This window comes from Pontivivens insulae (assembly GCF_900302495.1).
In the GTDB taxonomy this organism is placed as follows: Bacteria; Pseudomonadota; Alphaproteobacteria; order Rhodobacterales; family Rhodobacteraceae; genus Pontivivens; species Pontivivens insulae.
In genome coordinates, this window is the sequence record NZ_OMKW01000002.1 from 723498 (window position 1) to 950390 (window position 226893).

Sequence of the window (226893 nt, forward strand, 5' to 3'; positions counted from 1 at the left end):
TTAAAGCGATCACCGGTCTCGCCTACGCGGCTGAGGAACTCGTCCGAAAGCGGCTTGATCTCGGTCTGTACCATGTCGCGCACCTGCTCGATAAGCGGGCGCACGCGGTCGCTGATGCCAAGGTCCATGATTGTCCTCCCAGATGTTTTGACCGAAGCGTGACGCAGGGGAACGACAAGGGCAAGAGCGCCGTTACGGCAACCGCCATCGACCCAAAACCGGTGTACACAATGCGTGCACAACCTGTGCACATCCCGTGCACCGTTTTGTCAGCCTTCGGCCAAATAGGTGCGCGTAATCCACTCTGCCGCGAGGGCCGGTTTCGGGGCGTTCTCAATCTCGACAACCACAGACATTCGGCAGGTCACGGTTGGATCCGCAACCTCAACAGCGGTCAAATCGAACTGCGCGCGAATACGTGCACCCGCCGGAACCGGAGACAGGAACCGCACCTTGTCAAAGCCGTAATTGACGCCCATCGCCGCCCCTTCAGGCACCGGGGCCGCGTCATAGGCCATGGCTGAGAGCATCGAAAGCGTCAGGAACCCATGGGCAATCGTCCCGCCAAATGGCGTCTGCGCAGCGCGCGCCGGATCGACATGGATGAATTGCGCATCATCGGTGAGCGTGGCGAAAGCGTCGATCTGGTCCTGCGTCACCTCGAACCACCGCGAGGTGCCGACCCGACTGCCGATGGCGGCGGTCAGGTCATCAAGGGGTACGATATTTCGGTGTGGCAAGGACATGATGTCTCCGAGAGTTCAGGGGGCGTTCAGCCAGACCGCCAGATCATCCACCTCGGGTCTGAAATAGGCAATGAGCCGCCCGCAATCGGGCGCTTTGGCACCCTCCGCCCATGGCGCGACACCGTGGATCGAAAGGCGATGCGCCAGATAACACTCACCGGGACGGGCATGTACCTCTACCCGTTTGCAGGTCTCAAACACGGTGCGACGCGCAGCCTGATAGGGCTCTGTCAGATCAACTTCACCCCACCGCGTTGGGTCGTCGGGCAGCTGTTCGCGCAGCATCCTGCGCATGATCTGGTGACTGCCTTCGTAAATGACGAATGGCGATGCGCCCCGATCATGATCTGTCAGCGGAATGCCGAGGATATAGGCATGATGCTCTCGCAAGTGGCGACGGCGCAGAGGCCCCTCGGGCAACAGACCGTCGAGATGTGCGGCGTCCCGCTTGAGGCGGAAACGGTGATTGGCGTCGCTCTCTTCCGGATCGCGACGGGGATAACCAGGCAGACAGGCCGAAAGCTGGGCCTGATCGAGCGGCGGGCTAGCTGCGCCCTCAAGCGCTGCACACACGAGCGGCGGGCCGGCGTCGACCACCCCAGCACCATCATTGGGCAGCAAATTCACCCCCGGCCGCCACGTCCCACCGTGGCGTTGTTCGTCCAGAAGCGAGAGCGCGATGGCGCGGGGCGCGACGTGGCTCACCCAAGCCGCAAGCGGCTCAGCCCACTCAAATTTGTGCCAGCCCGTCGTTGGCAGGATCAAACGCCAAGTCCCGTGCGCAGCATGTTCAAGGCCATCAGGGCGATGAACACGGCAAAAATCATCCGAAGCGGGCGAACGGGAAGCGCATGGGCCAGTTTCACGCCCCAGGGCGCAGTGATCAGTGTCATGCAGATCACAACGAGAAAGGCGGGGATGTTGACTTGGCCCAGTGTGAGGGGCGGCACGTTCCCTTCAGCCACCACGACCAGAAAGCCCAGAACCGAGGGCACCGCGATAAGCATGCCAAAGCCCGCCGCGGTGGCGACGGCACGGTGGATCGGTGTGCCGTAGAGCGTCATCAGTGGCACTCCCAACGATCCGCCCCCGATCCCCATCAGGACCGAAAGCAACCCGATGATCGGAGAGACGATCGCGCGCGCGAAACCGCCCGGCATTTCGTCCCCGAACCGCCATTCCGTTTTTCCGAACGCAAAGTAGAGGGCGATACACACGCCCAGAACGCCAAAGATCAGTTGCAAGGTTGCGGAGCCAAGCTCCCCAACAGCCCAAACTCCAATCAGCGCGCCCACGGCAATGCCGGGCCCCCAGCGGCGCAGGATTTCCCAATCCACAGCACCTTTCTTGTTGTGAGACATCACCGAACGGGCCGATGTAAAGATGATCGTGGCGAGCGATGTGGCCAGACAAACCGCCATCAGATCAGGCCCGCCATATCCAGCCCCCGTGAAAACCAGATAGAAGACCGGCACCAGAACAATCCCACCGCCAACGCCAAGGAGGCCAGCAAGGACCCCGGCAAAGGCGCCGGTCGCAGCCAGCACAGCAATCAACGGCAAAAGTTCGGCGAGTGGCGGCATGGGCGGCTCCAATCAAAGGGTCGCGATCTGCCTAGCGAAGGGAAGGAAGCACTGCAAGCGCACCGCCAGAGGTGACGGTGCGACAGGGGTATTTCCACCAATCCGAAGCGCGGCGTCCGGCCTTCGGATTGGCTCAAATACCCCAAAAGAGTGGGTCAGACATAGTCCGCGCGGCTGATCCCATGTTTGGCCATCTTCTCATTCAAGGTGCGGCGCGGCAGGGCAAGCTCCTCCATAACCGCGGTAATGGCCCCGCGATGCCGGCGCAGAGAGGCCTCAATCTGCATCTTCTCGAAGGCATCAACATGTTCCCGCAGCGGGCGGCGTTGCGCATCGCCATCAGCTTCACCGCCGGTCGCTCCCTGTCCGCTTTCCTCCAACACCTCGGCGACGGCCGTGCGGCTGGTGCGGTTCCGCAGGACGAAGCGTTCCGCAATATTGGTAAGTTGGCGATGATTTCCGGGCCAGTCATGGGCGAAGAGGACACTGGCATCCTCTGCCGAGACTTCGGGGGCATCGACGCCGTAATCCTGGGCAAACCGGCCCGCATAATGCTCAAACAACGTCAGGATGTCCTGACCGCAAGTGCGCAGCGGAGGGGCCACGATCTCAAGTGTGGACAGGATATAGTAGAGGCTCGATTGAAACGCACCTGCGGATACATCGTCCGCGACAGTCTCATCGGCGATGGTCACAATCCGGGCGCGGACCGAGCTGCCATCTGACATTTTCCCATTGCTCAGAACCTCCGCCAGACGGGTCTGGAACCGCGGGGGCAGCGCCTCCACATTTTCCAGAACGATCATGCCTTGCCCGGCAGCGAGAAGCAGTGGCGGATTTCCAGAGCGATCCCGCTCGAACATCCGCTCTTCAATCCGATCAGCCGGTTCGGCCGCACAGTTCACCCCCAGCAGCGGCAGACCCGCCTGGGGTCCGCTGGCGTGCAGGGCGCGGGCGATGAGGTTCCGTCCGGTGCCACGCTCCCCTTTTACAAGAACGGGAGCTGGTGCCGCAGCATAGTCCAGAATGGTGGCGCGCAGCTTTTCCATCTGTGCGCTCTGCCCCATGATCCGGCGCAATAGTACCGTTCCATCGGCCAGTTCGCGGCGCAAAAGACGGTTGTCGATGGTCAGGCGCCGAGCCTCACCCGCGCGGCGGGCGAGATCGGCAAGCCGTTCGGGATCGAAGGGTTTTTCGACAAAATCATAGGCACCGGCCCGCATCGCCTCCACCGCCATGGCCACATCCCCATGGCCGGTGATCATGATAACCGGCAGCGCACGGTCGAGCCGCTGGAGACGCGCCAATAGTTCCAACCCATCAATGCCAGGCATGCGGACATCAGTGATCACGACACCCGGAAAATCGGGTTCGAGCGCACCCAGAACCGCCTCACCACTCTCATAGGTTTTTGGTGCAAACCCTGAAAGTTCCAGCCATTGCGCGATGGAGGCGCGCATGTCGCCCTCATCATCCACGATGGCCACCGGATATGAAATATCGTCACTCATTGTCGCTTTCCCCCAAGTCGGCAACATCTGCATGTGGCAGGCTGATTTCGAACACCGCGCCTCCGGCGGTTGCATTGCGTGCGGTCAAGCTGCCACCCATGTCGCGCACTATGCCCGATGAGATGGCGAGGCCGAGGCCGACCCCCTCTCCGGGTGCTTTGGTTGTAAAAAACGGCTCGAAGAGCGCGCCCGCCGGGCCCTCGAAGCCCGGTCCGTTGTCGTGAAACTGGACGCGGACAAGCTGAGGTCCAGTGAAGACCTCCACTTCGATCCAAGGCTCTGGCGTCGCACGGGTCGCGTCGAGCGCATTGCGCAGCAGGTTGATGAAGACCTGTTCGATGCGCATGGCATCCGCACGCACCATAACCGGTTCATCAGGTTCGCGGCGGCGGATCTCGACCCGCGTTTGACCCAGCTGTGGCGCCATGATGGCGAGCGCATTGGTGATCGAACTGCGGATATCGAAGCGTGAGGCGCCCTCGCCCCCCTTGCGCGCGAAGGATTTGAGCTGGCGCGTGATCGTTCCCATGCGGGTGATCAGGTCGTCAATGCGCTGGAAAGAGGTCAGCGCCTCTGTCGGGCGGTTGCGCTGCATCAAGAGCTGGGCCCCGGCCAGATAGGTTTTCATGGCGGCAAGCGGTTGGTTCAGCTCATGGCTGATCGCGGCCGACATCTGGCCGAGTGCGGCGAGTTTCGAGCTTTGCTCCAACGATTCCTCGGCAGCTTGCAGGGATTGCTCGACGCGCATCCGCTCTTCAATCTCGCTTGACAGGCGGGCATTCAGGGCGCGCAGCTCTTCGGATTCCCGCTGTATTTGCAGTGACTTGCGCGCTGTTCTTCGCGAAATCACAAACAGCCCGCCCGCGAGCAGCAACGACAAGGCCATAACCTCGATCGCGAGGACGGCGCTGACATTGGCGAGGGCCTCTTCCTCGGGCGCGAGATAGGTGACGGTCCAGTTGCGAAAATCAATTGCGCGGTCGATCCGCAGGAAAGCCTGCTCATTGATCGCGACGCGCGGACCGGCCTGTGTCGGCTCAAGGCTGAGCATGGGCAACAACGTGAAGCGTGCGCCCAGTTGCACCGCCAGCGGATCGAGGAACGGTGTCAGAGAGCGGTAGCGCCAGTCCGGTTGCGAGGACAGCAGGATCAGATCATCCGCGTTGGTGACGAAGACTTCATCCGGGGTCGCAACCCATTGGCGCTGGATGCTGGCCAGATCGACTTCGAGGATCACTACACCCAGGATCGTGCCGCTTTGCTGCACTCTGCGCGCAAAAAAGAAGCGCTGCTCTGTCTCTGACACCGCCACTGTCGCGAAGATGGAGATGTCCTGCTCCAGCGCCAGTTGGAAATAGGGCGCAAGTGCATGGGCGACTTCCTGCCCCTCGGGTTGAGTGTCTGCGATCAGAGTGCCGGTTGCCGTGTAGAGCGAGATGGAGGGGGCACCGATGGAGCTTTGCAGACCGCCCAGCGTCAGTTGCGCCTGCTCATCCGCGCCCCCGGCAAGCAGGTTTGGCAAGAGCCGGTCTTGGGCCAAAAGAGCAGAGGCGACGGTATACGTCGTCAGAACGGATTCGATGGAGTTTGCATAAAGGGTTGAGCGCACCTCTGCCCGGTCGCGCAGCCGGTCGAGCGCGCGATCCGTCAGGATCACGGCCGAAATCCAGAGCATCGCCCCCGTCAGCACCAGCACGAACCCCAGCAGGATTGCCTGCGTGCGGTTGAAACTGCGCAGCCAGGCGCGGGCGGGGGGCTGGATCGGCTCGGACATATTGCGCTCAGTTAGCGGTGCTGCGGCGAAAAGCGCAATGGAGCGCACCGGTGCCGAAGCCGAAATCGATGCCAAGCGCGCTAAGTTCCCGTTCGGGAACCACACCTGCGCGGAAACCCGCCCATGACAGCGCTTTCAAGCACACGTGATTGGGCCGTGTGGGGCACAAGCCGCTAGAGTATGGCCAAGCGAAAGATGAGGAGCCTGCAATGCACTACATAAAGCGCCCCGATTGGGCCCTGCCCGAATCCGCGGCGACGCCGGAAGATGTCTATCTCAACCGCCGAGCCTTGCTGGCCGGGATGGGATTGGGCGCGGGGCTCGCCATGATGCCGGGCCGGTCGGAAGCCGCTGGTGTAACGCCATTCCAGCCGATGCCCGCAACACACTCTGGCTACGCGGACGCAGGCCGTGCGATCACTCCCGAGGCGCTGAACACCACATATAATAATTTCTATGAGTTCGGGTCATCAAAGCGGATCTCAGATGAAGCTCAGCGCCTCAATACCGACGGATGGACCGTGCGGATTGACGGGCTGGTGGAAGATGAGATCACCATTTCGACCGAAGATCTGATCGCACGGATGCCTTTGGAGGAGCGGGTTTATCGCCATCGCTGTGTTGAGGCCTGGTCGATGGTCGCACCTTGGGTCGGGTTTGAGCTGAGCGCCCTGCTCGACCTCGCCCGCCCCCTTTCAAGTGCGCGCTATGTGCAATTCCAGACCTTCCACGATACCGATATGGCGCCAGAGCAACGCGCAAGCTGGTGGCCCTGGCCCTATACCGAGGCACTGAGCATGGCGGAGGCCTCAAATGAGCTGAGCTTCATGGTCGTTGGGGCCTACGGCAAGCTGTTGCATAAGCCGATGGGCGCGCCGATCCGGCTGCACACCCCGTGGAAATACGGGTTCAAGTCGATCAAGTCGATTGACCGTATCACGTTCACCGAAGAGCGGCCCGTGAGTTTCTGGGAAGAGCTTAATGCCTCGGAATACGGGTTCTGGGCCAACGTGAATCCCGAGGTGGCCCATCCGCGCTGGTCGCAGGCTGATGAGCGGGTTCTGGGACAGGACGGCCGGGTGCCCACAGAGCTATACAACGGATATGGCGCGCAGGTGGCCGGTATGTATGGCGATCTTCCCCTGCAAGTGGGTGAGCGTTTCTGGCGCTGAGACCCAAATAGCTGGCAACTGATGGTTCACAGGCGCGCAAGGGTATTGGCCAGATCGCCATAGCCCGTTGCGCGCCTTTCGAATTTCAGGGCAAGCCGTTCGGCAATCTGCACGGCCTTGTCCGACAGCGCCGCGTCCTCGGTCTGTGCCATGTAGACGAGCGTTTCGTAGTGACCGAAGTAACTGTCCCGCAGCTCTGGATGGCGGTCGAGGGCCATCGGCCTCCAAAAGAACGCGTCGAACTGGCGGACCAGAAAATCAGTCAGATAGAAGGCGCGCATGTCATCATCGCCCCGCGCTGCAAAGGTCTGATTTCCCTCAAAGAAGCTATAGCAATGTGGCCCGGCGATCCGGTCTACGCCGGTCTCTTGGCAAAGGGCATCTAGTTGTCCGCCCGTGCCGCAATCGCCGTAGAGAATGAAGATTTGCGCAAAGCCTTCCGCCTGCCCGCGCGCGATCATCGGGCGCAGCGCATCCACGATGCGGTCGGGATGATTGTGCAGGATCGCGGGCAGGCAGCGCAGGGTGAAATGATCGGCCCCGTTTGCGGTGTTTACGGCCAGAATCTCACGCGCCAGTGCACCACAGGCCAGCAAGAGCACCTTTCCCGCACCAATTTCGATCCCGGTTTCGCGCAGAGCCGCGTCCCCCAGCGGCCCGGCGGGATCCGGGATCATCAGCGGACGCGGTGCACTGCGCCCTGCCCGTCCGCCCCGACGCCTCATCCAAGCCGGACGGCAGTGCCGTAGACAATCACCTCGGACGCGCTTTGCGCCACGGCAGAGGTTTGCATCCGCGTGCCAACCACCGCATTCGCCCCAAGCGCGCGCGCCTCGGCAATCATCCGGTCGGTCGCCTGTTCCCGTGCCCCGGTGAGAAGTTGTGAATATTCCCGCACTTCGCCGCCGACGAGATTGCGCAAGGCGGCCACAATGTCAGAACCGATATGTTTCGCCCGGACCGTCGATCCGCGCACGAGACCAAAAACTTCAACCACATCGCGGCCCGGCACCAGATCCGTGGTCACGACGAGCATGTCATTCGATGCGGTCATAGTGGTCATCCTCAGCAGAGTTGAGACGGTCGCGCAGGACGCGCGTCGCAATATAGGCAAGCAGTGCCAAAACCGGGCCCGCGACAAGGATCAGCGGCGGGAACTGGCTGGAGGCCAGCAGGATCATACCAACGTAAACCGTCGCCGCCGCAGCAGCCATGACGATCACGATGATCAGGACAAGTCTGTCTATGGGCATTGGCACCTCCTCTGGAACAGAAGGTGGGGATGGGCGGGTGTTTGCGCAACTGCGTGTGCAGCAAGGCACCGCAGCAAAGCGAGTGGCCCCGGATCACGTCCGGGGCACGCCCATTTCTGGATCAGGCCGTGGCCATCTGATTGTGGCGGCGGGCCATGAATTCTTTGGCCGTCTCAACCGCGACCGCGGCATCGCGGCAATAGGCGTCCGCGCCGATCGCTTTGCCGAACTCTTCGTTCAGCGGTGCACCACCGACGAGAACGACATAGTCGTCGCGCATGCCCTTCTCGACCATCGTGTCGATCACGACCTTCATATAGGGCATCGTTGTGGTGAGCAGCGCGGACATGCCGAGGATGTCGGGCTCCTCACTCTCCAGCGCCTCGATATAGTTTTCGACCGGGTTGTTGATGCCCAGGTCGAGCACTTCGAAACCCGCCCCTTCCATCATCATCGAGACGAGGTTCTTGCCAATGTCGTGGATGTCGCCCTTCACGGTGCCGATGACCATCTTACCCAGACGCGGCGCGCCGGTTTCAGCCAGAAGCGGCTTGAGGATCGCCATGCCCGCCTTCATCGAGTTCGCCGCCAGAAGCACCTCAGGCACGAACAGGATGCCGTCGCGGAAGTCGATCCCGACAATGCGCATACCCTCGACCAGAGCCTTGGTGAGAATGTCGTAAGGCTGCCAGCCCCGCTCGAGCAGGATGTTGACGGCCTCCGTGATCTCTTCCTTGAGACCATCATAGAGGTCGTCGTGCATCTGAAGCACAAGCTCTTCGTCATCCAGTTCGGAGAGGATGATATCGTCTTCTTCGTCGGCCATGATGAACTCACTTCTTACCTGCGCGCGGTGCGCGTCTGATTTCACCCTATGCAACAGTTGCCTGTTTCGAAACGGCTAATCCCGACACAGGTTCTTCTCATTGCGACTTGATCTGAAAATTTGTCGCAGGTCAGGCGCGGCGGCGGCGACGCTCCCGACGCGGGGCGGCATTGGCATCTTCGCCCGTTCCATCGGAGGCTGAGCTGAAATCGCCGAGCTTTTCAACGATGGTTTCCAGCGTTGGACGCGGGCCGCGTGGCGTGTCTTCGAGTGCTGCCCGCATATGGCGCAGGTGGTCTGGCATGGTGCCGCAGCAGCCGCCGATGATCTTTGCGCCGCAATCGCGGGCAAGAACAGCGTAGTCGGCCATCAGTTCGGGCGTGCCGTCATAGTGAATGTGTCCATCCACGTATTTCGGGATGCCTGCATTGCCCTTTGCGATGAGGTTCGCGCCCTCGCCCGCCGCATCGGCCATGCCGAGCATTGTGCGCAACAGGTCGGATGCCCCGGTGCCGCAATTGGCGCCGAAGGCAAGAGGCGGTTTGGGCAACGTGGCCATGAACTCTGCCAGACGGGTGGAGGTGACACCCATCATCGTGCGCCCGGCGGTGTCAAAGCTCATCGTGCCGCACCAGGGGGCATCAAGATTTGCGAAGGCTTCCGCGGCGGCGCGCATCTCTTCCTCCGCACTGATCGTCTCGACCCAAAGCACATCTGCGCCGCCATCGAGCAGGCCACGCCCGGCCTCTTCAAACATTTCAACGGCGCGCGCATGAGAGAGTGTGCCCACAGGCTCCATGATATCGCCGGTCGGACCAACGGAGCCCGCGACAACAATGTCGCGACCGGAGGCGTCGGCAGCCTCCCGCGCGATCTCCGCCGAAATGCGGTTGAGTTCCAGGACGCGGTTCTGCGCGTCATGCAGTTTCAGTCGGGAGGCATTGCCGCCGAAAGAATTGGTGAGGAACAGATCGGATCCCGCATTCACCGCCCCGTCGTAAAGCGCGCGGATCTTGGCCGGTTCATCTGCATTCCAAAGCTCTGGCGCGTCACCGCTCATCAAACCCATGTTGAACAGGTTCGTGCCGGTGGCGCCATCGGCCAGCAGCCAATCACGGGTTTCGAGCAGACGGGTGAGGGCGTTGGTCATCGTTGCTGTCCTTCAGGCGGTCTGGGCATGGGTCGCGACATCGCGCACCCGCGCGATCATCGCGCGCAGACCATTGGAGCGCTGGGCGCTGAGATGTTTGTCGAGGCCGAGCCTTGCAAACTCGGCTGGCGCATCGACTGAGAGAATGTCGGCGGGCGTGCGGTCATTATAGAGGGTGCGCAGGATCGCAATCAGGCCGCGAACGATCATTGCGTCGCTGTCACCGTTGAAGCGCAGGACCTCCCCCGTTTCGGGGACAAGCCAGACCTGACTGGCGCATCCGTCAACCTTGGTCAGGGCATTGCGCTGATCCTCTGGCAAGGGGTCCATGGCCTTGCCCAGTTCGATGACATGGGCGTAGCGGTCTTCCCAGTCATCCAGAAACTCAAAGGTTTCCACGATCTCTTCAAAATCGGCCTGCGCCATGGCGCCTCTCCTTTGTGGATGGGCTGATCTAAGCCCATGGGGATGAGGCGTAAAGTGCCTCTTGCCGCGGGTAGGTATGCAATGACTATCTTTTTGCGCGGGGGCGTGAATAATCGCCGCAGATGAGGCGACCCGACCGGGAGAGAACAAGAAATGAAGACCCTACGTCCGCTGGCCCTTGTGGCCGTCCTTGCCATTGCCGCCTGTGGCCGGGATGAACCGGAAGTTGCAGCTCCTCCCCCGCCGCCGGAAACCATTCAGGTCGCGCAGGTCGTCTCGGTCGAGGTGGCCCCGGCCCGGCGCGGCGTGATGGTGATTGCCCGCGCTTTGGACACTCGCGGGATCATTGAAGAGCTGAACTTCGTGCCGCGAAACGTGAATGGCGGCGTTCTGGAATACGACCTGATGGGTGGATTCGCAGACGCACGTGCAGACGAGGACATGCCCGCACAACGGATGCAGGCCGCCCTGATCCTGAGCCAGCGCGAACTGCGTGGCGCACGCGGCATCCGTATCAACGGCGCGCAGACCTCGGCCGAATATCTGTTCAACCTCGGCGACGGGTCCTAAACGTCGATTGCTTTGACGCCGGATTTGCCAAGCGTGAGGGCCAGTTTGCCGTCACGCAACGCAGCGGCGTCATTGCCAAAGATCTCGGCCCGCCAGCCATTGCGCAATTTTGCGCCTTCGGGCGCGCCCTGCGCCCAGGCTTCCAGCTCTGCCGTTGTCGCGATCAGTTTTTGCGCGACACCGGCCTGTTCCGATTTGGCCTTCAGCAGAACACGCAACAAATCCATCAGCGCGGGGCTGACCTGCGCGTTGTTCTTTTGCCTTGGCACCTTGGGCAAGGCGCTCTCCGGCAGGGCCATCGCCTCGGCCACCACGGCAACAATTGCCTCTGCCGTGCGGCCCTTGCGCGCCTCTCGCAGCAGGAGGCGTGATTTGCCCAAGGCCTCAATCGTTGTAGGCTTGTTCGCAGCCAGTTCCAGCAGCGCGTCGTCTTTCATCAGCCGGTTGCGGGGTATGTCGCGGGTCTGCGCCTCACGCTCCCGCCATTCGGCCAGCGCCCTGGCGATGCCCAGAAAGCGCGCCGAATTCGTACGTGTTTTCAGCCGCTTCCACGCATCCTCCGGCTTGATGATGTAAGTGTCGGTAGAGGTCAGAACGCCCAGCTCCTCACGCACCCACGAGGCACGTCCGCTCTTCTCCAGTTCGGCGGCGAGCTTATTGTAGATGTCACGCAAGAACGTCACATCCGCCAGCGCGTAATCCTTTTGCTTCTGGCTGAGCGGGCGCTGGGCCCAGTCGGTGAAGCGGGAGGACTTGTCGATTTGGGCCTTGCAGACCGAGCGGACGAGCGTCTCGTAGCCGACTTGCTCTCCATATCCGCAAACCATCGCGGCAACCTGCGTGTCAAAGAGCGGGTCCGGCAGGACGCCGGCTTTGTTGACGAAGATTTCTAGATCCTGCCTTGCTGCATGAAACACCTTCACAACGCGCGTGTCGCGAAACAGGTTGTAGAGTGGCTCAAGCGACAGATCAGGCGCGAGCGCATCGATGAGGGCGGCATCCCCCTCCCCATCACCGGGATAGGCCATCTGAATCAGGCACAATTGGGAGTAATACGTCCGCTCACGCAGGAATTCGGTGTCGATCGTCACGAAAGGATGGGCGCGCGCCTCGTCGCAGAAGGTGGCGAGGTCTTCAGTCGTCTTGATTTCGCGCATCAGGTGCCCTTGGTCGGTCTGTTTTCTGGCATCCTACTGGTTCAGCACGCTTTAGCCCAATCCTAAATCCGCACAACCAGCGGTTTAGAAGCAAAAAACCCGCCCCATTTGCGGGGGCGGGCATTTTTGGTGCGGCTGAGAAGACTCGAACTTCCACGGGTGTTACCCCACAGCGACCTCAACGCTGCGCGTCTACCAATTCCGCCACAGCCGCGTGCTTGGTGTGCGGCGGGGTTTAACGAAGGGTCGCATCCTTGCCAAGCGGAAAAATGCGCCGGGTGAGCGGAAAAATGCGGCGACGGGCCAAGCTGCGGATTTGGGTGCTGTTCATCGCCAGATAGAGCGCGCCCATCAGCACGATAGCGATCACAAACCCCTCGACGGGACGGTCGGGAAAGAACAAACGGTTTGTGGTGCGCCCCGGCAGGAAGTTGAAAAGCCCGGCCCCAAAGAGTGTGCCCATATAAAGGCCCCGCATATGCCCGACATGAGCAGCAACATCGCCACGCCGGATCGCGCTGACCCCCTGCCACAACCCAAAGAGCACCCATGCAGACAACAGGTGGATTGGAGAGAACGGCCCCCAGACCCGGATTTCGTGGATGAAAAAGGACGAGACGGCGAGGATCAGCATGACGGTGACAAAAAAGCGGCCCGATACCTTATGGATCCAATCCCGGCGCTGTCGGTGGAACGCGACCGCGCCAGCGGCCAGTGTCAGCGCTCCGGTCAGCATGTGAAGCTGAATAATCGGGCCGGCTTCGGTAATTACGGTGATGTCCATCTGCATTCTCCCAATCTATGCCTTTGCAGGTCGGGTCTTTTCCATTCCCGGCTGCTCTGGCACTGTTGTGAGCGGGCGGCGGATCGCGGCTCAAGGCGCGATACGGGAGTGACGTGTGTCAGACGTGAATGACGGGCATCTGCAATTCGCGCTTCGTGAAATGCGGAAACATTTTCAAAAGCCTACGGTGCTCGTCGGACTTTTGGGGGCTGGGGTGATCCTGGGCCTTGCAGGGCCATTCGACACGCTGGACACGCTGGGAACGGCGGCGCGCCTGGTCTACTGGCTCTTCGTTGCTGTGGTCAGCTATGCGACCGGCGCGCTGCTCTCGACCTATTGTCAGAGTTACGGGCAAAGCCGGGGCTGGTCGGCCCCTGTCCTGGTGATCGTAAGTGCACTTGTCATCAGCGTGCCAGTTACGGCGTTCATCTTTGGCCTGAACTGGGTCGTTTTCAGCTTCATTCCCCAAACCGCCCTCGGGGCCGCGATCTTCTTTGGAAATGTTCTGATCGTCTCTTTGGTCGTGAATATCATGTTCATGCTGGCCGAGCGCAGCGCTGAAGGGGCAGAGACACCGCGCGCCCCTGCCCTGTTGGAGCGCTTGCCCCCGGCGAAACGCGGGCAGCTCTTGTCGATTTCGGTCTCGGATCACTATGTCGAGGTCGTCACGACCAAGGGGCAGGAAATGATCCTGATGCGATTGAGCGATGCGATGGGCGAAGCGGGTACAGGATTGCAGATCCATCGGTCCCACTGGGTCGCAGAAGACGCGATCCGCACTGTGTCGCGCCAGGGGGACGGTGCCATCGCTACGTTGAGCGACGGGCGCACGCTGCCGGTCAGCCGCTCGCGCCTGCCCGATCTGAAGGCCGCCGGTTGGCTGGGAGGTGCAAAATGAGTGTCGAGTGGACGCGAAGCGACACGTTGGTCCCCTATCCCGAAGCCCTTGCAACCATGGAAGCGCGGGTCGCGGCAATCCGGGCGGGCGAGGCGCCAGAACAGGTGTGGTTGCTGGAACACCCGCCACTCTACACCGCGGGGACTTCTGCCAATCCCGCCGATCTGGTCGATCCCGATCGCTTTCCAGTGTTCGAGGCGCAGCGCGGTGGACAATACACCTATCACGGACCGGGCCAGCGTGTGGCCTATGCGATGCTCGACGTGGACAAGCGCGGGCGCGATGTGCGCGCCTTCGTTGCCCAATTGGAAGATTGGGTCATCGACACGCTCGCTCAGTTCAACGTGGTGGGCGAACGTCGCGAGGGTCGGGTTGGTGTGTGGGTCGTGCGCCCGGACAAGGCCCCGAACCCGGACGGCTCCCCCCGCGAAGACAAGATCGCCGCTATCGGATTGCGCCTGCGCAAGTGGGTGAGCTTTCATGGGATTTCGATCAATGTCGAGCCAGATCTCGACCATTTCAACGGGATCGTGCCCTGTGGCATCCGCGAGCATGGCGTCACCTCCCTTGTCGATCTGGGCCTGCCGGTGACGATGGACGACGTGGATGCAGCGCTGCGCGACAGCTTTGCGCACATATTCGAGGGCGACGCGGGCTAGGCACCGGTCGCCGCCTCCGGCGGGGATATTTCCACCAAGCAGAAATCCTTCTCACAAAAGGCGTTGGCGACGGGTGATGCGAGAACCGGTCGCACCCCAAAATGCGTCTGGCCTCTTGAGACAGAGGCCTTGCTTCGTTAGGAGACGGGGTGAGGTATTCAAGAGTATGCGACGGATTCGGCGCATGCTCACGAATAATGACATGCAGGAGTAGCACATGGCCGACGCAGCCACCCATGCGGGCGATGGACACGAAGACGACCGGAGTTTCTTCACCCGGTGGTTCATGTCCACGAACCACAAAGATATCGGTATTCTCTATCTGATCACGTCGGGCTTGCTCGGCTTCATCTCGGTGGCCTTCACCGTCTACATGCGTCTGGAGCTCATGGAGCCGGGCGTTCAGTACATGTACATGGCAAGCGAGCTCTCCCCGGAGCGGCTGCAACAAGTGTTCGCGGAGTTCTTTGCCGAAAATGGCGCGCTGCTAGGCGAGGCAACCAGAACACAGCTAGAGTTCCTCCAAGGCTCACTAGCGTCGATGGCGCCGAACTCTGAAGGTCTTATCGTTATCGATGGGGGCATGCGGTCCGATGTCGTGGAGATAACTTCCAGTCTCGCGGCGCAATCCGCGGGTGCCGAGCGCTCAGCGATCCTTGGCCTACAAAGCGAGATTGGTGGCAGCCCCAACGGGCACATCTGGAACGTGATGATCACTGGTCACGGCATCCTGATGATGTTCTTCGTGGTCATTCCCGCGCTGTTCGGCGGCTTCGGCAACTACTTCATGCCGCTGATGATCGGCGCGCCGGACATGGCGTTCCCGCGCCTCAACAACCTGAGCTACTGGCTGTTCGTCGCGGGTTCCTCCCTGGCACTGGCCTCGGTCGTGTCGCCGGGCGGCAACGGGCAGCTTGGTTCGGGCATCGGCTGGGTGCTTTATGCGCCGCTTTCGACCTCTGAAGGGGGCTTCTCGACAGACCTTGCGATCTTCGCGGTTCACGTGTCGGGCGCATCCTCCATCCTTGGTGCGATCAACATCATCACCACCTTCCTGAACATGCGTGCCCCAGGCATGACCCTGTTCAAAGTGCCGCTGTTTGCATGGTCGATCCTGGTGACCGCGGTGCTGATCCTGCTGGCCTTGCCGGTTCTCGCTGGCGCAATCACCATGCTGCTGACCGACCGTAACTTCGGCACGGCCTTCTTCCAGGCGGAGTATGGCGGTGACCCGGTTCTCTACCAGCACCTCCTGTGGTTCTTCGGTCACCCGGAAGTGTACATCGTGATCCTGCCTGCCTTCGGCATCGTGTCCCACGTCGTGGCGACGTTCTCGAAGAAGCCGATCTTTGGCTACATGCCAATGGTCTGGGCGATGATCGCCATTGGCGCGCTGGGCTTCGTTGTGTGGGCACACCATATGTACACGGTGGGCATGAGCCTGTCGCAGCAGAGCTATTTCATGCTAGCCACCATGGTCATCGCGGTTCCGACAGGCGTTAAGATCTTCTCTTGGATCGCAACGATGTGGGGCGGCTCGGTTGAGTTCAAAACCCCGATGCTGTGGGCCTTCGGCTTCATCTTCCTGTTCACCGTTGGCGGTGTGACCGGCATCGTGCTGTCACAGGCCGCTGTGGACCGTGCCTATCACGACACCTACTACGTCGTGGCGCACTTCCACTATGTGATGAGCCTTGGTGCGGTCTTCGGCATCTTCGCCGGTATCTACTACTGGTTCACCAAGATGACGGGTCGCGAGTACAGCGAGCTGGGCGGCAAGATCCACTTCTGGTCGATGTTCATCGGTGCGAACATCACCTTCTTCCCGCAGCACTTCCTGGGCCGTCAGGGCATGCCGCGCCGTTATATCGACTATCCTGAGCAGTTTGCGCTCTGGAACTATGTCTCGTCGATTGGTGCGTTCATCTCCTTCGCGTCGTTCCTGTTCTTCCTGGGCGTGATGGCGCATGGCCTGCTCTATGGTCGCCGTGTGACGGAGCCGAAATACTGGGGTGAGGGTACGGACCCGACCCTGGAGTGGACGCTGCCGAACCCGCCGCCAGAGCACACGTTTGAGCAGCTTCCGACCCGCGACATGTGGGACGAGAGCCTCAAGGGCGGCGCAGGCCACCACTGACCGGCGCGAGCCAACTGACACATGGGCCGGGGATCACTTCCCCGGCCCTTTTCGTTTCGGATGATCGTGATGCAAGACACAGCTCCTTCCCAAGATATCCCTCAGACGGAACCGGTTCTGTCGCTGACATTATGGCCCAACCGGTCGCTGACGCGGGAAGGGTTTTCGATCATGTCGTGGATCATCGGGCTGGGGCTTGCGATCCCGATCCTGCCCTTTCTGGGCACTTCGGTGATCTGGGGGCTGGCCCCATTCGGCTTGGGCGCGTTCTTCCTGTTTCGCCACATGATCCATCGCAACAATCGCGATGGCGAGTTGCGTGAGATTGTGCGCCTGTGGCCAGACCTGATCCGCGTTGACCGTATAGAACCAGATGGGCGCGAACGCTCGTGGCAGGCCAATCCCTATTGGGTGGAACTGCGCCTTCACGACGATGCCAAGATCGAGAACTATCTGACGCTGAAAGGTGCCGGACGCGAGATCGAACTTGGCGCTTTCCTTTCAGCAGAAGAGCGCGTAGCGCTGCGCAACGATCTTGAAAAGGCGTTGCGAGATGTCTGCTGAACCAACCGGGCTGCGCGCGGCCCTGCTCTATTTCGGGTTGAACGGTGCGATGTTCGGCACCTGGATTTCCCGTATCCCCGACGTGAAGGCTGATCTGGGGCTCAGCGAGGGTGAGCTTGGCCTTCTCTTGCTGTGCATGGCGATCGGGGCCGTGGTTTCTTTTACGCCTGCCGCGCGGCTGGCAGAGGTCTTTGGCGCGGCCCGGGTGAGCGGCATCCTCGCGCTGCTTATGGCGGTCAGCCTGACGCTGCTGAGCGTGCTGCCGGGGGCATGGGCACTCGGCGTGGGATTGCTGATCTTTGGAAGTGTCGGCGGGTCAATGGACCTGACAATGAACAGCTATGGCTCGGAGGTTGAGGCACGGGCGAAGCGCTCACGCATGTCGCTCATGCACGGATGCTGGTCGGGTGGGTTTGCTTTGGCCGCCTGGATCGGCGCAGCGGCAACGGGCGCGCAGGCGACCCTGTTCACGCATTTCGTCTTGATCTCGGCGCTGGCCCTTGCGGTTGGAAGCTGGGCGCGGGCCAATGATGTGGCCTCGCCCCCAGCCGATCCGGATACTCCCCCAGCCCCCAAGGTGGCCCTGCCCAGAGGGGCCATGATCGCCGTTGCGACGGTCAATGCGCTGGCCTTCGTGATCGAGGGGTCAATTCTTGATTGGGGGGCGATCCATGTGCGGGAAACCCTGGGCGGAACCGCTGTTCAGGGCAGCTGGGCGCTGAGCGTTTTTGCCACGTCCATGCTGGCCATTCGCCTGTGCGGTGACGCGTTGATCGACCGGTTCGGCCGACAGCGCATGGCGCTGATCGCTGGTCTGCTCACCGCGTCCGGGCTCGTAACGATGGTTGTGCTCTCAACGCCATTGGGCGTGACCATCTCTCTGGCGGTCTGCGCCTTGGGCATGGGGTTGATTGTCCCCCTCGCCTTCTCTCGTGCCGGTAAAGAAAAACACCCCAGCCGCGCAATCGCGGCGGTGGCGCTGTTCGGGTATGGAGGGTTACTGACCGGACCCGTCATCATGGGTGCGGTCGGCGAGTTCTACGGCCTGACCGCATCATTCACGGTGATGGCCGTCATGGCCGTGGTGATCCTATTGCTGAGCCGGAGACTGGCCTAAGCCAGCTGCGCTTTCACGGCGGCCCCGGCCTTTCCAAAATCCATCTGACCGGCATGGGCGGATTTCAATGCGCCCATGACCTTTCCCATATCACGAATGGAGCTGGCGCCGGTTTTCTCAATCGCCGCTGCAATCGCGGCCTCTACCTCGTCCGCGCTCAACTGGCGGGGCAGATAGTCTTGAATCACTTCGATTTCATCGCGCTCCGACTGCGCAAGCTCAAGACGGCCCGCTTCCTCGTAGGCCGTGGCACTGTCCTGGCGCTGTTTGATCATGCGAGACAGGATCGCCTGGATTTCTGCATCGCTGACACCTTCGGAATTGTCGCCCTGCCGCGCTTCGATATCCTTGTCCTTGATCGCGGCATTCACCAGTCGCAAAGTCGACAGCCTCAACGTCTCTCGCGCCTTCATCGCAGCCTTGATATCCGTGGAAATCCGTTCACGCAGCATAATCTACACCTGTCCCAAAGCCCCATCCGGGCATGAACCGTGACTATATCGCTCGTTGCGGCATGTATCAACACAGGGCCAATCCGCTAAATGCTTGTTTTTAAAACGAATAATAATCGTGATCGTGAACTTGACGTGGGGCCGGTCGCTCCGTAGGTTCCGCCCGATCACCCAGACAGAAAGGTCTTCGCCATGACCGATGCCGCGCCCAAGCCCACCGCATGCCTCGTGCTCGCCGATGGGACGACTTTCTATGGCCGAGGCTTTGGGGCCGAAGGTGTGCAGGTCGCCGAACTTTGCTTCAACACCGCGATGACCGGCTATCAGGAAGTGATGACCGATCCGTCCTATGCCGATCAGATCGTGACCTTCACATTCCCCCATATCGGCAACACGGGCGTCACCCCTGAAGATGAGGAAGCGTCCGAGCCCCATGCACGCGGCATGGTGGTTAAGTGGGATCCGACCGCGCCGTCAAACTGGCGTGCGACCGGCGATTTGCCGGACTGGATGCGGCGCACAGGCCGGATCGGGATTGGCGGGATCGACACGCGGCGCCTGACCCGCACGATCCGCAATCTCGGCATGCCGCATGTGGCACTCGCCCACAACGCAGCTGGCGAGTTTGATCTCGACGCACTGCGAGAGCAGGCGCGCGGATTTGCGGGTCTTGAAGGGGCCGATCTGGCCAAGGGCGTCAGCACGGCGCAAAGCTATCGCTGGGAAGATGGCCGTTGGAGCTGGGGTGAGGGCTTTGCCCCTGCCGCCTCTGGCGGTCCCAAGGTCGTGGCGATCGATTATGGCGCGAAGCGGAATATCTTGCGCTCCCTCGTCTCTGCGGGCTGCGAAGTGACGGTGCTTCCTGCAACCGCCACGGCTGAGGATGTGTTGGCGCAATCGCCAGACGGTGTTTTCCTGTCAAATGGACCGGGTGATCCGGCTGCGACGGGTGAATATGCGGTTCCGATGATCAAGGATCTGATGGACAAGACCGAGTTGCCAATCTTTGGCATTTGTCTGGGCCACCAGATGCTTGCCCTCGCCCTGGGTGCGCAGACGGTGAAGATGAACCACGGCCACCACGGCGTGAACCACCCGGTTAAGGAAATCGACACCGGCAAGGTTGAAATCACGTCGATGAACCACGGATTTGCAGTCGACAGCGGCTCGCTGCCTGAGGGGGTCATCGAAACCCATGTCAGCCTGTTTGATGGCACGAATTGCGGTCTGCGCGTCGAGGGGCGTCCGATCTTCTCGGTCCAGCATCACCCAGAGGCATCGCCCGGACCACAGGACAGCTTCTATCTGTTCGAGCGATTTGCCGCGGCCATGAAGACGGCCGAGAACGTCGGTTAATCCAGCCTTAACGCCCTGTTTACCATTGCCAGCGCACTTTGCCCCGGGGGCAGAAGGGTGCGCGGATGTCAGAGCAGAAACCGATCAACTGGATGGGCGCCCCCCGTCTCGTCGAGCCTGCACAGGCGCGACTGCCATCGACTGACCCGATCTGGACGGGGATCGCCCAGCAATTTGTAACTGCGGAGGTGGGCGCGCACGCTATTTCAACAGCGCGCCGCTATGGTGGCACTCCGTTGGAAGTGTTGAGCGCACAAGGTGCCGTCACACCCGAAAAAACCACCGCGCTGTTGTCGGCCCATCACCAGATCGCGCGCGTTGATCTGGAAAAACGACCGCCCAATCCCGACCTTGCAGCCGCCTATCGCGCGGAAGACTGTCTGCGCCTTGGCTTCGTGCCCTGGCAGCACCTCGGCCAGACCCGTATCCTCGCCGTTGCAGACCCGTCAGATTTTACAAAGATCGAAGCGCTGACACCCCGACTGACCGGGCCCAACGAGGTATTTGTTCTCGCCCCCCGTGCGCAAATTGAGCAGGCGGTCATCGATCTCTACGAAGGACCGATGGCAGGGCGGGCCGAGACGTTGTGCCCGGATCAGGACAGTTGTCGCGGCTGGAATGCACAGCGCTTCGCCCTGCGCGCGGCGACGTGCCTGACGCTTCTCATGCTGCTCGCGGTGCTGAACCCTGGCCTGGTCCTTGGCACATTGATCATCTGGGTGCTGTTGGCCAATTCACTTACGATGGCGCTGCGGCTCGTCTCTCTCGCATTGTTGCCACGGGCAAGGCGGCAGGAGAGACTCGCCACATTGGGCCATCAACTGCCGCGCCGATTGCCAATCGTCACGATACTGCTTCCGGTTTTGCGGGAGGTGTCCGTGCTCGACACGCTGATCGCATCAATGCGCGCGCTTAACTATCCTGACCACCGGCTCGATTTCCTGATCTTGGTCGAGGAAGGCGATCAGACGATGCGCGATGCGCTGGCCACCCGCCATTTGCCCCATAATATGCGAATGCTGGTGGTGCCAGCGGCGCGCTTGCGCACCAAGCCGCGGGCGATGAACTATGCCCTGCCCTTTTGTCGTGGAGAGATCATCGGAATTTACGATGCAGAAGACCGCCCCGATCCCGAACAAATCCGCCGGGTCGTGGCGCAATTGAATGTCAGCTCTCCCCGCGTGGCCTGTGTGCAGGCCCATCTAGACTTCTACAATCCAAATCAAAATTGGCTGACGCGCTGTTTCACACTGGAATATGCGACATGGTTCCGTGTCTTGCTGCATGGGGCGCAGGCGCTACGTTTTCCACTGCCGCTTGGGGGCACGTCGGTGTTCTTCCGCGCAGACATACTGCGCCGCCTTGGGGGCTGGGATGCCCATAACGTGACAGAGGACGCAGATCTGGGCATGCGGCTCGCCCGGAAGGGATTTCGGTGTGAGATGGTCCGCTCCACCACCTATGAAGAAGCCAATCCCGCCATGGGCAACTGGTTGCGGCAAAGATCGCGCTGGCTCAAAGGCTATGCCATCACATGGGCCACCCATATGCGACGGCCACGCGCGCTGTGGCAGGAGTTGGGGCCGCGCGGATTTCTGGGCTTTCAGGTACTGTTTCTGGGGGCCTTAACGGCTTATCTGGCAATCCCGCTATTGTGGGTGCTGGTTGCTGGCAATCTTTTGGGCGTCAGCCTGCCGCAAGGGGTGTCCGTCCCGCCCCTTCTGCTTGGCGCGCTGTGGGTCAGTCTCCCCCTCGGCCAATGTGTCATGTTGCTGACCGTGATACAGGCCCAGCGGTCACGGGGGGATTTCAAGCTGATGCCCTGGGTTTTCACCCTGCCGCTTTATTGGCCATTGGGAGCGGTGGCCGCATGGCGCGCGGTGGCCGAGTTATGTTTCGCACCCTTCCATTGGCACAAGACGACCCACGGCCTGTCCAAAGAGGGCCGCGGTCACGACCGGTAGCGTGTTCCGGCCGCCGGTGGCGGATTGCGCGGACCCGCGAAGCACTGTGCCGTCTCCATCCAGCGCTCGGCCACCGGGCCGGAAATCTGAAGAGCAACATCCGCGCAATTGCGCACCTGCGTCACGACCTGTGCGAAAGCTTCCGCAGACCCGACGATAGACCCGGCAGATGGCGCGCCCCAGACCCGCTCCTCCCCCTTCAAGGTCAGACGCAGTCCGGGCATTTCTTCTGGAATTTCCAGACCTTGCACCTGATGGCTGAAACCGAACGTATTGACGCCGAGGATCACGATGTTCCACAGCCGGGCGTGCGCATCGCGCTCCCTCCCGGCCACGTCCCAAATCGCCTGACCATGGGCCCATGTCTCCATCAACCGCGCACTGATGGAAGATCGCGCAGACATGCTTGGCCCGGCCCATTTCAGGCGTTGTTTCGGATCGACACCGCCCCATTCGGCACCCATCCGTTCGTATCGCGCCTGCCATGCGGCGACCAGAGTGCGGCCGGTCCGGGGATCCGCCTCACACTCGGTCACGCGCGTCTGACCACTCATGATCCCGGGGCCGAGCCGTGTCATCTGCTCTGCAAAAGCGTCTTCGTCACGGCGGCTCAGATCCGCCATGCCGTTCCACACATGCAAATGACGGATGATCTCTGCGACACGCCACCCTTTGAACTGCGTCACCTCGTCCAGGAACGCGACCGGCCGTGCCGCGATCAAACGGTGCAAGGCGCGGGACTCCTCCAGAAAATCAATCGCTTGCTGCATCAGATATTCCCCAATCGCTCAAGATTGTCTTCCGGTCGGCCCCGGAGACCGGAGGTGACCGGTCGAGACTGCCCGGTGTGCGCGACAGCCGTGGTGCCGGGGCCGGCTGGGTGACGCCATCGCGCGCCACGAATGTCTCTCGCGCCGTGTTGTGCGCGTCCTCAGGGGCCTCCGACAAGGACAGAACGGGCGCCACGCAGGCATCGCTGCCTTCGAAAATCGCCAGCCAATCCGCCCGCGACTTCTCAGCAATTCGCGCGGCCACGCGCGCAGTTTCAGCCTCCCAAGTTCGCGCGTCGTGCTGACGCGGAGGCGGGTCAAGGTTGAGACCTGCGTAAAACGCCGCGTGGAACTGTGGTTCAATCGGTCCAATCGCGATGTGCGCCCCATCCGCACAGCGATAAGTTCTGTAGTAAGGCGCACCACCATCCAACGGGTTGGCCGCTCGACGGTCCTGCCACATCCCGGCAGCCTGCATGGAATAGATCATCGCGCTCAAATGCGCGGTCCCGTCGGTAATGGCGGCGTCCACGACCTGCCCTTTGCCAGAGGTTCCCCGCTCAATCAGGGCGGCCAACAGGCCTGCGACTAGGTACATTGCCCCGCCACCGAAATCCCCCAGCAAGTTCAGTGGCGGCAAAGGTGTCTCATCCGGTCCGATGGCGTGCAGCGCCCCCGTCAGCGCGATATAGTTGATGTCATGGCCTGCCGTCTGTGCCCGCGGGCCTGTTTGCCCCCACCCCGTCATGCGCCCGTAAATCAGGCCCGGATTGTCCGCCATCAAGTCGCGCGGGCCGAGGCCCAGACGTTCCATCACACCGGGACGCAGCCCCTCAATCAGGATATCCGCCTTCACGCACAGCGCGCGCGCCTCTGACCGTCCCTGCTCAGCCTTGAGATCACAGATTATAGAGCGTCGGCCACGGGCGAGAACATCATATGGGATATCAAAGGGTTCCGACGGGACGGGGCGATCAATACGGACAACGTCTGCCCCCATATCCGCCAGCCACATCGCTGCGAACGGGCCGGGCCCCAGCCCGGCAAACTCGACCACGCGCACTCCGCTGAGCGGCCCTGCCATTGCATCCTCCCCCTCGTTTTGCGCATGAGCGTAGTCCGCTCTCATGGCGACGGACAAGCCTTGACGTTCCGGCCATCGCCCGGTTGGCTGCATCGCAATGGGAACTGAGGGGAACGCGCTATGGCCACCGGTGGCGAACTGTTGATGCAAGCCATTCTGGCGCAGGGGGGCCGGATCGGTTTCGGCGTTCCGGGGGAAAGCTACCTCGCGGTACTCGACGCAATGCATGGCTCTGATTTTCGTTTCGTCAACGCACGGCATGAGGGGGGCGCTGCATTCATGGCAGAGGCGTGGGCCAAGCTGACCGGAGAGGTCGGACTTTGCTTTGTGACGCGCGGACCGGGGGCGACGAACGCGTCCATCGGCGTTCACTCAGCCATGCAGGCCAGCACGCCGATGATCCTGTTTGTTGGGCAGATCAGCACCTCGTGGCGAGAGCGGGAGGCCTTTCAGGAACTGGATTACCGCGCCGTTTTCGGAACGATGGCCAAATGGGTCACAGAACTGGACGATCCCGCACGCATCCCCGAGATCATCGCCCGTGCCTGGCGCATCGCGCAGTCGGGTCGGCCGGGCCCCGTGGTCATCGCATTGCCCGAAGACATGCTCTCCACCGATCTGCCCGACACAGTAGCTCCCGCGCGCGCCGTCGAAATTGTGCGCCCTGCCCCCGCGCCAGAGCAGATTGATCAGACCCGGGCAGCCCTGACAGACGCAAAGCGCCCCTTGATCCTGGCAGGTGGCGGTGGATGGCGACCCGAAGGCAAAGCCGCGTTGCAAAAGCTCGCCGAGGGATCAGGCATCCCCGTGGTCTGCGCCTTCCGCAATCAGGACCTCTTTGACAATGACTCCCCCCTCTATGCGGGGGATGCCGGTGTCGGCATGACGCACGCGACCAAGACGCTGCTGCGCAAAGCCGATGTGATCCTCGCGCTCGGTCCCCGCTTTGGCGAGATGACGACCGACGGCTATACGCTGTTCAACATGCCCGAGCCTGAGCAAATGCTGATCCACGCCCATGCGGATAGCTCTGAGATCGGGAAGATCCTTCAGCCTCATATCGCCCTGCACGCGGACCCCGGTGCAGTGGCCGCGCATCTTACGCAGAACCCATCGCGCGGCGTTTGGAGCGGTTGGGCCAAAGCGGCCCGTGCGGGTGTCACCGATCTGATCACCACACCTGCCCAACCATCACCCGTGGACATGGTCGCCGTCTGCGCCCATTTGCGCGAGGTGTTGAGCGATGATGCCATCCTAACCAATGGTGCGGGCAACTTCGGCGTCTGGCCCTCACGCTATATCCCCGTTGGTGGCGCACGCCGCCTGCTCGCCCCCCAATCAGGCGCGATGGGCTATGGCATTCCAGCCGCCATCGCGGCCTCGATTGAAGAGCCGGGACGCGAGGTGATCTGCTTTGCCGGCGACGGAGACTTCCAGATGACGGGCATGGAGCTCGCAACAGCGGCCCAAACCGGCGCAACGCCGATCATTCTGGTGCTCGCCAATCGCAGCTATGGCACGATCCGCATGCATCAGGAGCGGCATTTCCCTGCCCGCGTCAGTGGGACGGATCTGGAAAATCCTGACTTTACGGCCCTCGCACGGGCCTGTGGCCTTCACGGTGCGAAAGTGGCCCGGACAGAGGCGTTCGCAGATGCCTTCGCCGCAGCCCGCGCGTCCCGAACCGCCGCCGTGCTGGAACTCGACATCGCCATCGAGGCCCTGACACCGACCGCCACGCTGAGCGACATTCGCGGACAGAGCTAGCGCCGCGCATCTTCCCGCTTAATCAGCCAGATAGACGATTGTGCGCTCCCACAGGCACGGCAACTCTTTCAGGCGATGGCGCAGTGGCTCATATTGCTGCGCACGGACCATCATTTCCAGCTGGCTCAGCTCACTTGCCAACGGGTTGGCGCCAAGCACACCAGCTGAACCTGCAAGCTTATGCATCTCGGCGGCCAGATCCTCTGCCTCTGCAATCGGATCGTCAGATGATCGCAGGCGCGCCATCAGCGCCTCACCCTGCACCTGGAAAGCCCCCATAATCTCCGACACAGCCTCGGACCCCATGGCATGCGCCAAGGCCCCAATCACGGTCGCGTCGATCAGATCATCTGCCGGCACGGGCCTGAGCATCGGGCCCCTCAATCCGGCTGAGCGGCGCGCCGCCCCAACCCCGGTGGCAAACTCATCAAGCACGTCAAACAGGGTCTGCTGCGTGATCGGCTTGATCAGTGTGTGGCTCATGCCTGCGTCCAGAAATTTCTCACGGTCGGACTGCTGCGCATGCGCGGTGGTCGCAACGATGGGGACATCGCGTGATGCGCCGTCCCCGGCGCGGATCGCCCGTGTGGCATCAACACCGTTCAGCTTAGGCATCGAAATATCCATCAGGATGACGTCATAGCGATAGGACTCCGCCATCTTCACACCCTCTACGCCATCATGGGCCTCGTGCACCGTGTGGGAACCGCGTTCCAGCATGCGGCGCAGAACGATGCGATTGATGGGATTATCCTCGACAATCAGCACCGTCATCACCTGAGCATTTGCAGGCCGCACCACGACGTCCTGCAATTGCGCGTGATCCCTCATCTCCGCGGCTGGCATGGGTAAACACATCTCAACGCGCGTGCCGACGTCCAGCTCACTCTGAACATCAATCGTGCCGCCCATCGCCTCCACAATCCGGCGACTGATGCCCAGACCCAGACCGGTGCCTGACACCTTTCGATCATAGGTACTGTCCAGAGTGACAAAATCCTCGAAAACTCGCTTCAGATCCTCTGGCGCGATGCCAATGCCGGTATCTTCCACGGCAATTTCAACCAACCCATCCTCGGACAGTTGGGCAATGACGAGCTTCACTTTACCCACGAGGGTGAACTTCAGAGCATTGCCAATCAGGTTGACGAGGATCTGTCGCAGCCGGACGACATCGCCCGTAACCCAGATCGGCGCATCAGCGCCCTCAACAATCAACTCGTTGCTGCCATTGCGCGCCGTGGGTTCGAAAGATGCGGCAAGGTCAAGAACCGTCTCCGCCAGATCAAACGGTTCCTCATTCAACGTCATCGTGCTGGCATCGAGCCGTGTGATGTCGAGGACGTCATTCACGTGGTGGAGCAACTGCCGCCCCGAAACATCCATCAGGCGCAGATACTCCTTCTGCTCATCGTTCGTAGCACTGTCTTTGAGCAGGTCGAGCGTACCCAGCATCCCGTTCAGCGGTGTGCGGATTTCATGGCTCATCACGGCCAGCATGTCCGCTTTTGCCTTTTCACCGGCGAGCGCATCGTCGCGCGCTTTCAGCAGCGCAGCATCCGCCGCACGTCGGCTTGAGATGTCGCGCAGATAGGAGATGAAGACATCCCGCCCCCGGCTACGCGCGGTGGAGACGGCCAATTCGACTGGAAAGATCGTGCCGTCCCGTCGCATCGCCTCCAGCTCGATCCGGCCACTATCAATGACACGCTTCTTCCCCGTTTCGAGATGACGCGCCATGCCGTTCCGGTGGGCCTCGCGCAGATGCGGCGGAATTATGACCCGCGCCATATCCTGCCCGATCACTTCATCCCGCTTATAGCCAAAGATCGCTTCTGCGGCCGGGTTGAACTCCATGATCCGGCCATCACGATCCGCAACAACGATGGCATCCAAAGCGGTGCCGACCACTGCCTCAAGGCGCGATGAGACGAGAGCGAGAGCCGACGCACGCTGCTGTGTGCTGTCATAGACCCTCAAAAGCGCAACCAGCACGACGCCAAAGAATGTAAACGTCACGATGGTCAATCCACCGACCTGCGTCAGAGTTTTGGTGACTTCGGTACGTCGTTGATCCGCCCTGTTCACGAAGTGAGAAACACCGAACAGTGACAAGGCCCGAACATCCGAATGCGCGTCATGTGCAAGTTCAATCATCTCGGGCAATGCATCACGCAGTTCAGCCCGCGGCCCGTCGATAAATGAGACGGTGTCGGACAGAAATTGGTAGGCGCCGTCCAGAGCAACCTTAAACTCCGGCACCATGCGCAAGTCTTCATAGATGACGGATTGCTGAAGCGTTGTGATGCGGCTGTAGAAGATATCATAGCGGCGTTGGAGCGTGTCATATTCGCTCCAAGTCACGTGGCTATGCAGCATCGCCTCTTCCAGAAGCAGAAACTCCACCTGGATCTGGCTAAGGGACCACTGAACGTTGTCGGTGGTCGATGAGGCCATTTCGTCCAACTTGCTACGCACATCAGAGCTGAAATAGAGCACCGCCGCGAGGAGCACGCCGAGCACGCCCAACAGCAAAAAACCACGGGAGCGGGATTCGAAAACCCCACTCCCGTTACCGATCTCGTCAAGTCTGCTCAGTGTTCCGCATCCCGTCTCGGGCCCCCTAACCGTGCCTGTTCTACTCCAGTACGGTCAGCCGATCCAGTTGCCAAACGCTTCTCAGAAAAGCGATATCAGTCTGATAATCCGTATCATGATCATACGGATAAACGATCCACAATGGCCCTTTGGTGCGCAACGACATCTCGTTGCCATTGTGGAGATATGCGATGATGGGTGCACCACTCTCAAACGCATTCATCGGGATGTTGACCGCATAGTCGTTCAGCGCGTGCGCCACGACCTCACGACCATCGGCATCAAGTGCATCAAGCAAAGCCGCAACGCTTACGCCCGTGAACGTCTGAACACCATCGGTCCAGATTGTCGTGGTCTGAAACTCCGTCACCGGAAGGTTCTGAAGCATTTCGAGGTCGAACTCTGCGGCATTGCCGACATTTGTCTGTTCAATCGAACCGCTGACCGTCAGAAGGACCTGCCCGGTTGGCTGTTCAAGAGCATGGCTTGTTGCAGCCACCAACGCGAACACGCAGCACAACAATGCTCTTACCCGTCCCATTACGCACTCTTTCTGCAAACCTAGCGTTTCCACGTCGCTAGGCGGTGGATCGCATGAAAAAGTTAACGGCTCCATCTATCCTGAAGGATAGCTGTCTTAAGGGCAGCCTCTAATGGGCCAAGAAGGTGGAGAGCGCATCCACCTCCGCCTGCGTGATCTCGTGCCCACCAGGATGCCAGACCATGTCCACCTCAGCCCCCTGCTCATCAAACCAGGCAGACAATTGCCTTGTAAGAGGCGCAGGACAGATCGGGTCACGCTCACCCGCCGTTATCAGAACCTGTGTTCCAGCAAGCTCTGCCACCGGCTCCGGCGACCAGGGGATCAGCGGGTGCAACAGCGCCGCCCGGCCCACCAGATCTGGACGCTGCATCATCACGCTGGCGAGGATGTTTGCACCGTTCGAATACCCGAATGCGTAAACAGGCCCATCATGTTGCGCGGCAGCCTCGGCCATGAACCCGGCCATCGCGGCGGTGCGCTGGCCCAGATCCGCCATGTCATAGACCCCTTCCCCGGTTCTGCGAAAGAAGCGGGCCGCCCCCATCTCTGACACATCCCCGCGCGGAGAGATCACCGTCGCATCCGGCAGCAGATTGGCCGCGAAGCTATGAAACTGCGTCTCCGATCCACCCGTGCCGTGAAAGGTGAAGACGAGCGGTGCGCCCGTCTTCCCTTCGCGTTTTGCGTGAACGTACATCCCCTACGCCTCCAACGGTTGCAGGTGCTGCTCAAGATACGGGCGCAGACGCTCATGCTGGGTTGGCAGTTTCAGCGCCTCACCCAAATGGGCGGTGTCCTCATCCCGATCGAATCCCGGCTCGTTGGTTGCAATCTCGAAGAGAACCCCGCCCGGCGCGCGGAAGTAAATCGCCCAGAAGTAATCCCGGTCGATGACTGGCGTGACAGCATGACCAGCCTCGATCAGCGCCTTGCGCACCTCCAGCTGCGCCGCACGATCCTCAACCGCGAAGGCAATGTGATGCACCGACCCGGCCCCTTCCTGACTGCGATCCACACCGGGAAGCGTTTCGACGTCGATCACCGTGGCGGCATTGCCGGGCACGACAAATCGCGTCGTGTCGCCATGTCGCTCAGCCTCTTCATAACCCATGAAGCGGAGCAGCTCATTCGTGGCCCCACTGTCGCGAAGGCGCATAGAAGCCGAATGAAACCCACGGATGGCGTAATCGTCACTGACCCCTCCATTGGTCCAGGCCGGACGCGCGTCCCCCGGGACTTCAAGCAGCGCGAAACCGTCCCCATCCGGACCGGCAAAATCGAGCCGCTTCTGACCAAAGCTGTCGCTTTCAATCAGGCCCTTCGTCTCAAACGTCGCCAGCCGATCCTTCCAAAATCCCAGCGATCCCTCTGGCACAGCAAAGACGGTGGTTCCGACCTCTCCCGTTCCGGCCCGTCCGCGCTGTGCATTGGGGAAGGGGAAATAGGTCATCACCGAACCGGGTGTGCCCACTTCATCTCCGTAATAGAGGTGATAGACATCAGGCGCGTCGAAATTCACGGTTTTCTTCACCCGCCGCAAACCCAGTGTATTGGTGAAAAACGCATTATTTTCAGCAGCATCACCAGCGATAGATGTGACGTGATGCAATCCTTTGATCTGGTCAAGCATATCAACTCTCCTGCACTATGAGGGGCGGAGGTTCCGCCGTTGCATTGAGAGATAAGCCATAGATAACCTTGCGATAAGCGCCATATATCGACAGTATCTATTGCATAATCTGGGATAATAAAAATTGCGCACGCTCGATCATATCCGCACCGCCCGCGCCGTCGCGCGCGAGGGCAGCTTTGCCAGCGCCGCCCGCGCGCTCAATCAATCTGCGAGTGCCACGACCCGCGCGGTGGCCGAGTTGGAGGCGCATCTTGGCATTCAACTGTTCAAACGAACAACCAGATCAGTTGCCCTGACAGCCGCCGGTGCCGCCTATCTCGACCGCGCTGAGGATGCATTGCGCCTGCTCGACAAGGCAGAAAATGAGGCGCGACAATCCGCTCTCACACCCCGCGGCCGCCTGCGGATCAGCGCGCCGCTGTCCTTTGGAATCCGGTACCTTGCTGACATGATCGCGCAATTCCGCATCCTCTATCCTGAAGTGGACTTGCAGGTCAGCCTCACCGACCGCTTTGTGGACATCGTGAAAGAGGATCTGGACATGGCCTTGCGCATCTCCGGCCCGCCAACGGACAAGAGTACGATCTGGCGCAAGATTGCTGAGATGCCGCGGATGCTCGTCGCATCCCCCACCTACCTGGCCGAGTTCGGTGTTCCCGACCATCCATCCCAGCTTGAGGGTCACCGCTGCCTACACTACGCGCGGATGGCAGAAGGAGAGATCTGGGACATGACCAATGGCCCCGATCAAATCCGGGTCAAGGCCCATCAAGGCCTGACTGCGGATAATGGCGACCTGTTGGCCCAACTTGCGCTCAAGGGGCACGGGATCGCATTGCTCCCGACTTTTCTGATCGAAACGGAGCTGGCGCAGGGCACCCTTACACCAGTCTTACCGAACTGGCAGGCGCCCCCTATTTGGCTTACGGCGTTCTATCCACCCTATGACGCCCTACCTCCTGCGGTATCACGGTTTACGCAAGTGGTGGAAGGCCGCTTCGGATAGGCGAACTGGCCGAGATGTGGCTGGGTGTTATCCCCCGAACAGGTCTCCGAAAGTGTCCGAAAGCGATCCGACGACAGCGGCAATCAGAATGACCCCGGCGATCATGGCCACGACGAAGGTGAAAACCTGAAAAGCGATCACGAACCCGCCCAAAGCAATGCCAGAAACCGCCAGTCTGCGGCTCTCGTGTCGAACCAGCGCAGCAATACCGAACAGGATTGCAACCGTCGCCGCCACCGCGATCCCGATATCGAGAAAGTCGTCTATCGTGCGGGCTGCCACCTCCGGCTCCGGCTGCTCCAACCCGGCCATGGAGCGAGAGGCAGAGCTGACGATTTCCGCCGCCAACTCACCCAGACTGACACCGACACTCTGCTGTGGCGCGAAAGGCCCCGCCAGAAAAACGATCAGGCTAACCAACAGCGCAGCTCCACCAAAAGCAAAGCCCGCCCAACCCAGAACCGGATTTGTCTCAGCTGTCATGTTTCCCATCGCCCCAGCCCCCACTGCGTCACGTGTATCCAACTGCGACTATGACAAACCCCGCGCTCGCAATCCACTCTAGAACCGCTGCGTGGCGGATTCTGGGCGCTGAGCATCAGCCCATTTAGGGCCGGACGCACCCGATGTCGCAAACCCGCCACCCTGCGACGGCAACTCGCTTTCCCTTCCCGGCGCCGCCGCCTATGGTCCGCAAAAGACTGCACCAAAGGCTGGACAGATGAGCGATCAAGACCCTCTCGTGATCTTCACCCCCTCGGGCAAACGCGGGCACTTCGCGCCGGGGACCAAGGTTCTGGATGCAGCACGGCAGCTGGGCGTTGATCTCGACTCCGTGTGCGGCGGTCGCGGTATCTGTTCAAAGTGCCAGATCCAGCCGTCCTTTGGCGACTTTCCCAAACACGGCGTCACCTCGTCCCCCGATCACTTGTCCGAGTGGAACAGTGTCGAAGAGCGCTACAAGTCAAAGCGTGGCATGATCGACGGTCGCCGTCTGGGCTGTCAGGCCACGGTGGAAGGCGACGTCATCATCGACGTGCCGCCCGAAAGCCAGGTGCACAAGCAGGTCGTGCGCAAGTCCGCCGACACGCGCGAGATCGTCATGGATCCGGCCACCAAGCTTTACTATGTCGAGGTTGAAGAACCTGACATGCACGAACCCTCCGGCGATCTGGAGCGGCTGTGCACCGCATTGGCCGAACAATGGGATCTTGCCCATGTCCGCGGCGACCTACGCGTTCTCACGCAACTTCAGCCTGCTTTGCGCAAAGGCGAGTGGAAGGTCACGGTCGCCGTCCATCACGGTGACGGCTTGACCGAGGCGCGCATCATGCAGGTCTGGCCGGGTTACTATGACGGGGCGATCTATGGCCTTGCCATCGACCTCGGCTCCACCACCATCGCCGCCCATCTGTGCGACCTGCGCGACGGTAAGGTCGTCACCTCCTCTGGCATCATGAACCCGCAGATCCGCTTCGGTGAAGACCTGATGAGCCGGGTGAGCTATTCGATGATGAACCCCGGCGGCGCAGCAGAGATGACAACCGCCGTGCGCACGGCCATGCAGGCGCTCATCAACACCATCGCGGCAGAGGCCGTCATCGACCCCGCCCTGATCATGGAGGCGGTGTTCGTCGCCAACCCGGTCATGCACCACCTCCTGCTGGGCATCGACCCGGTTGAGCTGGGTCAGGCCCCCTTCGCGCTGGCCACGTCGGACGCGCTCACGCTTTGGGCGACGGAACTTGACCTCGACATCCACCCCTCCGCCCGCGTCTATATCCTGCCCTGCATCGCCGGCCATGTCGGTGCGGACGCCGCCGCCGTTGCCCTGTCCGAGGCGCCCGGCCAGTCCGACGACCTTGTCCTGATCGTCGATGTCGGCACCAATGCCGAGATCCTGCTGGGCAACCGTGAGAAGGTGCTCGCCTGCTCCTCCCCCACCGGTCCCGCCTTCGAAGGGGCCCAGATCTCCAGCGGCCAGCGCGCAGCGCCCGGCGCCATCGAACGCGTTGAGATCGATCCCATCACGAAAGAGCCGCGCTTCCGTGTCATCGGGTCCGAGAAATGGTCAGACGATCCCGACTTCGCCGCCGAGGCGGGCCAGATCACCGGCATCTGCGGTTCCGGCATTATCGAGGCGATTGCCGAGATGCGCATGGCAGGCCTTGTCGACGCCGGTGGCCTGATCGGATCGGCAGAGCAGACCGGCACCGCCCGCTGCGTGCCCGAAGGGCGCACCAATGCCTATGTTCTGTTCGAGGGTGACGACACCTCCCCCCGCATCACCGTCACAAATGGCGATGTGCGCGCCATCCAGCTGGCCAAGGCCGCGCTCTACGCCGGGGCCCGCCTGCTGATGGATCAGATGGAGGTCGAGCATGTGGACCGCGTTGTACTGGCCGGAGCGTTCGGTGCCCACATCTCCCCCAAACACGCCATGGTGCTGGGCATGATCCCCGATTGCGAGGTCGACAAGGTGACGAGCGCGGGGAACGCCGCCGGCACCGGAGCGCGCATCGCCCTGCTCAACTCCGCCGCACGGCGAGAGGTGGAGAGCATCGTGCGCCAGATCGTGAAGGTCGAAACGGCGGTCGAACCCCGCTTCCAGGAACATTTCGTAGCCGCCAGCAACATCCCCCACGCCACCGACAGCTACGAACGACTGCGCGCCGTAGCCCCCCTGCCCGACGTCAGCTTCAATACCGGCGGTGGCGAGGCCGGAGGGCGGCGCAGACGGCGGCGGGGATAAATTGTAGAAAGTTATTTACTCAGCATCAAAGATCAAAACTGAAGATAATCCATCAATGAAATTGATACAATGCAATCATTTCTCTATTAGAATTATATACAATTTAGCTTTACCAAAGTGGAATAGGTAAGCGCGATTTTTGGAGACGTATTTCCACCGTAAGCGCCATAACATGACGCTCCATCTCTGAAATTACTGAGTGATCTTTCTCACGATCTGATTGCTGAAAACTGCCGCCTGTAATGGCATTACTGAGTCTATTTAGCTTGACATCAAGATCTCGGGTAACTTTAGGTTTTCCCTTGAATAGCTCCAAATAAAGCTCTGGCAAAACATCACAGAGTGCTACAATCCTTGCTCCGGCAGCCTTTTGCTCATCACATTCATCTACCGACCAGTAGCTTATGGAAAGAGTTCTGATCTCTTCAAGAACTTCGGTGAGTAAGTTTTCTAACGTTTCTAGGGTTGCAGACCTTTGGTCCACTCTTTTCCCCAATAGGGAGAAAAGATGCTTCGCGACTGACCCTGCAACACCACCGAGAAACGCTATGAAAAAAAACGCTTACACCGCTTCCGATTGCTTCAAGCAACAGCTTCCTCTTTGGCGTCCCGAATATACTGCCAAATCTGCTCTACATAACGTTGCTTTCGCGGCTCAGTAGTAACAATTTTTAATCGTTTTCGAAGCACATCATACTTGAAGCCAGCTCTCACCAACCCGCCAAATGCCTCCTCTAAAAATGACGATGGAAAGCCCACCACGCCATCCAAACTCACTGTCACTCTCTCATCACTCTCTAGTAACCGTTTAGCTAGAAACTCACTCCGAAAGCGCTCACCCGACTTATTCCCATCACTTGGATGATATCGTCCAGCGGGAACTCGCGAAAAATCATTAGCTATGCTTATGCTCACTGCGCCACCTCCACAAATCTCTCTTGAAAGCCTTGGGTCGGAAAGACCCACTCAATCAGTGTTCCACCAATATGGTGCTTCAGAGGTAAAGAAAAAGTATCATAACCATTTTGTAATGTCACCTGCGCTCGACCACTCGTGATCCGAAGGCGCGCTCCCCGCACTTCCCGCACAGGAGCTTGAATATCCTTAAAGCCTTTTCCCCGCTTGTCTTCACCGGTTCGTGTCCTTGCGGCTTCAAGAGCAGCTTTGACCATCACCTCGTCGGGGCTATCGATCATTTTAGTGACCCCCTGCAGCGCGCGCCCTGCGATGACTTCCATGCTTTCGACTAGTCCAGAAATCGGCAACGTCTTTGCGATTCCGTGCCCTTGATCATATATTATTACTTTAAACTCAGTTTCTGACGCATTCATCACGGCGGCGGCCCACCACCTCTTCCCGCAACTCGGATACTTCAAGGGAAATTTGCTGATATAGGCGTGATTGATTGCATTCAGCATCGCTTCGGCCACTCCCTTGTGAACAAAGTCAGTTGTCTGAAACTCATCGAAAATTTTTTGAACAGAGCGATAGAAACCTATGAGCTTGTCCTCATCGCAATTCAAACCTGACATGAGCTGAATTGCAGTACGATGGCCTTGGACAACTCTATCCATCCCATTCTCACAGGTAGAAACGTCTTCCCTATTACCAACTAAGCTAAATACACCAAGCTGTCGCAGCAAAGAAATTGCTTCGTTGTCATCTTCAATACGGCCTTGGTAAATAAGCTCGTCCCCAGCTATACGTCTCAATCTATCAATTTCTGCCGCAAAGATCACAGCGCAACGGACAGAAATCGTCTCGAGGTTCTCTATCCCGATCGAATATCGCAGAGGGGTAGTTGGACGAAATCTGCGCCTTTCTACAATTTGACGAGAAAGCTCTTTTAGCTCTGTAAAAAACTCTAAAGATTCAGAAAAATTATCATCAATAGATAAATTCTTCGGGCATTGGAAACGAACAACACCCCGAAATTTCTCTGGTAACCTTTTCAAACCACCAGAATGAATATTTTTTCGTATCTTCGCTTTATTAGCTCGCCGAGACGCTAATCGAAGCCGCTTTGCTTTTCGCGCCGTCCCTTCAAATCTCATTCAAGCTCATACCTAAGTTCTCGTTCTATACGGCGCATAGTCAAGATTTCCACTAATTAGAATCCTCAGGGACATCACCAATTCGAAACGAATTTATATCGAGTAGCCCTCTGCTACCGTTGTTATCGAAGCAAGTAGACACATGTATGGGTCAGCTAGCAACAGCCATGCCGATCGCGCCTATTAACCAAACAACTGGCATACGCTGTGTGCACACTCTGTGTACGGGTTGTGCACACCCTTATTTGCTCAAAGGTTAACGAGGGGAGAAGTGGGCGCTCAACCCATGCGTGTATCAGGCAACGGCCGAGCGCCCCGGTGTTGATTAGCCCTGCGGCGGCAGCAGGACGCTGTCGATCACGTGGATCACGCCGTTGCTGGCATCGACGTCAGCGGCAACGACCGTTGCATCGTTGATCGTCACGCCAGAGTGCAAGCCATTCACGCTGATCGCCTCACCATTCACGGTGACAGCCGCGAAATCGGTGCCGAGGATGTCGGCCGCCATCACTTCACCCGGAACAACGTGATAGGTCAGGATCGCGGTGAGTTGGTCAATGTTTTCAGGCAGAAGCAGCGTTTCAACGGTCCCGTCGGGCAGCGCTGCAAACGCCTCATCCGTCGGCGCGAACACGGTGAACGGCCCATCGCCCTTCAGCACGTCAACCAGCCCCGCCGCCTGCACGGCAGCCACCAGAGTCTCAAACGAGCCAGCGGAAGCAGCCGTGTCGACAATGTCAGCCTCGGCAGCAAAAGCAGCAGGAGCAGCGGTCAGGGTCAGGGCGGTCGCGGCAGCAAGAATACGGTTCATTTTGGTCTCTCCAAGTTGGGTTCAATGCGTCGTTGCATTGCCCCTTCTTCGAGACGGTTTCCCGTTTAGATTGCACGCTTCACGCCCCCGTGAACGCCCGTGAAATCCGTTCAGAATTTCCGCGACACACCGCCGCAGATTTCGCGATTTCTGTAACAAAAGAGGCCCCGAGCCTGCGCTCAGGGCCTCCTTGCATACCCTCAAAAAGGTTACTCAGTGGTGTCTACTGTTCCGATCAGGGACCAGCTGCCGCCCTGGATTTGTGAGATGAAGACTTCCTCGGAGCCCGCGTGATCGCCCGGACCCATTTCCATCCGGTTGCCCGCGATGGCATCGTCATAGCTGAGCCCTTCCATCGCCGCGGTGAAGCTTTCCAGGGTCAGGTCAGGGCCTGCAGCCTCAAGTGCTTCAACCATCGCCGCAGCAGCGGAGCGGCCGAGAAGCGCGCCGGTGCCAGGGAACTCCCCCGTACGCTCCTGCATAGAGGCGACCCAGGCGGCCACTTCCTCGTTGCCCATGCGCGCTTCAAGATCCTGCCAACCCGCACCGGCATAAAGCCCTTCGGTGATGCCGCCTGGCACCTTCGCAATAGCGGTGTGGAAGCCCGCGGAGCTTACGAGGAAGTCGACATCATCCCAACCCATTTGCTTGGCCGTTGCCACAACGGTGATCGTCGGGCGGATCGTCAGAGCGATGGTGATGAGATCGCAGCCCGCTTCCCGCAGACGCGCAAGCGCACCGGTGAAGTCGCTTTCATCAGGGCGGTGTGTGGTTTCGGTCAGGTACTCAACACCATCGCGATCACCGGCCTCATCCACCGTGGCCATGTGAATTTCCTCACCGAAGTCGGAGGGGATATACATCGAGCAGGCCTGCGTGCGATCGTTCGTCTCCATCAGATAACCCGCAGCCGCACGCACCGCGTCATAATAGGATGCAGTGGCGACGTAGCGGAGCTCTTCGGGCCCTTCGAGCATCTGACGCGCCGCGGTCAGCGGAAAGACGCTGGGCACGTTGTTTGGATCCATCACGCGGAAGGCGGCGAGGTTGTGCGGCGTCCCAAGGCTGAGCAGCATCGCAAACACCTCGTCGCGGTTGACGAGCTTGTTGGCGGCCTGGGCCGCGCGCGGCACCTGATAGCCATGATCCTCAACGATATAGCGGATTTGGCGACCATGGATGCCGCCATTGGCGTTCACTTCCTCAAACAGCGCATTTGCCGCCTCAACCGCGGGAACCGAGAATGCAGCAAAGCCGCCGGAAAGGTCATGGAATGCGCCAATGCGGATTTCGTCATCTGTGACACCGCGGGTCTGCGCACTGGCGCCAGTTGCCATCAAGGCGGCGGCAGCAAGGGCTGCAAAAGTCTTTTTCATGGGTTTCCTCCAGTTGGATTGAGCGCGGGATTTTCCCGTCATTCTGGTCAGCTTATGGCGTGTTCTTGCTTTTGGCGAGGGGACGTATAAGCGGCCCCCACGCGGTCTATGGATCAGTACATCTGTTCAATGAGATCAGCGTGTTTCTTTTCGACAAAAGCACGCTTCAGCTTCATTGTCGGTGTCAGCTCATCATCCTCTGCCGTCAGCAGAACGTCGATCAGGCGGAAATATTTGATCTGTTCGACATTTGCGAAGTCCTTGTTGACCTCGGTGACGACAGTGCCAATCAACTCGACAACTTCAGGGGCGGCACAAAGGGACGCGAAGTCGCTGAACGGGACCTGATGGTCCTGTGCAAATTTCTCAACATTTTCCTGATCGATCATGATCAGCACTGTGAGGTATTTCCGCCGATCACCGATGACCACAGCGTCAGAGACATAGGGAGAGAACTTCAAACGGCTCTCGATCTCGGCCGGTGTAATGTTCTTGCCGCCTGCCGTGATGATGATGTCTTTGACGCGACCCGTGATGGTCAGCGCTCCGTCATTGCCAATGCGCCCGACATCTCCGGTGTGCAGCCAGCCGTCCCGTATATCTTCGGCGGTTTTCTCCGGCTTTCGCCAATATCCTTTGAAGACATTCGGGCCTTTGACGCAAATCTCGCCATTGTCCGCAATGCGCAACTCGGTTCCCGGCAACTTCGGCCCCACAGTGCCAATGCGGTTGTCCCCGATCATGTTGACGGATGCGACGCCCGATGTCTCGGTCATGCCATAGCCTTCGAGCAGCGTGACACCGATGGACGCGTACCACTCGATCAGTTGGGGCGAGATCGGGGCGGCCCCGGTTGTAGAGCGTCGGTTGCGGTCCATTCCGATAAGCTGTCGCAGATTGCGCAACACGAAATAGTCCCAAAACCAATGCATCGCCCCGGCCTTGCCTTCGGCCGCGGCGGCGCCGCTGGCAAGCGCCTTGTCAAAGGCCCAGCGACCGAATGGCGTTGCCTCGGAGCGCAAGATCATGATCCTTGAATAGATCTTTTCCCAGACGCGCGGCACAGCGGTAAAGATGTGGGGCGAGACCTCACGCAGGTTGTCGAAGACTGTGTCAGGGCTTTCCGCAAAATTCACGGTTGAACCGACCGCGATCGGATATTCGACGGAGACGATCCGTTCGAGGACATGGCACAGCGGCAGAAAACACAGCTGCTCGTCCTTGGGGTCGACGGTCAGAACCTGCTGGCCGGACCACATCTGGAACAGCATGTTTTCGTGACTGATCATCGCACCTTTCGGCGGCCCTGTGGTGCCGGAGGTGTAGATCAACATCCGGGTATCTTCGGGCTGGCTCTTCTCGATCTCTGCGATGAATTTGCGCGGGCCGTCTGAGACGCCCTCCCCCAAAGCATAGAGGTCGTCGAGGAACATCACCTTGGGGTGAGAGAAGGCACGCAGGCCCTTTTTGTCAAAGACGATCACCTTGATCAGGCTGGGCACCCGATCCTGCACTTCGAGATATTTGTCGAGCTGCTCGTCATTCTCGACGAAGAGAAACGCGCTTTCGGAGTCGTTGACCAGGTATTCGAGCTGGCTCGCACTGTCCGTTGTATAGACGCCTGACGGAATGCCACCGACAGCTGCGACGGCGAGGTCACAATAGAGCCACTCTTTGTTGTCCTCGCTTAAGATCGAAACGGGCGTGCCACGGGTCAAACCCATCTCAAGCAAGCCCAGACCGATGGCCTGCGACCGGTCATACCAATCCGTCCAGGAATAGGCCTGCCAAATGCCAAAGTCCTTTTCACGGTGCGCCGTCGCACTGCCCCGCTCCTTACATTTGGCCGCCCAGAGCTTTACGACGGTATCGTGCCCTTCGAACGTAATGGGGCTGGGTGGGGTAAGATCCTGAAAGTCCTTCATGCCCGGTCCCCTTTGTTCTTGATGTGCAGCACCGTCAGCACGGCCAGTGCAATCAGGCCGACTGCGACGCCGGATAGCTGCTGACTGGCCGTCGGGGCGACAAAGCTCGCCAAGCCCGCCAGGGCGATGATGACCAAAAGGGTGGTGCGTTTCTGTCCGAAATTCATTCCTCTTCCCCTTTCTGTCGATATGCGATCACGATTGCCGCAAGGGCCATCACACCGGCGATCGAGAAACCGATGATCTGCAAGGCTGTGTCATCGGCCAGGCCGCCAAACAGGAAGCCCGCGACCATCAGCAGACCGACAAAGCGGATGGCGTTGTTCAGCGCCATGTCTTCTTCCTCTTCCAGCGTTTTTGGTCGCGCTGGCCGTCGGAATGACCGCCGCCGAGGTAGAATTCCTGAATGTCTTCCGAGGCGAGCAGCTTTGACGCCTCTCCGGCCATCACAATGCGTCCAATCTCAAGCACGTACCCGAAATCGGCGGTGTTCAGAGCGACTTGCGCGTTTTGTTCGACCAACAGCATCGTCACGCCCTGCTCTTTGTTCAGGCGTTTGATGATCTCGAAGATCTCCTGCACCAAAAGTGGCGAGAGGCCCAGGCTTGGTTCATCCAGCAACATCAACTGCGGACGGGCGAGCAAACCGCGCCCGATGGCGAGCATCTGCTGCTGTCCGCCCGAAAGCGTGCCCGCAATCTGGCCGCGCCGCTCCTTCAGGATTGGGAAATAGCCAAAGCACATCTCTATATCGGCGTCGATCTCCTTGTCGCGACGTGTATAGGCGCCAAGGCGGAGGTTCTCCTCCACTGTCAGGAATGGAAATACCTCGCGGCCTTCGGGGACGTGGGCCATGCCCTTCTTGACCATCTGATCCGGCTCGGACCCATCGGTGCGGTCGCCGAGGAAGGTAACGGTGCCTTTCTCTGGATCAAGCGCGCCAGAGACGGTCTTCATCAGGGTGGTTTTGCCTGCCCCATTCGCCCCAAGGATGGTGACGATCTGACCCTTGGGCACGTCAATAGACACACCGCGTAGCGCCATGATCGGGCCGTAGAAAGTCTCGACATTGCGAACTTCGAGCACGTTGGTCATGTCGGCTCCCCCGAATTGGTGAGGACGGTGCCCGCGCCGCGCGGGGGGCAGAATGCCCGTCCCGGGGGGGCGGTGCGGGCATCATCCGGCGTGCCGCCGGACGGAACAGCAATTCGACGCCGCATGCCCCGAACTTGATCCGCGGCCGCGTTGTTCAAGGCGGCCCCGGCTCGGAGGCCGGGGCGTGTTGCGCTCATAGTCATGCCGCTGTCCCCAGATACGCTTCGATAACCTTCGGATCGCTCTGCACTTCGGCACTTGTGCCCATGGACAGAGGCTTGCCCTCGGCCACGGCGAGGACGCGGTCGGACACCGCGCTCACGAGGCTCATGTCATGTTCCACCATCAGGACCGTAAGGCCCAAATCCTTTTGCATGTCCTCGATCCAGAAGGCCATGTCGGCGGTTTCCTCCACCGACAGGCCCGAGGCGGGCTCGTCGAGAAGGATCAGTTTCGGGTCAGAGGCCAGCGCGCGGGCAATCTCAACCACCTTGCGCACGCCGTAGGGCAGACCCGCGATCATCTTGTCGCGATAGGCCGCAAGGTCGAGAAAATCGATCACCTCCTCTACGGCGCGACGCGCCTCCCGCTCATTATTGCGGGAGCGGGGCAGATGCAGCACATCCTCTACCCAACTCGCGCGCCGCTTGGTGTGGCCGCCGACCAGCAAGTTTTGCAGGACCGTCGAATGGTCGAAAAGCTCGATATTCTGGAACGTGCGCGCGATCCCCAATTCAGCGATATGGTGGGCGGGGGTCTGTGTGATGTCCTCACCCGCAAACAGGATCTTGCCGTGGGTCGGTTGATAGAAGCGAGAAATGAGATTGAAAATCGTCGACTTTCCGGCCCCATTCGGGCCGACGATGGTGAAGACCTCCCCTTCCTCCACATCGAAGGAAACACCGTCCACGGCTTTTACCCCGCCGAAATGGATCGCGAGATCGGTGACGCTGAGAAGGCTCATCGCATCCGCTCCGTCTTGAGATAGCTCTTAGAGCGTTTGAACATGTCGCGGCGCGCCAGCGGGAAGAGCTCCCATTGCGCCTTAACCTTCCGGTAGAAGCCATAAAGTCCCTGCGGTTCGTAAACGATGAACACGATGATGATCGCGGCAAAGACGGCCGTATCCAGGCCGGGATAGGCCGATATATCGATCCCCGCAGTACCCTGTAGAAAGTCGCGCACAATGGCGATGCCCTGCGGCAAGAGCCCGACGACAATGGCCCCGAAGAATGCCCCGTGGATCGAGCCGAGCCCGCCGATCACGACCTGAAGCACCATGGTGATCGAGATCAGGATCAGGAAACTCTCATAGTTCACGATCTGGACGAAGTGAGCATAAAGCCCGCCCGCAAGGCCGGTCACAGCGCAGGAGAGGCCGAATGCAAGCGCCTTGGTGCGTGTCACGTTCACTCCCAACGCACGGGCTGACACCTCACTGTCGCGCACCGCCAGAAAGGATCGCCCCGTCGCGGACCGAAGAAGGTTCGCATAGGCGAGCGTCACAAGCACCGTGCAGACCAGACACAGGAAATAGAACAGCTTTGGCGTGCCATAGCGGTCGATCATCGTGCCGAAAATCTCAATGGGCGGCGCGAACACCCCCATCACCCCGCCGGTATAGGGTTCTGCAATGATCGCCACGTCCTCGACAATGATGGAGAGTGCGATAGTGGCGATGGCCAGATAGATGCCCGAAAGCCGCAGGATTGGCAGTGCGATGATTGCCCCGACAACGCCCGTGAAAATCGCGGCCATGGGAAGGGCGAGCAGAAACGGGATGCCCTGCTCCATGAACCAGAGGTTAGAGAATGCGCCCATCGCAAGGAACGCCGCGTGCCCAAGGCTCACCTGCCCCGTATGACCGGCCAGGATCATCAGCCCCATGCCTGCGATGCACCAGATCAGAACAAGCGTGATCTCACCCGTCAGGTAGTCAGAGACCACGAACGGCAAGGCGCACATCAGGCCCAACAGAACCGCATATTTCAGCAGGCGGGCGCGGTCCTCGAACAAGCGAATATCGTCGTCATAGCTGGCTTTGAAATGAACTTTCATGCCGGATGTCCCTCCAGAGGGTCGGGGCCTGCGGAATAGTCGAACCCATTGGCGATCAATTGCTGCCAGCGCGTGTGCCGGTGGCGGAAGAAAGAAGGATAGAGAGAGCCTGCGATCAGGGATGCCGGGCCCGTCAGGTTCAGAACATCGGTGTAGCGGGTCCCCTTCCCCTCAGGCTCGACCATCATAACATGGTCCCAGCCGTTGAGGCCCTCGGCCGTCTGGCGCAATGCATATCGTCCGGCGGTCGTATCGGGGTATTCGACGCGAAAGCTCTGCACGCCCGATGGCATCATCCCGTAGAACCGCGCGGCCATGCGGTAGTCCCGCTCTTCCCATTCCTCGGGCCAGCTTGTCGGCTCCATGATGCGGAAGGTCACGCGCGGGGCGCAGATATAGCGCAAAAGGGCAGTACGTTTGAGGTTCGCCCAGACACGTTCCGGCGATGTGGCGAAAGTTGAGCTGAGTTCGAAACGCGACATCCGCTCACACCTTCTTTTGAGCGATCTGGGCGAAAAGGCCACCCGGTCGCAGGATGAGCACCAGCAGCATCAGCGCGTAAGGCGCGATCTGGGCCGAGCCGGAGGGCGCGTAACGCGCGGCGAACTGCTCGACCACGCCGATCAGCAGCCCGCCCATCAAGGCGCCGGGCAACGAACCAAACCCACCAATCACAGCAGCGGCAAACGCCTTGATGCCGAAGAGCAGGCCTACGGCAGGCTCAATCGCGCCTTTGGCCGCAAAGAGCACACCGGCAATGGCGGACACGACCCCGGACAGACCCCAAACGATGGAGTTCACCCGCTTTACGGGGATGCCCATGTAATAGGCCGCCATCTGGTTTTGAGAACTGGCCTGCATCGCCATGCCAAGGCGCGTGCGCCCGAAGAACAGCCACAGCGAAAAGGTCAGCGCGCAGGTGGCGAAGATGATGATGACGTCCACCACGGCGATGGAAATGCCCGCAAACCGCCAGACGTCGCCGGCAAACGGCGTCTCGAGGCTGACGGGATCGTAACCAAAATAGGTGCCCGCAAAGAAACGCAGAATGAAGCCAAGTGCGATGGTCAGGATCACCATCGCGAATTGGGGCTGTCCGAAAATCGCCCGCAGCACGAAACGGTCCAGCGCATAGGAAAAGGCCCCCAGCACCAGGGCGGCCGCAACGAGGCCGATGATGAAAGGCAAATCAGCGCCATTGGCGTTGATGAACGTGATCCCTAGGAACGCGCCCAACATCAGCATATCGCCCTGGGCAAAGTTCACCGCCTCGGACGCTTTATAGATCAGTACGAAACCAAGGGCGACCAGCCCATAGATACAGCCATTGGCAATGCCGCCAATCAGCAGTTGAAGCACGTCTGCCACGTGCGATCCTCCCATATCGTGGGCCAGTCGTTAATCGCCGGTCCCTACAGGCTTAAGGATGATGAAGGATTTGCGTTTGGCAAGTGCGCCAAAGCAGACATTTGACTGACGTAACGGAAATTCGTCTCCGCGCGGTGGTTTACCTTCAAACCAACCCGCCCTATACCCTTGGGCAAATGCCAAACAGCTGGGAGAATGCCCATGTCCGTCCGCTCTGAGGTTCAAGCGGTTACAGACCGAATTGTCGAGCGCTCCAAACCGCTTCGGGAACCCTATCTGGACCGGATGCGCCGCGCGGCAGACCAAGGCCCGAACAGGAAAGCTCTGTCCTGCGGAAACATGGCACATGTCACGGCAGGCTGCGGCGCGCATGACAAGGACGCGATCTCATTCACCGATGCGGGCAATATCGGGATCATCACAGCCTATAATGACATGTTGTCGGCCCATAAGCCGTATGAGACTTACCCTGAACTTATTCGTCAGACGGCACGCGCGGCAGGTGGGGCGGCACAGGTCGCGGGTGGGGTGCCTGCTATGTGTGACGGCGTCACGCAGGGCAAACCGGGCATGGAGCTATCGCTCTTCTCGCGCGATGTCATCGCGCTGGCCGCCGGGGTCGGGCTTAGCCACAATGCCTATGATGCGGCCATGTTCCTTGGGATCTGTGACAAGATTGTACCCGGCCTCGTCATTGCTGCAGCCACGTTCAGCCATATCCCGTCGATCTTCGTGCCTGCGGGGCCGATGCCCTCGGGACTGCCAAATGATGAGAAAGCGGCAACGCGCCAGCGCTATGCCAAAGGAGAGATTGGCCGCGACGAGCTTTTGAAAGCGGAAATGGCCTCTTACCACTCGCCGGGCACCTGCACCTTCTATGGCACAGCGAACACCAACCAGATGTTGATGGAGTTCATGGGCCTGCACCTGCCGGGGGCAAGCTTCGTCAATCCCGACACGGATCTGCGCGAGGCCTTGACGAAAGCTGCGACCGAGCGCGCGTTGCAGATTACGGCAGAAGGCAACGAGTACACGCCGGTGGGCGAAGTGCTCGACGAGCGGGCTTACGTGAACGGCATGATCGGATTGCACGCGACCGGTGGCTCCACCAACCTCATTCTGCACCTTGTCGCGATGGCCCGTGCGTCCGGCATCGCGATCACCTGGGAGGACATGAGCGATCTGTCCGCAATCATCCCCTCAATGGCGAAGGTCTATCCCAACGGCCTGGCGGACGTGAACCAGTTCCACGCAGCCGGCGGGCTACAATACCTCATCGGCCAGTTGCTGGTTGAAGGTTTGCTGCATGATGATGTGCGCACCATCGCGGGCGAAGGCATGCACCACTACACAAAGGAACCAACCCTCAAGGAAGGTGAAATCAGCTGGGTCGACGGGCCGACAGAAAGCGGGAATGACATGATCCTGCGCCCGGCCTCTGCCCCCTTCCAGAAGACCGGGGGGCTGACGCTTTTGCGCGGCAATCTTGGCACAGCGGTCATCAAGACCTCTGCCGTGAAGCCGGAGCGACGCGTGATCGAGGCCCCTGCCCGCGTCTTCCACGATCAGGAGAGCGTCAAGGCCGCGTTCCAGGCCGGAGAACTGGACCGGGACGTCATCGTGGTCGTCCGCTTCCAGGGGCCGAAAGCGAATGGCATGCCAGAGCTACACTCCCTCACTCCGCCGCTGGGGGTTCTGCAGGACAAGGGATTCAAGGTCGCGTTGGTCACTGACGGGCGCATGTCGGGTGCGAGTGGCAAGGTTCCCGCAGGGATCCATCTGTCGCCAGAGGCTGCTGACGGTGGTCCAATTGCGAAGATCCAGGATGGAGATCTCATCCGTCTGGACGGCGAGACCGGAACACTCGAGGTTCTGGCAGACGCCTTCGATCAGCGCCCGGTTGCCACAGCGGATCTGAGCGCCAATTCCTACGGCATCGGGCGGGAATTGTTTGAGACGTTCCGCAATGTCGTCGGACCCGCCGCAGGTGGCGCCTCGGCATTGCACGCGGCCGACTGAACCTGCCACCGTCGGAGCCTCCGGCGGGGATATTTTTTTGGATAAAGAAAGCGGGCGCACCATCGCGCTGAAGGAGAGACCATGACCCTTTCGACACTGGAGCTGTGCCAATCCGCCCCGATGATCCCGGTGATCGTCATCAACGATCTGGCCGAAGCCGTGCCACTGGCCGAAGCGCTGGTCGACGGTGGCATCAAGGTCTTGGAGGTCACGTTGCGTACCCCCGTGGCCCTTGATGCGATCCGGGAAATCATCGCGAGTGTGCCCGGCGCCGTGGTGGGTGCCGGGACCCTGAAATCCGCGCAGGATGTCAGCGATTGTGTCGCGGCAGGCTGCGCCTTTGGGGTGTCCCCCGGCGCACCGGCCGGGCTGATGGAGGCTGTTGCCGCAGAACACTTCCCGTTTCTGCCCGGCTGCAATTCCCCGACCGAGGCGATGAGCCTGGCAGATGCGGGCCACGAAGTCCTGAAATTCTTCCCTGCGAGTGCTGCGGGCGGGGTCCCAATGCTCAAGGCGATGAGCGCTCCCCTGCCGGACATCAAGTTCTGCCCGACCGGGGGGGTCAGCCTCGACAATGCAAAGGACTACCTTGCGCTGCCGAACGTCGTGACCGTGGGCGGTTCATGGGTCGTGCCAGGTGCGCAAGTGATGGACGGCGATTGGGATGCGATCCGCGATCTCGCGCGGGAAACCGCCATTGCGCTTGGAAACCGTTGAACGCGCCCCGCAGATTCGGCATGGTTTGCCAAGACCATCCAGCGGAGCCTTCACGATGATCCGAGCCTCTCTACTACTTTCCGGCTGCACCGCCCTTGTCCTGTCAGGATGTGCGACAACCGGGCCGTCGGGGCCTAGCCCCATCGTTCTGGCCGCTGGGGCCGCACCGATGGGCGTGGACTGCGCTGTGATGGAAATGACGGCAGAACCCGGAGAGGCTGCCATCGGACTGACCGAAGCACAATCTGCCCTGATGGGCCATTGGGTTCAGGGCATGTGGGAAAGCGGCGTTTGCCATACTCTGTCGGTTGAGGACATTCAGGCCGATGGGACCGCGCGCGTTGTTTTTGCAAATGGCCCGAGTGCCGTGGCACCCCCAACCGCCCGACGTGTGACCGGCACGGTCAGTGAGAGCGGGATTTTGCGTTTCACTCTGCCGGATGGCGCTGAGGTCAGCTATGCGCTGGATGGAGAGATCCTGCGCGGCGTCCTGCGTCGCGACGGAACCATGTCGCCAGTGGCGCTGACCCGCGGGTAGCAGAGGCCACAAAGCGTTCCAGTCGGCGGAAAATGGTAGGCCCGGCAGGACTTGAACCCGCAACCAAAGCGTTATGAGCGCTCTGCTCTAACCAATTGAGCTACAGGCCCGCCTGTGGCATCGACGGATAGCAGACCGCGCGGTGCGGTCAAGTCAAAGAGGACCGCACAATGACAGAACAGCCCCGCACACCCTATCTGGGCCAGTATGTCCTGATCCTGATTGCGGCGACGGCGGGTATCTTCGTTTTGCGGTTGGGGGCCGCGTCGCTATTCGATGTCGAGCTTGGCGCGGGGGGGCTCGCACTCCTGCCGCCACTTCTGGGCGCGATCTTTTGTGGGCGAAAATGGGCTATGGAACGGGGTAGCGTTCCGCAAGCAAACGTGGCCTGGCGATGGGCGATTGTTGCGGGGATTGCGTTTCTGGCCCTGCAGATCCTGCTTACCCCACTTGTCCTGATCAATATGGGCGGCGCGCTCGACGGTTCTGCCGCGACAGTTCTCGTGCTGGGATTGGCGCTTTTCACAGCAATCGCGATCTTTGTGAATCGCTTCTTTCTGGTGATGGGCGCGCGCGGCGTGCTCAAGAACCCGGGGAAGTGATGGACAAGGGCTTCGCTGCTGCCTAAACGGAGCGCAAATCGACACCCGATCAAGGAGACCGCCCGATGAGCAAGCTGACCTATGCAGAGGCAGGCGTGGATATCGAAGCGGGAAATGACCTTGTTCGGCGGATCGGTCCGGCGGCCAAGTCGACAAACCGATCCGGTGTTATGTCGGGTATTGGCGGGTTCGGCGGTCTCTTCGATCTGAAGGCCGCGGGATACACGGACCCGGTTCTTGTCGCGGCAACAGATGGGGTCGGCACAAAGCTGCGGATCGCAATTGATACCGGCAATGTCGGTGGCGTTGGTGTTGATCTTGTTGCCATGTGCGTCAACGATCTGATCTGTCAGGGGGCTGAGCCTCTCTTCTTTCTCGACTACTTCGCGACGGGCAAGCTCGACGTAGAGGAGGCCGCGCAGGTCGTTGAGGGGATTGCCTCAGGTTGCAAACAGGCGGGCTGCGCGCTGATCGGTGGTGAAACGGCGGAGATGCCGGGGATGTATCACGCCGGTGATTTCGATCTTGCCGGCTTCTCGGTTGGTGCGATGGAGCGGGGTACCGCCTTGCCCGCCAACGTCGCTGCCGGGGATGTGTTGCTCGGCCTCACTTCGTCGGGTGTCCACTCGAATGGCTACAGCCTTGTCCGTCGGATCGTGGCGGATGCGGGCCTTGGCTGGGATGCACCTGCCCCCTTCGCGGACGGCACGCTTGGCGCGGCATTGCTGGAGCCGACTCGCATCTATGTTCAGCAAGCACTCTCTGCGATCCGCGAGGGTGGCGTGAATGGTCTCGCACATATCACAGGCGGTGGGCTGACAGAGAATCTGCCGCGTGTCCTGCCCGAGGGGTTGGGGGTGCATGTGAACCTTGATGCTATCTCATTGCCGCCGGTTCTGGACTGGCTGATTTCTCAGGCCGATCTCGATGAGGCTGAAGCGCTCAAGACCTTCAACTGTGGTGTCGGAATGGTGCTGGTCGTGGCGGAAGGTGCCGTCGATGCGATCACGGCGGCGCTGGAAGATCATGGCGAGACCGTGTTGCCACTCGGCCAGGTCGAGGCCGGGTCGGGTGTCCGTTATTCCGGCGCGCTGCGGTGAAACGTGTCGCTATCCTGATTTCCGGCGGCGGCTCCAACATGGTGCGGCTGGTGGAGGACATGCGCGCAGGCGGCATTGCCGGTGAGCCGGTCCTGGTCTTATCGAACAAGGCTGATGCTGGCGGTCTCGCGAAGGCCGAGGCTTTCGGTGTTCCAACGACCGTCATTGATCACAAGGGCTTTCCTGACAGAGCCGCGTTTGATGCAGCGGTGAGCGACGCGCTGGATGCGGTAAAGCCAGATCTGATCTGCCTCGCCGGTTTCATGCGCATCCTGACACCTGCATTCACGGCACGTTGGGGTGACCGGATGCTGAACATTCATCCTTCTTTGCTGCCCCTCTTCAAAGGTCTGCACACCCATCGGCAAGCGCTGAGTGCCGGTGTGGCTGTCCACGGGTGTACGGTGCATAAAGTGACGGCGGACCTTGATGACGGCCCCATCCTTGGGCAAGCGGTCGTACCTGTTCTTAATGACGACACGGAAGCGACCCTGGCCGCGCGCGTCCTGACGCAAGAACACCTCCTTTACCCGGCAGTGGTGCGCAAGATTTGTGCTGATGAGCCGGGCCAGATCGCCCTCTCAGCCGTTTGACCCGCATTGGGGTAGACTCGGCCCCTTTATTTGGTATCTCTCCCCCCAAATCCCGTGACGTGGCGTCGCGGGAGAGACTGAGAGGAGAACTCCATGGTCAAAGTAGCCATCAACGGATTTGGTCGCATCGGGCGCAACGTGCTGCGCGGAATTATCGAGAGCGGACGCACCGATATCGAAGTCGTCGCGATCAACGACCTCGGGCCGGTTGAGACCAACGCCCACCTGCTGCGCTACGACTCCGTCCATGGCCGCTTTCCCGCCACCGTCACTGTGGATGGCGATACGATCGACGTTGGCCGTGGCCCGATCCGTGTGACGGCCGAGCGTGATCCGAAGGCCCTGCCCTGGGGTGATGTTGACGTTGCACTAGAGTGCACCGGCATCTTCACCGCGCGCGACAAAGCCGCGATGCACCTAGAGAACGGCTCGAAGAAAGTTCTGATCTCTGCCCCCGGCGCAAACTCCGACAAGACCATCGTCTACGGTGTAAACCATGAGACGCTGACGGCTGAGGACACCGTTGTCTCCAACGCGTCTTGCACGACGAACTGCCTGTCCCCGGTTGCGAAGGTTCTGAACGACGCGATTGGCATCAATCGCGGTTTCATGACCACGATCCACTCCTACACTGGTGACCAGCCGACGCTGGACACGATGCACAAGGACCTTTACCGCGCACGCGCGGCAGCGATGTCGATGATCCCGACCTCCACCGGTGCTGCGAAGGCCGTTGGTCTGGTTCTGCCGGAGCTGGCAGGCAAGCTGGACGGTGTGGCCATCCGGGTGCCGACGCCAAATGTGTCCGTCGTCGACCTGACCTTTGAGGCCTCCCGCGACACCACAGTTGAAGAGATCAATGACGCGATCCGCGCGGCGGCTGATGGCCCGCTTGATGGTGTACTGGGTTACACCGATGAGAGCCTCGTTTCCATCGACTTCAACCATGATCCGCATTCGTCGATCTTCCACATGGATCAGACGAAGGTGATGGAAGGCACGATGTGTCGTATTCTGAGCTGGTATGACAATGAATGGGGCTTCTCAAACCGCATGGCGGACACTGCCGTGAAGATGGCCAGCCTCTAATCTCTCAAGACAGCAACCGCAAAATTGCAAGGGCCTGACGATCGGTCGTCAGGCCCTTTTTCATAGGTACGGAGCTGACGCGATTACATCACGGTATAGACCAGCGGAGAGCCCGCGCCGCGATCCCGCGTAAATGTCGCCTGATCACCATCAAGAACAACCAATTGGCAATCTTCAGGGGATGGCCCGCTTGGTCCAGCCGTCAGAGTGCGGCACCAGTAACCATCGCGCATCTCATAGGTTCCCGCCAGCGGTGTGCCCGCCCAATCCCCAGCCAGCGTACCGTCCGCATTGATGGTGAACGCACGCCCTTCGCCAAAGCTAAGCGACTTTCCGACGAGTGCCTGCAGGTCCTCTTGAGTTGCAATCGTGACGCCCATCGACGTTTCTTCCGTCATGGGCATTTCGTCGTTCGATGTTTCAGCAGCACAGGCTGCAAGCAGAAGTGTAGCGGCGGAAAGTGATAGTATAGTCTTCATGGGGGGCTCCATTATTTTGCCCCACTAGCCTATTTGCCGAAATTCCTACGGATCAAGTGATTTTAAGCAAGCGCTTACATTTGCCAATGGGTAACCCAACAGCAATAGATCGCAACATATTGATATTTGCGGAATATTACTGAAGCAAAATCGATCTAACTCAGTCCGGTATTAAGCGAGCAGACTACAAACACAGATCAACCCATCCGTATAAAGCGCTTCGATTTAACCAGACACAGCACTTACTTCGAGTCAGGCCGACCGTCTTACCACCATCATAACAACACCTGATCGCATTCCGTGGCCCCGCCCGTACGGTGCAACTCGAATAACAGAAGGATAGCCATCGAATTCAGTCTCGATCTCGACAGGCTTCATTTGCGCAACGGCATCGGGCAGGAAGTCGAGCGGCCGAGGGAAGCCATCCGGCAGCTCAATCTGCGTGATGTGTGGCTTGCTCTCAGCCCCGAGGATGTTGAACGCCTCTCGCGCAGCATTTGACGCCCGCAGAATGTTAAGTCGCGTGTCCATCACGACAACCGGCATGGAGATATGGGTCAGAATGGACTCCATCTCCCGGCTGACCTGGCTGAGCTCCTGCGCACTGATCTGCTGCTCTTCGTTGACGGTAATCAGCTCTTCATTCGTCGATTGAAGTTCCTCGTTTGCCGTCTCTAGCTCTTCATTGGTCGACTGCAATTCCTCGTTGGTCGATTGCAGCTCTTCGTTGAGTGACTGAAGTTCCTCATTGGAGGTCTCAAGCTCCTCGATTGTTTGCTGCAACGTCTCGCGGGTCGACTCCAACTCCTGACGCAATTCGAAATTTGAACTGTCACTCTCGATGAATGGCTGATCCTTGCCCTCAGCCGTCACATCAGCCGCAGGCAGTGTTTCAAGAACGACGAGGAACAGGGTTTCGACCGTGTCATCGGTAACCATAGGGTGGACGCGCAGACGCACGGGGCTTGCGTTGCTTTCATCCATCTCGATCGGACCGGACGTCCGCACCTCGTTTGAGCGTTCAGCCAGTGAAATCAGGACCCTTGCCTCACCTGCAAGGCGGGGCTTGAGCATATCGAGAGACGCGGCATTCACCTGCCCTTGCCGGATCGAGACATAGGGATCAATGTCGCCATAGACATTGCGCATCCGGTGATCGGCAGTGACCAGAACCGCGTTGGGGCCAATCGTACGGACGAGCGCCTGAAAGCGCGCATCCTCTGCATTCCGCCCTTGACGCGCGCGTGCTGCGCGGCGCGCCTCGATGGCATCGCCAGAATAGCGAGATGTCACGGCCCCTGCGACGCTGAATGCACCTTCATAGCCCTCCCGCTTGCGGAACACTTTGCCCGGGCTATTTGTGCGGCGGAACATGGACTCTACGCCATTGATGCTCTCAGCCTTTCCGAGAAAGAGCATCCCCTCGGGTCGCAGTGCGCTGTACATGCGGGCCATAACGCGCTGTTGCAGCTGCGCGCCGAAATAGATCAACAGATTGCGGCAGCAGATCAGATCCAGATGCAGGAATGGCGGATCCTGACACACGTTATGCTCGGCAAAGAGGATGATCTCACGCAGGGGTTTGACGACCTTGAACCCCTCCCCCTCTGTCTCGAAGAATTCCTGACGCAGCTCTGGCGGAACACGGGTCATCGTGCTCATCGGATATGCACCCTGCCGGGCGATCTGAAGAGCCGATTGATCGATATCGGTCGCGAAAAGCTGGAAGTTCGAGCGATCAATCTTGTGCATGCCGCCAAAGGCGCGGGCGAACAGCATTGCGATCGAATAGGCCTCTTCGCCTGTTGCGCAGCCGGGACACCAGACGCGCAGCGGTCGGCTGGGATCGCGGTCGTCAACGATCTGCTGTATCGCTTTTGCGAAGCTTTCGAATTCCTGAGGGTCGCGGAAGAAAGACGTGACCGAAATCAGCATGTCGCGGAACAGTGTGCCGATCTCCTCTTCGTCATTGCGAAGCCGATCCACGTAGTCTGCAATGCGCTCTAGTCCCAGCGCAGCCATGCGCCGCTCGATCCGACGGTGAATCGTCGATGGCTTGTAGTCCCGGAAATCAACACCGGACTGCGCGAACAACAGCTGATTGATCTCTGCCAACGAATTGACCGGTGGCATGATTGCGCTCAACCCTTCCGCATCGCGGGAGGTCTGAACGATCTCAGCAAATTTCTGACCAATTGCTTGAGGCGTCAGGACAAGGTCGATACAGCCCGTTCGGATCGCGCTGACAGGCATCCCGTCATATTTCGCACTGTCTGCGTCCTGCGCGATGGTGATACCGCCCGCCGCACGGATAGCACGCACGCCAAAGGCGCCATCAGAGCCTGTGCCAGACAAGATGACGCCAAGTGCTGACGTCCCGATTTGTTCGGCCAAAGAGTCAAAGAAAGCATCGATCGACGGTTTGGGAGCGGCGGCGGACTCTTCTGGCGGTGTCAGAATGAGGGTTCCATCCGACACCATCAAATTGTGGCCCGGTGGTGTGACGTAGATATGGTTCGGCTGAGGCACCACACCATTAACGATTTGCTCAACAGGTAAATGCGTCTCACGCTCGATCAATTCGGGCAGTAAGCTGCGATGCTGCGGGGCCATGTGCTGAGCAACAATGTAGGTAGCATTGGTTTGCTCTGGCAGATGCTTGACCAATGCTGAGAGCGCCTCAAGCCCGCCGGCAGAAGCCCCAATTCCAACCCACGCCATCGAAGACGCTGCAACGTCAGTCATACGATACACCACTCAAACTGATAGAAAACCACTACGCAAATCTGCAGCAACGATTGTTAACCTAATAAAGTCTTCGGATTGCTGCAACCCGCGCCACGGTGCATACTGTCTAAATCTAATGGAGTTTTCGATCCGTATAAAAGCTCCTAAAAAGTATTGATTTGGAAGCAAAAATGACCGCTGATCAAACTTCGAGGGGCGCGCATAAAAGCCAGGCGTCCAGCCTCTCCTCCCTCGGCGGCGACGCTACAATTTCGCTGCGACTCGAACAGAGCGGCGCCCTAGTTGTTAAGCAGTTCGACTTTATCCTCACGCATGGACGGATGCGGCTTTCCTTCAATGAGGATATGCCGCTGGAAGACGTTTTCAGAGACGAGATAGTTGAAGCCATCGGCTACCTGGTGGCGCGGGTTGGCGACACGTCGCTCTTGAGCGCTCCGGAGTTTGAGGTCGATGCCGGTGGCTGCAATATTTCCGGCGCAACGATCCTGACGAGCATCGTGAAGGACAACGCCACAGCAATCACCGTCAGATTGCGCGATATTCGCGGCAATGCGATGGAATTGCTGACAAAAAACGTTGTGCCACCGACCGTTGACGCCGAACTTTTGCAGCGCACGATCGACGATGCGCTCAACCGGATCTACGTGCCATTGCGCAATTTTGACGCCGCTCTTGAGAGGGCGATGGAAGAGCGCCGTGATGGGGATGTTGACCGGCTTCATGCCCAAATCCTGGCCTTCCGCAGTGAGATTGACACGGTTTGCTTCAATTTCGAGCGCTTGTTGTCGGAGGAGATAGCGCGGTTGGACAAAGACGGTGAGCTTGGATTGGCACGTCAGGCCAACCTTCGCATTATCCCGCGTGACTCCTGAACGTTGAGCGCTCCACAAGACACGCAAAGTGACCTGGTCGTCACACTCGCGCCAGACCACGCACTAATCGCCCTCGATCAGGATCTGCGTCACATAATCGGGACGGCTGGCCTGCCGTTGATTGGCGGCGAAAGCACTCGATTATCGGCCCACATGGACGGTGATTTGGTCCATCACCTGCGTAATGCGGTCGGCGTTGTCAGGTACGGTGACAGACCAGATGGCTTGGCGGTCGGCACCCATCAGATCTTCGGCGCTGATCGTGATATCTGGATGGAGTGGCACGATCAGATCTGTATCCTAAGGTTGCAGCCACACGCACCCCGTTTCAGCAATATCCCGGATCCCACAATTGTTCTGAGGGTCCTGCTGTCGCGCCGTCGAAAAGCGCTGGATAGTGCTCAGGCGCTCGCCAGCCTGGCTTGCCGCAATTTGCGTCGAATATTCAACGCCGATACCGTTTCAGCATTCGCGCTTCATGGAAATCGCGTCGAGTTGCGGGGATGCAGTTCGATTTTTCCTAACGGATCCGCGGAGCTGGCCGAACGGGTTGATGCCGGAATGATTGCAGAGCAGTTGCGGTACTGCCTGCTGCGCGTTCAGCCGGAGCAGCATTTTGTTGCCTTTAGGATCCTAGGTCAGGACGAACCACAACTCACGCAAGTGCGACATTTCACGGACCAGCAAGCCTTGCAGCATGACGCGATTGCCGCCTTCGGATCCCGTGCGGCGGGACAAGCAGTTCTGTGCGTTCGTGACGAAAGCAAAGTTACCGGAGTGTTTTTTTTCGAGACTTCCGAACCCATCGCGCTATCTGCCGACGTGGCGGCGAGCCTCGCGCTTTATGCCGGAATGGAAGAAACAGCGCGCATTTTTCGGTGACCGTTTGCGCCTTGTCAGGGTCGAGCAAATATGAGCGAAAACCAGATAACGGTTCTGATACTAGAAGATGATCAGGCCCTCGCGCTGAGCTGGCAGCAAGGATTTGAGGAACACGGCGACCGCGCCATCATCGCGTCAACCGCGACACAGGCACTTGAGCTTTTGGACAGCACACCGATCGATGTCCTCATCTCCGACATGTATATCTACGTTGGTGACAAACTGGGCTCCGATGGCGGCGTGAAGCTAATTGGCCTTCTGCGGGCGGCGGGCTCCCCGTCAGAACGGATGGAATTGCCGATTATTGCAATTACCGGGCAGCCTCAGGATAGCCGGTTCATACCGCCTGTTCTGGAACTTGCGAAATCCCTGGGTGCGGATCTCTGTCTTGAGAAGCCGATCAGTGTTAGCACGCTCGTGCACACGACACACGATTTGCTGCGCATTCCACGTGGGGAAGTCGCGCGCTCACGCCGCGACGAAGCGTAGTGCGACACCGTTGATGCAATGACGCATGCCGGTGGGCGCCGGTCCGTCTGCGAAGATATGTCCCTGATGTCCGCCACAACGGGCACAATGCACTTCGGTCCGCGTCCCTAGAAAGAAGGACCAATCCTCCTTGGTCGCGACACGCCCTTCAATGGCCTCCCAAAAACTTGGCCAGCCCGTGCCGCTGTCATATTTCGTGGCGCTCTCGTAAAGCGGGTTGTCGCATCCTGCGCAGTGAAACGTACCGCTGCGATATTCTTCATTCAGCGGGCTGGAGAACGGACGCTCCGTCGCTTCCTCCCGCAGCACCGCGAATTGGGCCGGGGTCAAGCGCGCACGCCATGTTTCCTCACTCAACGTAATTTCGAAAGGCCCCTCATCCGCCGTCGCAGGAAGGCCGAGCACGGCGGCCAGTCCGCCCATGGCTACGGTTCCGGTCAGAAAACTGCGGCGATTCAAGGTCATTCTGTGCTCCTGTGCGGTGTGATTGCATATGATTTAGCGTATCAGGCGCCACCTGTGACCCCGCGCTCACTGAGTGGTGATGGGCCGTGTGCAGCAAAGGAAGCGATTGTGCCCCGCGCGGATCGGTCTTATTTTCTGACCAAAGTGAGGTTACATGCCCTTCCAGAAGATTGAGACAGAACGCGTCGCGGACGCAATCATCCACCAGATTGAAAGCCTGATCCTGCGCGGCGTCTTACAACCGGGGGAGCGCCTGCCGTCGGAGCGGGATCTTGCAAGCCGGCTGGGCGCCTCCCGCCCGTCGCTGCGAGAGGCATTGGCACAGTTGGAGGAAAATGGGCTGATCGTCACGCGTGCGGGGTCTGGTGCCTATGTTGCGGAGGTGCTGGGATCGGCCTTTGCGCCGCCTCTGATCCAGCTCTTTGCAAGTCATGAGGAAGCCTTTTTCGACTATCTGTCTTTCCGGCGGGACCTGGAGGGGATGGCGGCGGAGCGCGCGGCAAGGTTTGCGACGCCGACAGATCTTGCCGTCATCAGGGCGGTGTTTGAACGGATGGAAGCAGCACATGGAGAGCGCAATCCCGACCATGAAGCGACGCTAGATGCGGAATTCCACATGGCCATCGTGGAGGCCGCCCACAATGTTGTCATGATGCATATGATGCGCTCGATGTTTGATCTCTTGCGCAACGGCGTGTTCTACAACCGCCAGATCCTGTTCGGAGTTCGGGACACGCGAACGATCCTGCTGGGCCACCACAGGGCCATTCATGACGCAATCCAGATGCGCGATCCGTCGGGGGCGCGGAAAGCCTTGGAAGATCACCTGATGTTCATCGAAGATTCAATGCGTGAGCATGTTCGCAGAACAGCTCAGGAAGATACGGCCAGATTGCGTCTCGCGCAGATCGAAACGGGCTGATCCGCGCATCGCAACGAATTTGCCTGATATTCAGAGTCCCAAATGCGCCGAGACCTGAAAGCTATCAGGGATCGGGTGAGACCGTTCTTCCACAATGCCAGCCGCAACGACCTGCGCGCAGCGATGTGCGACGCCGAAACCAATCTTGAACCCGCCCAACATCGCATGTAACCGCGGCGCGCCGGGTACCGGGCCAATCATCGGATCGCGGCCATTGGCACGGGGCCGCACGCCCGCCCAACGCGACAGGACGCCCGCCCGGCCCAACCGGGGGCAGATCGTGCGCGCAGTGTAATGGAGCTCATCAAGCTGCTCATCCGTCGTGCGCCCATCCTCATACTCTCGTTCGCTGGTCGAACCGACGCCGGTCGTGCCATCGGCATGGGGCACGACGTAGAGGCCCTTGCCCTGAATGACCGGCAAATCGCGGGCGTCGAGATCCAGCAAAAGCGCCTGCCCCTTTTCACCACGGCCGGGCACCTCCCCAACATGGGGGCGAAGCAGTTCGAACCCGTCGACACCATTTGCGATAACCACATGATCGGCGCTCAAGTCTTCGCCCGGCAGAAAGACCTGCCCGCGTGACCCTACCCTGGAAACTGGCGCATTCAGGCGCAGAACGCCGCCCCGCGCCTGCAACGCCGCCGCAAGCGCGGTGATGGTCTGCTTTGGGTAGAGACGCGCGCTCAGATTGTCCTGAACCAGTCCGAACGGGGCCGCCTCTGGCATCAGCCAACGCGGCCAGGCATCCCCCGGCAAGACGTTCATCACCTTGTCCTTGGGCCAACGCAAAGCCGCATCAGCGCAGCGCACCCGCGCAAGATCGCGCATATTCTCGTTGAGAAGCGGTGTAATCCGTCCGCTGGCGCCGTAGCCGGTGGTCAGACCAGTCTCCGCCTCGATCTTCTGCAAAAGCGGGCCCAGCGTCAGAAGAGCCTCAAGCTGAAACTGCTTCTTGGGTGTCCAGCGCTCTGGCATGTGGGGGGCGAGTGCGCCAACGATGCCACCGCTGGCACCCGCGCCGATCTCACCCGCAGCCTCCAGAACCAGAACTGAACGTCCCGTCTTTCGGACCTCAAGCGCCGTGTGCAGGCCAAAGACCCCAGCCCCGATCACGATGACGTCTGCCTGTCCGCTTGCCACCGCAAATCCCTTCCTTACTGTCGCCCCAGACTTAAGCGGAGTGGCGCCAATGACAACTGCAAATCCCGATCTGGACTGGCGAGACAATGGAACGCCTGTCTCGATCCGCTTTGATGACCCCTATTTCTCGATCCATGACGGTCTTGCTGAAACCTGTCACGTGTTTCTTGACGGGAACCGACTTTCATCACGGCTGGTCGACGGGTTTCATGTGGCTGAATTGGGCTTTGGCACTGGGCTGAACCTTCTGGCCCTGGCGCGACTGGCAGAGGATCTGAATGTGGAGATCAACTTCACCACGTTCGAGGCGTACCCCCTTTCACCTTCGGACATGGCCCGTGCGCATGAAAACTGGCCGGAGCTTTCTGACCAAGCTGCGACAATGAGGGCGGCCTACCCCCTCAAGGGCGGTTCATTCTCTGTCGGCAAAGTCCGTGTCGATCTGAGGCTCGGCATCGCACTGGAAGAACTGCCAGCATGGCATGGAAAAGCCGACGCTTGGTTTCTCGACGGCTTCAGCCCGGCCCGCAATCCGGAGCTTTGGTCCGAAACGCTGATGGCAGAGGTTGGACGTCATACGATCGCCGGTGGCACCTTCGCAACGTATACAAGTGCAGGCCATGTGCGGCGAAGCCTCACGGCTGCTGGTTTTGACGTTCAAAAGCAACCCGGATTTGGCCGTAAGAGAGAGATGAGCACAGGCATCCTGTCGTAATCAAAGATCCCACGTGCTTGGCGGACAAGCGAGTCCTGATAGATGGTTCGCTTGCCCTTTTCGCTGTGACCGCATCGCCTACTCGGCGGCAATTGCACCTTCCGCAGCCTCGACGCGGCAGGCCGAGAACTTGAACTCCGGGATCTTGCCGTAAGGATCGACGGCGTTGTTCGTCAGAATATTTGCGGCCGCTTCAACATAGGCAAAGGGCAGGAAGACCATGTCGGGCGCCACCGCTCGATCCTGACGCGCCATGATCGTGATCGTGCCGCGACGTGTCGTCAGGCGGACATGCCCGCCCGGCGCGACGCCAAGCTTGCGCAACGTTGAGGGGTGTAGTGAGCAGTTTGCCTCAGGCTCCACCGCGTCCAGCACACTGGCCCGCCGCGTCATTGAACCGGTATGCCAATGCTCAAGCTGACGACCTGTCGTCAGAATATAAGGATAGTCCGCATCCGGCGTCTCTGCCGGTGGAATGACCGAAGCTGGCGTGAACTTCGCACGGCCTTCTGCACGAGGGAATGCATCCGAGAAAACGACAGCTTCGCCCGGCTGGTCGGGACCATGCACCGGATAGGTCACAGCGTCCTCACGCTCCAACCGCTCCCACGTAATGTTGTCGAGGCTTTTCATGTTCTGCTTCATCTCAGCGAACACTTCAGAGGGGTGGGTATAGGACCACTCCATCCCACACCGCTTTGCAAGCTCGGTGGTGATCCACCAATCCTCTTGCGCTTCACCGGGGGCCGGCACGGCAGCGCGACCCATCTGGACCTGGCGGTTGGTGTTGGTGACGGTGCCGTTCTTCTCCGCCCACGCAGTTGCGGGCAAGATAACGTCAGCGTAGTTCGCTGTTTCCGTCAGGAAGATATCCTGAACGACGAGGTGGTCGAGCTTGGCAAGCGCTGCTCGCGCATGTTCCACATCCGGGTCGGACATGGCGGGGTTTTCGCCCAGAATATACATGGCACCGATTTCACCCTGATGCACCGCCTCCAGAATTTCGGTGACGGTTAGCCCCTTCTCATTCGAGAAATCACCTGAATTCCAGACATCGGTGAAGGCGGACCGAACGCCATCATCCGTCACGGTCTGATAGTCCGGTAGGAACATCGGTATGAGCCCCGCATCCGACGCGCCCTGCACGTTGTTCTGGCCGCGCAGCGGGTGCAGACCAGTTCCCGGACGGCCGACATGGCCGCACATCAACGCTAGCGAAATCAAGCAGCGCGAATTGTCTGTGCCATGGATGTGCTGACTGACGCCCATGCCCCAGAAGATCATGCCCGACTTGGCCCCGGCAAAGTCGCGGGCAACGGCGCGCAAGGTCTCGGCATCAATGCCACAAAGCTCGCTCATCTTTTCAGGCGTGAAGCCCTTTAGATGCTCGACCTGCGCATCCCAGTTCTCGGTCATCGCGGCAATGTATTGCTGGTCGGCCAGCCCCTCCTTAACGATCACATGCATGATCGCATTGAGCATGGCGACATCTGCGCCGGGGCGGAATTGAAGCATGTGTTTCGCATGACGCTTCAACGCCTGCCCGCGCGGATCCATCACAATCAACGTGCCGCCACGCTTGGTGAACTGCTTGAAATAGGTGGCCGCGACGGGGTGGTTCTCTGTTGGGTTCGCCCCAATGACGATGGCCACGTCCGCATTCTCGATCTCATTGAAGGTCGCGGTGACTGCCCCCGAACCGACGTTTTCCAACAGCGCCGCGACCGAGGACGCGTGGCAAAGCCGCGTACAGTGGTCGACATTGTTGTGACCGAAGCCTTGCCGGATGAACTTCTGGAACAGATAGGCTTCCTCGTTCGAGCATTTGGCAGAACCAAAGCCCGCAACCTCGCGCCCACGACCTTTCAGCCCATCGGCCGCAACGGACAGCGCCTCTTCCCACGTCGCCTCGCGGAAGACCTCTAGCGGATTGGCGGGATCGACATTCAGGCCCTTCTCTGCCCCGTCGCGCCGGATAAGCGGCTTGGTCAGGCGGTGATCGTGGTCGATATAGTCAAAGCCGAAGCGTCCCTTCACGCAGAGGCGGTTCTCGTTTGCCGGACCATCTGCGCCATCGACCCAGGCGATCTTGTCGTCCTTGATCTTGAAGCTCAGCTGGCAGCCCACGCCACAATAAGGACACACGGAATTCACTTCCCGATCATAGGCTTTGCTGTCCCCGATCTGCGCTTCATTTACGGCTGTTGCAGGCATCAGTGCCCCTGTCGGACAGGCCTGCACACATTCTCCACAGGCCACACAGGTTGAATCGCCCATCGGATCATCGAAGTCGAACACGATTTTCGCGTCGTGCCCACGCCCCGCCATGCCGATCACATCGTTCACTTGCACTTCGCGGCAGGCCCGAACGCAAAGATTACAGTGGATACAGGCATCAAGATTAACCCGCATGGCAACATGAGAGGCATCGAGCAGCGGCACAGCCGTGGCATCCTGCGTCGGAAAGCGGCTGTCCGAGACATCCTGCATCTTGGCCATGTCCCAGAAATGGGACGACGCATCATGCGCGACCGACGGCTCGGGCTGATCCGCCGCCAACAGCTCTATCACCGTCTTGCGCGCCTTTTGCGCCCGGGCGCTTTCGCTCGACACCACCATACCTTCCGAGGGCTGACGGATGCAGGATGCGGCGAGCGTGCGTTCCCCATCAATCTCCACCATGCAGGCGCGGCAATTGCCGTCGGCGCGGTAGCCCTTCTTGCCAGAATGGCACAGATGCGGAATCGTTGTGCCCTCGCGCTTGGCCACATCCCAGATGCTCTCACCCGCCTCAGCCTCAACTGAGCGCCCATCCAGCGTGAAAGTGATCTTATCGGTCATGGCGATCCCCGCAGTTTCCTTTCGAAAACTAAACCATTCCGCAGACGCCAGCGAAATCCGGTTCGCGACGCGTAGAGAGGTTTTTGCGCCAAGTACATGCGCCAATCGGAAACGCGCGTGTTTCTTCTTGGCCGAAATATCCCCGCCGGAGGCGCAGGTCCGCTATGCCGCGCGCCGCTCGACCTCTGACAGCGCACGTTCGATCAACACAATCCCCGCGCCATCCAGATGCGCGCCTTCACTCAGAACCCGTCGCCAGTGGCGCGCTCCCCGTCGTCCAGCAAAGGCCCCCAACATGTGCCGCGTCATCTGGTTGAGCCGCGTGCCGCGCATCAATTCGCGCTCCATATGTGGATACATGGCACGTACGGCATCCTCGGCCGACCGCTCTTGCGCGCTGTCTTCGCCAAAGATCACGCGGTCAGCGGCCCCGAGAATGGCAGCGGGTTCATGATAGGCTGCGCGGCCGATCATAACGCCATCGAGTGACTCCAAATGCGGTTGCGCAGCCTCAAGAGAGGTGATTCCGCCATTGATCGAGATGTGGAGTGCTGGAAAGTAACTCTTCATCTGGTGGACCAGTGGATAATCGAGCGGTGGAATGTCCCTGTTTTCCTTCGGGCTCAACCCTTGCAACCAGGCCTTGCGCGCGTGGATCTGAAACCGCCCCACCCCGGTGGCCGCAACCCGCGCGATGAACTCTGGCAGGACCGTATGCGGGTCCTGCTCATCAACGCCGATCCGGCATTTCACCGTGATCTCGGCCGAACGAGCAGCAGAGCGCATTGCAGCAACGCATTCCGCGACCAAGCCGGGATCGCGCATTAGGCAGGCCCCGAAAGCGCCCGACTGGACACGGTCCGAGGGGCATCCGACATTCAGATTGATCTCTGGATAGTCGAATGGTTCAGCCAGCCGCACCGCCTCGGCCAGAACCTCAGGCTCCGATCCGCCAATTTGTAGCGCGACCAAACCCTCGTCAGGGGATTTGCCCAGAAGCCGTTCTGGGTCTCCATGCCGGATGGCCTGTGCTGTCACCATTTCTGTGTAGAGCAAGGCGTGCTTTGAGAATTGCCGATGAAACAGACGGCAATGCCTGTCTGTCCAATCCATCATCGGTGCAACGGACAGGCGGGCGGCACGGGGGAGATCGGAGGCGTTCGGGCTCATCAGGTTGCCATCAACGGTTCGGGTCTGGGATATGTGTGCGGCCTAGCATCGAATTGAGGGAAAGGACAGGCCCCGACCGCCTGTTTGCGCTTGCCCCCCTTCCCGTCAACTTGCGATAGTCGGCCCGTTCTAACCCATGTGGAGCCTTGCGCGTGCGACCGATCTTCGCCCTGATACTGGTCCTCGCAGCCTGCCCCGCGAAGGCCGAAGACGTTACGATCTTCGCTGCGGCGAGCCTACAGAACGTGCTGGGGGAAATTCTGAACGAAAGCGAATTGGACGCACGAACAGTCTATGCGGGATCTTCAGCTCTCGCCCGCCAAATCGCTGCTGGCGCACCTGCCGATATATTCATCTCCGCGAATGAAAGCTGGATGACCGCCCTCATTGACGATGAAAATGTGAACATTACCGAGCAGGTCAATCTTGCCTCGAACGCTTTGGTGGTTGTCGGTCGCGGTGCAGTCGTGTCGCTCGACGATCTGGGTGAGCACCTGGCGGGCGAACGCATCGCCATGGCCCTTGTCGATGCAGTTCCGGCGGGGATTTATGCCAAAGCGGCCATGCTGGATTTGGGTATGTGGGACAGCATCGCACCCTTTGTCGTTGAGACCGATAACGTGCGCTCCGCGCTCAGCCTTGTTGCAACGGGCGCGGTGCCCTTCGCGATCACCTATGTCACAGATGTCCAAGCAGATCCGCGCGTTTCGGTGTTGACCCATCTACCGACGGGTTCGCATCCACCCATTCGCTACCCTGTGGCCCGCCTGACTGACAGCCCAGGGGCGCGTGCTGTTTTCGAAGCACTCAGCGAACCGGACGCACAAGCGATCTTTGCCGCCCACGGCTTTCTGCCGCCACGATGACAGGATGGCTGGGACCTCAGGAGTGGCAGGCTGTCGCCCTTTCGCTCAAGGTGTCGTTCTGGGCAACCTTGCTGGCCCTGCCATTGGGTGTCTTGGCCGCTTATGCGCTGTCACGTTGGACTTTTCCGGGACGAAATCTGCTGAACGGGTTGGTTCATCTGCCACTCATTTTACCACCGGTGGTGACCGGTTACCTGTTGCTGATCACCTTCGGGCCGCAAGCCCCTGCCGGGCAGTTCTTGGAGTGGATCGGACTTCCGGTCGCCTTCCGCTGGACCGGTGCAGCACTAGCCGCAGCCGTGATGGCTTTCCCGCTGATGGTGCGCGCAATTAGGCTGTCACTTGATGCTGTGGATCCAAAGCTGGAAGAAGCCGCCTCGACCCTAGGCGCATCGCCTATTCGGGTCTTCATTACGATTACACTTCCGCTTATCGCTCCGGGCATTGTCGCGGGGGGCATCCTCGCCTTCGCCAAGGCGATGGGGGAGTTCGGCGCAACCATCACCTTTGTCTCCAACATCCCAGGTGAGACACGGACGTTGCCCACAGCCGTCTACACTTTCCTTCAGGTTCCAGGTGGAGAAGGTTCCGCCGTCCGGCTGGTCATCATCTCGATCATCATTGCGATGGCGGCATTGCTACTGTCGGAATGGGTATCGCGCCGCCTTGCGGATCGGGTAAGGGGAGCGTGATGCTGACAGTCTCCATCACCCATCAGTTGGGCGATTTCTCACTCGATGCAGCGTTTGAAGCCCCTGCGGGGATCAGCGTCCTATTTGGTCGATCCGGATCCGGAAAAACCAGCATTATCAATTCAATATCAGGCATTATTCACCCCGATCGGGCTCGGATAACTTTGGGTGATCGCGTTCTGATCGACACGTCACGGGCGATCAACATTCCAATTCATCGCAGAAGGATTGGGTATATCTTTCAGGAAGGCCGCCTGTTTCCGCATATGGACGTGGCGCAAAATCTGGCCTACGGAGCGCGCCACGCGAGGGGAGCAGCTGTCGTGCCAGAAGCCCGCATTGTCGAGATGCTCGGGTTGGGCGCAATGCTTAAACGGAGACCGCGTGACCTTTCCGGCGGCGAAAAGCAACGCGTCGCAATTGGGCGAGCGCTGCTCGCTGCACCCGATCTGTTGCTGGCAGACGAGCCACTTGCCGCACTTGACGGGCCGCGAAAGGCGGAAATCCTGCCCTATTTCGAGCGCCTGCGCGACGAGCTGGCTGTTCCTGTTCTATATGTCAGCCACGCCGTGGGTGAAGTTGCCCGCCTTGCGACAAGCGTAATCGCAATCGAAGACGGGAGTGTCGTACGGCAAGGTCCAGCGGAAGAGGTGCTAGCCGATGCGAGTGTGACCCCCACCGGCATCCGCGCCGCAGGGGCCGTCCTTCGGGCACGCGTCGTCGCGCACCATGCAGATGGGCTGACAGAGCTTGTCGCGGGGGGCATCCCGCTGCACTTGCCGCGGATCGAACAGGCTTTGGGCACGGAATTGCGCGTTCGTATCAGTGCTCAGGATATCATTCTATCGCGACAGCAGCCCGAAGGCCTGTCTGCGCTTAACATTCTGCCCGGCCAGGTGCGCAATGTTCGCGCGGGACAGGGGCCGGGTGCCATGGTCACCCTGGATACGGCGGCAGGACCGCTTTTGGTCAGGATCACGCAGCGCTCCGCCGCGTCCCTCAACATTGCCGAGGGCGTCTCGTGCTTTGCGATCGTGAAGTCAGTCTCGATCGCACCAGAGGATATCGGCTAAGGGGCGGAAACGCGTGCGGCCCGCCCGCCACGGCGGCGCTTTTGATCCTGCGTGCCCCGGCTTTCGAGCAAGACCGCACTCATCGGGTGATCCGGGTTCGCGTCGACGTAGTGAGCAATCAAATCCTCAACTTTCTGAGCAAGGTCGTCACCCGCAGCGCCCATCGCCCAATCGAAAAAAATCGAACGCGCATCGGCTGCGCCGATATCCATGCGATAGGCCTCATGAATAAGGCCACGCGGATCGTGTTGGTGATATTTGGCGCGCTCAGACATCGCGCACCTCGCGCGCCGCGGCCAGAGCCTTATCGGCCGCCGTATTGATCAGGCCGACATCCCCGGCAATTGATAGATCGGTCATCCCTCTTGCCAAAAGGTCCGCCACATCGGTCCCGGGGAAAAGAACCGAGCCTGCGCGCAAACCATGTCGCGCAGCGATCCGGCCAAGTTCGGATGCGGCCTCACGAACCTCAACCGCGTCGGGCGCGACGCCTGCGCTTGCCGCAAAGTCCGCTGGGCCCAGAAACAGCATGTCAACGCCGGGAACTTGCGCAATTTCGTCGGCGGCAGCCAGCCCTTCCGGCGTTTCGATTTGCAGGATCAACTTGTGATTTACAGGCCAACTTCGCGCGTACTCAGCCCCGCCACGCCCCCATTTTGCTGCGCGGATCACGCTTCGCGCCTCACCGCGTGTGCCATGAGGGGCGTAGTGAAAGAACCTTGCAAGATCACGCGCCTCATCCACGCTTCGGACATTGGGCACCATCACCCCGTCAGCCCCAGTGTCCAGCGCCCGCTTGATGGCAGCCTCAGTTCCCTCGGCAACACGCACGATCCCGCGTGTATCCGTGCCCTTGAGCGCCATCAGACAATGCATGACCGTCTCAATGCCAATTGGACCATGTTCCATGTCGATTAGCAGCCAATCGAACCCCGCATGCGCCAAGACCTCCGCGACAGCGGCCGATGGCAGATCTAGCCAGCATCCAAATGTTGCACTCATCTGTCAGATCCTTCCGGCTGAGAGCAGTTCACCGCAACCTGTTGCACGTCTTGGAAAAGTGCAAGTCAATCCACGACCTTGGCCGCAGCCGCCGCGACCATCAGCGCGTGACGCTTCGCAATCCGGACAGGATCATCCCCGTAACCTCCACCAATCACACCAGTCAGTGGAACATCGATCCCGCGCACAGCCCCGGTGACCATCTCATCGCGTGCGCGCAGTCCTTCGCTGCTCAACGCAAGCCGTCCCAATCGATCGTCAATGTGGGGGTCGACACCGGCATTGTAGAAGACCAGGTCCCACCGCCGCATTGCCAACAGCTCATTCAAGTCCGCCTGCAAGTGCGCCAGATATGCTGCGTCCTCCATATGGTCAGCCAGAGCGCGGTCTAGGTCGGAGTGCGCTTTGCGCGCTGGATAGTTCTTCTCGGAGTGGATCGAGTAGGTGAATACACGCTCATCATTCGCAAATATCCGCGCTGTTCCGTCGCCCTGATGCACATCGCAGTCGATGACAAGGATGTGGCGCAGATGTCCCTCCTCCAACAACGTAGTTGCCGCGATGCCGACATCGTTGAACATGCAAAACCCTGCCCCTTTGCCCGGACCGGCGTGATGCGATCCTCCAGCGAGGTTCACCGCGATACCATGCTCGATAGCGAGGCGTGCGGCCAAGGTGGTGCCCGCACAGGCCAAACGCGCGCGGCGCAGAACGGCCTCTGTCTGCGGCAATCCGATTTCCCGAACTTCCGCCGGCGTCAAAGCCTGCGCAAAGGCGCGTTCGGCATAGTCCCATCCGTGGGCGGCGGCCACCTGCCTCAGGCTTGTGGGTGCAGGCGCAAGAAAGCCACCCTGAGCGGGCATGAGCCCCTGCGCGACCAATTCTGCTTTCAGGTAGCCATATTTTGACATCGGGAACCGATGACCGGGTTTGAGAGGGGCCATGTAGTCAGGGTGGTAAACGATGGGCAGGGTCACGGACCGGCTGCCTCGATCGCATCTAATCCGCCCTCAATTGATTGCGCAGCAAGGGCTGCACCGTCCATCAACACCGCTTCGAGCGCGCCTAGGTCATCCGTGCCGGTCAGGCCTAAAACAAGTGAGATCAGGGCGCCCCCGGCCCGCGACGGGTCGAACCCTTCTGCAAAAGCCACACGCCCTATGCTCTGCAAGATAGCAAGACGCGCACGCATTTCTGCCACCGCTTCATCGGCTGGCAGACCGACCAGTTTTCTTGCCTGTAAGTAGAGATCAATGTCTAGCAGCCGACCCGGACCTTGCTTAATCTCCCAACGATCTTGAGCGGCATCAGCCCGCGCGGCCAAAAGCCGTGCCCGCATTTCCCTGACATCCCGCGCGACTTTCGCACCGTCGCGTGGCATCGCGAGGACGTCCGCAATGGCGACATCAACGGCTGCGACCAATTCCGCAGGTCCAGCAACCGCGCGCGCACGCGTCAATGCCAGATGTTCCCAGGTCCACGCCTCGTCGCGCTGATAGCGGCGAAAGCTGGAGAGTGACACCGCAACCGGCCCCTGACGCCCAGACGGGCGAAGGCGCATATCCACTTCATAGAGCCGGCCTGTCGCCGTCGGTGCGGTCAGGGCCGAGATCAATCGTTTCGTCAGCCTCGCGTAATACGCGCCTGCGGCCAGCGGCGTGCGCCCCTCGCTCAGGTCATCCGGCTCGGCATCATAGATCATGATCAGATCAAGGTCCGAGCTTGCCGTCATCTCCCGCGAACCCAGTCGCCCCATGCCGACAATGCACATACCGTTGCCCGGGGGCGCTCCGTGCCGTTTCGCCTGCTCAGCAATCACGGCAGGCAAAAGCGCCGAGACACTTGCCTCTGCCAGAGCAGCATAGGCACGCTCTGCCCCGGCTGTGTCCGTGAGATCGCGCAAAAGATGGACGCCTATGCGGAAATGCTGCTCTTTTTGCCAGCGCCGCGTATCGTCGAGAATGCTTTCATAATCGGCGGAACGTTCGAGGATTTCCCGCAGTTGCGTCTCAAGCGCAGCCCGTTCAGGCAAAGGCCCGAAATAACCACGGTCCAGCACGGCATCGAAGACGCCGGAATTGCGGCCAAGATACTGCGCGAGGGCCGGAGCCATTGCGCAAATATCCACCAGAAGCGCCATGAGTGGTGGGTTCGAAGCAAGCATTGAAAAGACCTGCACTCCGGCAGGAAGGCCGCGCAGGAAGCCGTCAAATTGCGCAAGTGCTGCCATTGGATCACCAGCCTCGGACAGACGCCGCAGGATTTCCGGCTCTAACTGGCTCAACAACGCATCGGCACGGGGGCTGCGGGTCGCGGGCAATTTGTGCCAACCATCAAGGATGCGACGTACATCAGGATCTTCGGCCATCGGTGGCGGTGCGACACTTTCAGCAACGCGCTCGGTCCCTTGCTTCGGTGCGGTCGCGGCGTGCACAGTCTGCACCAACTCTGCAATCTCGCGGTCAAAAGCCGCCAAATCATCACAGCCATCGAGGGCGGCCACCTTTGTGCGCTGGGTATCTGACTTTGGCAAAGTGTGGGTCTGTGCGTCGTCCAGCATCTGCACCCGATGCTCGACATCGCGCAGGCGCATGTAAGCGCGCGATAAAAGGTCTGCACGCTCTGCGTCAATCCACTCTGTCGCCGCAAGCGCGCCCAGCACCTCCAACGTCTCGCGGCCGCGAAGATCGTGATTGCGACCGCCGAGGATGAGTTGGCGTGATTGGGCGAAGAACTCAATCTCGCGAATGCCACCCTGTCCCAGTTTCAAGTCGTGACCGGCCACGCTGAACCGACCCGCCAGACCTTTGTGGGTTCTGATCTTGTCCAGCATGTCCTCTGCATCCCGGATGGCCGCGAAGTCGAGGTGTCTGCGAAACTTGAACGGTTGCAGACGCTTCAAGAAGGCGGCACCCGCCTCAAGATCTCCGGCGCAGGGGCGCGCTTTGATGAACGCCGCCCGCTCCCATGTCCGGCCCGCACTTTCGTAATAGCGCTCTGCCGCTTCCATCGCGATACAGACCGGGGTGACGGAGGGATCGGGGCGCAACCGCAGATCGGTTCGGAACACATATCCGTCCTGCGTGACATCCGCGAGGGTTCGCACCATGCCCTTGGTGACGCGCAAAAAAGCCGCACGCGCCGTTGCGAAGTCATCGGGCTGGTATCGCGTTTCGTCAAACAGGCAAATCAGATCAATATCCGAGGAATAGTTGAGCTCCCCCGCACCCATCTTGCCCATGGCAAGAACGCAAAAGCCTGCTGTTCCATCGGTGCCGCCTTGCAAATTGCCCTTGGCTATTTCGCGCTCAATTCCTGGCCGGGCGGCCTCCCACACCGCCATGTCCGCAAAACGCGTCAATGCGCGCGTCACGTCAAGCGTGGACCATACCCCGCCCAGATCGAGCAGCGCTGTGAGCAGCGCGACCCTGCGCTTGGCCTGCCTCAGGGCCGTTGCTGGGTCCCCTGCCCCTAGAGCCATCGCACGCTTAAAGGCATCATCCGGCTCAAGGCCGGACACGTCAATCAGCCAACCTGCCTCTCTACCGACCAAGGCGGCAATATAGTTTGACGTGCCCGCAGCACCTTGGACGAGATCGCGCAACGGCCCGGTAAAGGGCTCGGCCAGCCTTTCGCCCTTTTCAGGGTCGCACGCTATCGGGAAACGGGTGATCCGGTCGGTCAGGGTCATGCGCCAAAGGGACGCCCTGACCGGGCGAAGGTCAAGCCTCAGCGACCTTCATATTTTGCTGGGCGCTTTTCAAGAAACGCCATCACGCCTTCCATGAAGTCCCGCGTGCTGCCCGCCTCACCCTGTAACTTTGCTTCAAGCTCCAACTGCTCATCAAGTGAGTTGTCATAGGTCTGGCGCAGAGATTGCTTGATGCGCGCATAGGCCTGCGTCGGACCATTGGCCAGCTGGTTCGCGCGATCTGCCACATATTCAGCAAACTGGTCATCGGGCACGCAGGCCCAGATCATACCCCAATCGTCCGCCTGCTTGGCCGTGATCTTATCCGCAAAGAGCGCGGCACCCATGGCCTTTGCAAATCCCATCTGGCGGGGAAGCCAATAGGTTCCGCCCGCATCCGGGATGAGGCCGATCCGGGCAAAGGCCTGTAGAAAAAATGCGCTCTCTGTTGCGATTACGATATCTGCGGCAAGCGCCAAATTCGCACCTGCCCCCGCAGCTGGCCCATTTACCGCACTGATTGTCGGGATCGGACAATCATAGATCGACCGGAGCATCGGTTCGTATTCATCGCGCAAGGTCCGCTCGAGATTGGCATCCGCGGCATTTGCGCGGTCGCCCAGATCCTGACCGGAACAAAAGCCACGGCCCGCGCCCGTCAGGACTACGACACGCGCATCTTGTGGGGCACGGCGCATCGCGTGATCAATCTCAGCACGCATCTGGGCATTGAGCCCGTTCATGACATCCGGGCGGTTGAGCGTGATGCGGGCAACATCGTGGCGCACCACGTAGCGAATCGTGCTGTATTCCATGGCAGCGTCCTTTGCGTGTCCTGTGTTCTCTTAACTAGGCACGACAGGCCCGGGCGCAACAGCAAATCGTCGCGTCACTCTTTGATCAAGCGATCAAGCCTTGCGCGCTCCGCCTCACTCAAGTCGTCCGGCAGAGGTGCAACAGCCTTGGGGCGTTGACGCAGCTTAACCACGGCGATTGCCAGTCCCAGCAGCAACAGGACTGGCGCTGTGAGCCACAAGATCAGGTTCGCCCCGTTCAAGGTTGGGCGCAGGAGAACATATTCACCATAGCGATCAACAACATAGGCCAGAACCTGCTCGTCCGTATCCCCTTCCACCAAACGTTCTCGCACCAGAACACGAAGGTCTTGGGCAAGCTCCGCGTTGGACGCGTCGATATTCTCGTTACGGCAGACAAGGCAGCGGAGCTCTTGGCTGAGCGCGCGGGCGCGCTCCTCCAAGACCGGATCGTCGAGTTGCTCGTCAGGCGTCACGGCAAAGAGAGGTGATGCCATCAGGCAGAGGATGAGGATCAGCCGCTTCATTCTGCAGGAACCCCTGCCGAGGGCGTTCGCGGTTTACGCGCGCTCGCCAGGCCGACACGGTACCGCCGGTCGCTCAGGCTCATGAACCCGCCGAGCGACATGATGATCGCTCCGGCCCAAATCCAGTTGGCAAAGGGTTTCACCCAGGTCCACATCGCCCAGCGGCCATCATCCTGAATATCGCCAAGTGAGACGTAGAGATCCCGGAACGCGCCGCTGCTGATACCAGCCTCGGTCGTTGGCATTCCCTGAACGGGATAAAACCGTTTTTCAGGATGGAGCGTCGTCAGCTCTGCACCCTGCTGAAACACAGTTATTGTGCCGTAATCCGAGATGTAGTTCGGGCCCTCTATCCGCTCAACACTGTCCAGTCGGAAGGTATAACCGGACAGCTCAAAGCTCTCCCCCACGGCGATGGCGCGGATGTCCTCACTCTGCCAGCCTGTCAGGGCGACAACACCCCAGATCATCACGCCAAGGCCGGAATGCGAGATCGCTTTCCCCCAATCAGCACGCGGCAGGCCACGCAGGCGGCGCAGCTTGACGGAAAGATTGGTGCCTGCACCGCCCGCCCGCTGCCAAAGATCGGCAACAACTCCCAGAAGAATCCATGCCGCAAGCACAGCGCCGATCGGGGCCAGCATGCGTCCCCCGGTCTGAATTGCCCAGACATATGCTCCAAGAGCCACCGAAAGCGCCATCGCGCCCCAGAGTGGCCTCATCGTTCTGTCCAGCTTGCCACGTTTCCAAGGGATCATGGAGCCGATGGGCAAAATCATGGCGAGTGCCACCATGAAGGGCGTGAACGTCACATTGAAGAACGGCGGACCGACGCTGATCTTGTCGCCGGTCAGCGCCTCTGCAAATAGCGGCCACATCGTGCCGACGAAAACGACACCGCAAGAGGCCGCGAGCAGCACATTGTTCAACACCAGCCCGCTTTCCCGACTTGCCAGCGCGAAGGCAGTTGATGACTTCATACGGTCAGCACGCATGGCATAGAGCGTCAGTGAGCCACCGATGGCGATCACCAGGATCAGTAGGATGAACATGCCCCGTGTCGGATCTGTCGCGAAAGCATGCACACTGGTCAAAACGCCGGACCGCACGATGAAAGTGCCGATCAGGCTGAAGGAAAACGCAAGGATAGCGAGGAGGATTGTCCAACTCTTCAACGTGTCACGTTTTTCCACGACGATGGCAGAATGCAGCAGAGCCGCGGCAAGCAACCAAGGCATAAAGCTTGCATTCTCCACCGGATCCCAAAACCACCAGCCGCCCCAGCCCAGCTCGTAATAGGCCCACCAGGATCCCAAAGCGATGCCGATCGTCAGCATCACCCAGGCCAGTAGTGCCCACGGACGCACCCAACGGGCCCAGGCCGCATCGACCCGGCCCTCGATCAAGGCCGCAATCGCGAAGGAGAACGTGATCGAGAGTCCGACATAGCCCAGGTAGAGGAATGGCGGGTGGAACGCGAGGCCCGGATCCTGCAAGAGCGGGTTCAGGTCGTTGCCGTCTGCCGGTGGCAGGGGCAGCCGCGTGAAAGGATTGGATGTCAGCAAAAGGAATAGCAGGAACGCGACACCGACCATCGCCTGCACGGCGAGCGTCCGCGCCTTCAGCGCAGGCGGTAGGTTGCCCCCGCAAACCGAGATCAAGGCACCAAACAGCGCCAGGATCGCGACCCAGAGCAACAGAGACCCTTCGTGATTTCCCCAAACACCTGTCACCTTGTACAGCATTGGCTTGGCGGAGTGGCTGTTGTTCGCCACCAGTTCAACCGAGAAATCCGATGTCACAAAGGCAATCGTCAGCATGGCAAAGCTGAAGGAAATCAGGATGAACTGTGCCACCGCGGCTGGCCCAGCGACTGCCATCCAGTCCGCCCACCGACGCTGCGCCCCAATGAGGGGAATGATTGCCTGAACAAATGCAACGCCTAAGGCGAGCACAAGGGTCAGATGTCCAAGTTCTGCTGTCATATCAGCCTCCGAAATCCGCAGGCATCATAGTGGATGCTGCCCCCGCCGCAACGCGCATCCGCGTGAGCAGTCCTGCGGCAGATCGCGCCGCCCGGTTCATCAATTGGAAACCTTCCCGCTCTACCCACAAAAGAAGACCATGAGGAGAGTGACGTGAGCGATCCATCCGCCGTGACATCGCCAACAGGGCCGGAAGCCTATGCGCAGGCGCAATCGGTCGCAGTAAGTCACCTGCCCGGTGTCATCTATCGTTCACGTGCCGATCCACCCTATGCTGTTGAGTGGATGGTCGGTCAGTTGGAAACATTGACGGGGTACAACGCGTCGGACTTTTCCGAGGGCGGCATGATGACGTTTGCCAACGTTCTGCATCCTGACGATCTGCCACGGGTCATGGACGAGATTACGGCATGCATCGAACAGCAAAGGTCGTGGGACGTCGAATATCGTGTCCAGCATCGAAACGGCTCTCTCACATGGGTTCGCGGATTTGGGGGGGCCGTCTTCTCTGCGGATAGGAAGATTGCCTATCTTGAAGGTGTCATCATCGACATTAACGAAAGACAGCTTGCCAAAGCGGCACTCGAAGACGTTGCCAAGGAATTGGAAGATCGCAATCGTACGATGACCCGTGGCGTGAAGCACTTGCTCGACACATTGCAATCCATCGACATTCTCTCGATCAACGCCTCGATCGAGGCGGCGCGCGCAGGCAGCGCCGGACGCGGCTTTGCCATTGTAGCCGAAGAAATGAAACGGTTGACCGAGGATGCAGGTGTCGCCGTGGCCGAAATCAGGCAGATGATCGGCGACCAAAGGGTGGACCGGGCCAAGGGCGCAGACGACGCTTCAGACCTTGCCAAACGTCTTTCCCGGGCGGACGCCGTCGCCCACCCGGATCATTGATCGGGCCAACTCAGAAGTGGATTGCCCGTCCGTAGGCGTCCAGAACACTTTCATGCATCATCTCGGACAGGGTCGGATGCGGGAAGACGGTGTGCATCAGGTCTTCTTCAGTCGTCTCCAGCTGGCGACCGACGACATAGCCCTGAATAAGCTCGGTCACTTCCGCGCCAACCATGTGGGCTCCCAGAAGCTCACCCGTCTTGGCGTCAAAGACCGTCTTCACCATGCCCTCAGGCTCTCCAAGCGCGATGGCCTTGCCGTTGCCGATGAACGGGAAGCGGCCGACCTTGATGTCGTAGCCAAGCTCCTTTGCCTTCGCCTCAGTGTATCCGACAGATGCGACCTGCGGGTGACAATAAGTGCAGCCTGCAATGCTTTCAGGCTTGACGGGGTGCACGTTCTTACCGGCGATCTTTTCTGCGACCATGACGCCTTCGTGGGACGCCTTGTGCGCCAACCACGGCGCGCCGGCGATATCGCCAATCGCCCACAGGCCTTTAACACCAGTGCCGCAATATTCGTCAGTCACAACATGGGTGCGGTCGACCTTCACACCGAGCTTTTCCAGGTTCAGGCCCTCGACATTGCCGACAATACCAACGGCGGAGATGACGGTGTCGAATTCCATCTTCTCTGTCTTACCGCCGGTCTCAATATGTGCGGTGACCTTGCCCTTGCCGCGATCAAGCTGCTTGACCATGGACTTTTCCATGATCTTCATGCCCTGTTTTGTGAACTGCTTCTTCGCGAAGGCAGAAATCTCTGCATCTTCCACAGGCAGGACACGGTCCATGACCTCGACGACCGTGGTGTCGCATCCAAGTGTGTTGTAAAAGCTCGCAAATTCGATCCCGATTGCGCCCGACCCGATAACGAGCAGCTTCTTGGGCATGCGCGGCGGCGTCAGGGCGTGCTTGTATGTCCAGACCAGATCGCCATCCGCCTCAAGGCCAGGAAGCTCACGCGCACGAGCACCGGTTGCCAGAATAATGTCTTTTGCAGCAAGCTCCTCTGTCCCCTTATCTGTTTTGACCGAGACCTTGCCCGGTGCCGGGATCGTTGCCTCTCCCATCACAACCGTGACCTTGTTCTTCTTCATTAGATGTGACACGCCACCCGAAAGCTGCTTTGCAACACCGCGCGAGCGTTGGACAACCGCATCCAGATCATAATCGATGCCATCCGCCTTGAGGCCGAATTCCTTGGCGCGGTGCATCAGATGGAAGACTTCAGAGGATCGCAACATCGCCTTTGTCGGGATGCAGCCCCAATTCAGGCAGATGCCCCCCATATGCTCCCGCTCGACAATTGCAGTTTTCAGGCCGAGTTGGGCGGCGCGAATAGCGGCGACATAGCCCCCGGGCCCTGCACCGATGACGATAAGATCATATGAAGATGCGGCCATGAAACACTCCCTTTGTGCTGCTGGGTCGCAGGCAGCGACCAAACTTGTTCGACGTTAAACCATTTTTGCAGGCAAAAAGAAACCCTGCGCACTTGACGCAGGGTCATTCCCGATACGCGCTCAGCGCAATGCTAACGTAGCGCGGTTCAGGCTGCTTTCATCTGATTGAGAAGACCTGCATATCCGGCCCCGTCCAGAAACGCCTGTTCGGCAGGGGATGATTTCCGGCCCAACGGGCCATTGCGATAGGGAAAACGTCCGAACAACCGGATGATCTCCCGATGGACACGAGCGTGTAACAGGTTGTTTTCCGGATCACCTGGCATTTTCATCATGAATTGACGCACGGAACCCTCCTGCATGCTCAGGCTCTCGGAATGCATCATTGGCATGTAAAAGAACTGCCGCGCCGGACCATCAATCTCTTGATCGAACCCGCGCGTGACGGAACGCCGCGCCACGGTCAGCGCAAAGCTGTCCGTCGCAAAGGCGCGGGGGTCATCGCGGAACATATTGCGCGGAAATTGATCGAGCACGATCAAGAGCGCCAATGCGCCGCGTGCAGACTGACACCAATCACACAGCTTGCGATCCCGCGCCGCCTCCCACGTGCTCATGAAGCGATCCCGGATCGTCTGATCAAGGGTATCGTCCTGCTTGTACCAACCGTCTGGGCCGATCTCTTCCAACCAGAAATTGAGGACGTCGTTGTAAGTTGCGATCATGGGGCCAGTCCAATGCTCTGCACGTTGCGATGTTTAAGTTGAGCGCTCTGTGACAAAGGGCGTCTAGTGATGCAAGCGTCGTTTTTGAGTCTGTTTGCGACAGATCGGTGACGAACTTGACCTAACGTCGACGGAAAACACATGCTTGAAGGACGGGGGGAGAATTTCTGATGGATTTCAATGCACTCATCGCAGAGGCCGAAGCGCTCATCCCGTGGTTGCGAAATGTGCTGACCGGGCTGGTTCAACCGTGGCGGCTGATCCAGCTTGGACTGATCGCAACGGCATTCCTGATGGGATGGTTGGGGCAACGCGCCCTCCTGCCCCGCTTCAACGCCTGGATGCGCAGCCTCACCCTGACCAACCGCCGGGCGCGGATGTTGATCCTGATCCGGGACCGCTTACGCTGGCTCATCATGATTGCCCTGCTATGGGGTATGGCGGCCATCATGCTGGAAGTGACGTGGCCGTCGCGGAGCTTCCTGATCGTGCTGGCCGCCAAGCTGATCAGCGCACTTGTTCTAATATCCATCATCGTCCGCCTGATCCGCACGCCGATCCTGCGAACGATCGTTCGGTGGTGCGCGTGGATCGCCGTCAGTCTGTGGATGTTTGGCTTGTTCGACTCGTCACTCGAACTGGCAGACCGGGCCGCAATCACACTGGGCGATACCCGCATCTCTGTTCTGTTGGTTCTGCAAACGCTTCTGAGCGTCGGCCTGACGATCTTTGTCGCCAACTGGCTGTCGGGAGAGGCGCGCTCCCGCCTGATGCGTAACGAGGATATGAGCCCGTCCATGCGTGTGCTCAGCGAAAAGCTCGTCACCGTCGTTCTGTATGCAATCGCGCTGGCGCTGGGTCTGCAATTCATCGGCTTTGATTTGACGACGCTGACAGTCCTGTCGGGCGCAATCGGTCTGGGCCTTGGATTTGGTCTGCAAAAAGTGGTCTCGAACCTCGTATCCGGCGTGATCCTGTTGCTCGATAAGTCCATCAAGCCGGGGGACGTGATTTCCCTTGGGGACACGTTCGGTTGGATCAGCGGCCTGGGCGCACGTTATGTATCGGTCGTGACGCGGGACGGCCGGGAATATCTGATCCCGAATGAAGACCTGATCACCAATCAGGTGGTGAACTGGTCGCATTCGTCCAAGCTCGTGCGGCTCGATATCAATTTCGGCGTCAGTTATGACAGTGATCCGCATCAGGTGCGCAACATTGCGGTCGAGGCCACCACGAAGGTCGCACGCGTTCAATCCAGCCCGGCCCCTGTTTGTCATATTGTCGGTTTCGGAGACAGTTCCATCGACTTCGTTCTTCGGTTCTGGATCGACGATCCATCCGGCGGATTGACCAATATCCGCGGAAACGTGTTTCTCGCGCTTTGGGACGTTCTGAAGAAAAACGATGTCGAAATCCCGTTCCCAAGGCGCGATATTTCGATTCTTACGGATCGAACCGAGACGGCCGATTGATCTGACCCAACGGCAGTTCAGGTTTGCCGAAGGTCGTAAAGCGACATTAGCGAGTCGTAAAAAGCAATTGAATTGTCCACGAAGCGGTTCCCATATGCGGCAATCTGTCCCTTAATGGTGGTGCTTAAAAAAGAAACGGAAAAGCACCGAAAAGGGAGAAAGAGATGGCTTTAGAACCGCCACTCACAGATCTGCCGATCAAGACGGCAGAACGTGGATTTTATAGAGGCTTCAGTATCGACGTCACGGTCGTCAGTAAGGTGATCATCAGCGCACTCGTGGTCTGGGCCATTTTCTGGCCCACTGAGTCTGGCAGAATTCTCGGCCAGCTCAACAGCGTGATCCTCGAAAACCTCGCAGCCTGGTACATCTGGACGGTCGCGTTGTTTGTAATTGTATGCCTTGGCCTTGCCATCTGGCCCACGGCAGCGCGGATGAACCTGGGCGTTGAGGGCGAGAAGCCCGAATTTTCGAACTTCTCGTGGTTCTCAATGATGTTTGGTGCCGGGATCGGCGTGGGCATGTTGACCTGGGCGGTGGCCGAGCCGGTTGCCCACTTTGGCAACAACCCAGAGGTTATTCAGGGCCTCACAACGGGTGGCGCGGCAGACAATGTACGAATGGCCTACAAATGGTCCTTCCTCCATTGGGGTCTGGGCGCATGGGCCTGCTACGCGGTTTGCGGGCTCGCACTGGCGTTCTTCAGCTATCGTCGCGGCCTGCCGCTGACGATCCGATCTTCCCTGACGCCGCTCTTTGGGGCGAGCCTGTCGGGCAAGATCGGCCATCTGATCGACATCGTGGCCGTTGTTGCCACCATCCTGGGCGTCGCACAGACCCTTGGATTTGGGGTTGAACAGTTTGTTGCGGGTCTGACCCGGATTGGCATTGGCGGCCTGATGAATGCCGATGGCGGTGCAACGACGGTCGGCATCATCGTGGCATTGCTCGTGATTATGGGGGCATCGACCCTGTCTGCCCTGTCCGGCGTTGGTAAAGGCATCAAGTGGCTGTCCAACATCAACATGGTGCTTTCCATCGTTCTGCTGGGCTTCTTCATCCTGTTTGGCGCGACCTTCTTTGGTGCACAGAACATGGTGCTGGGCTTGTTCGACTATCTGGTCGCTCTGCCTGAACTCAGCTTCAATGTCTGGACGTCCGATGGCGTTGAAGGATCCGAAGCGTTCCTGCTCGCCCAATGGCAGGGCTGGTGGCCGGTGTTCTACTGGGCGTGGTGGATCGCTTTTGCACCATTCGTCGGTCTGTTCCTCGCGCGCATTTCCCGCGGTCGCTCGATCCGTGAATTCGTGCTTGGCGCAATGATCGTTCCCGCGTTGATGTGCTTTGTCTGGTTCGCTTGGGCCGGTGGCACAGCCATTGATCTTGAGCTGAACGGCGATGCGAACGGCGTGATCTTCGATGCTGCAAACGGCGACAAGATCTTTGCAATGACCGAGTTCATGCTGGCCCCGATTGCGGAGTTCCTTGCCTGGGGCATGGCACTGTTGATCGTGGTATTGCTGATGACATTCCTTGTCACGTCTGCTGACTCTGCCGTGCTGATCGTCAACACGATCAACGCAGCCGGTGATGAAGGTCCGAAGGCGCGTCCGCACATCATCTTCTGGGGCTCGGCCCTGGGGCTGGTGGTTGCAGGTCTTCTGATCAGTGGCGGGACATCGGCCATCCAGACCGCGATGGTGATTGGCGCGCTGCCCTTCTCCATCGTGATGGTGCTGATGTGTGTGGCGCTGATCAAAGCGATCTACAATGACGGCCGGCGCGAGGCGCAGGGCATCCCGACGTTGGCAGAACAGTCCAGCACACCGGCGGAGTAAAGCTGTACTTCATTGTGCAAAGGGCCCCGATCCAATCGGGGCCCTTTTTTTCTATGTCTCGCCATTCAGAAAGCGGGTGACTATGTTCAAGCCGATGCAAAGGTTTGGGAGGTTGAGATGACCCTGTTTCCGACAGCATTTTCCATGCGCGCAGCCTGCGCGCTCACCATCCTAGTTACGGGGCCCGCCATGTCTGAAACTCAATTGATGAGCGCCACTGATGTCCACGCAGGCCAGCAGGCCGGCGGCATTGTGATCGTTGACATTCGTCGCCCCGATGAATGGGCGGCAACTGGCGTGGCGCAGGGTGCCCACACGCTCGACATGCGGGCCCCGGACTTCGTCCAACGGCTGATGGCTGTGATGGAGCAGAGCGGCGATGCAGAACTGGCCGTCATCTGTCGCAGCGGGGCACGCTCCGCTGCCCTGGCCGCGCAATTGGACGCAGCTGGCATCGGGCCGATCATTGATGTCGATGGCGGCACGCTGGCATGGATCGAGGCCGAGCTGCCCGTCGATCAGGTCAACCCGTAACGCTTAATCTTCACGCACCGGTCGATCCGCCAGATGGCGGATCACGCCATGCAGCGTGCGGGTGTCGGTTTCGGTCAGAGGCAGACGCCGCAGCATGTTTTCCAGGTTGGCGCGCATAGAGTCCGCCTTATGCTCGGGCCAAAAGAAACGGCGCGCATCCAACGCCGTCACCAGACGCTCCAACAGCTTATCGACATCCTGCCCTTCCGCCAGGCGCGCACCGGCCAGCTCCAGCACCTCTGGCGGGACATCGCCATCCTGGCGCTTCCACTCATAGGCGGTCAGCAACACACATTGCGCCAGATTGAGGGATGGAAATTCCGGGTTCACCGGAACAGAGATGATCGCGTCTGCGCGCACGATGTCCTCATTCTCCAACCCGGCCCGCTCTGGCCCGAACATCACGCCGACCTTCTGGCCGGAGGCGGTCAATGCGCGAGCATGCTCCATGGCGCGCTCTGGCGTCATGACAGGCTTTGTCAGATCCCGCGCGCGCGCTGTGGTCGCGAAGACATAATTCAGATCCTCACAAACGGCGTTCAATTCATCCCGCACCATGGCAGCATCGAGCACCCGCCCGGCGCCAGAGGCCAAGGCGACCGCCCGCTCGTTTGGCCAGCCATCCCGCGGCCCCACGATGCGCATGCGATCAAGGCCAAAGTTCAACATGGCCCGCGCCGCAGCTCCAATATTCTCACCCATTTGCGGACGGACGAGGATGAAAGCAGGTGTCTGTGTCATGGCCGGAGGCTTTACGCCCCCGCCCGCCCGCGCGCAAGTGCGCGACCTTCTGTCTTTGGCACAGAGGGCAGATGAGATACCCTGAGGTATGGAAGACGACACACTCGATTTGTTACGCGACCGGTTGGCGGATATGCCGAACCTGTCCACCCGCCGGATGTTTGGTGGCATCTGTGTCATGTCGCGTGGCCATATGGTCGCGGGCGTCGCCGCAAATGGCGATCTGATGGTGCGGGTCGGCAAGCCGAATATGGAAAGCGCCCTCAGACTGGATGGCGTTGAACCGATGAAAATGGGCGCGCGCACGATGGGCGGTTTTGTTGATGTTGATCATAGCGACGAAACTGCACTGGACGGGACACTTGAATTGGCCAGGGCCTTTGTGAGTGCCTTACCCGCCAAATAAACTGCATACATCTGCATACAACGCTTTTCTTTTGGTGCTCGACCCGCTATTTGGCGCCTTGATCATGCGGAAATTCGGGAGCCTTTCATGACCAAAATCAAAGTCGAAAACCCTGTCGTAGAGCTGGACGGGGATGAGATGACGCGGATCATCTGGCAGTTCATCAAGGACAAGCTGATCTTGCCCTATCTCGATATCGATCTGAAATATTACGATCTGGGCATTGAAGAACGTGATCGTACAGACGATCAGATCACCGTCGATGCTGCACTGGCCATCAAGGAACACGGGGTCGGCGTCAAATGCGCGACCATCACGCCGGATGAGCAACGGGTTGAGGAGTTTGGCCTCAAGAAGATGTGGCGCAGCCCCAATGGCACAATCCGCAACATCCTGGGCGGTGTGATCTTCCGCGAGCCGATTATCTGCGACAACGTCCCCCGCCTTGTGCCCGGCTGGACTCAGCCGATCGTCGTTGGCCGACATGCATTCGGGGATCAGTACAAGGCGACAGATTTCCGCTTTCCCGGCAAGGGCAAGCTGACGATCAAATTCGTAGGCGATGATGGCGAGACGATTGAGCATGAGTTGTTTGATGCCCCAGCCGCAGGTGTCGCAATGGGAATGTACAATCTGGATGAAAGCATTCGCGACTTTGCCCGCGCGTCGCTGAACTATGGCCTCAACCGCAAATGGCCGGTCTACCTCTCAACGAAGAACACGATCCTCAAAGCTTATGACGGACGCTTCAAGGACATCTTCCAGGAGGTCTATGAAGCCGAATTCGAAGAGCAGTTCACCAAACTCGGCATCGAGTATCAGCACCGTCTGATCGACGACATGGTAGCCTGCGCGATGAAGTGGTCTGGCGGCTATGTGTGGGCCTGCAAAAACTACGATGGCGACGTGCAGTCCGACACGGTCGCACAGGGCTTTGGCTCGCTCGGCCTGATGACGTCGCAGTTGATGACACCAGACGGCAAGATTGTTGAGGCCGAGGCCGCACATGGCACGGTTACGCGCCATTACCGCCAGCATCAGGCGGGCAAGGAGACCTCGACAAACTCAATCGCCTCCATCTTTGCGTGGACCGGCGCGCTGAAGCACCGCGCAAAGCTGGATGAAAACGGTCCACTGGCACATTTCGCTGAAACGCTCGAAAAAGTCGTCGTCTCGACGGTCGAAAGTGGCGATATGACCAAGGACCTCGCGCTTCTGGTCGGTCCCGATCAAAAGTGGCTCACCACGATGGGCTTCCTTGAGAAGATCGACGAGAACCTCAACAAAGCCCTGGCAGGGTGAACACAGCGCCGGAGACACGAAGAAAGGGGCCCCTTCCGGGGGCCTTTTTTATTGGAACGGGTCCGAGAACCGCTCATCGCTCAACAGCGAACGATCCGTCAGTGTATTTAGAAAGGCGATGAGGGCCGCACGTTCCTGTGGTGTGAAATTTGCATTCCCATTGCCCCGGAACTCATCGGACAAGGTCGCGCTCTGCTCCACCCCGTCCGAGTAGTGATCGATCACCTCGCCCAAAGTCTCGAACCGTCCGTCATGCATGTAAGGCGCGGTAAGCGCGATGTTGCGCAGGGAGGGCGGCTTGAACGTCGCAAAATCACGACGGTCGCCGGTCGTCTCGAAAACACCTCCATCGGTAGGGGCGCGGTCGAGCCCATTGTTGCTCGGCCCCTCACCGCCACGCGACGAGTCCGTGATGAAGGCCTCCGTCGCGTGACATTCCACGCAGGCCGTGCGTCCCCGTCCACCATTGAAAAACAAACGCTTACCCTGATTTTCCGCGCGCGAGAAACTCGCGAAGCGATCGCGTGCGGATCCTGACGTTTGTCGCGCGAAATCATACCGGCTTTGCGTGCTCACAATGGATCGGATGAATTGCGCCAGTGCATCCGCGACCCGCTCTGTGGTTACGTTTTGATCACCGAAAGCCTGTGCAAAGAGAGGTCCATACCAATCGCGCGCTTCAATGGCCGCAATCATCTGCGGTTCGGTCAGGCCCATCTCTATCGGATCGAGGATCGGCATGATGACCTGCTCTTCCAATGTGGCAGCACGCTCATCCCAAAAGAAGCGCCCGTTGTCGTAGAAGCGCGCGTTGACCAGACTGCTCGTATTCCGCCGTGTGTGGCCGTTCACGCCCTCACTTGTTTGTAAACCATCTGTAAAAGCGCGCGACTGCTGATGGCATGTCCCGCAGGACACGGTGCCATCACTGCTGAGATCCGTGTCATAAAACAGCACCCGCCCAAGCGTTGCACCGGCATCGGTCACAGGGTTCGTGCGGGGCGTGTTGTCATGCGACAAGACAGAGCCATCCCGGCGAAAAGTTGAGGTGTATGATCGCGGCCAGTTCACATCTGAATAGTTGGCCAGAAAGGCAGGCAGCGTGGGTGCGCCGTCCACTGGTGCGAAACTGAACGCCGCAACCTCCGTCTGAAGTTCAGCCTGCTGCACTCCCGCCCCCGGCACACAGGCCGTCACGCCAAGTGCCAAAATCAACATACTCCTGCGCATCATGCTCTCCCCAGATGGTTTAGAGATGATACGCGGTCCGGTCAGACATTCCGTCGAAAAAATTTTTGTTAGCTATCCTATGCCACACGCCGCTGAACCGGCCTCACAGGTTCGAAGGGCAGAATTTTCACGGTTTCGGCGGTGAAAGTCGCAAAGCTGCCGGGCGGGATCGCCTTCCAATTCGACTGGGTCACGTCAACCGGCTCAGATACTATTGCCCTGCCCTTCCGATGATCACACCAGCGATGATAAAGCGATGGCGCGAAATTGTCCGATGCATAGCGCACCGCATAAAGTGTCTCACCGTCCGAGAACGCCGCCGTGCAACGAGTGTATGGCGTGGTGCCCGTCGCCTCTGCCTGCTCCTCAAGCCAGCCAATAGCGCGTGCCATGGCGAGATAGGGATCCTGCTCCAGCCCCTCTCCAAGCGCCAACAGGAACAGCGCTTCGCTGTCCGTCGCGCCTTTTCGATGGGGATAAAGCGGCGGCAATATCCGCGCATCAGTCTGCTGGCGAAACTGCTCGAACCCGCCAAATTGCCCGTTATGCATGAAGCTCCAGCAACCCACAGCAAAGGGATGGCAGTTGTTGCGCGACGTCGCAGTTCCCGTCGAAGCACGGACATGCGCGAGGTAGAGCGGAGATTTAATCTGTTGCGCAATGCTGGTCAGGTTCGGATCGGACCATGCAGGAAATACGTCGCGGTACAAGCCAGGCTCTGGCCGGTGATCGTACCAAGCGACGCCAAATCCGTCGGCATTAATCTCTGTCTTCGCCTCGGTCGCGTGGCGTGCCTGACTGATCAGACTGTGCTCGGGCCTCGACAGCAGTTCTTCAAGAAAGACCGGCGCACCAATCCACGCCCCCCAGCGGCACATCAGCGCCCCCGATTGTGGGTCTTGGCATAGAGTTTTGCGACAATATCACTCGCCGTGCGCTCACACAGCGCGGGGATGACCGCATGTACCAAGGCAGCCCCAGCCGCGAGCGACAACAAGCCTGCAAAGCGCAGGGCGAACCACGCATGTCCGAGATAGCTTTCATCCACCTTGCGCGGATGATCGAGGAAGACGCGGGAAATCATTGCACACTCCATTTTTGGTTTGCGCTCAAGTTAAGCGAGACATGACGAGCACTGATCCCGAACTTTCGAAGATATTAGGACTATTGCGCAAAATCGTCTCATGATATGAGAAATTTATGGAAACTGATCCCGTCAATGCCCGTATTCTGACAGAGCTACAACGTGATGCGACGATTCCGTTGGATGAACTGGGCACGCGCGTTGGCCTGAGCCGCAATGCCTGCTGGCGTCGCGTGAAACAGATGGAAGATGCCGGCATCATTCGGGGCCGCGTCGCCCTGCTCGACCCAAACAAGATCGGCCTGGGCCTGACCGTCTTCATACAGATCCGGACAAACAGCCACACACCAGATTGGCTGGAGCGGTTCGTCAAGGCGACGCGAGAATTGCCAGAGATCCTGGGGGCCTACCGGATGACAGGTGATCTTGATTATCTCGTCCATGCAAGGGTCCGCGATGTTGCGGCCTATGATGCGCTCTATCAACGGTTGATCCGCAGGGTCGATATGTCGGACTGTTCGGCCAGCTTCGTGATGGAAGAAATAAAGGAAACAACGGCCTTGCCCGTTTGACACGGACGCAGGCAAAGCCCTCTGCGCGAAGTACTGGAAGGATTTCGAGACATGTCGGCACTGAAGCAAATGTGGAAACGCTTTGAAGCGCTCCCGGGCTATGCGCGCCTCGTTATCTTCCTGCTGGTCGTAACAGTCGTTCCCTATTTCCTGAGTACCCTGATCCAGCCTCATCGGTACGCACAGGTAAGTGGTTGCCTCGATACGGTTGACCGCACCTACACCAACACCTGTGATCGGCCCATAAATCTTGGCGTCTGTTGGTCCGGCACGCGGGGGGCGTGCGGACAAACGGCAACGCTCGCCGCCGGGCAAAGTCGTCTGATCGACACCTTTGAGGGAGAACGCTTCGCCACCTCAGAAACCGGCGCATGGGTTCTCGTCAAATGCGAGGTCCCCTTCCGCCCGGCGATGGTGTCATCAAGTTCTTCAAATGTTCGGTTAGAGCGCGGATGCATGCAGCCCTAGCGCGGGCTTACACGCCCTCGACCAACACAAGGTCCCGCTTGGACGCGTTCAGTGCGATTGGCAGAATCTGCGCATACTCGTCAGAGGCGTAGAACCGCTCCGCACGCTCCATATCGGGAAATTGGATGACGACGTGCCGTTCTGGTCCGTCGCCTTCCAACTGCTTCATCGGACCGGCCTTCACCAAGAAGGTTCCGCCGAATTTCTCTGCAAGTGCAACCGTTTGAGAGGCATATTTCATATATGCCTCCGGGTTCGTCACTTCGATGCGAGCAATGATGTAGGCGCTCATTGTGCCAGTACCGCCTCTGCTGCCGCAATCGCCTCAGCCGCCTTGGACGCATCCGCACCACCGGCTTGGGCCATATCTGGACGACCGCCACCGCCTTTGCCGCCAAGCTCCGCCGCGGCGGCCTTCACGACATCAACTGCGCTAATGCGATCTGTCAGATCGTCCGTCACACCCACCGCCACGGCAGCCTTTCCCCCTGCATCCGCGATCAGGACGATCACGCCAGAGCCCAGCTTTGCCTTCTGCTCGTCGATAAGGCCCCGCAGATCCTTGCCCGAAACGCCAGAAAGAGCCTGACCGACGAACTTGATGCCGTTGATCTCTTTCACGTCCGGTCCACCGGATGCGCCACCGCCCATGGCAAGCTGCTTGCGCAGGTCAGCCACTTCATTCTGCAGTTTGCGGCGCTCATCCATCAGAGCGGATACACGATCTACAACATCACCCCGCTGCGCCTTCAGCGCATTGGCGATCTGAGCGACCATATGGTCCTGCTCTGCCAAGTAGGCGCGCGCCGCCTCCCCCGTCAGCGCCTCAATACGTCGCACACCCGAAGCGGATGCGCTTTCGCCCAGAGTGACGAAGAGTCCGATATCGCCGGTCTGTGCAACATGTGTACCGCCACAAAGCTCGATGGAGTAAGTGGATCCGTCCGTGCCCTTTCCGGTGTCGGCCTGCCCCATGGAGACAACACGAACTTCGTCCCCATATTTCTCACCAAACAGAGCTTGTGCACCCAGCGCGCGTGCATCGTCCGGCGTCATGATCCGTGTCGTGACCGGCGTATTCTGTCGGATGAACGCATTCACATCGCGTTCAACAGCCGCCAACTCACCCAGGCTCATCGCTTTCCCGTGCGAAAAATCGAAGCGCAGGCGATCGTCGGCATTCAGCGAACCACGCTGGGCCACATGTTCGCCAAGATGCTCACGCAGTGCCTCATGCAAAAGATGTGTCGCAGAGTGGTTCGCGCGGATGGCCGACCGCCGTGCGTGATCCACGGTCAGTTCGGCAGCATCGCCCGTCACGATCTCACCTTCTGTCACCTCAGCAAAATGGACGAAGACACCTGCCTTTTTCTTGGTATCGGTCACGCGCGCCGCGCCGCGGTCGGTCTTGAGCAAACCGCTGTCACCAACCTGACCACCGCTTTCCGCGTAGTATGGTGTCTGGTTCAGCACGATCTGGACCGTGTCACCCACTTTGGCTGCTGGTACAGATGCGCCATCAGACACAAGTGCAAGGATCTGGCCCTCCGCCACTTCTGTATCGTAGCCAAGAAATTCGGTCACGCCATGCGCGTCCGCAAGATCGAACCATACGCTTTCATCAGCCGCCTCACCCGAGCCGGCCCAGGCGGAACGCGCCTTGGCCTTCTGTTCGGCCATGGCTGCGTCGAAGCCGTCTGTATCCACCTCACGCCCCTTTTCACGCAGAGCATCCTGCGTGAGGTCGAGCGGGAAGCCATACGTGTCATAGAGCTTAAAGGCTGTTGCACCTGGCAAGGTCGCACCATCTGCGAGCTGGCCCAGCTCATCGTCCAGCAACTTCAGACCACGATCAAGCGTCTGACGGAACCGTTGCTCTTCGATCTTCAGCGTCTCTTCAATCATCGGCTGGGCCTGCTGAAGCTCCGTGAAATGGCCGCCCATCTGACGCACCAGCGCCGGAACAAGCTTGTGCATCATCGGATCCTTGGTGCCCAACAGGTGAGCATGGCGCATCGCCCGTCGCATGATCCGCCGCAGGACATATCCGCGACCCTCATTCGACGGCAGCACCCCATCGGCAATAAGGAAAGAGGTCGACCGCAGGTGATCGGCGATCACGCGGTGATGGACGTTCTGCGGGCCATCAGCCTCGACACCAGACGCCTGAGCAGAGGCCTCGATCAGATCCCGCATCAGATCCGTGTCGTAGTTGTCATGGCTGCCCTGCAGCAGCGCCCCGATCCGCTCCAGCCCCATCCCGGTGTCGATCGACGGGTTCGGTAACGACTTCGTCTCACCATCCGCCATCGTCTCATACTGCATGAAGACGAGGTTCCATATCTCGATGAAGCGGTCGCCATCCTCTTCGGCAGAGCCCGGAGGCCCACCCCAGATGTGATCACCGTGATCATAGAAGATTTCCGTGCACGGTCCGTTCGGCCCGGTATCCCCCATCCGCCACCAGTTATCATCGGTGTTGATGCGGATAATCCGATCATCTGAAAGACCAGCAACTTTGCGCCAGATCCCCGCGGCCTCCTCATCACTCTCGTGAACGGTGACGAGCAAGCGATCCTTGTTCAGGCCGAATTCGCGGGTGACGAGATTCCATGCGAATGCGATGGCGTCGTCTTTGAAATAGTCTCCAAAGGAGAAGTTCCCCAACATTTCAAAGAACGTGTGATGTCGCGCGGTATAGCCCACATTGTCTAGGTCGTTGTGCTTGCCGCCTGCACGCACGCACTTTTGCGACGTCACGGCCCGGGAATAATCCCGTTTCTCTACGCCGGTGAAGACATTTTTGAACTGGACCATGCCTGCATTGGTGAACATCAGGGTGGGGTCATTGCGCGGGACCAGCGGCGAACTGTCGACCGCGGTGTGTCCTTCCCTCTCGAAATAGTCGAGGAAGGTGGAGCGGATGTCGTTAAGGCTGGCCATGGAGGTCTCTCACGCGGGTCTGAACTTTATCGCGCCAAGCAATATCCGTGCGAAGGGTCACTGTCCACCAGATGCACCGATCCCGCCAAAAATGCCCACCCACAGAACAGAAAAGGCCGCCCTAGTGGGCGGCCCAATTCGATTTGCTCAAGGTCTGCTCAGTCTTCCAGAACATCCGCATCCGGATCGTCGGGAGCCATGTCAAAATCGAGACCGTGCGCCGCGCGGATCTTGTCCTCAATCTGCAAAGCGATGTCCGCATTTTCGAGCAGGAACCGCTTCGCATTCTCACGACCCTGGCCGATACGTTCATCGCCATACGAGAACCATGAGCCCGACTTATCGACGACACCCGCTTTCACGCCAAGGTCGAGCAGCTCTCCGCGCTTGGAGATACCCTCACCATACATGATATCAAACTCAACCTGTTTGAACGGCGGCGAAACCTTGTTCTTAACAACTTTCACCCGCGTCTGATTGCCCACAACTTCGTCGCGATCCTTGATCGCGCCAATGCGGCGAATATCGAGCCGAACCGAAGAGTAGAATTTGAGCGCGTTCCCGCCAGTCGTCGTCTCTGGCGATCCAAACATCACACCGATCTTCATGCGGATCTGGTTGATGAAGATGACCATACACTTTGAGCGAGAGATCGAACCAGTCAGCTTACGCATCGCCTGGCTCATCAAGCGGGCCTGCACACCGACCGAGCTGTCCCCCATGTCGCCTTCAAGTTCAGATTTCGGTGTCAGCGCCGCAACAGAATCCACCACCACGACAGAGACCGCACCAGAGCGTACCAGCGTGTCCGTGATTTCCAACGCCTGCTCACCCGCATCCGGCTGGGAAATCAGAAGCTCATCAACATCAACACCCAGTTTCCGCGCATAAGACGGATCGAGCGCATGCTCCGCGTCAACAAAGGCACAGACGCCGCCGCGCTTTTGCTCTTCTGCCAGAACATGAAGCGCAAGTGTCGTCTTACCCGACGATTCCGGGCCATAGATCTCAATAATCCGACCCTTGGGCAGACCGCCAATTCCAAGCGCGATATCGAGGCCAAGCGATCCCGTCGGGATAGCTTCAACATCCATCACGGCTTCACGGGCGCCAAGCTTCATGATGGAGCCCTTACCGAAGCTCCGCTCGATCTGGGCAAGCGCCGAGTCGAGTGCCTTTTGCTTATCCATGCCGCGTCTCTCGTCCAGTTTCAGAACTGCGTCTGCCATTGCTCATGTCCTCTTCATGTCATGTTTGCCGACCGGCGGCAATCGCGGGTGTGTTCACCTCTTGTTCGATGGATAGCATGAGAACATTTATGGAACAAGCGTGATGAACGCTTTGTAAAGCTGACCTTGCAAAGTTACGGAAAGGTAAAGGCTTGCGATTTTCGCCAAAGCCTTCAAATTGCAGGAATGTTGGTCACACTCCGCGCAAAACTCGCCTATCTCGCCATGCCGAAAACCGGCTCTACAGCGATTGAAGAGGCGTTCGCCCCCCATTGCGACATCATCATGTCAAAGAATCCGGCCATGAAACACATGCGTCTTCGCAAGTTTGAGCGATTCATGCGCCCGCTTCTGAACAATTCCGGCGCGACAGAGATCGAGACCGTGGCCATTATCCGCGAGCCTATCGACTGGCTGGCAAGCTGGTATCGGTACCGCGGGCGCCCGGAACTGGATGGGCACCCCAATTCCAGCAAAGCGATGACATTTGAAACCTTCGTATTCGAGTATTTGAGCGAGCGTCCGGCACAGCCAGCTCGGATTGGACGGCCATCGAAGTTTGCGCAACCGACAGATGCGGGTGTCGGCCTAACCTATCTTTACCGATATGATCGGATGGAGAGCTTCTCTGCCTTTCTGAGCGACCGGGTCGGCACCAATATCCTGCCCGACCGGGTCAATGTCTCTCCGAGCCGGAACGTCGACCTGTCCCGCGCCGTCAGACTGCGCCTCGAAAACGCGCTGACAGCTGATTACGAGCTCTACGAATCCGCGCTTTGAACAGATGTTTCGAGCGCGGTCTTAACGGCCAGAGTCAGATCATTTAGCGAAAACGGCTTTGCGACAAAGGACGAATGCTCCTGTATGACCCCGGCGTCCAGCATGTCCTCTGCGTAACCTGACATGAAGATCACGCGTAGCTCCGCGTCCACCTCCCTTGCCTCCGCGACCCAACTTGGCCCATCAAGGCCGGGCATAATCACGTCGGAGATGATAAGGTCGATTTGAACGCCAGAGCGTACGATTTCCAACGCATCTTCCCCACAATCCGCTTCAATCACCTCATAGCCACGCAGCTGTAATGCACGGGCAGCGAATGCACGCACCGGGGCTTCGTCCTCTACCAAAAGGATCTTACCCTCCTGAACATCGACATCGTCAACGACGCGGATCTGAGGAATTGCGCTCGCACCCGTCGCGGTGGCTTCGACATGTGGTAGGTAAAGGGTGAAGGTGGTCCCTTCCTCGACGACAGAGTCCACAAAGATAAATCCGCCCGTCTGCTTAATGATTCCATAGGCGGTGGACAGGCCAAGCCCTGTCCCCTCTCCTGGACGTTTGGTGGTGTAGAAGGGCTCGAAAATCTTGTTGAGGTCCCGATCCGCGATTCCAACACCGTTGTCACGGACCTCGATCACCGCATATCGACCCGGCTCCACAGTTGCCCGATCGCGCTGCAACGGCTCGGCCAACTCTACATTGCGTGCGCTGACCGTAACCTCTCCGCCCGATGGCATCGCGTCACGCGCATTGACGACAAGATTCATGATCACCTGCTCCAGTTGCCGCAGGTCGACACGAACGTTCGGCAGGTCTGTGCCGATATCGATATGCAGGCCCACCCGCTCGGTCAGCAGACGGTTGAGCAGGTGGGAAAGATCTCCCAGCACCTCTGCAAGCTGCAAATCGCGAGGCTGCAATGTCTGCTTGCGCGAGAAGGCCAACAACTGGCGCACCAGGGCCGCCGCTCGATTGGCATTCTGCTTGATCTGCATCAGATCGGCGTAGTCCGGATCGGCCTTGCCGCGACGCAGCAACAGCAGGTCACAATGGCCAGAAAGCGCGGTCAGAAGATTGTTGAAATCGTGTGCGACCCCACCTGCAAGCTGACCTACAGCCTGCATCTTCTGGCTCTGTACGAATTGCGCTTCAAGCGTTTTCAACTCGGTCGCATCGCTTGCAATCATCAGAATTGACAGCGCGCCTTCGATCCGAAGTGGCGAAAACGAGATTTGAAAGAAGCGATCGATATCGCTCCCCCGCATCCGCGCAACTTCAGGCCGCGCGGTGCGACGACTGCTCACGACGCTCTGAATGCGCTGCGCCATGGGTTGTGCAAGACCTGAGAGATAGTCCGGAACGCTCGTCCCCAGATCAAACGCATCGCCCAACAGCTTGCGCGCGGCGGGGTTGGCCATCTCGACCACTCCATCCGTATCAAGACGTGCCAGCGCGATGGGAAGCTGTGCCATCAGCTGATCCGGGTTTGAGGCTGCGACCTCATGCTCTTCCAGAGGAAACAGAAGCAAATCGCACCCACCAGCCTCATCCGGCACAACGAGAGAGCGTAACAAGATGTCGGGATCAAATGCTGCACGGTGGATGCGGCCGTTTGCTGGAGGAAGGTCCATAAGGACATCCTCAAGCACATCCGCGGATTGCGAAAGACGGGCACGTAGCCATGAGTTCAGTTGATCAATCTGTCCGCCAGCGCCGATCCGGACATGCCCATAGGTCGCACTGTCCAGCCGGACCGCGCCCAAACCCTGCCGATCCAGCCCGTCGAGCAATCGCCAGCGCAACCGCCCGCTGCCCGCCCGTTCCAACATCAGGATCAGATCCCGTCCATCATGATCCTGGACGTGGCGCAGCGAGACGTTCCGATCAGCAAGGGCATTGACCATCGCAAAGCCAATCCGCGCGCCATCCGGCAGCAAAATATCTAATGCGTCAGAGATTCGTCCGTCACCCTGCGCAAAACGCCCCGACATGTCAGTGAGCCAAGTCTCGCCATACGTATTGGATGCATCAACGTCGCGCTCGCCGCGCAGGACACGCAGCAGCACAAGTAGTGCAGCACCCAGAATGACCGCCCCCATCACGGAAATAGCAACATTACTCAGCAGCGCACCAGCCGCACACATCATAGCACCGGCAGCGTTCAAACAGACCGACTGCCAAATCCCCGAGGGCGGAATATCCGGTCGGGTAACAGCAAAGTGTCCGCGGAAATGCTGTGAATATTCGGACATGCCCTCTCCGACCGTTTGCGCCTTTTCATGAGGCATTCGCCATCAAGAAAAGGTTAACGGGGAGACGCGACCAGAGCCTATAGATTGGATATATTTGTAATTATATTAGCGTAAAAACCGTCTCTATCCGACAAAAAATCTATAGAAAGGTTTCTTTCTGAAATCATAAAGTCAAACTCATTAAAAAACGAATTAATTTGTAAATTATTCTCGGATTTAAGGACGGAACAGGTCGCGTAGGCAATGCGGCCTTGCGGCGCGACGTGACGAGATGCAGAGCGCAGAGCGGCCACTTGAGCGTGCCGAATATCGTCAAAGCGTTGCTCAGTCAGAGAAATCTTGCCGTAGGGATCACGGCGCCATGAACCACTACCCGTGCAGGGCGCATCGACATAGACCAGGTCAAAGCAACGCTCGGGTAGGTCCGCAGTGTCGATGATATCCACTGATGCACCGGCACGTCTGGCCCGGTTGGGAATATCCTTCATCCGGCGCGGCGCAATGTCATGGGCCACAACTCTTCGCCCCGAGGCCGCGGCCAGTGCCAAAGTCTTACCACCGCCCCCAGCGCAATAGTCCAGTATGGTCGTCGCTGTTTCTGGTTTCGCGAAGGCGACTATTTGCTGCGAACCGGCATCTTGAAGTTCGAACAGACCCTCTGCGAACAGGTCCGTCTCGGTCAATCCACGACCGGACCCCGAAAGCCGCAGCGCAGTCGGCACATCATCCAGAGGGACAGCATCAAATCCCGCCTCGGCAAGAAGACGCGCAAGGCTCTCTCGCGACGTCTTGGCCGTGTTGACGCGTAAATCCACCGGTGCGCGTTCCTGCACCATGGCGTTCACCTCTGGCAGACGCGAGCCGAACACCTCTTCCAACTCGCGGATCAGGAACGGCGGAAAGTCGTAGGGCACCGGATCGGAGGGCATCAGGATCTCTTGAGCGCTGAGCGGGGCAAGCGCGTGGCCCTGCCCCGTGAAGACAGTCTCCGCCGCCACGCCTCGTGCGCGCAAAAGGCCGAGCACGCGCCCGCGCCCCGTCTCTGCACTGCCGAGCGCGGCTGTGCTCCACCACCGCCTTGCGATGTCGTAACAAATATCCGCAATGGCCCGACGATCCTTTGAGCCTGCAAAGCGATGCGCCCGCCCCCAAGCGCGGATCGCCGGCTCTAGGCGTTCGCCAGCAACGATTGCATCGACAATCTCTGCCGCGGCAGCATATCGCGCAGCAGGTGTCATGCTTCAGCCAATAACAATGCCAACGCCAAGCGCCAGCCACAACACAGCCAGACCAGCCAGCCCCAGCACGAAGGCGCGGAAACGTTGGCTCACCCGGTTCGTCCCGACGTGAATGGCACGATGCAGCAGACGACTTGCCACATAGATCACCGCCCCCAGCGCGACGCCTGCATTGCTGGCATCGAGAGCCGCAGCCAGCGCAACACCCGCATAGAGCAATATCGGTGTCTCAAACTGGTTGTGCGCATTATTCTGCATCGCTCGCGCCTGCTCAGACGAGAAATTGCGGGGCGAGAGCGCCACTTCCCCAACCGAGGTTTGCTTTCGCGCAATCTCCTTCAGACGCGCCTGGCCCATCGTGATGATCGACCAAAACGTCAGGGCGACCTGCAAAAAGACACAGGCCAGTGCGATGGAGAGTGTCAGCTCCATTTCTTAGCCCCTGCGATAGTTGGGCGCTTCGCGCGTTATTTGCACGTCATGCACATGGCTTTCGCCCAGCCCGGCATTGGTGATCTGTACGAATTTGCAGTTGCGGCGCATATCATCAACGGTGCGGTTGCCCGTATAGCCCATTGCCGCCCGCAGACCTCCGACCATCTGATGGATCACATTGCCGGCCGGACCCTTGTAAGGCACCTGACCCTCGATCCCTTCGGGTACGAATTTTTCCGAACTCACTTCCTTTTGGAAATAGCGATCGGCAGACCCACGCGCCATGGCGCCGACAGAACCCATGCCACGATAGGCCTTGTAAGAGCGGCCCTGATACAGGATCACCTCACCCGGCGCTTCATCAGTGCCGGCCAGCGCCGATCCCATCATCGCGCAGGATGCTCCTGCGGCAATCGCCTTGGCAAAATCCCCAGAATATTTGATGCCGCCATCCGCGATGACAGGCGTGTCCCCTGCGGCATCTGCACAATCAGAAATGGCCGTCAGCTGCGGCACCCCGACACCCGCGACAATACGTGTGGTACAGATAGAGCCCGGACCGATCCCGACTTTCACACAATCCGCTCCAGCATCGATCAGCGCACGGGTCGCATCGCCTGTCACGACATTGCCCGCCACAACCTGCACGTCGGCGTAAGCACGCTTCACCCGCGAAACCGCTTCGAGTACAGCGGACGAATGACCATGAGCGGTGTCGATAACAATCAGATCGCACCCGGCATCAATCAGCGCCTCAGTCCGCTCATAACCGCTATCCCCAACGGTAGAGGCAGCCGCAACACGCAGACGACCAAGATCATCCTTACAGGCCATGGGGTTCAACACCGCCTGCTCAATATCCTTGATGGTCAAAAGGCCCGTAAGCCGGTTCTCATCATCAACAATCAAAACCTTCTCGATGCGCCGATCCCGCATCAGGGCTTTCGCCTCTTCGCGGTCCGCAGGTTCACGCAGGATCGCAAGATTGTCCTTGGTCATCAGTTCCGCGACCGGCGTGCTTTCATCGTCGCAAAAATGCATGTCGCGATTGGTCAAAATACCCGCAAGCGTGCCATCTGGCTGCATGACCGGAAAGCCGGTGATGCGATACCGCTCTTGCAACTCGCGCGCTTCGCGCAAGGTCATGTCCGGCGTCAGCGTCTTGGGATTATAGACTACACCGCTCTCAAACCGTTTGACTGCGCGCACCTGTCGGGCCTGTTCTTCAACATCCAGGTTGCGGTGCAAAACACCCAGCCCACCGGCCTGCGCCATGGCAATGGCCATCTTGCGCTCGGTCACTGTGTCCATGGCCGAGGATAAGAGCGGAATGTTCAAAGAGATCGAGCGCGTCACGCGCGTGCGCGGATCAGCATCAGCAGGCTGGGTGTCAGAGGCACCGGGCACCAAAAGAACATCGTCGAAAGTAAGGGCGGTGCGCACATCCATGGGGAAACTCCAAGCATCAGGCGTCGGGTGTTTCCTCAGGCTCTATTTCAGAACCGTTGGCAAATGAAAAGTGCAATTCCGCCCGGCGCGGGAAAGTCCCGCAACGAACGTCTTCATCTTTCCGAAAATACGCCGCCCGAACCGGGTCAGCGGCCGCGGAATAATCCGCCCAAAACGCCCCGCGTGATCGAGCGGCCAAGCTGGCTGCCCATCTGCCGCGCAAGCGACTTACCGAATGTGGTCGCTATGCTGTCAGACCGGGACCGACTGCGTTTGGGTGCCGACGTCGCGCGGCGTTTGCCCGTCGCGCCGGGCGAATATCGGCGGCCCGAACGAAATTCCTCGCTGCGCCAACTCGGGGCCTCTTCCTCACCACGATAGGATCGACGCTGATAGCCATTGGGCGCATCGTCCTCTTCAACCTCCTCGGTCGCGTCAGCTGCGCGCGCAGCCAATATTTCATAGGCAGAATGCCGATCAACCACCGTGTCATATTTCTGACCCAACGGTGATTGCGCGATCACCGCAGCCCGCTCCGCCGTCGTCAGCGGCCCAAGCCGCGAGGAGGGAGGCCGGATTAAAGTACGCTCAGCCACACCTGGCACACCCTTCTTTTCAAGAAAGCTCGTGACGGCCTCCCCTATTCCGACATCGCGGATCGCGTCCTCGGCATCAAAGCGCGGATTGGGGCGAAATGTTTCGGCCGCGGCCCTCAGGCCCTTTTGGTCGCGGGGCGTATAGGCCCGCAAAGCGTGCTGAACGCGGTTGCCCAATTGTCCCAAGACGTCATCCGGAACGTCATCAGGGTTCTGCGTCACGAAATAGACACCCACCCCCTTGGATCGGATCAGGCGCGCGACCTGCTCCACCTTATCGACAAGGGCATCTGGCGCATCGTCGAACAGAAGATGCGCCTCGTCAAAGAAGAAGACGAATTTCGGGTGATCGGGGTCGCCGACTTCGGGCAGTTGCTCGAACAATTCTGACAACAACCAAAGCAGGAAGGTCGCATAAAGGCCCGGCGACTGCATAAGTCGGTCCGCGGCCAGTACGTTGATCCGCCCCTCGCCATTAGATTCATGCGCGATCATGTCCGAAAGATCCAACGCAGGTTCACCGAAAAAGCCCGAAGCCCCCTGATTTTCAAGCACCAATAGCGACCTCTGGATCGCACCGACACTGGCGCGCGAGATGTTGCCATAGCGCAGCGACAAGTCCGGCGCATTTTCACCGACCCACACGAGAAGCGCCTGCAAATCCTTCAGATCAAGCAAGGCAAGCCCCTGCTCATCGGCCACTCTGAAGGCGATATTCAACACGCCTTCCTGCGCCTGTGTCAGATCGAGGAGGCGCGCGAACAAGAGCGGCCCCATCTCGCTGACCGTTGTGCGGATGGGATGCCCCTTCTCTCCAAACATGTCCCAGAACACGACCGGAAAAGCCCGATAGGCATAGTTATCGAGGCCAATCTTGGCGGCGCGCTCCATCAATTTCGGATGCAGTTCCGCGTCTTGCGATCCTGCGACCGCCAGACCAGACAGGTCACCCTTCACATCAGCCAGGAACACCGGTGTTCCAGCCTTCGCGAATCCCTCCGCGAGAATCTGCAGAGTGACGGTTTTGCCCGTACCGGTCGCACCCGCGATCAATCCATGCCGATTGCCATATTTGAGCTTCAGGTTCTGAGCTTCATCCTGTGCGGCACCGCCCCCGCCGACGAAAAGCGTATCGCTCATTTGGTATCCTCGCATTGTCCGGCCCCCAGTAGAAGTGCAGGATCGACGGCGTGCAAGAAGATTCACTCTGCCCTGTTGACGCCACATTTTTCTCAACGTAGCGTTTGTCACAGTTTAGATGTTCGGCATGTCCGACAGGGAAAATGCACTGAAAACAGTGCCGGAAAGGGACGCCGATGCGCGTCCCTTTTTCGTTGCGTGACGGAACGGCTCACAGGCGCTTGCGTTGACAGTCCGCGCGCGACCTGACAGGTCTTGAGCCGCACCGAGACAGGCCACAACGCGGGAGTACCGAATGCGCCTTCACATGATTGCCGTCGCAGCCCTTCTTTCCGTCACAGCGGGACAGGTTGCCTTCGCCCAATCCGGTCCGACAACAGGCTTTGATGCGCCAGCCCCGGCCCCAGCACCCGCTCCGGCCCCAGCGCCAGAGCCCGAGCCGGAGCCCGAACCACAGCCGCAGCCGCAGCCTGCGGCACCTCAGGGCGAAGAAGCCGTGCGTGAGGTCCATGGCGATTGGGAACTGCGCTGCTTTGGCGACAGTGACGAATGCTTCATCTTCCAGATTGCCACCAATGATGATGGGCGCCCGGCCGCCGAAATGGCAATTGTCGATCTGCCTGGCAACGATCCGGCTGCATCCGCTGGCGTGACCCTGACACTGCCGCTTGGCGTGATTATCCCCGAGGGCATCGTTTTGCAGGTCGATAATGGCCGCGCCCAGCAATTCGGATACACTTTCTGTGTCGAAACCGGCTGCATTGCCAGGATCGCGATCAGCGACGGCTTCGTTCAGTCCATGCGCGCGGGCAACAACCTGAAAATGCGGGTCCATGCCGTCAACGTGCCGCAAAACCCGATTGAACTGACGATCAGCCTGACGGGCGTCACGGCCGCATTCAACGCCCTGCCCTGATCAAACACCTCTGCTGCGCAGGGATTAGACCTTGCGCAGCGCCAAAACAGCATTCAGCCCACCAAAGGCAAATGCGTTTGTGAGAACAACAGACACGTCAGCGTCGCGCGCCTCGTTCGGCACCACATCCAGATCACATTCAGGATCGCCCTCGACATGGTTGGCCGTTGGCGCGATCACGCCATCGCGCAGCGCCATGATACAGGCCAGCAGCTCCACCGCGCCGGTGCCACCGATAAGATGACCGTGCATCGATTTGGTTGACGAGATCATCAACCGATCTGCGTGATCGCCAAAGACAGCGCGGACCGCGGCACATTCCGTCCGATCATTCGCAGCCGTGCCTGTGCCATGTGCGTTGATATAGCCAACCTCATCCGCATTGATCCCAGCAGATTGCAACGCACCGGCCATCGCGCGTTGCGCGCCGTCGCTGTTGGGCATGACAATATCACTTGCGTCCGCGCTCATCGCGAAACCAACAACTTCAGCAAGGATATCTGCGCCGCGGGCGCGGGCCCGCTCGTATTCCTCGAAAACGAAGATCGCCGCGCCCTCGCCCTGAACCATGCCGTTGCGCGTCTTGCAGAACGGCCGGCACCCGTCCTTAGACATGACGCGCAAACCTTCCCAGGCCTTGATACCGCCGAAAACGAGCATCGACTCGCTGCCGCCAGTCAACATGACATCTGCCATACCGCTCTGGATCATGTGAAAGGCTTGACCCATTGCATGGTTCGACGATGCGCAGGCCGTGGCGACCGTAAAGCTCGGCCCCCGCAAATCATGTTTCATCGATAGGTGAGAGGCCGCCGCATTGTTCATAAGCCGTGGCACGACGAAGGGGTGAACGCGGTTCTTCCCCTCTTCATAGACGGTGCGATAGTTGTCATCGACCGTATGCAACCCACCGCCAGAGGTTCCCACAACGCAACCGGCACGCAGCGCAGTTTCCTCATCAACCTCCAGGCCCGACTGCGTCATCGCCTCTTGCCCGGCGATCAGCGCGAACTGCGTGAAGCGATCAAAGAATGTCAGCTCCTGTCGCGTGAAATGCGCCTTCTCATCATAGCTGCGGACCTGACCTCCGATCCCGATAGAGAGGCGCTCCACATCCCGCATTTCGAGCGGACCAATCGCACAGCGACCTTCCCGCATGCCTTCCATCGTCGTCGGCGCGGTGTGGCCCAATGCGCTGACCGCACCCTGACCTGTGATGACGACGCGGCGCATGTTCACCCGGCTTTCTGCGCCACCAGCGCTTTGACCGCATCGACCATGCTTTGCACATTCGAAATGTCGAATGCAGAGTCGGCTGGATCATTGGCATTGAAGGGGACTTGCACATCAAAGGTCTCTTCAATGGCGAAGACGGCCTCTACCAGACCCAGACTGTCGATACCCAAATCTTCGAGCGTCGCATCCATCGACACCTCGGTCGGATCGATCAAAGCCTGTTCGGCAATAATCGCCCGCATTTTCTCGGTGACATCATCACTCATGAACAGCCCCTTTGCAGTTGCGGTGTCTTTAGCCCGTGTCCCGGTCGTTTGGAACCTGTTTCTGCATTTCCGTCAGCTTCTGCGCCATGCGCGGAAGTCTCCGCATCGCCTTGAAGATATTCAGAAAAACATCCTGCTTTAGCGCGGGATACCCCATGACGACGGTGCGTTCGGGCACCCGTGTTGTCACACCGGAACCGGCCAAGGCAATCGAGTCGGCCCCGATCGAGATGTTATCGGCCACCCCGACCTGCCCGCCCAGGATCACCCGATCTCCAATTTTGGTCGATCCTGCGATCCCTGACTGGCCGCACAACAGGACATTCTCACCAATCTGAACATTATGCCCGACATGGGCCTGGCTATCGAGCTTCGTTCCATTGCCGATCCGGGTGTCCGTCACCGTGCCCTTGTCTATTGTCGCGGCCGGGCCGACCTCAACGTCGTCACCGATGACAACTCCACCCAGCGAATTGATGCGGACATATTCCGTCACTTTCATCGACTGTTCGATGGATCCGGTCGCCATATACGTCTCCGCTGCACTTGGCTGCGGCGACACGAATGAAAATCCGTCCCCGCCTATCACGGCGTTTGATTGGCCGATAAAGCGATCACCGATGCGAACGTCGTGGGCGATGCGGCATCCGGCAAAGATCTGGGCGTCGTCCCCGACGACTGACCGTGCTCCGATACTGACATGGGCCTCGATCCGCGCACGCGCTCCGATTGCCACCTGGGGCCCGATCACCACATAGGGACCGATGCGGCACCCTTCGCCCAAGGTCGCCGTGTCATCGACAACCGCTGTGGGATGAATTCCCTCCGGCAAAGACGGCTGTGTATCGAACACTCGGGACAATCCGGCGAGCGTGTATTTCGATCTGCCGGAGAACAGCACCGCATCAAGGCCCAGTGCTGACCAATCTGTTCCGGAGAGAACGATGGCAACACGCGCGGGGGACGTGGCCAATGCATCCAGAAAGCGCGGCTCCATCGCCAGGGCCAAGTCACCCTCGCGCGCTTCGTCAGGCTGCGCAGGGCGAGAAACGATGGCGTGCAGGTCGCCAGCTGCGTCTGCGCCCAGCAACTCTGCTAGTTCTCCAACAGTAACAGCCATGGAAAGTCTCCGTTCTGACCTTCCACGCATATAGACGCCCTGCCCCCTCCCGTGAAGGTGTCAGGGCGCCCTCACTCGCAGATTAGCTTTGCAGACCCAGCGTCACGCCCTCGGCCTGCAGCGCGTTGAAGACCAACCGGTCACGGCCATAGACGTCATCGCGATACTGCACCTGACCGGCCTCATCGACCCAAACCGTGCGATAGTCGAGATGTACTGGGACGTTCTGCTCTAGATTAACGCGCGTCTCGCGACCAGTGGCGCGGCGCGCGGCAAAGAACGCATCCGGATCTTCGGTCTGAGGGGCAAGCAACACGCGCGCCAGACCCTGCGGATCGGCGACCCGCACACACCCATGGCTGAATGCACGCGCATCCCGCGCAAACAAGCTGCGCGACGGCGTATCATGCAGATAGATCGCAAACTGGTTGGGGAACATGAACTTCACATGGCCAAGCGCGTTGTTCGGCCCCGGTCCCTGACGGATCCACCAGGGGAAGAAGTTGGCGGAGAACAGGTCCCAATTGATCTGCGACGTATCGGACGGCGTGAACACCCCTGTGCCGTCATCAATCAGGATCATATTGTTTTCATTCAGATAATTCGGGTTCGCCTTCAGACGGGGCAGAATTTCCTCCGTCGCGATCGAGCGCGGGACCGTCCAGGTCGGGTTGATGACCATATGGTTCATGACATCGGAAAACTCGACCGTCTGATGGCGGTTCTGCCCCACGACCACGCGGGTCGTGAAGATTTCCGTATCACCCTCGCGCACCCACATGCGGAAATCGGCAAGATTCACATAAATGTGGCGCTCTTCCGTGCTCCAATCTGTCCAACGGGACCGCTCCAGATTGACAAGGATCTGGCGCAAACGCTCCTCTGCCGTCGTGTTAAGTGCCGCGAGCGTTCGCGGCCCGATCACACCATCATCATTGAGGCCGTGCCGACGCTGGAATGCCTTCAGTGCCGCTTCGAGCACCTCATCCATCACCAGATCGTCACCCGGAAGCGGTTCATCAAGCGCGTTGGAGGCTGCCTGTTGCGCAACAATCGGCGGTTCCAGATCGCCCATCGAGATCAATCGCGCACGAATTTGCGGTACGCGCGCGTCACTATCCCCCAACTCAATCGAACTGCCAGATGCGATGCCAGGTTCTGCCCAACCGCCCGCGGCGACCAGTTCCTGCATCTCTGTCAGAACGGTCTGCATCGCCCGGTAATCATCGCGATCTGGCGCAAGCCCCATGATGTGGGACACAGGATCAGCCGACGACATAAGGCCACTCAGCAATTCACCCGCTTCCGGCCGATTGGGGAAAACATGAATATTCTCGCTCAACCGCGATGGGGTCAGGATGCCTGCGATCTTGGCATTCGCGAATTCTAGATAGGCATCGGCAAAGGCCAACTCACCTTCCGCTGTCGCAGCACCATCCAACGCACCCTCGATATGGGCGCTCAACCGTTCAACCAGATCGGAGCGACCGGGCAAACCATGCGATTCGTATTGTGAAATACCGCCCAACAACGCCCGCGCTGGTCCTGCGTCACCAGCAAGGAAAAATGGCGCATAGTCCATTGCCGCATAGGCCTGCGCGATGGAACCGCTTTCAAGAAGAGCGTCAAGCTCTGGCCAAATCACCTGAGATTCAGCTTCAGCAGTTTCAGATTGTGCCATTCCTGCCGAGCCACTGAGGCTGACCGAACCCAAAATAGCTGCAAAAACAGCCGCACTCACCGATTTGCGGTAAATATGTAACACTATGTTGGCCTCCAGCAACGCGCAAACTCATCAGTCAGATGGCAAAAACCCGCCGACCTCTCATCTACAAATTCTCCGTTTCGGCGAATTCCCGCCAGATGTTCCGTTAACGTCGACACAGAACCGCTAAAAACAGAACAAATGTGAACATCGGGACGCCGTCCCGGTTTCTTATATCGTTTTCTTGCAGAATTTAATGCTGCACAACTGCCACTTGGCGGAAAAAACGTGATGTGCGATACATTTGCCCAAGGAAGCGGAACCAACCGCATCCAACTTGGGACAGACTTAGGAATTTACATATGAGTGATCAGAACGCTTTTTCGCGTCGCGGATTGCTGGGTGCCTTCGCGGGCATGGCCGCAATCTCCGCAGCGCCGAGTTTCGCCAGCACTCCCGCAGTTCTGACGGGCGCCGGCAACATCCGAACCATCAAGCTGTACAATTCCCGCACATCCGAGCGCCTCGATAGCGTGTATTGGGTGGAAGGGGAGTACATTCCCGAAGTGCTCGATGAGATCAATTACATCTTCAGGGATTGGCGTCAGAACGAGATGCGCGCAGTCGACGTGCGCACCATCGACATCATGGCGGCAGCGGCACGCATGATGGAGACGGATGAGGCATACACGCTTCTTTCCGGCTATCGCAGCCCGAATACGAACACGATGTTGCGCCGCTCAAACCGCGGTGTTGCCCGCAACTCCTACCACACCCGCGCCATGGCTGCGGATCTGCGCCTGTCCTCGCGGTCCGTTCAGAACATGTACGACGCGGGCGTCGCCTGCGGCGCAGGTGGCGTCGGTCGCTACTACCGCTCCAACTTCGTCCACTTCGACTGCGGCCCGGTCCGCACGTGGCGCGGTTAACGTCCGTTACAGTAGAAACGCAGAAGGCCCGGTGGAGTTCCACCGGGCCATAATTTTTTTAGCTGTATTGTCGTTCTGATCAGGCCCGGACGGTCCCATTTCCAGTCACGTGATACTGGAACGAGGTCAGTTGTTCTGCCCCGACAGGTCCACGCGCATGCAGCTTGCCTGTTGCAATACCAATCTCTGCCCCCATGCCGAACTCCCCACCATCAGCAAACTGGGTCGAGGCATTCCGCATCAGGATCGCGCTATCCAATTGTTTGAAGAAGCGATCCGCGACCGCATCATTCTCGGCAATAATCGCATCCGTATGTTCGGACCCAAAAGTGCGAATATGCGAAATGGCACCATCAACGCCGTCCACAACCGTGGCTGCGATGATCATATCAAGGAACTCACGCCCGAAATCCTCGTCCGCCGCCGGGACCGTTCCGTCCATCTGAGCAATCGCGTCGCGGGCGCGTACTTCGACACCCGCACTCAGCAAGTCTTCGATGATCGGTGCAGATCGTTCGAGGAAAGCACGATCAACAAGCAGGGTCTCCGCTGATCCGCAAATTCCCGTCCGCCGCGTCTTGGCGTTCAAGACCACGGCCCGTGCCTTCTCCAGATCGGCAGATGCGTCGACATAGACATGACAGATGCCTTCCAGATGGGCGAACACAGGAACACGCGCGTCCGACTGAACCCGCCCGACCAGACCTTTGCCTCCGCGCGGAACAATCACGTCGATATGGTCGGTCATAACCAACATCTCACCAACGGCTGCGCGATCACGGGTCGGCACGATCTGCACACAAGCCTCCGGCAACCCCGCGGCCTTGAGCCCGTCAACAAGACAAGCATGGATCGCAGCAGACGAATGGAAACTCTCCGAGCCTCCACGCAGGATCACCGCATTGCCCGACTTCAGGCACAATGCACCCGCATCCGCCGTGACATTTGGACGGCTCTCATAAATCACGCCAATTACCCCGATCGGCGTTCGAACCCGCTTGATGTTGAGCCCCGACGGCATATCCCATTCCGCGATTACGGCTCCCACCGGGTCATCCTGCGCGGCAACGGCTCGCAGCCCCTGAACGATCCCCTCGATCCGGCTCTCGTCCAGAGCAAGCCGATCCAGCATTGCGGCCGACAGCCCCTTATCGCGACCAAACTCCATATCCTTTGCGTTCGCTGCGATAATTGCATCGCGCGCCGCCCAGACGGCATCAGCGGCGGCTTCGAGTGCTTGTTGCTTTTGTGGTGCTGGGGCGGAGGCCAGAACAGTCGATGCGGCACGTGCCGCCTTGCCAATCGCAATCATCTCATTGCGCACATCCATGTCTTTCATCGCGCTATCCCCGGCGTGCTACGAATACCTCCGCGTATTCGCTGCCTTCTATGAGCGTCCCGAACTCGTAACGCAAGGCTTCGACTGCCCGTGCTGCACTGGGCAGGTTTTCTATTTCACCCGGGATGTAGGCAATCCAAACCTGCTCAAATGGGGAATAGCCGACCCACTCACCATCATTTGTCGCCAGAAGATCTGCGGAGATGTTGATCCCCGCCCGCTCACACCGCCGGATCTCCGACAAGGTGGGGGAACGTGTCAGCAGCGCAAAATCAGGGTGCGCCTCATGAGCAGAGCAAAGCCGCTCCATGGTCACCTCATTGGCAACCGATTGCGTCTCGAAGGTCGATATGACCTGATGATCGGCAAGCAGGGCCGGGATCGACTTCTTCGATGATACCTCCGCGCCTTCAAGGGGGACCAGCGGGGCCGCGCCCATGATGACGACATGGCCCCCTCCGCCGCCAGTCGACGATGCAAAGAAGACCTGGTTGGCCCCATAGCACCCCGCAAGGCTGAGCAAGCAACTGAAAGCGACCGAGATTCTGTTCGACGCACGCATGAAAATGACCGTGTTATGACTGTTTCAAGACAGAATTTGACGGACGCTAGCATACAGATTTGCCAGAACAGGTCTGAAATCGGCGTAGAACTTTAAAAAAACACGGTTTTCTCGCCGTTACGCCGAGTTGGAACTAAAAGTCTCAACCCCAAGGCGTGTCAGATCGCCATATCGTCTCGATGAACAACGAACGCCCGCCCCGGATGACCAAGCAACGCCTCGATCTCTCCACTCTGCGCACCGGCGATTTTGGACAGTTCATCAGCATCATAGCCCGCAATAGCACGACATACGATCCCGCCATCTGGCGTCACAATATCTATCGCGTCGCCACGCCCAAACCGGCCTGTGACCTGCCTCACGCCAGCGGGCAACAAGGACTTGCCCTTCGCAAGTGCCGCGGCGGCACCCGCATCCACGACGATCTGCCCACGGGCGACCATGGCACTGATCCAAAGCTTGCGCGAACGGCCCGGATCCGCAGTGGGAAGGAACCAGGTAGTCCGCGCGCCCTCTTTCAGCGCCGTCAGGGGCCGATCCCGGTCACCCAGACAGATGGCCATGGCACATCCCGCTCTCAGCGCTATCTCTGCCGCCAGCACCTTGGTTTTCATTCCGCCCTTGGCGCCAGCGGTGCCTGCTCCACCGGCCATCGCCATAATGTCGGGCGTTATTTGTTCGACGACCGGGATATGCTGCGCATCCGCGTCCTGCCGTGGATTGGCGGTGTAAAGCCCATCGACATCGGACAGCAGGACCAGCGCATCCGCACCGACAAGTGCGGCAACACCCGCTGCCAGGCGATCATTGTCACCATAGCGAATCTCATCAGTGGCCACGGTGTCGTTTTCATTGACGATCGGCACCACGCCGAGCCCCAAGAGCGTGCGCAGCGTCGCACGGGAATTGAGATAGCGTCGACGATCCTCACTATCTTCCAGCGTTACGAGCACTTGGGCGGTGTGCACCCCATGCGGTCGCAAACCCTCTTCATAGGCACGGGCAAGGCGGATCTGCCCGACGGCTGCGGCGGCTTGGCTCTGTTCCAACGGAAGCGCGCCGAGCGGTAGCTGCAAGACGCCCCGCCCCAGCGCGATGGAGCCGGACGAGACCAGCACGACATTCACATCAGCTGCCCGAAGGGCCGCGACATCGGCAAGCAGACCTGCGAGCCAACTCTCCCGCAGCCCGCCACTGACGCCATCCACCAGCAAGGCAGAACCGATTTTGATGACAACAGTCTTGGCCGAATGCAGCGGGTTTACGGACGCCAAGGTTCCGGCTCCCCTTCCAGGGCCGCACGCTCCGCTGCGTTGCGGTCCAAAATTTGCTGGCGCAGGGCACGCAGAACCTCGGTCACACCAATCTGCGCTGCCGCCGACATGGCGAGGACGTCAATGCCAATCGCTGCAGAAAGGTCTGCACGCTGCATCTCGATCAACTCATCGCCCAAAGAGTCCGCCTTGGTCAGGACTGTGACACGGGGCTTCTCGGCAAGGCCGCCGCCATATTGCTCCAACTCATGAATGACTGTGCGGTAGTCCTCTTCCAGCGTATCGGACGTGCCATCGATCAGATGCAGCAACACCGCACAGCGCTCCACATGGCCAAGGAACCTGTCACCGATCCCCTTGCCCTCATGCGCGCCCTCGATCAGGCCCGGAATATCCGCAATGACGAACTCCGCCCCATCCACGCCGACAACGCCCAGATTGGGGTGCAACGTGGTGAACGGATAGTCGGCAATCTTAGGCCGCGCGTTCGACGTCGCCGCAAGGAATGTCGACTTACCCGCATTCGGCAGGCCCAGCAAGCCTACATCCGCAATCAGCTTCAGGCGCAGCCAGATGGTCCGCTCAACACCGTCGAGGCCGGGATTCCGGCGGCGCGGTGCCTGATTGGTAGAGCTTTTGAAGTGCAGGTTGCCAAAGCCACCATTGCCGCCCTTCGCAATGATGACCTCCTGCCCGACCTCGGTCAGGTCGAACAAAACGGTCTCTTGATCTTCGTCGAGGATCTCTGTGCCAACGGGAACGCGCAAAATGATATCATCGCCATCCGCGCCGGTCTTTTGCCGTCCCTCGCCGGGGCGACCGTTCTTCGCAAAGAAGTGCTGTTGATAGCGATAGTCGATCAGCGTGTTCAGTCCATCGACTGCAACGGCGATGACGTCGCCCCCACGTCCACCATTGCCGCCGTCAGGTCCGCCATATTCAACATATTTCTCCCGACGGAAGGATATGCAGCCATTCCCGCCGCTGCCTGAGCGGATATAGACTTTAGCAAGGTCGAGGAATTTCATTTCATTGCTCCGAAATCGGCTTGGGACAGGCGGTAAAGCCAGACGGGGGCAGGTTCAACCCTCTGCGCGCTCTGACCCATCCCGTGACCGTGCCGCAAAAAGCCCAGTTTCTCCAACACACGCGCCGACGCGGGATTATCCGTAAACACATCTGCCCCAATGGATTCGGGTGCAAGACGGTCGAACACGTCCCCCAGAAACCCGGAAACGGCCTCAGTCGCAAGGCCCTGCCCCGCTGCCGAGGGATCGAGGAAATAAAAGATGTCAGGCCGCGCCGCAGGCTCTGCCCGATAGACACCGACGGAGCCGATCAAAAACCCACGATGCCGGATCGCCAATCGATAGCGCCCGGCGTCAAAATCCTGCCACCGGGCAATGAATGTCCCGGCGGAAGTAACGCTCCAATTCGCCGGGAACAAAAACAGCATCCGGCCCACATTGGGCTGCACAACAATGTTGCGCACCGCTGCGGCATCGTCGGCCCTCAACGGATCAAGCAGCAGGCGCGCCGTCTCAATCCGCGGCGGCATCATTCCTGGCCGGCCAACAACTCATAGGTCCAAGTGGGCACGACCGCATTTTGGACCAGCGCAAAGGTGCTGCCCTCCCCGGTATAGCGGAAGCCGCAGGCAATCAGCACTTGCGCAGACCGTTCGTTGGTCTGGAACACCTCTCCCGTCAGCCGCGCATAGCCATTGTCGAGCGCATAGCCTACGACGCCCGCCAGTGCCTCGCGCGCATAACCAAGATTCCAGAACGGCGGGCCAACCCAGTACCCGACCGAGCCGTCCTTGCGCAGGGCAACAAAGCCCAACATGTCCGCCCCGTCCGAGCATGTCGCATCCATCGCCCAGATCATCTCATCCCCATCGGCGCGCAGGGCACGGGCGATATAAGCCTCAGCCGCACCCGGCGGATAGGGGTGTGGAATGCGCGCCACGGACCCGGCAACCCGGATGTCACCTGCATAGAGCGAAATCGGCCCCGCATCAGCCGCACGCAGTGGGCGCAGGGTCAGTCGCTCTGTCTCGATCATCGGTGGCAGCATGGGGCACCTCCCGTTTTCGGGTGCGGATACGAAGAAGGGGACCGGTTTCCCGGTCCCCTCTAAAAGTCTCGTCCGGGTGGAGTGGCTTACTCAGCCGCTTCCGCCACCGGAAGCACGGAAATGAACGTGCGGCCTTTGAGGCCCTTGTGGAACTTCACAGCACCTTCTTCTGTTGCGAAGATGGTGTGGTCACGGCCCATGCCGACATTCTCACCCGGCCACCACTTGGTGCCGCGCTGACGCACGATGATGTTGCCCGGGATGACTGCTTCACCACCGAACTTCTTCACGCCGAGGCGACGTCCAGCGGAGTCGCGACCGTTGCGGGAGGAACCGCCTGCCTTTTTATGTGCCATTCGTCTCTCTCCTTACTCTGCATCGGCGACCAAGGCTTTCGCCTGATCGATCCAGCCTTCACGTTCAATACGGCCCTTGAAGGACAGCTTCTCGTCCATCGCAGCCACGTCTTCTTCGGTCCAAGCCGCGATCTGAGCGTAGGTGAATACGCCATTTGCGTTCAGCTTCTCTTCGAGCTTCGGACCAACGCCCGACAGCTTCTTCAGATCGTCGGTCTCAGCCGGTGCATCTGCTGCAGGTGCTGCGGCTTCCGCCTTCGGTGCGGCAGCTTTCTTGGCTGCGGGCTTGGATGCGCCGTCTGCCAGGATGTCAGTGATGCGCACTTTGGTGATGTACTGACGGTGCCCCTTGCGACGCTGGGAGGAGTGCTTCCGGCGACGCTTTTTGTAGGAGATCACTTTCTCGCCGCGGCCCTGCTCGAGCAGCTCACCAACGACAGCGGCACCATCGACAAACGGTGCGCCGACAGTGACGGTGTCACCGCCGAGCATCAGGACTTCGCCAAAGCGGACTTCATCACCAGCTTCACCGGCCAGTTTTTCAACGGTCAGAACATCGTTCTGGGCAACTTTATACTGCTTGCCACCAGTCTTGATCACCGCAAACATGCGCGTGGTCCTTTTGGTTTTCGCGTCCCTCAGGTCCTGCACACGTGATGCAGCGTTGATACCTTCGAACAGCGGCCCCAGAGGGGCTGATTCACATAAGTCTTGGGCGCAGTCCGACGGACCTCACCTCAAGAGCCGCCCGTATCAGCGAAGATGCACGGCAAGTCAAGCGCAATACAGGGATTTCCGCTTGCACCCGCATCCGCCCTGCCCTATCACCCCGCCACGACCAGAGGGCGCTGTCCCTTTGCATCGCGGAGAGGTGCCGGAGTGGTCGAACGGGGCGGTCTCGAAAACCGTTGTCCCTTCACGGGGACCCAGGGTTCGAATCCCTGTCTCTCCGCCACATTCAACCGTTTTGCCTACCCTTCGAGACCAGCCAGCGCGCGGGTCTGCGTCCAGATTGCGTCTTCCAACTGCACAGGGTCCGTTTCAACCTTGCCCTGACCGGGCATGCGCGCACCGGGGTCAAGGGCAACCCCGTCAGAGATCGCCGCGAACTTGTCGAAAAAATCAGGCGCGTTCTTCGGGTCTATCAGCAGATAGTACTGGCCGAGATCATGCCGTGGCCCTTCGGGCGCCTTCAGCGGTTTCACATCACGGCTCACCACACTCCCCGTAAGACCGGCGGCAAGCACCTCGGCCATCAAGCCGAACCCCCATCCCTTATAACCGCCCATGCTGACCAGAGATCCGCTCAGCGCTGCCACAGGATCAGTTGTTGGCAAACCATCTGCGTCCACGGCCCAACCCTCGGGGATCGCCTCGCCGGCGGCCTTGGCCATCGTGATCTTCCCCAGCGCCACGGTCGTGGTGGACTGATCGAACTGCATCCCAACACCGCCTTGCCCGTCCGGGACAGAGAACGCGATCGGATTGGTTCCGATGACACGGGTTTTTCCGCCGGGCGGCGCAACGATCGGAGAGGCATTTGTCAGCCCAAGCCCGATCAAGCCGGCCCGTGCAATCTGTTCCGTGAAATAGCCAAGCGATGTGCATGTATGCGCGTGCCCAACCGCCAGACTTGCCACGCCGCACGCTTGCGCAGCCTCAATCGCCAAAGGTAGGCCCTTGGCGAAAGCCGGTTGCGCGAACCCAAATCGTGCATCGACTGTCACTGCACCGGGCTTGGTGCGCGTGACCTCCGGCTGAACCGTTCCATCGACCCGGCCCGTTTTCAGCTGCTGGCAATAGCTCTCAAGATAGTAGAGGCCACAGATCTTATTGCCGACCGCCTCGGCCTTGCGCACGGCATCTGCAACATGCCCCGCAATCCAGGGCGCGGCGCCATGACGCTCCAGTGCAGTGACTGTAACCTGCCGAATCTCATCCAGTGATACTGCTGGCATGACTGCGCCCTCCCGCGAACCTGTTCTATCCGCTCAAACCATGCGTGCAGATCACAACGGGACGCAACCAGACAATACACCCCACCGGGTCGCGAGCCGCCCTATCACATACGGCAAACCAAAAACGTCAGCGCAATATCGAGACGAATACAATGCTGGGTGATCATGAAATTAAATGGTGCCCGGGGGCGGATTTGAACCACCGACACGCGGATTTTCAATCCGCTGCTCTACCCCTGAGCTACCCGGGCATCGGGTGACGCTGTGCGTCGGGTAAGGGGTGTTTAGGCAAAGGCGCGGGGGGTGTCCAGAGGGATTTTGCGGTTTATTCAGACATCATCATCGCCGCGGAATGCAGGGCGGATTTCCACCTCATCCGGTTGATCTTCTTCCTCTGCCGGCACGGCATACGCGCCATTGAACCACCGGGCCAAATCCACATCTGCGCAATGCTTCGAACAGAACGGGCGATAGCTCTTAGCAGAGGCAGCACTACAGATCGGGCAGCTCATGCCAGAACCTCGCGCAGTGGCAGGCGTTCCCGCTTTCGCAAAAGCTCGGCATGCCCCAGCGGTGTCCATCCAATGAAACGGGTCTCGACCGGATCATTGCGAAACGCCCGGCGAAACGCAGCTTCCAGCTCAATCCGTTGCTTTTTCGTCGCAGGCGCCAAATCCACCGTAATCTGCCCGGCAAGGCCCCGCAGGCGCAGCGCGCGCGGAAGTTCGGCAATGGCGGCGAGGTTCGTTTTCAAACCCGCCGCCGGGCTTAGATCCCCGCCCGTATTCACGTCGATGGCAATCAGCGCGGTTGTCGGCTCCACCATCATCCAACCCGATTTCAATCGCACACGGGCACGCTGCACGTCATCAATTGCGTCCCAGACCCCATATGCGTCAAAGCTACCCGGTTGATCCGCAACGAGATCCGGTGCGGGCTCTGACCAGTCGCGCCAGGCAACCAGCGCCGCCCCCGGACCCTCTACCAAGAGCTCCGCGGTACGACCGGGATCGGCAAGCACCTGTTCGGCGAGCGCTCGCATCTCGGCGACATCCGCGCGGATCGCGTCCTCATCTGCTCCGTCGGAGGCCGTCCGCAGCACAAGGCCAAGACCGGCAGCGCCCTCCATCTCTTCACGCGCGATCAGATCGAGGCGCTCGCGCTCCTCCTCGTCCCGGATCTTGCGCGCCACGTTCAGGCCCGGCGCGCCCGGCGTGACGATGGCATAGCGTGACTTGAACGTCAGGCGCGGCGTCACAGGAGCGGCCTTTCCCGGCTCCGCATGCGAGGTCACCTGGACCAGCAGTGCCGTCCCCGGCGAAATGCCCTTGGCATCGCGCAGAAAGCCCTTCTGACCATTGCCCAGCGTAACGGTCGCGGCCCCCATACCCTTCATTGGACGGTCAAGCACGCCACGATAGATCGCACCAGGACTCGGCGCGCCCCCTTCGGGTGGATCAATCAGCAAGTCTTCAAGCCGACCGTCAACCATCAAGGCGACCTGATCGCCCGCCCCGTCCGGGCGCGGCTCAATTGCGACGACACGGCCTTTCATACGGCCTCTCCATCCAACGGCACGACATAGCCCGCACCTTGCAAAAGGTTCATGGTTTCGGTCAGGGGCAATCCAACGACATTCGTATAGCTGCCATTGATCCAGGGCACGAAGGCCCCACCGATGCCCTGAATAGCATAGCCACCGGCCTTGCCCTGCCACTCGCCCGAGGCAAGATAGGCTGCGATCTCGGTATGAGAGAGCACCTTGAGCTTCACCGCCGTCTCCACTTCACGGTGCCAATACTGGCCTTCCGCGCGCAGCCCAACAGCGGTGATGACCTTGTGCCGCCGGCCAGAGAGGAGGCGCAAGAACTGCTCCGCCTCGGCCATGTCCGATGGCTTGCCCAGAATGCGACGCCCGACCGCGACCACCGTATCAGCGGCCAGAACCAACCCCTCAGCCGCCACAGCAGCCGATTTCTCAGCGGCAAGGCGTGCGGCATAGGCACGCGGCAACTCACCGCCCAACGGGGTTTCGTCAATATCGGCAGGAATGATGGCGTCAGGCACGACGCCGATCTGCGCCAGCAACTCCCGCCTGCGCGGAGAGCCGGACGCCAGCGTCAGCCGCACCTTACTTGAAGCGATAGTTGATCCGACCCTTGGTCAGATCATAGGGGGTCATTTCGACCTGCACCTTGTCACCGGCCAACACGCGAATGCGGTTCTTGCGCATCTTGCCAGCAGTGTGAGCGATGATTTCATGGCCGTTCTCGAGCTTCACGCGGAATGTCGCATTGGGCAAAAGTTCGGTCACGACACCGGGAAATTCGAGCAGTTCTTCCTTGGCCATGGTCTCTCCGAAGTGGATTTCAGTTCCGTCTGGGTCAAGCACTGACCCCGCGCGCCGCTCATATGAGACGTATTTGCAGGGAAATCAAGCCACCCGCCGCGTCAGTGCCGTCACCAGACCGGCAAGGATCAGGAAAACACCCCCCGTGCGTGCGATCACCCGTTGCGCGCGCGGCCCGGCCAGACGATCCCGCATCGTCCCCGCGGCCAGCGCCCAAAGGGCCGCATTCAGGCCGCCAAGTGCCACGAACGTCGCCACAAGCAGCGTTGTCTGTGGCAAGAGCGGGGCGGTCGTATCAATGAACTGCGGGACGAAGGCAATGAAAAAGACGATGCCTTTCGGGTTCAATACCGTCACCAGAAAGCTGTCGCGGAACAGTCGCTTGCCCGGCATCGGCGTCGCGTCGATGGAGGTTGGTTTCGCCTTCAACAGCCCCCAACCCATCCAAATCAGGTAGAGCGCGCCCACCACCTTAAGCACAGTAAACGCGGTGGCAGAGGCCGCCAGCACCGCCCCCGCACCGGCCAGCGAGATCACCATGGCCACCAGATCGCCAAGTGCCACCCCCGGAACGGTATAGAGCGCGGACCGCTTGCCCGATCCCAGTGCGCAGGACACCACCAAAACCACGGTCGGCCCCGGAATGGCCACCAAAACGGCAGAGGCGATTGCAAAGGCAAGCCAGATTTCAAACGCCATAGGTCTATCTCCGCATCAGATGTGCACAACGGCGCAAACCAAGCCACAGCACCAAGGCACCATGCAAGGTCAATCTTCGCGGAACGTCTCGGTGATCTTTGCGTCGATCTGATCGCGAGCGTTGCGATAGTGCTGCAACTTTTCCTCACGACTCTCGGCCAGCCCCGACGGATCCATGATCGGCCAATAAAGCACTTCTACAGCGCTCGTCCGCGTCAGCTCATGCGCATGGCGCAAGCTGGCCGGTGACAAGGCGACGATCATGTCAAATGCGCCCAGATCGTCGCCCCACTCCGCCATCTCCTCGAACGAGCGTGAGCGATGCCGCCCCAACTCGATCCCGATCTCGTCGCAGACGGCAATGGAGAAGCCGTCAATCTCCTGATCATGGCGCACGCCGGCGGACTGAACGTAGATGCGCTGCCCGAACCGCTTCTTCATCAAACCCTCCGCCATGGGAGAGCGGACCGCGTTGTGATCGCAGCAAAACAAAACCGATGTGGGCAACCCCTCCATCACCCTTTGAAATGCAGCACGCAGATCAGGGTGAAAAGCCGCCGGGCTGTGTCGTGATCAACACTCACCTTCCCGTCCAGACGTTCTTCGAGGATGCGAGCACCTTCATTGTGAATGCCCCGACGTCCCATATCGATGGCCTCGATCTGGGCAGGTGGCAGCTTCTTCACGGCGTCGAAATAGGCCTCACAGATCTGGAAATAATCCTTGATGACCTGACGGAATGGGCTGAGCGAGAGATGAAACGCACCGGCCTGAGCCTCCCCCTCATCATTGATTTCAAAAACCAGGCGCTTGTCCCGGATCGACAGGTTCAAAACCCAGGGCCCAGCAGCCTCATGCCCGACCGGCGTGAAATTGTTTCCCTCCAGCAAGTCGAAAAGGGCAACCTTCCGCTCCTGCTCGATTTCAGGCGTTGGTGGCGGCAGGCCAGCATCATCAAGGTTAACTTTCACCAGATGGCTCATCGCCCGCCCTCACTTCAATGCGTCCCACGCCTGCAACATGCGTGATCCACCGCATTCAAAAACCACTTTGCATCACGCTATTGGCGACAGATTACCTGCTCATACGTCAGTGTCGAGCAGTGACACGCTGTTCACGTCACGACCCGCCCACGATGGATCAATACCTGAATAAGTGTACCCAGAAAGCCTGCGGCCAAGACGACATAAATACCTGAGTCAGGGATCTCTTCGAGAACCTCATCTCCCAACCATATGCCGTCCGTCCAAGCCCTCCAGATAATGAAGCTATGCCAGCAGCTTATCACTGCTCCGAGAAGCGCAAGCCATAGCATGGTGAGATACGCATAGACTCGGTAATAAACGGCCGTGGCAACCAACGCGACGGCGATGAGAACGACAGCGAACACGACTCTTGTATCCTCGCCCTCAAAGGACCCGCTTTCATGCATAAGATACATAACCGGCACCAAAAAACTCAGCATAACTGCCATAGCAGGAAGCGTGACTGTCAGTAGGATAGAAAGGTACCACCCCATCGCGAGTCCTAGACCAATGAAAAACAAGGCGGCGAAAGGGGTGTCCGCAATATCGGAGGTCAAAAGCAAGACGACCATGCTGGCACAAAGAGGCACAGTCACAAGCCAGCGCTTGAGAGCGAAACCGCCGCAGAGCATGACCATTCCATAGACGCAAAAGAGACCATGCCAAACAATGGCATAATCCTCGCGAACTGTTGTCAGCAGTGCCGAAAGATAGTCAGCCATCTCAGTATAGTCCGATCATTGATTGCGACGCCGCGCATGAGGCGGTTCGACCTTTTACCGATCACGCTTCTGTATTCAGCCGGTCGAGCCGTGCGCGAACGCTGAGGCCATGGGCCTCTAGGCTTTCCGAGATGGCGAGCGTTTCGGCCGCTGGACCGATCGCGGCCAGCGCCTCGGGCGTCATTCGCGCCAGCGTGGTCCGTTTCATGAAGTCCAGAACGGAGAGCCCGGAGGAGAAGCGCGCGGACCGGGCCGTGGGCAAGACATGGTTCGGGCCGCCGATATAGTCGCCAATCGCCTCGGGCGTCCATGCGCCGATAAAGATTGCACCCGCATGTCTGACTTTGGCCGCGATACCTTCTGCATCATCACAGGCAATTTCCAGATGCTCCGGCGCGATCCGGTCCGACAGCTCCACGGCCTGCGCCATATCGCGGACGACAACGACGGCCCCGAAATCGCGCCAGCTCGGACCGGCGATGTGGGCGCGTTCCAGCGTCTGCAATCGTGCGTCGACCGCCGCCGCCACGGCCTGCCCGAAACCTGCATCATCCGTAATCAGAATGGACTGAGCGCTCTCATCATGCTCGGCTTGTGACAGCAGATCGACGGCAATCCAGTCCGGGTCGTTGTTTGCATCCGCAATCACCAGAATCTCGGACGGACCGGCAATCATATCGATGCCAACCTGCCCGAACACACGCCGCTTGGCTGCCGCGACAAATGCATTGCCAGGCCCTGTAATCTTGTCGACCCGCTGAATCGTCTGGGTGCCATATGCCATCGCCGCAACCGCCTGCGCCCCGCCAATGCGATAGACCGTGTCCACGCCGGACAGACGGGCGGCCAGCAGGACCAGTGGATTGGCCAGCCCATCGGGCGTCGGCGCACAAATGCACAGCCGCCGGACACCAGCGACTTGCGCCGGAATGGCATTCATCAACACTGAGGATGGATAGGACGCCAGCCCACCTGGCACATAGAGACCTGCAGCATCGACAGCGCTCCAGCGCCAGCCGAGCTCGGCCCCTGCCTCATCGGTCCAACGGGCATCTTGGGGCAACTGCCGCTCGTGATAGGCACGAATGCGGGACGCCGCGAGTTCAAGCGCCGCCCGCTCCGCCTCGGGCACCTGAGCGATTGCGGCGTCCATCTCCTCCGATGTGAAGGCAAGCTGATCGGCGCCCAACTCCATCCGATCAAACTTCGCGGTCAGCTCCAGCACCGCCGCATCCCCGCGATTGCGCACATCTGCGATGATATCGGCCACAACCGCATCCACATCCGCGTCGCTTTCACGTTTCATATGCAGCAGCGCCTCGAACTGTGCATCGAAATCGGCGTCATCGTGGGACAGGAAAACAGGCATAGTGCACCTCTTGTTGCGGTGCCGTGGGCTTATCGCGCCCGGCCATGGGGGGCAAGCAACCGACGCGGGGACAGTCGCGACGCTTTGTCCGCCCCTGCCCCATCAAAGACGGCACAGGCGCACTCGGTTAAGCGTGATCCGGCGCCTTTCCCGAAATGGCGAGGTAGGGCCGTGTCACATCCGTGATCGTGACATTGAGCGCCTCGACATCCAGCGCAATCTCCCCATCACCCGCAAGGATCAGCGAGACTGTGCCCGTACCGTCCTCACCTTCGGCAAAGCTGACAGCAAGCACTGCCAGGACCATATCCTTGTCGGAGGGGTCAACCCCGTTCGAGCGCACGGCCAAAACGTCATCAATCACGAGCGTAGACTGCACCCGCTCCGCCGGTTGGCCGGGGCGCCCCGCGTGATACTCCCACCGGAAGCGATTGAGCAGCAGGGCGAATTGGCGTCGCGCGGGTTTCCACGACATCTCCGATGTTTGTGCCACCGCGTCCTGCACAAGGGCCGAAAGAACCGTCAGATCCTGAGTATCTGCCGCCATCAGGCGCAGCGGCGCCTCGCCCCCATCCTCAAACCGTGCGTCTTCAACCATTCTCACTCACCCGCTCTACGTCCGCGCCACAGGCGCTCAGCTTCTCAACCAGCTTCTCGTATCCACGATCCAAATGGTAGACCCGGCTGACAGAGGTTTCACCCTCTGCCGCCAATCCAGCCAGAATCAGCGACACTGACGCACGCAGATCCGTCGCCATCACCTGCGCACCGCGCAGCGGCTTGCCACCATGTACGTGGGCCGTTCCGCCCCGCACCCGAATATCGGCACCCATCCGCTGAAGCTCTGGCGCATGCATGAAGCGATTCTCGAAAATCGTCTCTTCCAGCTCACTCTCACCATCGGCCAGCATCAACATGGCCATCATCTGCGCCTGCAGATCCGTGGGGAAACCCGGATATGGCTCTGTCACGACGTGAAGCGGCTTGAGCGGCTTGTCCGCATCCCGCGTGACCCGCAAACCGCGCGCCGTCTCTTCAACCTCGACACCGCATTCCTCCAGCTTGTCCACGAAGGCGCCGACAAGATCGCGTGTCCCGCCCAGACACTCCACCGAGCCGCCTGTCATCACTGGCGCGAGCATGTAGGTGCCAAGCTCGATCCGATCCGTCACGACCCGGTGGGTCGCACCATGCAGCCGCTCGACGCCCTCAATCGTGATTGTGGAGGTGCCCTGCCCGGTGATCTTTGCCCCCATGGCAATCAGACACTCAGCCAGATCGACGATCTCCGGTTCGCGCGCCACGTTTTTCAGAACTGTCGTGCCCTTGGCCAGTGTTGCGGCCATCAGGGCGTTTTCTGTCGCGCCAACGGAAACCACGGGAAATTCGTACTCGCCGCCCGTCAGACCGCCTTCGGCGGTTGCGTAGACATAGCCATCGCGCAAATCCATCTTCGCGCCCATCGCCTCTAACGCCTTAAGGTGCAGGTCAACCGGCCGTGCGCCAATGGCACAGCCGCCGGGCAAGGAAACCGTGGCCTTTCCCATCCGCGCCAGCATCGGCCCGAGCACCAGGATCGAGGCCCGCATCTTGCGAACGATGTCGTAATGCGCGACCTCATTCGTGATCGCCTCACAGCCCATCGCCAGCACCTTACCATCCTGCAAGGCCGCCACTTCGCAACCAAGCGACTGCAACAGCTGGGTCATCGTGCGAATATCGCTAAGCCGCGGCGCATTGGTCAGCGTCAAGGGCTCCGCACTCAGCAGGGCGGCAGGCATCAAGGTCAGACAGGCATTTTTGGCCCCCGCAATCGGGATTTCCCCGTTCAACGCGTTTCCGCCACGCACGACGATCTTATCCATTGCTCTGCCCCTTATTGCCGGACGTGTCCGCACCGTCACGCTGGCGTGCCTGCGCCTTGCGTCGTTTGAGATTGGCCCGCAATGCCTCGGCAAGACGTTCGGCCTTCTCCCGCGCGGCCCGTTCGGCCTGTGTTTCGGTTTTATTTCGCTCGCTCATGACCCTGACATAAGCCGCACCCAACCGCAGGTCCAGATACCGCTTGCACCCGCGCGTGAATCGGTTATTACCCCGCTCCACGGGCTGCCGTGGCTCAGGGGTAGAGCACCCCCTTGGTAAGGGGGAGGTCGAGAGTTCGAATCTCTCCGGCAGCACCACTAAACCCTTTTGCAAAGCAAAAGGGTGCAGCGTCTCCAAAGTCATTGCCATATCAGCGACAGGTCGTTGCGAAGCAACGTACCGAGAGCGCGCGCAACAGCCATAGCCGTGATCCGCCCAATCAAGACCTTGATTCAGAACCTAAAAAGGGACCGGCGTGAACCGATCCCTTTCATGTGATCCAGTGTCAGCAGCCTGTCAGCTTGCCCACTGCCAAGGGCGGGCAAAGTTGCCCAGAACCGATTGCACGCCCTCATCCGTGATCGCGTCATTCTCCGACTTCAGCACGGCCACAAGGCCACGCTTCTTGTCTTCGATGACCTCAACGACATGCGCCTCGATGCCAGCGTCGCGCAGCGCCTTGTCGTAGATCCGCGTGATGGCAGAGCGGCGCAAGTCGGGCTTGAAGATCTTTCCGACGGCCGTTTTGGGCAGTTCGTCCATGATCTCCATATATTTCGGGATCGCTGCCCGCTCCCCGATATGCTCCTCGGCATAGGCCATCAGTTCATCAACGGTCGCATTTCCACCCTCGACCAACTCGACATAGGCCGCCGGCAGTTCACCGGCATGGGCGTCCGGCTGACCGATCGCACCCACAAATCCAACCTGCGGATGACCTGCAAGCGCCTCTTCGATCAAGGCGGGGTCGATATTGTGACCACCGCGAATGATCAGATCCTTTGCGCGGCCCGTGATGAACAGGAACCCGTCTGCGTCGATCCGGCCCAGATCACCGGTGCGCAGATATTTGCCATCAGCGAACAGCCCTTCATTCTTGGCCGCCTCGGTATAGGTCGCGCCGGTCACAACCCCGGGGTTTGTGACGCAGATCTCACCAATCTCATCGGTGCCGCATTCCTTGGTAATATTGCCCTGTCCGTCGCAATGCAGGATCTTCACCTCCGTATAAGGGAACGGAATGCCGACCGAGCCGATCTTGCGCTCACCCAGCGGCGGGTTGCACGACACCAAGCACGTCGCCTCGGTCATGCCATACCCTTCCAGAATGCGCACACCGGTCGCATCTTCGAAACGCTTGAACAGCTCCACTGGCAGCGGCGCAGAGCCACACAGTGCATAGTTCAGAGAGGACACATCCGCATCTACCTTTCGCTGCATCAACGCAGCGGCGGCTGTCGGCACCGTGACCATGAAGGTCGCGCGATAGCGTTCAACCAATTTCCAGAAATTGTCGAACACGCCGTCCCCGCGATAACCTTGCGGCGTCGGCATCACCATATGCGCGCCCGACGAAATTGCGGTCATCCAGATCGGATAGGCCGCAAAGACATGGAACAACGGCATGGGCGCCAGCAGAACGTCCTGCTCCGTGAACAGCAGCTCATTGGACGCCCAGCCCTGATACATCATGCCGGAATGCCGGTGCTGCGCGATTTTGGGCATGCCGGTCGTCCCACCGGTGTGGAAGTAAGCAGCAAAGCCATCATCACCCGGCTCGGTAAAGTCGAGCTTGTCCGCGTTGTGCTTGGCAATCTCCGCGTTGAAGTTCAACACGCGGGCCTTGTGACCGCCGGTCGCCTTGGGACGGATCAGTTTCGCAATCCAGCTGGTGGGCGGCGTCAGATAGCGCGTCAAATCCACTTCGAGGATCGTTTCCACGTTCGGAGCCATCGCACAGGCCTGCGCGGCCAACTCTGCCACATTGGTCTTGGGCATTGGTGCCAGCGTGACCAGAACCTTGGCTTTCGTGTCACGCAGGATCGACGCGATCTTCTCAGGCTCCAACAACGGGTTGACCGGGTTCACGATCCCTGCCGTCGCACCGCCCAGAAGGGTGATCGCGGTTTCGTTACAGTTGGGCAGCAGGTAGGCCACCACGTCCTGATCGCCGACACCTAGCGAGCGCAGAAGGTTCGCCGTCTGCGTCACCTTTCCCTTGATCTCAGTCCAGTTGAACGTCTCGGCCTTGTCCTTCGGGCCAGACTTGATCTGGAAACTCAGACCGGGGCGATCAGGGAATTTCGCCGCCGTCTGGCAAAGCAACTCGTATACGGTCTTGGCGCTCCAGCGGTCCTCGATCGGCATCTGCTGTTCGATGGCGATCTTGTCAGCGAGCGTGGCCATGGCGGTCGTCATAGGTTCTGTCCCCTCCCTACAGGAATAGCGTTGGCCCGTTTGCGGGCCTTACACAGTTTGACTTCGCGTACCGCAAAACGTGGCACAAGCGGTACGCCGCGTCAAAAGGGGACTGGCACCAACGGGGCGCTGCGTCACATTGGTCTAAGGGGTCAGGCCGCGTCCATATCGGCGGTGAACTGCAGGCGGGCCAGCCGCGCATAAAGCCCACCCTCGGCAACCAGACTGTCATGGGTGCCGCTGGCCACGATCCGACCACCTTCCATCACAATGATGCGGTCGGCCTTCTTTACGGTGGCCAAACGGTGCGCAATAACGAGCGTCGTCCGATCCTTGGACAGGTCTTCCACAGCAGCCTGAACGGCACGCTCACTCTCAGCATCCAGCGCGCTCGTCGCCTCATCGAGCAACAGAACCGGCGCATCGCGCAGGATTGCACGGGCGATGGCGATGCGCTGTTTCTGTCCACCGGACAGCATAACGCCGCGCTCTCCGACATAGGTGTCATAGCCATCAGGAAGCGCCGTCAGGAAATCATGAGCCGCCGCCGCGCGCGCCGCTGCCTCCACCTCCGCATCGGTGGCATCTGGCCGGCCAAAGCGTATGTTTTCCCGCGCACTCGCCGCGAAGATCACCGGCTCCTGCGGGACAAGCGCAAACGCGCGACGCATCTGCTCCCGCGGCAGATCGCGGATATTCACACCATCAAGCTCGATCTGCCCGGCATCCGGGTCATAGAAGCGCAGCAGCAACTGGAAAATGGTCGACTTGCCTGCTCCTGACGGCCCGACAATCGCCACCGTCTCTCCGGCTCTCACTTCGAGGGAGACCTCCTCCAACGCGGGCACCGTGGGCCGCGCAGGATAACGGAAAGAGGCATCGCGGATCGCGACCGAGCCCGCACCGGGCACATAGATTGCCGTTCCGTCGTCACGAATGGGATCTTCCGCATCCAACAGCTCGACCAACCGCTCTGTCGCGCCAGCCGCGCGCATCAGCTCGCCCCAGATCTCACTCAATGCACCCACCGCACCCGCAACAAGGATCGCATAGATCAGGAACTGTACCAGCGTGCCGGGCGACATCGTCTCTGCCCGCACATCGCGCACGCCCAGCCACAAAACGCCGATCACGCCGGTAAAGACGAGGAAGATCACAATCGCGGTCATGATGGCGCGCACCCGGATCCGGCGCCGCGAACTGTCATAAGCGCCTTCGGTCAAGTCACCGAACCCGCCCCGGCTGACCGCCTCATGCGTATAGGCCTGCACCGTCTGCGCGGCCATCAACGTCTCCGAGGCCATCGCTGAAGAGCCCGCGATGCGGTCCTGATTTTCACGGCTCAAGACCCGGAGACGGCGCCCCATCACAACAATCGGCAGGATCACCAAAGGCACCAATACCAGCACCGCCATCGTCAACTTGGGCGAGGTCAACAGCATCAGCACGAGCCCCCCCATGAAGGTAAGGACATTGCGCAAAGCGACTGAAATGCTTGAGGAAACAACAGACAGGATGAGCGTCGTGTCAGTGGTGAGACGGCTCAACACCTCGCCCGTCATCAACCGCTCGTAAAAGACCGGCGACATACCGATCACCTTGTCATAGACCGCCTTGCGGATATCCGCGACGACCCGCTCCCCGATCAGGGTCACGATCATGTATCGCAGCGCGGTTCCGATGGCGAGCAAGGCGACGATGCCGAGGGCCGCCGCAAAATAACTGTCGACCACCCCCAGATCATCGGCCAGAAAACTGTCCACAACCCGGCGCACAGCGATGGGCAAAACAAGCGTCAGTGACGCCGTAAAGATCAGCGCAAGCGCCGCACCGGCGATCCAAAGCTTGTAAGGGGCCAGGAACGGGGCAAGGCCCCGGATCGGTGACAATCGCGTCGCGCGCGCGCGATCCTCGGTGATCTCGGTCATGGTCTTGTCCGTCAAACTGTTCAGCGCAGATGTAACAATGCACTGTCAGCCTCGCAAGACACCCTGCCCCATCAATTCCGGCCTGCGAGACCCGCATCCAGATGAATTGGCACAATTCTTCGCTTCCCTTGTGCCGGGCAGAGGCGCAGGGTCGGCACAGATCGCACCAGGGAGCCGCCGGGCCATGCGCATTCTCATATCTCTTGCCGCCTTGTTCCTGTCGGTCATTTTCGTGCAGCTGTCCTCGGGCGCGCTCGGACCGCTCGACGCGCTGTCGGGTCGCGCCCTCGATTTCACCAACAGCCAGATCGGCCTCCTCGGCTCCGCCCATTTCGCGGGCTTCCTGATTGGCTGCTGGTGGGCCCCACGCCTGATGGGTTCTGTGGGCCATGCCCGCGGATTTGCCGTTTTCGCCGCCCTCGGCTGCATTGGCGCTCTTGGCCACACGTTAACCGACAATGCAGAGGTCTGGATGATCCTGCGCATGCTATCGGGCGCCTGCGTCGCCGGGTGCTACACAACCGTTGAAAGCTGGATGCAGGCAAAGGCCACCAACGCCAATCGCGGCCGCGTTCTTGGCGGTTATCGGATCATCGACATCGGTGCATCGCTGGCTGCGCAACTGCTGATCGGCGTGCTGACGCCCGCCTCCTATGTGTCCTACAACCTGCTTGCTATCTTTTGCTGCTTGTCGCTGATCCCGCTGGCTCTGACGACCAGCACGCCGCCCGCGATCACGACCCCACCCCGCTTGCACCCGATCCGTGCATTGCGGCTGTCGCCGCTCGGCGTCATGGGTGTGGCCGTTGCGGGCGTGACAATGGCCGCGTTCAGAATGGTCTCACCGATCTATGGGTTAGAGGAAGGTCTCAGCGCGACAGAGATTGGCGGCTTCCTTGCCCTCGGACTGCTGGGTGGTGCAATCAGCCAGTTCCCGGTCGGATGGCTGGCGGACCGCTTTGATCGCCGCGCGGTCCTGGCGGGTCTGTCTGTCGCCGCCCTGGCGGTGTCGAGCGCCATTACCCTGGGCGCCTTCCCGGGGATTACCGGCCTCTACATCTCGATCCTGCTTTTCGGGCTTGTCGCGTTCCCGCTCTTCTCTGTCTCCGCCGCGCACGCAAACGACTTCGCGTCCCCTGACACGGTGGTGGAGCTGAACGCCGCTCTGATGTTCTGGTATGCGATCGGGGCGATCGCGTCACCCTATCTCGCCTCGCTGCTGCTGGAATCCTTCGGCAGCAAGGCGTTGTTCATCTATATCGGAACGGCTCATATCGGCCTGATCGCCTTTGCCGGATGGCGCAGCATGGTGCGGGCAGCGCCAACCGAGCGCACGCCCTACACTTATCGTCCAAGAACCTCATTCACCCTGCAACGATTGTTCCGCCGCAAGGGTGACTAGGCCCTCTACATCACGAACTCATAGAGGCCTACGGCGGTGTTCATTTCGCGCAGCAACGGCTCGGTCAATGTCGCCAGTTCGGCCAGATCCGCTGGGCTCAAAACTTCCCCGCCCGCAGCGCGGTCGAGCAATGCTTTGACAGGCGTCCACAGCTCCTGAACGGTCGCGAGCTGGTCTGCAATCTGCTCATTTGGCGGTGCCATGACGCCGACGTCCGCCATACCGTTGCGCAAGGCGGTCAGTGACAAATCAAAGATCGTCAGCGTGCCCAGCAATGTTTCGGCCATAGCGGCCGGATCGTCGGCAACCTGCATTAAACAGGCCTCTTTCACCGCCTTTTGGGTCAACATCCGCTGGCGACCCGCAATGTCCACCGTCACCGTCAATGCAAGCGGCACATTGGGCGTGATCCCGCCATAAGCACGCGCCGTTGTGTTCACGGCCGCATTCATTGTGCGCAAAACTTCCAAAGATGTCGCATTAAGCGGCATCAAACGATCCTCGGGAACCACGCCCTCACGCTGCGCCAATTCAATGACACGACGATAGGCCGCCCAGGGCGTATCGATTTCCGAGAGCGCATTCAGCACCTGGTTCAGCGTCTCTTCCTGCAGACCAATTTCCGGATCACCGACACGCAAGGCCGCGTCAGATTGCAGAAACAGTGCGTAGGCCGCATCCATCTGCCCTCGATGATCGTCCGCGGCTATCCCGGTCGACATCAGACACGCGGCCTTTGCCATTCGCTGGGACAGCATCCGCTGTCGTCCGGCAACGTTCACGCGCCGTGTCGCCTCTTCCGCAGTTACGTCAGCCACAGCAATCGTTGGTGCACCGACCCCCATCGTCAGCACCATCGCAGCCGCAGCTGCTATCGCATGATATCTCATAGCGAACTCCACACATCTCAATTCCCCCACTTTGAATTTCGCACAATCATTGCGTGTTTGTAAGTGTGAATTCGCACATGCAGCATCACTGCATACCTAACCATTCGATTAAGAAGCGGGTTTCTCACAATTTCCTGCGGCCGAGGAAGGTGGTCACATGTCGTCAAAAGGATCGACAGGCGCCCAATCATCATCGACGTCGTCCGGATCAATGGGAACAATGGTCTCATTCGTGTCCGATTCAAGCTCACGCGACAGCACCGCCCGAATCTCAGATCCGGGAAATTGCGCCAACGCTGCTTGAACCAATGTATGCGCTTTCGCGTGCGCAAGGATGTCATCCTTTGCACGCGCATTCAGCTCGGCAAGCGTCTGCCCGCCCCCCTCGCTAACGACAGAGACCGCCCAGCGGGCACCGGTCCAACTCGTCAAACGTTGGGTCAGCGTTTGCGCCAAATGGGGTGGCGCATCGGCCGTGGGCTCAAATTCGATGCGGCCCGGTGTGTATTTGGCAAGTCTCATATAGGTTTCGACTTCAACCAGAAGTTTAACGTCGCGATTGGCGCGTATCAGCGCGACCACATCCTCGAAGGTCACAAATCGCGCCAGCGGATTTGCCGCTTCCGCCGCAACGGGTTGCGCCTCGGCCACGGCTGTCACACCACCACTCTGCCGGACCTGCGCGCGTGGCGAGGACGCTCCGGCACTGCTGGCCCCGGCCTGCCCGCCACCAGCAGGTGCCCCGGCAGGTGCATCCTGCAGCCGGCGGATCAGCTCCTCAGGGCTCGGCAGGTCCGCGACATGGGTCAATCGGATAATGGCCATTTCAGCCGCCATCATCGCGTTGGGGGCAGCCGCAACCTCCTCCAAGGCTTTCAGCAGCATCTGCCACGAGCGGCTCAACACCCGCATGGGCAACCGTTCAGCCATATCCTGCCCGCGCAACCGCTCATCAGGCGCCACCGTCGGATCCTCCGCCGCTTCCGGCGTGATCTTTACGACACTGATCCAATGCGTGACCTCAGCGAGATCCCGCAACACGGCCAGCGGATCGGCCCCGGCCGCATATTGCCCTGACAATTCGTCTAGCGCGCCGCCCGCATCGCCCTTCATCACCATGTCAAACAGGTCGAGCACTCGGCCCCGATCCGCAACACCCAGCATTGCGCGGACCTGATCGGCGGTCGTCTCCCCCGCGCCATGGCTGATCGCCTGGTCAAGCAGGGATACCGCATCGCGCATCGAGCCCTCGGCCGCACGGGTGATCAGCGCCAGCGCATCCTCACTGATCGCCGCCCCCTCCTTGCCCGCAATTTCGCCAAGATAGCGGATCGTCTCCTCAGGCTCCATGCGCCGAAGATCAAAGCGCTGGCATCGGCTCAGAACGGTCACCGGCACCTTGCGGATCTCAGTGGTCGCAAAGATGAATTTCACGTGCTCGGGCGGCTCTTCCAGCGTCTTGAGCAACGCGTTGAACGCGCTGGTCGACAGCATGTGAACCTCATCGATGATGTAGACTTTGTAGCGGGCAGAGGCCGCGCGATAGCGCACGCTGTCAATGATCTCTCGAATGTCTCCCACACCGGTGCGAGAGGCGGCATCCATCTCCATCACATCGACATGACGGCCTTCGCTGATCGCCACGCAGGGCTCACAAACACCGCAGGGCTGGGTGGTCGGCCCGCCTTGCCCATCCGCCCCGATACAGTTCAGACCTTTTGCAATGATCCGCGCCGTGGTCGTCTTGCCCGTGCCCCGGATGCCGGTCATCAAAAACGCATGCGCGATCCGGTCTGCCTCAAACGCATTGCGCAACGTGCGCACCATCGCGTCCTGCCCGATCAGATCGGCAAAAGTCTCGGGCCGGTATTTGCGCGCCAGAACCTGATATGTCGAATCGCTCATGCCGCCCCCCGGTCATCGTCGCGCGCAAGGCTAAGCGGCCCTCGTCTCAGACGCAATGTGAACACCATCAGTCCTCGTTGATGTCGCGGGTCCAGACCTTCACCTGCCCCTTGCGCACCCCAAGAACGCGCCGCATCACAATCCAGGAAATCAGAGAGAGGACCGCAAAGCACAGCAACATCAATGGCACCGATCCGGCCAACGCAGCCGCAACCGGTCCACCAACCAACAGAACAATCGCGATGATCAATGCGCCAAGGCCAAAGCCCAAGAGGATCGCCCCGGCCGTGAAAGCCTCAGCAATCAGCAGCAAGATCCCCGCAACGGCCCAGACCCACCACGCGGACAACATCAACCGCGCCCCTTCAACAATTTGAACGCATCCCCAAATGCATCCAGAGCATTCGCGGGCACGAGGATGGTCTGTTTTCCATCCCCCTTGCCAACGGCCTCAAGCGCTTCCACCTGCTTTAACGCAACCTGATATTGCGCAGCCTCAAGCCCGTTTTCCTTGATCGCTGCGGCAACAACGCTCGTGGCATAGGCTTCCGCATCAGCCGAGACACGGCGCGCCTTTGCGGCCTGCTCTGCGGCATAGAGTTCGGCATCTGCGGCAAGCTCCACCGCACGCTTCGTGCCCTCGGCCTCTGTCACCTGTGCGCGCCGTGCCCGTTCTGCATTAAGCTGTTGCAGCATTGCAGCCCGCGTCGCTTCATCCAAAGCAACGTCGAGGATTTCGGCCCGCGTCACCTCGATCCCCCAATCGTCGACAACAGCTTCAACCGCCTGCTTCACCTTTGCAATCAGTGTTGCGCGATTGGACTGAACCGCATCCAGCTCAATCGCCCCGATTTCTGATCGCACGATCCCCGCAACTGTTGTTGCAATCGCCGCGTCTACATCGCGGATCCGGTAAACCGTGCGCTCAGGCGCCGTGATCCGGTAAAAAACGCTCGTCTCGACCTGTAGCAACACGTTATCTGCGGTGATCGCATCCTGATTGGCCGTTGGCAGCTGCCGCTCCAGGATCGAAATACGGTGCTTGACCCGGTCAAGGAATGGCACGATCAGGTTTACGCCCGGCCCCAGAACCTTCTGCAAACGGCCCAGCCGCTCCACCACATATTTCTCGGACTGCGGAACAATCCGAACACCGAGGAAGACGATGATGGCGACAAAGGCGGCAAGGCTGAGCAGCACGATATTCGCGCCGATGAACTCTTCGGGGGTCATGTCCAGGCTCCGGTTGGGCGGTGTGGCGGCAGCTTCGCAGATTACCTCAGGACTTTGAACCCACCACCCGCGCCCGGTGCGCGATATAGAGCGTTGATGCAATGATCAGAACCGCACCTGCAAGTGTGTAGCGATCGAGAACTTCACCAAACAGCACGTATCCCGCAATCCCGATGAAAACGATCCTGAGATAGGCAATAGGCGCAAGGACGGCAGCATCGGCAAAGCGGTACGCCTGAAGGTCCGCCACATTGCGTGCGCTGCCGGTGATCACCAGAACGGCGACCGCGATCCAGGCAACTGTTCCGGTCGGCACGTCCCACACCGGGGCTGCCACCGGAACGGTGACCAGTGCCGTAATCACAACCGATGACACGAAGGCGGACATCGCCCCATCAGCCTGTGCCAGTCCCCGGCTCATGCTCAACGCCGCGGCGAACAGGATGGAAGAGCCCAGCGCAGCCAGCATTGCAGGCTCCAGCGCGATGAAACCCGGTCGCAGAATAATCAGCGCCCCGACAAACCCCGCCGCAACCGCACTCCACCGACGGGGACCAACCCGCTCCCCCAGCGCTGTCGCGGCGATGATGACGGCAAAAATCGGCGCAGTGAAGAAAAGAACCGTCGCAGTGGCCAGCGGAATATGGGCCAGCGTGTAGAACCCCAGATGGGTCGAACCGGCCACAAAAGCCCCTCGGATCAAATGGTCGCGCGGGCGCGAGAAGCGCAGTTTTCGCCAAACAAATGGCAGCACCAGACATCCCGCGATCAGCATCGCCGTGATGCCCGACCGCAGCATCAACACCATCCGACTGTCCAACTCGTCTGTCAGCCAACGCACCGACACCGACATGGCAGACGCCATGACGACCGAGAACAGCATCCAGATCACGCCGCGCAGATTGTCAGATTGTGTCCGGGTGGGCGGCGGCGTCGCCTGATCCATCGGGGATATCGCCATGATGCCCTCCTTGCGCCTCACAGGGTCAGGGCTTCATCCCTAACGCGACCCTTTGCGAAAGGCCCGAAAAAAGGCGTATCGCTACAAGCGTTGAGGCACGCTTCGGATTGGCCCAAATACCCAATCCAAGGCCGGAAACCGGACCGGCGCGGTCTGCATAAGCGGTGCACGCTTGGTGTACGCGTTGTGCACGCCCTGTGTACGCCTGAAATTGGTCGACTTAGCGGCCCTTGAAGGTCGCCTGCCACGCGTCCCGCTGCTCGTCGCTGATCTTGGTGAACAGGTTTTCGGGCACCGTGAATGCGTGCCCGGGCTGCAATGTGTCAAGCGCCCCGGCCACATCGCTGGGCCACTCAAGATCCGTGCCCAGCGCCGCACGCAACGTCTCGCTCGCATCAGGAATGAAGGGCTTGGAAAGCACCGCGTAAAGACGGCAGAGATTGAGCGCCAAGCGAATGATACCAGCGGCCCGCGCGGGGTCCTCTTTGAACGCAGCCCAGGGCGCGGTTTCCTGAAGATATTCGTTGCCAGCAACCCAGATCGCGCGAAGCCCCGCCGTCGCCTTGCGGAAATCCATGGCCTCCATATGAGTCTCATAGAGGGCGACGCGGCGGGTCAACTCTTCGATAAGCGCCTGTTCTGGCTCACCATATTCGCCATTCGGCACCTCTTCACCGAATTTCGAGCGGCAAAACTTGGTCACGCGGCTGACAAAATTGCCCAGCACGTCCGACAAGTCCTTGTTGACGCCGGACTGGAAGCTTTCCCACGTAAATTGGCTGTCTGAGGTTTCGGGCACATTGCTCATCAGCCACCAACGCCAATAGTCCGCAGGCAGCACGCTCAGCGCCTGATCCATGAAGATCCCACGCCCTTTCGAGGTCGAGAACTGGCCATTCTCGTAATTCAGGTAATTGAACGACTTGATGTAGTCGACCAGTTTCCAGGGCTCACCCGATCCGATGATCGTGGCCGGAAAGCTCAACGTGTGGAAGGGAACGTTGTCCTTGCCCATGAACTGAACATAGGTCACGTCCTCAGCCCCTTTGTCGGTGCGCCACCACCGCTCCCAATCGTCGAATTTCTCTGCAGTTGCAGCGATATAGGCGATGGGTGCGTCGAACCAGACATAGAAAACCTTGCCCGGCAATTCGGGCACCGGAACACCCCAATCGAGGTCCCGGGTGATGCCCCGGTCCTGCAAGCCGTCGCCATCATTCAACCACTTCTTCGCGATTGAGGTGGTCAGCACCGGCCAATCATGTTTCGAGCCGATCCAGTCGGCCAATTCACCGCGCAGCGCGCTCTGGCGCAGGTGCAGGTGGGTCGTCTCGCGCACTTCCAGATCCGTCGCGCCAGAGATGGCAGAGCGCGGTTCGATCAGGTCGGTGGGGTCGAGCTGCTTGGTGCAGTTTTCACACTGATCCCCACGCGCGCTGTCATAGCCGCAATTGGGACAGGTCCCCTCAACATAACGGTCCGGCAGAAAGCGCCCATCTGTAACGGAGTAAATCTGGTGCTCCGTCACCTCCGCGATCAGCCCCGCCTCACGCAACTTGGCAGCAAAATGCTGGGTCAGTTTGTGGTTTTCGGGTGAGGAGGAACGTCCGAAATGGTCGAAATCCATACGGAAACCGCGTGCCAGCTTTGCCTGAACCTCATGCATCTCCGCACAATATTCGTCCACCGGCTTGCCGGCCTTCTGCGCGGCAAGCTCTGCCGGTGAGCCATGCTCGTCCGTCGCGCAAATGTGCATGACCTCGTGCCCGCGCCCGCGCAGGTAGCGCGCATAAACATCTGATGGCAGCTGGCTTCCAACCAGATTGCCCAGATGCTTGATCCCATTGATATAGGGAATGGCGGAGGTGATCAGATAGCGGGCCATGGGATATCCTCTTACTCGGCCCGGCTGATCTAACCCACGTCAGCGCGCTTTGCCAGTGGGGTCTGATCCGATCAAAGGGCCAGAACGCTGCGGGCGTAGGGAATGGTCAGGCGACGTTTGTCGCGCAAACTTGCCAGATCGAGCGCCTCCATCTGGCGCGCCACCTCATCCAACGCGCGCGGAAGCCGGGCGATCAACCAGCTGAAAACATCGGGCGGCAGAACCATCTGCCGGTCCTCCGCAATCTTGAGCAGCACCGCCTGGACGAGCATGTCATCCGCAGCCCCCAGCCGCACATGCGTGGCCGCCGTCAGCCGAGAGCCAAGATCAGGCGTATCAATCGGCCAATGGGACGGCACGGCCTCGCCCGTGACGAGAAGACGTCCACCTTGCGCGCCCAGCATATTGTGCAGATGGAACAGGGCGCGCTCAGCCTCTATCCCGGTCATCTGATCCACATCCTCCACCGCGACTGCGCCCGTCGCGGCGAGCCCTGGCACCTCTTCCTCCGCCAAATCAGCCGCGGAAATGATGGCGGTCGGTTGAGCCTCTGCCCAAAGGTGAACAAGGTGGGTTTTGCCAGACCCTTTGGGGCCACTCAGCGCAAGTTTGCCCGAGGGCCAATGCGCCGCATTGTCGATCAGTGCCAGGGCCTCCGCATTGCTGGAGGACACGAAAAATGCATCACGCCCGCGCGATGTCCGCACGGGCAAGGGCAGGACAAATTGGTCTTCGCTCACGGGTCTGGCTGCTCACCGGGACCGCGATAGAGGCGTCCGCCCTGGTAACGCTCGATCCCGAAGCGGACGAGCACGCCGATCATCGCCGCCACTGGGACGGCAATCAGCATCCCGGTAAAGCCCATCATCGAGCCGAATGCGGACAGTGCGAACATCAGCCAGACGGGGTGAAGCCCGACGCTGCCGCCCACCAGCTTTGGCGTCAGGACATTGCCCTCCACCATCTGGCCCGCGATGAAAATCGCGCCGACAATCGCGATCCAGTGCCATTCCCCCCAGAACTGGAACAGGGCGACACCGATCGCGAGGGAACCCCCGACAATGGAACCCACGAAAGGAATGAACGAGATCAGACCGGCAAAGAACCCGATGATCAGGCCAAATTGCAGCCCGGCGACCGTCAGGGCGACGGCATAATACGTGCCGAGGATCAGGCACACTGTCAGCTGACCGCGCACGAAGCCCGCAAGCACATCGTCAAGGCCGCGGGCCAGTTGGCGGATCACCGGCGCATGTTCGCGCGGCAGGAGACCGTCGATCCGCGCCACCATTCGGTCCCAGTCCATCAACATGTAAAAGGCCACCACCGGTGCGACGACGAGCAGGATGAAAAAGTCGAGCACAGCAAGACCGGACGCTAGGATCTGATTGACGATCATCGGAATCCGCTCCCGCACGGCTTGGGTCGTCGTCTCTATCGCATCCTGCAGGGCTGAGCCTTCGGTGATCAGGTCGGGGAAACGGGTCGTCAGCCCGACGCGCAGCTGTTCAGCATAGGCTGGCGCGGCCTCAACCAGTGCCTGCGTCTGATCCACGGCAATCGGAATCAGAATGACCAGCACTGTTGCCGCCGCAACGATAACCCCGAATGTGATCAGAACGGTCGCGAGCACCCGCGAAAGGCCCAAAGCCTCTAACCGATCCGCAACGGGATCGAGGAAATAGGCGATTGTCATGCCCACGAGGAAGGGCAGCAAGGTGTCCCCCACGACCCACAGGATCAGCAGAAAAACGACCGCTCCGATCCCCCAATAGCGGGCCTGCTCTGTCCGGGTCAGTGCCATGTCCATCCTTCCTGAATTGCGTGGCCCTGATGTTGCAGATCGCCACAGCGCACGCAAGCGCGCCCCGGCTTCATCTTTCCCGAAACACGCGATCTGCCCCCGGCGCGACGGCGCGCCATCTGGTAGAATCGCAGAGGCACCCGATATAAAGGCACATGGCTTTACCCCCGTCCTTTTTCGACGAAATTCGCGCGCGCGTATCTCTGTCTGACATTGTCGGGCGGAAGGTGACGTGGGACCAGCGCAAGTCGAACCCCGGCAAGGGTGACATGTGGGCGCCCTGCCCGTTCCATCAGGAAAAGACCGCATCGTTCCATGTCGATGACCGCAAGGGGTTCTATTACTGTTTTGGCTGTCACGCGAAAGGTGATGTCATCAAGTTCGTGCGCGAGACGGACAATCTGGAATTCATGGATGCGATGGAGATGCTGGCCGGTGAAGCCGGTCTGACGATGCCTGCACGCGATCCGATGGCTGCCAAAAAGGCAGAGGCCCTCGCAGGCCTTTCGGATGTGGTTGAGGCGACGATCAAATTTTACCGCGCTCAGCTTTCCGGAGGTCAGGCTGCCGAGGCGCGCGCCTATCTCGACCGCCGGGGATTGCGCCCCGAGACGCTGGACCGATTTGAGATTGGCTATGCCCCCACCGGGCGCACGGTGCTGCTTGAGCATTTGAAGGCCAAAGGATTGCCACTCGATCTGATCCTGGGATCGGGCATGGTCGCGCGCAGCGACCGCAATGATGATCTCTATGACCGGTTCGCCGGACGCATCGTTTTCCCGATCCGCGACGGGCGGGGACGGGCCATCAGTCTGGGCGGGCGGGCCATGGACCCGAACGCGCGCGCCAAATACCTCAACGGTCCGGAAACGGAGCTCTTCGACAAGGGCAATGCGCTTTACAACCATGGACCGGCGCGGGAGGCGGCTGGCAAGGCGTCGGCGCTGATCGTGGCTGAGGGCTATATGGATGTGATCGCGCTCACCCAAGCCGGACTTGGCCATGCTGTTGCGCCCCTTGGCACGGCGATCACCGAAGGACAGTTGCGCTTGATGTGGCGCGTCGCCGATGAACCGGTCATTGCCCTGGACGGTGATGCGGCCGGTATTCGCGCGGCACGACGGTTGATCGACATTGCCTTGCCTCTGCTGGTACCGGGAAAGACATTGCGTTTTTGCCTGATGCCCGAGGGGCAGGATCCAGACGATGTTGTGAAGTCAGGCGGTGCCGGGGCGATGACCGCACTGCTCGACACGGCAAGGCCGATGGTCGATCTGCTGTGGGAGCGGGAGACCGAAGGGAAGATCTTTGATAGCCCAGAGCGGCGGGCGGCCCTTGATGCCCAGCTGCGCAGGCTTCTGGGCACCATCACTGATCCGTCAATCAAATCACATTACGGCGCCGCCTTGCGCGAAAAGCGCCAAGCACTGTTTGGGAGTGGGTCCGCTGCACGCTCAGATGGCGGGGGTCGGCGCAGCTTTGGCGGTACGCCCTGGCGCAGTGGTAGCCAGCAAATTGTGCAGCCCAGCCACGCAGCGCGAACCTCCTTTCTGGCGCGGGCAGATGACGGTCCGCAGGCCGAGACGCGCGCCCGCGAGTGCGCGATTCTGACGGGCTGCCTCAACCATCCCGAACTCGCCCGCAAGCTTGAGGCGGAGCTGGAGAGGATGCCGATGCTGTGTGGCGATCTGGAGCAGATCCGCGACGCCCTCTTGTATCATCTGCTCAGCCCCTTACATGCGGACGCTACCGCCGCCTATGCTGCGATGGAGCAACGCCTGGGGTTTGACCCAATCAGCCAATTGACGGCAATCAGGCTCGTATCGCTTCCGCCGCATCTGCAAAGAGGAGCTGACGCGCCGCTGGCGGAGCGGGCTTTGCGCGAAGAGATTGCCAAGCAGGTTGCCGTGGCCGGAATTCTGGCTGAAGTGCGCGACGCGGAGGAGGATTTGCAGGGTGTCGCCGACGAAGGCCTGACATGGCGTTTGCAGCAGGCGAACCTTGCCAGAGACCGCGCGATGCGCGGCTCAGTCGAAAATGATGCCGCTGAGGGTGGCGAACAGGAACTGTCAGACCATCTTTCCCGTTTAATCGCGGAAGAGGTCTGGATAAAGAAAAGTTAAAGCATGCAGTCGCGAATCGGCTACGAATCGCTACTGTGCGCAGATATCCGCCGATTCGGTTCTTGGTTTGGACGATTCGCGCGACGGAAAAGAGTGGAGTAGTTCATGGCGGCAAACGACCTCGAACAACGCAAAGAGGACGATCAGGACAGCGGCGCGGGCACCATGCTCGATATGAGCCAGGCTGCCGTCAAAAAGATGATCACGCAGGCCAAGGCCCGCGGATATATCACCTATGATGAGCTGAACGCCGTCATGCCACCCGATCAGGTCTCTTCTGAGCAGATCGAGGATGTGATGGCGATGCTGTCCGAAATGGGCATCAACGTGATCGAGCCAGAGGAAGCGGAAGAGGAGGAGGCGAAGGCCCCTGAATCGACAGAGACCTCCTCAAGCCGTGAAATCGCCACGACAACCGCATCAAACGAAACGCTCGATCGCACCGATGATCCGGTGCGCATGTATCTGCGCGAGATGGGTTCGGTCGAATTGCTGAGCCGCGAGGGCGAGATCGCCATCGCAAAGCGGATCGAGGCCGGGCGCAACACGATGATCCTGGGGCTGTGCGAAAGCCCCCTTACCTTCCAGGCGATCACGATTTGGCGTGAAGAGCTGATGGAAGAGGCGATCATGTTGCGCGACGTGATCGACCTGGAAACGACCTTTGGCGCCTCGATGGAGGATGATGAGGAAGAAGAGGTCGAAGGCGAGAGCACGTCCGAATCCTCCGACGATCAGACCGACGGCCAGTCCGATGAGGATGATGACGACGAGGAAGACGAGCAGGCCAATCTGTCGCTGGCCGCGATGGAAGCGCAGCTGAAGCCCCAGGTGCTCGAAACGCTCGACCAGATCGCGAATGACTATTCCCGTCTCTCTGCAATGCAGGACGACCGGATGTCCGCAGCGCTGAACGAGGAAGACAGCTTCTCCTCCGGGCAGGAACTCGAATATCAGCGGCTACGCTCGGAGATTGTTGAACTGGTGAACTCGCTTCACCTTCACAACAACCGTATCGAAGCGCTCGTCGATCAGATCTATGGCATCAACCGCAAAATTATGTCGCTGGACGGGGACATGGTGAAGCAGGCCGACAATGCCCGCATCAACCGAAAAGACTTCATCGAAGAATATCGGGGCGCGGAGTTGGAGCCGGGCTGGCTCGACCGTGTCAGCCAGAACAAAGGCCGCGGCTGGGACGTTCTGGGCGAGAAGTATCGCGACAAGATCGAAGAGATCCGCACCGAAATGGGTGAAGTGGGTCAATATATCGGCGTCGATATTTCAGAATTCCGCCGGATTGTCGCGCAGGTCCAGAAGGGTGAGAAAGAAGCCCGGATCGCCAAGAAGGAAATGGTCGAGGCGAACCTGCGCCTCGTGATCTCCATTGCCAAGAAGTACACGAACCGGGGCTTGCAGTTCCTTGATTTGATTCAGGAAGGCAATATCGGCCTGATGAAAGCGGTCGATAAGTTTGAATATCGCCGCGGCTATAAGTTCTCAACTTATGCGACGTGGTGGATTCGTCAGGCGATCACCCGCTCCATCGCCGATCAGGCGCGCACGATCCGTATTCCGGTGCACATGATCGAGACGATCAACAAGCTGGTCCGTACCGGTCGTCAGATGCTGCACGAGATCGGCCGCGAGCCGACGCCGGAGGAACTGGCCGAGAAGCTGCAAATGCCGCTCGACAAGGTGCGCAAGGTCCAGAAGATCGCGAAGGAGCCGATTTCGCTCGAAACCCCGATCGGGGACGAGGAAGACAGCCAACTCGGCGACTTCATCGAGGACAAGAACGCGATGCTGCCGCTTGATGCGGCCATTCAGGGCAACCTGAAAGAGACGACGACGCGGGTTCTGGCAAGCCTCACCCCGCGCGAGGAGCGTGTGCTGCGCATGCGCTTTGGCATCGGCATGAACACCGACCACACCCTCGAAGAGGTTGGACAGCAGTTCAGCGTGACGCGCGAGCGGATTCGTCAGATTGAGGCGAAAGCGCTGCGTAAGCTCAAGCACCCGTCACGCTCTCGCAAGCTGCGCTCGTTCCTTGACCAATAACTAAACTGCGGCACTGCGCGCGTTGTGCAGTGCCGCACTTCATTGCAGACTGTGTCTATGACTGGTCTGACACTCCCCCCATCCCTGCAAAAAGAGCTTGGGCAGCGCGATTTGATCGTCTTCGACGGCGAATGCGTACTTTGTTCGGCCTTCATGCAATTCATTTTTGACCACGACAACGACTCGCATTTCGCGTTCGTTCTGGCGCAAAGCCAGCTTGGCCAGGACATTTACACCGCACTCGACCTGCCAACCGATACCTTCGAAACAAATCTGGTGATCGTGAGGGGGCAAGTGTGGACGAAGCTGCAGGCCTTTGGCGCAGCGATGTCGCGCCTTGGATGGCCTTGGAAACTTGGCGCACTCGCCTTCATTATCCCGCGCGTCATTGGCAATCCGACCTATAACGCGATTGCGCGCAACCGATATCGGATTTGGGGACGCACCGCGACCTGTCTGGTGCCGAGCGACGCGTTGCGCAGCCGTTTCCTTGGCGGGCTGGCGATCTAGACGGTACGGGAATTCATATGCTCGACACGATCAGCATTCGCACCTCCGGGCCCGGCCTCTATGAAATCACTGATCGGATTTCGGTCTTGTTGCCGCGGCAGGACGGGCTTCTGACGGCCTTGGTGCGACACACCTCCTGCTCGCTGCTGATACAGGAAAATGCGGACCCGGACGTTCAGGTGGATCTAAGACGGTATTTCGAGCGGCTGGTTCCGCGTGGCGACACTCCGGACATGGCGTGGCTGACCCATGTGATGGAGGGGCCGGATGACATGCCCGCCCACATCAAGGCGGCGATGCTTCCTGTCAGCCTTGGTATACCAGTCGCCGCCGGGCGCATGATGCTGGGCACGTGGCAGGGTATCTATCTATTCGAGCACCGGGAGCGTCCGCACACGCGCGAAATCGCCCTCCATTTCCGTGGGGATTAGATCACAACCCTGTCCGTTTTCCGCAGCCAATCTTGCATGTTGACCAAAAACACCCATGTTTCTCAGTGTGATGGGCGCCGGACAAGCGGTGCTGGAGGTGTTATGCGTTTCGCGCAGAGTTTGAAATGGATCGGTGTGGCTGTGGTCCTGGGCTTTGGTTCGGCCGCGTATGCTTGTCCCGTGCCTGCCTCCGGTGCGCAGTCCTTTTCTGCAACGTCTTCACAGCTTTATTCCGCGGCGACACGCAGCGTCTCAGCTGGCGGCGACACGGCGTTGCGCAGTTGCAATCTGGGGGCCTTTTCAGGCTATGTGCCCGGCGTCGCACAGCTCGCGGTCGATTTCAGCAACACGGACGGCTATGCGCTGGAGTTCCGCGTCCAGGGCGGTTGCGACACCGTTTTGCTGGTGAACGGGCCTGACGGACGCTGGCACTGGGACGACGACTCCGCGGGATCACTCAACCCCCTTATCCGACTGAGCGGTGCGTCATCGGGTCGCTATGCGGTGTGGGTTGGGACTGTATCCTCTGGAAATTGCAGCGCGAATTTGAATGTCGAGACGTTCAACTGACGCTGCGTGAACTTTCCTGTTGTTCGCTGGGCGCGGCCACGGTTAGTCTCTGACGCGTAGTGAATACCCATCACTGCTCCTTAGCCCCCCGAAGGAGGATTCCTCATGAAAACGCTTGTTGCTGCAGCAGCACTCACCCTTTGCGCCGGTGCGGCGCACGCCTGCCCTGATTTTAGCTATTCCGGCTATGGGATCAGCGCCTCTGGCAGTCAGCTCTATTCCGCGTCGACCTATCAGGTCATTGCTGGTGGCAGTTCTGACCTGGCTGCATGTGGCTTTTCCGGCTACGGCTTTGTCGCCGTCGCGCCTGATTTCGAGCTCTACTACAGCCAGGACGGTGCCTACGATCTGACCTTCCGTCTGAACACGGCTTGCGACTCCATTCTTTTGATCAACGATCCGAATGGCAACTGGTGGTGGGACGACGATTCCAACGGCAATCTTGATGCATCGATCAATGTCGGTCGCGGCGTTGATGGCACCTATGACATCTGGGTTGGTACGGTTGGTGCCGGAACCTGCGACGCGTCAATCACGTTCGAGACGTTCTGATACCACTCGCATAGGACTGAAGGAACGGCCCGCCCCAAGCGCGGGCCGTTTTTGCTTCGAGTGTCAGGATGGGTTTGCCGGCATAACAAAAACTTCGTTCACAGCCACATGCGCGGGCTGCTGCAACGCGTAAACGACGGCATTTGCGATATCTTGGGGCTGAAGCTTGTCAGGTTTAGCGTCGTCGAAAAAGGCAGTGTTCACCATGCCCGGTGCGATGATGGTACAGCGCCCGCCCCACTCTTTCATTTCTTCGGCCAAATTGCCGCCGAACCCATGAACAAACCACTTCGTTGCCCCATAGATTGACCCCTTGATATGACGACGCCCCGCTGCTGATCCGGTAACGAGGAAATGGCCCTTACGCTTCTTTAACTCTGGCAGGACTGCGTGAGCGGTGTAGAGCGGGCCCATGACATTGACATCAATCAGACCGCGCCAGTCTTCGGGGTCACCGGCCTGCGTTCCCGCCTGCCCCGCCCCGCGCCCTGCATTGGCGAACGCTGCATCAATCCCGCCAAATTCTGCGACAGTCTTGTCCACCGCATTGACCAGTGCGGCGTGATCTGTCGCGTCGCAGGGAATAGAGATTGCAGCCTCACCCAACTCCTGCGCCAAAGCCTCGATCTTGTCCTCGCTGCGCGCTGTCAGGGCGACATTCCACCCCGAAGCGACCGCTGCGCGGGCCGTCGCCTCCCCTATTCCACTGGACGCGCCTGTCAGGAAAAGCGTTTTGCAGGTCATAATCTACTCCATTCAAATCCGTTGATAGTTTGCGAAGGTGGCGCAGGTGCGCCCCAGGGCAAGGTGCGCGCTACAGTCCGCGCAGTGTTGCAATCTGGACTCTTGCCCCGACTAGCGCTGGACGGCACAATGCGCAAAAACACCACCCCTGCTGCACTTCGCCACATGTCGCGGAGAGAACGGAGCGAACCCCATGCGCTGCCCCTTTTGTGGAAACACCGAGACTCAAGTGAAAGACAGTCGTCCGGCAGAGGACCATGTCGCGATCCGTCGGCGCCGATATTGCCCGGCCTGTGCGGGACGCTTCACGACCTATGAGCGGGTGCAATTGCGCGATCTGGTCGTCATCAAAAAGAATGGTCGGCGCGAAAGTTTTGACCGCGACAAGTTGGAGCGATCCATCCGCATCGCCCTGCAAAAGCGCCCGATTGAGGCGGAGCGGGTCGATCAGATGATCTCAGGCATTGTGCGCCGGCTGGAGAGCATGGGCGAAAGCGACATCAAGTCCGACACAATCGGTGAGATCGTCATGGAGACGCTCGCCCGGATCGACACTGTGGCCTATGTTCGGTTTGCCAGCGTTTACAAGAACTTCCAGGCCGCCGATGACTTCGAGGAATTTGTGCACGAGCTGCGTCCCCCGGTGAAAGACGGTGAGGATGAATGAGGCTGACGCCCGCCATCTGACCCATGCGATCAATCTGTCCCGGCGCGGATTGGGACGCACGTGGCCGAACCCCGCCGTGGGTTGCGTCCTCGTAAAGTCAGGGCGCATCTTGGGGCGTGGCTGGACTCAGCCCGGAGGTCGCCCGCACGCGGAGACAATGGCCCTCGCGCAAGCCGGGGACGCGGCGCAGGGCGCCGACGCCTATGTCTCTCTGGAACCTTGCGCGCATCACGGGCGCACCCCGCCCTGTGCCGATGCGCTGGTCAATGCTGGCATCGCACGACTGATCTGCCCCATGGAAGACCCGGACCCGCGCGTCTCTGGCAAGGGGCTGGGACGTCTACGGGACGCCGGGGTGGAGGTCATCATGGCCCCTGAATTTGCGTCAGAGGCCTCTGACGTGAATGCGGGGTTCCTGCGACGACAGGAACTGGGCCGACCGCTCGTGACGTTGAAGCTGGCGCTTAGCCTCGATGGGCGGATCGCAACCGTGCGAGGGGAGAGCCGCTGGATCACCGGACCGCAGGCCCGGCGCGAAGTTCACCTGATGCGCGCGAACCATGATGCGGTCTTGATCGGCGCGGGAACCGCACGGGCAGACGATCCGATGCTTGATATTCGGGAGCTGGGACTGGCCGATGCCTCCCCAGTGCGAGTGATTGCCGACGGCAGCTTGTCCTTGAGCCTCACATCCCGGCTGGCGCAAACCGCTGAACTCCAACCGTTATGGATCTGCCACAAGTCAGAGGTAGAGCGTGACCGACGCGCTGCATGGGACGCGGCCGGCGCGCGGACCCTGCCTTGCGCAACAGACGGGGACACCGGCGCACTCGATCTGGCGGAGTTGTTACAAGTCCTCGGTCGCGAAGGGATCACGCGCATTCTATGCGAAGGTGGCGGACAACTGGCCGCATCCCTGCTGCGCCGGGATCTGGTTGACCGCCTTGTTATCATGCAGGCCGGGCTGGTGCTGGGTCGGGACGGTTTGGCAGGCGTCGGCGCGATGGCAGATCAATCCCTCGCAGATTTCGCCCGCTGGAGACTGGTCGAGTTGCGGCGCATCGGCAGCGATACAATGTCGGAATTCCGTCCGCTACGCTGACGGTCAGCGGTCCTGCAGGAAACTCCAAAACCGCGCACGCCAGTCGGCCCTGCCCTCACCGGGCGCCTCGATCCAATCGAGCAGAGTTTCCACGCTACAAATCTGTTGGCTGATTGGGTGCAGATAGATGGGATAGTCGATCAGGGCTGCATGAATGAGTTGGTCCAGTGTAGGCCGCGCCTGTCGACGGACCGGAGCTCCGTGCAGATCTGTCGTCAAGCCCCACCCGGCGTAGAAGGGCTGGCCCAGACATGTGACCGGTTTTGCGCGGATCAGCGCCTCGAACCCGGCGAGGGACGTGTTTGTCCACACCATATCGGTCGCCTCGATCAGCTGAGTGATGTCCCCGTCCGTTGAAACAAGATCCGCGACGTCTGACTGTGTAAGCCCCTGCCGATACCCTGCGGAGACGTCGGGATGTGGCCGAAAGAGGATGAACGCGTCAGGATGGGCTGCACGGGCTGCGTTGAGAACAGCACGATCTCCGCCCGCAACACCTCCCAGGCGCACAGACGCATCATCCGCCACCTGCCCCGGCACCAGAAGGATCGGTTTGTCAGCGGGCAGATGATCGAAGCCCACGGATTGCAGATTGTACTTGCTGATGCCCCTCTCAACGAGGCGCGCGCGCAGACGGACCACGCGTTTGATTGCGGCGTCCGGCAATTTTGGGGCGGCCGTGATCAGGCGCTCCAGCTCGCTGGCGCGGTTCGGATCAAAATGCACCCCCATCGCATCATAGCAAAGGGACGCCGGTGGCGTCAGCGCAGCGCCGAGCCCGCGGGACCGGATGAAGCCATCCTCAATCCGGGCCATGTCCTCTCCCGCCGGGACTTTTGACGCCCAGCCGACTTTTCGCCCGGATGGCGCGGAGAAGCGCACCGATGCGCCGCCGCTGGCAAGCATCCGTTTGACCTGCGCGCGCTTCCAGCGGCTGCAACCAATCACATTGATCGAAGCGCGTCCCATGCGCTGCGCCACTGACTTGCGCGCCGCAAGATCCTGTACAGTTTCGAGCAGCGACCGGGGCCGCCCGCTTGCCGGCTCAAACCAGCCGCACGCCTGCGCCCATCCCCCTTCGAACAGCTCCTCCGCAGTCAGATTGGCCCGGCGGCGGGGCAAGTCCTGAAGGTCCACGCTGAGGCCCCAGCCTGCATACCAAGGCGTTCCATGAACGACCGGCTTATGCCCGGCCAAAATGGCCTCTGCTCCCAAATGAGAGCTCATCACATGGACCGCGTCTGCGCGCTCCATCACACGCCACGGATTGTGTCCGGGTGGCAGCAGGGAAATCCCTGCTTTCAAATCGGCAGCCCCAAGATGCGAAAGGTCGCTTGCAGGATGGGTGCGAATAACAATCTGGCTGTCGGGATAGTCCCGCTGCACAAAGCCCAGCATCTCCCTGAAAGCCTCTCCGCCAACCCCGCCGAGGGCCGCGTCCTGCGGCACCTGATCCGCAATGAGTACGAATTTCTTCGGGAGGGTGAGGGAGCCATCCGTCCAATGGTTGAACTTCGACAGCTGATAGTGGCGCAAGAGATCCAGTGCTTCCAGCGTTTCGGTCGCGGGTTCCGGCCTGCGGTTCAGCCGTAGCTCAAGCTGGCTTGGCCCGCTTGCATCGAAATGCGGGCCGTCGAGATCCACGAACAGGCCAAGGGGCGGCATTTGCCCCGGACGAACACTGCGTAGGAAGGCATCCTCAAGGTGAACGACCGGCAGGCCGCGCCGTTCTGCGAGAGCCAGACCGCGAGCGGCCACGGGCTTATTGCCCCAGACACCAATCGCATCACATGACGTCCACCCCGGCACCACGCGCCAACCCAGCCCAGCCAACGCACGGATCAGCCATGGCTGACGTGGAAAACCCAGACTGACGACACCGAGCCGCTTGAGCGGCTCCGCGCCACTCATTTTGTCTTAGCTGCCATCCAGCACACTTGCCGTAGAGGTGACGGCCTGAATCGGCGGGCTGATCGCCCCGACGATCTTGAGGAACTGCACATAGGGTGCTTCCGAGACATAGACGATATCGTCGTCCCGAACCGAGAAACTGCTGGCCGTGAAGAACGCCGCAGGGGCGGTCAAATCGAGCACATAGGCCACACGCACCGTGCCACTGCTATCTGGCGGTGTGGCGAAACGGCTGTAAACCTCGGCTTCTTCTTCACGCAGGACAAAAACACCTCGTGGGTCGGCGGTATTCGGGTTGAGGCCACCCATCGTCGCAATTGCTTCCATGAGAGAGATATCGCGCCCCGGGAACTCAACACTGGTCTGAGAGCCAAGCTCACCCAACGCGATGAACGATCTCGGATCACGCTCGATGCTGATGATATCACCACCGCGCAATGCAATATCAGCATCGGGATCCATCAGGACATCTTCAAGCCATACCCGGCTGACCATATCCCCACGGCGGATGGAGACCTGTGCGACATCGGTGTCCACGCCGGACGCAGCAACATTTGCCATAAGACCGGCAAGCGTTCTGGTCGCGGCCTCAATCGGCACATCACCGATTGGCCCTTCTGCGCCAATCACCCGTACGGTGTTGCTACCTGAGGACGTCAGCCGAACCTCTACCTGTGGTTCAGGCGTCATTTCAGCCAGGCGGCTCGTCAGATCGCGCCGGATTTGTTCAATCGAGCGGCCAGAGGCGCGAACCATGCCGACCTGCGGCATGAAAAAGCGACCATCCAGGCCGACACGCATGTCACCGAGCGTCGTCGCACTGCCCTCTCCCCCGCCAAACAAGGGGAACTGGCCATTCTCCCAAACCGTGATGTCGAGGACGTCGAGGGGCTGGATGACCTCGATATTCGTCAGACCTGCGACCTGAAAGGCCGGGCTGAAGAACAGCGGTTCGTCATATTGGGTATCGCGGGCGACCTGAGCATCAATGGGGATGATGGCAATCGCCGGGCTTCCATCGGCGGGCTGGGCCGTAATCTCTTCGATGGTGGGGCCAGAGCGTGGCAAGCTTGCGCAGCCGGCAAGCGCTGCAAAGGCCACGACCGTGGCAGCCGCCCGGAACGTTGCTGTTTTCATCTGTCCGCCTCGTTTTCTTGGTGCAGATCTGTGTCCGCCTTTGGCCGCGACGCTAGCAGCGGCACAGGAGCGACCAAAGCAAATTCTCATTTTCGGCGGGCGCTGAGTGACAGAACATTTCCATCTGTGACCTTCGCGCCGCGCTCTGCCCCTCCACGAATGACGCTGTAGGGGTCGGCCTCTCGCATCATCATGGCCGGCAGAAGGCGCAGCAAACTGCGGCGACCGGAGCGTGTGTAAAAGCCGCCGGGCACCTGCGACGTCATCAACATGGCGCGTCGAAAGGCCAGGTAGGCCGTGTGATCGGGACGCTGCGGGTCGGCAAAAAACTGCGTCAGCGGTTGATGGCTGACCAGGCCCGGACGGTCATAGACCGAGCGACCGAACGCCCGCAGTGGCAAATTGCGCCACAAAGCCTGCTGAGCCGCGGTTGAGTTCACCGTCACTGCACTGCGCGCATTGTCGAGAAGGGTCGCCAACCGCTCCCCTTCGAGGAAGTGAACCCGGCCCGCCAAATCGTGACGCGCGGCGAGCGTGTGCATCCACGCCTCCAGACGGTCGCGGCCATCCTCGAACGGATGGGCCTTGAAAACGAGGTGATCGCCTTCGGGCGCACCCTGAGCGAAGGCCTTCGCCACATCGGACATGAACGCGCGCATATCGTCATAATGGCTGTGGTTCTGGATTGAGGCATCGTGACCAAGTTGCAGGAGAACCAGATGATATGGCGCGTTCGCCCGCATCAACGCTCGTTCCCGCGCCCTGCGCCGGATCAGGCGAAAAGGATGCGTCGTCAGGGCACGCATCGCGTGGCGCAAGTCCTGCGATGCCGTTGCCGGCCGGTGGGCGGCATAACGGGGCCAGCGTTTACGCCCGCGCCAGACCCGCGCATGGTAGATCACACCATGCCAAAGATGACCCCACATCGCCCCCCATTGATCCGGGGCCGCCTGAAGCGGCGTCGTGGCGTCAACCGAGGCAATATCCGATGAACCGATTTGCAGCATCGGTGATGCACCGTTCACCCCCCCACGCTCATAAGTGATCCAATGGGGCCTAAGGTACCCCTCTTCGAGAAAGTGGACGGTGATGCCCAGGCTACCGGCCGCAGCCGCTGTCATTTTGTGGTAGGCGCGGCTGTCACCGTAGAGAATGACATCCGTGATCCCGCGGCCCATCAGCACATCGGTGATGAAGTCGGCGAAACCGCGAATACCCGCGCCAAAACAAATCTGAGTGTCAGGATCGCGCCACTCAGCAGCGTCACCGCCATTCAGGGAAAGACGGGTGGTTCGACAGCCCGCGGCCCGCAACGCGCCTGCAAATTGACGCACAAACGGGCCGTGCGGTCCCTGCACGAACAGAAAGTGGCGTCTTTGCGCGATTTCCGCGTCCATCCTATCCCCCCGGAATGCGCCCCCCATACGCGCACAAATCCTTGCCAATCGGGCTTGGCACGCATAGCTGATGGCTCAATTGGACAACAGCGAGGCGCGTCAGGCGATGTTCACTGGAATCATTACCGATATTGGAACGGTGGAGCAAACTGAGATGCGGGGGGACCTGCATGTTCGCATCGCCACGTCTTATGATCCCGCCGGTATTGATCTGGGTGCGTCCATCGCATGCGACGGGTGTTGCCTGACAGTGACCGACCGTGGATCGCAGGGCGGCCAGAACTGGTTCGACGTCACGATCAGTGCCGAAAGCATCGACAAAACGACAGCCGGGACCTGGGCGCCCGGTCGTCGACTGAACCTGGAGCGGGCCCTGAAAGTCGGCGACGAGCTGGGCGGTCACATCGTGTCGGGCCATGTGGACGGACTGGCCGAGGTCATGGCCGTTGAGGATGAGGGCGAGAGCACGCGCGTCACGCTGCGCGCCCCGATCGCTCTGGCCCGCTTCATAGCACCCAAAGGATCTGTCGCGCTGAACGGGACGTCGCTGACAGTGAATGATGTCGACCATTGCGATTTCGGCATCAACTTCATTCCACATACCAAAGAGCAGACAACCTGGGGCAACGTGGCCGTGGGCGACCAGATCAATCTGGAAATCGACACGCTGGCCCGCTATGTCGCGCGGCTCGCAGATATGCAGGACAAGACATGACCGACTACGCCGATGCAATCTCTCCGGTTGCGGACATTATCGCGGACGCGAAAGCGGGCCGGATGTTCATCCTCGTGGATCATGAGGATCGGGAGAATGAGGGCGATCTGGTGATCCCTGCTGTTCATGCGGATGCGGCGGCGATCAATTTTATGGCCAAATACGGCCGCGGGCTGATCTGCCTTACCCTGACGGGGGAACGGCTCGACGCGCTCGGCCTGCCCATGATGGCGCAGAGCAACTCATCCCGTCACGAAACGGCTTTCACCGTTTCGATCGAGGCCCGTGAAGGGGTCACAACCGGGATCTCTGCCGCCGACCGGGCGCAGACTGTTGCCGTTGCTATCTCGACCCAATCAGGACCGCAGGATATTGCGACCCCGGGTCATGTCTTCCCCCTGCGCGCCCGCGAGGGTGGCGTTCTGGTTCGCGCCGGACATACTGAGGCAGCCGTTGATATTTCCCGCCTTGCGGGCGTTGATCCCTCCGGCGTGATCTGTGAGATCATGAAAGAAGACGGTGAAATGGCGCGGCTGCCCGATCTGGTGGAGTTCGCGAAAGAGCATGACCTGAAGATCGGAACAATCTCGGATCTGATCGCGTATCGCCGGAAACATGACAATCTGGTGCGGGAGCGGACCCAGCAGCAGGTCACGTCCGAATATGGGGGCGACTGGACCCTGCGGGTCTTTTCAGACCTTACCGGCGGCGCGGAGCATCTTGCCATGACCAAGGGCGACGTGACCGACGGACCGGTTCTGGTTCGAATGCATGCGGCAAATCCACTGGAAGACATGCTTGCCCTGAAACCCGGCCGGGCACACCAGCTCGGACAATCCATGCGCATGATTGCGGATGAGGGTCGTGGCGTTGTTGTCCTCTTACGCGATATGAGCGCGGACATGGCGATGGATGGTGAGGTCTCGAACGACACGCTGCGCAACTATGGAACTGGAGCACAGATCCTGAATGCGCTTGGCGTGCGGGAGCTGGAGCTTCTGACCAACTCGGGCGTTCCCAAGGTCGTAGGACTCGAAGGCTACGGGCTGACGATCACCGGAACACGCCCCATCCCAGACAAGGAGGTCTGAGACATGGCCAGCCATGAAGAGCATTTCATCTTTCCCGCCCCTAAATTGGCACCTGCTCCGCATCTGCTTTTGGTGACGGCTCCCTTCTACCGCGGCATCGCGGACATGATGATCAGCGGCGCTGCCGGTGCTTTGGACGGGGTCGGCGCGACATATGACGCGATTGAAGTGCCCGGAGCCCTTGAAGTGCCCACCGCCATCCGGCTCGCCGCGCGCGCTGGACGTTATGACGGCTTTGTTGCCCTCGGCTGCGTCATTCGCGGCGCGACGACGCATTACGAGACGGTTTGCAATGACAGCTCCCGCGCCATCACGCTGCTGGGTCTTGAGGGGCATTGCATCGGCAACGGGATTCTGACGGTCGAAAATATGGATCAGGCAATTGAGCGGGCCGAGCCTGCGCAAATGAACAAAGGCGCCGGCGCGGCGATTGCGGCCTTGCGTCTGGTTGAGCTAGAGCGCAAATACGCCTCTCCTGCCCCCGTGGCCGATCCCCGAGACAACATTGTGATTGCCGGAAGTCCCGGCGCGAAGGACATCGCCTGACATGCCAAGACCCGTTCCCAAGCCCAGCCGCGAAGAAAAACGGCAAATGCGCTCCGCCTCCCGTCTGTTCGCCGTTCAGGCCCTTTTCCAGATGGAGCAATCAGGTGCAGGCATGGACCGCGTTCGCGAAGAGTTCGAGACGCATCGCTTTGGCCGTGAGATGGACGGGGATACCTATCAGGAAGGGGATGTCGATCTGTTCCGCGCAACCTTGAGCAAGGCGATAGAAGCTCAGGCTGAGATTGATCAGGCAACAGACCGCGCCCTTGTGGAGCGTTGGCCGCTTGGGAAAATCGACCCTACCCTGCGCGCCCTGTTCCGCGCGGCAGGGGCTGAGATCATGGGCAAAGGCACCCCCCCGAAGGTGGTGATCACCGAATATGTCGATGTTGCGAAAGCGTTTTTCCCAGACGGGAAAGAGAGCCGCTTCGTGAATGCCGTGCTCGATCACATGGCGCGGGAAATCCAACCGGAGGCATTTGCCGGATGAGAGCCAGCAATGTGGTGAGCGAGACGTTTTCGGTTCTGACGTCAGGGCTTTGGGTTCTTTTCCCGATTGCCTTTGCGGGCACGGCGATGCTCGAGATCATCACGGCACTCTTTTTTGCGAGACCAATAGGCGACGGAACTGCGGTGACCACGCCCGAAGAGATGCTGGGCGCGATGTTCAGCGCGCAGGGCCTTTTCTCTCAGCTTCCGGCGCTATTCATCGGGACCTATGTGAACCTGCTGGTGGTCCGTATCAGCTGGGCCTTGCTGACCGGCGAGCCACTGGACGTCAACACCTGGGCCCGGCAGATGATCCCGCTGACCATTCCGGGTGTGATGGTGACGTTCAGCGCACTGTTCCTGATCCTCGCTGGTGTTGCCCTGTTCATTATTCCAGGACTGATCCTGACGGCCCTCTTGATGGTAATCCTGCCGGTACTTGTCATCGAAGGGGTGACCGGGCCGGTCAGTGCTATGTTGCGATCCCGTGAGTTGATGCAGGAGCATCTGTTCACCATGATCGGATTGGTGCTGCTGCTGATCCTTGCAGCATTTGGCGTGCTTACGATTGTTACGCCCATTCTGATGCTCGCCGACAGCCTGTCCGCTGGCCTGCTGGTGTCTGCAGCGATCGGTTCGATCCTCACGATCTTCAGCGCGGCGCTGCCCACGGTGATCTATCGTCAGGTGATCCAGCAGGGTTGAGCGCTATTCCTTTTCGACGTCATCACTTTTGAAGATGTCTTCGAACCGCTGGCCCCAGTCATCTTCGGCTAGAATGGCTTCCGTCTGATCACAAATCGCCAGCATCGCCGCCCAATCCTCATCCGGCAGTGCCGGTGTTAGACCGGTGCTGCGCGCGCGGGCGTTCTCGGCCCGTCCCTGAATGTCTGGGTGGGTCGCGAAATGGGACAGAGCGCCGGGGTGGTCATGTGGCTCGTCCGGGGCAAGCTCCTCAAAAAACTCCGCCATGCCGATTGCGGGAATGTCGAGCGCGGCAAGTTGATCCAGCGCGAACTCATCTGCAGCGGTCTCAGCCTCGCGTGTGTAGGAGGCCGAGAGCATCGCCTCCGCAATTGCGAGTGCTGCGGCACCGCCTGCGAAATCCCCCAGAACGAGGCCCAGAACACCGGCGGACCCCGCCGCACGAAGGCCGAGGCGTACCGAGTCTCGGTTCGCGACATGACCGATTTCGTGGGCAAGCACACCGGCAACCGCGTCAGGGCCTGTGACCTCTTCCAGAAAGCCCCGGAAGAGCACGATCCGACCGCCCGGCATGGCCAATGCGTTGACAAGGGGATGATCCCAGACCTCCACCCGAAGCGGGAATGGCAGATCGAGACGCTCCTCCATCCTTGTTGTCATGTCGGCCAGTACCGCGCTGCCTTCTGGCGCGACACAACGGTTAAGCGCCTCCTCATCGCCGAGGCTCAACACGCGGACAAGTTGCGGGTAGGTCCGGTCGCCCATCGCGACCTCTGTTTCCGGCGTGATGAATACGGCCAACGTTTCGGCCATACGTGGCAGAAGCACGAAAAAGATCAGGGGAAAGGCGATGGCCGCTCCGGCCAAAGCCAATAGGACCGGTCCAAACTTCTGACGCTTGTGCAGACCCTTTTTCATGTCCGGGGCGTAGATCGAAATTAAATCGAGCAGCCCGCGATCATGAAAACTGACGCGCGCATCATCGTCCATTCGGCCGAGCACGCGAGCACCGCCCGCGCCGGAGACCTGCATCTGACGCAATTCTGTCACCGGCCAGCACGCCAGAACATCGCCATCCACAGCCGCAATCACGAGGTTTCCGCCATGAACATGCAACGTCACCTCATGGGATGCCGCTGTCTGTCCATCGCTGTAATGGCCGCGCACCATCGCTAGAACGCCGCGCCCATGTCGAGCGCATCGGCAAAGCCTTCAGCATCGGCAATATCATCGCGGTCGGATTGTGTGACGCGCGCCAGTTCATCAATATTCTCGAACTCTGTCATATCGGTGAAATGCGCAATGCACGGCCGGAAGATAAACACCTGATAGCCGGTCGATGTGAGCACGATCATCAGGATGTAGCCAATCGCGATACCGACGACCGTCAGGATACTCGCGTTCATCAGTGCAGAGGGATCCATCGCAGCTGGGTCAGTCGGCGCAAACCCAGAACCAAGCAATGATGCAATCATCAGGAGCGCTGTTGAAGCGATGCCCGTGATGACACTGATCAAAACGAGGCCCAGCACCCAAATTCCGATGACCGTGCCTGTACGGGACGTATTTCGAAAATTCATTTGCCCCAACGATTTGGCGGAGGTGCGCAACCGGACCGACTTCACGTAGTAATTCGCGGCCAGAAACGGGATCGCGATATAGGAGGCGATGATCAGAAAGATGCCCAGTCCCGGCGACGCCTCCGTCGCAATGAAGACGATCCCAAAGATGACACCCCAGACTGGCATCAATAGCAGCAGGTAAGGCCGCATCAGCCCGCGCCAATGGCTGTGCATGTCCATCGCAACGTCGCCGAACCGTGTGCGTTGCGTCAAATACTGATCCAGCTTCCATTCCATCCGCGGATAGAGCAGCCCCAGCGTGAGAACCGTGATCAGCGATTGCTTCAGCCCGAACAGCACAAAACGCCCGGCCCCCGGTTCGAGAGAGAACCGAATGCCCCGCAATCGCGTCCGGGACATGATGTAACGGCGACCGCGATATTGGGCGAAGTAAATCAGTGGCGTAAGCGCGAGGAAGCTGAGCGTGGGAGCCAGCGGATTCCCGTCGAAGGCTGACAGTGTGAAAATGAACAGCACAACGTTCACGATAACGAGGTAGAGCGCGACCACGATCAGGGCGATGAGAAAACCCAGAAACTTTTCTCGTCCGGTGCCGGTATATTCCAGCGGCGTATCGTCAATTTGGATTGAGGACCAGTAGTACTGGCGCAGCTTCGTGCGCATCCAGAAACGATAGATGCCCAGTGTGACAATGGTGAGCAGCAGGCTGCGAACCATCAGCCAGAACAGCGGCTTGCCCTCCCCTGTGAACCGCGCAGACCCTATGCGGGGGCGTGGAATGGAAGGGGTCGCGGTTGCGGAATAGATATCGGACAAGTCGGGCTCGTTTATTTGGTTAGAGTGCTGGCGCAATATGCGTCGCGCTGCCGGGCACATGCTGTGCCCGAGCGCACATTAATCCGTAAACTTATTGTCACGCGGGAAGCCACGGGGCGCCATCCGGCCCGTCCCCGCCCGCTTCCCGGTGAAATCACCCAGCTCCGTTTCGGTGCGCTGTCGTCCGCCGCCATCTTTCCACTGCAGACCGTCAGCGAGGTTGAATGTGCGCGCATCCGACAATCCACCATCCTTATATTTCTGAAGGCGCACGCCCTTACCACGGCCCATTTCAGGTAACTCATCCAGTGGGAAGACCAGCACCTTCCTGTTCTCGCCGACAACCGCGACGTGATCACCGTCAACCGGGCGGCAAACCACCGCGCGCGCATCGCGCACATTGAGCACCTGCTTGCCCGAACGTGTCTGCGCTATGACGTCTTCTTCCGGCACAACAAAACCGTCGCCGGCAGACGAGGCCACGAGCAATTTTCGGCCTTGCTTGTGCGCAAACATCGCGAGGATTTCCGCCTCGTTCGGCAAATCGACCATCAACCGGATCGGTTCACCCATTCCGCGACCCCCTGGCAGATTGGACGCAGGCACGGTGTAGAAGCGACCATTGGTACCGAACACGACGAGACGGTCCGTCGTCTCCGCGTGGAAGATGAACTTCGGGCCGTCCCCGTCCTTGAACTTCAACTCGCTGTCGAGCGCGATATGGCCCTTCATCGCACGGACCCATCCCATCTGAGAGCACACGACGGTGATCGGCTCACGCTCGATCATAGCCTCAAGCGGGACGTCTGCCGCGACGGGTGCGTCAGCAAAGCCGGAGCGACGTGCGCCGACCGGGTAATCCGCGCCATGTTGGCGTTTCAGATCGCTCAGCGTCTCTGCTGCGGTGATGCCTTTGAACGCGGCGGGCGGGCCAAATGTCTTTCTTGTCTCGCGCAACTGCTCCGCGATCCGTCCCCATTGCAAATCTTCGGAGCCAAGAAGGTCAACAATCCCCTCCCGCTCGACAATCAGGGCGTCCCGCTCGTTGCGAAGCTCCATCTCCTCAAGCTTCCGCAAGGAGCGCAGCCGCATGTTCAAGATGGCTTCGGCCTGTACTTCGGTCAGCTCAAACTCTGCCATCAACTGGAGCTTGGGCTCATCCTCGTAGCGAATGATTTCGATAACCCGGTCGAGGTTCAGGAAGGCGACGATATAGCCTTCCAGCACCTCAAGCCGCCGGTCGATCTTATCCATCCGGTGGGTCGACCGGCGGATCAGAACATCTCTCTGATGATCGAGGAAGGCGCGCAAAACCTCACGCAACGAGCAGACTTGCGGCGTGCGTCCATCAATCAGGACGTTCATGTTGAGGCTGAAGCGCGTCTCCAGATCAGTCGCCTTGAAAAGCGCCTCCATCAGCGTGGCCGGATCGACCGTGCGCGCCTTTGGTTCGAGCACAATGCGAATGTCCTCAGCACTCTCGTCCCGGATGTCGGCGAGGATGGGAAGCTTTTTGGTGTTGATCAGATCCGCGATCCTCTCGATCAGTTTTGACTTTGCGACCTGATATGGAATTTCGGTTACAACGATCTGCCATTGACCGCGGCCGAGCTCTTCACGCTCCCAAACGGCGCGCAGACGGAATGCGCCGCGCCCGGTCGCGTAAGCCTCACGAATTTGCTCAATCGGCTCAACAATCGTCCCGCCGGTCGGAAAGTCCGGGCCGGGCACAAACTCGACGAGCTTTTCGATCCCCGCATTGGGCGTCTTGATCAGATAGAGTGCAGCGTCGATGACCTCGGCCACGTTATGGGGCGGAATGTTCGTGGCCATGCCGACCGCGATACCGCTCGACCCGTTGGCCAGCAGGTTTGGGAAGGCGCCAGGCAGCACTTCCGGCTCCTCTTCCGAGCCGTCATAGTTGGGTCGGAAGTCGACAGCATTCTCGGCCAGCCCTTCCATCATCGCGGCGGCCACGGCGGTCATGCGCGCTTCGGTGTAGCGCTGTGCGGCGGGATTGTCGCCGTCCACATTTCCGAAATTGCCCTGCCCGTCCACGAGCGGATAGCGCACCGCGAAATCCTGGGCGAGCCGCGCCAGTGCGTCATAAATCGCCTGATCGCCGTGCGGGTGATAATTGCCCATCACCTCACCCACGATCTTTGCGCATTTGCGGAACGCGCCATTCGGATCGAGCCGCAGGCCCCGCATGGCAAAGAGAATCCGGCGATGCACCGGTTTCAGCCCGTCACGCGCATCTGGTAGCGCGCGGTGCATGATCGTGGAAAGCGCATATTGCAGATATCTGTCCCCAATTGCGCGCGCCAGCGGCTCTTGCGTGATCAGACCATCCATTTCGGGGGTGTCGGTGTCATTTGCCATAGATATGGTGATAAACGGGGGACGCGGGGCGGTCCAGTGCGGATGCCTCCGGCAGGGATATTTGCGGGACAGATGAAGATGCGGACGATCCTGATCACTGGCTGCTCCAGCGGCATCGGCTATGACGCGGCGGTGACGCTGAAGGCCCGCGGCTGGCGCGTGTTTGCGGCGTGCCGCCAGCAGATCGATGTCGATCGGCTGCGTGCGGAGGGCCTTGAGGCGGTGCTGCTCGACTATCGCGACAGCGCGGGCATGCAGGCGGCAGTGTCGGAGGTGTTGGAGGCGACGGGCGGCACGCTCGACGCGCTGTTCAACAATGGGGCCTTTGCGTTGCCCGGATTCGTCGAGGACCTGCCACGGGACGGGTTGCGCGATATCTTCGAGGTGAATCTCTTCGGCCAGTTCGAACTGATCAACCTGTTGATGCCGACCTTTCGGGCGCAGGGCCGCGGGCGGATCGTGAATTGCTCGTCTGTGTTGGGGATCGCCGCGATGCGCGGGCGCGGGGCCTACAATGCCACGAAGTTCGCCATGGAGGGGTTGAGTGACACGATGCGGGTGGAATTGCATGGCAGCGGCATCGATCTGTCGCTGATCCTGCCGGGGCCGATCCCGACCCGCATCCGGCAGAATGCCCAAGCCAATTTCGAGACGTGGATTGACTGGCAGGGCTCTGCCCGTCGTGCGGAATACGAGGCGGAGGTAATGCCGCGGCTTTATGATGAGAGCGGCACGCCCGACCCATTTGAGCAGCCCGTCTCCGCCGTCACGGCCAAACTGATCCACGCGGTGGAGGCGCGGCGGCCCCATGCCCGCTACTATGTCACCGCTGGCACGTGGATCGCGCGGGCGCTGACACATTTACCGACGCGCTGGCGCGATATGGTCATGCGACGCAGTTGAAGCCCCGTGCGGCGCATTGGCCCCTTTGACCTGAGCGCGACACGCGTTAACTGACGTCTATGGTACAAGGTCCTATGCTATACATTATCGGCTTTGCCTGCATTGCGGTGCTGGTCGTGCTTCTTTTCGGCGTTGGCAGTTTTGCCAAGGGCGGTGAATTCAATCAGAAATATGCGAACAAGATCATGCGCATGCGGCTGCTTTTGCAGTTTATCGCGGTGATCCTGATCGTGGGCGCCGTGGCCCTTGCCCGGTCGGGAGGCTGAGGATGGTCGTTCTCAACAAGATTTACACAAAGACCGGCGATCACGGTGAGACCGCGCTTGGAAACGGTGCCCGGGTCGCAAAACATTCGCTGCGGGTCAGCGCATATGGGACCGTGGACGAGGTAAATGCGACGGTCGGTCTGGCCCGGCAGGTCGCCGTAGGTGACATCGACCGGATGCTTGCCTCTATTCAGAATGACCTTTTCGACCTCGGCGCTGACCTGTGTACGCCGGACATGGAAAAGGATGCCGAGCGTGAATATCCGCCATTGCGCGTGGCCGAAAGTCAAGTTGCGCGACTAGAGGCTGAGATCGATGTGATGAACAAGGATCTTGAGCCGCTCCGCTCGTTCATTCTACCCGGTGGCACGGCGCTCGCCGCACAGATGCATCTGTGTCGCACGGTATCACGACGGGCCGAGCGCTTGGTTGTGGAACTTGCCACGATGGAAAGTGTGAACCCGGCCTCCGTCAAATACCTCAACAGGCTAAGCGATTGGTTCTTTGTTGCGGGCCGTGTCGCGAATGATGGTGGCAAGGGCGACGTGCTTTGGGTGCCCGGCGCCAATCGGTAAAAGGCACAAATGCATCATGCGGGGGTGACGCACCGTCTTCACGGAGGCGACGTTATGTCCCCCGAACTCTGACCCAACGTTGCGCTGGACTGTGACCGCGCAACTATCTTACGTCCACGTCAAGCAGATGCGGCGGATTTCATAAGTCCAGTGCCGTTTTTTTGCAGCAATCGCGGGGGCAAAGCGTTAAGTCTGTCCTCGAAAATGTCACGCAAGGGAGATGCCCCATGAAGGTGTTGGTGCCGGTCAAACGCGTGATCGACTATAACGTGAAAGTTCGTGTGAAAGCGGACGGAAGCGGTGTCGATCTGGCAAATGTCAAAATGTCGATGAACCCGTTCGACGAGATCGCCGTGGAAGAGGCGATCCGCCTGAAGGAAAAGGGCACGGTTGAAGAGATCGTCGTCGTCTCCATCGGCGTGAAGCAAAGCCAAGAAACCCTGCGCACGGCGCTCGCCATGGGTGCTGACCGCGCGATCCTCGTCAACGCCGCGGACGATGTTCACACCGATATTGAACCGCTCGCCGTCGCAAAGCTGTTGGCCAAAGTCGTTGAGGAAGAGCAACCGGGCCTCGTCATTGCGGGCAAGCAGGCCATCGACAATGACATGAACGCGACCGGCCAGATGCTGTCCGCCCTTCTGGGGTGGAGCCAGGCGACCTTCGCCTCTGAAGTGGCAATCGAGGGCGATGATGCTGTCGTGACGCGCGAAGTCGACGGCGGACTGCAAACCATCAAGGTTAAAATGCCCGCCATTGTGACCGTGGATTTGCGCCTGAACGAGCCGCGTTATGCATCCTTGCCCAACATTATGAAGGCAAAGAAAAAGCCGCTGGAAGAGAAAACGCCCGCCGACTACGGCGTTGACGTTTCGCCGCGCCTTGAAGTCGTCAAGACGTCTGAACCGGCAGAGCGTGCGGCCGGCGTCATGGTCGGTTCCGTCGAGGAACTGGTCTCCAAACTTAAAAACGAAGCGGGGGTGATCTAAGATGGCCGTTCTTCTTCTTGCCGAAATGACCGGTGGTGAGTTCCAGCAGGACGCAACCGCCAAGGCGTTGACCGCAGCAAAGCAGCTGGGCGATGTGACTGTTCTGGTCGCGGGTGATGATGTCGCTGCTGCTGCCGGTGAAGCCGCGAAACTGGACGGTGTGTCCAAGGTTCTTGCGGTGTCCGACGCGTCGCTGGCCAACTATCTGGCCGAACCGGTGGCTGCACTCGTCGCTGGCCTGGCGGGCGACTATGAGCACATCGTCGCGCCGTCCACAGCCAATGCCAAGAACGTACTGCCGCGCGTTGCGGCCCTGCTTGACGTTATGGTGCTGTCTGATGTGACCGGCATCGTTGACGGCGACACGTTCGAGCGTCCGATTTATGCGGGCAACGCGATCCAGACAGTGAAGTCTTCGGACGCGAAAAAGGTTCTGACCGTGCGGACCGCGAATTTCGACGCGGCGGCCGAAGGCGGTTCTGCCTCCGTCGAGGATGGGGCAGCGGCTGCGGATCCGGGCCTCTCCTCTTGGGTAGAGGACAAGGTGGAAGAAAGCGACCGCCCGGATCTCACCTCTGCGAAGATCGTTGTGTCCGGTGGTCGTGGCGTCGGTTCGGAAGAGAACTTTGCCATCATCGAGAAGCTGGCAGACGTCATGGGTGCGGCTGTTGGTGCATCCCGCGCGGCAGTGGACTCTGGCTATGCGCCAAACGACTGGCAGGTCGGTCAGACCGGCAAGGTCGTCGCACCGGACCTCTACGTCGCGGTTGGCATCTCCGGTGCGATCCAGCACCTCGCGGGGATGAAGGACTCCAAGGTGATCGTCGCGATCAACAAGGACGAAGAGGCGCCGATCTTCCAGGTTGCAGATTACGGCCTCGTCGCGGATCTGTTCGACGCGGTTCCCGAGCTGGAAAAAGCCGTCGGCTGAACGGCTTAGTCGCTATTTTCGAGGCCCCGCAGTCACTTGCGGGGCCTTTTGACTTTCTGGGTTTTAGGTAATGTTTGAACACAGCAGCTACAAAACCGCACGTGTGTTGCTCCACATTGGGCAGGTCGTAGCAGCGCTGTTGATTATGGATGCTATCGCCTATCAGTTTGGCTACGCGGTGGTGGTCAGAACGCCAAGCGACGACGTTATGGCCGCCTATTGGCCGACATTGGCAGGACTAGCCCTCGCCTTCGTGCTTTGGGCAATGGTTCAAATGCAGTTGGCCTTGCTCGACTTAGCCGATTCCAACAGACTCATCTTGGAAGAGATGCGACGTATGCCAGAGGGTCAGATCGCCGATAAGATCGAACCGGTGTTTGACCAGCCAGAGGATGCACCCCTTCGCGGTCACCGGTAACCTCGCTACTTTGCGCCGACTGGGCCGCCCAGTTGTTCGATTGCGCTGTGGTCAACCAGTTCCCAGGCCTGACCGGCGTTGCGGTAGATGCGTTTGCTCTGCCGGGGATAATCGCCGACATCGTGTGGGAGGCGCTCGCCGACCACGAGCATGCGCAACGTACTTTTCCCTGTATTGACGATTGTGTGAGCTTCGCCGCCCTTTCGGTACCCGATGAAGTCACCCGCCGCGATTTCGAACGTCTCCACGCCGATCGTTGCAGTCGCGGTTCCCGCCAGCACGTAGACACATTCATCCTCGAAATGATGGACGTGGTATTCTGTCGTCTCTCGCCCCGGCTCTACCTCGATAAGATGAATCCCAAATCCGGTTAGACCGGTTGCATCGCCAAGCGATTTGTTCAGCCGTTGTGCATTCTCGTTCAGAAAATGGGTCTTGCTGGTACCCGGCATGGCGGCAATCATGGCTTTGGTCAGCAGGTAGGTTTCAGACATCGGGCGGCCTTTCGTTGCTAGTCCTGCCCATCGTGCAAGAAATTGCCGGAAAGCCTAGTCCTTGCGCCGAACCATCAGTCCGTTCGTGCCGTCTTTTTCCAGATCGAATGCGTTCGTTTTTCGCACCAATGTAGAGAGGTTCGCGCAGCCATAGGTGCGGCTGTCAAAGTCTGAATGGGTGTTGCTGATGCGCTGGCCCAACACGCCGAGCGAAACCCAATCGTCATCCCCTTCCAGTTCGGCCATAGCTGTGCGGATCAGGGGTAGCGCCGCCGAGACTGGTTGTGTCTTCCGCTCTCCCGGCGTGGGACCGTTCGGGTCACCTTGCATCAGGTTTTCATTGTAGATGAAGCGGGTGCACGCTGTGCGAAACGCCTCAGGGGTCTTACGCTCTCCGAATCCATAGACGACGCACCCCTCCTCCCGGATGCGTTGGGCCAGGCGCGTGAAGTCGCTGTCGGAGGAGACAAGGCAGAATCCATCGACCGACCCCTTGTGCAAAAGGTCCATCGCGTCGATCACCATCAGAATGTCAGAGGCGTTCTTACCCTTAACATAGGCAAATTGCTGTTCGGATACCAAAGCATAGGTCGCAAGTTGCTTGCGCCAGCCATTCATTTCATCGCGCGTCCAATCCCCATAGATGCGCCGGACGTTGGCCTCGCCCAATCGCGCGACTTCTTCAAACAGGCTCTTTGCGACGTTGGGATTGGTGTTGTCGGCATCGATCAACACCGCAAGTTTCAAACCATCTTTCGCCATTCTGCGCCTCCTCCACTCGACTGACAAAGAGCCTAGCGCATGTCAGCGTGAGGGCCAGCGGATCAATCGGTTCTCATGTTGCACATCTTGAAGATTGGGTGCGCCAGCAATTGCGCCGCTTCTTCATGCATCCGGTCCGACGGATAGCGCATGGATACAGTCGCATCATTGGGGTCCGCGACGCGAGGCGCCTTCATCGCTGTATCGCTTGCCACGTATTCAACATAGCAACTCACGTCAGCGCGGATCGCGTTGATCATCTGCCGATTGACGAAACCAGGCGGGCGATCCCGCGCCCGCTGCGGCGTCATGCGGGTTTCATCGTCGGGACTGTCGGGGGACAGCCAGAGCAGCGCCTTTACGGTTTCGATACTGTTGAGCAGTTCGCGCATACGGGCAATCCACGCATTGCGCAGCTCAACCTCCACCACGCGGAACCGGTCCGGGCTGGCGCGTTCGAGGGCAACCAGCATGTGCAAGGCAAAACGATAGATGCCGAAATCGATCTCGGGATACAGCGCCTCCAGCATTTCGCTGACACCTTGCAGCCGTTGATTGCGACGGGGATAGACACTGAACAGCCGGTTGGAGACCAGATGTGCCCCGGTGATGGAGATGACGCAAGCGCGCGCCTTTGAGCAGCTTTCCAGAAGCACCGGATCCTTCAGAAAGAAGCCAGCCCCCGCACCCAATTGACCGAAATTGGCCACAGGATATTCCAGTTGCTCTTCAAGCTGTGCAGGCCACGGCGATTGGGCAAACCGACCATATGTTTCCGATCCTCCAAGACAGGCAATGTAGCTGCCGCTGAGGTCGGGCTTAGGACCGCGATAGAGCTTTCGCGCACGGCCGTAGCGGTATTCTTGATAATCGAGCCCTGATCGCACAATCGACTGGAATGTCATCCCCGCTCCTCCCGCTGCAACCCACGCCTAGCAGGGGATTCGTGAACAATTTGCTAATCGGGTTGCAGCCCACGGCCCCGCACGCCTATTGTCCGGGGAACAGAGACAGGGGTGTTTCGCATGGAAATTCGGACGGTTGGTGTCGTTGGCGCCGGACAGATGGGCAATGGGATTGCGCATGTTTTTGCCCTTGCGGGCTTTGATGTGACCCTCAATGACATTTCGCAGGATGCTTTGGATCAGTCCGTCGAGACGATCCGCAACAATCTTGATCGTCAGGTCGGTCGCGGAAAGCTGGAAGAGACTGCGCGGGATGCTGCGTTGTCGCGCATCACGACGACCGCGACGCTGTCTGACCTGGGTCCGTCCGATCTGATCATCGAGGCTGCAACAGAGCGTGAGGATATCAAGCACGCGATCTTTGCGGAGCTTGCCCCGCATTTGGGCGACCAGACGATCCTGACCTCCAACACCTCTTCGATCTCGATCACGCGGCTTGCCTCCCGCACAGACAGGCCCGAACGGTTCATGGGGTTCCATTTCATGAACCCTGTCCCGGTGATGAGCCTGGTGGAGCTGATCCGCGGCATCGCGACCAACGCGGAAACCTATGACACGCTGTCGGCGGTTGTCGCGACGCTTGGAAAACAGGCCGCGAGCGCTGAAGATTTTCCGGCCTTCATCGTCAATCGCATTCTGATGCCGATGATCAATGAGGCAATCTATACCCTTTATGAAGGTGTCGGATCGGTTGAGAGCATCGACACGTCGCTTCGCCTCGGGGCCAATCACCCGATGGGACCACTGGAACTTGCGGATTTCATCGGGCTCGACACGTGCCTTGCGATCATGAACGTGCTGCATGAAGGACTGGCTGATACGAAATACCGCCCCTGCCCGCTCCTGACCAAGTATGTCGAGGCAGGCTGGCTGGGTCGCAAGACCGAGCGCGGCTTTTACGATTATCGCGGTGACGTCCCCATTCCGACACGCTGAACTGCCTGCGCAACGCGCAACAGGGAACAATTATCACTGAATCGTGACGATGTCGCGGATTTGGAAACGATCTGTTCGCTATTCCCCCGGTACACGGATCAGAGAGGCGCCCCATCTTCTGTCTCAGATGCATTCAACAGGAGATGACGATGCTGACCCGTACCCTTGCCCTGACCACCGCACTCATTGCAGCGCCGCTCGCAGCACAGGCTGATTGGGAAGTCGATCCGACACATGCCCATATCGAATTTGAAGTAAGCCATCTTGGCTTCTCGAAAACACAAGGCCAGTTTGATCAGTTCGACATCAGCGTCAGCGGTTTTGACCCAGAAAACATCGAAGCCGTCTCTGTCACTGCGACGATCAATGCGGCCTCCGTCAACACCGGACATGAGCCGCGCGACGCCCACCTGAACCGTGCGGACTTCCTGGGTACAGACGACTATCCAGAGATCACCTTTGCTTCGACCTCCGTGTCTCAGACAGGTGACAACACGGCAACGATCACCGGCGATCTGACGCTTTTGGGCGAAACCCGCGAAGTCACGTTCGACGCGGTGATGAACGCAATCGGACCGAACCCGTTCAACCCCGGTCAGCAGATTGCGGGCTTTACCGTGAGTGGCGAAGTCAACCGCGCCGATTTCGGCATGGGCTTCGGCGTTCCCGCGATCCCGGCGGAAATCCCCGTCGAGATTAATATTGAGCTTGTCAACAACGGCTAAGCTGAGACTGTGTCAAAGGCCCCACTAACGTCGGGGCCTTTGACCGAACAGGAGGGCACCCTCATGCAGATCACCAATTCGACCCGACGCTGGGGCGTGATCACCCGGGCCATTCACTGGGTTACAGCCGGTATCCTGCTTTGGACCCTCGGGCTTGGCATTTACATGACGAATTTCGTATCGGACCCGCTGAGCCAGTTTGCTCTTACCCAGACCCACAAAAGCTGGGGCTTCGTCGTATTCGCACTCGCCGTTCTTCGCGTCCTTTGGCTTGCCGTTGCGGGCAAGCGCCCGACTTTGCCAGGCGACACGCCGGCATGGCAGCGGAAGGCGGCACATGCCTCACATATTCTGCTTTACCTGATGATCTTCCTGATGCCGCTCTCAGGCTGGGTGATGAGCGCCGCAGCACCCATTCAGGATTTGCTCAACATCGAAAACAAAGTGTTTAACGTGCTAGTCCTTCCCGATCCCTGGGTTCCCGGCGTTGCATGGATCGAGACGGTTGCCTGGTGGGTGCATTACATCTCTGGCATTACGCTGGCACTGGTGTTGGTCGCGCATGTCGGCGCGGCGTTGAAGCACCATTTCAAGGATCGAGACGACGTCTTGAAGCGCATGACAACCGGATGAGGGTTACTCGCCCTCGCCAAAGCGATCCGCGAGCAGCGCTTCCAACGCCTCACACAAGGCGTCGCCATCCGGGCCGTGGGTTGTCACGACGATCGAGGTGCCTTGCGCTGCTTCCAGCATCAGCAAACCCATGATCGAATCGCCCGATACGGTTTCCCCATTACGCGTCACGGCGGCGGTCGCATCAAACTGCTCCACGCATTCAACAAACTTGGCAGATGCCCGTGCGTGCAGGCCCTTGCGGTTAATGATGTCGAGGGTCTTCTTCATGTCGCTCGCTCCGTGGGGCCACCGCGGCTGTTGATGTATCGACGACCGGATTCGACTGCAGAGGCGACGGCCGATTTGCGATCCAAGTGCCGCGCTTTGGCCAATTGCACCAACATCGGCAGATTCGCGCCGTAGAGCACATCCATGTCAGGTTGGTTGCATGCCTTCATGGCAAGGTTCGAAGGCGTCGATCCAAACAGGTCAGTGACCAATACAACGCCGTCCCCTCGGTCCACATCGTTTGACGCCGCACAAATTTCATTCTGTCGTGTTTCGAGGCTATCTTCCGGGCCGACGGATATCGCCCTCGCCGCTTCGAGGGGCCCAACAACATGCTCAAGGGCGGCGAGATACTCCTTCGCCAGACCACCATGAGCAACAATCACAATTCCGATCACGCCTAAGACCCCGGTTTCGCGCCGTTCACGCGGGCTGCTAACCGGTTTGTCCGGCGCGCCGTTCCATTTCCCTGTGGCGAATAGATACAAGCCACCCATCAGCGGCAAGCTCTTTTGCAACTCTTTCGGTCATATAGACAGAGCGATGACGCCCCCCTGTGCATCCAAAACCGATTGAAAAATAAGCCTTCCCCTCGGCCCGGTAGGCCGGGATCAGAAGGCGCAGCAAAGACAGCGTGCGCTGAAGGAATTCATCGTGGTTGGGGTCGGCCTGGACGTGAGTCGCAACAGCCACGTCCTGTCCGGTCAGCGGACGCAGCGCCTCTACCCAATGCGGATTTTGCAGGAACCGGCAGTCGAGCACCATATCCAACCCGTGTGGAATTCCGCGCTTGTAGCTGAAGCTTTGCACGCTCAGCGATAAAGTATGGGTGTCACTCTCACCAAACAGAGTTGCGAGCTGTGTTTTCAGCTCGTGCGGTGAGAGGTCAGATGTGTCGATGAGAGTATCTGCCGAGTCGCGCACACGGCTCAGCAGCTCCAGTTCCTCGGCGATTGCCGCATCGGGACTTGCATGGTCGTCAAACGGGTGTCGCCGCCGGGTTTCGGAGAACCGTCGCAAAAGTGTCTCGGGTGTCGCATCGAGGTAAAGCACACTCGCGGCCACACTTTCCCGCGCGCGCAACCAACCCAGAATGGCCATCAACCCGGCGGCGGAAAATCCGCGCGTGCGAATATCGACGCCGATGGCAATCGATTGGCCGCTGGGTGCAGCGCGCACGACCTCTTTGATCAGTGACAGCGGAAGATTGTCGATCGCTTCAAATCCCAGATCTTCCAGAACCCGGATCGCCGTTATCCTCCCAGCACCCGATGGCCCGGTCACAAGCACAACGGGGGTTTGATCGGGTGAGCCAGCGCGCATCAGTCAGTGTCCTGCCAGAATGTCGAGAGTTGCAGCGCCAGACAGCCACAGCCAGACAGTGTCTGCAAGGGCTACGACATCGCGCCCGCACAAGGATGGAATATCAACGCCATCATGTGTCCAGATCTGCGGCTCCGGCATCCTGCTGGTCGGTCGCCGATCGAGATCGAGGTGAAGCACCACCGGTGCGGGCGACGATGCTGCCAACCCAACCAGGCCGATCCCCCGCGCCTCCACCCTGCCCCGCAACGGTGCAGGGGCAGAGGCAACCAAAGACCCGTTCTGCCGCGACAGAACCGTGCGATCATCAGCGATCAACATCGCCCCGCGCGCCAGCAATGCTAAGACCAAAGTTGACTTCCCAGAGCCTGACGCCCCTGTCACAAGCACGCCGCCCCGCGGGCCGGACACGGCGCTGGCATGGATAGTCCGCGACACCAATCTTAGAGCGGAAGGCGCACGGTGAATCGTGCCCCCAGACGCGTCCCATCCTCAGTCTCGATATTTCCAGCAACGATCGTGCCGCCATGCGCCTCGACGATCTGTTTTGAGATCGCAAGGCCGAGGCCCGAGTGATTTCCAAATTCCTGACCTGGACGCGAGGAATAGAAGCGAGAGAAAACATCGGCCAGATTTTCGGGCGGTATTCCCGGCCCGGTGTCGCTGACCTCCACCACGGCAAAGCCACCATCCTGGCGCACCGTTGCTGTGACCTTGTCACCCTCTTCCGAGAAGCTGATCGCATTCGTTATCAGGTTCACAAAGACCTGCGCGAGCCGCCCCTCTATCCCCTTCACCTGCAAGGCTTCGGCCTGAAGATCGGTTTCGAGCGCGGCGCCTTTATCCTCAGCAGACTGTCGATTGTAGTCGACAAGAGACGCGATCAGCGCAGAGAGGTCGAAGCTTTCCATCTCTTCCCGCACAAGCTCGCTGTCCAGCCGCGACGCATTCGAGATATCCGTCACCAGACGGTCGAGGCGTTGCACATCCTTTGCAATCACATCGAGCAATTTCTGGCGCTGCTCATCTGTCCGCGCATAGTGCATGGTTTCGACGGCGGATCGCAGCGACGTCAGAGGATTTTTGATCTCATGCGCCACGTCAGCAGCGAAAACCTCATTCGCTTCAATGCGTTCGTAGAGCGCTTGGGTCATCAGGATCAGGCTGCGGGACAGTTCTCCAATCTCATCAGGGCGACCTGTCAGGTCCGGAAAGTTGATCCGCTCCGGCGCCATGGATCGAGTCGAGCCACTCGCCTCCTGCGCAGTCAGCGCCAGAACCCGCAGGGGACGTGCAATCGAACGGGCAAGAATAACAGAAAGCGCAATTGAGACGGTCAGCGCTAGCAAGAAGATTGTCATCAATTGGCGACGCTCTCCGGCGGCGGCGGCATCAATCTCACCCGCCAACGTGCTAAGCATAAGCACGCCTGCCGGGCCATTTGCGCTCGGGATTGGGAGAGCGAGCATCAGAACGAATGCACCATCACTGTTCCGAACAATGCTGGCACGCTCACGTCCATCGAGCGCGGGCGCTGCAAATGCGCGCGCCTCCTCACGGCTCATCAGGTTCACCTGCTCACCGCTCGATCGGACCAAAGAGGCGAGGCGCTCTAGAACGAGATCAAAGGCCGTGAGCTGCACCGCCGCCATCTGACCGTCAGCTTCGTGCACGTTGATCGCAAGCACACGGGAACCTTGCGTGTCATAAAGCCGAACCGCGGCCCCGGCCAAGGGACCGACCCGCGCCAAGAGCTCCACGGCGCGATCACTGTCGAGGCCGTTATCCTGATCGATGGCAAAAAGCCCCAGCGTCTCAGCTATGATTAAGCCATCACGCTCCAACGCTTGCACGCGCTGTTCGATCAGTGACCGCTCAAATTGGTTCAGGAACAGGATTCCCGTCACCAGCACAATCTGAGCGATCAGGTTGAACAGCACAATCTTCCGGGCAATTGGCGACGCGCTGTAAAGTTGACCATCTTGGAGAGAGGTCGAGCCGGTCTCAACCTCACCCGAACCGTCATGATCGACCTTTTGCAGGCTAATACCGCGCCCGCGTTCCAGTCGCGGCAGCGCAAGACGTGATGCCTGGCGTTGCCGCCCCTGATCGCTCACCTACACCTCCGTGTAGCGGTAGCCGACACCGTAGAGCGTCTCGATAGAAGCGAAGCTGTCATCGACCTTCTTGAACTTCTTGCGGACGCGCTTGATGTGGCTGTCGATGGTACGATCGTCGACATAGACCTGATCGTCATATGCGGCGTCCATCAGCTGATCGCGATTCTTCACAAAACCGGGCCGGGTTGCCAGCGCCTCAAGGATCAGAAACTCGGTCACGGTCAGCGAGATCGGGGTGCCCGCCCAAGTGACCGTGTGGCGCAAGCTGTCCATTGTGAGCTTTCCGCGCTTCATCGTTGTTTCGGCATCATCCGCGCCGTCGAGGTTCTCGCGAGCCTCGCGCCGCCGCAGAACAGCGCGAATCCGCTCCAAGAGCAAGCGTTGCGAGAAGGGCTTGCGCACATAGTCGTCCGCCCCCATCCGCAGGCCCAGCACCTCATCAATCTCTTCATCCTTCGACGTCAGGAAGATGACCGGAAGATCGCTTTGCTGGCGCAGACGACGCAAAAGCTCCATCCCGTCCATGCGCGGCATCTTGATGTCAAACACGGCAAGATCGACCGGGTCGCGCGTCAACTCAGGCAGAGCCGCGGCTCCGTCGCCGAATGTGACAACCTCGAACCCCTCAGCCTCAAGCACCATTGAGACTGACATCAGGATATTCTGATCGTCGTCGACAAGGGCAATGCGCGCCATAGTTGAATCCCCCACGTTCATTCACCAACCAATATCCCCGCCCCCCAACTTTTTCGCAAGCCGTTCGACGAATTTCCTGACTCAAAGCGCTTGCGGAAGAAAATACCAAAAATTGCGCACTAGATTTACAAAAAGGTCGCATTTAAGGAGGGGGTGTCACCGTCTGACCAGCGCTCACGCGCCGCGAAACTGGCCCTTCGCGACCGGTCGGACACCATTTCGAATGCGGGGCGCGCCGCCACCACTTTTGCGTGTCCCTTCGCCTTCGGGAGAGCATCAGAGATGCAAACCGGTACGGTTAATCCGACCCAAACGCTCGAATTGACGGGCATTAAGGGCGTGCGCGCCGCTCATTACAATCTGCTGGAACCTGCGCTGGTCGAAACAGCCTGCTGCAGGGGGGAAGGTACGATTGGTCAGGGCGGGGCGTTCCTCGTTTCCACTGGCAAGCACACGGGACGGTCCCCCAAGGACAAGTTCGTGGTGCGCACGGCCTCCGTTGAGGACTCGATCTGGTGGGACAACAACGCCCCCATGACGCCAGATGCATTCGACACGCTGCACGCTGACATGCTCGCCCATGTCGAAGGCGGTGAGTTGTTTGTTCAGGACCTTTATGGCGGGGCGGATCCGGCGCACCGCCTCAACGTTCGCGTTGTGACAGAGCTTGCCTGGCATAACCTTTTCATCCGCCACCTGCTGCGCCGTCCAGAATTGGACGAACTCGCAGCATTTGTGCCGGAGTTCACCATCCTGAACTGCCCCAGCTTCAAGGCTGATCCGGCCCGCCATGGGTGCCGGTCCGACGTCGTGATCGCGCTGAACTTCGACAAGAAGATGATCCTGATCGGCGGAACGTCCTATGCGGGTGAGAATAAGAAAAGCGTCTTTACCCTGCTGAACTACCTTCTACCGGAAAAGGGCGTGATGCCGATGCATTGCTCGGCCAATCACGCGGCGGACGACGCGGATGATGTTGCGGTCTTCTTTGGCCTTTCGGGCACGGGCAAGACAACTCTGTCAGCAGATCCCAACCGCGTCCTGATCGGTGATGATGAACACGGCTGGTCTGATGAGGGCACCTTCAACTTTGAGGGTGGCTGCTATGCCAAGACCATCGACCTGAACCCGGAGGCGGAGCCAGAAATTTACGGCACCACCAAGATGTTTGGCACCGTAATCGAGAATATGGTGTTCGATCCGCACACCAAGGAACTCGATTTTCAGGATGACAGCCTGACGCCCAATATGCGGTGCGCCTATCCGTTGCACTATATCTCGAATGCGTCAGAGACGGCTCGCGGAGGCACGCCGAAGAACATCGTCATGTTGACCTGCGATGCATTCGGTGTCTTGCCGCCCATCGCGCGGCTGACCCCGGCTCAGGCAATGTATCACTTCCTGTCCGGTTTCACCTCCAAGGTGGCGGGCACAGAGAAGGGCGTGACAGAGCCTCAACCGACGTTCTCTACCTGCTTCGGCGCTCCGTTCATGCCGCGTCGACCGGAAGTCTATGGCGCACTGCTGCGTGACAAGATCGCCGAGCATGGTGCAACCTGCTGGCTGGTCAATACCGGCTGGACCGGTGGCGCCTATGGCACCGGCTCCCGTATGCCGATCCGCGCGACCCGCGGATTGTTGACCGCTGCGCTGAACGGTTCGCTCAACAGCGCGGAGTTCCGGCGCGATCCGAACTTCGGGTTTGACGTCCCTGTCGCCGTGGACGGCGTGGACAACGCGCTGCTCGATCCGCGCAGCACCTGGGCGGATGCCGCGGCCTATGATGCGCAAGCCGAAAAGCTGGTCAGCATGTTTGCCGAGAACTTTGCGCAATATGAACAGCACGTGGATGCCGATGTGATGGAAGCCGCGGTCACCGCCGCTTGATTTCACCGATCGTCTGACGATTTGGGGCCGGTGCGCGATCTGCATCGGCCCCTTTCTTTTGCTGCGGTGGACCAGCGATCGCTTGCCCCGGTGCGGGCAGTCTTCTATCTCCGATAGCTATGAAAAACATACCCATCCCTGCCCTGATCCTCGGCTTTGCCGGGTTGATCCCGTTTCTCTACGGCGCCGCACTCGTCGTTCTGCCTGCGGCAACCTTACCATCAATCGCCCAGTTTAACGGAACGCCGGATGGCGGGCGGGCGCTGCTCGCGCTCTATGGGACGATCATCTTGTGCTTCATGGCGGGCTGCCTGTGGGGATTTGCGTCACGTCACGGCCGCAAGCCAAGCTGGGTTGAGCTTGGCCTTACGGTGACACCCCCGCTGATCCTGTTGTTCATGATGGGTCCAAGTGAAAAGGCCGCCTGTCTACTGCTGACCTATCTTTTTGCACTTCTGCTTTTGATAGACAGCTATTTCGCCAAACGAACCATCGTTGTCTATTGGTGGTTGAGCCTGCGCATACCGCTCACCATCGTTGTATCGATCTGCCTTTTGACGGGAGCATTCCTATGAGCCTGACCGGTGCATGCCAGTGCGGAGCTGTCCGCTACGAAGTCACGGGAGAGCCTTTGGGATTTGCCCGCTGTCATTGCACAACCTGTCAGGCGCAAAGTGCGTCTGCCTTTGGTCTTTCGCTCTACCTCAAGCCAAGCGACCTCTCCATCAAAGGCGCCTTGTCGCGCTTCGAAGAGCGTGCGGCGAGCGGGAATGTCGCCATAAGGTCCTTCTGTCCCACATGCGGAACGCGACTGCTGCACGAAGGGGGCAGTGACTATGTTTCTCTCAAAGCGGGCAGTCTCGATCCCGGTCATGGATTAGAGCCCCAGGCGGAACTGTGGACCGGTTCGAAACTGCCATGGATGCCGCTGATCGACGGCGTCCCGCGATATGAGGGCCAGCCGCCCTCGCAGGACGAACTCCGCGCCGCTTGGGCGGCATATCGGCGCAACCGGACGCTGGAGTTCTACAACAACGAGGCGAGCCGCTACGCAGAATGGTCGATCCCGGCGGAGCCCCATCCAAGGCTGGCCGCCTTCCTCGATGGCTTGAAACCCGGTGTCCGCGTGCTGGATCTGGGATGCGGCGCAGGTTGGGCCGCCGCAGAGATGAAGCGGCGGGGCTTTGCCATGCGCGCGATGGACGGGGCCGAAGAACTGGCCAAAGAGGCGAAAGCGCGGCACGGGATTAATGTGGAAGTCAAAGGGTTTGGCGAGCTTGACGAACACGCGACCCTCGACGCGGTCTGGGCGTTCTTTTCGCTGCACCATGCGCCACGGGATCGGATGCCCGCCCATCTGGGGCGCATCTGGAACGCAATCGTTCCCGGTGGCACGCTTTATCTTGGCTTGATTGAGGGGGACGGCGCCGCACGCGATGACCATGGTCGGCTCTACACCTATTACCAGATCCCCGAAATCACCCGGCGATTGGAGCATGGAGGCTTCACCGACATCAGGATCGACCGGGGCGAAGGCAAAAACTTCGACGGCACGCCAACATCAAATCTCTATGTGGAGGCGACCCGTGCCTGAGTTCTTTGCCTATACCGACGGTGCCTGCTCCGGCAATCCGGGTCCGGGTGGTTGGGGCGTGCTGCTGCAGGCGAAAGACGGCGATCGTCTCATAAAGGAGCGAGAGCTCAAAGGCGGCGACGCACAGACAACAAACAACCGGATGGAGCTTATGGCAGCGATCACTGCGTTGGAAACGCTTGGTCGCCCCACTGCTGTAACCATCGTCACTGACTCCTCCTATGTGAAGGACGGACTTACAAAATGGATTCATGGTTGGAAGCGAAACGGCTGGAAGACAGCTTCCAAAAAGCCAGTGAAAAATGAAGAGCTTTGGAAACGTCTGGATGCCGCGCAAGAGCGCCATGACGTGGCATGGGAGTGGGTGAAGGGTCACGCTGGCCATCCCGAAAATGAGCGCGCCGATGAGCTTGCCCGCGCCGGAATGGAGCCGTTCAAACCCGGCAAGGACACGTGAACCTACTCGCCCTGCTCGACCTCGCTTCGGTCTTCGTTTTCGCGCTGACCGGCGCGTTGGTGGCCAGTCGCCAACAGCTCGACATCGTGGGCTTTATCTTTATCGCCTGCCTGACCGCTATGGGCGGTGGCACGGCACGAGATGTCCTTTTGCAGCGCGATGAGGTGTTCTGGATCGCCAACCCGATCTACGTCGCCGTCGCGGGCACGGCGGCTGTTCTGGTCTTCTTCACCGCCCACAAGCTGGAAAGCCGGATGCGGACAATCATTTGGCTGGACGCGCTGGCCGTCGCAATCGCCGTTCCGGTTGGCGTCGGCGTCGCCCGGTCCCTCGGCGCGGAGTGGCCGGTCCTGCTCATGATGGGAATGGTCACGGCCTGTCTTGGCGGTCTCGCCCGCGATGTGGTCTGCAATGAGGTGCCGTTGATCCTGAAGGCACGCGACCTCTATGCGACTGCGGCCCTCGCCGGGGCCGCCGCCAACATCCTGGTCTATGAAGTCGTTGCCAGCCGCCCATTCGCAGCCCTCGCCGCGGGTCTGGTCACATTCGGCCTGCGGGCTGGCAGCATATCACTGGGCTGGCGGGCACCGGGGTATCGGCACGAACCGCCGCGCAGCTGAGGCTAGCCCGCCGGAACAGGTCCGGCAATGCGGCCCTGTGGGGCCAATTCCAGGATCGTCTCGTCATAAATCGCACAGACCTCCGCCGAGGGAGCATTGCCTGCCCGGATCATCGCGGCGTTCACCTCTGCCTGCATTTCAGCAGCCAGTTGTTGTGCCCGCTGCGGCTCAAGTTCAGCGAAATCCTGCAATGCGATCAATGCGTCGAGGGACTTCTCCGCCGCATCCACATCGCTGCATTCGGCGGCCAAGGCGCCCCCAGAGGCAAGCCATACGGCCACCCCCATGATTTTGTGATACTGCATGACCAACCCTCCTTTAGAGTTGGGTGCAGGCGGCCCCCCAAACTACCGATCCCACCATGAAGCCGGGACAGACAGGCCATCAGGTGAGACGGCTAGCCGCCTGCCCCCCTATTGATCCGCAAAAAATGCGCCGTTGCCAGTCAATCCGAACACAGTCCCAAAAATTTTATGCTTTATGAGCAGAGTGTTGCCGGATGGACTTCACCTTAGGCAGCAGATTGCCGATGAAATGGAAACCAAAACGGAACAATCCGTGACAGTGTTTCCGCACAGCATCCGGGAGAATCAGAAAGGGGCGCACCATCACTGGAGCGCCCCTTTTCACTTAAGGTCTATTGAGGACATCAACGATCGTCGCGATAGACCTTTTCCTTGCGCTCATGACGCTCCTGCGCCTCAAGGCTCATCGTTGCGGTAGGGCGCGCGTCGAGCCGCTTCAGGCTGATCGGCTCCCCTGTCACGTCGCAGTAACCATAGGAACCATCTTCGATCCGGCGAAGCGCGCTATCGATTTTTGCAACCAGCTTGCGCTGACGATCACGGGTTCGCAGTTCAAGGGCACGGTCGGTTTCTTCGCTCGCACGGTCGGCAACATCGGGAATGTTGCGCGTCCCTTCCTGCATGCTGGTCACGGTGTCCTTGCTGTCGGCCAGGATCTGCTCTTTCCAGTCATTGAGCTTACGGCGGAAATACTCAACCTGCCGGTCATTCATGAAGGGCTCGTCCTCGGCCGGTTTGTATTCCGAGTCCAGCACCGTTTCGGCTTTCATAACAACACCCCTAAGTTACGCTTCGAAACGATCTGTTACGAACAGCAACCGACCGCTTCCCTTCCCAATTCTGGCCCGTGCATAAGGCGGTTTCCAGCCGATGTCACGCGGGAATCATCCTTTGCCAGTTGACGATTGCGTAAACGACACTGGCAAAGCCGCGCCATACCCAAGTCTCTCACCCAAGCCCACCGTGACCCAAGGTCAGAGCGCGAAATCAATGCCCACGCTTGTTCCCAATGCGCGCACATGGCATCTCAATCAAGCTATCAGGAGGTCCGTCCATGAAGTTTGAAGGCACCAAGGATTACGTCGCGACTGGCGACCTGACCGTCGCGGTGAATGCCGCGATTGCGTTGGAGCGTCCGCTTCTCGTCAAAGGGGAGCCGGGCACCGGAAAGACAGAGCTTGCACGGCAGGTCGCGGGCGCACTGGGCGTGCCCATTCTGGAATGGACTGTGAAGTCGACGACCAAGGCACAGCAGGGCCTCTACGAGTACGACGCCGTTTCGCGCCTGCGTGACAGCCAGTTGGGCGAGGAACGCGTTCACGACGTCGCCAACTACATCCGCAAGGGCATGCTCTGGCAGGCCTTCGAGGCGGAGGAGCGGGTCGTCCTGCTGATCGACGAAATCGACAAAGCCGATATCGAGTTTCCCAACGATCTGTTGCAGGAGCTCGACCGGATGGAGTTCCACGTCTACGAAACCGGCGAGACGATCCGCGCGAAACACCGCCCCATCGTTATCATCACCTCCAACAACGAAAAGGAACTGCCGGACGCGTTTCTGCGCCGCTGCTTCTTCCACTATATCCGTTTCCCGGAGCCGGACGTCATGGCGGCCATCGTCGAGGTTCACTTCCCCGGCATCAAGCAGAGCCTGATGCGCGAGGCTCTGACCCAGTTCTACGACATTCGGGAAACGCCCGGACTTAAGAAAAAGCCGTCCACGTCCGAAGCACTTGACTGGCTAAAGTTGCTATTGGTCGAGGATCTCGATCCAGAAGACCTTAAGCGCGACGGCAAGGACGCGCTGCCCAAGCTGCATGGCGCGCTTCTCAAGAACGAGCAGGACGTGCACCTGTTTGAACGGCTTGCTTTCATGGCACGTCGCAAAGACGGCTGATCCACTGGCACCACGGCGCTCCGCCCATATCAAAGGGGTACGATCAGCAATGTGGAGCCTCGCCATGATCCCTCTCGCCCTCGTCACAGGTGCGTCCTCCGGCATCGGAGAACAGCTTGCCCGCTATCATGCGCGCAAAGGTGGCGACCTGATCGTCACGGCACGGCGTGAGGATCAGTTGATTGCACTGAAGGAAGAGCTGGAAGCTTCTCAGAACGTGTCAGTGCACGTCATCGCACTCGATCTTGGCGCAGAGGGCGGTGCGCAGGCCTTGATTGAAGAGGTGGCAGCGCGCGGTCTGAAGCCCGGCATTCTGATCAACAACGCGGGCTTTGGTGGCCAGGGGCGTCATGTTGAGCGCGATCTTGCCAGCGAGCTTTCGATGATTGATCTCAATGTGAAAGCGCTGGTGACGCTCACCCATCATTTCGGCCGCCAGATGGCCGAGGCTGGCAAGGGTCGCATCCTTCAGGTTGGATCGACGGCAGGTTTCATACCGGGCCCGAACCAGGCGGTTTATTTTGCGACGAAGGCCTTTGTGAACTCGTTCAGTCAGGCCGTGGACGCCGAACTGCGCGGTAAGGGCGTCACCTGTACTGTGCTCGCCCCGGGTTATGTTGAAACGGAGTTTGCGGCTGCCGCCAACCTTGAGGGTACGGCGCTCACCCGGCAGAAAAGGCTGACCGCCGCACAAACAGCGCGCTTCGGCTATGACGCCATGCGACGCGGGGAGTTGGTCGCGGTGAGCGACTGGAAATTGCGTCTGATGCTGCGCTATATCGCGCCATTCCTGCCGCGCCGGGCGCTGTTGAACATGACGATGAAGATGCAGGCCAAAAACTGATCCGGAACATCTGAGTGCGTGACACGTTGATCCCACAGGCGGCAATCACCGCCTGTATTTGAGAACGTGAAAGGATTTCAGACATGAACAACGATCAGTTCGAAGGCCAGTGGAAGCAAATCAAGGGCAAAGTGCAGGCCAAGTGGGGCAAGCTGACCGATGACGAAATCGATCAGGCCGATGGCAACCGCGACGTGCTCGAAGGCAAAATTCAAGAGCGCTATGGTCACTCCAAAGAGCATGCAAAGCGCGAAGTGAACGAATTCATCAACAGCCTCTAAAGCTGAGCAATGGCCCGCCCGAAAACGGGTGGGCCATTTTCTATCCGGGCGCACTGATACGACCGCCGCACACTGGTGCAGCGCATCCCGTGGTGCCCGGATACGATGTTGGCAGGCCTGCCGAAATGCGGACCGCAAGATAGGCAAAAGCCTGTGCCTCCAACATATCACCGTCCAATCCGATAACCTCAACCGGATCGACCGGCACACCCAACCGATCGCGCAATCCGGCCATAATCGCGGGGTTCTTTCGCCCACCACCACAGACAAGCCACCGTTGCGGCGGTTCGGGCAGATGTGGCAGCGCGCGCTCAACGGCATGAACCGTGAACGCCGTCAAAGTTGCCGCGCCATCCGCATCGCCCAAACTGTCGGCCAACGCGGCGACCGCGCGGAACCCGTTCCGGTCCAACGATTTGGGAGGTGGCGCGTCAAAATAAGGATCATCGGGCAACCGCCCTGCACGCCCGGACAAGGCCAACGCACCATCGCGATCCATCGCGTCCCCTCGCCTGCGCATTAGAAAATCATCCAACAGTGCATTTGCCGGACCCGTATCGAACGCGATCAGATGCGCCGGATCCGCGTTCGCCGCATCGCACCACGTCAGATTGCCAACACCCCCGAGATTGAGGAAGCAGACCGGCCCTGTCAGCCCCGCCCACCGCGCGCAGGCATGATGAAAGACTGGTGCAAGCGGCGCCCCCTGCCCCTGCGCTGCCATATCTGCGCTCCGCATATCCCACACAACCGGTATGCCAAGCGCGCGGGCAAGCGCAGCCCCATCGCCGAGCTGATGTGTTCGAAAGCCCGCCGGATCATGGATCAGGGTCTGGCCGTGAAATCCTGCAATCTCCGCCCCCTCCAGAGCGGCCTCAACATGCGCGTATTGAATGATCTCGCGCGCGGCCATCAGCGCGTTGGAATTCGCATCGGGCCAAAGACCCTGCGCCGCAGCAAGGACAGCACGCTCTTCAGCGCTATACGGACGGAACCCCGATGGCCCGAACCCGAAGATCCGCTCGCCATCCGTATCAAGAATTGCGGCGTCGACCCCGTCCATGGAGGTGCCGCTCATCAAACCCAATGCGCGCATCCCGACCCTTCCCTTTCAACGTCGCATTAGGCATACATCCCGCACACTGTTCCCGACAATGGATCAAGATGATGAGCTACATCCCTCGCAGCGACTTTCTGCACGTGATGACGACCCGCGGTTTCATTCAGGACTGCACCGATCTGGAGGCCCTCGATCAGGCGCTTCTGGATGGGGTCGTGCCCGGCTATATCGGATTTGACTGCACCGCGGACAGCCTCCATGTCGGCTCGCTGATCCAGATCATGATGCTGCGCTGGCTGCAGAAAACAGGTCATAAACCCATCGCTTTGATGGGCGGCGGAACGACCAAGATCGGTGATCCTTCGGGTAAGGACGAGGCGCGTCAGCTTCTGACCGTTGAGAAAATCAACGAGAACATGGCCGGTATTCGCCGCGTATTCGAGACCTATCTCGACTTCTCGGACGGCCCGACAGGCGCGGTGCAGCCCAACAATGCGGACTGGCTGGACGCGCTGAACTATGTTGAGTTTCTGCGGGACTATGGCCGACATTTCACGATCAATCGGATGCTCAGCTTTGACAGCGTCAAACTGCGCCTTGATCGTGAGCAGCCGCTGACCTTCCTCGAATTCAACTACATGCTGCTGCAAGCCTATGATTTCATGGAGCTGAACCGCCGTCACGGTGTTGGGCTTCAAATGGGCGGCTCTGATCAGTGGGGCAACATCGTCAACGGCGTTGACCTGACCCGACGCATCAACGGCAATCAGGTTTTTGGACTGACAACGCCGCTTCTGACCAAGGCGGATGGCTCGAAGATGGGTAAATCGGCAGCGGGTGCGGTCTGGCTGAACGCGGACAAGCTGTCTCCGTATGAGTTCTGGCAGTTCTGGCGAAACACCCTCGACGCCGATGTTGCGAAGTTCCTGAAGCTGTTCACAGAGCTTCCCGTTGAGGAATGTGATCGCCTCGGCTCGCTGGCAGGGGCGGAGATCAACGAGGCGAAGATCCGCCTGGCCAACGAGGTCACGGCACTCGCACATGGCGCTGACGCTGCCGCCGCGGCGGAGGCGACGGCCCGTGAGGTGTTTGAGAAAGGCGGTGTCGGCGAGGATCTTCCTACGGTCGAACTGCCCGCAGGATCAATCTCGGTCGTGCAACTCTTCGTTCAGGCAGGACTCGCGAAATCCGGTAAGGACGCGAAGCGCCTGATTGCCGAGGGCGGCGCCAAGCTTGACGATGCGCCTGTGACGGATGCCGGTCTGATGGTCGACCTGGACGCACAGATCAAGCTGTCCGCCGGAAAGAAACGACACGCATTGGTACGCCCTGCCTGATCTCCCTCTTTGCAAACATCTCTGCCGATGCTGTCGAGCCCATGGGTTCGTGCATCCGGCAGAGATATTTCGTTACAGTGGAAATCACTCCCCCAGCATCCATTCCCCGTCCGGGGCGAAGGCATGGAATGCGAACGCGAATACGACCTCGTGAACGACGTCGTCGCCCGTATCCGCGTCGCGCACGCGCACAAAGCCGACGTCCCGGCTTCCCGAAATAGAGTTTTGGTCGAGTGCTGACGCCATCCCTGCGGTCCATTCGATGCGCAGGCCCGCCTCCTCAATCAAGCCTGATTCCAAACGCTCAAGTGGCCAGGCACGATCACCGACCCGCACCACTCTTGCCAGCGGCGCAATACCGTGCGGTGGATCCTCGCCAAAATAGAGGAATGGGCGCGCCGAACTGTCATAGCGCTCATAGGGGTTCACGCCATAGGGCCGGGGTGCGCCGGGCTGGGCCATGACAAGCCCATCGGAATGGCGCTCAGCAAATGCGCCCATAGGTTCCATCCAGCTGACAACCTCCGTCAGCTCCAGACCGGTCAACGCCCCGACGATGGCATCACCTGTAAATTGCTGCCACCAGCTGTGCGTTTGGCGGTCATACATGACCATGTCCGAATGGCGCAGTAACCCGGAAACGCCAAATTCCAGAACCCGGTCGCCCACACGGCGATCAAAGACGAGACCAGAGTTGCAGAGGGGGCAGAACGTCACCGCGACCGGAACGGTGCCGATCGTGTCATTTACGATCTCATGCCATGTCAGATAGCGAAGCGGATAGGCGCGCGGCACCTCCCCGTCTAACTCGACTGTCATCACTGGTTCATCCGCCGGGATGTCAGCCTGCGTCACTGTAATGAAGGATGGATCTGTCAGCGCCGGGATCCCGTCACGCGGCACTCCGCCAGAGAAGATTTCGTCAAAAGGCACATTGGAACGCGTGAAGTCAGTCTCCGGCCAAGCGCGCGCAAACTGGCTTTGCGCGAGCGCCGGAAAGGCAAGGGTAAGCAGAATGGCTGCGCAGAGTAACACTTTCATGGCGGTCCCCCTAGGTTACGCCATCCAATATTCCGCATCGGATCCAGTGCGGCCAGTCGATCTCTCGCCCTCGTGATCACGCGAGAGGTTGGGACTTAGGCGACAGAAACAAAAAAGGGGGCCAGCAGGCCCCCTGTCTTTTCGCACATCGCCGAATGCTTAGCGCGCTGACGCGCTCACAATGCGATCAGGGTTCGCAACAGAACCACTGCGACCGCTTCCGTGCGTGATCCCGTCAACCAGATCCATGCCCTCGGTCACCTCACCAACGACCGTGTACTGACCATTCAGGTGCGGCGCGGGGGCAAACATGATGAAGAACTGCGAGTTCGCAGAGTTCGGGTTTTGCGACCGTGCCATGCCGACAACACCACGCTCAAAGGACACCGCAGAAAACTCCGCAAGCAAATCCGGCTGATCGGATCCGCCAGTGCCCGCCGGACAGGACGCACCAACGACACCACATTGCACATCACCGGTTTGAGCCATGAAGCCTTCGATCACCCGGTGAAAGGCGACGCCATCATAGGCGCCATCCGCCGCGAGTGAGGTGATACGCTCCACATGCCCGGGGGCCACATCCTCAAACAGATCAATGACGACGTTGCCGGTCTCAAGCTCCAGAACCAGCTCATCCGCGACCGCGGGGGTCGCGACAAGCGCCGTTGCCAGAAGTGCAGCGCGGATCATACCTCATCCCCCATGCGCACGGTCACCATACGGTCTGGATCGGTCACGGAACCGGACTGGCCTGCCCCGCGCTTGATCTTGTCGACATGCTCCATGCCCTTGGTGACCTGACCAAACACAGTGTACTGGCCGTTCAGGAACGAACCCTGCTCGAACATGATGAAGAATTGCGAGTTTGCAGAGTTCGGCATCTGGGACCGCGCCATACCAACGGTGCCCCGCTCGAAAGGCACTTTCGAGAATTCTGCTTTCAGATCCGGATATTGTGACCCACCGGTGCCTGCACGACCGGGATTGCCGTCGGGGCCGCCATGCTCCACATCACCGGTCTGCGCCATGAAGCCGTCGATGACGCGGTGGAACGCGATACCGTCATACGCGCGGTCTTTCACCAGCGTCTTCATCCGCTCGACATGGCCGGGCGCCACATCCGGCATGAGGGCGATATGCACTTCGCCGTCGGCAAGCGTGATGATCATCGTATCTTCTGGTTTGGTGTCGGCCATCGGGCCCTCCATCTAGCAACTGTCCTGACGGCATATAAGCGTGCAGCACGCCCGCGCCAACGCGAAAACGTGCATGAAATCGGTGCACGGACGCAATCAATCCCCGTGCAGACGCGCGCGCAGGGCATCCGCAACAGATTGCGGCACGAATGGCGTGACATCGCCGTCGAGTCTGCAAATCTCTTTTACAAGGCGCGACGCTATTGCCTGATGGTGGGCATCGGCCATCAGAAACACTGTCTCAATATCGTCATTCATGGCGCGGTTCATGCCAACCATCTGAAATTCATACTCAAAATCAGAAACGGCACGAAGCCCACGCACGATCATCGTCGCACCCACATCCTGCGCACACTGGATCAACAGGTTCTCGAAAGGATGAACAACCAACTCGCACCCCGCAGCCTTCGCCAGCGGCGCGGCCTCTGCCTCGATCATCGCGACCCGCTCTTCCAGTGAGAACAGCGGCCCCTTATCCCGGTTGATCGCAACGCCGATCACCAGACGATCTGCCAACGTCATGGCACGTCGGATGACGTCAATATGCCCCAGCGTGACCGGGTCAAACGTCCCTGGGTAAAGAGCAGTGCGCATGAAGCTCCCCCTTCATTGAGTGCGGTGCGAACGCAACATTATTGCGCGTCCGGGGTCAACCCCTGTGCTTGCACGTCAGCCATATTGAAACTTTCCGGTCGAGCGAAAGCGCTGATGGGCGTCGAGTGTTGCGCGACTGCTGGCCAACATTTCGGGCAGGTCAGTCGGTGCGAACCATTCCAGGGCCAGGCTTTCTTCATCTGAAATAATTGGGTGCCCTTCACAGCACGAAACCTCAAAACACAACACAAAGAAGTGGCAGCGATGCCCATTCGGGAACGTCACCTCATTCGTTTCAGGTGTGTCACTGAAGGCGAAGGGAACAAGATCGGCTGGTCTCACAGTCAAACCCGCTTCTTCGTGCAGTTCGCGTGCAGCACCCTCGGCAAGCGTCTCCCCCGGTTCGGCGCAGCCACCTGGCAGACCCCAAATCTCAAGATCCCGACGCAATTGCAGCAGGATACGGCCGTCATCGCGCCGCACGACCAGTCTTGACCCCGGAACCAGCAGTAGCCGCCCGCCAATCTCGGCCCGCAACCGGCCAAGATAGGTTTCAGCGAAGCTCCCGCTCAAATGTCAGTAACCGCGGATCATGTCGGCGAGGGCCGAATTCTCATGCTCCATCTCGCTGAGCCGGACTTTCACGACATCGCCGATCGAAATGATACCCGCAAGCTTTCCGTCCTCAAGAACCGGCATGTGCCGGAAGCGCCCGGCTGTCATGCGCGCGAGCGTCTCAACCAACTTGTCGTCGGGAGCGCAGCTCTCAACCTTTGCTGTCATCAGATCGACAACCTTGTCCGACAGCGCCGCCGCCCCACGCGCGCCGATTTCGCGCACAATATCCCGCTCGGATACGATCCCGCGCAACTCAGAGCCATCTTCCGACACGATCAGGGCGCCGATCTTGCGCGCGCTTAGACGTTGCGCGGCCTCCAGCACGGACGCATCACCCGAAATCGTTTCGACTGCGCCGCGAGCGCTGTTGAGGATTTTCTGAACGGTCATGGTGGTTTCCTCCCAAGCTGGTTAATGCTCAGGATGAAACGCCACGGCCCGATGCGTCAAGCATCGGACTGTTCAGGTTTTATTCAGCCGCCAGTCTGGGTTTGCCCAGCATGTCGCGCAGATAGTGACCCGTATGGCTTCCTTCGACCTTGGCCACCTGCTCCGGCGTGCCTGTCGCAACGATCTGTCCGCCGCCGTCGCCACCTTCTGGACCAATATCAATGATCCAGTCAGCACATTTGATCACGTCCAGATTGTGCTCGATCACGACCACCGAATTGCCCTGATCGACCAGCTCTTGGATCACCTCCAGCAGCTTTCGCGTATCCTCGAAATGCAGACCGGTGGTCGGTTCGTCGAGGATATAGAGCGTGCGGCCTGTGGCGCGCTTGCTCAGCTCCTTTGAAAGCTTGACCCGTTGCGCCTCGCCGCCAGAAAGGGTCGTCGAAGATTGACCGACCTTGATATAGCCGAGACCCACGCGTTTCAGCGTCTCCATCTTGTCCCGAATGGCGGGTACGGCTTGGAAAAACTCCGCCGCATCCTCAATGGTCATGTCGAGCACATCGGCAATCGACTTGCCTTTGAACAGCACTTCCAAGGTCTCGCGGTTGTAGCGCTTGCCGTTGCAGGTCTCGCAGGTGACGTACACATCGGGCAGGAAATGCATCTCAATCTTGATGACCCCATCGCCCTGACATGCCTCGCACCGCCCGCCCTTCACGTTGAAGGAGAAGCGGCCGGGCTTGTAGCCCCGCGCCTTTGCCTCCGGCAGTCCGGCGAACCAATCGCGCATCGGTGTGAATGCGCCTGTGTAGGTCGCCGGGTTTGAGCGTGGAGTGCGCCCGATGGGCGACTGGTCGATGTCGATGACCTTATCCAGATGCTCCAACCCTTTGATCTGCTCGCAAGGCGCGGGCGTCTGCCGCGCACCGTTCAGACGCATAGAAGCCGTCTTGAACAGCGTCTCAATCGTCAACGTGGACTTGCCGCCGCCAGAAACGCCCGTGACACAACATAATAGGCCAAGCGGATACTCCGCCGTGACATTCTTGAGGTTGTTCCCCGTGGCCTTCACCACCTTGATCTTCTTGCCCGTGCCCTTTCGGCGCTTCGCCGGCACCGAAATCTCTCGCTCTCCGGTCAGGTACTGACCCGTGATCGACTCTTTGGTTGCTGCAATCTCCGCCGGGGTTCCCCGCGCGATGATCTGGCCACCGTGCACGCCTGCACCGGGTCCAATGTCGAGCACATAGTCCGCCTCGCGGATCGCCTCCTCATCATGCTCAACGACAATCACGGTGTTGCCCTGATCGCGAAGGTTCTTCAGCGTGGTCAGCAGTCGGTCATTGTCGCGCTGATGCAAACCAATCGACGGTTCATCGAGCACATAAAGAACACCTGTCAGCCCGCTGCCGATCTGCGAGGCGAGGCGAATGCGCTGGCTTTCCCCCCCTGACAGAGTGCCGGAATTGCGGCTTAACGTCAGGTAATCGAGTCCAACATTCACCAGAAAGCCAAGGCGCTCGCGAATTTCCTTGAAGATCGCCCGCGCGATCTCCTGCCGCTGCTTGGTCAGCGTCTGCGGCGCGGCTTCGATCCAGTCGAGCGCATCGCGGATCGAAAGCTGCACGATCTCGCCCACATGCTTGCCATCAATTTTGACGGCCAGCGCCTCTGGCTTCAGGCGGTAGCCACCGCAAGACCCACAGGCGCGGTTGTTCTGATACCGCTCCATCTCTTCGCGCGACCAGCTCGAGTCCGTCTCGCGGTAGCGCCGCTCAAGATTTGGCACCACACCCTCGAACACACGGGTGATCTCGTAGACACGCCCGCCCTCATCATATCGGAACTTCAGCTTCTCATCGCCCGACCCGTGCAGCACGACCTGCTTGGCATGGGCAGGCAAGTCCTTCCACGGCGCGTTCTTGTCAAACTCGTAGTGTTTGGACAGTGCATCGATCGTCTGGCGGAAATACGGGGATTTCGATTTCGACCAAGGCGCAATCGCCCCTTTGTACAAGCTCAAGCTCTCATCGGGGACGATCAGGCGTTCGTCAAAGAACAGCTCAACACCCAACCCGTCACAAACAGGACAGGCCCCAAAAGGCGCGTTGAAGGAGAACAGTCGCGGCTCGATTTCAGGGATTGTGAAGCCCGAGACCGGACAGGCGAAATTCTCAGAAAAGGTGATCCGCTCAGGTTCGGGTGTATTGCCGCCATCATCTGTGCGCGGGGCCGTTTCCAGGATCGCGATGCCATCTGCCAGATCGAGTGCTGTGCGGAAGCTGTCGGCCAGCCGGGTCTCCAACCCCTCGCGCACAACGATCCGGTCAACGACCACATCAATGTTGTGGCGGAACTTCTTATCAAGGGTCGGCGGCTCATCCAGATCATAAAAGGATCCATCGACCTTCACGCGCTGAAAACCCTGTTTCTTCAGCTCTGCGAACTCTTTCTTATATTCGCCTTTCCGGTCTCGGATGATCGGCGCCAAAAGATAGGCACGCATGCCCTCTTCCATCGCCATGACCCGGTCCACCATCTCGGAAACCTGCTGCGCCTCAATCGGCAGGCCGGTCGCTGGGGAGTACGGCACACCGGCCCTCGCAAAAAGCAGACGCATGTAGTCGTAGATCTCTGTCACGGTGCCGACCGTCGACCGAGGGTTCTTCGATGTCGTCTTCTGCTCGATGGAAATGGCGGGAGACAGGCCAGTGATGTGATCGACATCGGGCTTTTGCATCATGTCGAGGAACTGGCGCGCATAGGCGCTCAGGCTTTCAACGTATCGGCGCTGTCCTTCGGCATAAATCGTATCAAATGCCAACGACGACTTCCCCGAACCGGACAGGCCGGTAATTACGATCAGCTCATCACGCGGCAGGTCGACATCCACCGACTTGAGATTGTGCTCACGCGCGCCGCGAATGGAAATTGTCTTAAGCTCAGCCATGCTCACACCTCGGTCAGTCCAATCGTCTGATGTAGCCTTTGGGGTCAGGATTGCTATAGAACGAAGTGGGAACAAAGGGAAGGTGCGTCAACTTTACCTTAACCACTCTCCTGTCAGGTCGTGACAGGAGGCCGTCGTGCACCAGCACTGACGGTCGCGTTCGGAGGACTGGCGAAGTGAAGGGCCGGAATGCGACACCGAAATTCTTGTAGGGCCTGCACCCGAATCCGGGTTGTTCCTGTAATCCCTGCGCGCCTATCCTGCGCGCCAACTTGAATCACGATAGCGGAGAACCGCCATGGCAGGCAGCGTCAACAAGGTCATTCTCATCGGCAATCTGGGCCGCGACCCCGAGGTGCGCAGCTTCCAGAACGGGGGCAAGGTCTGCAACCTTCGCATCGCCACATCCGAAACATGGCGGGACAAGAATTCCGGGGAACGGCGGGAGCGGACGGAATGGCACTCCGTCGCGATTTTCTCCGAACCTCTGACCCGCATCGCAGAGCAATATCTGCGCAAGGGATCAAAGGTTTACATCGAGGGCCAGCTGGAAACCCGCAAATGGCAGGATCAAAACGGTCAGGATCGCTATTCGACCGAAGTGGTCCTGCGCCCCTACACCTCGACCCTCACCATGCTCGACGGCCGTGGTGAAGGCGGTGGGGGTGGCGGCGACTCCTATGGTGGCGGGGGCGGATCCTATGGCGGGGGCGGCGGTGGCTCCTATGGTGGCGGCAATGGCGGCTCCTATGGCGGCGGCGGCAGCTCTTCCGGCGGCGGTGGCAATGGCGGCGGCTACGGGTCTGACATGGACGATGACATTCCGTTCTAAGCCGATAGCCGCTGAGGCGGATATGCAAGTCGAAATGGGCCCGCCGAATTTTCCGGCGGGCTTTTTTCATGCGCTAGCGGTCCGCGTCGACCACCTGCGCCTACAATCTAGAATTGAACCAAACCCACATACCGGGCGTTCCCCAACCAACGCGATTCACAGCATTGGATAAACGCCCAGATGTCAGAAAGATCCGAACAGAGCCCGGCCCAGAAATCCTGGCCAGTTGTCGGCATCTTCCTGATCATGTTCATCTCCGGCCTCGCCTTTTCACGGGATTTCGTTCTGCCGGTGCTATTGGCCCTACTACTTGCCCTCGTTTTCCGACCCGTTCGAACCGGATTGAACCGCGTTGGCATTCCTCATGCGCTCGCCGCGTTCGCTATTACCGGAACATTGCTCGTCGGTCTCTTCAGTTCAGCCTACGTCCTGAGCGGACCGGTCGAGCGCTGGATCGAGGACGCGCCCCGGATCATGGCCCGGGTTGAGCGAAAGATAGACGCGCTACGCGACTCGGTGGATGCTGTCGCTGAGGCCGCCGATCGCATCGACGAAATGGCCCGCCGTGCGGAAAGCGGGTCATCTGACAGCACGCCGAGACTGGAGGTTGAGGCCCAGGAATCCTCCAGCATCGTTACCAAGGTGCTGACAACCACGCCGGTCATTGTCGGACAGTTGATGTTTACGCTGGTGCTGCTCTACTTCCTGCTCGCCTCGGGCGACCTATTTTACCGTCGCGTGGTTCAGATCACTCCGAACTTTCGCGACAAGCGACGGGCAATGCAGATCGCCACGGACATCGAGCGCCGGCTGTCCCGCTACCTCTCCACAATCACACTGATCAACGCCCTGCTCGGCATCAGTGTCGGAGTGATGGCCTGGCTCATCGGTTTGCCGGACCCAATCCTGTTCGGGCTTATGGCCTTTGGCTTCAACTTCATCCCCTATGTCGGCGCCATCGCTGGCACAGTGATCACCTTTCTGATCGGCTTCATCAGCTTCGATCAGGTCAGCTTCGCCTTTTTGGGTGCAGGTCTCTACTTCATGTTGACCAGCATCGAAGGCCAGCTCGTCACCCCTCTTGCGGTCGGACGATCGCTTAAATTGAACCCTGTCGTCGTGTTTTTGTCGGTGGCCTTCTGGGCGTGGCTTTGGTCCGTTGTCGGGATGATCATCGCCGTACCGGTTCTCGTCGTTTTGCGCGTGTTTTGTGAGCATATCCCCGCCCTCGAAAACCTGGGTCAGTTCCTGATTTCCGCCGATCAGGGCGCGATCCGCGATGCTGAGGCAGAAGAGCGCGAATTTCGCGTCTAAGCACGCGGTCTCCATTGCACCGCCCCTGCGATCCGGCATAGTATCCGACCACAAAATATAGTGGTTCGACGCAGGACAGATCACCTTGACCGATACGCCGGAAACGCCTGAGACCGAAGACGAAATGCCCCCGCGCCCGGAATATGACGGGCCGAGCATCACGATTGAGGAGGAGATGAAGCGCTCCTTCCTCGACTATTCGATGAGCGTCATTATTTCACGCGCGATTCCCGATGTGCGCGACGGCCTGAAACCGGTCCATCGCCGCATCCTCTACGCAATGCATGAGACGGGGAACACCGCTGACAAAGGGTACCGCAAATCGGCCCGCCCGGTCGGCGACGTGATCGGTAAATATCACCCGCACGGCGACACCGCCATCTATGACGCGTTGGTGCGCATGGCGCAGGATTTCTCAATGCGCCTGCCGCTCCTCGACGGTCAGGGCAATTTCGGATCGATGGACGGCGATGCACCTGCCGCCATGCGATATACCGAGGTGCGCATGGCGCCTCCGGCTGACGCGATGCTGGCGGATATCGACCGGGATACGGTTGATTTTCAGGCCAACTATGACGGCAAGGACATGGAACCGACTGTTCTGCCGGCCCGCTTCCCCAACCTGCTGGTGAATGGCGCAGAGGGAATCGCGGTTGGCATGGCGACCCGCATTCCGCCCCACAATCTTGGCGAGGTGCTCGACGCCGCCAATGCGCTGATCGACGACCCGGATCTCAGCTCGGAAGCGCTGACAGAGTTCGTCCCGGCCCCTGACTTCCCAACCGGTGGCATCATCTTGGGCCGCTCTGGCGCGCGCAGCGCTTATCTTGAGGGCCGCGGCTCGATCAAGGTTCGTGCCCGCACCAAGGTCGAAGAAATCCGAAAGGATCGCTACGCCATCGTCGTGACCGAAATTCCGTTCCAGGTGAACAAATCCACCATGATCGAGCGGATCGCGGAACTTGCCCGCGACAAGAAGATCGAGGGCATCGCCCACGTCCAGGACGAGTCTGATCGTTTCGGCGTGCGCGTGGTGATCGAGCTGAAGCGGGATGCGACGGCTGAGGTCGTGCTGAACCAACTCTACCGCTTCACGCCGATGCAGACGAGCTTTGCGGCCAACATGCTGGCGCTCAACAATGGTCGGCCAGAGCAGTTGACCTTGCGCGCCTTTTTGAAGGCCTTCCTGAATTTCCGCGAAGAGGTCGTCGCCCGCCGCACGGCCTATCTGCTGCGCAAAGCACGGGAACGGGCCCATATCCTGTCCGGTCTGGCTGTTGCGGTCGAAAATGTCGACGAGGTCGTCGCGACCATCCGTTCCTCAGCCGATCGTGCAACCGCGAAGGAACGGTTGATGGAGCGGCGCTGGCCCGCCCATTCGATCGCGGATTACATTCGCCTGATCGACGATCCCAGCCACACGATGAACGAGGACGGTACCTATTACCTGTCCAACGATCAGGCCAACGCAATCCTTGAACTCCGCCTGCAGCGCCTCACTGCGCTCGGCGTGAAGGAAATCACGGACGAGTTGGAAGAGCTGGCGGCGAAAATCACCGACTATCTCGACATCCTGCGCTCACGCGACCGGATTATGGACATCATCCGGACCGAGATCTCTGAGGTTCGCAAATACGCCACCCCGCGCCGATCCGAGATTGCCGATTTCGTCGAGGATATGGATGACGAGGACCTGATCGAGCAGGCCGAAATGGTCGTTACGATCACCAATGGCGGCTATATCAAGCGCACCCCGCTTGAGGATTACCGCGCGCAACGGCGCGGCGGTAAGGGTCTTGGCGGCATGACGATGAAGGACGACGATTTCGTCACCCGCCTTTTCGTGGCCAACACGCATACCGCGCTGCTGTTCTTCACGACCGACGGCATGGCCTACCAACTCAAGACCTGGAAGCTGCCGCTGGGTGGCCGTACGACGCGGGGCAAAGCACTGGTCAATATCCTGCCGATCCCGGCGGGCACCGGCATTGCTGCCGTCATGCCCGTGGACCGGCCAGAGGAAGAATGGGGCGATCTGCAGATCGTCTTTGCCACCTCTGCCGGCGACATCCGGCAGAACCGCCTGAGCGACTTCACCAACATCATGCGCAACGGCAAGATCGCGATGAAGCTGCCCGACGATGGCACAACTTTGGTGAATGCGCGCATCTGTGACGAGAATGATGATGTGATGCTGATGACAGCCAATGGCCGGGCAATCCGCTTCTCAACGACAGCCGTGCGGGTCTTCAACTCGCGTGCCTCGACTGGCGTGCGCGGCATTAAGCTCTCGCCAGGTGACAGCGTCGTCTCCATGTCCGTGATCCGCCATTTCGAGGCTGATCCAGCAGAACGCGCCGCCTATCTCAAAATGCGCCGCGCCGTTGCTGGCCAGGTTGAGGATGAGACCACGGACGAGGATGATGTTCCCGCAGGCTCTATCACCCAGGAACGCTATGCAGAGATGTCGGCGGCTGAGGATCTGATCCTGACCCTGACCGAAGGTGGTGCGGGCAAGCTCTCCTCCTCCCACGACTATCCGGTACGTGGTCGCGGTGGCCAGGGCGTTATGGGCATGGACAAGGCCATGCGCGGCGGACCGCTCGTCGCCAGCTTCCCGGTGCAGCTTGAGGACCAGATCATGCTGGTCACATCACGCGGCCAATCGATCCGGACCCCTGTTGAAGACATCTCCTTCCGTTCCCGCTCTGCAGGTGGCGTGCGGGTCTTCAACCTCGCCGAAGGTGAGAAAGTCGTCAGCGTCGCGTGGATTGCCGAACAAGGCGAGGAAGACACGCCCGAGGCCGGCGCGCCCGACAGCCCCGACGTGCCAGAGTGACGGACAGAGATACGCGGATCGCACACGATCCGCGTATCTTCGATCTGGAAACGTGACTGGGTATTTTTGCCAATCCGAAGCTCGTTTCGGATTGGACCAAATACCCGAAATACAGCCTTACGACCGGGCGTCTCCGCGAAACCCGGTTGCAACGACAAATTTTTCCGAACTGTCAGAGCGGGACGAGGGCGGCTTGACGTGCTGAACCTTGGTGAAGTTCTTCTTCAGCACCGTCAGCAGGTCGTTTTCGGCGCCTCCCGCCAGAACCTTAGCGATAAACGTGCCGCCCGGGTCGAGTACATCAAATGCAAAATAGGCCGCTGCCTCGCATAGAGCCATAATGCGCAGATGGTCGGTCTGCTTATGGCCAGAGGCGCTGGCCGCCATGTCAGACATGACAACATCAGCCCGACCACCGAGCCATTCCTTCACCTTCAGATCGGCATCATCTTCCAGGAAGTCGAGAACATGGATCTCGGAGCCGGGGATCGGGTCAACCTCTTGTAGATCGACACCGAGCACTGTCCCGACCTTCTTGCCTTTCTTCTCACCCAGCGCATTCACCCGGCGTACTGCGACCTGAATCCAGCCCCCCGGTGCGCAGCCAAGGTCGACGACCCGCGCGCCCGGCACCAGAAAGCGGAACTTGTCATCAAGCTCCAGGATCTTGTAGGCCGCACGGCCGCGATATCCCTCACGCTGGGCCGCGGCGACATAGGGATCGTTCAACTGACGCTCTAACCACAGTTTCGAGGACAATTTGCGCCCCTTGGCGGTCTTGACCTTCACGGTCAGGTCACGCTGCCCCCGCCCAGATGTGTTTTTCTTCTTCGCGACCATCTCAGCCGTCCTTCTTCAGCACACCGTCCGCCGACATCATGGCGTAGAGCATTCCTTCACGCAGGCCGCGATCGGCAACCCGAAGCTGATCCGTAGGCCAGACCCGCAGTAACGTTTGCAAAATCGCAGCACCAGATAGGACAAGATCAGCCCGGTCCAGCCCGATGCCCAGCTGGCCGATCTTGCCATGGAATTCACTGCCCAGAAATCCGTCGATAACGGCGTTGATCTCATCCCCGGACAGGCGCATCCCATCGACCACAGTCCGATCATAGCGGGTCAGTCCCAAATGGGCGGCCCCAACCGTTGTGACCGTGCCGCTCGTCCCGATCATCTGGAAACTGGAGAGGTAGTCAGGCAGTTCCGCATCCATATAAGGCGTGAACTCCGCCATTTGTTCCTCGAAATACCAGCTCATCAGCGCGAACCGTGATCGGTTGTCGACCACATCGGCAAAGCGTTCATGCAGCGTCGCGACGCCAAGCGGCACACTGATCCAGTCTACAACCTTCAGTCCGCCAGACGCGGCTTCAGGGTCTGTGCCCCGGCGCCGGGCAAGCCGCATCTTCATGATGGCGCGGCGACGCTCTTCGGGTGCCACCTCCCCGATATCGAGCCAGACCAGCTCCGTCGATCCGCCACCGATGTCGATGACCAGCACCTGTGCAGCGTCAGGGTCCACCAGCGGCGCACAGGAAATCACGGCCAGCCGCGCTTCCTCCGCCGGATCGATCAAGTCAAGTTTGAGGCCCGTCTGACGGGTCACCTGACGCAGGAAGGCGTCGCCATTCCGCGCACGCCGACAGGCCTCTGTCGCCACCAGCCGCACACGTTTCACATTGTGCCGCCGGATTTTCGAGGCGCAGACCTGCAAGGCAGACAACGTCCGCCCAATCGCCGCATCGCTCAGCGCACCGGATCGCTCCAGATCCTTGCCAAGTTTCACAGATTTCGAGAACGCATCGACGATCTGAAAGCTGCCCTCATGGGGCGCCGCGATCAGCATACGGCAGGAATTCGTGCCCAGATCCAGCGCGGCATAGAGCTTGCGTCCCCCCGACTGAGGCCGACCGCCACGCGGTGCGCCCTTGCGGGGCGAGGTATTCCTCTGCGGGCGCATCTGCGGGGCTACTCCAGTCAACGCGAGCTCGGGCCGGTAGGGCGGTGAGCCTTTCAATTTGATTTATCTCTTGCACGACGTAGCTGCAAGTGTAGCGCGCGGCGGATTGCCACGGCCAAGATGGCGGAGTTGATGGATTTCTTGTTGAAAATCAGAACGCTTCTGGTGGGTTTTTGGCTCACTTTGCTCACCACCCTGCCCGTTCACGCCCAACAGGACGGACCGCCGGGAACCTGGCGGCAGATCGACAGCCTGAATGCAGGGCTGCCCCAGCCTGAGGAACAGATCCGCCATGCTTCGCCGCGCGAATTGCTCGAAACCTTCCTCGATCTGACCGAGCACAGACAGTTCGCCGATGCCGCCCACCTGCTGAACCTCAATCAGCTGTCAGACGAAGATCAGCGCAGACTTGGCCCGGTGCTTTCCGCACAGCTTGCCTCCGTCATTGAGCGTCAGGTCTGGATTTCATGGCCGCAATTCTCGGCCCGCCCAGATGCGCTGGTAGAGGCAGCCTCCGGCGATCACCCACTTGCAGGCCAGCCGCGCCGGGATGTGGAGGTCGATGCCTTCGAAGTCGACAACCGCGCCCGCGACATTCGCATCGAACGTGTCCGGGTCAGTGACACCGATCCGGTCTGGGTTTTCACCGAACGCACAGTCGTCAACACCCCTGCCCTGTTCGATGCCTACGGCCCCCGATGGTTTGAAGACTATCTCCCGAACCAACTCGACAACAAAATACTCGGCCTGAAGCTGTGGGAATGGATCGGCCTGCCCATCATCCTGCTCTTGGCTGGCATAGTGGGCTGGCTGATCTACAAATCCTGCAGCCGCGTGGGAAGCTCCATTCATGAAGGCGTCGTGTCATGGCTGTTTAGCCGTGCAGCCGTTCCCCTGGCCATCGTCGGTGGTGCGGCGACCATCCAGATTCTGCTCGGCAACTTCGTATCGCTGTCAGGCCCGTCCAATACAATCATCCAACCCGCCCTTATCATCGCGATGGTCACTGGCGTGGCGCTTGCGATCCTCAGGGCAATTGACGGAGTGCTCGACAAGATCACCGAACGCTATGTGGGCGAGATTGACGACGCAGAAAGCTCCGACGAGCGCAAACTCTACACCTCGATCTACGCCGTCAGACGGATTGTGGTCCTGATCACCGTAGCCATTGCGATCGGTCTGGTCCTGATGGAAATGAACCTCTTTGCGACCCTCGGCCTGTCATTGCTGGCCTCCGCGGGCGTGGTCACGGTGGTGCTGGGCATCGCCGGCCAGACCGTATTGGGCAATATCCTCGCCTCCCTTCAGATCGCACTGGCCAAGCCCGTGCGCATTGGCGACGCCATTCACTATGAGGGGGACTGGGCCTATGTCGAAGCCATCTTCTATACCTTTATCCGCCTGCGCACATGGGACGACCGCCGATTAGTCGTTCCGGTGCAGTATTTTGTGTCCCACCCCTTTGAAAACTGGTCCATGCAAGACGCGCGTATGGTGCGAACGTTCACCCTGCTGCTCGATCACATGGCGGATGTCGATGTTCTGAGACAGGAATTCCAGCGTGTCGCCAGCGCCGATGAAGACGTCATCGAGGAAGGCAAGATCAAAACGCTCGTGCTGGGCCATCGCGAAGCCGGACAGGAAATCACGTTCTACGCAATGGCCGCCGATCCCTCGACGGCATGGGACATGCATGCGCGCCTGCGCGAGACAATGATCCGGTTTGTCCGCGAAAACCATCCCGACTGGTGGCCCCGCGAACGTGTGGCAGAGATGGAGGACACAAAAGGTAAGTCAATGCAGGGTTTCGGATGATCCGAACGCCTCCGGCGGGGATATTTTAGGGAAAAAGAAAGACTTGGCGCCATAGATGAGCGTGCGGAACAGGCGGGGACGCCGATGGCCGTGGATGAAGAAAGACCCCGGACCGTGAAAGTAGCGGACCGGGGCGCCTTCTTTATCCTGAAAATATCCCCGCCGGAGGCATAGGCCCGCTCTTACGCGGCGCCACCCGCTACGGCTTGCATGTCATTTGCTTCCAGCCCCAGGGCCGCGCAGATGTCCCATGTCAGGTCAGGATCGTTGAGCGTGTAGAAGTGCAAGTGATCGACACCCGCCTCCATCATGTCGGTCGCCTGCTCAGCGGCGATGGCGACGGCCAATAGCTTCGCCTCCGCTTCCGTCTGCGCATTCCCAAACGCGGCCTTCATCCACTCAGGGATCCCGGCCCCGCAACGGGCGGCAAAGCCTTGCATCTTCGCGAAGTTCTCCACGGGCAGAATGCCCGGAAGGATCGGTTGCGCAATGCCAGCATCCGCACAGGCATCGCGGAACCGCAGGAATGTATCGGTCTCAAAACAGAATTGGCAGATCGCCCGCTGGGCCCCCGCATCGAACTTCCGTTTGAGATTGTCTATGTCAGCGCTGACAGATGCCGCTTCTGGATGAACCTCGGGATAGGCCGCAACGGTGATGTCGTAATCGCCGTCGCGCATCAGCCCCTCTACCAGTTCGGCTGCCGACCCGTACCCGTCAGGATGGGCAACAAACCTATCGGCGCCCTTGGGGGGATCGCCACGCAGCGCGACGATCCGTTTCACGCCCATGCGGCGAAATCCGCGCGCGACGTCCAGTGTCTCGGACCGCGTGGCATCCACGCAGGTCAAATGCGCGGCAACCTGCAGGCGCGCCCGCTCTTTGATCGTTGCTATGGCCGCACGCGTCCGGTCGCGCGTCGTGCCACCTGCCCCATAAGTGACCGATACGAAATCCGGGCCGAGCGGGGCCAAACGCTCCACCGAAGACCACAGACGCATATTCGCCGCCGGACTGTGCGGGGGGAAAAACTCGAAACTCAAATGCGGCCGGGCCATCGTCGGAATCATCCTTAAAGCAACTGTTGTAAATGGAGATAGAGCACTATATCCGACACTTCCAGCGCCAAATGCGACGCATAGCTATGCAAACCGGCATAGCCATGTGTCGGCTTTGGAAGATGCCGCGTCGGTGAGACGCATGTTCGCCCTCAAAGGTTCCGCCACAACGGTGGAACGATCAGAAAAGGACGCAAACCGATGCCCGACGTAACCATTGTTTACTGGCGTGACATTCCCGCGCAGGTGATTGTGGGCAAGGGTCGTCGTGGTGCCAAGATGCCCCTGCCCGAACGTTTCGAGCAGGCCATCGACCGCGCGGCGATGAAGACCGGTGCGGCGGGCAGTGATGACTACCTCAATGGCTTTCGCAAGGCGGAACCCTATGCGGTGGACGGCGACCAGGCAGAAATCGCAGCGGCTGAGGCCGCACGCATTGATGCCGAGTATGACAAGGACCGCATCCTGGAATTGATCGCCAATGATGGATGGGCCGCAACAGCGTGAGCCCCACTGGCTGGAGAGATGCGATGAGCAACATTCTTTCTTTCGGACGGCGCAAACCCACCGCAACCGCCCCACGCGATGCGTCGGTTGCCTCGTTCCTCGACGGCTTTTCCATCGAGGTGATGCCGCGCACGGCCGAAAAGGTTGAGGATTTCCGTGCAATCCTGCCCCAGGGAACCCGCGTCTATATCGCCCATATCGAAGGCACCCCGATTGAGGAGATGGTCGCGACGGCGAAGCGGATCACGGATGAGGGCTTCTCGGTGATGCCCCACTTCCCGGCCCGGATCATCAAAGATGCAGCCACGCTTGAGGACTGGATCCAACGCTATGGCGATGTGGGCGTGCATCAGGCGCTGCTGCTCGCCGGGGGTGTCACCAATCCACATGGCGATTTTTCCGACTCCATGCAGCTTTTGGGCACCGGGCTCTTCGACAAATATGACTTCACCCGCCTTCATGTCGGCGGCCACCCCGAGGGCAATAAGGACATTGATCCCGATGGGTCTGATGCCAACGTCTCCGCCGCATTGCGCTGGAAGCAAAGCTTTTCCGAGCGGACGGACGCGCAGATGGCCATCGCCACGCAGTTCTGCTTTGAGGCACAGCCTGTCATTGATTGGGCCAACCGGTTGAAGGCCGAGGGCATCGACCTGCCGATCCATATAGGCATCGCGGGGCCTGCGAAATTGCAGACGCTCATCAAGTTCTCGCTCGCTTGCGGCGTCGGCCCATCGCTGCGCGTCTTGCAACGCCGCGCAGCCGATTTGACCAAGCTCGTTCTGCCGTTCACGCCAGAGGAGATTCTGACCGATCTGGCCCGCCATAAGGCCGCAAACCCCGATTTTGGGATCGAGTCCGTTCACTTCTTCCCACTGGGCGGCATTAAGAAAACTGCCGAGTTCACCAATGAGTTCGGGGCGCAAACCCCGACCGCAGCCAACGCCTAATCAACAGGAATCCGACCCCATGACGCGCACCATCGTCGAATCCAAGACCAAGACCGCAATCATCGGCTTTGACCAGCCGTTCTGCGTCATTGGGGAGCGGATCAACCCAACCGGCCGCAAAAAGCTCGCAGCAGAGCTTGAGGCCGGTGATTTCACCACCGTTGAGAAAGACGCGCTGGAGCAGGTCGCCTGCGGCGCGACCATGCTCGACGTCAACTCTGGCGCCGTCTTTACAAACAAAATGGCCGAAGACCCCCGCTATGCCGACAATAACTTTGTCGAGCCCATGCTGATGCCCGAACTGATCAAACGCGTTCAGGCCCTTGTCGATGTGCCGCTCTGCATCGATTCCTCCGTACCAGGTGCGCTCGAAAACGGGCTTGAGGCCTGTGAGGGTCGGCCCCTGCTGAACTCCGTCACCGGTGAGGAAGAGCGGCTCGAATCAATCCTGCCGCTGGTCAAAAAGTACAACGTGCCAGTCGTCGCAATCTCGAACGATGACACGGGTATCTCAGAAGATCCCGAAGTGCGCTTTGCCGTGGCCAAGAAGATCGTTGAGCGTGCTGCCGATCATGGCATTCCGGCCCATGACATCGTCGTGGACCCGCTGGTCATGCCGATCGGCGCGATGGCGACCGCGGGCCTTCAGGTCTTTGCGCTCGTGCGCCGCTTGCGTGACGAGTTGGGCGTAAACACAACCTGCGGGGCGTCCAACGTCTCGTTCGGTCTGCCAAATCGCCACGGCATCAATGGGGCGTTCCTGCCCATGGCCATCGCCTCCGGCATGACCTCGGCCATCATGAACCCGGTTCGCCCGCAAGAGATGGAGGCGATCCGCGCCGCCAACTTCCTGATGAACAACGACCCGCACGGCTCGGAATGGATCCGCACGAACAAGCCGAAACCGGTTGAGGGAGAAGCTCCGGCAGGCGCACGCGCCGGGCGTGAGGGCCGCCGCCGTCGTCGCGCCAGCTGATCCTTGCCGACACCAGAACACCAAAAAGGGGCGCCCGGATCAGGCGCCCCTTTCGTTTGCACGAATGTGAGCTTTTTGATCTGGCTGCGCCCAAAGCGCTGAACAGATGCCAGTATCCACAGCCCGCAGGTCTTAGCCGTCAGAGACCCCTGCTTCGGCAAAGGTCGCCATACCGGAATGACAAGCAAGCGCGGCCTTCACAATCTGGATCGCGAGGGCGGCACCGGAGCCTTCGCCCAGGCGCAGGCCCAGATCCAGAAGCGGCGCCTTACCCATCGCATCAAGCATGGCCCGATGCGCCCCTTCAGCGCTCAGATGTCCGGCGACACAGTGATCCAGCGCAGTCTCATGCGCCTGATGCAGCACCAGAGCCGCAGCGCTACAAATAAAGCCGTCAAGAATGACCGGCATCCGTTCGGCCCGCGCACGCAACATTGCACCTGCCATTGCCGCGATCTCGCGCCCTCCAAATGTCGCAAGTACATCCAGCGGCGCTGTGACCGCGTGCTTGGCGATCGCAGCGTCAATCACGCCTGCCTTGTGCCGAACTCCTGCATCGTCGAGGCCGGTGCCCCGTCCGGCCCACTCCGCGCCGGAGCCGCCCAACAGCGCCGCCGCAATTGCAGCAGCAGCCGTGGTGTTGCCGATCCCCATTTCTCCGACCACCAAAAGGTCCGAGCTTGCGTCGACAGCCTCCCACCCCATCTGCATCGCAGACAGGCATTCAGCCTGGCTCATCGCCGGGTCTTGTGAAAAGTCTGCGGTTGGGTTGTCGAGATCAAGCGCCACGACGCTCATCTGCGCGCCCGCAAGATCGCTCAATTGATTGATCGCCGCGCCGCCCGCTTCGAAATTGCCAACCATCTGATGCGTGACTTCTGCCGGAAAGGCAGAGATGCCCTGTGCACAAACACCGTGATTGCCCGCAAATACGATGACCTGGGGAGAAGAAACCCGCGGCGCAGCCTCCCCGCGCCACCCGGCATACCAGGATGCAATATCCTCCAGCCGTCCAAGGGCACCGGGCGGCTTGGTCAAAACGGCGTCCCGCGCTTTTGCGGCGGCAATCGCTTCCCCGTCTGCATCGGGCAGCTTGGCCATAAAGGCGGTCAGGTCGGCAAAGCTTTGGGCTGGAAAGCGCATATCGGCTCCCTCTCTTGGCGGGTCTCGTTCCCTCCGGCATAAGGGAGGCATGCGCCCGGCACAACGGGCCAGACGACACCGAAAGGCCCGATATCGACATGACGCAACGACCTGACCTTGAGGTCCATGACATCGCGGCGGCAATCTCTTTCCTCACCCGTCTCCCGGTTCCAGTGGATCACACGCGGGCCGGCGCGCGCGCGCTTCAGGCCGCATGGGCCTGGCCCCTTGTCGGGGCCTTGCTGGGGGCCATCGCCGGGGGCGTTGGTGCGCTGGCGATGCAGATCATCTCTCCGACGCTTGCCGCTGGATTAACGCTCGGGCTGCTGGTCCTTGCAACGGGCGCTCTGCACGAGGATGGACTGGCCGACTGCGCCGACGGGCTGGGCAGTGGAGCAGCCAAAGAGCGCGCACTTGAAATCATGAAGGACAGCCGCGTCGGCGCGTTCGGCGCCGCGGCATTGATCGTCGCAATCGGCCTGCGCTGGCAGGCCCTCGCCGATTTCGGGGAGAGAGAGCTGATCTTGGGCGCAATGGCGACCGGCGCGCTGTCACGGGCGGCCATGTTGCTTGCGATGTGGCAAGTACCCCCCGCCAATACAGGCGGCCTATCGGCACGGGCGGGGCAACCGAAGGGGCGCACTGTGCTGATCGTCGCCATCTTCGCATTTCTCGCGATCAGTCCACTGGGTGCGCCCGGTTATCTGGCGGCCTGCCTTGCCCTGATTGCCGCATGGATACCCTTGCGCGTGGCCAAGCGAAAGCTAGGTGGACAGACCGGCGATGTCTTGGGGATGGTCCAGCAAGTCACAGAGATCTCGATGTTAATTGCATTGACCGCCGTACTCTGACCGCCCTCACTTCCGTTTGAGCCGCCAAACGAAAAAGGCCCCGGCGCAATTGCCGAGGCCCCAAACATCATCGTGATCTGAGGCGGATCAGGCGGCCGCCGCACGCGCTGCCAACACGCCTTCGATCTTGGACTGGGATGCACCTTCTTCAGCGCCATCAACCGCCGCAACTTCGCGCGTCAAACGCTCCAACGCGGCTTCGTAAAGCTGGCGCTCTGAATAGGACTGCTCACGCTGATCGTCGTTGCGGTGCAGGTCGCGCACGACTTCGGCAATCGAGATCAGATCACCGGAATTGATTTTCTGCTCATATTCCTGAGCGCGACGCGACCACATCGCCTTTTTCACACGTGCACGGCCCTTCAGGGTCGTCAGCGCCTTCTCCACCACATCAGGAGAGGACAGAGACCGCATGCCAACGCTGGTGGCCTTCGCCGTCGGAACCCGCAAGGTCATCTTGTCCTTTTCAAACGCGATGACGAAAAGCTCCATCTGAATACCCGCGACTTCCTGCTCCTCGATGGAGACGATCTTACCCACGCCATGCGCCGGGTAGACGATGAAATCATCTGGGCGGAACTCGTTGCCGGTCTTCTTGCTCATTTACTATATCACCCTCTCAACTGCGCTGCCGTGGTGCCATGCGGGGTGTTTCAAGAGACAAAAACACCCCGTCAGCGAAATGCTGTCGAAGGGCTCTCAAACACGTGGCAAGGCGACCAGACGGGCGGAAAACCACTTCCCCCGAGCGGTCAGATCGCTTGTATGACAGATATATAGCAAAGAATCGCACAAGTTTCAATCACATGGGCTGATTCCTGCCCACATGAGTTCACTTCCGCCACGATTTCAACCGATGGTTGCAGCTTGCGCCACCGCGCGTCAACCACCCTCGCCCGGCTTTTCGGAGAACAGCTCCATCTTGCCCGGTTTGCCGTCCATCTCTTCCGCACCCGGCAGCGGGTCCTTCTTGGTGATGATGACCGGCCATTCCAGCGAGTACTTACGGTTGAACTCGACCCATTTCTCCATATCCGGTTCAGTATCCGGGCGGATGGCGTCTGCTGGGCACTCCGGCTCACAGACACCGCAATCAATGCACTCATCCGGGTGGATGACCAGCATGTTCTCGCCTTCGTAGAAACAATCGACCGGGCACACCTCGACGCAGTCGGTGTATTTGCAGGCGATGCAGCTGTCGTTGACGATGTAAGTCATGGGGCAGGTCCTCGGGACATAGGCGTTGGCGATGATCTACCGAGGCACCGTGCAACGCGCAAGGGGGCCTGCCTCGCAAATGCGCGAGGTGATGCGCCTAGTCTTCGCGTGACAGCGCATCCAGCGCCCGACTGTCCTTTTTGGTGGGCCGTCCGCCAACCCGCTCTGCCTCAATCCGGCGTGGTTCAGAAACGGGGGGATCGAGATCGGTGTACAGCGCCTGCGCTTCAGGGGCCGGGCCACGACGCTCTCCCAAAGCTTCGACGCGGATCAGACGGATGTGCCTGTCCTTGGCGAAGGTCAGTGTATCTCCAACCCGAACGGCACTTGACGGCTTCGACACCCGCTGCCCGTTGATCCGGCAGCCTGACACCTGCACCGTCTTTGCCGCCAAGGTTCGTGTCTTGAAAAAACGCGCATGCCACAGCCACTTATCGACCCGCAGGCTGGGTGCAACCTCGGTCATGCGGTGATCTCTCCCGCAACTGGGGTCATCATTGCATCGCGCAACATGTCGCCGCGCAATCCGCGATCAAGCAACCAGCCCAGTTTGGTGACCGCCGCCGGTGTCGTCATGTCGTTGCACGGGATCAGACCCAAAGCACCAACGCTCGCACCGGTCGCATAGGTCTGGGCTGCAACAGCGCCTGCCCCGCATTGCGTGGTCACCGCGATTTCCATGCCTTGCGACCTCAGATCCGCAAGTCCTTCATAAAGCGACGTGCCCGGCCCCGGCATATTGCCAGAGCCGAATGCCTCAACCACCAGTCCCGGCATGCCGCTGAACCCGGCAACAACCCGCGCGTCACATCCAGGGTAAAGCCGTAGCACACCAACCTGCTCAAACCCGCCACCGCCCTCCTGATCGGGCGGGATCTGGCTTGCCTTTGACCAGGCGACATCCCCAAAATTGGGCGATGAAAACGCCGTGTCGTCTTGCGCATGCACCTTGATCGCGCGATTTCCGCGCATCACGGCCCCTCCGAAGGCCAACAAGACTTCGGTGCTTTTGGTCGAGGCCGCCACACGCAGCGCAAGCTTCAAATTGGAAAGCGCGTCGCTGTCCGCCTGCTGCAAGGGCCGCTGGGAGCCGGTAAAAATGACCGGAACGTCCACATCGAGTAGCAAAAAAGACAGCGCCGAGGCTGAAAAAGCCATCGTGTCGGTGCCGTGCAACACGACAATCGCGTCAAAATCGGCGGCAATCTCGCGCACCTGCCGGCCCAGAACCAGCCAATCCGCGCGATCCATGACGCTGGAGTCGAGCAGGTCCGGCGTTTCAAACCATGTCACGTCCGCCTGCGGCAGAGCGGCACGGAAGGCGCGTTCGAATGTCGGGTCCGGCCGCAAGCCATCTGCGCCCGGCACCATGCCAATCGTTCCCCCGGTATAGAGAACGGCAGTCCTGTTCATCCGTCTTTGTTTTTCAGCGCCATCAGCGCCGCAAATGGATTGTCGGGATCGACCTTCTTTTCAGCCTTGGGCGGCCGCGCGGAATGCGTCTGCGGTTTGCCGCCGCCCTTGCCCCCTTTGCCGTCAGGCTTCCGCCCACGCGGCTTGCCCTTGCCTTGCGGTCGATCAGAGCGACCTGCATCTTTGCGCGGACCACGGTGGTTTTGATTGTTCCGTCCACGCGGCGCCCACGTGAAGGTGTAGAAAACCTCCATCTCCGGGGCCGCATCCGCGACGGGGGCGTCAGCCGGGGCTGCATCCGCAGGAACCGCATCTGCAACGGCCTCTGCACTCTCCTCAACCGGCGCCTCGACAACCTCCGCTGCGGGGTCGAGCGCATCTGCCGGTTTGTCCTGGGACTGAGCCTCCGGCACGGGGGCGACGGCCTTGACCTTCTCGCGCTCGCCCTTCTCGGCCTTATATCCAAGCCCCTCCATCAGATTGGCGAACTGATCCAGCGTAAGACCGGTGATAGACAGCATGTCAGCATTGGCCTCAAAGCCGCCGCGCGTATCCTTGTCACGGATCATATCCGCCAGGCGTTCAACCATGTCGATGCGGATCGCCCGTTCACCCGCCAGACGATAGCCCGCCATCCCATAATAGCCCTGCGGTGCGTCTTTGACGGCTGGCACAGTCACCAACCCGGGCGGCGGTGCCTCTGGAAATTCATCCAACCCATTGGCCAACGACCACAGCACAAGCCGCAGCCGTGTCGGCGCGGGTTTCAACAGCAAGGGCTGGAACAGTGTGAACTGACCAAAGCGCACGCCATGTTTGCGCAACAGCGCCCGCGCATCCTGATCCAGCGACTTGACGTCTTGAGCCACGGGACCACGCGGCAACACGCCCATCCCCTCGACCATCTGATAGGCAACGCCCTTTGCAAGCCCCGTCAACGCCTCGTCATCGCGCAGCGCGATCAGCGGCTCAAACAGCGCGGCAACGCGCCGGTCCAGCCAATGGCCAAGACGACGCTTGACCTTCTCGGCCACATCCGCACCGGCTTCGTCATCCACAAAGACCTCGATTTGCGGAGACAGCGCATCGGCGCCTTTCGTCAGCTTGCCAACAGCATGCTCACCCCACATCAGGCCACCTTGTTCGGTGACGTCGATCTCCTTATCGGGCGCATTGTAAAAGCGGTCGGAGGCCAGATTGTATTGCGGCTGCAAAGCAGCGAGTGCGGCAGACCGCAATGTCTTTGCCTCCTGCTCACTCGCGTTTTGATCCAGCTGGAAACGGAAGCCCGACAGACGGCCCACGAATTGGCCTTCGACTGTCACTTCACCTTTTTCGTTCACTTCGGCCACAAGGCCCTCCTTCTGCTTCAATCGCCGCATCAAAACCGATGTGCGCCGATCGACAAATCGTTGGGTCAGGGCTGCGTGCAGCGCATCTGACAGGCGGTCTTCTACAGCACGTGTCTCGTCTCGCCAATGGTCAGCATCTTCCAGCCAACCCTTTCTTTGCGCGATGTAAGTCCAGGTTCTGACAAATGCGAGACGTTTTGATAACGCGTCGATGTCGCCCTCGGTCTTGTCGATACGGCGCACCCGGTCCCCGATCCAGGTTGAAGGGATCACCCCGCCCTCTGCCAGAAAGCTGTGAATGCGCCCGACAAGTGAGGCATGCTCGGCCGGGGCGACTTTTCGGAAATCGGGGATCTGACACACATCCCACAACAAACGCACCTCGGGCCCCTGACGCACCTTGTCCTGAATGTCCGGCATGGCCCAAAGCGCGCGCAGCGTGATCATATCATCCGCCTCCCGCGCGCGCTGAAGGTCGGGATGCTCCGGTGACTGCTCAAGCGACTGCAAAAGCGCCGGGACCGTACCGAAACTCAGACGGGACGATCGCCACTGCAACTTCTTGATGGGTGCAAAGCGATGCTCTTCGATGGCGTCGACCACCTCGGGATCGAGCGGATGCGCCTCACCAGTCACGCCAAACGTGCCATCATTGGTATGGCGGCCCGCCCGGCCCGCAATCTGGGCCAACTCGTTCGGCATTAATTCCCGCGTACGGCGGCCGTCAAATTTCGCCGTACCGGCAAAAGCCACATGATTGACGTCGAGGTTCAGCCCCATGCCAATCGCATCGGTCGCGACCAGATGATCCACATCACCGTTCTGATAGAGCTCGACCTGCGCGTTCCGCGTCCGCGGGCTCAATGCCCCCATGACAACCGCCGCCCCGCCCTTCTGACGGCGCAACAGTTCCGCCATCGCATAGACCCCATCGACGGAAAAGCCGACAATGGCAGAACGTGGCGGCATCCGACTGGTCTTGCGCGAACCTGAATAGGTCAGTTTCGAAAACCGCTCCCGGCGCACGAACCGCGCCTCTGGGATCAGGTTACGGATCCGCTCCCGCATCGTCTCCGCGCCCAGAAACAGCGTTTCGCTTGTGCCACGCGCATTCAGCAACCTGTCCGTAAAGGTATACCCACGGTCCGGATCAGCGCAGAGCTGGATTTCATCCACCGCCAGAAAATCCGCCGCCATATCGGGCATCGCTTCAACCGTGCAGACCCAATAGCAGGCACGCGGCGGCACAATCCGCTCCTCCCCCGTGACAAGTGCCACAACCGAGGGCCCGCGTGCCGCGACGATGCGGTCGTAGACTTCGCGCGCCAACAAACGCAACGGAAAGCCCATAATCCCCGTGCGATGCGCCAACATTCGTTCGATGGCATAATGTGTCTTGCCGGTATTGGTCGGGCCCAGAACGGCCGTGACAGTGCGGTCGCGGCTCATGGCCACCCCCCGAAGAATATGTCGGTAAAGATTAGAGAGAGGTGCCCGCGTTCAACAGCTCAAGCCGTTCCAGTGCCTCGACAACGCTTTCGGAATGGGGGTTCACGTCCTGTGCATAGCGTAAGGCCTCTTCAGCCCTGACAAAATCGCCCATCGCCTCCAACGTGAAACCCAGACCGGTCAGCGCGCCAAAATGCTGCGGGTTCAGTGCCAGCACCATGCGAATATCGCTCAGCGCCAGAGCATATTCACCCTGCAAGTAGAATGTGGTGGCCCGCCCGTTCCAGGCTTGTGCATGTCCCGGCGCATGATCAATCGCTGCGGTGAAGTGCTCCACGGCGAGGATCAAATCATCGGCCTCCAGCGCGGCCTCGCCCCGATCGACCAAAAGATCAATCGCCTCCGATCCCGAATCGGACCAGCGCCGCACGATGGCACTCTCGATGCCTTCGATGTCCTGCGCCTCCGGATCGCTCAACTCTGCCAGCAATTCTGACAGCGTGCGCTGCGCGAAAGCGGGCATGGTTGACGTTAACGTCACGGCAAGTGCCACGAGTGCGATTGATACCTGTCTCATGCTCCCTAAACTAACACCTGTAATTCCAAATGCGAGGGGCACCCTCGCCGCATGATGAAATGAGAGGAAAGAACATGAGCGCGATTGTCGATATGGCCGTGACCGCCCTGACCGAAAAGCTCGACGGCGGCACCTTCGATGCTGGTTCCGTGAAGTTCCAGATCGAAGATGAAGGCGCCGTCATGATGGACAGCGACGGTGTGCGCGCCGACGATGGAGAGGCCGATTGCACGCTGATCGCGGATGCGGAAACCTTTCAGGAAATCCTCTCCGGCGAACTGAACCCGACCGCAGCCTTCATGGGTGGCAAGCTCAAGGTCGAAGGCAATATGGGCCTTGCCATGCAGCTCGGCTCCGCACTGGGCTAAGCACATGACGACGGACGCACCTCTCCACCTCGACATTGCCGACGCGCCTGCGGGCGGCACCGCGCAATATCACACCGTCGGAGAGATGCAGATCCGCATCGCGACATGGCCGGGCGGGCAGAATGGCACCGTTCTCATCCTGCCCGGCCGTACGGAGTACATCGAAAAATATGGCCGCGTGATCACGCGCTTTGTCATGCAGGGCTATTCGGTTGCCTGCATCGACTGGCGTGGACAGGGTCTGTCGACACGTCCCGGCGGCAATCTGGAACTGGGCCACGTGCGCAGTTTCTCGGAATACCAGCACGATCTGAAGGCTATGCTGGCCGTCACGCAGGACTGGCCGACGCCACGCCACATAGTCTGCCACTCGATGGGGGGCTGCATCGGATTGCGGGCGCTTTCCAATGGTTTGGAGGTTGCCAGCGCAACCTTCTCCGCCCCGATGTGGGGCCTTCACCTCAAGCCCGCCGAACGGATGTTTGCACCGTTCACGATCCGCTTTTTACGCGCCATGGGACGGGGCCAGGACTTCGCGCCTGGAGGTCGCAACTCACGGTCTGTCCTGCTGAAATCCTTTGAAGACAATCCGCTGACAACCGACCCGGAAACATTTGCCTGGTTCCGTGGTCAACTCAAATCGCACGCCATTCTGGGCCTTGGCGCGCCATCCGTTTCATGGCTGGGCGCAGCCTTTGATGAAATGGAAGAGCTGCATGACGCCCCAATGCCCACCTGCCCCGTCCTCGTGGGCGTCGGGGGGGATGAGGAAGTCGTAAGCACATCAGCCATTCTCAGTCAGATGGAACGCATTCCCAACGGGACTTTGGTTAACCTCGGCGATGCACGCCACGAGTTATTCATGGAGCGGCCGGAGCTTCTGAACGAATGGTGGACCCGGATCGACGCACATCTGGCAAATACCAATCAGTAAGCGCCGACGTGATCGGCCGTGAGACCCGCAATAGCATTCCGATCTTTGATCCGAATTCTGGCGCGAGAAACGAACGCAAAGCTGGGATTGCCGAATAATCCGCAACCTGACCTTACCCGTTCAGCAACGCCAAAGCCTCCGCATGGATTTCCGCGTTCGCGGCCGCGATGACCTGACCGCCCTCATGGGCCGGTCCGCCCTGCCAGTTGGTCACGACACCTCCGGCAGCCTCGACAACGGCCATAGGCCCCTGAATATCATAGCTCTGCAAGCCTGCCTCAATCACAAGATCGACTTGCCCAAGCGCGACGAGTGCATAGCCATAGCAATCGAGCCCATAGCGGGTCAGCCGCGTCGCATCGCGAACCCGCTCAAAGGCCAGTCGCTCGTCCTGTGTCCCAACTTCCGGGAACGTCGTCATCAAAATGGCCTGGTCAAGCGTCCTTGCGGCATGGGTACTCAAGGGTGTCGCAAATCCATTGCGCACCAATTCAGCGCGCCCAAATCCGCCGCTGAAGCGCTCCCCTAAATATCCCTGATCTATCATGCCGAAGAGCGGTGCCTCACCCCGGTTCACCGCGATCAGCGTTCCCCAACTCGGCGCACCCGCAATGAATGCGCGCGTCCCATCAATCGGATCCAGTACCCAAGTTAGCCCGGAAGAGCCGTCCTTGCGGCCCTCTTCCTCACCCAGAATACCGTCCTCGGGGCGCAAATCGGCCAAAACCGCGCGCATCGCACGCTCGGCGGCCTTGTCCGCGTCTGTTACGGGGTCGAACGCACCCTCGCCCGCCTTGTTGGCAAGCCCAAAGTCGCTCTGTCGGAAATAGGGAGAGATTGCAGCCCACGCTGCATCGGCCATCAGATCGGCCACCTGGCGAATTTCTTTCGCCAGCACGTCTTGCTGTTCCAATGACATTCTCCCATCAGCGCACGGCAAACGGGGTGTCACAACCGGTCCAAAGGTGCAAGAGCCGGACGGAGGGCAAGTCCTCCGTCCGCGGGACCGTTTGTTTAGGCAGCGTCGCTCAAAACACGTGCCAGATCGAACAGACGGCGGCGCTGCTCCTCTGGGATCGCGTAATAGGACCGGACAAGCTCTTGCGCTTCACGGTCAACGATCAGATCGCCCTGTGTCGCCTCACCGGTGATGGCACTCATCGCCAGATCGCGCTCTTCCCCTTCAAGACCCTCGAAGAAGAAGTTGATCGTCACGTCGGTCGCATTCGCGATATCCCAAAGGCGGGACGCGCTGACGCGGTTCATGCCGGTTTCATATTTCTGGATTTGCTGGAACTTGATTCCGACTTTTTCAGCGAGTTGTTGCTGGGTCATGCCCACCATCCAACGGCGATGCCGGATACGTTTGCCGACATGTACGTCTACGGGATGCTTCATCTTTTCGGTGTCCTGTCGTCTTTTTGCTTGCTCAACGGTCCCCAAACCACGGGACACTATGCAAGGGTCATGCCAACTTTTAATTATGGCAAAACAAAGACAGAGCACGTGAGGCTGCACGTGTGCGGTTTAGTGCTTTTCGCGCACGTTATGCGTGCAGCCTCAATCTAGTCACAATCGTTACCAAGTGATATTTGCAAAACGCAATGCATTTTGCATACACGCGCAGGTTTATCCCGCTTTGCGAGACTCTCGCTTGCGCTCATGCGGATCGAGGAAACGCTTGCGCAACCGGATTGCCGACGGTGTCACCTCAACCAGCTCATCGTTGTCGATATAGGCGATCGCTTCTTCCAGGCTCATCCGCACGGGCGGGGTCAGCACCACCGCCTCATCCTTACCTGACGCACGGACATTGGAAAGCTTCTTGCCTTTCAGCGGGTTAACTTCGAGGTCGTTATCGCGGCTATGCTCCCCCAGGATCATCCCCTGGTACACCTTCTCGCCTGAGCCAATGAAGAATTTACCCCGGTCCTCAAGGTTGAAGATTGCGTAGGGCACAGACGTGCCAGTCTCCATCGAGATCAAGACACCCTGCCGGCGCCCCGGAATCGCACCTTTGAAAGGCGCCCAAGAGTGAAAGACGCGGTTGAGCACACCCGTCCCACGTGTGTCTGTCAGGAATTCACCGTGATAACCAATCAACCCGCGGGAGGGGACAGCTGCGACAATTCGCGTCTTACCGCCGCCTGCGGTCCGCATCTCCAACAGCTCACCTTTGCGCGCGGCAAGTTTTTCGACCACGACGCCGGAATATTGCTCATCCACGTCGACAGTGACTTCTTCAATCGGCTCCAGCCGCTCACCGTCTTCGTCACGGAACAGCACCTGTGGGCGCGAGACGCTCAGCTCAAAGCCCTCGCGGCGCATATTCTCGATCAGAACACCCATCTGCAATTCACCACGACCGGCAACCTCAAACGCCTCACCGCCCGGTGTGTCCGAAATGCGGATCGCCACATTTGACTCCGCCTCCTTCATCAGGCGGTCACGGATAACACGGCTTTGCACCTTGTCACCGTCCTGACCGGCCAGCGGGCTGTCATTGATCCCGAATGTGACGGTAATGGTTGGTGGATCAATCGGCTGTGCGGGAATGGCGTCGGTCACGGCCGTATCGCACAACGTATCGGCGACGGTCGCCTTGCTCATCCCGGCGATAGAAACGATGTCCCCTGCCTCGGCCTCATCAATCGGGGTTTGTGCCAGACCACGGAACGCGAGGATCTTGGACACGCGGAAGCGCTCAATTTCTTTGCCCTCGCGGCTCAACGCCTTGATCTGCTGCCCGGTCTTCAGCGTGCCGGTCTCGATACGACCCGTCAGAATGCGGCCCAGGAAGCTGTCGCCCCCCAAAGTGGTCGCCAGCATCGAGAAAGGCTGATCGCGGTTCTCCAACACCTTCGGGGCGGGCACGTGATTGATGATCAACTCATAAAGCGCATCGAGATTCTCGCGCGGGCCGTCCAGTTCCATATCCGCCCAGCCAGAACGGCCGGACGCATACATCACCGGGAAGTCGAGCTGGTCTTCATCCGCGTCGAGATTGGCGAACAGATCGAACACCTCATCGAGTGCGCGGTCCGGTTCCCCATCCGGTTTGTCCACCTTGTTGACCACAACAATCGGGCGCAGGCCCAGTGCCAGCGCCTTGGATGTCACGAATTTCGTCTGCGGCATCGGTCCTTCTGCTGCATCGACCAGCAGAACAACTCCATCGACCATCGACAGGATCCGCTCAACCTCACCGCCGAAATCGGCGTGACCGGGGGTGTCGACGATATTGATACGGGTTCCGTTCCATTCAACGCTGGTGGCCTTGGCCAGAATCGTGATCCCGCGCTCACGCTCCAGATCGTTGCTGTCCATCGCGCGCTCGGCGACGGCCTGATTGGCGCGAAAGGCGCCGGATTGTTTCAGCAGTTCGTCCACAAGCGTTGTCTTGCCGTGGTCAACGTGCGCGATAATCGCGATATTGCGAAGGTCCATGGGTCAGCCCATCCGTCAGCGTAAAAGGGGTTCTCGCGCGCATGAACCTCATTTTGCGCCGCAACACCACCCCCAATGCACGCATTACCGGTATGAGACGCTGCGAAGCGGAACCCCATCCTCGCCCAGATCGACAATCGGATCGGCGCGGCTCAGCCATGTCTTGAGCTCTGCCAGCACGGTGTCGAGTTGCCGGGCCTCAACCGCAGCCTCGCAGCTTGCAAGGTCGGGGTCCGCGGCAAGCGAAAGAACGGCCCCCAGAAACGGATAGCCAAACTGGGCAGCATCCGGGTCACGTCCACAGAGTTTCACCTCAAGCAGGCAAAGCTGGGCCCGGCGGAGATCCGTCACCAGACTTTCGCGCATATCGGGGCGCAGCGCATCACCGGCCTGCTGCCACCCCGCGCCCACGGGCGCGCAGATCAGCGTCGAAAGCAGGGATGCGCGATCCGCAGGTTTCAACAGGAACGCATCGGCACCGGCGGCCATCGCTTCCGCTTCCATGGGGCTGCCGGACAGCACCACGATCCGGGGCCGGGCAAACCGCGCCTGCGACACCTGAGCAATCAGGTCCAGCCCATCGCCGTCAGGCAGACCCGGATCGACAATCAGAATGTCAGGACGAAAACTGCGCATATGACGCATCGCAGCCTCCACACCGTCAGCCCTTCGAAACCGGCCGCCCGCCGCGCGGATCATCCGCGCCATGATGGCGGCCGCGGTTGCACTGTCTTCGACAAGCAACACGCGCTTTGCATGAAGAACGCCGCGCGCGGCGGATGTGATACTCGGCTGCAACGAAACGACATTCATGCTCACTCTCCCATTCTAGAAGTGAGCCAACATTGGAATCGGGGGAGTGAATATGAAGTTAACGCACCAAAGGTGCGCTGGTACCCGTGCCCGGACTCGAACCGGGAAGCCTCGCGGCGGCGGATTTTGAATCCGCTGCGTCTACCAATTCCGCCACACGGGCAACGCCCGGCTCAATAGCCATGCCACGCAAAAATCGTCAAGGCGAAACGCGCGTGGACAGTGCGAATACAGACTGGTAGGCGATTGGCATGATACGTGCGCTCTATGACTGGACCCTCCGCCTTGCCGACCACCGCTATGCGCTGTGGGTTCTGGCCGCTGTCAGCTTCATTGAGAGCTCGTTCTTTCCGATCCCGCCTGACATTCTGCTGATCCCGATGGTACTGGCCGCGCCACACCGTGCATGGCTGATTGCCGGGGTCTGCACTGTGTCCAGCGTTCTGGGCGGTCTGTTCGGCTATTGGATTGGCGCCGAGTTCATGGAGCTGATCGGACGGCCTGTCCTCGATTTCTATGGCAAAGGCCCGCTCTTTGAAGACTTTGCCCGCAGGTATGAGGAAGCAGGCCCATGGGCGGTTCTGTTCGCGGGTCTGACGCCGTTTCCCTACAAGATCATCACGATCGCATCCGGGGCCACCGGCCTCGACCTTGCGACATTCATGATCTCTTCCGTCATCGCACGTGGCCTGCGCTTCTTCATCGTTGCCGCGCTGCTTTGGAAATTCGGTGAACCAATCCGCGAGTTCATCGAACGCCGCTTGGGTTGGCTCTTTACCCTTGCCGTTGTCCTGTTGATCGGCGGCTTTGCCATGGTGAGGTTCCTGTGACGCGACACCTTTATATCCTGCTGACCACATCAGGCTCTATCGCCCTGCTCGGCGGCGCTTTGCTGTTTCAATATGTTGGCGGTCTTGCCCCCTGCCAGATGTGCATCTGGCAGCGCTGGCCCCATGCCGCAGCCATCGTGCTTGGTGTGCTCGCTCTTGCGCAGATCCGCCGCGCCCGCGGGTTCGCGGCCATTGCAGCCCTCGCAATGCTGATTGGCGCGGGCATCGGTGTGTTTCACGCAGGGGTGGAATGGGACTGGTGGGAGGGCATCACCGCCTGCGCCGGGTCCGGCAATGCGCTTGACGGGCTCACCGGCGACTCGCTGCTGCCATCTTCGGGCGGCGCGTTGGGCGTTGTGCGCTGTGACGAGGCCGCTTGGGTTTTCCTCGGCCTGTCCATGGCGGGCTGGAACGCTGTGTTCTCGCTGATCCTCGCGGGCCTCTGGATCAAGGTCGCCAGCACACCCAGAGCGGCGGGCTAGGCCTCCAGCTCCGCATCCCAGTACAGGAAGTCCATCCAGCTTTCATGCAGAAAGTTCGGCGGAAAGCGCCGACCATTATTCTGCAACTGCTCAGGATGAGGCCGCACCGGCGTCGCCCGCAGGCGCATCCCCGCGCCTTTCAGCGTCTTTGACCCTTTGCGCAAATTGCATGGGCTGCATGCGGCAACCACATTGTCCCATGTTGTCCGCCCGCCACGGGCCCGCGGAATGACATGGTCAAACGTCATCTCCCCTTGCGCCCCGCAATATTGGCACGTGAACCCGTCCCGCAAGAACAGGTTGAACCGGGTGAACGCCGCCGTCTTGGCGGGCTTCACATAGTCTTTCAGCACGACGACAGAGGGCAGCCGCATCTCCATGCTCGGAGAGTGTGCGACCGTGTCATATTCCGCGATGATCTGCACCCGATCCAGGAATGCGGCCTTCACCGCTTCCTGCCACGGCCACAATGAAAGCGGAAAATAGCTGAGCGGCCGATAGTCCGCATTCAAAACCAGCGCGGGGTGATCCTTGAGTGCGCCGGAAGAGCGGACAAAATTGCTGGCAAATGAAGTGTCAGTCATCGGACTCGTCTCCCGTCCCGGCCTGCCTCGTGGCATTGGAGACGGGACATGCCCGTCCCTTTGCGTCGACTATATCTGCCATCGAAGAGCGATCAAGACTCTAGATGAGGGGCAGCTTGCCGCATCTATAGGCACGATCCGTGACAGGCACATGACGTGGATGTGCCTGCCCCAAAGTGTAAACAGGTGTTAACCTGCAGCCATCCACGTGGTGCACGGGTTGTGCACACTTTGTGCACGCGCTGTGTACAGCGTTTTTCAGGAGAGCCAGCCGTGAATGCGCTGGAGTGCCAGCGTCAGACCGTCCGGCGCAATCCCGTGTCCGATCCCCGGGCTCACATGGGTCTGCACGTCAAATCCGGCCTTTTTCAGAACACCCTCAGCCTCTGGCATCGAAACGGGCGAAACCACCTCATCCGCATCACCATGGATCAGCTGAACCGGCGGCTTCGTGGTCACATCGCCAATGTCTTCGGGGCGCAATAGACGACCCGAGAACCCGACAATCCCAGCCAGCGCACTCTCACGACGCGGTCCGACATGAAGGCTCATCATCGTGCCCTGACTAAAGCCCACGAGGACGGTTCGCTCAGGCCCAATCCCTGTATCTGCCTGAACTTCATCAAGAAATCCGTGCAACTTTTCAGATGATGCCGCAAAGCTACGGCCCATCTCGACCTCGCTTGAGCCATCCATCCACGGGATCGGAAACCACTGATGGCCCATCGGATTAACCGTGCAAGGCTCGGGCGCATTGGGCGACATGAACATCACATTGGGCAGATGCGGAGCAAGCGGATCGGCCAGCCCGATCAGGTCGTTGCCATCTGCTCCATACCCGTGCAGCAGGATCACAAGCGCATCCGCGTGGCCTGATTTCGCCTCGCGTACCGGTCCTGTCAAAAATGCCATCTCAACTCTTCCTTCATAAATTCAGCGTATGCCCTCTCGGGACTTTGCCACCCTGTAATAGGCCCACAGCAACCGCGCAGCGACCGACCGCCACGGGCTCCAATCCTCAGCCAGCTTGCGCAACTCCTTCTCGCTGGGCCGTTCGGGCAGATCAAACAGGATGCGCGCGGCCTCCTGCAAGGCCAGATCGCCCGGGGCGAACACATCTGCTCGGCCGAGGGAGAACATGGCATAGATTTCTGCCGTCCAGACACCGATCCCCTTGACCTCTGTCAGTTGGGCGACGACCTCGGCATCAGGAAGGGATCGCAACGCCACATAGTCGAGATCCGCGTCGATCAGCGCGCGCACGTAGCGCAGTTTGGGCCGCGACAACCCAAGGGCGCGAAGTGCGTCATCATCCAACTTTCTGCATCCGTCCGCAGAAACGGCATCTGCCGCCTCCAACCTTGCCCAAATTCCGCTGGCCGCCGCGACGGAGATTTGTTGGCTGACGATTGCGGACAATAGGGCCTGAAAGCCGTCATCGCGCCGCCGCAGCGGCAAGGGTCCCGTCTGCGCAAGGGCCCGCGCAAAGCGCGGCTCATGCTGCGCCAACCAAGCGGCACCCTCAGCAACATCCGCGTCCGCGTGAATGCAGCGCCCAATACTCAAATCGTTTGGCCCGCCCGCAAGAACGGTGCCTCGGTCAAGAGTGCGGGCAGTTCCGACATAGAGGCAAACCCTTGCGCACCCATATCTTTTCCGTGTGGAGCATAGGCCAATGCCGCTATTCCGGCAGCCTGCGCCGCCTTGATGCCTGTCCGGCTATCCTCGATCACGACAGCCTCGTGCGCGGCAACGCCGGTCAATGCCAGAGCAGCCAGGTAAACATCAGGTGCGGGCTTGGGCGCGGCCACATCCTGCCGGCTTACGATCCGCCCGACAAACCGGTCGAGCAGCCCGGTCCGGCCCAGCGTGATCTCCATCTTGCGCCGTGGCCCGTTTGAACCAATGGCCATCTCAAGCCCCTGCCCCGCACACCAGTCGAGCATCTCTGCTACACCCGGAATCAGCTCAACTTGCTGTGCAAGGGCCTCAAAAATTTCTTCGTAAAGTGCATCGCGCCAGCCCTCTTCAATCCGCGCACCCATCGCGGCCGCCTTCTCTCCGACGCCCTGAATTGTGCCCCCTACAAAATTCTCCTCAACCTCGTGCTGCGTCATTTCCAGCCCGCGTGCGGCCAGATTTCTTTGAATGATCGCGTTGGTTAGCGGCTCACTGTCCACCAGAACACCGTCGCAATCGAAGATCACAGCTTTGAGCATCGTGTTGATTTCCCCGCATCTGAGGTTCAAAGAGATCGCATGACCGATCTTTCCTCCCCCCTTGTCGATGATCGCCGCGCGCGGCGCAATGTTGCAGTTCTCGTGGCCGCGCAGGGCCTTTTGGGCGCGCAAATGCCGGTGGCCTTCGTCTTGGGCGGGCTTGCCGGGCAACTGCTTGCAGAAAACAAGCTCTATGCCACGCTGCCCATTTCGATGGTGGTGATTGTTTCGATGATCGCGGCACCGATCCTGTCAATGTTGATGGGGCGCATCGGACGGCAATGGGGCTTTTTCATTGGGGCTGCGGGGGGCGCAATCGGTGCTGCACTCAGCGTACAGGCGCTGCTCACCGGCAGTTTCACGCTGCTGCTGATCGGGCACGGATTGACCGGTATCTATATGGCCGCACAGGGCTTTTACCGTTTCGCTGCCACAGATGTTGCCAGCGAGGCATTCCGTCCAAAGGCGATTTCATATGTTCTCGCAGGCGGATTGGCCTCGGCCATTATCGGCCCTCAGATCGTCATCTGGTTTGGTGAGGCTTTGGCCCCGATCCAGTTTGCGGGAGGGTATGCAGCGATTGTGCTCGTCAACGTCGTCGGCGCGTTTCTGTTCTTCTTCCTCGACATCCCAAAGCCCGCACGCACCAGCGAGGATGGCGCATCAGGCCGCCCGATGAGAGAGATCCTGGCACAGCCCCGCGTCTACACCGCAATCATTTGCGGCATGGTCTCCTATGCGCTGATGAACCTGATGATGACCTCCACCCCGTTGGCCGTCGTCGGGTGCGGTTTCACCACCGAGGATGCAGCCAGTGTGGTACAGTTCCATGTTCTGGCGATGTTCGCGCCTAGCTTCTTCACCGGCAGTTTGATTGCGCGCTATGGTGTGGAGCGGATCATCGCCATCGGCCTTGCCCTGTTGCTGCTGGCGGGCATCGTTGCCTTGTCAGGCGTGGAGCTTGGTCAGTTCTATGCGGCCCTCATCCTTCTGGGACTTGGCTGGAATTTTGGCTTCATCGGTGCCACCGCCATGCTGACCTCCGCCCATCGGCCCGAGGAACGGGCGAAGGTGCAGGGCCTCAATGATTTCCTCGTCTTCGGTATGGTCGCCGTGGCGAGCTTCGCCTCCGGCGGGCTGATGAACGGCGTCGGCGCAGATGACGTTCTGCTCGGCTGGTCGGCCGTGAACTACGCCATGGTGCCGTTCCTGCTGCTCGCGGGAATTGTGCTCGGCCTTTATGTTCTGCGCGGCAAGGCAGCGATGGCCTGACGCGCTACCACCGCCCTGTGAGAGAGCGCATAAGCAAACCGCCCTTACGGGCAAAGTCCGAGCGCGGCACGCCTTGCAATATGCATTCAGGGTCTTTCACCACGGCTTTGAGCACTGCTTCGCTTTGCCAAGTGGCGCGCAGCGCAGGAACGGCGGCTGCGGGTGCCCCAATCTTGCGCGCGTCAGCCAGTCGGTCGAGGCCTTGGATCGCGATGCTCGACAGCACCTCCCGTTCCAGCGATCCCATTTGGCCATTCAGCAACGCCGTGCGGTCAAAGCCGCCCGGAACCGGATCACGTCCCGCCGCCCAAAGCGCCGGGAGGGCTCGCATCAGGTTCGCTGCACCCATGGCCCACCCAGCCGCGCGCGCCATCTTCGCGGCCTCGCCCGCGCCAAGCGCCTGAACGGCAAGGGCCATTAATCCACCAGAGGTCGCCGCGATATAGGCATCAAAGCTGGCCCGTCCTGCATGCGCATCGTCGTAGATGTCAAAGGCGCGCGCGTCGATCAGGGCATCGAACGGTGCGCGTGGCAGATCATGTGCCGCAATCACCTCGGCCAGTGGGGCCACGACCTCATGACGGCGTGTCGGTTTGCCATCGTAGATTTCGGCGATGGCATCGCGCCACCATTGCAGGCGGATCTCAGCCAACGGTGCCTCGCTGACGACCCACGGTGCCTTGGCCACTTCCGAGTTGAAAGCATAGAGTGGGAACAGGACCTCACGCGCCGCGACCGGACCGCTCATCGCGCTCAGGAATCGATCGGGATCGGCATTCTCAACCAATGCTGCACAATCCTGCCAGCTCATGCCGGTTCCACCACAAAGACCGCGTAGGCATAGTTGTCGCCCCAACGACGGAACAGAGCGACCTCCTCTGCCGCGCCTTCCAATACCGCGCGAAGTGTTTCGTCAGCCTCCGGCCTTAGCGCCTCAGCCCGTGTGCCCAATGGGCCAAGATAGTCCTCCCAATCCGACTTGGGCTGGACGAAATCGGATACAACACGAAATCCCGCCGCCTCAACGCGCGCACGCACGCCCGTCCGGTTGGTCATCTGAGGGTATTCCATCCAAAACAGCCGGGCGGCCTCATCAGGTTGTTTTCGAATCCAGATGACCTCTGAGAAGGCGATGCGTCCGCCCGGTGCAAGCAGGGGACGCCAGGTCCGCAAGCCGTCCTCAACCCCCAGAAAATAGAGCGCGCCTTCACAGAGAATAAGATCAAGCGTTCCTTGTGCAAAACCAGGATCGGCCATGTCAGCCTGTCGCGTCGAAAGCCGCGCGCTGAGCCCCGCAGCAGAGGCACGCTGGCGCAACGTCTCAAGATAGGGTCCGTGATGATCGACGGCGGTGACCCGCGCCTCCGGCAAGGCCCGCAGGGCGACGAGTGAGGCCGCCCCCGGCCCGCTGCCCATATCCGCAATCTGCGCGGCCCCATGGATGCCTGCCTCACCCAACGTGCGCAAGGTCGTGGCATCGGAGCCCGGAGCCTCTCGCAAAAGACCCTGATGCAAGGTGAAAATCGGATCGGTCACGCCTGCCCCTTTAACTTTCCCCAAATACGCATGTTGCGCCGTCAGACAGGTGCGCCATCCCGGATCAATTTCCAGACCACCGCATCCTTGAGCGCCTGAAAACTTGCGTCGACAATGTTTTCTGACACCCCGACCGTGGACCAGCGGCGGCCATGCGCGTCTTCACTGTCGATCAGAACGCGGGTTACGGCCTCGGTCCCGCCATTAGTGATGCGAACCTTGAAGTCCACCAGCTTCATATCGTCGATATAGTCCTGATAGCGGCCCAGATCCCGGCGCAGCGCGGCAGAAAGCGCATGAACCGGACCTTGATCCGCCTCACTTTCGCCAAAGAAACTGTCAGCAGCGGAGATGATGCGTTCACCTGCAATCTCGACGACGACGACGGCCTCGGACACCGTGATCCGCTCACCCTTTGCATTGCGTCGCTTCTCGACCGTGACGCGGTAGCGCTCCACCTCAAAGAAAGTCGGCAACTGGCCGAGGATGTGTCGCGCCACCAGTTCGAAAGAGCCGCGCGCGCTGTCATAGGCAAAGCCCTGATCCTCGCGCAATTTGATTTCATCGAGGATCATGCCGAGGCGTGGGTCGCCCTTCTCCACGGTGATACCCGCCTCATCGAGGCGCTTTTTCAGGTTTGACTGCCCCGCCTGATTGGACATGGGAACGACGCGGGCATTGCCGACGATTTCCGGCACCACATGCTCATAGGTGGTCGGATCCTTGAGGATGGCAGACGCATGCAGGCCCGCCTTATGGGTAAAGGCGGACGCACCGACATAGGCGGCATGGCGGTTCGGAACCCGGTTTAGGATATCGTCGAGCATCCGGCTGATCCGCGTCAGATCCGCCAGTTTCTCCACCGGAATGCCCGTGTCGAACTGGCTGGCAAACGGTTCTTTCAGCAGCAACGTCGGGATGATCGAGACGAGGTTGGCGTTGCCGCACCGCTCTCCCAATCCGTTGAGCGTGCCCTGAATTTGACGTGCGCCCGCCTCAACCGCAGCGAGCGACCCGGCGACCGCCGTTTCGGTGTCATTATGCGTGTGGATGCCGAGCTTTTCGCCAGGAACGCCAGAGGCGATGACCTCCCGCACGATGCGCCCAATCTCTTCGGGCAGCGTGCCACCATTGGTGTCGCAGAGCACAACCCAGCGACACCCGGCGTCCAGCGCGTCATGCAGACATGCGAGGGCGTAGTCCGGGTTCGACTTGTAACCGTCAAAGAAGTGTTCGGCGTCAAACAGCGCCTCGCGGCCCTGAGCGACGATGTGAGAGAAGCTGTCGCGGATATTCTCGCGGTTTTCGTCCAACGTGATGCCCAGCGCGGTTGTGACGTGGAACTCGTGGCTCTTGCCCACGAGGCAGACGGCTGGTGTGCCTGCGTTGAGCACCCCGGAAAGCACCTCGTCATTCGCCGCAGAGCGCCCGGCGCGCTTTGTCATGCCAAAGGCGGTGAAGGTGGCGCGACTGAGCGTCGGCGCTGCGTCGAAAAAATCGCTGTCGGTCGGGTTGGCGCCGGGCCAGCCGCCCTCGACATAATCGAGCCCCAACTCATCAAGGGCGCGCGCGATGCGCTGCTTGTCATCAAGCGAAAAATCCACGCCATGGGTCTGCTGCCCATCGCGAAGGGTGGTGTCGAAGAGGGAGAGTTTTTCGCGGGTCATTGGGCGGTCTCCCCAAAAGGCGTTTGGCAGTAGCTCTTTACGTCATAACAGAGGGCATTTCCCGACCGCGGGTGGGGAAGAATTCCCCGCATCGCTCCGCAGGAGCGCGCCTTTGGCGCGACGGGGCGGTCGGGGAATGCCCGGTCTACGACCGAGCCAGGGAGAATTTGGACGAACCCCATCACTCCACCCCTTCCAGCTTCGTCGCATCAAACTCGGGTGACAGTTCCCAGACAGCACCCTCAGCGGTGTCTTTCACCACCACTCCGGCGGCTGCGAATGCATCGCGGATCGCATCTGCTTTGGCGAAATCTTTCGCTTTGCGCGCCTCCGCCCGGGCTACGATCAGCGCTTCGATCAATGTGGCTGCATCCCCGGCCTCGGGCCCCTCTGTCCACGCGCCCATCCCTGGCAAAAGTAGTCCGAGCACCTGTGCTCCGGCCAGCAACTCCGCAGGATCGGCCAAGGCGTGCAGCGCGGCTATCGCCCGTGGGGTGGTGAGGTCATCCGCAAGCGCTTCCAGAACGGACGCGGGCACGGCGGCTGAGGGCTCGACGCCCTCTGTCGCCGTCCGCCACTTACGCAAAACGGTCTCTGCCTCTTTCGCGGCGCGATCCGTCCAGTCCATCGGCGCACGGTAGTGCGTCGAAAGCAAAACGAAGCGGATCACCTCACCCGGATAGCCCTTCTCCAAAAGATCCTGCACGGTGAGGAAGTTGCCCAGCGATTTGGACATCTTCTCCCCCTCGACCTGAAGGAAGCCGTTGTGCATCCAGATGGACGCCATATCGTCATGGCCATGGGCGCAGCGGCTTTGCGCAGCTTCATTCTCATGATGCGGAAAGGCGAGGTCGATGCCACCACCGTGGATGTCGAAGCGCTCTCCCAGAATGTCGCGCGCCATGGCGGAGCACTCGATATGCCAGCCCGGACGGCCGCGGCCCCAGGGACTGTCCCATCCCGGTGTGTCGTCATCCGACGGCTTCCAGAGGACAAAATCCATCGGGTCGCGCTTGTAAGGCGCGACTTCGACGCGGGCACCCGCGATCATGTCATCAAGGTTGCGATGGGACAGCGAACCATAGTCCGGATCGCTCTTCACATCGAACAGCGCATGCCCCTCCGCGGCATAAGCGTGGCCCTTTGCGATCAGTTCCTCGATCATCGCGATCATCTGCCCGACATAGGCCGTGGCGCGGGGCATGTGGTCGGGCTCGGCGTTGCCCAGCGCGCCCATGTCGGACAGATACCAGCCGATCGTCTCCTCGGTGATGTCACCGATGGAGCGGCCCGTTTCCGCCGCCTTCGCGTTGATCTTGTCATCTACGTCGGTGAAGTTCCGCACGTAAGTCACATTCTGCGCGCCATAGACCTCACGCAGCAGCCGCGAGAGCACGTCGAAGATCACGACAGGGCGCGCATTGCCGATATGGGCGCGGTCATAGACGGTGGGTCCGCACACATACATGCCGATCTTGCCGGGCGTGACCGGCTGAAGCTCTTTCTTGGCTTTTGTCTTGGTATCGTGAAGGCGGATCGTGGTCATGTCAGTGGCTTTCGCGCGTCGGAAAAGGAACCCCGCGCGGGCCTATCAGGTCATGGATCGGATGAAAACGACGAAACCCCGCGCGGACGATATGTCAGGCGGTAATGCAAATCCGGAAGATGATGTTTGCGTTCGTCATGTGTCGATACATATCCGCGCTTTGACGTGGCGCGCAACCCCTTGCGCAGCCAAGCCTGAGCAGATCAGAGTGCGGCTTCACGTCAGGAGGTGCTCATGCAACTGTCATCCCGTATCCGCGCGATCCCCGAACCCGCTGGCAACGCTTGGGAAATCTACGAGCGCGCGCAGGAGATGCGCACCGAAGGCATTGACGTGACCATGTTGTCGATCGGGGATCATGACACCATAACGCCAGAGCCGATCATTGCGCACATGGCCGGTGCAGCCCGACAGGGCAATACGGGGTATGCGTCGGTCCCCGGGATGGCGCCATTGCGCGCCGCGATTGCTGAACGCGCGACCTTGCGCACGGGGGCAGCAGCCGTGGCGGGCAATGTCTTTGTCACCCCCGGCGGGCAGTTCGCCTTGTTCGAAGCGCTGATGGCCGTCACCGACCCCGGCGACAAGGTGGTGATGATAGACCCCTATTACGCAACCTACCCGATCACGATCCGAGCGGCAGGCGCCGCACCTGTCATCGTGAAAGCTGACCCGGACAACGGATTTCAACCGGATTTGCAGGACATGGCCGCGAAGCTGCCGGGATGCCGGGCGCTTTTGCTCAACACACCCAACAATCCGACGGGCGCGGTCTATAGCCGCGACACGCTCAACGCGATTGCCGAGCTGTGTCAGGCCCACGATGTCTGGCTGATCTCGGACGAAGTCTATGATGGTCAAATCTGGGAGGGAGAGCACCTGTCCCCGCGCGGGCTGCCAGGGATGGCCGAGCGCACCATCGTCATCGGCTCCATGTCCAAGAGCCATATCATGACAGGTTTCCGCCTTGGTTGGGTTTTGGCACCCGAACAGGTGGTCAATGCCATCTGGGAACTGGCCATCGCTACCACATACGGCGTACCGGGATTTATTCAGGAAGCCGCGTGTTTTGCGCTGACCGAGGGCGACGCGATTGAAGCGGAGGCTACCGCGCGCTATCGCAGCCGTCGCGATCTGGCAGTGGACGTTCTGCGTGGCGCAAATGGCTTGCGCCTCTCAGCCCCTCAGGGGGCGATGTATGTGATGGTGGATATCCGGCCAACAGGGCTGAGCGGGATCGCATTCGCGCGCAAGCTGCTGGAAGAGCATCATATTGCCGTCATGCCGGGCGAGGGGTTCGGACAAGCGGCCGCCGGTCATCTGCGTGTCTCACTGACTCTAGAGGATGACGCACTTGTCGCGGCATTGCGGACTTTGGCTGGTCTTGCAGGGGCACTCGCGGTTTAGTCCAGCGTTCTGCGGGGGCGACCGCTTGCGGTCACGCGCAATGTCGCCTCGATCAACTTCTCCGCCTCCTCGACCATTGCTGTGCGCCGGTCGATGTCAACGGAATAGACAGCATTGGCCGCACCGGCCTGCGCCATCTCTTCTGCAAGACGGGCTCGCAAAACATCTTCGGCCCGCCTCCGGGCGGCGGCTTCGTCGGCAAAGACCTCTGGCCCGCTGGGCAGATTCACCGAAAAGCCACCGCTGGCCGGGGCGAGGATCGTGACCTCGCGTGTGATCCGCACCTGACCGACCACCGCACCAACAGCGTTTGCAACATCTGCGTGCCGTGGCGTGGCATCCACAGCCGACAGTCTGGCCGCCACTTTGGGATAGTAGACTGGAGCTGATGCGCCGATCCCAATCAGCGGCACGCCGAGTTCTATGCGCGGGGTCAAAAGGCCCTGATGCCCGTCCAGTGCGGCTTCGACCGGAAGGGATGTCGCGAACGTCCCGGCATCGAAACCATCTTCAGCCGCGGCCGTTTCCAGCACAGCACGCGCTGATCGGCGCACCAACTGATCCAGCACAGCCTGCGCAACTGAACTTGCATCCGGGAATACGGCCAAGCCGTTGCCGCCGCGCCGCCGGGCAAAAAGTTGGGCGGCAAGCCGCGCCGCCTCGATATTCCATGTTGTGTGAAGACCCAGCACATGCGCCGCGTCAGAGGGTGTGAACCCACATATCTGCGCCGCCCCGGTCGCAACGGCCCGCCCGATCAGCCGGTCTGCACCGCGTCGCAGCGCGAAAACCTCCAGCGCAGCAGGTTCACCGCCGATCGCTTCCAGCAGGTCGCGAATTGGGCCAGCGGGCGCAAGATCGGCAGAGATCACACGCACGAAACGGCCATCGGTATCAAGTGGACGATCGCGTTCCAGCTGCGCCTTCAGGTGTTCGAGAACCACCGGATGCTCCTGCGTCAGCAGGCTGATCGGAACCGCGCGCCGCGGCCCTAGCGTGAGGGCCGGGATCAGACCGCCCGGCTCCAAATCGACGAGACTGTCCCCGCCCAGCCCGTGGGTGCGCATCGCCACAGCCTCAACCATTGTGCGCGCCCCGCCGACCTTTGCCCCATCCGGGTCGATGCGAGGACGTCCATCCGACAACAGAGCGACATCGGTGGTGGTGCCGCCAATATCGGAAACGATCGCATCGGGCTGACCCGTGAGGAAGGATGCACCCACAAGGCTGGCAGCCGGTCCGGACAGGATCGTCTCAATCGGTCGCGTCCGGGCAAACTCTGCCGAGATAAGTGCACCATCGCCGCGCACGACCATCAGAGGAGCATGAATACCGCGTGCCAAGAGCAACGTTTCCGCAGATTGCACGAGCCGGTCGATCAGGGAAACGAGGCGCGCGTTGAGCAACGCCGTCAGCGCACGCTTGGGACCGTTGATCCGGGCGCTCAATTCGTGGGAGCAGGTCACCGGAAGGTCGAATTCAGTGCGGATCATATCGCGCAAGGCAATTTCATGGGCCGGATTGCGCACGGCGAAGAGGGATGCGACAGCCACGGCACTGACCTGCCCTGCCACCTCAGACAGTTGATCACGAATGTTGTCGATGTCGAGCGGTGCAGCCTCTCCACCGCCCGATGTGTGGCCGCCCGCGCCAAGCAGGACCGGATCAGAGCCCAGCGCCGCAGAGAGACCTGCCCGGTCCAGATCCTTTGGGCCGAACCCAACAAAGGCCAGCGCGGTCGGGGCGCCCTGCCCCTCGACCAGCGCATTGGTGGCAAGGGTTGTAGATAAGGAGACCAGGCCGATCTCCTCCGGCTTGCGTCCGGAATTTTGCAAAACAGCAGAGATCGCGTTGCCGATCCCGATGGAAAGGTCCTGTCGGGTCGTCAGCGCCTTGGCCGTCGCCACCACCGCAGCCGCGCCGTCGCCGAGCCGTGTGTCATCAATCAGCGCGGCGTCGGTATATGTACCGCCCGTGTCCAGCCCGAGGAGAAGGGTCATGTCGC

231 protein-coding genes and 6 tRNA genes (2 of these 237 running past the window's edge) are annotated in these 226893 nt (G+C 59.9%); 86 read left to right on the plus strand and 151 right to left on the minus strand.

Going from position 1 to position 226893, the window contains the following annotated elements; translation table 11 throughout:
* From POI8812_RS08995 to POI8812_RS09020, 6 genes are all read right to left on the minus strand, one after another.
* Positions 1-128, minus strand: the start of a protein-coding gene (locus POI8812_RS08995) for an acyl-CoA dehydrogenase family protein (protein ID WP_108782210.1). It extends 1105 nt beyond the left edge of the window; the window shows 128 of its 1233 coding nt (coding positions 1-128); its start codon is at positions 126-128; the stop codon falls past the left edge of the window.
* 141 nt (positions 129-269) lie between these two features.
* Positions 270-746, minus strand: coding sequence for a MaoC family dehydratase (locus tag POI8812_RS09000; RefSeq protein WP_108782211.1), 477 nt, complete (start codon positions 744-746; stop codon positions 270-272).
* Positions 747-761: 15 nt separating this feature from the next.
* Positions 762-1511: a hypothetical protein gene (locus POI8812_RS09005; RefSeq protein WP_108782212.1), complete on the minus strand. Its 750-nt coding sequence runs from the start codon at positions 1509-1511 to the stop codon at positions 762-764.
* The gene (locus POI8812_RS09010; protein WP_108782213.1) at positions 1508-2329 is read right to left on the minus strand and encodes a sulfite exporter TauE/SafE family protein; all 822 of its coding nucleotides are present in this window, start codon (positions 2327-2329) and stop codon (positions 1508-1510) included. The genes POI8812_RS09005 and POI8812_RS09010 overlap by 4 nt, the downstream gene beginning before the upstream one ends.
* 155 nt (positions 2330-2484) lie before the next feature.
* Positions 2485-3840: a sigma-54-dependent transcriptional regulator gene (locus POI8812_RS09015; protein ID WP_108782214.1), complete on the minus strand. Its 1356-nt coding sequence runs from the start codon at positions 3838-3840 to the stop codon at positions 2485-2487.
* Positions 3833-5614, minus strand: a complete 1782-nt coding sequence (locus POI8812_RS09020; protein WP_108782215.1) for a sensor histidine kinase — start codon at positions 5612-5614, stop codon at positions 3833-3835. The genes POI8812_RS09015 and POI8812_RS09020 overlap by 8 nt, the downstream gene beginning before the upstream one ends.
* Positions 5615-5823: 209 nt before the next feature.
* Here POI8812_RS09020 and msrP point away from each other — a divergent pair, with 209 nt between their 5' ends.
* Positions 5824-6786 carry a protein-methionine-sulfoxide reductase catalytic subunit MsrP gene (gene msrP / locus POI8812_RS09025; protein WP_108782216.1) on the plus strand — a complete coding sequence of 321 codons (963 nt, stop codon included), beginning with the start codon at positions 5824-5826 and terminating at the stop codon, positions 6784-6786.
* A gap of 26 nt (positions 6787-6812) precedes the next feature.
* On the opposite strand, the gene POI8812_RS09030 is transcribed toward msrP, so the two are convergent.
* From POI8812_RS09030 to POI8812_RS09055, 6 genes are all read right to left on the minus strand, one after another.
* Complete coding sequence (locus tag POI8812_RS09030; RefSeq protein WP_108782217.1) at positions 6813-7463, minus strand: DUF1638 domain-containing protein; 651 nt, start codon at positions 7461-7463, stop codon at positions 6813-6815.
* 44 nt (positions 7464-7507) lie between these two features.
* The gene (locus POI8812_RS09035; RefSeq protein ID WP_306438845.1) at positions 7508-7840 is read right to left on the minus strand and encodes a YbjQ family protein; all 333 of its coding nucleotides are present in this window, start codon (positions 7838-7840) and stop codon (positions 7508-7510) included.
* Complete coding sequence (locus tag POI8812_RS09040; RefSeq protein WP_108782218.1) at positions 7824-8039, minus strand: hypothetical protein; 216 nt, start codon at positions 8037-8039, stop codon at positions 7824-7826. Before POI8812_RS09040 ends, POI8812_RS09035 begins: the two co-directional genes overlap by 17 nt.
* A gap of 121 nt (positions 8040-8160) precedes the next feature.
* Positions 8161-8865 carry a cobalamin B12-binding domain-containing protein gene (locus tag POI8812_RS09045; RefSeq protein WP_108782219.1) on the minus strand — a complete coding sequence of 235 codons (705 nt, stop codon included), beginning with the start codon at positions 8863-8865 and terminating at the stop codon, positions 8161-8163.
* A 130-nt stretch (positions 8866-8995) separates the two neighbouring features.
* On the minus strand, positions 8996-10015 hold the full coding sequence (gene bmt / locus POI8812_RS09050) for a betaine--homocysteine S-methyltransferase (protein WP_108782220.1): 1020 nt from the start codon (positions 10013-10015) through the stop codon (positions 8996-8998).
* 12 nt (positions 10016-10027) lie between these two features.
* Complete coding sequence (locus tag POI8812_RS09055; protein ID WP_108782221.1) at positions 10028-10441, minus strand: SufE family protein; 414 nt, start codon at positions 10439-10441, stop codon at positions 10028-10030.
* A gap of 153 nt (positions 10442-10594) precedes the next feature.
* Here POI8812_RS09055 and POI8812_RS09060 point away from each other — a divergent pair, with 153 nt between their 5' ends.
* The gene (locus POI8812_RS09060) at positions 10595-11011 is read left to right on the plus strand and encodes a hypothetical protein (RefSeq protein ID WP_108782222.1); all 417 of its coding nucleotides are present in this window, start codon (positions 10595-10597) and stop codon (positions 11009-11011) included.
* On the opposite strand, the gene rnd is transcribed toward POI8812_RS09060, so the two are convergent.
* From rnd to POI8812_RS09075, 3 genes are all read right to left on the minus strand, one after another.
* Positions 11008-12168, minus strand: a complete 1161-nt coding sequence (rnd, locus tag POI8812_RS09065) for a ribonuclease D (RefSeq protein ID WP_108782223.1) — start codon at positions 12166-12168, stop codon at positions 11008-11010. The genes POI8812_RS09060 and rnd overlap by 4 nt on opposite strands.
* Positions 12169-12295: 127 nt before the next feature.
* A tRNA-Leu gene (locus tag POI8812_RS09070) sits at positions 12296-12382 on the minus strand.
* Between the two features lie 21 nt (positions 12383-12403).
* Positions 12404-12952 carry a DUF2306 domain-containing protein gene (locus POI8812_RS09075; protein ID WP_162845008.1) on the minus strand — a complete coding sequence of 183 codons (549 nt, stop codon included), beginning with the start codon at positions 12950-12952 and terminating at the stop codon, positions 12404-12406.
* A gap of 115 nt (positions 12953-13067) precedes the next feature.
* Here POI8812_RS09075 and POI8812_RS09080 point away from each other — a divergent pair, with 115 nt between their 5' ends.
* The 5 genes from POI8812_RS09080 to POI8812_RS09100 all read left to right on the plus strand — a co-directional run bounded on the left by POI8812_RS09080 (position 13068) and on the right by POI8812_RS09100 (position 18327).
* Entirely contained in the window at positions 13068-13850 is a 783-nt protein-coding gene (locus tag POI8812_RS09080) for a LytTR family DNA-binding domain-containing protein (RefSeq protein ID WP_108782225.1), read from the plus strand.
* A complete protein-coding gene (lipB, locus tag POI8812_RS09085) occupies positions 13847-14509 on the plus strand; it encodes a lipoyl(octanoyl) transferase LipB (protein WP_108782226.1) in 663 nt (220 codons plus the stop codon). Before POI8812_RS09080 ends, lipB begins: the two co-directional genes overlap by 4 nt.
* 217 nt (positions 14510-14726) lie before the next feature.
* The gene (locus POI8812_RS09090) at positions 14727-16646 is read left to right on the plus strand and encodes a cytochrome c oxidase subunit I (protein WP_108782227.1); all 1920 of its coding nucleotides are present in this window, start codon (positions 14727-14729) and stop codon (positions 16644-16646) included.
* A gap of 69 nt (positions 16647-16715) precedes the next feature.
* Positions 16716-17210, plus strand: coding sequence for a DUF2244 domain-containing protein (locus tag POI8812_RS09095; RefSeq protein WP_162845007.1), 495 nt, complete (start codon positions 16716-16718; stop codon positions 17208-17210).
* Positions 17200-18327 carry an MFS transporter gene (locus POI8812_RS09100; protein WP_108782229.1) on the plus strand — a complete coding sequence of 376 codons (1128 nt, stop codon included), beginning with the start codon at positions 17200-17202 and terminating at the stop codon, positions 18325-18327. The genes POI8812_RS09095 and POI8812_RS09100 overlap by 11 nt, the downstream gene beginning before the upstream one ends.
* Here POI8812_RS09100 and POI8812_RS09105 read toward each other — a convergent pair.
* Positions 18324-18782, minus strand: a complete 459-nt coding sequence (locus POI8812_RS09105; RefSeq protein WP_108782230.1) for a GatB/YqeY domain-containing protein — start codon at positions 18780-18782, stop codon at positions 18324-18326. The genes POI8812_RS09100 and POI8812_RS09105 overlap by 4 nt on opposite strands.
* A gap of 189 nt (positions 18783-18971) precedes the next feature.
* Here POI8812_RS09105 and carA point away from each other — a divergent pair, with 189 nt between their 5' ends.
* Positions 18972-20135: a glutamine-hydrolyzing carbamoyl-phosphate synthase small subunit gene (gene carA, locus POI8812_RS09110; protein WP_108782231.1), complete on the plus strand. Its 1164-nt coding sequence runs from the start codon at positions 18972-18974 to the stop codon at positions 20133-20135.
* 65 nt (positions 20136-20200) lie between these two features.
* Positions 20201-22099, plus strand: coding sequence for a glycosyltransferase family 2 protein (locus POI8812_RS09115; RefSeq protein ID WP_108782232.1), 1899 nt, complete (start codon positions 20201-20203; stop codon positions 22097-22099).
* Here the strand turns inward: POI8812_RS09115 and POI8812_RS09120 are convergent.
* Together POI8812_RS09120 and POI8812_RS09125 are read right to left on the minus strand one after the other, a co-directional pair.
* Positions 22087-22869 carry a maleylpyruvate isomerase family mycothiol-dependent enzyme gene (locus POI8812_RS09120; protein ID WP_108782233.1) on the minus strand — a complete coding sequence of 261 codons (783 nt, stop codon included), beginning with the start codon at positions 22867-22869 and terminating at the stop codon, positions 22087-22089. The two genes, POI8812_RS09115 and POI8812_RS09120, sit on opposite strands and share 13 nt — an antisense overlap.
* Positions 22853-23953, minus strand: coding sequence for a CaiB/BaiF CoA transferase family protein (locus POI8812_RS09125; RefSeq protein WP_108782234.1), 1101 nt, complete (start codon positions 23951-23953; stop codon positions 22853-22855). The genes POI8812_RS09120 and POI8812_RS09125 overlap by 17 nt, the downstream gene beginning before the upstream one ends.
* Positions 23954-24073: 120 nt before the next feature.
* Here POI8812_RS09125 and POI8812_RS09130 point away from each other — a divergent pair, with 120 nt between their 5' ends.
* Entirely contained in the window at positions 24074-25720 is a 1647-nt protein-coding gene (locus POI8812_RS09130; RefSeq protein WP_108782235.1) for a thiamine pyrophosphate-dependent enzyme, read from the plus strand.
* A gap of 18 nt (positions 25721-25738) precedes the next feature.
* Here POI8812_RS09130 and POI8812_RS09135 read toward each other — a convergent pair whose 3' ends face one another.
* The 4 genes from POI8812_RS09135 to POI8812_RS09150 form a co-directional block, all read right to left on the minus strand.
* The gene (locus POI8812_RS09135; RefSeq protein ID WP_146186144.1) at positions 25739-28234 is read right to left on the minus strand and encodes a hybrid sensor histidine kinase/response regulator; all 2496 of its coding nucleotides are present in this window, start codon (positions 28232-28234) and stop codon (positions 25739-25741) included.
* A 124-nt stretch (positions 28235-28358) separates the two neighbouring features.
* A complete protein-coding gene (locus tag POI8812_RS09140; RefSeq protein WP_245895331.1) occupies positions 28359-28859 on the minus strand; it encodes a putative pterin-binding protein in 501 nt (166 codons plus the stop codon).
* 109 nt (positions 28860-28968) lie between these two features.
* Positions 28969-29559, minus strand: coding sequence for an alpha/beta hydrolase (locus POI8812_RS09145; RefSeq protein WP_108782237.1), 591 nt, complete (start codon positions 29557-29559; stop codon positions 28969-28971).
* 3 nt (positions 29560-29562) lie between these two features.
* The gene (locus POI8812_RS09150) at positions 29563-30492 is read right to left on the minus strand and encodes a VOC family protein (RefSeq protein WP_108782238.1); all 930 of its coding nucleotides are present in this window, start codon (positions 30490-30492) and stop codon (positions 29563-29565) included.
* Between the two features lie 124 nt (positions 30493-30616).
* Here POI8812_RS09150 and POI8812_RS09155 point away from each other — a divergent pair, with 124 nt between their 5' ends.
* The gene (locus tag POI8812_RS09155) at positions 30617-31501 is read left to right on the plus strand and encodes a LysR family transcriptional regulator (protein ID WP_108782239.1); all 885 of its coding nucleotides are present in this window, start codon (positions 30617-30619) and stop codon (positions 31499-31501) included.
* Between the two features lie 27 nt (positions 31502-31528).
* On the opposite strand, the gene POI8812_RS09160 is transcribed toward POI8812_RS09155, so the two are convergent.
* On the minus strand, positions 31529-31984 hold the full coding sequence (locus POI8812_RS09160) for a hypothetical protein (protein ID WP_146186145.1): 456 nt from the start codon (positions 31982-31984) through the stop codon (positions 31529-31531).
* Positions 31985-32222: 238 nt separating this feature from the next.
* Here POI8812_RS09160 and POI8812_RS09165 point away from each other — a divergent pair, with 238 nt between their 5' ends.
* Complete coding sequence (locus POI8812_RS09165) at positions 32223-34253, plus strand: ASKHA domain-containing protein (RefSeq protein ID WP_108782241.1); 2031 nt, start codon at positions 32223-32225, stop codon at positions 34251-34253.
* A gap of 109 nt (positions 34254-34362) precedes the next feature.
* Here POI8812_RS09165 and POI8812_RS17555 read toward each other — a convergent pair whose 3' ends face one another.
* From POI8812_RS17555 to POI8812_RS09220, 13 genes are all read right to left on the minus strand, one after another.
* Positions 34363-34737, minus strand: a complete 375-nt coding sequence (locus POI8812_RS17555; RefSeq protein ID WP_146186146.1) for a hypothetical protein — start codon at positions 34735-34737, stop codon at positions 34363-34365.
* 98 nt (positions 34738-34835) lie between these two features.
* Positions 34836-35168 (minus strand): STAS-like domain-containing protein, encoded by a 333-nt coding sequence (locus POI8812_RS09170; protein WP_211310427.1) that lies wholly within the window; start codon positions 35166-35168, stop codon positions 34836-34838.
* Positions 35165-36307 carry a hypothetical protein gene (locus POI8812_RS17560; RefSeq protein ID WP_146186147.1) on the minus strand — a complete coding sequence of 381 codons (1143 nt, stop codon included), beginning with the start codon at positions 36305-36307 and terminating at the stop codon, positions 35165-35167. The genes POI8812_RS09170 and POI8812_RS17560 overlap by 4 nt, the downstream gene beginning before the upstream one ends.
* A gap of 325 nt (positions 36308-36632) precedes the next feature.
* Positions 36633-37118 (minus strand): fasciclin domain-containing protein, encoded by a 486-nt coding sequence (locus tag POI8812_RS09180; RefSeq protein WP_108782243.1) that lies wholly within the window; start codon positions 37116-37118, stop codon positions 36633-36635.
* A 209-nt stretch (positions 37119-37327) separates the two neighbouring features.
* Positions 37328-38494 carry an ABC transporter substrate-binding protein gene (locus POI8812_RS09185; protein ID WP_108782244.1) on the minus strand — a complete coding sequence of 389 codons (1167 nt, stop codon included), beginning with the start codon at positions 38492-38494 and terminating at the stop codon, positions 37328-37330.
* Between the two features lie 113 nt (positions 38495-38607).
* A complete protein-coding gene (locus POI8812_RS09190) occupies positions 38608-40419 on the minus strand; it encodes an AMP-dependent synthetase/ligase (protein WP_108782245.1) in 1812 nt (603 codons plus the stop codon).
* Positions 40416-40586, minus strand: a complete 171-nt coding sequence (locus POI8812_RS17680) for a hypothetical protein (RefSeq protein ID WP_162845006.1) — start codon at positions 40584-40586, stop codon at positions 40416-40418. Before POI8812_RS17680 ends, POI8812_RS09190 begins: the two co-directional genes overlap by 4 nt.
* Entirely contained in the window at positions 40583-40753 is a 171-nt protein-coding gene (locus POI8812_RS17685) for a hypothetical protein (RefSeq protein ID WP_162845005.1), read from the minus strand. Before POI8812_RS17685 ends, POI8812_RS17680 begins: the two co-directional genes overlap by 4 nt.
* On the minus strand, positions 40744-41514 hold the full coding sequence (locus POI8812_RS09195) for an ABC transporter ATP-binding protein (protein ID WP_108782246.1): 771 nt from the start codon (positions 41512-41514) through the stop codon (positions 40744-40746). Before POI8812_RS09195 ends, POI8812_RS17685 begins: the two co-directional genes overlap by 10 nt.
* Before the next feature lie 199 nt (positions 41515-41713).
* Positions 41714-42478 carry an ABC transporter ATP-binding protein gene (locus tag POI8812_RS09205; protein ID WP_108782248.1) on the minus strand — a complete coding sequence of 255 codons (765 nt, stop codon included), beginning with the start codon at positions 42476-42478 and terminating at the stop codon, positions 41714-41716.
* A complete protein-coding gene (locus tag POI8812_RS09210) occupies positions 42475-43572 on the minus strand; it encodes a branched-chain amino acid ABC transporter permease (RefSeq protein WP_108782249.1) in 1098 nt (365 codons plus the stop codon). The genes POI8812_RS09205 and POI8812_RS09210 overlap by 4 nt, the downstream gene beginning before the upstream one ends.
* Positions 43569-44054 carry a hypothetical protein gene (locus POI8812_RS09215; protein WP_108782250.1) on the minus strand — a complete coding sequence of 162 codons (486 nt, stop codon included), beginning with the start codon at positions 44052-44054 and terminating at the stop codon, positions 43569-43571. The genes POI8812_RS09210 and POI8812_RS09215 overlap by 4 nt, the downstream gene beginning before the upstream one ends.
* Before the next feature lie 4 nt (positions 44055-44058).
* Entirely contained in the window at positions 44059-44940 is an 882-nt protein-coding gene (locus tag POI8812_RS09220; protein WP_245895333.1) for a branched-chain amino acid ABC transporter permease, read from the minus strand.
* Positions 44941-45141: 201 nt separating this feature from the next.
* Here POI8812_RS09220 and edd point away from each other — a divergent pair, with 201 nt between their 5' ends.
* The 3 genes from edd (at position 45142) to POI8812_RS09235 (ending at position 48214) form a co-directional block, all read left to right on the plus strand.
* A complete protein-coding gene (gene edd, locus POI8812_RS09225; protein WP_108782252.1) occupies positions 45142-46959 on the plus strand; it encodes a phosphogluconate dehydratase in 1818 nt (605 codons plus the stop codon).
* An 81-nt stretch (positions 46960-47040) separates the two neighbouring features.
* Complete coding sequence (gene eda / locus POI8812_RS09230) at positions 47041-47676, plus strand: bifunctional 4-hydroxy-2-oxoglutarate aldolase/2-dehydro-3-deoxy-phosphogluconate aldolase (RefSeq protein WP_108782253.1); 636 nt, start codon at positions 47041-47043, stop codon at positions 47674-47676.
* Positions 47677-47731: 55 nt separating this feature from the next.
* Complete coding sequence (locus POI8812_RS09235) at positions 47732-48214, plus strand: hypothetical protein (RefSeq protein ID WP_146186148.1); 483 nt, start codon at positions 47732-47734, stop codon at positions 48212-48214.
* Positions 48215-48247: 33 nt separating this feature from the next.
* On the opposite strand, the gene POI8812_RS09240 is transcribed toward POI8812_RS09235, so the two are convergent.
* Positions 48248-48324, minus strand: a tRNA-Ile gene (locus tag POI8812_RS09240).
* A gap of 60 nt (positions 48325-48384) precedes the next feature.
* Between POI8812_RS09240 and POI8812_RS09245 the strand changes: the two genes are divergently transcribed.
* The 4 genes from POI8812_RS09245 to gap all read left to right on the plus strand — a co-directional run bounded on the left by POI8812_RS09245 (position 48385) and on the right by gap (position 51598).
* On the plus strand, positions 48385-48816 hold the full coding sequence (locus tag POI8812_RS09245; protein WP_108782255.1) for an ABZJ_00895 family protein: 432 nt from the start codon (positions 48385-48387) through the stop codon (positions 48814-48816).
* Between the two features lie 65 nt (positions 48817-48881).
* Entirely contained in the window at positions 48882-49916 is a 1035-nt protein-coding gene (gene purM, locus POI8812_RS09250) for a phosphoribosylformylglycinamidine cyclo-ligase (protein ID WP_108782256.1), read from the plus strand.
* Positions 49913-50509 carry a phosphoribosylglycinamide formyltransferase gene (purN, locus tag POI8812_RS09255; RefSeq protein ID WP_108782257.1) on the plus strand — a complete coding sequence of 199 codons (597 nt, stop codon included), beginning with the start codon at positions 49913-49915 and terminating at the stop codon, positions 50507-50509. Before purM ends, purN begins: the two co-directional genes overlap by 4 nt.
* 93 nt (positions 50510-50602) lie before the next feature.
* Positions 50603-51598: a type I glyceraldehyde-3-phosphate dehydrogenase gene (gene gap, locus POI8812_RS09260; protein WP_108782258.1), complete on the plus strand. Its 996-nt coding sequence runs from the start codon at positions 50603-50605 to the stop codon at positions 51596-51598.
* Positions 51599-51681: 83 nt separating this feature from the next.
* Here gap and POI8812_RS09265 read toward each other — a convergent pair whose 3' ends face one another.
* Together POI8812_RS09265 and POI8812_RS09270 are read right to left on the minus strand one after the other, a co-directional pair.
* Positions 51682-52077: a hypothetical protein gene (locus tag POI8812_RS09265; RefSeq protein ID WP_146186149.1), complete on the minus strand. Its 396-nt coding sequence runs from the start codon at positions 52075-52077 to the stop codon at positions 51682-51684.
* Positions 52078-52329: 252 nt separating this feature from the next.
* Positions 52330-54822 carry a chemotaxis protein CheB gene (locus POI8812_RS09270; RefSeq protein WP_108782260.1) on the minus strand — a complete coding sequence of 831 codons (2493 nt, stop codon included), beginning with the start codon at positions 54820-54822 and terminating at the stop codon, positions 52330-52332.
* A 173-nt stretch (positions 54823-54995) separates the two neighbouring features.
* Here POI8812_RS09270 and POI8812_RS09275 point away from each other — a divergent pair, with 173 nt between their 5' ends.
* The 3 genes from POI8812_RS09275 to POI8812_RS09285 all read left to right on the plus strand — a co-directional run bounded on the left by POI8812_RS09275 (position 54996) and on the right by POI8812_RS09285 (position 57068).
* Positions 54996-55697 carry a hypothetical protein gene (locus tag POI8812_RS09275; RefSeq protein ID WP_116203182.1) on the plus strand — a complete coding sequence of 234 codons (702 nt, stop codon included), beginning with the start codon at positions 54996-54998 and terminating at the stop codon, positions 55695-55697.
* Positions 55698-55922: 225 nt separating this feature from the next.
* Positions 55923-56579, plus strand: a complete 657-nt coding sequence (locus POI8812_RS09280) for a hypothetical protein (RefSeq protein WP_146186150.1) — start codon at positions 55923-55925, stop codon at positions 56577-56579.
* Positions 56580-56609: 30 nt separating this feature from the next.
* Positions 56610-57068 (plus strand): response regulator, encoded by a 459-nt coding sequence (locus tag POI8812_RS09285; protein ID WP_108782263.1) that lies wholly within the window; start codon positions 56610-56612, stop codon positions 57066-57068.
* On the opposite strand, the gene msrB is transcribed toward POI8812_RS09285, so the two are convergent.
* Positions 57048-57527, minus strand: coding sequence for a peptide-methionine (R)-S-oxide reductase MsrB (gene msrB / locus POI8812_RS09290; RefSeq protein WP_370739585.1), 480 nt, complete (start codon positions 57525-57527; stop codon positions 57048-57050). The two genes, POI8812_RS09285 and msrB, sit on opposite strands and share 21 nt — an antisense overlap.
* Positions 57528-57687: 160 nt before the next feature.
* On the opposite strand from msrB, the gene POI8812_RS09295 reads away from it, so the two are divergent.
* A complete protein-coding gene (locus POI8812_RS09295; protein WP_108782265.1) occupies positions 57688-58455 on the plus strand; it encodes an FCD domain-containing protein in 768 nt (255 codons plus the stop codon).
* Between the two features lie 30 nt (positions 58456-58485).
* On the opposite strand, the gene POI8812_RS09300 is transcribed toward POI8812_RS09295, so the two are convergent.
* Positions 58486-59598 (minus strand): NAD(P)/FAD-dependent oxidoreductase, encoded by a 1113-nt coding sequence (locus tag POI8812_RS09300; RefSeq protein ID WP_162845004.1) that lies wholly within the window; start codon positions 59596-59598, stop codon positions 58486-58488.
* Positions 59599-59647: 49 nt separating this feature from the next.
* Here POI8812_RS09300 and mnmC2 point away from each other — a divergent pair, with 49 nt between their 5' ends.
* Positions 59648-60313, plus strand: a complete 666-nt coding sequence (mnmC2, locus tag POI8812_RS09305) for a tRNA (5-methylaminomethyl-2-thiouridine)(34)-methyltransferase MnmC2 (protein ID WP_108782535.1) — start codon at positions 59648-59650, stop codon at positions 60311-60313.
* Between the two features lie 78 nt (positions 60314-60391).
* Here the strand turns inward: mnmC2 and fdhF are convergent, their stop codons facing one another.
* Together fdhF and dusA are read right to left on the minus strand one after the other, a co-directional pair.
* Positions 60392-63154: a formate dehydrogenase subunit alpha gene (gene fdhF / locus POI8812_RS09310; RefSeq protein ID WP_108782267.1), complete on the minus strand. Its 2763-nt coding sequence runs from the start codon at positions 63152-63154 to the stop codon at positions 60392-60394.
* Between the two features lie 162 nt (positions 63155-63316).
* The gene (gene dusA / locus POI8812_RS09315) at positions 63317-64324 is read right to left on the minus strand and encodes a tRNA dihydrouridine(20/20a) synthase DusA (protein WP_108782268.1); all 1008 of its coding nucleotides are present in this window, start codon (positions 64322-64324) and stop codon (positions 63317-63319) included.
* 152 nt (positions 64325-64476) lie between these two features.
* Between dusA and modA the strand changes: the two genes are divergently transcribed.
* Genes modA through modC form a run of 3 tightly spaced genes read left to right on the plus strand, consistent with a single transcriptional unit; the run spans position 64477 to position 66955 of the window.
* The gene (gene modA / locus POI8812_RS09320) at positions 64477-65190 is read left to right on the plus strand and encodes a molybdate ABC transporter substrate-binding protein (protein ID WP_245895335.1); all 714 of its coding nucleotides are present in this window, start codon (positions 64477-64479) and stop codon (positions 65188-65190) included.
* Entirely contained in the window at positions 65187-65882 is a 696-nt protein-coding gene (gene modB, locus POI8812_RS09325; protein ID WP_108782270.1) for a molybdate ABC transporter permease subunit, read from the plus strand. Before modA ends, modB begins: the two co-directional genes overlap by 4 nt.
* Complete coding sequence (gene modC / locus POI8812_RS09330; RefSeq protein WP_108782271.1) at positions 65882-66955, plus strand: molybdenum ABC transporter ATP-binding protein; 1074 nt, start codon at positions 65882-65884, stop codon at positions 66953-66955. Before modB ends, modC begins: the two co-directional genes overlap by 1 nt.
* Here the strand turns inward: modC and POI8812_RS09335 are convergent.
* From POI8812_RS09335 to POI8812_RS09365, 7 genes are all read right to left on the minus strand, one after another.
* Positions 66952-67230 carry a hypothetical protein gene (locus tag POI8812_RS09335; protein ID WP_108782272.1) on the minus strand — a complete coding sequence of 93 codons (279 nt, stop codon included), beginning with the start codon at positions 67228-67230 and terminating at the stop codon, positions 66952-66954. The two genes, modC and POI8812_RS09335, sit on opposite strands and share 4 nt — an antisense overlap.
* On the minus strand, positions 67223-67957 hold the full coding sequence (locus tag POI8812_RS09340) for an HpcH/HpaI aldolase family protein (RefSeq protein WP_108782273.1): 735 nt from the start codon (positions 67955-67957) through the stop codon (positions 67223-67225). Before POI8812_RS09340 ends, POI8812_RS09335 begins: the two co-directional genes overlap by 8 nt.
* Before the next feature lie 65 nt (positions 67958-68022).
* The gene (locus POI8812_RS09345) at positions 68023-68934 is read right to left on the minus strand and encodes a histone deacetylase family protein (RefSeq protein WP_211310425.1); all 912 of its coding nucleotides are present in this window, start codon (positions 68932-68934) and stop codon (positions 68023-68025) included.
* Positions 68931-71648: a bifunctional [glutamine synthetase] adenylyltransferase/[glutamine synthetase]-adenylyl-L-tyrosine phosphorylase gene (locus POI8812_RS09350; protein ID WP_108782274.1), complete on the minus strand. Its 2718-nt coding sequence runs from the start codon at positions 71646-71648 to the stop codon at positions 68931-68933. Before POI8812_RS09350 ends, POI8812_RS09345 begins: the two co-directional genes overlap by 4 nt.
* Before the next feature lie 38 nt (positions 71649-71686).
* Positions 71687-72463: an enoyl-CoA hydratase-related protein gene (locus POI8812_RS09355; protein WP_108782275.1), complete on the minus strand. Its 777-nt coding sequence runs from the start codon at positions 72461-72463 to the stop codon at positions 71687-71689.
* Between the two features lie 74 nt (positions 72464-72537).
* Positions 72538-72990, minus strand: a complete 453-nt coding sequence (locus POI8812_RS09360) for a cytochrome c-type biogenesis protein (protein ID WP_108782276.1) — start codon at positions 72988-72990, stop codon at positions 72538-72540.
* On the minus strand, positions 72987-74975 hold the full coding sequence (locus POI8812_RS09365) for a heme lyase CcmF/NrfE family subunit (protein ID WP_108782277.1): 1989 nt from the start codon (positions 74973-74975) through the stop codon (positions 72987-72989). The genes POI8812_RS09360 and POI8812_RS09365 overlap by 4 nt, the downstream gene beginning before the upstream one ends.
* A gap of 153 nt (positions 74976-75128) precedes the next feature.
* On the opposite strand from POI8812_RS09365, the gene POI8812_RS09370 reads away from it, so the two are divergent.
* Complete coding sequence (locus POI8812_RS09370; protein ID WP_108782278.1) at positions 75129-75881, plus strand: methyl-accepting chemotaxis protein; 753 nt, start codon at positions 75129-75131, stop codon at positions 75879-75881.
* Between the two features lie 10 nt (positions 75882-75891).
* Here the strand turns inward: POI8812_RS09370 and lpdA are convergent, their stop codons facing one another.
* Both lpdA and POI8812_RS09380 read right to left on the minus strand, forming a co-directional pair.
* Entirely contained in the window at positions 75892-77286 is a 1395-nt protein-coding gene (lpdA, locus tag POI8812_RS09375) for a dihydrolipoyl dehydrogenase (protein ID WP_108782279.1), read from the minus strand.
* Between the two features lie 146 nt (positions 77287-77432).
* On the minus strand, positions 77433-78011 hold the full coding sequence (locus POI8812_RS09380; RefSeq protein WP_245895337.1) for a DUF924 family protein: 579 nt from the start codon (positions 78009-78011) through the stop codon (positions 77433-77435).
* 170 nt (positions 78012-78181) lie between these two features.
* On the opposite strand from POI8812_RS09380, the gene POI8812_RS09385 reads away from it, so the two are divergent.
* The 3 genes from POI8812_RS09385 to POI8812_RS09395 all read left to right on the plus strand — a co-directional run bounded on the left by POI8812_RS09385 (position 78182) and on the right by POI8812_RS09395 (position 81858).
* Entirely contained in the window at positions 78182-79486 is a 1305-nt protein-coding gene (locus POI8812_RS09385) for a mechanosensitive ion channel family protein (RefSeq protein WP_108782280.1), read from the plus strand.
* A gap of 164 nt (positions 79487-79650) precedes the next feature.
* Entirely contained in the window at positions 79651-81324 is a 1674-nt protein-coding gene (locus tag POI8812_RS09390) for a BCCT family transporter (RefSeq protein ID WP_181377192.1), read from the plus strand.
* Positions 81325-81441: 117 nt separating this feature from the next.
* Entirely contained in the window at positions 81442-81858 is a 417-nt protein-coding gene (locus tag POI8812_RS09395; RefSeq protein ID WP_108782281.1) for a rhodanese-like domain-containing protein, read from the plus strand.
* A 3-nt stretch (positions 81859-81861) separates the two neighbouring features.
* Here POI8812_RS09395 and POI8812_RS09400 read toward each other — a convergent pair whose 3' ends face one another.
* Positions 81862-82599: an RNA methyltransferase gene (locus POI8812_RS09400; RefSeq protein WP_108782282.1), complete on the minus strand. Its 738-nt coding sequence runs from the start codon at positions 82597-82599 to the stop codon at positions 81862-81864.
* An 88-nt stretch (positions 82600-82687) separates the two neighbouring features.
* On the opposite strand from POI8812_RS09400, the gene POI8812_RS09405 reads away from it, so the two are divergent.
* Positions 82688-83005 (plus strand): TfoX/Sxy family protein, encoded by a 318-nt coding sequence (locus POI8812_RS09405; protein WP_108782283.1) that lies wholly within the window; start codon positions 82688-82690, stop codon positions 83003-83005.
* 87 nt (positions 83006-83092) lie between these two features.
* Positions 83093-84307, plus strand: a complete 1215-nt coding sequence (locus POI8812_RS09410) for an NADP-dependent isocitrate dehydrogenase (protein ID WP_108782284.1) — start codon at positions 83093-83095, stop codon at positions 84305-84307.
* Positions 84308-84355: 48 nt separating this feature from the next.
* Here the strand turns inward: POI8812_RS09410 and POI8812_RS09415 are convergent, their stop codons facing one another.
* The 3 genes from POI8812_RS09415 to POI8812_RS09425 all read right to left on the minus strand — a co-directional run bounded on the left by POI8812_RS09415 (position 84356) and on the right by POI8812_RS09425 (position 86621).
* Positions 84356-85537, minus strand: a complete 1182-nt coding sequence (locus tag POI8812_RS09415; protein ID WP_162845003.1) for a cytochrome-c peroxidase — start codon at positions 85535-85537, stop codon at positions 84356-84358.
* A 77-nt stretch (positions 85538-85614) separates the two neighbouring features.
* On the minus strand, positions 85615-86415 hold the full coding sequence (locus POI8812_RS09420; protein ID WP_108782286.1) for a class II glutamine amidotransferase: 801 nt from the start codon (positions 86413-86415) through the stop codon (positions 85615-85617).
* Positions 86415-86621 (minus strand): DUF6356 family protein, encoded by a 207-nt coding sequence (locus POI8812_RS09425; RefSeq protein WP_108782539.1) that lies wholly within the window; start codon positions 86619-86621, stop codon positions 86415-86417. Before POI8812_RS09425 ends, POI8812_RS09420 begins: the two co-directional genes overlap by 1 nt.
* A 116-nt stretch (positions 86622-86737) precedes the next feature.
* Here POI8812_RS09425 and POI8812_RS09430 point away from each other — a divergent pair, with 116 nt between their 5' ends.
* Both POI8812_RS09430 and POI8812_RS09435 read left to right on the plus strand, forming a co-directional pair.
* Positions 86738-87193 (plus strand): Lrp/AsnC family transcriptional regulator, encoded by a 456-nt coding sequence (locus POI8812_RS09430; RefSeq protein WP_108782287.1) that lies wholly within the window; start codon positions 86738-86740, stop codon positions 87191-87193.
* Positions 87194-87244: 51 nt separating this feature from the next.
* A complete protein-coding gene (locus tag POI8812_RS09435; protein WP_108782288.1) occupies positions 87245-87661 on the plus strand; it encodes a hypothetical protein in 417 nt (138 codons plus the stop codon).
* A 7-nt stretch (positions 87662-87668) separates the two neighbouring features.
* Here the strand turns inward: POI8812_RS09435 and POI8812_RS09440 are convergent, their stop codons facing one another.
* From POI8812_RS09440 to recA, 3 genes are all read right to left on the minus strand, one after another.
* The gene (locus tag POI8812_RS09440) at positions 87669-87953 is read right to left on the minus strand and encodes a DUF1330 domain-containing protein (RefSeq protein ID WP_108782289.1); all 285 of its coding nucleotides are present in this window, start codon (positions 87951-87953) and stop codon (positions 87669-87671) included.
* Positions 87950-90604 (minus strand): alanine--tRNA ligase, encoded by a 2655-nt coding sequence (gene alaS / locus POI8812_RS09445; protein WP_108782290.1) that lies wholly within the window; start codon positions 90602-90604, stop codon positions 87950-87952. Before alaS ends, POI8812_RS09440 begins: the two co-directional genes overlap by 4 nt.
* Before the next feature lie 158 nt (positions 90605-90762).
* Positions 90763-91833, minus strand: coding sequence for a recombinase RecA (gene recA / locus POI8812_RS09450; protein WP_108782291.1), 1071 nt, complete (start codon positions 91831-91833; stop codon positions 90763-90765).
* A gap of 186 nt (positions 91834-92019) precedes the next feature.
* On the opposite strand from recA, the gene POI8812_RS09455 reads away from it, so the two are divergent.
* Positions 92020-92613 carry a sulfotransferase family 2 domain-containing protein gene (locus POI8812_RS09455; RefSeq protein ID WP_108782292.1) on the plus strand — a complete coding sequence of 198 codons (594 nt, stop codon included), beginning with the start codon at positions 92020-92022 and terminating at the stop codon, positions 92611-92613.
* On the opposite strand, the gene POI8812_RS09460 is transcribed toward POI8812_RS09455, so the two are convergent.
* The 5 genes from POI8812_RS09460 to POI8812_RS09480 all read right to left on the minus strand — a co-directional run bounded on the left by POI8812_RS09460 (position 92595) and on the right by POI8812_RS09480 (position 99723).
* Positions 92595-94865 (minus strand): ATP-binding protein, encoded by a 2271-nt coding sequence (locus POI8812_RS09460; RefSeq protein WP_162845002.1) that lies wholly within the window; start codon positions 94863-94865, stop codon positions 92595-92597. The genes POI8812_RS09455 and POI8812_RS09460 overlap by 19 nt on opposite strands.
* A gap of 77 nt (positions 94866-94942) precedes the next feature.
* Positions 94943-96103, minus strand: coding sequence for an RsmB/NOP family class I SAM-dependent RNA methyltransferase (locus POI8812_RS09465; RefSeq protein ID WP_108782294.1), 1161 nt, complete (start codon positions 96101-96103; stop codon positions 94943-94945).
* Between the two features lie 3 nt (positions 96104-96106).
* Positions 96107-96535, minus strand: a complete 429-nt coding sequence (locus POI8812_RS09470) for an MAPEG family protein (RefSeq protein ID WP_108782295.1) — start codon at positions 96533-96535, stop codon at positions 96107-96109.
* Positions 96536-96538: 3 nt separating this feature from the next.
* A complete protein-coding gene (gene guaB, locus POI8812_RS09475; protein ID WP_108782296.1) occupies positions 96539-97987 on the minus strand; it encodes an IMP dehydrogenase in 1449 nt (482 codons plus the stop codon).
* A 146-nt stretch (positions 97988-98133) separates the two neighbouring features.
* Entirely contained in the window at positions 98134-99723 is a 1590-nt protein-coding gene (locus POI8812_RS09480) for a helicase HerA-like domain-containing protein (protein ID WP_108782297.1), read from the minus strand.
* Between the two features lie 295 nt (positions 99724-100018).
* Between POI8812_RS09480 and POI8812_RS09485 the strand changes: the two genes are divergently transcribed.
* A complete protein-coding gene (locus POI8812_RS09485) occupies positions 100019-100639 on the plus strand; it encodes an invasion associated locus B family protein (protein WP_108782298.1) in 621 nt (206 codons plus the stop codon).
* 24 nt (positions 100640-100663) lie between these two features.
* Here POI8812_RS09485 and POI8812_RS09490 read toward each other — a convergent pair whose 3' ends face one another.
* From POI8812_RS09490 to POI8812_RS09505, 4 genes are all read right to left on the minus strand, one after another.
* Complete coding sequence (locus tag POI8812_RS09490; protein ID WP_108782299.1) at positions 100664-101872, minus strand: beta-ketoacyl-[acyl-carrier-protein] synthase family protein; 1209 nt, start codon at positions 101870-101872, stop codon at positions 100664-100666.
* A gap of 2 nt (positions 101873-101874) precedes the next feature.
* Positions 101875-102141 carry an acyl carrier protein gene (locus POI8812_RS09495; protein WP_108782300.1) on the minus strand — a complete coding sequence of 89 codons (267 nt, stop codon included), beginning with the start codon at positions 102139-102141 and terminating at the stop codon, positions 101875-101877.
* A 28-nt stretch (positions 102142-102169) separates the two neighbouring features.
* Complete coding sequence (lpxD, locus tag POI8812_RS09500) at positions 102170-103261, minus strand: UDP-3-O-(3-hydroxymyristoyl)glucosamine N-acyltransferase (protein WP_108782301.1); 1092 nt, start codon at positions 103259-103261, stop codon at positions 102170-102172.
* An 82-nt stretch (positions 103262-103343) separates the two neighbouring features.
* A complete protein-coding gene (locus POI8812_RS09505) occupies positions 103344-104942 on the minus strand; it encodes a L,D-transpeptidase family protein (RefSeq protein WP_108782302.1) in 1599 nt (532 codons plus the stop codon).
* A gap of 386 nt (positions 104943-105328) precedes the next feature.
* Between POI8812_RS09505 and mepK the strand changes: the two genes are divergently transcribed.
* Positions 105329-105895 carry a peptidoglycan L,D-endopeptidase MepK gene (gene mepK, locus POI8812_RS09510; RefSeq protein WP_108782303.1) on the plus strand — a complete coding sequence of 189 codons (567 nt, stop codon included), beginning with the start codon at positions 105329-105331 and terminating at the stop codon, positions 105893-105895.
* A gap of 79 nt (positions 105896-105974) precedes the next feature.
* Here mepK and POI8812_RS09515 read toward each other — a convergent pair whose 3' ends face one another.
* From POI8812_RS09515 to rplU, 8 genes are all read right to left on the minus strand, one after another.
* Complete coding sequence (locus POI8812_RS09515; RefSeq protein WP_108782304.1) at positions 105975-107234, minus strand: glutamate-5-semialdehyde dehydrogenase; 1260 nt, start codon at positions 107232-107234, stop codon at positions 105975-105977.
* A gap of 4 nt (positions 107235-107238) precedes the next feature.
* Entirely contained in the window at positions 107239-107796 is a 558-nt protein-coding gene (locus tag POI8812_RS09520) for a hypothetical protein (RefSeq protein ID WP_108782305.1), read from the minus strand.
* A gap of 158 nt (positions 107797-107954) precedes the next feature.
* Complete coding sequence (gene proB, locus POI8812_RS09525) at positions 107955-109070, minus strand: glutamate 5-kinase (protein WP_108782306.1); 1116 nt, start codon at positions 109068-109070, stop codon at positions 107955-107957.
* Positions 109058-110098, minus strand: a complete 1041-nt coding sequence (gene obgE, locus POI8812_RS09530; protein ID WP_108782307.1) for a GTPase ObgE — start codon at positions 110096-110098, stop codon at positions 109058-109060. The genes proB and obgE overlap by 13 nt, the downstream gene beginning before the upstream one ends.
* Positions 110095-110628, minus strand: a complete 534-nt coding sequence (locus POI8812_RS09535; protein WP_162845001.1) for a GNAT family N-acetyltransferase — start codon at positions 110626-110628, stop codon at positions 110095-110097. Before POI8812_RS09535 ends, obgE begins: the two co-directional genes overlap by 4 nt.
* Complete coding sequence (locus POI8812_RS09540; protein ID WP_108782309.1) at positions 110628-111146, minus strand: GNAT family N-acetyltransferase; 519 nt, start codon at positions 111144-111146, stop codon at positions 110628-110630. Before POI8812_RS09540 ends, POI8812_RS09535 begins: the two co-directional genes overlap by 1 nt.
* Before the next feature lie 86 nt (positions 111147-111232).
* Positions 111233-111502 (minus strand): 50S ribosomal protein L27, encoded by a 270-nt coding sequence (gene rpmA, locus POI8812_RS09545; protein WP_108782310.1) that lies wholly within the window; start codon positions 111500-111502, stop codon positions 111233-111235.
* A gap of 12 nt (positions 111503-111514) precedes the next feature.
* Positions 111515-112111, minus strand: coding sequence for a 50S ribosomal protein L21 (gene rplU / locus POI8812_RS09550; protein ID WP_108782311.1), 597 nt, complete (start codon positions 112109-112111; stop codon positions 111515-111517).
* Positions 112112-112367: 256 nt separating this feature from the next.
* On the opposite strand from rplU, the gene POI8812_RS09555 reads away from it, so the two are divergent.
* Positions 112368-112457: transfer RNA gene (locus POI8812_RS09555), tRNA-Ser, on the plus strand.
* Between the two features lie 16 nt (positions 112458-112473).
* Here the strand turns inward: POI8812_RS09555 and POI8812_RS09560 are convergent.
* The 14 genes from POI8812_RS09560 to POI8812_RS17690 all read right to left on the minus strand — a co-directional run bounded on the left by POI8812_RS09560 (position 112474) and on the right by POI8812_RS17690 (position 121647).
* Positions 112474-113460, minus strand: a complete 987-nt coding sequence (locus POI8812_RS09560) for an Ldh family oxidoreductase (protein WP_108782312.1) — start codon at positions 113458-113460, stop codon at positions 112474-112476.
* Between the two features lie 176 nt (positions 113461-113636).
* A tRNA-Phe gene (locus POI8812_RS09565) sits at positions 113637-113711 on the minus strand.
* A gap of 78 nt (positions 113712-113789) precedes the next feature.
* Positions 113790-113972 carry a DNA gyrase inhibitor YacG gene (locus POI8812_RS09570; protein ID WP_108782313.1) on the minus strand — a complete coding sequence of 61 codons (183 nt, stop codon included), beginning with the start codon at positions 113970-113972 and terminating at the stop codon, positions 113790-113792.
* Entirely contained in the window at positions 113969-115015 is a 1047-nt protein-coding gene (locus POI8812_RS09575; RefSeq protein ID WP_108782314.1) for a ribonuclease E/G, read from the minus strand. The genes POI8812_RS09570 and POI8812_RS09575 overlap by 4 nt, the downstream gene beginning before the upstream one ends.
* Positions 115012-115590 carry a Maf family protein gene (locus POI8812_RS09580; RefSeq protein ID WP_108782315.1) on the minus strand — a complete coding sequence of 193 codons (579 nt, stop codon included), beginning with the start codon at positions 115588-115590 and terminating at the stop codon, positions 115012-115014. Before POI8812_RS09580 ends, POI8812_RS09575 begins: the two co-directional genes overlap by 4 nt.
* A gap of 1 nt (position 115591) precedes the next feature.
* Positions 115592-115810 (minus strand): translation initiation factor IF-1, encoded by a 219-nt coding sequence (gene infA / locus POI8812_RS09585; RefSeq protein WP_108782316.1) that lies wholly within the window; start codon positions 115808-115810, stop codon positions 115592-115594.
* 84 nt (positions 115811-115894) lie between these two features.
* On the minus strand, positions 115895-116509 hold the full coding sequence (locus POI8812_RS09590; RefSeq protein ID WP_108782317.1) for a LysE family translocator: 615 nt from the start codon (positions 116507-116509) through the stop codon (positions 115895-115897).
* A gap of 69 nt (positions 116510-116578) precedes the next feature.
* The gene (locus POI8812_RS09595; RefSeq protein WP_108782318.1) at positions 116579-117025 is read right to left on the minus strand and encodes an arsenate-mycothiol transferase ArsC; all 447 of its coding nucleotides are present in this window, start codon (positions 117023-117025) and stop codon (positions 116579-116581) included.
* A complete protein-coding gene (locus POI8812_RS09600) occupies positions 117025-117492 on the minus strand; it encodes a UPF0262 family protein (RefSeq protein ID WP_108782319.1) in 468 nt (155 codons plus the stop codon). The genes POI8812_RS09595 and POI8812_RS09600 overlap by 1 nt, the downstream gene beginning before the upstream one ends.
* Before the next feature lie 131 nt (positions 117493-117623).
* Entirely contained in the window at positions 117624-118256 is a 633-nt protein-coding gene (locus POI8812_RS09605; RefSeq protein ID WP_108782320.1) for a hypothetical protein, read from the minus strand.
* A gap of 61 nt (positions 118257-118317) precedes the next feature.
* A complete protein-coding gene (gene hisD, locus POI8812_RS09610; protein ID WP_108782321.1) occupies positions 118318-119625 on the minus strand; it encodes a histidinol dehydrogenase in 1308 nt (435 codons plus the stop codon).
* A 127-nt stretch (positions 119626-119752) separates the two neighbouring features.
* Complete coding sequence (locus POI8812_RS09615) at positions 119753-120223, minus strand: DUF2948 family protein (RefSeq protein ID WP_108782322.1); 471 nt, start codon at positions 120221-120223, stop codon at positions 119753-119755.
* Positions 120216-121490 carry a UDP-N-acetylglucosamine 1-carboxyvinyltransferase gene (gene murA / locus POI8812_RS09620; protein ID WP_108782323.1) on the minus strand — a complete coding sequence of 425 codons (1275 nt, stop codon included), beginning with the start codon at positions 121488-121490 and terminating at the stop codon, positions 120216-120218. The genes POI8812_RS09615 and murA overlap by 8 nt, the downstream gene beginning before the upstream one ends.
* Positions 121483-121647, minus strand: coding sequence for a hypothetical protein (locus POI8812_RS17690; protein ID WP_162845000.1), 165 nt, complete (start codon positions 121645-121647; stop codon positions 121483-121485). Before POI8812_RS17690 ends, murA begins: the two co-directional genes overlap by 8 nt.
* 83 nt (positions 121648-121730) lie before the next feature.
* On the opposite strand from POI8812_RS17690, the gene POI8812_RS09625 reads away from it, so the two are divergent.
* Positions 121731-121805: transfer RNA gene (locus tag POI8812_RS09625), tRNA-Thr, on the plus strand.
* 199 nt (positions 121806-122004) lie between these two features.
* On the opposite strand, the gene POI8812_RS09630 is transcribed toward POI8812_RS09625, so the two are convergent.
* Positions 122005-123906 (minus strand): acyl-CoA synthetase, encoded by a 1902-nt coding sequence (locus POI8812_RS09630; protein WP_108782324.1) that lies wholly within the window; start codon positions 123904-123906, stop codon positions 122005-122007.
* Positions 123907-124058: 152 nt separating this feature from the next.
* Positions 124059-125834, minus strand: coding sequence for an ABC transporter transmembrane domain-containing protein (locus tag POI8812_RS09635; RefSeq protein WP_108782325.1), 1776 nt, complete (start codon positions 125832-125834; stop codon positions 124059-124061).
* Between the two features lie 184 nt (positions 125835-126018).
* Between POI8812_RS09635 and POI8812_RS09640 the strand changes: the two genes are divergently transcribed.
* Complete coding sequence (locus tag POI8812_RS09640; RefSeq protein WP_108782540.1) at positions 126019-127236, plus strand: MFS transporter; 1218 nt, start codon at positions 126019-126021, stop codon at positions 127234-127236.
* Between the two features lie 5 nt (positions 127237-127241).
* Here POI8812_RS09640 and POI8812_RS09645 read toward each other — a convergent pair whose 3' ends face one another.
* From POI8812_RS09645 to POI8812_RS09680, 8 genes are all read right to left on the minus strand, one after another.
* Complete coding sequence (locus POI8812_RS09645; protein ID WP_108782326.1) at positions 127242-128126, minus strand: type IV pili methyl-accepting chemotaxis transducer N-terminal domain-containing protein; 885 nt, start codon at positions 128124-128126, stop codon at positions 127242-127244.
* A gap of 153 nt (positions 128127-128279) precedes the next feature.
* On the minus strand, positions 128280-130031 hold the full coding sequence (locus tag POI8812_RS09650) for a DNA polymerase III subunit gamma/tau (RefSeq protein WP_108782327.1): 1752 nt from the start codon (positions 130029-130031) through the stop codon (positions 128280-128282).
* A 67-nt stretch (positions 130032-130098) separates the two neighbouring features.
* Positions 130099-130383, minus strand: coding sequence for an NfeD family protein (locus POI8812_RS09655; RefSeq protein WP_108782328.1), 285 nt, complete (start codon positions 130381-130383; stop codon positions 130099-130101).
* Positions 130383-131264, minus strand: coding sequence for an SPFH domain-containing protein (locus POI8812_RS09660; protein WP_108782329.1), 882 nt, complete (start codon positions 131262-131264; stop codon positions 130383-130385). Before POI8812_RS09660 ends, POI8812_RS09655 begins: the two co-directional genes overlap by 1 nt.
* 46 nt (positions 131265-131310) lie before the next feature.
* The gene (locus POI8812_RS09665; protein WP_108782330.1) at positions 131311-132225 is read right to left on the minus strand and encodes a DMT family transporter; all 915 of its coding nucleotides are present in this window, start codon (positions 132223-132225) and stop codon (positions 131311-131313) included.
* A 220-nt stretch (positions 132226-132445) separates the two neighbouring features.
* Complete coding sequence (metG, locus tag POI8812_RS09670) at positions 132446-134110, minus strand: methionine--tRNA ligase (RefSeq protein WP_108782331.1); 1665 nt, start codon at positions 134108-134110, stop codon at positions 132446-132448.
* A gap of 71 nt (positions 134111-134181) precedes the next feature.
* On the minus strand, positions 134182-134850 hold the full coding sequence (locus POI8812_RS09675; protein WP_108782332.1) for an HdaA/DnaA family protein: 669 nt from the start codon (positions 134848-134850) through the stop codon (positions 134182-134184).
* A complete protein-coding gene (locus POI8812_RS09680; RefSeq protein WP_108782333.1) occupies positions 134847-135914 on the minus strand; it encodes an AI-2E family transporter in 1068 nt (355 codons plus the stop codon). Before POI8812_RS09680 ends, POI8812_RS09675 begins: the two co-directional genes overlap by 4 nt.
* A gap of 155 nt (positions 135915-136069) precedes the next feature.
* On the opposite strand from POI8812_RS09680, the gene dnaG reads away from it, so the two are divergent.
* From dnaG to POI8812_RS09710, 6 genes are all read left to right on the plus strand, one after another.
* The gene (dnaG, locus tag POI8812_RS09685) at positions 136070-138037 is read left to right on the plus strand and encodes a DNA primase (RefSeq protein ID WP_108782334.1); all 1968 of its coding nucleotides are present in this window, start codon (positions 136070-136072) and stop codon (positions 138035-138037) included.
* A gap of 105 nt (positions 138038-138142) precedes the next feature.
* Positions 138143-140098 carry an RNA polymerase sigma factor RpoD gene (gene rpoD / locus POI8812_RS09690; RefSeq protein WP_108782335.1) on the plus strand — a complete coding sequence of 652 codons (1956 nt, stop codon included), beginning with the start codon at positions 138143-138145 and terminating at the stop codon, positions 140096-140098.
* Positions 140099-140155: 57 nt separating this feature from the next.
* Positions 140156-140608, plus strand: a complete 453-nt coding sequence (locus POI8812_RS09695) for a thiol-disulfide oxidoreductase DCC family protein (RefSeq protein ID WP_108782336.1) — start codon at positions 140156-140158, stop codon at positions 140606-140608.
* A gap of 17 nt (positions 140609-140625) precedes the next feature.
* Positions 140626-141039, plus strand: coding sequence for a secondary thiamine-phosphate synthase enzyme YjbQ (locus POI8812_RS09700; protein ID WP_108782337.1), 414 nt, complete (start codon positions 140626-140628; stop codon positions 141037-141039).
* Positions 141040-141141: 102 nt separating this feature from the next.
* A complete protein-coding gene (locus POI8812_RS09705) occupies positions 141142-141609 on the plus strand; it encodes a hypothetical protein (RefSeq protein ID WP_108782338.1) in 468 nt (155 codons plus the stop codon).
* Positions 141610-141714: 105 nt separating this feature from the next.
* A complete protein-coding gene (locus POI8812_RS09710; RefSeq protein WP_108782339.1) occupies positions 141715-142161 on the plus strand; it encodes a hypothetical protein in 447 nt (148 codons plus the stop codon).
* Positions 142162-142224: 63 nt separating this feature from the next.
* Here POI8812_RS09710 and POI8812_RS09715 read toward each other — a convergent pair whose 3' ends face one another.
* Positions 142225-142905 carry an SDR family oxidoreductase gene (locus POI8812_RS09715; RefSeq protein WP_108782340.1) on the minus strand — a complete coding sequence of 227 codons (681 nt, stop codon included), beginning with the start codon at positions 142903-142905 and terminating at the stop codon, positions 142225-142227.
* A 193-nt stretch (positions 142906-143098) separates the two neighbouring features.
* On the opposite strand from POI8812_RS09715, the gene nrdR reads away from it, so the two are divergent.
* Both nrdR and ribD read left to right on the plus strand, forming a co-directional pair.
* A complete protein-coding gene (gene nrdR / locus POI8812_RS09720; protein WP_108782341.1) occupies positions 143099-143572 on the plus strand; it encodes a transcriptional regulator NrdR in 474 nt (157 codons plus the stop codon).
* Positions 143565-144674 (plus strand): bifunctional diaminohydroxyphosphoribosylaminopyrimidine deaminase/5-amino-6-(5-phosphoribosylamino)uracil reductase RibD, encoded by a 1110-nt coding sequence (ribD, locus tag POI8812_RS09725; protein ID WP_181377193.1) that lies wholly within the window; start codon positions 143565-143567, stop codon positions 144672-144674. Before nrdR ends, ribD begins: the two co-directional genes overlap by 8 nt.
* 3 nt (positions 144675-144677) lie before the next feature.
* Here the strand turns inward: ribD and POI8812_RS09730 are convergent, their stop codons facing one another.
* The 3 genes from POI8812_RS09730 to POI8812_RS09740 form a co-directional block, all read right to left on the minus strand.
* Positions 144678-146585, minus strand: coding sequence for a capsule polysaccharide biogenesis protein (locus POI8812_RS09730; protein ID WP_108782342.1), 1908 nt, complete (start codon positions 146583-146585; stop codon positions 144678-144680).
* 6 nt (positions 146586-146591) lie between these two features.
* Positions 146592-147722, minus strand: coding sequence for a polysaccharide biosynthesis/export family protein (locus POI8812_RS09735; protein ID WP_162844999.1), 1131 nt, complete (start codon positions 147720-147722; stop codon positions 146592-146594).
* Between the two features lie 86 nt (positions 147723-147808).
* Positions 147809-149119 carry a capsular polysaccharide export protein, LipB/KpsS family gene (locus POI8812_RS09740; RefSeq protein WP_162844998.1) on the minus strand — a complete coding sequence of 437 codons (1311 nt, stop codon included), beginning with the start codon at positions 149117-149119 and terminating at the stop codon, positions 147809-147811.
* 106 nt (positions 149120-149225) lie between these two features.
* Between POI8812_RS09740 and POI8812_RS09745 the strand changes: the two genes are divergently transcribed.
* From POI8812_RS09745 to POI8812_RS09765, 5 genes are read left to right on the plus strand one after another with little or no spacing between them, the layout of a single operon-like run.
* Positions 149226-149834, plus strand: coding sequence for a riboflavin synthase (locus POI8812_RS09745; RefSeq protein ID WP_108782542.1), 609 nt, complete (start codon positions 149226-149228; stop codon positions 149832-149834).
* On the plus strand, positions 149831-150925 hold the full coding sequence (ribB, locus tag POI8812_RS09750; protein WP_108782345.1) for a 3,4-dihydroxy-2-butanone-4-phosphate synthase: 1095 nt from the start codon (positions 149831-149833) through the stop codon (positions 150923-150925). Before POI8812_RS09745 ends, ribB begins: the two co-directional genes overlap by 4 nt.
* 3 nt (positions 150926-150928) lie before the next feature.
* A complete protein-coding gene (locus tag POI8812_RS09755; protein ID WP_108782346.1) occupies positions 150929-151471 on the plus strand; it encodes a 6,7-dimethyl-8-ribityllumazine synthase in 543 nt (180 codons plus the stop codon).
* Position 151472: 1 nt separating this feature from the next.
* The gene (gene nusB, locus POI8812_RS09760) at positions 151473-151961 is read left to right on the plus strand and encodes a transcription antitermination factor NusB (protein ID WP_108782347.1); all 489 of its coding nucleotides are present in this window, start codon (positions 151473-151475) and stop codon (positions 151959-151961) included.
* The gene (locus POI8812_RS09765; RefSeq protein WP_108782348.1) at positions 151958-152665 is read left to right on the plus strand and encodes a hypothetical protein; all 708 of its coding nucleotides are present in this window, start codon (positions 151958-151960) and stop codon (positions 152663-152665) included. Before nusB ends, POI8812_RS09765 begins: the two co-directional genes overlap by 4 nt.
* A gap of 3 nt (positions 152666-152668) precedes the next feature.
* Here POI8812_RS09765 and POI8812_RS09770 read toward each other — a convergent pair whose 3' ends face one another.
* The 3 genes from POI8812_RS09770 to parC all read right to left on the minus strand — a co-directional run bounded on the left by POI8812_RS09770 (position 152669) and on the right by parC (position 157446).
* Complete coding sequence (locus tag POI8812_RS09770) at positions 152669-153835, minus strand: M48 family metallopeptidase (protein ID WP_108782349.1); 1167 nt, start codon at positions 153833-153835, stop codon at positions 152669-152671.
* A 2-nt stretch (positions 153836-153837) separates the two neighbouring features.
* Entirely contained in the window at positions 153838-155064 is a 1227-nt protein-coding gene (locus POI8812_RS09775; protein WP_162844997.1) for a YjgN family protein, read from the minus strand.
* Positions 155065-155142: 78 nt separating this feature from the next.
* A complete protein-coding gene (gene parC / locus POI8812_RS09780) occupies positions 155143-157446 on the minus strand; it encodes a DNA topoisomerase IV subunit A (RefSeq protein ID WP_108782351.1) in 2304 nt (767 codons plus the stop codon).
* A gap of 78 nt (positions 157447-157524) precedes the next feature.
* Here parC and POI8812_RS09785 point away from each other — a divergent pair, with 78 nt between their 5' ends.
* From POI8812_RS09785 to POI8812_RS09810, 6 genes are all read left to right on the plus strand, one after another.
* Positions 157525-158349: an SDR family NAD(P)-dependent oxidoreductase gene (locus POI8812_RS09785; protein ID WP_370739581.1), complete on the plus strand. Its 825-nt coding sequence runs from the start codon at positions 157525-157527 to the stop codon at positions 158347-158349.
* A gap of 74 nt (positions 158350-158423) precedes the next feature.
* Complete coding sequence (locus POI8812_RS09790) at positions 158424-158615, plus strand: twin transmembrane helix small protein (RefSeq protein ID WP_245895339.1); 192 nt, start codon at positions 158424-158426, stop codon at positions 158613-158615.
* A gap of 2 nt (positions 158616-158617) precedes the next feature.
* Positions 158618-159190, plus strand: coding sequence for a cob(I)yrinic acid a,c-diamide adenosyltransferase (locus POI8812_RS09795; protein WP_108782354.1), 573 nt, complete (start codon positions 158618-158620; stop codon positions 159188-159190).
* Between the two features lie 227 nt (positions 159191-159417).
* Complete coding sequence (locus POI8812_RS09800) at positions 159418-160179, plus strand: electron transfer flavoprotein subunit beta/FixA family protein (protein ID WP_108782355.1); 762 nt, start codon at positions 159418-159420, stop codon at positions 160177-160179.
* Position 160180: 1 nt separating this feature from the next.
* Entirely contained in the window at positions 160181-161110 is a 930-nt protein-coding gene (locus POI8812_RS09805) for an electron transfer flavoprotein subunit alpha/FixB family protein (RefSeq protein WP_108782356.1), read from the plus strand.
* 70 nt (positions 161111-161180) lie between these two features.
* Positions 161181-161528 (plus strand): hypothetical protein, encoded by a 348-nt coding sequence (locus POI8812_RS09810; RefSeq protein ID WP_108782357.1) that lies wholly within the window; start codon positions 161181-161183, stop codon positions 161526-161528.
* Between the two features lie 5 nt (positions 161529-161533).
* On the opposite strand, the gene POI8812_RS09815 is transcribed toward POI8812_RS09810, so the two are convergent.
* The 3 genes from POI8812_RS09815 to POI8812_RS09825 all read right to left on the minus strand — a co-directional run bounded on the left by POI8812_RS09815 (position 161534) and on the right by POI8812_RS09825 (position 163689).
* Positions 161534-162022, minus strand: a complete 489-nt coding sequence (locus POI8812_RS09815; RefSeq protein WP_108782358.1) for a cupin domain-containing protein — start codon at positions 162020-162022, stop codon at positions 161534-161536.
* A 54-nt stretch (positions 162023-162076) separates the two neighbouring features.
* A complete protein-coding gene (locus POI8812_RS09820) occupies positions 162077-162784 on the minus strand; it encodes an NYN domain-containing protein (RefSeq protein WP_108782359.1) in 708 nt (235 codons plus the stop codon).
* A gap of 62 nt (positions 162785-162846) precedes the next feature.
* The gene (locus POI8812_RS09825; protein ID WP_108782360.1) at positions 162847-163689 is read right to left on the minus strand and encodes a DUF6473 family protein; all 843 of its coding nucleotides are present in this window, start codon (positions 163687-163689) and stop codon (positions 162847-162849) included.
* 120 nt (positions 163690-163809) lie between these two features.
* Between POI8812_RS09825 and POI8812_RS09830 the strand changes: the two genes are divergently transcribed.
* The 3 genes from POI8812_RS09830 (at position 163810) to POI8812_RS09840 (ending at position 166043) form a co-directional block, all read left to right on the plus strand.
* Entirely contained in the window at positions 163810-164685 is an 876-nt protein-coding gene (locus POI8812_RS09830; RefSeq protein WP_108782361.1) for a 3-hydroxybutyryl-CoA dehydrogenase, read from the plus strand.
* A 149-nt stretch (positions 164686-164834) separates the two neighbouring features.
* Entirely contained in the window at positions 164835-165410 is a 576-nt protein-coding gene (locus POI8812_RS09835) for a YceI family protein (protein WP_162844996.1), read from the plus strand.
* A 63-nt stretch (positions 165411-165473) separates the two neighbouring features.
* Entirely contained in the window at positions 165474-166043 is a 570-nt protein-coding gene (locus POI8812_RS09840; RefSeq protein WP_108782363.1) for a cytochrome b, read from the plus strand.
* 3 nt (positions 166044-166046) lie between these two features.
* On the opposite strand, the gene POI8812_RS09845 is transcribed toward POI8812_RS09840, so the two are convergent.
* The 6 genes from POI8812_RS09845 to POI8812_RS09870 are packed head-to-tail and all read right to left on the minus strand — an operon-like array spanning position 166047 to position 170452.
* Positions 166047-166313 carry an HPr family phosphocarrier protein gene (locus POI8812_RS09845; RefSeq protein ID WP_108782364.1) on the minus strand — a complete coding sequence of 89 codons (267 nt, stop codon included), beginning with the start codon at positions 166311-166313 and terminating at the stop codon, positions 166047-166049.
* Positions 166310-166711: a PTS sugar transporter subunit IIA gene (locus POI8812_RS09850; RefSeq protein ID WP_108782365.1), complete on the minus strand. Its 402-nt coding sequence runs from the start codon at positions 166709-166711 to the stop codon at positions 166310-166312. The genes POI8812_RS09845 and POI8812_RS09850 overlap by 4 nt, the downstream gene beginning before the upstream one ends.
* A gap of 37 nt (positions 166712-166748) precedes the next feature.
* Positions 166749-167636 carry an RNase adapter RapZ gene (gene rapZ, locus POI8812_RS09855; protein ID WP_108782366.1) on the minus strand — a complete coding sequence of 296 codons (888 nt, stop codon included), beginning with the start codon at positions 167634-167636 and terminating at the stop codon, positions 166749-166751.
* A 3-nt stretch (positions 167637-167639) separates the two neighbouring features.
* Complete coding sequence (locus POI8812_RS09860) at positions 167640-168074, minus strand: HPr kinase/phosphorylase (RefSeq protein WP_162844995.1); 435 nt, start codon at positions 168072-168074, stop codon at positions 167640-167642.
* Positions 168075-168079: 5 nt separating this feature from the next.
* A complete protein-coding gene (locus tag POI8812_RS09865; RefSeq protein ID WP_108782368.1) occupies positions 168080-169753 on the minus strand; it encodes an ATP-binding protein in 1674 nt (557 codons plus the stop codon).
* Complete coding sequence (locus POI8812_RS09870; RefSeq protein WP_108782369.1) at positions 169754-170452, minus strand: response regulator transcription factor; 699 nt, start codon at positions 170450-170452, stop codon at positions 169754-169756.
* A 282-nt stretch (positions 170453-170734) separates the two neighbouring features.
* On the opposite strand from POI8812_RS09870, the gene POI8812_RS09875 reads away from it, so the two are divergent.
* The 5 genes from POI8812_RS09875 to POI8812_RS09895 all read left to right on the plus strand — a co-directional run bounded on the left by POI8812_RS09875 (position 170735) and on the right by POI8812_RS09895 (position 175010).
* Complete coding sequence (locus POI8812_RS09875) at positions 170735-172339, plus strand: phosphoenolpyruvate carboxykinase (protein ID WP_108782370.1); 1605 nt, start codon at positions 170735-170737, stop codon at positions 172337-172339.
* Positions 172340-172458: 119 nt separating this feature from the next.
* The gene (locus POI8812_RS09880) at positions 172459-172914 is read left to right on the plus strand and encodes a DUF3429 domain-containing protein (protein WP_108782371.1); all 456 of its coding nucleotides are present in this window, start codon (positions 172459-172461) and stop codon (positions 172912-172914) included.
* Complete coding sequence (locus POI8812_RS09885) at positions 172911-173933, plus strand: GFA family protein (RefSeq protein WP_108782372.1); 1023 nt, start codon at positions 172911-172913, stop codon at positions 173931-173933. Before POI8812_RS09880 ends, POI8812_RS09885 begins: the two co-directional genes overlap by 4 nt.
* Positions 173926-174390, plus strand: coding sequence for a ribonuclease HI (rnhA, locus tag POI8812_RS09890; protein WP_108782373.1), 465 nt, complete (start codon positions 173926-173928; stop codon positions 174388-174390). The genes POI8812_RS09885 and rnhA overlap by 8 nt, the downstream gene beginning before the upstream one ends.
* The gene (locus tag POI8812_RS09895) at positions 174387-175010 is read left to right on the plus strand and encodes a trimeric intracellular cation channel family protein (protein WP_108782374.1); all 624 of its coding nucleotides are present in this window, start codon (positions 174387-174389) and stop codon (positions 175008-175010) included. The genes rnhA and POI8812_RS09895 overlap by 4 nt, the downstream gene beginning before the upstream one ends.
* A gap of 2 nt (positions 175011-175012) precedes the next feature.
* Here POI8812_RS09895 and POI8812_RS09900 read toward each other — a convergent pair whose 3' ends face one another.
* Positions 175013-175315 carry a hypothetical protein gene (locus POI8812_RS09900; protein WP_108782375.1) on the minus strand — a complete coding sequence of 101 codons (303 nt, stop codon included), beginning with the start codon at positions 175313-175315 and terminating at the stop codon, positions 175013-175015.
* Between the two features lie 344 nt (positions 175316-175659).
* Positions 175660-176085 carry an RNA polymerase-binding protein DksA gene (gene dksA, locus POI8812_RS09905; protein WP_108782376.1) on the minus strand — a complete coding sequence of 142 codons (426 nt, stop codon included), beginning with the start codon at positions 176083-176085 and terminating at the stop codon, positions 175660-175662.
* 284 nt (positions 176086-176369) lie between these two features.
* On the opposite strand from dksA, the gene POI8812_RS09910 reads away from it, so the two are divergent.
* The 3 genes from POI8812_RS09910 to POI8812_RS09920 all read left to right on the plus strand — a co-directional run bounded on the left by POI8812_RS09910 (position 176370) and on the right by POI8812_RS09920 (position 178337).
* Complete coding sequence (locus POI8812_RS09910; protein WP_108782377.1) at positions 176370-177212, plus strand: AAA family ATPase; 843 nt, start codon at positions 176370-176372, stop codon at positions 177210-177212.
* A gap of 64 nt (positions 177213-177276) precedes the next feature.
* Entirely contained in the window at positions 177277-178056 is a 780-nt protein-coding gene (locus tag POI8812_RS09915; RefSeq protein WP_108782543.1) for an SDR family NAD(P)-dependent oxidoreductase, read from the plus strand.
* 83 nt (positions 178057-178139) lie between these two features.
* On the plus strand, positions 178140-178337 hold the full coding sequence (locus tag POI8812_RS09920) for a CsbD family protein (RefSeq protein WP_108782378.1): 198 nt from the start codon (positions 178140-178142) through the stop codon (positions 178335-178337).
* Between the two features lie 40 nt (positions 178338-178377).
* Here POI8812_RS09920 and POI8812_RS09925 read toward each other — a convergent pair whose 3' ends face one another.
* Positions 178378-179433: an anhydro-N-acetylmuramic acid kinase gene (locus POI8812_RS09925; RefSeq protein ID WP_108782379.1), complete on the minus strand. Its 1056-nt coding sequence runs from the start codon at positions 179431-179433 to the stop codon at positions 178378-178380.
* 71 nt (positions 179434-179504) lie between these two features.
* Between POI8812_RS09925 and tyrS the strand changes: the two genes are divergently transcribed.
* The gene (gene tyrS, locus POI8812_RS09930; protein WP_108782380.1) at positions 179505-180734 is read left to right on the plus strand and encodes a tyrosine--tRNA ligase; all 1230 of its coding nucleotides are present in this window, start codon (positions 179505-179507) and stop codon (positions 180732-180734) included.
* Positions 180735-180818: 84 nt separating this feature from the next.
* Here the strand turns inward: tyrS and POI8812_RS09935 are convergent, their stop codons facing one another.
* From POI8812_RS09935 to uvrA, 7 genes are all read right to left on the minus strand, one after another.
* Positions 180819-181775: a DUF3179 domain-containing protein gene (locus tag POI8812_RS09935; RefSeq protein ID WP_108782381.1), complete on the minus strand. Its 957-nt coding sequence runs from the start codon at positions 181773-181775 to the stop codon at positions 180819-180821.
* Positions 181776-181934: 159 nt separating this feature from the next.
* On the minus strand, positions 181935-182465 hold the full coding sequence (locus POI8812_RS09940) for a peptidylprolyl isomerase (protein ID WP_108782382.1): 531 nt from the start codon (positions 182463-182465) through the stop codon (positions 181935-181937).
* Positions 182462-182971 (minus strand): peptidylprolyl isomerase, encoded by a 510-nt coding sequence (locus POI8812_RS09945; protein WP_108782544.1) that lies wholly within the window; start codon positions 182969-182971, stop codon positions 182462-182464. The genes POI8812_RS09940 and POI8812_RS09945 overlap by 4 nt, the downstream gene beginning before the upstream one ends.
* A gap of 96 nt (positions 182972-183067) precedes the next feature.
* On the minus strand, positions 183068-183565 hold the full coding sequence (gene coaD / locus POI8812_RS09950; protein WP_108782383.1) for a pantetheine-phosphate adenylyltransferase: 498 nt from the start codon (positions 183563-183565) through the stop codon (positions 183068-183070).
* Positions 183566-183640: 75 nt separating this feature from the next.
* The gene (locus POI8812_RS09955; protein ID WP_108782384.1) at positions 183641-184138 is read right to left on the minus strand and encodes an NUDIX domain-containing protein; all 498 of its coding nucleotides are present in this window, start codon (positions 184136-184138) and stop codon (positions 183641-183643) included.
* Between the two features lie 3 nt (positions 184139-184141).
* Positions 184142-184573: a CBS domain-containing protein gene (locus tag POI8812_RS09960; protein ID WP_108782385.1), complete on the minus strand. Its 432-nt coding sequence runs from the start codon at positions 184571-184573 to the stop codon at positions 184142-184144.
* Between the two features lie 79 nt (positions 184574-184652).
* Complete coding sequence (gene uvrA, locus POI8812_RS09965; RefSeq protein WP_108782386.1) at positions 184653-187529, minus strand: excinuclease ABC subunit UvrA; 2877 nt, start codon at positions 187527-187529, stop codon at positions 184653-184655.
* 298 nt (positions 187530-187827) lie between these two features.
* Between uvrA and ssb the strand changes: the two genes are divergently transcribed.
* The 3 genes from ssb (at position 187828) to gyrA (ending at position 192514) form a co-directional block, all read left to right on the plus strand.
* Positions 187828-188361 (plus strand): single-stranded DNA-binding protein, encoded by a 534-nt coding sequence (gene ssb / locus POI8812_RS09970; protein WP_108782387.1) that lies wholly within the window; start codon positions 187828-187830, stop codon positions 188359-188361.
* Between the two features lie 180 nt (positions 188362-188541).
* Positions 188542-189675: an AI-2E family transporter gene (locus tag POI8812_RS09975; RefSeq protein ID WP_108782388.1), complete on the plus strand. Its 1134-nt coding sequence runs from the start codon at positions 188542-188544 to the stop codon at positions 189673-189675.
* A gap of 85 nt (positions 189676-189760) precedes the next feature.
* On the plus strand, positions 189761-192514 hold the full coding sequence (gene gyrA / locus POI8812_RS09980) for a DNA gyrase subunit A (protein WP_181377194.1): 2754 nt from the start codon (positions 189761-189763) through the stop codon (positions 192512-192514).
* A gap of 117 nt (positions 192515-192631) precedes the next feature.
* Here the strand turns inward: gyrA and POI8812_RS09985 are convergent, their stop codons facing one another.
* On the minus strand, positions 192632-193354 hold the full coding sequence (locus POI8812_RS09985; RefSeq protein ID WP_108782389.1) for an RlmE family RNA methyltransferase: 723 nt from the start codon (positions 193352-193354) through the stop codon (positions 192632-192634).
* Position 193355: 1 nt separating this feature from the next.
* Complete coding sequence (locus tag POI8812_RS09990; protein ID WP_108782390.1) at positions 193356-194474, minus strand: Ppx/GppA phosphatase family protein; 1119 nt, start codon at positions 194472-194474, stop codon at positions 193356-193358.
* Positions 194475-194618: 144 nt separating this feature from the next.
* Between POI8812_RS09990 and POI8812_RS09995 the strand changes: the two genes are divergently transcribed.
* Entirely contained in the window at positions 194619-196289 is a 1671-nt protein-coding gene (locus tag POI8812_RS09995) for a mechanosensitive ion channel family protein (protein ID WP_162844994.1), read from the plus strand.
* Between the two features lie 182 nt (positions 196290-196471).
* On the opposite strand, the gene metF is transcribed toward POI8812_RS09995, so the two are convergent.
* Positions 196472-197347 (minus strand): methylenetetrahydrofolate reductase [NAD(P)H], encoded by an 876-nt coding sequence (gene metF, locus POI8812_RS10000; protein ID WP_108782392.1) that lies wholly within the window; start codon positions 197345-197347, stop codon positions 196472-196474.
* Between the two features lie 201 nt (positions 197348-197548).
* On the opposite strand from metF, the gene POI8812_RS10005 reads away from it, so the two are divergent.
* From POI8812_RS10005 to POI8812_RS10015, 3 genes are read left to right on the plus strand one after another with little or no spacing between them, the layout of a single operon-like run.
* On the plus strand, positions 197549-197854 hold the full coding sequence (locus POI8812_RS10005) for a virulence factor (protein ID WP_108782393.1): 306 nt from the start codon (positions 197549-197551) through the stop codon (positions 197852-197854).
* Between the two features lie 23 nt (positions 197855-197877).
* Positions 197878-198804: a methylenetetrahydrofolate reductase gene (locus POI8812_RS10010; RefSeq protein ID WP_108782394.1), complete on the plus strand. Its 927-nt coding sequence runs from the start codon at positions 197878-197880 to the stop codon at positions 198802-198804.
* A gap of 19 nt (positions 198805-198823) precedes the next feature.
* Positions 198824-199780, plus strand: coding sequence for a methyltetrahydrofolate cobalamin methyltransferase (locus POI8812_RS10015; RefSeq protein ID WP_108782395.1), 957 nt, complete (start codon positions 198824-198826; stop codon positions 199778-199780).
* Positions 199781-199912: 132 nt separating this feature from the next.
* On the opposite strand, the gene cobT is transcribed toward POI8812_RS10015, so the two are convergent.
* The gene (cobT, locus tag POI8812_RS10020) at positions 199913-200923 is read right to left on the minus strand and encodes a nicotinate-nucleotide--dimethylbenzimidazole phosphoribosyltransferase (protein WP_108782396.1); all 1011 of its coding nucleotides are present in this window, start codon (positions 200921-200923) and stop codon (positions 199913-199915) included.
* Positions 200924-201021: 98 nt separating this feature from the next.
* Here cobT and cobS point away from each other — a divergent pair, with 98 nt between their 5' ends.
* On the plus strand, positions 201022-201774 hold the full coding sequence (cobS, locus tag POI8812_RS10025; RefSeq protein ID WP_108782397.1) for an adenosylcobinamide-GDP ribazoletransferase: 753 nt from the start codon (positions 201022-201024) through the stop codon (positions 201772-201774).
* A gap of 87 nt (positions 201775-201861) precedes the next feature.
* Here cobS and POI8812_RS10030 read toward each other — a convergent pair whose 3' ends face one another.
* From POI8812_RS10030 to POI8812_RS10055, 6 genes are all read right to left on the minus strand, one after another.
* Complete coding sequence (locus POI8812_RS10030) at positions 201862-202377, minus strand: CarD family transcriptional regulator (protein ID WP_108782398.1); 516 nt, start codon at positions 202375-202377, stop codon at positions 201862-201864.
* 279 nt (positions 202378-202656) lie between these two features.
* Positions 202657-202992 carry a ferredoxin FdxA gene (fdxA, locus tag POI8812_RS10035; protein ID WP_108782399.1) on the minus strand — a complete coding sequence of 112 codons (336 nt, stop codon included), beginning with the start codon at positions 202990-202992 and terminating at the stop codon, positions 202657-202659.
* A gap of 97 nt (positions 202993-203089) precedes the next feature.
* Complete coding sequence (locus tag POI8812_RS10040) at positions 203090-203458, minus strand: RNA-binding S4 domain-containing protein (protein ID WP_108782400.1); 369 nt, start codon at positions 203456-203458, stop codon at positions 203090-203092.
* A complete protein-coding gene (locus tag POI8812_RS10045) occupies positions 203455-204405 on the minus strand; it encodes an asparaginase (RefSeq protein ID WP_108782401.1) in 951 nt (316 codons plus the stop codon). Before POI8812_RS10045 ends, POI8812_RS10040 begins: the two co-directional genes overlap by 4 nt.
* Complete coding sequence (locus tag POI8812_RS10050; RefSeq protein ID WP_108782402.1) at positions 204402-207206, minus strand: helicase-related protein; 2805 nt, start codon at positions 207204-207206, stop codon at positions 204402-204404. The genes POI8812_RS10045 and POI8812_RS10050 overlap by 4 nt, the downstream gene beginning before the upstream one ends.
* Before the next feature lie 31 nt (positions 207207-207237).
* Positions 207238-207783 (minus strand): tetratricopeptide repeat protein, encoded by a 546-nt coding sequence (locus POI8812_RS10055; protein WP_108782403.1) that lies wholly within the window; start codon positions 207781-207783, stop codon positions 207238-207240.
* A gap of 74 nt (positions 207784-207857) precedes the next feature.
* On the opposite strand from POI8812_RS10055, the gene POI8812_RS10060 reads away from it, so the two are divergent.
* The gene (locus POI8812_RS10060) at positions 207858-208151 is read left to right on the plus strand and encodes an SCP2 sterol-binding domain-containing protein (protein WP_108782404.1); all 294 of its coding nucleotides are present in this window, start codon (positions 207858-207860) and stop codon (positions 208149-208151) included.
* Between the two features lie 4 nt (positions 208152-208155).
* On the plus strand, positions 208156-209085 hold the full coding sequence (locus POI8812_RS10065; protein ID WP_108782405.1) for an alpha/beta fold hydrolase: 930 nt from the start codon (positions 208156-208158) through the stop codon (positions 209083-209085).
* Between the two features lie 112 nt (positions 209086-209197).
* Here the strand turns inward: POI8812_RS10065 and hisN are convergent, their stop codons facing one another.
* From hisN to POI8812_RS10090, 5 genes are all read right to left on the minus strand, one after another.
* On the minus strand, positions 209198-209998 hold the full coding sequence (hisN, locus tag POI8812_RS10070) for a histidinol-phosphatase (protein ID WP_281258562.1): 801 nt from the start codon (positions 209996-209998) through the stop codon (positions 209198-209200).
* Between the two features lie 101 nt (positions 209999-210099).
* Positions 210100-210483, minus strand: a complete 384-nt coding sequence (locus POI8812_RS10075) for a helix-turn-helix domain-containing protein (protein ID WP_108782407.1) — start codon at positions 210481-210483, stop codon at positions 210100-210102.
* 231 nt (positions 210484-210714) lie between these two features.
* A complete protein-coding gene (gene typA / locus POI8812_RS10080; protein WP_108782408.1) occupies positions 210715-212532 on the minus strand; it encodes a translational GTPase TypA in 1818 nt (605 codons plus the stop codon).
* 84 nt (positions 212533-212616) lie between these two features.
* Positions 212617-213345: a response regulator gene (locus POI8812_RS10085; RefSeq protein WP_108782409.1), complete on the minus strand. Its 729-nt coding sequence runs from the start codon at positions 213343-213345 to the stop codon at positions 212617-212619.
* 78 nt (positions 213346-213423) lie between these two features.
* Positions 213424-213508, minus strand: a tRNA-Leu gene (locus POI8812_RS10090).
* Between the two features lie 88 nt (positions 213509-213596).
* Here POI8812_RS10090 and POI8812_RS10095 point away from each other — a divergent pair.
* Together POI8812_RS10095 and POI8812_RS10100 are read left to right on the plus strand one after the other, a co-directional pair.
* Positions 213597-214175, plus strand: coding sequence for a YqaA family protein (locus POI8812_RS10095; protein ID WP_108782410.1), 579 nt, complete (start codon positions 213597-213599; stop codon positions 214173-214175).
* Positions 214172-214657: a disulfide bond formation protein B gene (locus POI8812_RS10100; RefSeq protein ID WP_108782411.1), complete on the plus strand. Its 486-nt coding sequence runs from the start codon at positions 214172-214174 to the stop codon at positions 214655-214657. The genes POI8812_RS10095 and POI8812_RS10100 overlap by 4 nt, the downstream gene beginning before the upstream one ends.
* Here the strand turns inward: POI8812_RS10100 and POI8812_RS10105 are convergent.
* From POI8812_RS10105 to POI8812_RS10120, 4 genes are all read right to left on the minus strand, one after another.
* Positions 214654-215241 carry an HNH endonuclease gene (locus POI8812_RS10105; protein ID WP_108782412.1) on the minus strand — a complete coding sequence of 196 codons (588 nt, stop codon included), beginning with the start codon at positions 215239-215241 and terminating at the stop codon, positions 214654-214656. The genes POI8812_RS10100 and POI8812_RS10105 overlap by 4 nt on opposite strands.
* 258 nt (positions 215242-215499) lie before the next feature.
* On the minus strand, positions 215500-216153 hold the full coding sequence (locus POI8812_RS10110) for an alpha/beta hydrolase (protein WP_108782413.1): 654 nt from the start codon (positions 216151-216153) through the stop codon (positions 215500-215502).
* A 21-nt stretch (positions 216154-216174) separates the two neighbouring features.
* Positions 216175-216807: a DNA-3-methyladenine glycosylase family protein gene (locus POI8812_RS10115; RefSeq protein ID WP_108782414.1), complete on the minus strand. Its 633-nt coding sequence runs from the start codon at positions 216805-216807 to the stop codon at positions 216175-216177.
* Entirely contained in the window at positions 216804-217460 is a 657-nt protein-coding gene (locus tag POI8812_RS10120; protein WP_108782415.1) for an HAD family hydrolase, read from the minus strand. The genes POI8812_RS10115 and POI8812_RS10120 overlap by 4 nt, the downstream gene beginning before the upstream one ends.
* A gap of 39 nt (positions 217461-217499) precedes the next feature.
* On the opposite strand from POI8812_RS10120, the gene POI8812_RS10125 reads away from it, so the two are divergent.
* Positions 217500-218732, plus strand: a complete 1233-nt coding sequence (locus tag POI8812_RS10125; protein WP_108782416.1) for an MFS transporter — start codon at positions 217500-217502, stop codon at positions 218730-218732.
* Between the two features lie 4 nt (positions 218733-218736).
* On the opposite strand, the gene POI8812_RS10130 is transcribed toward POI8812_RS10125, so the two are convergent.
* From POI8812_RS10130 to cysS, 4 genes are all read right to left on the minus strand, one after another.
* Positions 218737-219543: a phytoene/squalene synthase family protein gene (locus POI8812_RS10130; RefSeq protein WP_108782417.1), complete on the minus strand. Its 807-nt coding sequence runs from the start codon at positions 219541-219543 to the stop codon at positions 218737-218739.
* Complete coding sequence (locus tag POI8812_RS10135) at positions 219540-220268, minus strand: class I SAM-dependent methyltransferase (protein ID WP_108782418.1); 729 nt, start codon at positions 220266-220268, stop codon at positions 219540-219542. The genes POI8812_RS10130 and POI8812_RS10135 overlap by 4 nt, the downstream gene beginning before the upstream one ends.
* Before the next feature lie 41 nt (positions 220269-220309).
* Complete coding sequence (cimA, locus tag POI8812_RS10140; protein WP_108782419.1) at positions 220310-221935, minus strand: citramalate synthase; 1626 nt, start codon at positions 221933-221935, stop codon at positions 220310-220312.
* A 181-nt stretch (positions 221936-222116) separates the two neighbouring features.
* Positions 222117-223481, minus strand: coding sequence for a cysteine--tRNA ligase (gene cysS, locus POI8812_RS10145; protein WP_108782420.1), 1365 nt, complete (start codon positions 223479-223481; stop codon positions 222117-222119).
* 234 nt (positions 223482-223715) lie between these two features.
* Between cysS and POI8812_RS10150 the strand changes: the two genes are divergently transcribed.
* Complete coding sequence (locus tag POI8812_RS10150; RefSeq protein ID WP_108782421.1) at positions 223716-224888, plus strand: pyridoxal phosphate-dependent aminotransferase; 1173 nt, start codon at positions 223716-223718, stop codon at positions 224886-224888.
* Here the strand turns inward: POI8812_RS10150 and POI8812_RS10155 are convergent.
* Together POI8812_RS10155 and POI8812_RS10160 are read right to left on the minus strand one after the other, a co-directional pair.
* Positions 224885-226888: a hydantoinase/oxoprolinase N-terminal domain-containing protein gene (locus POI8812_RS10155; protein WP_108782422.1), complete on the minus strand. Its 2004-nt coding sequence runs from the start codon at positions 226886-226888 to the stop codon at positions 224885-224887. The two genes, POI8812_RS10150 and POI8812_RS10155, sit on opposite strands and share 4 nt — an antisense overlap.
* A protein-coding gene (locus tag POI8812_RS10160; protein WP_108782423.1) for an MFS transporter crosses the window boundary here: on the minus strand, positions 226885-226893 show its final stretch. Its footprint extends 1143 nt past the window's final position; the window shows 9 of its 1152 coding nt (coding positions 1144-1152); its start codon lies beyond the right edge, outside the window; the stop codon is at positions 226885-226887. The genes POI8812_RS10155 and POI8812_RS10160 overlap by 4 nt, the downstream gene beginning before the upstream one ends.

Coding starts and splice junctions, on each gene's coding strand:
- POI8812_RS09700 (WP_108782337.1), top strand. CDS start 140,626: ATGCTCGACACGATCAGCATTCGCACCTCCGGGCCCGGCCTCTATGAA.
- POI8812_RS09285 (WP_108782263.1), top strand. CDS start 56,610: ATGAGCGAAAACCAGATAACGGTTCTGATACTAGAAGATGATCAGGCC.
- POI8812_RS10065 (WP_108782405.1), top strand. CDS start 208,156: ATGACGACGGACGCACCTCTCCACCTCGACATTGCCGACGCGCCTGCG.
- POI8812_RS09570 (WP_108782313.1), bottom strand. CDS start 113,972: ATGAGCTGCCCGATCTGTAGTGCTGCCTCTGCTAAGAGCTATCGCCCG.
- POI8812_RS09590 (WP_108782317.1), bottom strand. CDS start 116,509: ATGGCGTTTGAAATCTGGCTTGCCTTTGCAATCGCCTCTGCCGTTTTG.
- POI8812_RS09460 (WP_162845002.1), bottom strand. CDS start 94,865: ATGTCCGAATATTCACAGCATTTCCGCGGACACTTTGCTGTTACCCGA.
- typA (WP_108782408.1), bottom strand. CDS start 212,532: ATGGACCTTCGCAATATCGCGATTATCGCGCACGTTGACCACGGCAAG.
- POI8812_RS09805 (WP_108782356.1), top strand. CDS start 160,181: ATGGCCGTTCTTCTTCTTGCCGAAATGACCGGTGGTGAGTTCCAGCAG.
- alaS (WP_108782290.1), bottom strand. CDS start 90,604: ATGGCCAGCCTTAACGACATCCGCTCCACCTTCCTCGACTATTTCGAG.
- edd (WP_108782252.1), top strand. CDS start 45,142: ATGTCCGTCCGCTCTGAGGTTCAAGCGGTTACAGACCGAATTGTCGAG.
- POI8812_RS09395 (WP_108782281.1), top strand. CDS start 81,442: ATGACCCTGTTTCCGACAGCATTTTCCATGCGCGCAGCCTGCGCGCTC.
- POI8812_RS09425 (WP_108782539.1), bottom strand. CDS start 86,621: ATGATTTCCCGCGTCTTCCTCGATCATCCGCGCAAGGTGGATGAAAGC.
- POI8812_RS09490 (WP_108782299.1), bottom strand. CDS start 101,872: ATGCGCCGCGTCGTCATCACAGGTCAGGGTGCGGTCAGCGCATTGGGC.
- POI8812_RS09840 (WP_108782363.1), top strand. CDS start 165,474: ATGCAGATCACCAATTCGACCCGACGCTGGGGCGTGATCACCCGGGCC.
- POI8812_RS09630 (WP_108782324.1), bottom strand. CDS start 123,906: ATGACGACCGCCATGGCCACGCTCGCTGACAAGATCGCCATCGAACAG.
- POI8812_RS17560 (WP_146186147.1), bottom strand. CDS start 36,307: ATGAGATTTGAAGGGACGGCGCGAAAAGCAAAGCGGCTTCGATTAGCG.
- POI8812_RS09010 (WP_108782213.1), bottom strand. CDS start 2,329: ATGCCGCCACTCGCCGAACTTTTGCCGTTGATTGCTGTGCTGGCTGCG.
- POI8812_RS09975 (WP_108782388.1), top strand. CDS start 188,542: ATGTCAGAAAGATCCGAACAGAGCCCGGCCCAGAAATCCTGGCCAGTT.
- coaD (WP_108782383.1), bottom strand. CDS start 183,565: ATGCGCACTGCTCTTTACCCAGGGACGTTTGACCCGGTCACGCTGGGG.
- POI8812_RS09815 (WP_108782358.1), bottom strand. CDS start 162,022: ATGTCTGAAACCTACCTGCTGACCAAAGCCATGATTGCCGCCATGCCG.
- dksA (WP_108782376.1), bottom strand. CDS start 176,085: ATGAAAGCCGAAACGGTGCTGGACTCGGAATACAAACCGGCCGAGGAC.
- POI8812_RS09415 (WP_162845003.1), bottom strand. CDS start 85,537: ATGCGCAGGAGTATGTTGATTTTGGCACTTGGCGTGACGGCCTGTGTG.
- obgE (WP_108782307.1), bottom strand. CDS start 110,098: ATGAAATTCCTCGACCTTGCTAAAGTCTATATCCGCTCAGGCAGCGGC.
- POI8812_RS09015 (WP_108782214.1), bottom strand. CDS start 3,840: ATGAGTGACGATATTTCATATCCGGTGGCCATCGTGGATGATGAGGGC.
- POI8812_RS10125 (WP_108782416.1), top strand. CDS start 217,500: ATGACCGATCTTTCCTCCCCCCTTGTCGATGATCGCCGCGCGCGGCGC.
- POI8812_RS10040 (WP_108782400.1), bottom strand. CDS start 203,458: ATGACCGAGGTTGCACCCAGCCTGCGGGTCGATAAGTGGCTGTGGCAT.
- POI8812_RS09485 (WP_108782298.1), top strand. CDS start 100,019: ATGCGCCTTCACATGATTGCCGTCGCAGCCCTTCTTTCCGTCACAGCG.
- POI8812_RS09650 (WP_108782327.1), bottom strand. CDS start 130,031: ATGAGCGATTCGACATATCAGGTTCTGGCGCGCAAATACCGGCCCGAG.
- lipB (WP_108782226.1), top strand. CDS start 13,847: ATGAGTGTCGAGTGGACGCGAAGCGACACGTTGGTCCCCTATCCCGAA.
- ribD (WP_181377193.1), top strand. CDS start 143,565: ATGAATGAGGCTGACGCCCGCCATCTGACCCATGCGATCAATCTGTCC.
- POI8812_RS09235 (WP_146186148.1), top strand. CDS start 47,732: ATGATCCGAGCCTCTCTACTACTTTCCGGCTGCACCGCCCTTGTCCTG.
- POI8812_RS09940 (WP_108782382.1), bottom strand. CDS start 182,465: ATGATCCGCGCTGCACTTCTGGCAACGGCGCTTGTCGCGACCCCCGCG.
- murA (WP_108782323.1), bottom strand. CDS start 121,490: ATGGATAAGATCGTCGTGCGTGGCGGAAACGCGTTGAACGGGGAAATC.
- POI8812_RS09120 (WP_108782233.1), bottom strand. CDS start 22,869: ATGCAGCAAGCGATTGATTTTCTGGAGGAGTCCCGCGCCTTGCACCGT.
- POI8812_RS09205 (WP_108782248.1), bottom strand. CDS start 42,478: ATGAGCCTTCTCAGCGTCACCGATCTCGCGATCCATTTCGGCGGGGTA.
- POI8812_RS09125 (WP_108782234.1), bottom strand. CDS start 23,953: ATGGCAGGGCCGCTCAGCGGAGTGCGCGTGGTCGAGTTTGCCGGGCTG.
- tyrS (WP_108782380.1), top strand. CDS start 179,505: ATGAGCTACATCCCTCGCAGCGACTTTCTGCACGTGATGACGACCCGC.
- POI8812_RS09075 (WP_162845008.1), bottom strand. CDS start 12,952: ATGGACATCACCGTAATTACCGAAGCCGGCCCGATTATTCAGCTTCAC.
- mepK (WP_108782303.1), top strand. CDS start 105,329: ATGAGTGATCAGAACGCTTTTTCGCGTCGCGGATTGCTGGGTGCCTTC.
- POI8812_RS10120 (WP_108782415.1), bottom strand. CDS start 217,460: ATGCTCAAAGCTGTGATCTTCGATTGCGACGGTGTTCTGGTGGACAGT.
- POI8812_RS09210 (WP_108782249.1), bottom strand. CDS start 43,572: ATGAAAGTTCATTTCAAAGCCAGCTATGACGACGATATTCGCTTGTTC.
- POI8812_RS09115 (WP_108782232.1), top strand. CDS start 20,201: ATGTCAGAGCAGAAACCGATCAACTGGATGGGCGCCCCCCGTCTCGTC.
- POI8812_RS09020 (WP_108782215.1), bottom strand. CDS start 5,614: ATGTCCGAGCCGATCCAGCCCCCCGCCCGCGCCTGGCTGCGCAGTTTC.
- POI8812_RS09045 (WP_108782219.1), bottom strand. CDS start 8,865: ATGGCCGACGAAGAAGACGATATCATCCTCTCCGAACTGGATGACGAA.
- POI8812_RS09695 (WP_108782336.1), top strand. CDS start 140,156: ATGACTGGTCTGACACTCCCCCCATCCCTGCAAAAAGAGCTTGGGCAG.
- POI8812_RS09755 (WP_108782346.1), top strand. CDS start 150,929: ATGGCCAGCCATGAAGAGCATTTCATCTTTCCCGCCCCTAAATTGGCA.
- POI8812_RS09180 (WP_108782243.1), bottom strand. CDS start 37,118: ATGAACCGTATTCTTGCTGCCGCGACCGCCCTGACCCTGACCGCTGCT.
- POI8812_RS10095 (WP_108782410.1), top strand. CDS start 213,597: ATGATACGTGCGCTCTATGACTGGACCCTCCGCCTTGCCGACCACCGC.
- POI8812_RS17680 (WP_162845006.1), bottom strand. CDS start 40,586: ATGAATTTCGGACAGAAACGCACCACCCTTTTGGTCATCATCGCCCTG.
- infA (WP_108782316.1), bottom strand. CDS start 115,810: ATGGCCAAGGAAGAACTGCTCGAATTTCCCGGTGTCGTGACCGAACTT.
- POI8812_RS09835 (WP_162844996.1), top strand. CDS start 164,835: ATGCTGACCCGTACCCTTGCCCTGACCACCGCACTCATTGCAGCGCCG.
- POI8812_RS09795 (WP_108782354.1), top strand. CDS start 158,618: ATGGTCGTTCTCAACAAGATTTACACAAAGACCGGCGATCACGGTGAG.
- cimA (WP_108782419.1), bottom strand. CDS start 221,935: ATGACCCGCGAAAAACTCTCCCTCTTCGACACCACCCTTCGCGATGGG.
- POI8812_RS09735 (WP_162844999.1), bottom strand. CDS start 147,722: ATGAAAACAGCAACGTTCCGGGCGGCTGCCACGGTCGTGGCCTTTGCA.
- POI8812_RS10010 (WP_108782394.1), top strand. CDS start 197,878: ATGAGCAACATTCTTTCTTTCGGACGGCGCAAACCCACCGCAACCGCC.
- msrP (WP_108782216.1), top strand. CDS start 5,824: ATGCACTACATAAAGCGCCCCGATTGGGCCCTGCCCGAATCCGCGGCG.
- POI8812_RS09130 (WP_108782235.1), top strand. CDS start 24,074: ATGGCCACCGGTGGCGAACTGTTGATGCAAGCCATTCTGGCGCAGGGG.
- POI8812_RS09215 (WP_108782250.1), bottom strand. CDS start 44,054: ATGTCGCGTTTCGAACTCAGCTCAACTTTCGCCACATCGCCGGAACGT.
- POI8812_RS10005 (WP_108782393.1), top strand. CDS start 197,549: ATGCCCGACGTAACCATTGTTTACTGGCGTGACATTCCCGCGCAGGTG.
- rplU (WP_108782311.1), bottom strand. CDS start 112,111: ATGTTTGCGGTGATCAAGACTGGTGGCAAGCAGTATAAAGTTGCCCAG.
- POI8812_RS09785 (WP_370739581.1), top strand. CDS start 157,525: ATGCGGACGATCCTGATCACTGGCTGCTCCAGCGGCATCGGCTATGAC.
- POI8812_RS09000 (WP_108782211.1), bottom strand. CDS start 746: ATGTCCTTGCCACACCGAAATATCGTACCCCTTGATGACCTGACCGCC.
- eda (WP_108782253.1), top strand. CDS start 47,041: ATGACCCTTTCGACACTGGAGCTGTGCCAATCCGCCCCGATGATCCCG.
- POI8812_RS09800 (WP_108782355.1), top strand. CDS start 159,418: ATGAAGGTGTTGGTGCCGGTCAAACGCGTGATCGACTATAACGTGAAA.
- POI8812_RS09455 (WP_108782292.1), top strand. CDS start 92,020: ATGTTGGTCACACTCCGCGCAAAACTCGCCTATCTCGCCATGCCGAAA.
- POI8812_RS09470 (WP_108782295.1), bottom strand. CDS start 96,535: ATGGAGCTGACACTCTCCATCGCACTGGCCTGTGTCTTTTTGCAGGTC.
- bmt (WP_108782220.1), bottom strand. CDS start 10,015: ATGACCAACGCCCTCACCCGTCTGCTCGAAACCCGTGATTGGCTGCTG.
- POI8812_RS09480 (WP_108782297.1), bottom strand. CDS start 99,723: ATGAGCGATACGCTTTTCGTCGGCGGGGGCGGTGCCGCACAGGATGAA.
- POI8812_RS09355 (WP_108782275.1), bottom strand. CDS start 72,463: ATGGAATACAGCACGATTCGCTACGTGGTGCGCCACGATGTTGCCCGC.
- POI8812_RS09400 (WP_108782282.1), bottom strand. CDS start 82,599: ATGACACAGACACCTGCTTTCATCCTCGTCCGTCCGCAAATGGGTGAG.
- POI8812_RS09295 (WP_108782265.1), top strand. CDS start 57,688: ATGCCCTTCCAGAAGATTGAGACAGAACGCGTCGCGGACGCAATCATC.
- POI8812_RS10050 (WP_108782402.1), bottom strand. CDS start 207,206: ATGAGCCGCGACCGCACTGTCACGGCCGTTCTGGGCCCGACCAATACC.
- POI8812_RS09430 (WP_108782287.1), top strand. CDS start 86,738: ATGGAAACTGATCCCGTCAATGCCCGTATTCTGACAGAGCTACAACGT.
- POI8812_RS09825 (WP_108782360.1), bottom strand. CDS start 163,689: ATGACATTCCAGTCGATTGTGCGATCAGGGCTCGATTATCAAGAATAC.
- POI8812_RS09920 (WP_108782378.1), top strand. CDS start 178,140: ATGAACAACGATCAGTTCGAAGGCCAGTGGAAGCAAATCAAGGGCAAA.
- cobS (WP_108782397.1), top strand. CDS start 201,022: ATGACGCAACGACCTGACCTTGAGGTCCATGACATCGCGGCGGCAATC.
- POI8812_RS09410 (WP_108782284.1), top strand. CDS start 83,093: ATGACCAAAATCAAAGTCGAAAACCCTGTCGTAGAGCTGGACGGGGAT.
- fdxA (WP_108782399.1), bottom strand. CDS start 202,992: ATGACTTACATCGTCAACGACAGCTGCATCGCCTGCAAATACACCGAC.
- POI8812_RS09925 (WP_108782379.1), bottom strand. CDS start 179,433: ATGCGCGCATTGGGTTTGATGAGCGGCACCTCCATGGACGGGGTCGAC.
- POI8812_RS09575 (WP_108782314.1), bottom strand. CDS start 115,015: ATGAAAGGCCGTGTCGTCGCAATTGAGCCGCGCCCGGACGGGGCGGGC.
- POI8812_RS09100 (WP_108782229.1), top strand. CDS start 17,200: ATGTCTGCTGAACCAACCGGGCTGCGCGCGGCCCTGCTCTATTTCGGG.
- POI8812_RS09465 (WP_108782294.1), bottom strand. CDS start 96,103: ATGACACCTGCTGCGCGATATGCTGCCGCGGCAGAGATTGTCGATGCA.
- POI8812_RS10055 (WP_108782403.1), bottom strand. CDS start 207,783: ATGAGACAGGTATCAATCGCACTCGTGGCACTTGCCGTGACGTTAACG.
- POI8812_RS09820 (WP_108782359.1), bottom strand. CDS start 162,784: ATGGCGAAAGATGGTTTGAAACTTGCGGTGTTGATCGATGCCGACAAC.
- cobT (WP_108782396.1), bottom strand. CDS start 200,923: ATGCGCTTTCCAGCCCAAAGCTTTGCCGACCTGACCGCCTTTATGGCC.
- POI8812_RS09515 (WP_108782304.1), bottom strand. CDS start 107,234: ATGAAAGACATGGATGTGCGCAATGAGATGATTGCGATTGGCAAGGCG.
- POI8812_RS09190 (WP_108782245.1), bottom strand. CDS start 40,419: ATGAAGGACTTTCAGGATCTTACCCCACCCAGCCCCATTACGTTCGAA.
- POI8812_RS09595 (WP_108782318.1), bottom strand. CDS start 117,025: ATGGAGGGGTTGCCCACATCGGTTTTGTTTTGCTGCGATCACAACGCG.
- POI8812_RS09275 (WP_116203182.1), top strand. CDS start 54,996: ATGACCGCTGATCAAACTTCGAGGGGCGCGCATAAAAGCCAGGCGTCC.
- POI8812_RS09195 (WP_108782246.1), bottom strand. CDS start 41,514: ATGACCAACGTGCTCGAAGTTCGCAATGTCGAGACTTTCTACGGCCCG.
- lpdA (WP_108782279.1), bottom strand. CDS start 77,286: ATGGCCGCATCTTCATATGATCTTATCGTCATCGGTGCAGGGCCCGGG.
- POI8812_RS10105 (WP_108782412.1), bottom strand. CDS start 215,241: ATGACTGACACTTCATTTGCCAGCAATTTTGTCCGCTCTTCCGGCGCA.
- metF (WP_108782392.1), bottom strand. CDS start 197,347: ATGGCCCGGCCGCATTTGAGTTTCGAGTTTTTCCCCCCGCACAGTCCG.
- POI8812_RS09790 (WP_245895339.1), top strand. CDS start 158,424: ATGCTATACATTATCGGCTTTGCCTGCATTGCGGTGCTGGTCGTGCTT.
- POI8812_RS09915 (WP_108782543.1), top strand. CDS start 177,277: ATGATCCCTCTCGCCCTCGTCACAGGTGCGTCCTCCGGCATCGGAGAA.
- POI8812_RS09635 (WP_108782325.1), bottom strand. CDS start 125,834: ATGACCGAGATCACCGAGGATCGCGCGCGCGCGACGCGATTGTCACCG.
- purM (WP_108782256.1), top strand. CDS start 48,882: ATGAGCAAGCTGACCTATGCAGAGGCAGGCGTGGATATCGAAGCGGGA.
- POI8812_RS09055 (WP_108782221.1), bottom strand. CDS start 10,441: ATGGCGCAGGCCGATTTTGAAGAGATCGTGGAAACCTTTGAGTTTCTG.
- POI8812_RS09990 (WP_108782390.1), bottom strand. CDS start 194,474: ATGCGCCCGCAGAGGAATACCTCGCCCCGCAAGGGCGCACCGCGTGGC.
- POI8812_RS10150 (WP_108782421.1), top strand. CDS start 223,716: ATGCAACTGTCATCCCGTATCCGCGCGATCCCCGAACCCGCTGGCAAC.
- POI8812_RS09165 (WP_108782241.1), top strand. CDS start 32,223: ATGAGCGATCAAGACCCTCTCGTGATCTTCACCCCCTCGGGCAAACGC.
- POI8812_RS09040 (WP_108782218.1), bottom strand. CDS start 8,039: ATGCCCATAGACAGACTTGTCCTGATCATCGTGATCGTCATGGCTGCT.
- POI8812_RS09615 (WP_108782322.1), bottom strand. CDS start 120,223: ATGGTTGAAGACGCACGGTTTGAGGATGGGGGCGAGGCGCCGCTGCGC.
- POI8812_RS09360 (WP_108782276.1), bottom strand. CDS start 72,990: ATGAAGCGGCTGATCCTCATCCTCTGCCTGATGGCATCACCTCTCTTT.
- rpmA (WP_108782310.1), bottom strand. CDS start 111,502: ATGGCACATAAAAAGGCAGGCGGTTCCTCCCGCAACGGTCGCGACTCC.
- parC (WP_108782351.1), bottom strand. CDS start 157,446: ATGGCAAATGACACCGACACCCCCGAAATGGATGGTCTGATCACGCAA.
- metG (WP_108782331.1), bottom strand. CDS start 134,110: ATGGCCCGCTATCTGATCACCTCCGCCATTCCCTATATCAATGGGATC.
- recA (WP_108782291.1), bottom strand. CDS start 91,833: ATGGCAGACGCAGTTCTGAAACTGGACGAGAGACGCGGCATGGATAAG.
- POI8812_RS09770 (WP_108782349.1), bottom strand. CDS start 153,835: ATGGTGCGCGGCCATTACAGCGATGGACAGACAGCGGCATCCCATGAG.
- POI8812_RS09880 (WP_108782371.1), top strand. CDS start 172,459: ATGAAAAACATACCCATCCCTGCCCTGATCCTCGGCTTTGCCGGGTTG.
- POI8812_RS10110 (WP_108782413.1), bottom strand. CDS start 216,153: ATGGCATTTTTGACAGGACCGGTACGCGAGGCGAAATCAGGCCACGCG.
- hisD (WP_108782321.1), bottom strand. CDS start 119,625: ATGCCTGTTTTCCTGTCCCACGATGACGCCGATTTCGATGCACAGTTC.
- POI8812_RS09645 (WP_108782326.1), bottom strand. CDS start 128,126: ATGAGATATCATGCGATAGCAGCTGCGGCTGCGATGGTGCTGACGATG.
- POI8812_RS09060 (WP_108782222.1), top strand. CDS start 10,595: ATGAAGACCCTACGTCCGCTGGCCCTTGTGGCCGTCCTTGCCATTGCC.
- POI8812_RS09875 (WP_108782370.1), top strand. CDS start 170,735: ATGCAAACCGGTACGGTTAATCCGACCCAAACGCTCGAATTGACGGGC.
- ssb (WP_108782387.1), top strand. CDS start 187,828: ATGGCAGGCAGCGTCAACAAGGTCATTCTCATCGGCAATCTGGGCCGC.
- POI8812_RS09745 (WP_108782542.1), top strand. CDS start 149,226: ATGTTCACTGGAATCATTACCGATATTGGAACGGTGGAGCAAACTGAG.
- POI8812_RS09870 (WP_108782369.1), bottom strand. CDS start 170,452: ATGGCGCGCATTGCCCTTGTCGACGACGATCAGAATATCCTGATGTCA.
- POI8812_RS09640 (WP_108782540.1), top strand. CDS start 126,019: ATGCGCATTCTCATATCTCTTGCCGCCTTGTTCCTGTCGGTCATTTTC.
- POI8812_RS09365 (WP_108782277.1), bottom strand. CDS start 74,975: ATGACAGCAGAACTTGGACATCTGACCCTTGTGCTCGCCTTAGGCGTT.
- POI8812_RS09660 (WP_108782329.1), bottom strand. CDS start 131,264: ATGACCCCCGAAGAGTTCATCGGCGCGAATATCGTGCTGCTCAGCCTT.
- POI8812_RS09095 (WP_162845007.1), top strand. CDS start 16,716: ATGCAAGACACAGCTCCTTCCCAAGATATCCCTCAGACGGAACCGGTT.
- guaB (WP_108782296.1), bottom strand. CDS start 97,987: ATGGATGTGCGCACCGCCCTTACTTTCGACGATGTTCTTTTGGTGCCC.
- gap (WP_108782258.1), top strand. CDS start 50,603: ATGGTCAAAGTAGCCATCAACGGATTTGGTCGCATCGGGCGCAACGTG.
- POI8812_RS09340 (WP_108782273.1), bottom strand. CDS start 67,957: ATGAGTGCAACATTTGGATGCTGGCTAGATCTGCCATCGGCCGCTGTC.
- POI8812_RS09440 (WP_108782289.1), bottom strand. CDS start 87,953: ATGAGCGCCTACATCATTGCTCGCATCGAAGTGACGAACCCGGAGGCA.
- POI8812_RS09810 (WP_108782357.1), top strand. CDS start 161,181: ATGTTTGAACACAGCAGCTACAAAACCGCACGTGTGTTGCTCCACATT.
- POI8812_RS09035 (WP_306438845.1), bottom strand. CDS start 7,840: ATGACCGCATCGAATGACATGCTCGTCGTGACCACGGATCTGGTGCCG.
- POI8812_RS09910 (WP_108782377.1), top strand. CDS start 176,370: ATGAAGTTTGAAGGCACCAAGGATTACGTCGCGACTGGCGACCTGACC.
- POI8812_RS09030 (WP_108782217.1), bottom strand. CDS start 7,463: ATGATCCCGGATCCCGCCGGGCCGCTGGGGGACGCGGCTCTGCGCGAA.
- POI8812_RS09350 (WP_108782274.1), bottom strand. CDS start 71,648: ATGACCCTGACCGACCGGATCACCCGTTTCCCGATAGCGTGCGACCCT.
- POI8812_RS09335 (WP_108782272.1), bottom strand. CDS start 67,230: ATGTCTGAGCGCGCCAAATATCACCAACACGATCCGCGTGGCCTTATT.
- nrdR (WP_108782341.1), top strand. CDS start 143,099: ATGCGCTGCCCCTTTTGTGGAAACACCGAGACTCAAGTGAAAGACAGT.
- POI8812_RS10075 (WP_108782407.1), bottom strand. CDS start 210,483: ATGAAGCATCCCGTAGACGTACATGTCGGCAAACGTATCCGGCATCGC.
- nusB (WP_108782347.1), top strand. CDS start 151,473: ATGCCAAGACCCGTTCCCAAGCCCAGCCGCGAAGAAAAACGGCAAATG.
- cysS (WP_108782420.1), bottom strand. CDS start 223,481: ATGACCACGATCCGCCTTCACGATACCAAGACAAAAGCCAAGAAAGAG.
- POI8812_RS09160 (WP_146186145.1), bottom strand. CDS start 31,984: ATGACAGCTGAGACAAATCCGGTTCTGGGTTGGGCGGGCTTTGCTTTT.
- POI8812_RS09715 (WP_108782340.1), bottom strand. CDS start 142,905: ATGACCTGCAAAACGCTTTTCCTGACAGGCGCGTCCAGTGGAATAGGG.
- POI8812_RS09385 (WP_108782280.1), top strand. CDS start 78,182: ATGGATTTCAATGCACTCATCGCAGAGGCCGAAGCGCTCATCCCGTGG.
- POI8812_RS17685 (WP_162845005.1), bottom strand. CDS start 40,753: ATGGCGCTGAACAACGCCATCCGCTTTGTCGGTCTGCTGATGGTCGCG.
- POI8812_RS09935 (WP_108782381.1), bottom strand. CDS start 181,775: ATGAAAGTGTTACTCTGCGCAGCCATTCTGCTTACCCTTGCCTTTCCG.
- POI8812_RS09520 (WP_108782305.1), bottom strand. CDS start 107,796: ATGCGTGCGTCGAACAGAATCTCGGTCGCTTTCAGTTGCTTGCTCAGC.
- POI8812_RS09405 (WP_108782283.1), top strand. CDS start 82,688: ATGGAAGACGACACACTCGATTTGTTACGCGACCGGTTGGCGGATATG.
- POI8812_RS10030 (WP_108782398.1), bottom strand. CDS start 202,377: ATGAGCAAGAAGACCGGCAACGAGTTCCGCCCAGATGATTTCATCGTC.
- rpoD (WP_108782335.1), top strand. CDS start 138,143: ATGGCGGCAAACGACCTCGAACAACGCAAAGAGGACGATCAGGACAGC.
- POI8812_RS17690 (WP_162845000.1), bottom strand. CDS start 121,647: ATGAGCGAGCGAAATAAAACCGAAACACAGGCCGAACGGGCCGCGCGG.
- POI8812_RS09140 (WP_245895331.1), bottom strand. CDS start 28,859: ATGGGACGGGTAAGAGCATTGTTGTGCTGCGTGTTCGCGTTGGTGGCT.
- POI8812_RS09390 (WP_181377192.1), top strand. CDS start 79,651: ATGGCTTTAGAACCGCCACTCACAGATCTGCCGATCAAGACGGCAGAA.
- POI8812_RS09655 (WP_108782328.1), bottom strand. CDS start 130,383: ATGTTGTCCGCGTGGTGGGTCTGGGCCGTTGCGGGGATCTTGCTGCTG.
- dnaG (WP_108782334.1), top strand. CDS start 136,070: ATGGCTTTACCCCCGTCCTTTTTCGACGAAATTCGCGCGCGCGTATCT.
- POI8812_RS09985 (WP_108782389.1), bottom strand. CDS start 193,354: ATGGTCGCGAAGAAGAAAAACACATCTGGGCGGGGGCAGCGTGACCTG.
- lpxD (WP_108782301.1), bottom strand. CDS start 103,261: ATGGCTGTTACTGTTGGAGAACTAGCAGAGTTGCTGGGCGCAGACGCA.
- uvrA (WP_108782386.1), bottom strand. CDS start 187,529: ATGGCTGAGCTTAAGACAATTTCCATTCGCGGCGCGCGTGAGCACAAT.
- POI8812_RS09845 (WP_108782364.1), bottom strand. CDS start 166,313: ATGAAGAAGACCCTCGACATCATTAACCGCAAGGGCCTGCACGCACGG.
- dusA (WP_108782268.1), bottom strand. CDS start 64,324: ATGAGCCCGAACGCCTCCGATCTCCCCCGTGCCGCCCGCCTGTCCGTT.
- POI8812_RS09730 (WP_108782342.1), bottom strand. CDS start 146,585: ATGAGTGGCGCGGAGCCGCTCAAGCGGCTCGGTGTCGTCAGTCTGGGT.
- modC (WP_108782271.1), top strand. CDS start 65,882: ATGCTGACAGTCTCCATCACCCATCAGTTGGGCGATTTCTCACTCGAT.
- rapZ (WP_108782366.1), bottom strand. CDS start 167,636: ATGCGCGCTGGCTCACCCGATCAAACCCCCGTTGTGCTTGTGACCGGG.
- POI8812_RS09885 (WP_108782372.1), top strand. CDS start 172,911: ATGAGCCTGACCGGTGCATGCCAGTGCGGAGCTGTCCGCTACGAAGTC.
- POI8812_RS09900 (WP_108782375.1), bottom strand. CDS start 175,315: ATGCAGTATCACAAAATCATGGGGGTGGCCGTATGGCTTGCCTCTGGG.
- POI8812_RS10045 (WP_108782401.1), bottom strand. CDS start 204,405: ATGAACAGGACTGCCGTTCTCTATACCGGGGGAACGATTGGCATGGTG.
- POI8812_RS09245 (WP_108782255.1), top strand. CDS start 48,385: ATGACAGAACAGCCCCGCACACCCTATCTGGGCCAGTATGTCCTGATC.
- POI8812_RS09705 (WP_108782338.1), top strand. CDS start 141,142: ATGCGTTTCGCGCAGAGTTTGAAATGGATCGGTGTGGCTGTGGTCCTG.
- POI8812_RS09185 (WP_108782244.1), bottom strand. CDS start 38,494: ATGAAAAAGACTTTTGCAGCCCTTGCTGCCGCCGCCTTGATGGCAACT.
- POI8812_RS09605 (WP_108782320.1), bottom strand. CDS start 118,256: ATGGCTGACTATCTTTCGGCACTGCTGACAACAGTTCGCGAGGATTAT.
- POI8812_RS09765 (WP_108782348.1), top strand. CDS start 151,958: ATGAGAGCCAGCAATGTGGTGAGCGAGACGTTTTCGGTTCTGACGTCA.
- POI8812_RS09945 (WP_108782544.1), bottom strand. CDS start 182,971: ATGGCCGACACCAAACCAGAAGATACGATGATCATCACGCTTGCCGAC.
- POI8812_RS09420 (WP_108782286.1), bottom strand. CDS start 86,415: ATGTGCCGCTGGGGGGCGTGGATTGGTGCGCCGGTCTTTCTTGAAGAA.
- POI8812_RS10130 (WP_108782417.1), bottom strand. CDS start 219,543: ATGAGCTGGCAGGATTGTGCAGCATTGGTTGAGAATGCCGATCCCGAT.
- POI8812_RS10085 (WP_108782409.1), bottom strand. CDS start 213,345: ATGAATGTCGTTTCGTTGCAGCCGAGTATCACATCCGCCGCGCGCGGC.
- rnd (WP_108782223.1), bottom strand. CDS start 12,168: ATGCGCGAAATCAAGACGACTGAAGACCTCGCCACCTTCTGCGACGAG.
- POI8812_RS09380 (WP_245895337.1), bottom strand. CDS start 78,011: ATGATCGCAACTTACAACGACGTCCTCAATTTCTGGTTGGAAGAGATC.
- POI8812_RS10015 (WP_108782395.1), top strand. CDS start 198,824: ATGACGCGCACCATCGTCGAATCCAAGACCAAGACCGCAATCATCGGC.
- POI8812_RS10060 (WP_108782404.1), top strand. CDS start 207,858: ATGAGCGCGATTGTCGATATGGCCGTGACCGCCCTGACCGAAAAGCTC.
- POI8812_RS09740 (WP_162844998.1), bottom strand. CDS start 149,119: ATGGACGCGGAAATCGCGCAAAGACGCCACTTTCTGTTCGTGCAGGGA.
- POI8812_RS09710 (WP_108782339.1), top strand. CDS start 141,715: ATGAAAACGCTTGTTGCTGCAGCAGCACTCACCCTTTGCGCCGGTGCG.
- POI8812_RS09540 (WP_108782309.1), bottom strand. CDS start 111,146: ATGCTGCCACCGATGATCGAGACAGAGCGACTGACCCTGCGCCCACTG.
- POI8812_RS09600 (WP_108782319.1), bottom strand. CDS start 117,492: ATGAGCCATCTGGTGAAAGTTAACCTTGATGATGCTGGCCTGCCGCCA.
- POI8812_RS09270 (WP_108782260.1), bottom strand. CDS start 54,822: ATGACTGACGTTGCAGCGTCTTCGATGGCGTGGGTTGGAATTGGGGCT.
- POI8812_RS09435 (WP_108782288.1), top strand. CDS start 87,245: ATGTCGGCACTGAAGCAAATGTGGAAACGCTTTGAAGCGCTCCCGGGC.
- POI8812_RS10155 (WP_108782422.1), bottom strand. CDS start 226,888: ATGACCCTTCTCCTCGGGCTGGACACGGGCGGTACATATACCGACGCC.
- POI8812_RS09560 (WP_108782312.1), bottom strand. CDS start 113,460: ATGCCAGCAGTATCACTGGATGAGATTCGGCAGGTTACAGTCACTGCA.
- ribB (WP_108782345.1), top strand. CDS start 149,831: ATGACCGACTACGCCGATGCAATCTCTCCGGTTGCGGACATTATCGCG.
- POI8812_RS09830 (WP_108782361.1), top strand. CDS start 163,810: ATGGAAATTCGGACGGTTGGTGTCGTTGGCGCCGGACAGATGGGCAAT.
- modB (WP_108782270.1), top strand. CDS start 65,187: ATGACAGGATGGCTGGGACCTCAGGAGTGGCAGGCTGTCGCCCTTTCG.
- POI8812_RS09495 (WP_108782300.1), bottom strand. CDS start 102,141: ATGAGTGATGATGTCACCGAGAAAATGCGGGCGATTATTGCCGAACAG.
- POI8812_RS09960 (WP_108782385.1), bottom strand. CDS start 184,573: ATGACCGTTCAGAAAATCCTCAACAGCGCTCGCGGCGCAGTCGAAACG.
- POI8812_RS09505 (WP_108782302.1), bottom strand. CDS start 104,942: ATGGCACAATCTGAAACTGCTGAAGCTGAATCTCAGGTGATTTGGCCA.
- fdhF (WP_108782267.1), bottom strand. CDS start 63,154: ATGACCGATAAGATCACTTTCACGCTGGATGGGCGCTCAGTTGAGGCT.
- POI8812_RS09665 (WP_108782330.1), bottom strand. CDS start 132,225: ATGGCGATATCCCCGATGGATCAGGCGACGCCGCCGCCCACCCGGACA.
- POI8812_RS09145 (WP_108782237.1), bottom strand. CDS start 29,559: ATGTACGTTCACGCAAAACGCGAAGGGAAGACGGGCGCACCGCTCGTC.
- carA (WP_108782231.1), top strand. CDS start 18,972: ATGACCGATGCCGCGCCCAAGCCCACCGCATGCCTCGTGCTCGCCGAT.
- POI8812_RS09265 (WP_146186149.1), bottom strand. CDS start 52,077: ATGAAGACTATACTATCACTTTCCGCCGCTACACTTCTGCTTGCAGCC.
- POI8812_RS09150 (WP_108782238.1), bottom strand. CDS start 30,492: ATGCTTGACCAGATCAAAGGATTGCATCACGTCACATCTATCGCTGGT.
- POI8812_RS09535 (WP_162845001.1), bottom strand. CDS start 110,628: ATGCCGCCGCGGATTGAGACGGCGCGCCTGCTGCTTGATCCGTTGAGG.
- mnmC2 (WP_108782535.1), top strand. CDS start 59,648: ATGACAACTGCAAATCCCGATCTGGACTGGCGAGACAATGGAACGCCT.
- POI8812_RS09680 (WP_108782333.1), bottom strand. CDS start 135,914: ATGGCACTGACCCGGACAGAGCAGGCCCGCTATTGGGGGATCGGAGCG.
- POI8812_RS09090 (WP_108782227.1), top strand. CDS start 14,727: ATGGCCGACGCAGCCACCCATGCGGGCGATGGACACGAAGACGACCGG.